The following is a 230686-nucleotide window of genomic DNA, read 5'->3' as shown; positions in this document are numbered from 1 at the left end:
CGATTGGTCAAATAGATATCCGCATCTTGCATATTGCTACAAATCGGCAAATCAAGCGCCTTAAATAACATCGCAGTGGTAACACGATTAGAAAAAGCAGAGGTGCCATGCACCAGGACTGGTATCCCCTCACGTACCAATAGCATTGCCAGTAAAGGTACTAGATTAGGTTGTTTACGGGCACCGTTATAACTGGGAATAATGACAGGCAATATTTTCTTATCACCTCTCAACGTGAGTGGTCGACAAGTTTCATGAGCAGCTTCCAGCATGCCGGCCAGCTCTTCTACAGACTCACCTTTGAAACGCCATGCCAGCAATAGCGCCCCCAACTCCAAATCAGAAACACGGCCTGCTAACATTGCGGAGAACACATCATATGTGTCTTGTTTAGTGAGACTACGTACTGCCTTGGCACCGCGACCAATTTCCCGAATATACTTGGCAGCAGCGAAAGGTATGATTTCTTGCAATGAATGACCATCCATAGACTCTTACCAGACCTTAATAAACATCGCGTACATAACGCTTATCGCTTGAAAGCTTTTGTACGTAAACTTTAGCTGCATCCTCACTTAAACCGCCATGCTTTTGGATCACTTCACGTAAGGCTTGGTCTACGTCTTTAGCCATTCTGCTGGCGTCACCGCACACATAGAAATGCGCACCGGCCTCTAACCATGTCCAAAGTTCAGCACCTTGTTCACGCATGCGGTCTTGCACATAGATTTTTTCAGCTTGGTCACGAGAGAATGCCAAGTCTAGTTTGGTCAGAAAGCCGTCTTTCTGCCAGCTTTCAATTTCATCTCTATAGTAAAAATCAGTCGCAATATGCTGCTCACCAAAGAACAACCAGTTCTTACCTGTATCTTTTCTGGCGTGACGCTCCTGCAGAAATGCGCGGAACGGTGCTATGCCGGTACCAGGACCAACCATAATCATTGGCGTTTTAGAGTTAGCAGGCGGGCGGAAATTAGCTGACTTTTGTACAAAGATAGGCACAGTCGCATCACCAGTAAAGTCAGCCATGAAAGTAGAGCAAACACCTTTACGTTGCTTATCTTCACACTTATAACGCACGGTAGATACAGTAATATGTACCTCTCCCGATGTGGCTTTGGGACTAGATGAAATGGAATACAAGCGCGGCTGCAAACGCTTCAATGCACCAAGCAAAGCCTGTACTTCTAGTTTGGCAGGGAAAGTATGCAATACATCGACCGTTTGTTTACTCCACAACCAATCTTTTAGTGCGACTTTATTATCATCTTGAAGTAGTGTAGCTAATTGCGTATTTTTAGAAACGTCCGACACAAGTTTCAGGAAGTCCGGTGTGATACGCGCAATCTCGTAATGTTTCAATAACGCAGCTTGCAGGGACATTTCACCATGCTCATCTACATGAACTTTTGCATCAGCTTTTAGCCCAGCAGCACTTATTAATTCGCTTACCAATTTGTCGCAGTTGCTCGGCCATACACCTAGCGCATCACCTGCTTCGTAGCTGAAATTAGCATCCGGGATGGTAAAAGCGAATTGCCTAGTTTCTTTAGTTGCCCCAGTCTGGCTTAACAACACATTGCATGCAATCTGCGCTTGCAAAGGGTTATTCTTATCAAAACGTACTTTCGTTTGTTTTTTGTCGCTTGCTTTTTTTTCTTCTAAAAATACATCAGCAGCTCCCTCAGAAACTGTAGCCAATTCCTGCTGAGTGATGGTGACTGTTTCTAACGATGCAATCACCGTTTTAATCCACGCTTGTGCATGTTCCTGATACTCCGGTTCGCAATCTACCCTAGCTGCCATACGCTTAGCCCCTAGCGCTTCAAGTCTTGCATCTAGCTTTTTGCCATGCCCACAGAACTGGTCATAACTGGAGTCACCGAAAGCCAGAACGCTGAAATTTGTCTGCTCTAATTTAGGCGCGCCATCAGCACTGAGCGCTGACCAAAAGTTAGCACCATTATCCGGTGGGTCGCCATCGCCGAATGTGCTACTAATCAATAATAGGTTTTGCACTTTGGGTAACTCGTTAATTGGGTAGTTATCCATGTGTTCCAGTTTAGTCGTGTGCCCAGCTGCGTTAAGTGAATCAGCACAGCGTTTTGCAAAGTCTTCGGCATTACCTGTTTGCGAAGCCCACAGCACAACTATCGGTGACTTAGCTGCTGGTGCTGGCTCTGCTAATGAAAGTGGCAATACCACTGGTTCACCAATACTGGGTATATAACTACGGGCGAATAACCCCGCTAGCAGGCCATCCACCCATAATCGCCTATCTGAAGCCAGGGGAGCGTTTAGTGGTAGTGCAGGCACTTCGCCTAGTTTACGTAACTCACTTGAACGAAGGCCAGTGATATAGCCGGATAAATATCGTTGTTCTACACCATCGAGTTCGATAGCAGGTATTGTCTCTATACCAAGTACTTTGACCAGCGCGTCAATTCTCATTGAGTCTTCCTCTGTTATTGTCGTAGCTTCACCCGCGCTGGTGTCTGATTGAACTTCATTGTCCGAATCAGCTACATTATTTTTAATTGGTTGTTGTATGTCTTGTTGTGCGACGCGCATCATTGCTACGGCGCAGAATTTGAATTCAGGTTGTTGCGAAATCGGGTCTATCGCATCATTGGTCACGGCATTGATTGCCAAGTCATCACCAAACACGTCGTTCCAGTGAAACGGCGCAAAACAATTACCTGGACGTACACGGTCAGTGACGACGGCTGGCAATATGGCATGCCCACGGCGTGAACGTACCTCCACTTGGTCTTTATCTTTAATACCTAATTGTGTGGCGTCTTCCGGGTGAATCTCGATAAACGGGCCAGGATTAAGCTTATTCAAGGTTTGAATCTTGCCGGTCTTGGTCATGGTATGCCATTGATGTTGCAAGCGACCAGTGTTCAGAACAAATGGATGTTCTGCATCCGGCATCTCAGCAGGCATCATATGCGGGCGGGCAAAAAACACCGCTTTTCCATGTTCGGTAGGAAATACCAGCCGAGGTTTACTACCATCTTCCAGTACTTTCAGTTTCTGACTAACGCCATCATTGATATAGCGAACTGGATTGCGGCTGTCTTCTTTCTCTGGTGGGCAAGGCCATTGTAGTGGACCAGTTCTTAAGCGCTCATAGCTCACCCCACGCAAGTCATATCCGGTTTTAGTATTCGAAGCCAGTTTGATTTCATCAAATACTTCAGAAGCTGAGTTATAGCTAAAAGCATCGGCAAAACCCATCTCACATGCCACTTTAGCAATAATCTGCCAATCCGCCATTGCCTGACCTGGTGGCGCTATCGCCTGCTGCATCAGGGTAATGTTGCGCTCTGAGTTAATCATGATGCCCTCAGCTTCCGCCCACAGTGCACCCGGCAATAAAATATCCGCGTAGCGATTAGTCTCGGTATCTAAGAATGCATCTTGTGTAATGACCAGTTCAGCAGCTTCCAAACCGGTAATCACGGTCTTACGATTCGGTACGGTGGCTACTGGGTTCGTGCAGATAATCCAGCAGGCTTTGATTTCTCCGTTAGCCATGCGCTCAAACATATCGATAGTTCCTTGCCCGACTTGGGTTCTGAGCGTGCCTTGTGGCACTTTCCACATATCTTCAATAAATGTTCTGTCTGCCTCTACCAAAGCGGAGCGTTGACCTGGCAAACCTGGTCCCATATAGCCCATCTCTCGTCCACCCATCGCATTCGGCTGACCTGTAAGCGAGAAGGGGCCGCTACCTGGGCGGCAAATCTTGCCAGTAGCTAAATGTAGATTGCAGATGGCGTTGGTATTCCATGTACCATGCGTGCTTTGATTCAGCCCCATCGTCCAGCAACTCATCCATTCCTGTGCTTTACCTATCCACTCCGCTGCTTGGCGAATATCGGCCTCAGGGATACCAGTCGTTTCAGCCACATATTCAGGAGTGTATTCTTCAAGAAAACTTGGCATCACCTCCCAGCCTTCGGTGAACTCTGCGATGAATTCTGTATCGGTGTGACCGTTTTTAACAAGTAAATGCAATAACCCATTGAGCAAAGCCAAATCAGTACCTGGTTTAATTTGCATAAACAGGCTGGCTTTATCCGCTGTGGTGTTACGACGAGGGTCAACGACAATCAGCTTAGCGCCAGCTTTGACTCTATCCATCACACGTAAGAATAGAATGGGATGGCAATCAGCCATATTGGCACCGATGACAAAGAACAAATCCGTCTTGTCCATGTCTTCATACGAGCCAGGCGGACCATCAGCACCTAATGAGAGCTTGTATCCACTGGCGGCACTCGCCATGCAAAGACGTGAATTTGATTCGATATTATTGGTACCAATAAAACCTTTAGTGAGCTTATTAGCCAAATACTGCGCTTCCATGGACATCTGGCCGGAAACGTAGAGCGATATAGCATCAGGGCCATGTTCATCAAGTATGGTGCGTAGTCGTTGAGCTGTTTGTTTAATGGCCATATCCATGGCTACTGGTCTTGGGTCATCTTCACGTGCTGTTCGCACAAAAGCTGATTCCATACGGCCGGAATTACGTAATGCTTGTGCACTCGTGCTGCCTTTAGTACAAAGCCTGCCAAAATTAGATGGGTGCTGCTTATTTCCAAAAACCTTGATGACCTTGCCATCCGCCACTTCTAATGACATACCACAGCCAACCCCACAATAAGGACAGACTGTATTAACGGTTTTATTAGATGACACGTCTTGCATTGTTCTTTTGCCTTACTAACAATGGCTAACAGGATTTAATTTCTGCAAGCTCATAAAAATGACGACCATTTACAAAAAATCGTAAATAGGCGTCATTACCTTCTGCACGTCTATTGGAGTGGGTGCGTTTATGTCAGATTAGCAAGTCACGTGCCAAGAGTGTTTGTATTCTTAAGTATCAATACTGAGGCCACTCACAGCGATAATTTTATAGATTTTTATTTTCAATAAGTTTGATACATGCACCATAATCGTGCTATTCGTATGAATATAACGCTTATCGGTGCATTCGTAATGTGGAATCAAATTTTAAGATTGTGCTTTCATTGATTTAACTACTATCAATGTTTGCTTTGGGCTGCTGCCTTGCGCACTGCTGCTGATTTGCATGGAAGCGCTGCTCTTCGAACTGCCGATGCTGATGGAGAGATTCACACCGCCGACCTGATTGGCAGAAATCGTAGGGCGTACTCACCTTTGGGTAGTACGCCGTATCTTTAATCTTTTCCATGTGGCGCACTGCAAGCAAGTGCACCCTAGACTGGCTACACGGAATGAAATTATCGGCACTGATATGGACTTTCGCTTTTTAGTTCTTCATTAGTTTTAATATCACGAATCACAATTTTTGCCTTTGGATAACTTTGGCATAACGCATTTCTTGCCGAATAAACTCCACTACCTTGCGCAGATAAATTCGTCTTATTCAGTTGTTCTCCGTTTGCATCATAAGCGTCCACTACATAAAAACCCTTTGTGGTAACACAGCCCGATAATGCAAGTGTGGCGATGCTCATTAACAATGCAATAATATGTTTCATGGTATTTTCTTTCTTTCAGATTAGTTAATTTTTAAAAGTTATCTACCAGTTTTTGGAGCTGTATTACGTAGCAATTTATCCATCTGGCGACCGCTATCTCTCTGCATATCTTGCTGTAGTTTCAGAGACTTCTCTGGAAAATCCTTCATTGGTACATGAGCCTCCGTACCACTTTTCTGCTCTAGCTGGGCTGGAGATGATTTGTATTCCTGCCCAGGAGGCAGGCATTCTGGCGGCGGATTGTTAGTTTTTTCTGGACTACAAAGCCGAGGAGCAATCGCATGTTTTAGGCAATAGTCATAATCACTTTTTACTTTGCAGTACCAGCTATTTAAACGTCTTTCTGCACTAGGTGTTGGAATTACAGCGTCGGGTTTACAGGCGGGATAGTCACGATAGCGCACATCAGCACATGCGTCTTTAAGTGTCCAGCTTGTATTTTGTTCAATAAAGCCAGCATTTATCATGCATCTATCGGTTAAAAAGCTATGATTCATTTGGTCATTTTGATTAATTATGTTGTTTTTTTTATACGCTCCATCTACTGTCCAACTTGGCATTATCGCTCCGCATTCTAATAGAGCTTTTCTAACTCCAAGAATATTTACTCCCGATTTTTTCCATATTTCATATCTTTCAGAAGGTGGCTTATCAATATTGCGAATGCTGTACTGAGTACATCCCCCAAGTAGAAGTAGCGAAACAAGCAAGTGGCTCTTCATCATTTTTATTGTCCTATGTCATTATTTGCAGGAATGTTCACCAAAATTGGCTTTCCATATGTTTGCGTGCATGGACTATCCTTACCTGTATTTCCATAACAACTATGCACTGTAGGTGATTCACCAAACATGTTGATCCACTCTTTGATTAGACTACTTCCTTCTGAAACTTCCCCATAGGTGGCTTGATTATCGCCAATTAACCTTCCCACAAAGTCAGCCATATGATTTTGTAACTGTATTGTTGTTTGGTTGCCCCCACTTAAAGTGTTAAGTGTATTAGCCGCCTCTTGTGTAGAGTAAGCCGGCCCCACAAATTTTATACTGGTGTTACTAAGCGGATCTTCTAGCCCTATAGTTTTGAGCACCTCCAAAGCATTTCCAATTGTCATTGCACCGCGGCTGTGACCTATCAAGTTAAGTCCGTCCTGCCCATAGATTTGAGATAGATTTACAATTTCTTGCGTAGCATTAGTAATCCCCAATGCGGTGCTTTCTAGATTCTTTTGATATGCTGCTATAAGCAATTCAGAAAAGAAATTGTTCGCATCGGGGAAATACACCAGATAAACCTTTTCCCCTACTGGAGCTTCAGCCATTTGAACGGAATAGTTACCAGCAGCAGCTTCATCATTAAAGATACCATTGGTGAACACATTCAGTTTTTTGTCCTCACCATTTGCTTTCAAGTTGAGTTTCTCTGTTTCATCCAATTCATGCATGATAGGTTTACCCTCGCTATCAAGTATTATCTTGCCTTCATCATCCCTTGCAACTTCAAACATTCTCGCTTTTGTCAGAAACATCTTTTTAAAAGACTCATCCGTAAATGTCGAGAGAGTTGTAATAAGTAATAATCTATCAGCCTGTTCCTGCTGCGCTTCCTGCTGCAAAACCTCCATATTCGGCTTTGCCAGCACACGATTGGTATCCGTTGTATCCCGGTTCAATGCAGCGATGGATTCCTCAGCATTTTTACCGGTGAGTTCTTGCTGTGCGGATTCATTAGTAATGGTGATGTCGGCAGGGGCAATAGCGCTTAGGGTAGTGCTGCTGTCTTTGATATCTGCTTCACCATGATTCTGTAGATTACTGGCAAGACCTTTAGCCGCAGCATATTTACTGGTGAGCATGTCGCTACTGAGTGTAGTACCGCTACTGCTGGCCTCGACATCCATGTGATTCTGGATGTTGCTAACCGTCAGGGAGCCTGTTGTCAGGCGGTTTTTGTCTGCATCAGCAGTGCTGTCGATCACTGCTCCCTTCAGGTCGGTGTTGCCAGTTACGTTGATATCAAAGCCTTCTTCACCCGCCTTGATACCGCTTTGCTGATAAACACTGGCGTAGTTGCTGTTGCTCTTTTGTTTGCTCTGGCTGATGCTGCCGCCAACTGTACCTGCGCCAATCGGTACACTGATGCTGATACCCGTGTTGCTTTGTTTGGCCTTACTGGTCGCCGTATCTTGCAGGCTTTCGATATTAAGGTCGCCTCTGATATCTGCAATCACTTGTTTGCCGCGAGCATTGGCGCCAATCAGGTTGATGTCGTTGCCGGAATTCAAGGCAAGCGTTTCCCCGGCAGAAACCTGCGTGTTGTTGTAAGTCACACTATCGCTATTGGCGTTTCCTTTGCCACGGCTGGCATCAAGGCCTACACTGAAACCCGCACCCTCGCTGGTAATACCTACAGATAACCCGATACTGGTACTACTGGATTTGTTTTTACTACGATTGTTTTCCGTATCGGCACTGGCGATCAGGTTGATATTCCGGGTAGCATCGAGTGTGACGTTTTTATCCGCAGCAATCTGACTACCTGTAACGGTTAGATCATCCTGGGTTGCTTTGATAATGACATCGCCACCGGCCTTGACCAGGCTGCCTTGGTGGGTAGTGAGACTGGAGCTGCTTGAGCTTTCACTTTTGCTGCTACCGATGCTAATACTCAACTTGACACCTGCGGCAGCGGCAGCATCCTGCATATTGCCCGCCTTCATGGCATCAATGGTTGCTCCGCCTTGTTCCATGAGTGTTGCACTATTGGCATAGGCTTGCAGTGCGTTCAGCGCTTTGTTACGGTTGCTTTCGCTTTGCAAAGTAGCCTGCACCGTTCCTGCAACATTCTGTGCAAGATTAAGCGCGTTACTTTGAATAGAAAGAGTTAAACCACTCTGCTTGAACTTGGTTTCTTGCGTGTTGATGTTGCTATTCTGCGCAGCATTGATATCCACCGACTGTGCCGTGATGCTGATATCGCCCTGCGGTGCCAATACATCGCTGCCGGTCTGGGTGTAAGCCTTGCCTGCCTCGATGGTAACATCTCCGGCAACACTTCCCACTGTGCTGGCGGTGTGGCTGGTGCTGTCGCCAGTCTGTTTGGTGTTGAGTTGCTGTGTGCCCAGGCTGATGCTGGCACCGCTGGCACTTAGGCCGCTCTTTTTGGTTTTACGCTCATGGAACTCATAAGCGGTATCTTCCGCAACCGCAATGTCGATATTGTGGCCTGCTTGCAGGGCGGTGCCGCTGTCACTGACGACATGGCTGCCGGAGATGCCGATGTCGTTACCTGCCTGCAAGCTCACGGCATCACCACTGAAGCTGCTGGAGATGCTGTTATCCGCACGGAAGGTATCGCGCCGCTCTTTGGTTGTGCTGTTGAAGGTACCACTCTTTTTAACCTTGCGGGCGGTATCAAAGTTGCTGGTTTCGCGGCCGGCTTCGATGGTGATGTCATTGGTAGCAATGACAGCAATGGCACCGGATTCACTGTTGACGCTGGCGGCCCTGGCGTTGAAGTTGTTACCTGCGTAAAAGGTGATGTCGCCGGTTGTCTCAATGACGCTGCCGATTTCCTGCGTGCCACCGTGTTTCACAAAGTTCTTGGTATTGCGGATGCTGCTGTTCTGCTCGGCAATGGTGACTGTGCCCAGGTTGATATCCTGGCCAGCGTTGATGACGGTCTGGCTGCCTGCACCACTGTTCTGGATAGCGGCGGCCATCAGGTGGATGTCGTTACCAGCATTGGCGAGGAGGATAGCGTCTGGGTTACTGACATACAGGCCTGCGACCCGATCGAGATTGGTGCGGCTAAAGCTACTGGTACCTTGACTATTGCTGCTGCTTTGCGTGGTGCTGGCAAGGGTGATGTCGTTACCAGCGTTGAGTATCAAGGCATCTTTGGCGACGATTTGGCCGCCGATATTGTTGATGTCGTTGGCGGCAGTTAATAGTGTTGTATCTGCGGCTATCTGCCCGCCCATGTTATGAATATTGTCTGCATTGAGTGCGAGGAAAGTACGACTGGCAATCGTCCCCTGATTGGTGGCATCGCCAGACAGGTTCATGGTGACACTATTGCCAGCCATGATGCCGGTGCTGGGGTGTAAATCTCCTGCTTGTAATTGCACATACACCTGCGGCACCAGCGCCTGGGTCACCGTGCCATCCGGCAAGGTGACGGTCTGCTCGACCAGCCAGACGATATCTGAGGTAAGCTGGGCGACCTGCGCGGCAGTGAGGGCAACACCAGGAATCAATTGCAGTGCATTGGCCTGTGTGACGGCAGATGCCATCAAGGCCTGATATTGCGCCTCATCGCTGGCGTAGCCCGTTAAGAAACGTTGACCGGTGAGTTGCGCAATCTGTTCGCGTATCAGTCGTTGCTCGTAAAAACCATCGCCCAGCCGTTTCTGCGTCATAGTTGGGTCTAATGAGAGTTGCTGCAACATGTAATCAGAGCTCAACCAGGTGCGGTAATTGGCAAAACGCGGGTTGGTCTCGATCAGGTAAGTAGCATCGACATCGGGATTAGCCTGAAACAGACTGCCAGTTACAATCGGAACGGCTGCCGAAGCAACGCTAGTACCGCTGCCAGTGGGTGCAGAGTTGCTTTCCAGAAGGCTGGTGGAAAGGTTGTAGGTGACAACGGTATTGGGCGGGTTGTAGGCGCCGATATAGTCCACATCGTAATCATTATCGTTGCCGTCCCAGTCGTAATAATAGGCACTGCCGCTATAGCTGGTAATGGCCTGCCCTTCCGAGTTCAGATTCTGTACATTCGCGCCACTGATGTCCAGATTGCCGCCGGCGATGATCTGGCTATCGCTATTCAGTACCGAACCGTTAATCTGCATATCACCACCAGAGAGTATTTGGCCAGGCGTTGAGGAAAGCACCTGAGTATCATAGGAGGTTATTGTACCAAAGTAGCGGGTGTACTCCCTGAAGGAATAAGGACCTGCTGTTCGCCATTCTACATTGACATTGCCAATGTGAGCGCCTGGATAATCTGCGCTATCCAAAATGACCCCTGTATCTCTCGGCGTGAAGCGATCGAAACTGCCTGTTCCGGTGACGACCAACTGGGTGGTCAAATTGGCATTGAGGTTTTGCAGGTCGGTTACGGCAAGGGTTGCGTCACCCAGAGCTTCAATGGTTGAACCGTCATTAATAAGTGAACCCGCTAAACCAGTTGCTTCGCCATTACTATCAAGACTGCAGCCAATAGCTAAACCACCCGCGCTGAACAGCAGGCCATTGGCGCGGTTCTCAATGTTGGCGGCGCCAATATCCAGTCGGTCCCTTGCCGCGATAACAGCGCCCGCATTATTGTTGAGATGCGCGACCTGAATGGCGAGATGGTCGCCAAAGATGCTGCCGGTTTCGGTATTGGTCAGCGTGTCTGCGTTGATGAAGGTGTCCACGCCATCAATCAGGCCGCGATTGGTGAGTGTGTCTGCGACATGGATTTCCGTTGCATCACCGACTATCTCGCCTGAGGCCGTGTTTTCGATATTTTGCACACTTAGTCTGAGTAATTGACTGGCCAGAATAGTCGATTGATTAGTGATATCGCCCGTGGTTTGCAGATTGAGATTACCGCCTGCCTGCAGTTCTCCGGTATGGGTGTAATCTGAAGTCAATTGAATAGCGATATTTCCATCTGCGGCAATGCTGCCAGGGCTTTCCAATGCTACCGTATTGAGTTGGATATCGGTTTTTGCAGTGATGCTACCAGTATTTTGCAGCAGGCCATCGGCAGAAACGCTGATTTCACCGACGCCAGCGCCCATAATTCCCGCGTTACGCACACCAAGCCCAGCTTCAGTCCCGATCATATGAATCTTGCCCGCATACATACCGCCCAGCGCTGCTACATCTAATGCATAGCCCGGTACGGGATTTGCGACTGTATTGATAGGTGTAATCGGTACAACACTGCTGATATCACCAGCACTAGCAACATTGACCTGATTTGTGCCAGTAATAACGTTGAGATGATTAGCAAAAACGCCTGCATTCACGTTAACTGCACGCGCAATAATATCGGTGTAATTTGATTGGCTGGCATCTAAACCCGTGCCTAGAAAGTTAATTATCCCGCCCGTAACGCGATAGCCAATTAAGTCGCCCCCATTAATAACAGGCGTACCTGTAGTTAATGTACTGCGACTTGCATTGATAAAGCCACAACCATCACATGAAATGCCCGCAGGGTTAGCGATTACAACTTGGGCACGGCTGCCAGCAACCTCTATATATCCATTAAGCAAACTTGGGTTTTGCGAATTGACCTCATTCAGGATGATTCGCGCAGTGCCTGCTGCTAAATAAGGATTGCCCTGCACAAAACCACCTAGCTGCGTTTGGACGTTGATGCGGCTATTATTTAAAATCGCACCATTAGTATTTACATCAAACTGGCTATAAGTATTGCGAGAAACTCCTGCTGCACTAGGTGTCTGTATATTCACCAGCGGGATGCCATTAGGTGCACTGACAATGACAGGCCTGTGATTTGCTGATGCAGCCTGGTCTGCGATGATATCAGCACGCGCATTATGTATGCTGAGCGTGTTAGGCACGATACCGACCATACCCAGTGATAGCATCACGGAAAAAATCAGCGGTCGAACAGTCGCCGTATGTTGAGCATCGCGCGATTTTGCTACATCTATGCTCTTCCCAACAGACCCTGTGCCGCATGCCGAAGAATGGGACTTAACATGCTCGCCAACTGCCATCATGAGACCGCGAGCATGGTTAAAAACAATACGAAATTGGTTTTTATTCATTTTTATTGTCAATCTTATTATTAGTTTTTAATATCAATCGGCAAAAACCGTCAGCGATGTGACAAATCTGCGCAGTTAATTGCTTAACAGCAAGCCAAGAATCTGATTTTCAGACTCTAATAAATATGCTAAGTGATTGATTATTTATTACTTTCATGTGTGATCAATCTTTGTCGATTCACACATGAAGTTTATAAGCAATATTTATACCCTAATATCGTTAACTTAATTATAAAATATTGTAAAGAGATAATAGCTTGGTGGAAAATATTAGCGGATATTTTAATAGGCGTAATTAAAATTAAAGCCTGCGGCAATATCGTGCGTTTCAAAGCCTTTTGGCTTATTGATAGGCTTAGCCAAAAACAAGTCATAGCTCAATCCACTCAATAGCTTTAAACCAGTAGACTGGCCACTTCCCCGCAATCCAAGTACGGTGCCGGCTAAATACTTACCAATCAGATTTTTAGAGGATTGGCCACCCACTTCTCCATAATCTAGCCCCCAATAAACTGCCTGACCAGACTGTGCAATCGGAGCAATCAACTCATTACGGATAAGCCATCCATTGTCGGCAATCAGTGTTTGTTCACCATCAAATCCACGTACAGTAAAACGATTACCGATACTGAAACGGTCTTGAGGTGTTAGCGGCGTATAGTTAGTTTGACCGCGCAGCGATGCGCTGTACTGAAGCGATTGCTGACCCCAGGGTGTACTGACATGAAAAGGTACCGCGAGATTTAAATCGCCAAGCAATAGCTTCATGCGTGATGTGCCCTCACCAAAGCTTTGTTCGGGCGCTTGGAGTGCATCATCAGCGCCAGTGCCGCGTCGATATGCAAGATTATAATCAAGCACTGCCTGGCCAATATACCAACTTTGATTAACACCAAACTCCCAGCCTGCAGTACGACGGCGTTGAACTTCAATTTCCGTATCATCAATGTAGTTATTCGACTTACGTAAAAAACCTTTTAGAGAGGCAAACGTTTTATTGATGCTATTGCGATAAAGCAATCGACTGACTTTAATCTCAGCGTTTTGTGAGCGCCCACTAAAGACATAGGTTTGATTGATGGCAGCAACCGTTTGATAAAAGTCGTTGGTGGAAGTTGTTGCGCTTAATAACCAATTGTCGTAAGGCACTGAATAGTGTGCGGTATAACCATCGTTGCCTCGCTTACCGGTATTGCCAGCACCTAGATCATGGTTGTAGTTCACATAGACTAAATCATTGAGTGACAGTAGATTATCACCCGACAGTGTAAGACCACCTTGATATTTACCAGTAGTTTTTGAGCCGCTATCATCTAGATTGAGTGAGATGCGCACGGGAAAACGTTGTTGATAGCGCACAACCAAATCACTCAAACCAGGTGCATTATCTTCAGTACTCGCTGGTTCAATCTGAATATCAGCTTCAGCAGTAGGCACACGTTTGAAATTTTCCAAGCCTTGCTCAATATCACGTAAATTAAGTAAATCACCCTTGCTGCCTGGTAACGCACTCCAAGTGCTGACACGTTTACTGGAATCTGGTGTGAATCGAATTGCATGGATACGTCCAGGAATAATCGTTAACTGCAAAACACCCGCCTTTAAATCTTGAGGCGCCGCTAATACTCGCGTAGTGACATAACCTTTAGCAATAATGGCATTCTGCACGCGCACCATGACAGCATTAATGCCAACCGCACCCAGACAGCGGCCTAAAATTGACTTATCGTCTAATACCTTATTTAAGGCGAACCTGAATTGATCGGCTGAATCACCTACCAATTCAACTTGATTAATAATGAAACAAGGTGCCTCATTATCTGGAATAACATCTGTCACAATAGGCGCTGAGTCTTTGAATTGCTCACCAGCATCACGCACGTCAGGTTTTAACTCTTGTTGTTGGCGAAGTAAACGCTGCCGCTCCTGTTGTCGTATTTGCTCCTGGGTGTTGGTGTCTATCTGATTGATATCAGCCGCAATTGCACTGATTGGTAAAATCACAAAAAGAAGCGTAAAAAGCGCAAGCCTATTGATTATTTTCATTTGTATTATTCTTAGTTAATTAGACGACTTTATTATTTGCCACAAAATAATACATCAGTCTTTTTGAGTCTTGCAATTTACAAGCAATAAACTTATCAAGTTACCTACTAAATACCTTTAGCTTTAGCTATATAAGCCACGCTTATACCAATAGACAATACCAATATAAATCATGAAGTTACTGGCATGCTACACTTTATATTAATCAAGCCAAACAACTAGAATAGCTTTTTACCAAGCACACAGGAGCATAAAAACATGAGATTAGAAACACTCTCCATCCATGCAGGCTATAGCCCAGAATCGACTACCAAGGCGGTGGCAGTGCCGATTTACCAAACTACGTCATATGCGTTTGACAATACACAGCATGGCGCGGATTTATTCGACCTTAAGATACAAGGCAATATCTACACGCGTATTATGAACCCCACCACGGCGGTGCTAGAAGAGCGCCTGACTCGATTAGAAGGAGGCATCGGCGCGCTGGCAGTGGCTTCTGGTATGGCAGCCACTACTTACGCCATTCAAACCATCGCCGAAGCTGGTGACAATATCATCTCTGTTTCAACCTTGTATGGCGGTACGTATAATCTGTTTGCACACACTTTGCCCAAGCAAGGCATAGAAGTGCGCTTTTTTGATTACCGCGACCCAGCGGCACTGGAAGCACTGATTGACGATAAAACCAAGTTGGTATTCGCTGAGTCTATAGGCAACCCGTTAGGTAACATCGTTGATATTCAGGCCATTAGTGACATCGCACACCGTCACGGCATTCCCGTCGTTGTCGATAATACGGTTGCCACGCCTATATTACATAGGCCGTTTGAGCATGGTGCGGATATTGTTGTGCACTCGTTGACCAAGTACATAGGTGGACACGGCAATTCGATAGGTGGCATTATCATTGATAGCGGAAAATTCCCATGGGGCGAGCATAAGCAACGTTTTCCCAGCCTGAATACACCTGACCCTAGTTACCATGGCGTGAATTACGTGGAAGTTCTGGGTGCAGCGGCCTACATTGCACGCGCTCGCGTTGTGCCGCTACGTAATACTGGCGCGGCGCTCAGCCCATTCAATACTTTTCTTATTCTACAAGGGCTGGAAACTTTAGCCCTACGCATGGAGCGGCATTGCGATAACGCACTAAAAGTGGCCGAGTATCTGCGCCAGCATGCCAAGGTCCAATGGGTCAAATATGCAGGTTTGAGTGATCATCCCGAACATGCGTTGGTACATCGCTATCTGAGCGGGAAAGCCTCTGGCATCCTCTCATTTGGAGTTAAGGGCGGTAAGGAAGGTGGCGCACGCTTTATTGACGCACTACAGCTAATTACTCGACTGGTTAATATCGGTGACGCAAAAAGCTTGGCATGTCACCCAGCGACCACTACGCACCGCCAGCTTAACCCAGCCGAATTACTGAAAGCTGGCGTTAGTGAAGATATGGTACGCATTTCAGTGGGAATAGAACATGTGGATGACATCATCGCTGATATAGAACAAGCATTAGCGAAAGCGTAAAGCAAACAACTAACATAGACAGTTTATTAAATTCTCATGGTTAATTCATAGTTAACCATTTGATAGCTATTAAAAACTGTCTATATCCTCCAATAATGATCAACCAATAATGCAGCAAAAATTAAGGTTAAGTACAGGATAGAATATTTAAACGTACTTTTCGCTAAATCATCAGAGTATTTTCGATACAAACCAATGACATACCACAGAAAAACTGCATTTAATAAGATCGCAGAAACCAAGTAAATCAGACCACTCATACCTAAGCCATAAGGCATGATAGACACTACAACTAAAATAATGGTGTATAGCAAAATGTGTAACAGCGTAAATGCCTCGCCATGCGTAACAGGCAGCATCGGCATGCCTACTTTTGCATACTCTTCACGACGATATAAAGCCAAAGCCCAGAAGTGCGGTGGCGTCCATGCAAAAATGATTAAAAACATGACCAGTGATTCTGGCGAAACCGCATTATTAACGGCAGCCCAGCCCAATATTGGCGGCATTGCGCCTGACGCGCCACCGATCACAATATTCATCGGGGTCGCTGGTTTTAAGAATATGGTATAGATAACGGCATAACCCACAAATGTAGCGAATGTCAGCCACATTGTTAAGGGATTAACAAATAGATACAGAATTAATAAACCTGTACCGCCTAAAAGTGTGGCAAAAACCATTGTTTCTGTATGAGAAACTTGGCCAGTTGGCAGTGGTCTGCCACGTGTACGCGCCATCACCGCATCAATCTTATGCTCAATTAAGCAGTTAAAAGCCGCCGCCGCACCTGACGCAAAAGCGATACCAACCGTTGTCGCCAGTAATAGCGGCCATGGCACCATACCAAGTGTTGCCAGGAACATACCAATAATCGCGGTAAACACAATCAACATCGTTACGCGTGGCTTACACAATGCGAAGAAGTTTTTAAAACTTGCCACAAAAGTTTGTAGAGTGCTGGCTGTATTGATATTCGATTTTTGACTCAATTAATACTCACTTTATTTCATTTTATATGGTGCAGTTTTTAGTTGCTGTCAGTAGCTATTGATTGATTTTTCTACCAGTAATTTTTGAATTAAAAATAACCAAAATAATGACCAATAAAGCAGCACCCAAATTATGACCTACTGCTAACACCAAAGGTAAATGCAAAACTAAATTAGCAATGCCAAGGCCGATTTGTGTAAATAGCACAGCAATTAATAAGATGCTAAGGTTTTTTAATTGCGCGTATTTTAAACTATTTAAGGCTAAAAACCCCAAGTAAATCAAAGTTATAATGGCGCCTATGCGATGCGTCCACTGAATTGCGGTAATCGATGCCAAGCTTAAATTGCCGCCATCTGCGCTCTGTCCTAATTCGCGGATTAAATGAAATGCATCTTTAAAATCCATTTCAGGCATCCATGCGCCATGACAAGTCGGAAAATCGGTACAGGCTAATGCAGCGTAATTGGTACTTGTCCAGCCACCTAAAAATATCTGTATAAACAATACCAGCAAGCCGAAACGAATGAACCAACGAGATGCTTGAGATTGTTTTATTGTATTCGCATATAGCGTATTGGAATACTGTCCCCAATGCCGATGCGCTATCCACGTCAACAAACCCAAAGTTGTCATACCACCCAATAAATGCGCACTGACAATCGCGGGCTTGAGCAACATTGTCACTGTCCACATGCCTAATGCGGCCTGAAATACAATAATGACAAGTAACAAAGACGTCAGCCATGGCGATACTTTAATCTGCGGATTAGCTTGCTTGGCATTTTTCCAAGCCAATACAAATAATGCTAATACAACCAATCCTAGCGTGCCAGCTAAATACCGATGCAGCATTTCCTTCCAGGCTTTACCTGTTTCAATCACGCTGTGTGGGTAGTTAGTTTGCGCTTTCTGAATCGCCGCTTCGCTTTGCGGTACGGTCAACGTGCCATAGCATCCCGGCCAATCAGGGCAGCCTAAGCCTGCATCTGTTAAACGCACATAAGCGCCTAAGACCACCACACACAACGCCATAATGGCACCTAACATTGCAATGCGTTTAAACCACATCTAGGCCGCCCAAGAGTATTTTAAAAGTCGCGCTAGATCTTTGCGAATATCCGCAGGATCAGCGCTTGCTGGATAACTCATCATCACATGGCCTAATGGATCAACAAAATACAGTCGATTTGATTCCAGTGCATTTTCACCCTTTAAATTAAATTGCGCACTTAATGTTTTAACATCTGCCGCAGGCTGATTAATCACCGTTAAATCAGGGAAGTCTTTTTTAATTTTGCTCAAATCTTGCACGTTGGTAATCAGCACACGCTGTGTACGCGGAATATCTTTATACAGCGACACATGAATTTGACGCATATCCCTTAACTTCGTCATACAAGCGGTTTCACATGTATCTGTCACATAAACCATGTTCCACTTTTCAAGCCAAAACTGATGACTATCCTTGCCATTGCTATCTTGCAAGGTTGCAGTTGTCTGTATTAATTTAGGTGGTGTAACCAACTCGCCACGGCTTTGACCTGCTGGCTTAAAGTTAAATTTAAACATCAACACAACAGCGACAATCGGCACCACAAAAAAAGTGAGCATCATGAGAAAAATCGCGCGTCCTTTTCGTTGATCTTTGCTGTTAATGTTATCGAATTGCTCTGTTTGCATAATGAAGATTTACCTTAAGATTCAGGGGTATTTTTTACTGTATGGATGTTAACCGGTAATTAGGTTTTTTTACGTTTGCTAATACTTAAATATAAATAGATCATGAACGTTGCAAACGCAAAACCAAACCATTGGTAGGCGTAACCCAGATGCGTCACAATCCGCTCTTGTGACATCTCCCAATTTCGAACAAAGCCACCCGCAGCACTCTTGTGATCTAATTTAATTATAATTGGCAGAATTTTAATCGGTACATTTTTAACATATTTCTGCATGTCCAAATTCTGCCATACTGGTTGCCATGTTTTACTATCAGCTTCAATTTGTGCTTTATCTTCTAAAGTAAATATCTTTTGACTAGGAATCCAGGCCATTCCTTGTATATCCAAAATGCCTGTTGGCGTTTCAAAAGTGGGTAAATCTGCACGATCTTTCTCACCTTGAACCCAGCCGCGATTCACTAGGACATACTCATCTGTACCAACTATTTTTAATGGTGTAACGACGTGATAACCAACTAAACTGTTTTCCACTTTATTATCGATTAGGATTTGATACTGAGTTTTATATTCACCCTGCACCTGTATTTTTTTAAACTCTAGAATGCTGCTATTGGATAAGTAGTCTTTTAAATCAGGCGTTTTATTTTTATTCGATGCCTCAAAACTCGCTTGAATTTTTAGCTTTAATTGTGCCTTTTCATACTGCCAAAAACCCAGTTTAATAAAAAGCGGAATACAAATAATGGTGAGTAAAGTGCTCAATAGGGAAGCTTTAAACTGAACGTTCAAAAAACTAAATTGCATTTATACTAGGCCAGTCGCATAATTATCAGATAACTTCATTTGGACAAATCAATGCTTATAAAAATTGCAGTCGTTTTGGTACTAATAGTCATTTTAGGTAGCTTATTTTCAGCACTGTTCTTTTTGAATAAAGACAAGTCTGGTAGCGAGCGTACGGTTAAAGCACTTACAGTACGTATTGGTCTTTCGATTGTTTTATTTATTGGCTTGCTCATTGCAGGCTATTTCGGGTTAATCGGCCATTCCCTGTAATTTCTAATCAAATAAAAAAGGGCGATGCAATAAATGCCTCGCCCTTTTTTATAGCCTACTTACAGCCAGTATACAAATATAAACAAACCTAACCAAACCACATCCACAAAGTGCCAATACCAAGCCACTCCTTCAAAACCAAAATGATGCTCTGGTGTGAAATGACCTTTCATGCAGCGGATCAAAATCACGATTAGCATAATAGTGCCAAGCGTCACGTGGAAGCCGTGGAAACCAGTTAACATAAAGAAAGTTGCACCATAAGCACCCGTGCCTAAAGTTAAACCTAACTCCGTATACGCATGATGATATTCCAGACCTTGGCAAACCAAGAAAGCAACACCCAATAACACCGTTGCCAACATACCTAAAACAAGCTGCGTACGTTTATTTTTGATTAATGCCCAATGTGCCCAGGTAATGGTAGCACCAGAAGTTAACAATAAAGCCGTGTTAATAGCAGGTAATCCCCAAGGACCCATGGCTGTGAATTTTGGGGCTACGTATTCAGTACCCAGCACCACGCCACCGGGACCTGCTGAAGGCCATGTACTCAAAAAATCTTTATATGGTGTGATATCTACATCGAAACCCGCTAAATCGGGCACAGATATCATCCGCATATAAAACAGTGCTCCAAAAAATGCAGCGAAGAAAGCAATTTCAGAACAGATAAATACGATCATACCGACGCGAAAGGACTTATCTTCCCAAGCCTTGTATTTCCCAGTCAAATTTTCCGTAATAATAGTGCCCATCCATTTAAATGTCATCGCAATGACAACGGCAGCGCCTAGATACATCATCCACTGGCCGAATGCTAAATGATTCACACTGAATACGAAGCCTGAAATGAGCGATAGCAGGCCTAGCGACAGGATAGACGGATAGACGCTACCATGTGGAACGAAATATTGATTTTCTGAATGAGTTGCCATCGTTTACTCCCAAGCACTTAAAATTTTAATCACTTTAAATTATAACTTTGTAACGCTTTATTGGCGATACAAGCCCCCTGATTTTTAACCATAAAACTAATATAAAACTAAGTATTATTTTTTTGCTGCTTCAAAAAATGAATATGATAAAGTCATTTCACTTACATCTTTTGGTATTGCTGGATCAATAAAAAAGCGTAAAGGCATTATTTTAGTCTCGCCAGGTTTTAAGCTTTGATTCACAAAACAAAAACATTCAATTTTTTTTAAATACACAGAAGCAACGCCTGGTGTAACACTCGGTATTGCCTGTCCCGTAACAATCTGGCTTGTAATATTTTTTGCTTCAAATAGCACTGTTTCAATTTGGCCTGGATGCAAAGTAATGCTGGTTTGCTTTGGATAAAAATTCCAGCCCAAGCCTGGCATGACTGCCGCAGTAAACTGTACCGTGACGCTTCTGGACTCATCTACTTTAGCCTTATTTAAGGTCGCCGCATTATTATCCGTCTTACCATTCAGGCCAGTAATACTGCATAAAACATCATATAAAGGCACTAAAGCAAATGCAAACAATAAAGAACCAGCTGCCACCCATATCATTTTAATGGCTAATTTACTATTGGCTTTATCTTGTTCAGCTTTCGTTTTCCGTCTGACATCATTAGAGTCAGACTTAGGATCTATTACAGGTTCCATATCGTAAACATCGACAATACATACCAAACAACTGCTATCACGCCAAATATCAGGGCAATCCTTTTATTTCTGCTACGCCTTGCCAGCTCTTTATCTTCCATTTAGTTAACTATTCCAATTCATTAAGTTCTCTATTGAATAGAAAAGCCCAAGCTAACTTGGGCTTTCAATTACACATTACTTAACAATAGGCTGCTCAGTAAAGCTATGATATGGAGGTGGTGATGAAAGAGTCCACTCCAAACCTTCTGCGCCTTCCCATACTTTATCAGTTGCCTTTTTGCCGCCTTTTACGCATTTGATAATCACATAGACAAATAACAATTGTGACAAACCTAGCGCAAATGCTGAGATTGAAGAAATCATATTGAATTCAGCAAACTGCAATGCATAGTCTGGAATGCGTCGTGGCATACCAGCCAAACCGACAAAGAATTGTGGAATAAATGTCAGATTGAATGAGATTGCTGTTAACCAGAAATGCCATTTACCCAGTTTTTCATCGTACATGTTACCGGTCATTTTTGGTAACCAGTAGTACACGCCAGCCATAATACCCATGATACCGCCAGCAAATAATGTGTAGTGGAAATGAGCAACCACGAAATAGCTGTTGTGATATTGCGCATCAGCCGCAACGTCAGCTAAGACTAGACCAGTCAAACCACCGATACCGAATAAGATAATCCAGCCCACAGCAAACAACATCGGCGTTTCAAATGTCATTGAGCCTTTCCACATGGTTTTAATCCAGCAGAAAAACAGCACAGCTAACGGGAGTGAAATTGCCATCGTGCTATACATAAAGTAAAGCAAGGCTGGAACCGGCATACCTGCAGTAAAGAAGTGATGCGCCCAAACAACTACAGCTAGCGCACCAATTGCCCATAATGAATAAACTTGTGCCTTGTAACCGTACATTGGTTTGCGTGAAAACGTTTGTAAAATTTGTGGAATGAAACCCCATACTGGCAGTAACAAAATATACACTTCTGGATGACCAAAGAACCAGAATAAATGTTGGAACATAATCGGATCACCACCGCCAGCCGCATTAAAGAAGTGCGTACCGAAATGACGATCTGTTAACAGCATAGTAACTGCGCCTGCCAAAACAGGAATTGTAGCAATCAACAAGAAAGCAGTAATTAACCAACCCCATGCGAACATTGGCATTTTCATCAGCGTCATACCAGGTGCACGCATGTTAAACAGTGTTACGATAATGTTGATTGAACCTAAAACTGAAGATATACCCAACAAGTGAATCGCGAAAATCGCAAAGTCTACACCGATACCACCTTGAATTGACAACGGCGGATAGAATGTCCAGCCGGTTGCTAATGCACCATCGCCTATACCAAATAGAGCTAGCGTGAATGGAAGCGTTAATAAAATTGCTGAAGGCGGCAACAGCCAAAACCCCCAGTTATTAAGACGCGGTAGAGCCATATCTGGCGCACCAATTTGCAATGGAAGCATCCAGTTTGCAAAACCCGTTGCTGCTGGCATTAACGCTGCGAAGATCATAATCAACGCATGTACACCAATTAATTGGTTAAAAAAATCCGGGTTCATTAACTGCAAACCCGGTTTAAACAACTCAGCTCGAATGCCCAAAATCATTGAACCGCCGACTAGAAACATCACTAAAGAAAAAGTCAGGTACATGGTACCGATATCTTTATGATTGGTCGTTGTCAACCAACGCATGATACCTGTTGGGTGATCATGATGCTCTTCGTGATTTGCTACTGTTGTGGTACTCATAGCGCTCTCCTGATTACTTTTATTTAAACAAAAATAAATTACAAATTAATCATTCAATATATTAATGGCAATATATTGAATTTAAATTATTGTCGTGCCGCTTGAACTTGTGCTGGCTGAATAATGGGATCCACGCTTGCAGAGTTACCCAGTGCTTGACGCTCATAGGTGATGACAGCAGCAATTTCCGTGTCGTTTAATGTGGATTTCCAGGCTGGCATTACGCCCTTACCATTGAGCAGACGATCCAGATGACCATCTTTTAAATATTTGCCATCGGCGCCAAATACAGGGCCAAGGGCTATCTTACTACCAGTCATTGCCGGGAATGCTGGCGGCAGTCCCGCACCATTTACCTGGTGACATACTGCACAGTTTTTCTCGTAGACCGCTTTACCTTGTGCAACTAAATCCTCTTTAGTCATTTCTTTAATTTCGCCAGCTTTAGCAATTTCTGCTTTTTTAGCAGCCACCCACACTTTATACTCATCCATTGGCACAGCATCTACCACGACTGGCATATAGCCGTGACCTTTACCGCAGAGCTCTTTACATTGCCCACGGTAAGTACCAGCCTTGTCTACTTGCACCCATGTTTCACGAATAAAGCCTGGCACCGCCACACGTGACGAACCGAATTGTGGCACCCACCAGTTATGCAATACATCTGATGCTGTCATCAAAATTCGGACCTTCTCACCGACAGGCAGCACTAAATGATTATCAACTTCCAGCAAATAGTTTTCGCCTTTGTCAGCCGCATTGTGCTGCTGATCAGCAGTTGTCGTTAAGTTACTCACAAATTTGATGCCCTGCGCATCGCCATCCAAGTATTCATACTGCCAACGCCATTGCGAGCCAGTTACCTTTATCACCATCGTCGCTTTATCGCGTGTATCTTCCATCATCACCACGCTGTGATAAGCGGGAATACCCATAATGACAAAGTCGATAAGTAGCAGAATAACAAACGGAACCAAAACCCAGAAAATCTCTATCACTGTAGAAGGGGCTTTATCTGCAACAGGTTTATAACCTTTACTTTTGCGATGTGAAAAAATTGAGTAAATCATGATTGCTAACACAACGACAAATATAACCATTGTAATTAGCATGAATTTATTGTGCACATGTAATGTGTCTAAAGCCATTGGTGTAACTGGCTCGGGGAAATTCCAACTATAATCAGCAAAGGCGTTGAGCGATGTAAGCATTGCTGCTAAACCTAACCCAATTTTTTTCAAAACTTGCATAAACCGCTCCAAGACGAATTAATAAATAAACTAATTAATACTTTTTAATTTTTGTTTGAGCTCGTGCGCCAATGCCACTCGTTGCTCATCGTTTATAAAATGCTTACCAAACTCAACCTCTTTACCGTGAGAACCAATAAATAGTCCACTTTTACTAACAACACCTTTGCCACGACCGATATTGCGCACATGCACTTGCATCCAATATCGTTGAAACTCTGTGACGCTTGTTTCTCTAAAACTTCTTTTTTCTATAATCACCCTATCACCATCTATAGCGATACTTTCAAAGTCGCTAGAGTGCAGATAAACATAATAAAAAGCGTACGCAAAAGCCGCCAATTCCAGTCCAGCAAATGGCAGCACCAACCAGGCTCCTACATGCGCAAACCCAAGCGCAACTACAAAGGCGACAATCGCCAACACCACCATCAGTTTTAAGCTATTTTCTGGTGAAAGCGAATTATTAGGTCTTGCAATAATCTTACAATCCATTATTGATAACATTATTATTTCGGAGATTTGATTTCTCAACCTTAGAAAATACTGCTCAATCAACGACCGTTACATCTTGTTACAAGTTAAGAGATTAACATACTTCATGTATAAAATTTAAGTGAAAACTCAATTAACTCACTTAAATTTGGTGCCGGGAGGGGGAATCGAACCCCCACGTTGTCACCAACGCGGGATTTTGAGTCCCGTGCGTCTACCAATTCCGCCATCCCGGCATGAGGTATAATGTCAACTTCATTATTATAACAAGTTTTTCGGCAATGCGAACCCAAGATTTTGACTTTTATTTACCCGACACACTGATTGCACAACACCCTTCAAGCAAACGTAATGCTAGCAAGTTACTTTATTTAAATAGTCAATTCAAGCAGTTAAGTGACGAATTATTCATAAATCTCCCCAACTTTTTATCCGCTGGCGACTTATTGGTTTTTAATGATACGCGTGTGATTAAAGCGCGGCTGTTCGGCATAAAAGATACTGGTGGACAAGTAGAGGTCTTAGTTGAACGTGTACTAGATAACCATCATGTGTTGGCGCATGTGCGTGCATCACGTGCGCCAAAAGCTGGCAATACACTCAGGCTAGCCGATGCATTCGACGCCAAAGTGATTGGTCGTGAGGATGATTTATTTCAACTGCAATTCATCGGCAACATTAGTGCACTGGATTTATTAGAGCGTTATGGCGCATTGCCGTTACCGCCTTATATTACGCATAGCGCTAATGCGGAAGATGACGAACGTTATCAAACCGTTTACGCTAAACATGCAGGAGCAGTAGCCGCGCCGACGGCGGGCTTGCATTTTGACGAGCCTATGCTGAATACACTCAAAGCAAAAGGCATCGGCATTGCTTACGTTACCTTGCATGTTGGCGCCGGCACATTTCAACCGGTGCGTGTAGATGAAATTAAAGACCACAAAATGCATAGTGAGATCTATCATATCTCGGCTGAAACAGTAGCCGCAATCGATGCAACGAAATTGGCGGGGGGCAATGTGATTGCAGTAGGTACAACCAGCCTGCGTGCGCTAGAAAGTGCCGCATTGAATGGAAGCATAAAAGCAGGCTCCGCAGAAACCGCTATTTTTATCACACCAGGTTTCCAGTTTAAAATCGTTGACAAACTGTTAACCAATTTTCACCTGCCGAAAAGCACCTTACTTATGTTAGTGTCTGCTTTTGCAGGGTTTGAGCAGATTAAACAGGCTTATGCGCATGCAATTGAAAAGCAATATCGGTTTTTTAGTTATGGTGATGCAATGTTAATTGAGAAATCCGAGTTAGCTCAAAAACTAGGCCAATGAAAAAACCAATCAAAATTATCAAGTTGAACTAGTCGATCAACATAAACACTAAAACTTGCATTTTGTTCTTACAGGTTTTTTGTATTTATTATCACTAGTTTTTATTAGCGCATTCAGTCAAGAAAGTTATTTTATTTATGTCTTTATTCCAGCAGCCTATCACTAAGTCGCTTTTAATCAGTTCATTTATCTTGCCCAGCCTTATATCAAGTAGCGCACTCATGGCAGAAGTGCTGCCAGAAGCCACTGTCGTGATCAAAATCCCGCTGGCAAATAAGCCCACTACGCGTCCGATGACAGTGGCTTATGTGCCAGAATTAAAGCATTATTACATCGCAGATGGCGGCTTAGCACCGATGGCATCTGAATTTGAAGCGGCGGTGTCAAAATCGCAAATTCATGCCTACGATAACACGGGTAAATACGTCAACTCAGCCACACCCGGCTACGACAATCGCTCTATTTACTACAACCCAAACACAGACAAACTAGAAACCATTACTTACAATGTATCCAGTGATGTGGGTTTTGCACCGAATACAGGCATTTTCGCCATTCACTTATCCGAAACCGGTGAAGTCAAAAACACTTCCGATGAACTGTATCAATTCAATCCAGCATTTGGCGATGCAGGCACCATGCCCAGCTTTGATGCTGAGAATAATCGTTATTTTGCAAAGCAGGAACGCGGCAATAAAGTGTTTATTGTTGATCCTAAAAAACGCGAGAAAATTGGCGAAATTGCATTAGATTTTATCAAGGCAGGCGTTTTGCATGACGACATTAGCGACCATTATGTGGCGTATACCGGTGTAAAAGGTGAGGAGTTAGTATTGCTGGATATTGACCATAAGGCCGCGCTGGTGTTTGATTTAACCGGAAAATTCATTGCAAAAAGCGAGCTGCCAAAAGACCTTAAGTTACGCGCACAAAATCATTTTAATGGCCTGGGTTACACCAATGACTTGTTATTTGTCTATCACGAAAACGAAGGTGAGTTTGGAACCTACTATGGCTTTAAAGTCGTTAAATAACTGGGTTCCAGTATAGAACGAAGCATAAAAAAACCGCATACAAGATGCGGTTTTTTTGTAACAAATAGATTGATTCAGTTCTATTTGTAGCTTAACTTTTCTGCACTTTATTTACCAAGAGCTCCAGCCAATTTGCCAGAAGCCGCACCGAATAAAGCACCCAATACAACAGAGATAATGACTAATAGCACAGGGTTAGTCAGGTCCGTCGCCGTTGCATTACCTGCCGTACCTGCTGTTAATGCTAAACCAGCAGTTGCAGCATAGCCGTAAACATTAGCTGGCACCACAGAAAGCAAATTGCAGCCGGCAACAATCACTAGAAAAAACACAGTTACTGCAATAATAACGGGAGCAGCCAATACGCCTAAAGCACCTAGCAAACCAGAACTCACCAAATATAAAGCGATGCCAGCGATTACCGCACCGTAACTCATGCCTGCAATGGTTTTTTGTAACGCTGCTGCATCACCCCCTGTATGGAAATAGCAACCCCATGCAATAAAACCAACCCATACCAACGCTATACTTGCCAACGGATTCAATGCTAAATACGCCCAAACTCCACCTAAAATCGCGATACTCACTGCCAATGCTGTTAACTTCGACATACTTTTCTCCCTAAATTAAAAGGTAAAAACTCTTTATAAAAATAATGTTTTCGAGTATTACAGCCAATTAACTTAAGTGACCATACGACAATTTAATAGCGACAACATGACAATGCCTTTGATCGGCTTCAAACTAATTGGCTAGGCGTAGTCTAGACTTATTTTTGTCATATTGACAAGTTTTTTTATGAATCGCAGCGAGCAACTGCTAGATTTTGATGGAATTTTATAAACAATTAAATACGCCAACAAGCACTTTAAAACTGACTTACTAGAGCTTATTCAGCGGATATTGCCATTGCTTTTTCCAGGCACCGACAACTAGATTCGGATATTGCGGTTTACCCAAACTACCATTGTAACGACCGAGTGCACGATACAAGTCGCCACGCTCTATATCTAAATAATGGCGCAAAATAGTACAGCCATAACGCAAATTAAGCCGCAAATGAAATAAGTTATGCTCTGGGTTACCGATACTTTTCACCCAAAAAGGCATCACTTGCATATAGCCGCGTGCGCCCACACTAGATACCGCATATTTTTTAAAGCCGCTTTCCACTTGAATCAAGCCCATCACCAATTGCGGGTCTAGCCCTGCGCGCGTTGCCTCATAATGCACCGACCTTAAAAAATCTTCACGGTATGCTTGGTTTGGCATGCGCTTTTTCAGGCGTTGTGACATCTCAGCCATCCAAGCCTGACCTTCTTCCTGACTGGCAAATATCAGTTTGGGCGAGGCCAAGTCGCTAATCGATTTTTGCATCACCGCTTTAACCGAGTTAGAAAGTGGCTCTTCGCGCTGGTTACCTGCAAAACAAATTGACGTTAAGCCCAATAAATAAACACTCAACCAACTGGTCAGAAAAAGTTTTTTCAACATATTTAACTATTAAGCAAACCACTTAAATGATTAATCACATCTTGCAACGCGATATTCTGTGCTTCCACTTGGCTACGCGATTTGTACTCCACTTTACCTTCTGCCAAACCACGGTCACCAATCACAATGCGATGCGGAATACCCATTAAGTCGCTTTCCGCAAACATCACGCCCGGACGCTCACCACGGTCATCCAGCAGCACATCAAAGCCTGCCTTTTTGCAGTCTGCATATAGTTGATTCGCTGTATTTTTTACCAACTCACTTTTATCCAGTCCGATTGGACAAATCGCCAGCGCAAACGGCGCCATACTTAATGGAAAAATAATGCCCTTCTCGTCATTGCCCTGCTCAATCGCAGCGCCAACAATACGTGATACGCCAATGCCATAACAACCCATTTCCATTACCTGTGATTGACCATTTTCATCCAGATACGTTGCGTTCATGGCTTGTGCATATTTAGTACGCAGTTGGAAGATATGTCCGACTTCAATACCACGACATAAGCTTAATGTGCCCTTACCGTCAGGACTTGCATCGCCATCCACTACATTTCGAATATCCGCAACCAAACTAGGCTCAGCCAAATCGCGTCCAAAATTAATACCGCTTAAGTGATATTTAGGTTTATTCGCGCCGCAGACGAAATCGCTCATATTGACAACCGTTCTATCTGCAATGACAGTAACATTTTCGCCAACGTTTACTGGACCAATAAAGCCAGGCGGACAATTTAAATTGGCACGGATTTCTTCTTCAGTCGCGAATCTAAATTCGCCTAAAGCTTTACCCGCTTTTACTTCATTTAAATGATGGTCGCCGCGTAACAAAGCCAAATAAAACCGCTCAACTTCCGCCTCTTTTTTCACCATCAAAGCAATAGATTTAATTGTCTGCTGCACAGTAATATTCAATAAATTCGCCACATCCTCACAAGTGGTTTGTTTTGGCGTTTCTACTTGGGTTAGGTTTTGGCTGGCAGCCGTTCTAGCATTGCTTTCTGGTAATGCTTCCGCTAACTCCACATTTGCTGCGTAATCCGAACTCTCACAGTATGCCAACGCGTCTTCACCGCTATCAGCCAGCACATGAAACTCTTGCGAACCATCGCCGCCAATGGCGCCAGAATCGGCCTTTACCGCACGAAACTTTAAGCCTAGGCGCGTAAAAACATTGCTGTATGCCTGATGCATATCGGCATAAGTTCTGGTTAACGATTCAAAATTGGTATGAAATGAATACGCATCTTTCATCATAAATTCGCGCGCGCGCATCACGCCAAAACGCGGGCGGATCTCATCACGAAATTTAGTCTGAATCTGGTAAAAATTAAGCGGCAACTGCTTATAGCTACTGATTTCACGGCGTGCAATATCGGTAATCACCTCTTCATGCGTTGGCCCGAAACAAAAGTCTCTATCATGACGATCTTTGATTTTCAGCATCTGCGGTCCAAAAACGGCCCAGCGACCTGTTTCATCCCACAATTCTTTTGGCTGAACTGCAGGCATTAATAGCTCTAGCGCACCGGCTTTGTTCATTTCATCGCGTACAATATTTTCCACTTTACGCAACACGCGCAAACCTAATGGCATCCAGCTATATAAGCCGCTACCCAGCTTTTTAATCAAGCCGGCGCGCACCATTAACTTGTGCGAGATTAACTCAGCATCTGCTGGAGCTTCTTTTTGGGTGGCAATGAAAAATTGGGATGCGCGCATGGGAATGGTATGGAATAAAAATTGAAACCGAATTTTAACGTTAAACGCAGATTAAGTCAGCAGCGACTTAGCTTTTGAGTAATTTATCTGGCGGATGTGTTTGCTTTAGATGTTCGCGACTGACCAATGGGCGAGTCTGCTGGGCGATACCCCGATTTCCAAATAGCAAACGGCACAATCGTCGCTGGTGCGCCGTTATCGTAAAACCAGCTATCCACCGCGAATCGCTCACCTGTACTAATATCATGCATTACCGCGGTTGAATGTGGCCAACCGTTAAAAAAGAAACTACGGGTTCGCGTATCTTCCACTTCGTGCCATTTCATTAAATCCGCTTGCCGCATTAATCGTATATAGGTTGTGGTGTTAATTGCTTCATCGTTACAGTCTAGCTGACCGCTAAGATTGCCACTATAGAAAGTACCGGCAATGTCGTTAGACGTGCCGACTTTTTCACCAACAATCTCTTCTAACAAACCGATTGCCTGGGCGATCTTTTCGCGTTCTTGCATTGCATTAAGCGGTACATCGGATACAAATAAATGCACTACTTTTTGCCATTCTTCGGCAGTTAATGTAACTTGCCTCACTTCTGCGCAGCCACCGCCAAAACAAACTTCAAAAGCTTCAAGACTGGGTGTTTGATGAAAAATACGCGACATTTCCGATAATGCCGCTTGTGCATAACTGGCTGTTATTGCCAGCCACATTGCGACGATTAATTGATATGACAGTGTTTTATATAACAGCGTTTTAAATGATAATAGCAGCGTTCGGCAATTCATTTTTGTTCTCACTATCGGCTGGATAATATTGATGCAACAACGCACCAATCTGCTGAATACCATCCAGCACACCTGCTTCAAATTCGCCACGCCTGAATTGCAATTCCATTGCATGACAAATCACTTCCCACCCATCGTTACTCACATGCCGATGGATACCTCGATCCGCCACAATTTCCACATCACGGTCTGCCAGCAAAAGGTAAATCAGCACACCATTATTGTTTTCGGTATCCCAAATACCCAGATGGCTAAACAACTCAACTGCACGTTTTTTTGGCATTTTTTTGGTGATAATTTCCAGCGGATGCAAACCGGCTTCCACTACAAAGCGTATCTCACCTGTATGCGTTAATTCGCTGGTTTTAATCGCTTGCTCGATACGACGCAAGGCCGCCTTTGAAAAGTGCCGCTGCACCTGCCAATTTGAAGGAATAGCAGCGCTAATAAGATGCGAAAAAAATCGCGCAATCGGATGTCTACGCTTCATTTGCCAAAAATCTCCGTTTTGTCAATCGCCCCGATTTACCAATCACCAGAAGCTCCGCCGCCGCCAAAACCACCGCCACCGCCACCCCAACTGCTAGAGCCGCCACCGAAGCCGCCGCCCATTCCACCACCCATGGGCATACCACCTAAACCACGACTACCCATCATCATAGTAAAAAAGAAAGCAACTATAGCGAAAATAACCGCGCCGCCGAATGCAATTCCCAGCAGCCAAACTGCGCCACCTACTAGACCGCCATTGACTGCACTGCCGAAAAATGTGCCGAATATACTGCGCAAGAACAAACCTGAAATCAAGCCGCCAAACAACAAAATGGGCAATAAGTTTTCCAAACTACTGCCGTTATTGGCAGCTCTTGTTGGCGCTGGTAAAGGTTCGCCATTCACTAAGCCAATCAATACGTCTATTCCCGCATCCAAGCCGCCAAAATAATCGCCCTGTTTAAATCTTGGTGAAATAGTTTCAGTTATCACCCGCTTGGCGGTTAAATCGGGAATCGCACCTTCCAAGCCGTAGCCGACTTCAATGCGTAATTTTCGATCCTCTTTTGCCACTAACAGCAGCAAGCCGTCATCAATTTTTTTGCGACCGACTTTCCATTTATCTACGACACGGATTGCATATTGCGCAATATCTTCCGGCTGTGTACTTGGCACAATCAGCACGGCGATCTGGCTGCCTTTTTGTTGCTCAAAAGCCGCTAATTTGGCTTCTAGTTGGCCTTGCTGTTCTACCGATAATGTTTGGGTTAAATCAGTTATACGCGATTTAAGTTCCGGAATAGCGACAAGCTGTGCATGCGCCATGCCAGATGTTAGTAGAAACATCACGCACAGCGCATACAAGCTCGCTTTTAGCTTAGAAAACACTTTTATAGTGAATAATTGCGTTGGCAAAATTATTGAGCTAAAAACAGATTAACTTAATGATATTTAAGCTATTTTTTATTGCCAAAATCCACTTTAGGTGGTGCAGAAATCGCTTTTTCATTTTCTACCGTAAATGATGGCTTGGCTTTGTAGCCAAACATCATCGCAGTTAAATTATTAGGAAAGCTACGCACGGCAACGTTGTAGTCTTTAATGGTAGTAATATAACGATTACGCGCCACTGCGACGCGATTCTCTGTCCCTTCAAGCTGCGCTTGCAAATCCCTGAAGCCCTGGTCTGCTTTCAAATTAGGATAATTCTCTGCTACCGCCATCAAGCGTGATAGTGCCGATGTTAACTGCCCTTGCGCTGCCTGAAATCTGGCAAATGCTTCTGGGTCATTTAACAATTCTGGTGTGACTTGCATGCTGCCGACTTTTGAGCGCGCATTCGCTACGTCGGTTAATACTTCCTGCTCATGCGTGGCGTAACCTTTAACGGTTTCGACTAAATTGGGGACCAAATCTGCACGACGTTGATATTGGTTTAACACTTCTGACCAGCTGGCTTTTGCTTCTTCATCCAGACTTTGAAACGTGTTGTATCCACAGCCCGATAAACTTAACATTAAAATTAATGGTAAAAGTTTCTGCCAAAAAGTACGCATTTTTAACTCCTTAATAGTGTCATTACAATTGTTTTAATAAGGCTAATTACTGCCAATTCAAGCACTCACAACGCTTAACGCCATACATAAATCATCCCATGTTTTCGCTTTATTGGGTAAATGCTGCAACAGATCATCAGGATGATAAGTGGCTATCACTTGCACGCTATCCACTAAATGAATTTTGCCACGTAAATTCTCAATAGATTGTGTGCTAGTTAACAGTTGTTGCGCAGCAATTTCCCCCATCGCTACTACTACACTAGTACCAGAAGCTGCAATATCCTGGGTTAATTGCTGTGTATGTATAGTTTGCATGGGTTTGATTTTTAGTGCGCGTAAAATATTGTTAAACAAATCTATAGATTGCCCGCTTAAAACTGCTGGCAACACAAATGCCCATTTCTTGTCGGTCGATACGATAAATATAGCACTAGCTGCAACTACACCTTCAATTGGCTTACTTTCAACTACGGCAACTGGAGTTGGTGGTATCGATTCAGTAACTGGTTTCTCTGCTACTGGTGCGCGCAATTTCCAAACTGGCAATAGTTCTAATTCGCGCAACACATCTTCACGAGTCATCACAAAAGCGTCATCACGCGATACCATTAGAGCGCCAATCCCATTAATACCGCATCTTCACGGCCATTATGTGCAGGATAATAGCCACGGCGTACAGCCATTTCGCAAAACCCCATGTTTTCGTACAATGCAATGGCCGAAATATTACTAGGGCGCACTTCTAAAAACATATTAGCAGCCCTGTGATTTTTAGCAATCTGTAACATATGTTCCAATAAATATCTGCCCAAGCCTTGTTTTTGCTGGTCTTTGGCGATGCTCAAATTAAGCAGATGCGCTTCATCCAGCACCATCATTAATAACGCGTAACCAATCATTTTTTGATTAAGCTCTAAAACCCAAGCGCTGTATCCAGAATTGAGCGAGTCGCTGAAATTACCGCGCGTCCAAGGATGACTGTAAATCGTTGGTTCGATTGCCATTACTGCATCCAAATCATCCATTTGCATAGGCCGAAGTTGATAATTAGGTTTTAGGCTTTTATATTGATCAAACATGGCACTCATAACCGCAATCCTTGTTCGCGCTCCAGCGTAGTTAATGCTACGCGATTACGAATATAGATTGGCATCGCTTCCATTGCCGGTTTCGCCTGCCCTGCCGCAAAAACGGGCTGCGCTAAACGTAAAATAGCCTCAGCAGTTGGCGTAATACCTTGTAAAATATTTGGCAATATTTGACTTAAATTGTCGGTATAAACTTGCGTTAATACATCACTATAAGCAGCCCAACCGCTACCGGCACCAAACCAATCTCCACCTTCCAGCGTTGGTGCATCTTGTGGCTTGCACACTTTGGTTTCACTTATTTCAAGCCAGATGCCATTTTGCTTAACTAAAACCGCATGATAAATCTCACCCATGCGCGCATCCAGACAGACAATCACTTTATCCTGTCCGCTTGCCTCGGCCACAGCGGTTAATGTATTAATACCCACAACCGGCAAATTGGCACCAAACCCCAAACCTTGTGCCACGCCACTGGCAATGCGTACACCGGTAAACGCGCCAGGGCCTGCGCCAAAAGCTATGCCATCTAAGTCTTTTAGCTGTACGTTAGTAGAATCTAGTAAAACCTGAATTTGCGGCAACACCAGTTGTGATGACGCTGAACCGGTTTCTTGATAATGCGTGAACGTGCGCTCGCCCAGCTTTAATGCCAGCGACAAAAATTCGGTAGAGGTGTCTAGTGCCAGTAAATTCATGCTAAAGAGATCATTTAATCAGCCACTATTTTACCGCGCAATTGCTTCACTTGCCCACGCTGAGTTTTACTTTCTAACCTGCGCTGTTTTGAACCATAACTCGGCCGCGTGGCGTAGCGTGTTGGCTTCACCTGATTTGCTGCGTTCACAATCTCATGCAAACGCTTGATCGCATCTTTCTTATTCGCTTCCTGCGTACGAAATTGCTGCGCTTTCAATATCAACACACCCTCATCCGTAATGCGGTTATCTTTGCCATGGATTAACTTTTCCTTCAACCAATCACTCAAACTACTAGCGACAATATCAAAACGCAGATGAATCGCGCTAGAAACCTTATTCACATTCTGCCCGCCAGCGCCTTGCGCACGAATGGCGGTAAGTTCGTATTCAGTTTCGGGGATTAATATCATGCGTTTTCTTGTAGGTTTACAGAAAAGAAAGCCTCTACATCAGCTAGTTCTTTAGTCCGTTTAAACGGTGGCAAGCTTTGCCAGATGCGCCTGCCATAGGGCTTTGTAATCAATCTTGGATCACAAATCACTAGTACGCCCCTATCCAGTTCATCGCGTATCAATCGGCCTGCGCCTTGTTTTAAGGTAATGACGGAATACGGTAATTGGTATTCCATAAACGCATTTTTGCCTTCTTGGTTCATTTTATCGATTCGCGCAGAAAGCACAGGATCATCAGGCGGGGCGAACGGGAGTTTGTCAATAATCACAACCGAAAGCGCTTCGCCGCGTACATCTACGCCCTCCCAAAAACTTTGGCTGCCAACTAGCACAGCATTACCATGTGCGCGGAATCTATCCAGCAATTCAGTGCGCGTGCTTTCGCCTTGCATCAGCAGTGGATATTCCATACCAGCACTAGCAAAAGCATCTTTTAGTAATGCATGCACTTCACGCATGGCTTTAAGCGATGTGCATAATACAAATGCACGGCCTTGACTGGCTTGGATAACCGGCAAACTGACAGCAGCAACGGCAGCGGCATAACTGAAATTATTCGGGTCTGGCATATTAGCTGGCGCATACAACAGTGCTTGATTGCCGTAATCAAACGGACTTTCCCAAAAACCCGTTTCAGCTGCATGCAAACCCATTTGCGCGATGTAATGGCTGAAATCACTTTTAACCGCTAACGTAGCAGAAGTAAAAATCCAAGCGCGCGGCTGTGCGTTTAGCTGCTTGCTAAAACCATCTGCCACACTCAGCGGCGTGGCGTGTAGCTGAACAGACTGCGTAAACACTTCCACCCAGCGTACCAAATTCGCGTTTTCGGCTTTAATCCAACTTTTAAGCTGCTCGCTTAACGCCTCTCCGCGCTGCCAACATTTTTCCAGCATCGGATCGCGCGCAGCTTGGCTTTCAAGTACCTTGTTTAAATCGGTTAACATGTTTTGCATGTCTAAAAATGCCGCATCAAAATTTCTGAGCGCCAATGCTTTCTGCACAGGCATGCGCGAACCCTCAAACTGAAAGACCAGCCTAAAATCTTTACAGGCTTTTTCTAGTTTAGGAATTGCCTCGCCCAACGCCACACAGTCTTTGGCAAGCGTTAAATGCGCAGCAGTGCTATCGCGGCATAGTTCGATTAATTGACTGGTGGAAATATCTTCACCAAAAAACAGACCAGCCACTTCCGGCAATTGATGCGCCTCATCAAAAATGACTGTGTTGGCAGAAGGCAAAAGCTCCGCCACGCCTTCATCGCGCAGCATCACATCGGCAAAAAACAAATGATGGTTCACCACTACCACGTCAGCTGCCAGCGCTTTTTTCCGTGCTTCCATCACAAAACAATCTTTGTAGAAATTACAATCCTGCCCCAAACAATTATCACGATTAGAAGTCACATTCAGCCAAATAGTGGCATTCTCAGGCACTTCAGTTAACTCACTTTTATCGCCCGTTTTTGAGTTTTCAGCAAAGTTTTTGACTAAGTGTACATAGTTGGCATCTTCGCGCGAGGCGAAACGCCCACTTTGCGCGGCTGCTTCTAAATGATAATGGCAGACATAATTAGAGCGCCCTTTCAACATGGCAACGGTGACAGGTACTTTTAGCGCATCACGCACATTGGGTAAATCGCGGTTAAACAATTGGTCTTGCAAGGTTTTAGTACCAGTGGAAATAATCACTTTACCGCCCGAAAGCAAGGCTGGAACAAGATACGCAAATGTTTTCCCCGTACCAGTGCCCGCTTCTGCAATCAACTGTTTGCTATCTTTAATCGCAGACTCAATCGCTAAAGCCATTTCAAGCTGCTGGCGACGCTCTGAAAAGCCTTCGATTGCTTCAGCTAAAGTACCGCCCTGCTTAAAAACTTGCGTTAATTGTGAATTTTCGACCATCCTTAAATTATCCCATGAATACTTCATACGATTCAGCCGCACACATAAAAAGTATTGCGTTATACTTTATTACTTGTTAGCCTAGCGCTGCTGTTCGCTTGAAATGATGGTTTTAATTCTGTTCTATCTCTAGGGAGGATATATGGATTTAGCTTTGATTATTCAATTAGTTAGTGGTGCAGTAGGTGGCAATGTCGCGGGTGGTTTGCTTAAAGATGTTAGCTTAGGTACGCTGGGCAACTCATTAGTCGGCATATTAGGCGGTGGTTTAGGCGGTCAATTATTGAGCATGTTAGGCGTAGGCGGCGCAGAAGCGGCTGGCAGCGTAGACATTGCATCCATAGTCTCGCAAGTAGCAGGTGGTGGCGTAGGCGGTGGTGTGCTACTGGTAATAGTTGGCTTAATAAAAAACGCTTTAGCTAAAAAATAACTATTCAACCTAGCCTATTTTGGATTTCATTGTTTAGTCTTAAAACTGTCAGTTTTAAGTAGACCTTGTACATCATAAGATAGGCCTCATTTTTATCCAAAAAGATTAAATTTATCTAAAATTATTGCATGAAGTTTTTTATTTTCTTTGTTACTGTTTTTTTAAGTGTTTGCTTAAACGCAAATGCAGAGCAGTCATTCTTACAGAATGCAGCAGGCATTACGCTATATAGCGTAGATGATTCTGAAGAGTTAAACCATGAAGAAAAACCTGATAATTGGCAATCACGCGCGCAAGAAGTACTTGTTAACGCACTAAGTTTAACGGGCATTCAATATAAATATGGTGGAAAAAGCCCTGAAACAGGCTTTGATTGCAGCGGATTCGTACGCTATGTATTCAGTCAAGCAACTAATTTATCGCTGCCTCCGACCGCTCGCGCCATTAGTCAAATCGGCAAAACAGTTAAAAAAGATGAGTTACAGCCAGGCGATCTGGTGTTTTTTAACACATTAAAATCGGCATTCTCGCATGTTGGCATTTATATGGGCGATAACAAATTCATTCATGCGCCAAGCACAGGCAAAACCGTGCGCGTTGAGAGCATGAAAAGTAGTTATTGGGCAAAACGCTTTAATGGCGCGCAGCGACTGGATACAGAAGTTGAAAAATCTGCAATTAATGCCAGATGAAACCGAATCAAATCAATTCTATTAAAATAAAAAAGCGGCCAGAGCCGCTTTTTTATTTTGCTATCTCAATCTATATTAAATAGATGCTTAAGGCATGATTGATCAAATTTTACTCATGGAACTTAGCAATTTCACCCGGTTTACGTAGCATTTTATCTACCTCGCCCAAATGTAATTCTTCTTGATAAATCATCTCGCGCGCATATTCTTCCAGCATCACAGAATCACCTTCTACCAATTTCAGCAACGCTTTATATGCGTTCAGTGCAATTGTTTCGTGTGCCAATGATTCGCGCAAAATGTCACCAATATCGTGATTATGTGTTTCTAATAATGGGCCAATTGACAATGATGGATGTCCGCCCATATGTGTAATTAACTCACCCGCTTTATCAGCATGGGTTAATGATTCTGCTGCTTGGCTGCGCAACCAGGAAACGATTGGAATACGGTTGTATCCAAATACCATGAGCGCGTAATGTGTATAGCGTACAACACCAGCTAGTTCCAACTCTAAAATTGTATTTAAAGCGCTCACTACCGGGCTTTTTATACCATGATCTGCTGACATTTTCTTCTCCTAAACTGTTAGTAAGTTGAGTGTTATATTTCACTTACAGACTCAATGGAACGCAGTTTATACCAAATAAAAATAGCTTGCAGAATTGCAAATAGTTCGCATTGTCACTATCAAATAGATTAGAAAAACCAATCACATGTACAAATGCTATCTGGTTTGTTTATTCAGTCTGCCTATCGCTATGACCCAAATCCCGTTCGGGTGCAATGACATCGCGAATCAACTGTTTTAACTCTTTAGATTCTGGAAAACGCCCTGCTTGCTTGCGATTAAATATGACGACATCATTCAAACGCACTTCAAATATCCCACCAGTTCCCGGCTGCAAGCTCACGGCTTTTAAATCTGCTTCAAAAGTGGTTAATAACTCTTGCGCAAGCCAAGCTGCGCGCAGTAGCCAGCGGCATTGCGTACAATATTCTATATTTACTTTATGTGTGCTCAACATGCATCTCTATCATTGTAAAGTTTGGCAAAATTACCTTCACGTACTATTCAATTAACTTGAAATAGCGCAAAATGAACCTATTGTTTTATTTTAAGCTCATAGTTGAGTGATATACACGACTTAATGTGTAGCAAATGATTAATTTATTAAAAAGGGTGTGCATGCGGTCTTCTTTTGAAAAAATAGGGTTAATTGGATCTGGTGTCTTAGTAGGAGTATTGATTAGCCTAAACTTTTCGGCATTAGCCGAAAAAACGAGCGTATCGCAATTGCCGCTAGATGATTTGCGCGTATTTGCTGAAGTATTTGGCAAAGTAAAGAGTGATTATGTAGAGCCTGTTGAAGATAAAAAACTAATCAATGAGGCCTTAACTGGGATGCTTTCTGGATTAGATCCACATTCTACCTTTATGGATGCCGATGGCTATAAGGACCTGCAGGCAGGTACGCAAGGTGAATTTGGCGGACTGGGCATTGAAGTCGCCATGGAAGATGGCTTGGTTAAAGTAATTACCCCAATTGAAGACAGCCCTGCTTACAAAGCAGGCTTAAAATCCGGCGATTTAATTTCAAAGTTAGATGAAACGCAAGTGCGTGGATTAAACCTGAATGACGCGGTTAAAAAAATGCGCGGCAAACCAGATACTTCAATTGTTTTAACGGTATTGCGTAAAGGTGAAACTAAACCTCTTACTTTTACATTAACCCGTGCCATCATTAAATCGCAAAGTGTTAAAAATAAGTTTATCGAGCAGGACTACGCTTATTTGCGTATCACGCAGTTCCAAGAACATACTGGCGAAGATTTAGCCAAAGCGTTAAAAGATTTACGTGTGCAAAATAAAGGCCCTTTCAAAGGCATCGTGCTTGATTTACGCAATAACCCAGGCGGCTTGTTAGATGCTGCAGTCGGCGTTTCGGCTGCATTTTTACCTAAAGATGAATTGGTGGTGTATACCGAAGGCCGTACAGCCGACGCAAAAATGCACTTAAATGCGACACCACTTGATTATGCGCGCCGTGGCAAAGTGGATTATTTAAAAGATGAACCGGCTGATTACAAGAAAACACCGATTGTTGTGTTAATCAACAATGGCTCAGCTTCAGCATCTGAAATCGTGGCAGGCGCATTGCAAGACCACAAGCGCGCGACTATTTTGGGCACACAAAGCTTTGGTAAAGGTTCTGTACAAACGATTTTACCGATGAATAACGGCAGTGCAATCAAATTGACGACTGCCCGTTACTTCACACCTAAAGGCCGTTCGATTCAGGCCAAAGGTATCGTGCCGGACATTATTGTAGAAGATGGTTTTGATCAATCGAATAATATTCGTGAGGCAGATTTAGCCAAGCATTTATCGAACCCAAAAGAAGCTGAAGCACCGGCTAAAGTAATCGATGAAGAAAAAGCATTGGCTGTACAAAAAGCCAATGAGAAGAAATTTGCTGAACAGAAAGGCCCAATTGAACCGGCCAGCAAAGATGATATTCAATTTGTGCAGGCGATGAATGTACTGAAAGGCTTACCGGTACAAAAATCTCCGGAAGTAAAAGCACCAGAAACAAAACCTGCTGAAGAAAAAACACCTGACGTTAAAAAATAAACTGTAACGCCTTAAAGCCCTGTTAGAGCTTGTATTCAATACAGGTCTTCTAACAGGGCTTTTTTATGATACTTTAAGTATTAATAACTGGTCATTATCTGACATCTTGCGCGTGCAAAATACGGCAGATAAGATATTGCAGAGTAGCATGTTATTGCAAAACAACTGGGTTATACTGGGCTTATTGGTTGGGAAGAATCATGATATTAGACAAATTAATCACCACATTTGATACAGGCTTACGCACCATATTTGCACAGGCCGTTGCTGGCAGAGAGCGACCTGATGTAAACATTGAGGAAATGCCGCTTAGTGAATCACAAAGAAGCCAAGCCGCATCATTAATGCGCATTAATCATGTAGGCGAGGTGTGCGCGCAGGCTTTATACAGTGGTCAGGCTTTTACGTCGCGTAATCCTCAAATCGTACAAAGCTTGCAACATGCTGCCGATGAGGAAACTGATCATCTCGCCTGGTGCGAAATGCGCATTAATGAGCTTGGTGGGCGGAAAAGTCTTCTCAACCCAGTATGGTATGTTGGCAGCTTTGCCTTAGGCGCCACAGCTGGCTTGATGAGTGACAAATGGAACTTAGGCTTTTTAGCCGAAACTGAGCAGCAAGTATCCAACCATTTAAACAACCATTTAAATAAATTAAGTGATGCTGACATTAAAACGCGTACAATCGTCAGCCAAATGCAGCAGGATGAAGCAGCACATGCGGCAGAAGCAAAACAGCTTGGTGCAAACGATTTGCCGCAGCCAGTTAAAGCTGGCATGAAACTCGCTTCTAAAATCATGACAACAACAGCATATTACGTGTAGCAGCATGAACAGAACTGACAACAATATTGGTAGCAAAACAGCCATGAATCGAGGCGATTGAAAATGCAAAAATTTAGTGATGTACTATTAACCTTAGATAGCGTGGATGACGTAAAGCGTATTGAACTGTTTTTTGAAAGCGGAAAACTTGCTGGTGTGATTGAAAACAAACCTGGCAGTCAAGGTTCGCTCAAAGTGTTTAACCATTTATACAAAATGTTTGGTGCCATTACATTGGATGCTGCGGTAGAAGGTTTAGCTTTATTTGCAGAGCATACGGAAGACGCTGAAAACTGCCCTGGCAAGCACCCTAATGTAGACAGGTTACTGAATGTGTTAGAAAACGAAGCGCCGTTAACCGTTAAAATTGTCACTTAGCCAATTTATTAACACTCCAATTTTGTTGCTTACTTTACTGATTTAATCCTGCAGATATCGGCGGATGATAAATCAATTCCAGTAAATGCCCCACAGCGTCCAGACAGTAGAAACCGCGTGAACCGTCACGATGCGTTTTTGGCGCCTCTGTTATTTTCACACCGTTTTGTACAAAATACGCATGCCAATTATCTACGTCCTGTGGTGCGTTCAATACAAAGCCAATATGGTCTAATCGCTGCTGCGCCTGCGGCACATAGTCAACGCGATGCAGTGCAAACACATCGCCGCCATTAGTTAAATAGACATTGTCAGGGTCAGGTTGCCACTCAATACGCATCCCCATAATGCGCGTATAAAAATCTACTGCTGCTTCTAAGTTTTTAACAAACAAAGCGAGATGACGAATGCCTAACATGCCCTGTGGCTGACTATTTAACATTAAACAGTACCTGTTTTAATCTCATAATCATGTGTAATTTCAACCGATTTACTTAACATGATAGAAGCCGAGCAATATTTCTCTGCCGACAACTTCACTGCGCGCTCTACTTGCGTTTCATTCAAGTTATCGCCTGTAATCACAAAATGCACATGAATTTTGGTAAACACTTTGGGAATCTCATTGGCGCGTTCCGCATCGATTTCTGCGACACAATCGACAATAGGCTGGCGCGATTTTTTCAGTATCGTGACAACATCGAAAGCAGTGCAAGCACCCATGCCGATTAGCAACATTTCCATTGGACGCATACCGATATTACGACCACCATTTTCAGGCGCCCCGTCCAACACTACCGCATGACCCGTTTCAGATTCGCCAACAAAACTGACATCTTCAACCCACTTGATTCTAACTTTCATGATTGATTCCTACTTTATTTTGCTGTTGTCACGATTTTACTATTGCTAGACCATAAATCATCAGCTTCTAAGCCAGACAAGGCACAAGGTTGAAAAATCGCGCCTACATACTATCTGTATGCTGCGTGCACTTTCTCAACCTTGCAACACCGTGGCGACGAAGATGATAATTTTATTTGACGTCTAATAGTTCTACATCAAAAACTAAAGTGGCATTCGGCGGAATCACACCGCCTGCACCGCGTGCACCGTAGCCCATTTCTGGCGGAATAACTAATGTGCGTTTGCCGCCAATTTTCATCCCAGCAAAACCTTCATCCCAACCTTGAATCACTTGGCCGCCACCTAAAAAGAAATTGAATGGTTCTTTTCTGTCTACGCTACTATCAAACTTCTTGCCTTTATGGCCTTCCGCCGCTGCGTCGTACAGCCAGCCAGTGTAATGTACAGTCACGTTAAAACCTGGTTCGGCTTCGCGGCCAGTGCCTACTTGTGTATCAATTTTTTGTAATTCTGTGATGTTTGCAGTCATTGCAGTTTTTTCCTGTGTTGATGTAGTTGTTTCGGCGTTACAAGCATTTAAAGTGGTTAATAAAATGCCTGCGATTAAAATATTAAGTAGTTTCATCGTCGCTTATTCAGTGAAATGTAAAGCCAATATGATACTGCATAATCAATTCAGTTCGCCAATGTGCCGTATTGAACAGACTTGTACATAAAAACCCCGATCAAGTTAATGGTTATAAACCCATTCAATCAACGCATCTTGCGCAGTTCTGCTGGCGGCTGCATTTGCGTCATTAACAATAAAGACAAACACGTAACGCTTATTTTGGCTACTTAAAACATAGCCCGCTACCGCACTCACGCCATCTAATGAGCCGGTTTTCAAATGCACACGCTGTTGGGCTACACTATCTTTTAAGCGGTTTTTTGCCGTGCCATCTAAACCTAATATTGGTAGTGAAGCTAATAATTCCGGCATCACTGGGCTATTGTAAGCACTCACTAGCATTTGACCCAAGTGCTGGCTGCTCACACGTTCGATTCGCGACAATCCTGAACCATTTTCAAGCACCAACTCTTTAGCTTCTATACTTTTAGAGGCCAGCCAGTTTTTAACCACCGTTTCACCCTTGGCTTCTGTTGCAGGCAAAACTTGTTTTTCTGCGGCCAGCGTCAACAGCAATTGTCGCGCTGTTAGATTATTACTCCACTTATTCATGTCACGTATCACATAACCCAAAGGCTCAGACACCTGTTCAACTACTTTTATCACTGAGATTTTTAAATTATGTGTTGCTGATAAACTCTGCTCTTCTGACAAATCTTGCTTCTCTGGCAAAGCCTGATTTTTGAGCTTCCCGTTGAACACGCCACCCAATTCACGCCACAGTTTTTTAAAGGTGTAAAACGCATATTGTTCATCATCCAACACGCTCAATTCTAAATAACGCTCACCACAATCTGGCGAAAATGTGCCGTTGAAAGTCACAACTACGCCGTCCGGTTCAGTTTTAACGGTATATGCAAAACGATTACGCCAGTCACCACAAGCGCCTTGACTTAACTGCATATTATTGACAACTTTTACTGCATTTAACTCAAATTCTTGATTCACATTTACAGCCGTATCTGTTGTGCTGAACCTAAAGCTAGTATGGCGTCCGTTGACCAGAAACGCACTGGATTGTGCATTATAGGCACGCCAAATTTCCGCATCAAAGGCTGGACGATTGCCTGATTTTTCAGCAAAAATACTTTTATCAATGATTAAATCGCCCTTAATTTCGTTAATGCCCGCTTGTTGTAATCGCATTAATAATTGCCAAAAATCTTGCACTTTAAAACTTGGGGCACCGTAGCCTTTAATGATGAGATTGCCATTCAAAACGCCATTAATCACATCACCATCACGATAAATCTCGGTTTTCCAGCGGTAAGCGGGCGTTAATAAATCCAGGGCTGCGTTTGTAGTGATCAACTTCATCACGCTGGCTGGGTTAAGGCCTATTTCAGCATTGTGTGTGATGCTTGGTCGAGTTCCATCTACGGCTTGCACATAAACGCCAACGCTAGCTTGTGGAATGCGTGATTGTTTTAATGCATCTATTACGCTGGCTGGCAGTTCAGCATAAGCAGCACAGGAGAAAAAACACAGGAATAAGGTGGCAATGACTTTTATGCTCATATCGCCAATTGCACACTTTTAAGCGCTGCATCCAGCATAAAATCTATTTCAGATTCTGAAATCGTATAAGGCGGCATGAAATATACCGTGTTACCAATGGGACGAATTAACAGGCCATTTTTTAAAGCTGCTGCATAACAATCACGAGAAAAATGCACACTCTCACTTTTCACATCAAATGCCGTAATCATGCCTTGATAACGTAGATGCTCAATCGGCAAGTGAGTAAACGCTTGCATTTTAGTAGTTAAGTAAGCGGCCTTTGCCCGATTTTTTTCTAATACATTCTCTGTTTCAAAAATGGCTAATGTCGCTAAAGCAGCACTGCACGCCAAGGGATTTCCCGTGTAGCTATGACTATGTAAAAAACCTTTTGCGACACTGTCATCATAAAATGCCGCATAGACTTCATCCGTCGTTAACACCACAGATAACGGCAAATAGCCGCCGGTAATCCCCTTAGACAAGCAAATGAAATCCGGCCTGACATTTGTCTGCTCACAAGCAAATAGAGTTCCGGTGCGACCAAAACCGACCGCAATCTCATCGGCAATTAAATGTACTTGGTATTGCTGGCAAATCTCACGCGCTCGGCGCAAATAAACAGGATGATACATACCCATACCAGCCGCACATTGCACCAACGGCTCAATGATAAAAGCCGCCAGTTCATGATGATGCTGACTGACATAGTGTTCTAGCTGTTCAGCGCAGCGCAAAGCAAAGCTTTCTGCACTTTCACCCGCTTCTGCCAATCTAAAATCAGGGCTGGGCATTTGTGCAGATTGCATTAACAAGGGCGCATAAGTATCTTTAAAAATCGCCACATCGGTCACGCCCAGCGCGCCCAGTGTTTCGCCGTGATAACTGTTTTGCAGGCTGATAAATTTGGTTTTATTTGATTTCCCACTATTGCGCCAATAATGAAAGCTCATCTTAAGCGCAATTTCAGTCGCACTGGCGCCATCGCTGGCATAAAACGCATGACCCAAGCCGGTGAGTTGCGCTAGTTTTTCCGATAATGCAACCACAGGCTCATGCGTGAATCCTGCCAGCATCACATGCTCCAGCGTATCCAACTGTTGCTTAATCGCATCTTTAATACGTGGATTATTGTGGCCGAACAGATTTACCCACCAACTGCTGACTGCGTCCAGATATTGATTGCCCGCTACATCATAAAGCCAAACGCCCTCGCCACGCTGAATGGGGATGAGAGGGTAAGCCTCATGCTGCTTCATCTGCGTGCAGGGATGCCACACCGATTGCAAACTGCGGTTTAAAAGATTTTGGTTAGACATAAAGAATATTACTCACCAAGTGATATCCCAAAGCCCAAGATACTTTGTGAATGGTTGTAATCAAGCAAAGTATCACCATAACCTTTGGAGAGCATCATATGCAATTTGATGTAAGGGTTATTGAACACGCGCTGTTGCAAATCAATTTGAGCGAAACCTTTGTTATCGCTACGTAAATTATTGCGCATTAAAACAGAAAGCGCAGTTTTGCCAGAAGGCGTTTCATAGCGTACAGTCACATCGCCGTAACCCAGAAACTTTTCAATATCAGGATTATCATCTTTCTGTTTATCTTCCGGAATGCGCCACCATGGCCGCACCATCAGTGATATCCGGTCGGTTAACTCCCAACCACTTTCCAGATAAACGCGATTCCAGCTTCTGGAAGTCGGATTTGAGCGCCCATTGGATTGATGCACCACACCAAGATTCAGCATTCTAGGAATGTAATCTTTTCTCTCACCATCAATCTCATTATCGATACCTAAAGATAGAATCAATTCCGGCTCGTAATTATTTTCGCGCAAAGGTCTGGAAGCTCTGGGATCAAAAAGCTGCCAGTTGGATTTTTGCGTATAAGCGCCCCAAAGCCTGGAGCTGGTGACATAAGGCAAATCGCGAATCAATGGAATATTATTGTATAGCTCAGTTTTCAGGCTCAACTGAAATTTCAAATCCTCTGCATCCAGATTACGATTTTCTGTATTGATGTGGTTCGGACTTTGCGGCGTGTCGTTGGTATTATCAGTATGGCTGAATAATAAGTAGTTAGATTTATAAATCTCAAAATCGCTGATATTCCAATCGCCTTCCGAAGTTAAGCGCCATTTTCTTTCCAGATAAGTTAAATCCGCATTGGTTTTTTTAACCGCGATGGCGACTGGTTTTTCTTTTGCTACCAAGACACCTTTTGACGCATTGTCTGTGGCAACATCGCCGTCTGCTGTGTTCGGATTATCACTCAGCGACTCCACCGCATTGACTTCAATCGCTGGTGTGCTGATGCTATCAAAACAGGCTAGGCGTTTTTTTGATTCAAACTGTGATGGATAGGTATTTTTGCATTTGTTTAGCGCCTGTTCTACCGTCAATACTTCTTGCGCCTCTAGCGACAGCGATGCGATGAACAAGCCCAAAAATGATACGGCGCAATTAAATGCGCGCTGTTTGCTTTGATGCATAGTCTTCCTAATTATTAACCTATTCATTGAACCAACGAACGACTCAATTAACAAGCCAAAGTGTTGGTTAAGGTGCTGGATTCATATATTTCAAGTGTAGCGCCTCAATCTCGTTCAACACTTGGTCGGATAATTTGTATTGCCACGCAGCAATATTCTCTTTTAACTGCACCATTGATGTAGCGCCAATAATCGTGCTGGCAACAAACCAGCGATGGTATACAAAAGAAAGTGCCATCTGCGTCGGTGTTATATCATTGTCACGCGCAAGTTGCGTATAAGCAGCACTGGCGGTTGGCACATTCGGTTTTTTATAACGCTGTGCATAGCCTAAAAATTGGGTCACACGGCCTTTCGCAGCGGGGTCATCAATATATTTTCCGGTTAAATGTCCAAAAGCCAGCGGTGAATAAGCCAGCAGGCTGACATTCTCACGAAATAGCACTTCGGACATACCAAATTCCATACCGCGATTAATCAGGTTATAACAGTTTTGCACGCTGGTAACTTGTGGCAAGTCGTATTCTTTGGCGATACGCACAAACTCCATCACGCCCCACGGCTGCTCGTTTGATAAGCCAATATAACGTATCTTGCCTTCTTTGATTAATTCCGCCAGAGTTTCCAGTTGATTCCGGATCGACACCCACTTTTTTTGTGCGCCTTGCAAATAAGTACCTGATTCAAACTCATTGGCCGGATCAAACAAATATTGCCCGAACATCGGCACATTGCGTTCTGGCCAATGTAACTGGTACACATCAATATAATCAGTTTGCAAACGTTTAAGGGAACCTTCAATCGCCGCGCGGATATTGGCGCGATCTAACGAAGTTGGACCACCGCGAATCCAATGCATTCCGCGGCGAGGGCCAGCGGCTTTGCCGCCTAACACGATTTTGTCGCGCGGTTGATTCTTAAGCCAGTTACCAACAATCACTTCTGTACGCGTATACGTTTCAGCCTTTGGCGGCACAGGATACATTTCGGCAGTATCAATAAAGTTAATGCCCTGCGCCACAGCATAATCTAATTGCTCATGGGCTTCTACTTCACTATTCTGGTCACCATAAGTCATCGTTCCCAAACAAATCTTTGACACGCTTAAATCTGTTTGGCCTAATTTAGTATATTCCATCAATGCAACACCTTTTTAATATCTGTTTGTGGCGCTATTTGCGTGCTTGGCTGGCTCACCATTATGCTACCAATCGCCCAACCCGCTTCTTTGCAAGCCAATTGCAGCATATTGCAAATGGCCAAAGTCAATTCTGGGTTTAAATTCATGCGTACAGTAACGCCTTCTAAACAAGGCATCTCCAACGAAGATGATTTATTTTCATGCGAAATTAACACCACATTTGTCGCTAACATTGCACCATCATTCCGCACTTCTGGTCTTGGTTGATATTCGGTTTTAAAATCCATTTTCTGCAAGGAATCTACCGCTTGCATTTCTTGCTTAAATTGTTCAACCGCCTGCTCTGGCGGTGTTTCTGCTTGTATCGATGTAGCCGTTGGCAAGTGCGCTTCACCGGTTAATAATGACCACATCATATTGGTGATGCGATTGGTTAGCCATACCAACAGCTCCGTGTTATCGCTTAGCCCGACACGAAAAAGCAGGCGATCCTGCTCCGCGTTATAGCCCAAATTAATTTGCTGTATGGCGGCTTCTGCTAAATGTGGAGAGGACAAATTAAACCTTCTAAATATTATTCATATATTGATGAAGTTAACGAATTAAAACACTTGAAAAAAACAAACTTAATCTCAATATTAGCAATCAAGGTATGCGAGTGCTAAAATATCGTATTGCCTAGCAATTTTATCAACTTTATTAATACTAACCAAAAAACCACTCATCAGGAGAAATTGAATGAAAATTCGTCCATTACATGATCGCGTTATTGTAAAACGCTCTGAAGAAGAACGTACAACAGCATCAGGCATCGTTATTCCAGATTCAGCAACAGAAAAACCAGACCAAGGCGTGGTAACAGCAGTAGGCAACGGCAAACGTGATGACAGCGGCAAGATCAATGCGTTAGACGTTAAAGTTGGCGATAAAGTTTTATTCGGTAAATACGCCGGCCAGACCGTTAAGGTAGATGGCGAAGAACTGCTAGTGATGCGCGAAGAAGACATCATGGCGATTGTTGAATAATTTGGTTTGACCAAAACACTTTTCAATTAAAATTTGAACCAATTTTAGGAGTTAATCATGGCAGCAAAAGACGTAAGATTCGGCGATGAAGTCCGCCAAAAAATGACAAACGGCGTTAACATTTTAGCTAACGCAGTTAAAGTAACTTTAGGCCCAAAAGGTAGAAATGTGGTGTTGGAACGTTCATATGGCGCGCCGACCATCACTAAAGATGGCGTTTCAGTAGCTAAAGAAATCGAATTAAAAGACAAATTCGAAAACATGGGCGCACAAATGGTGAAAGAAGTAGCTTCAAAAACTTCTGACATCGCTGGTGACGGTACAACAACAGCTACCGTATTAGCACAAGCTATCATCCGTGAAGGCATGAAATCAGTTGCTGCCGGCATGAACCCAATGGATTTGAAACGTGGTATCGACAAAGCGGTTGCTGCAGCGATTGCCGATTTAAAAACACAATCAAAACCATGTACAACTAGCAAAGAAATCGCTCAAGTTGGCTCAATCTCAGCTAACTCTGACGAATCAATCGGCAAAATCATTGCTGACGCAATGGACAAAGTAGGTAAAGAAGGCGTGATCACTGTTGAAGATGGTTCAGGCTTAGAGAGCGAATTAGACGTAGTTGAAGGTATGCAATTCGACCGTGGCTACTTATCTCCATATTTCATCAACAATCAAGAGCGTCAAATTGCATTGTTAGATAATCCGTTCGTATTGTTACATGACAAAAAAATCTCAAACATCCGTGATTTATTACCAACACTTGAACAAGTAGCTAAATCAGGTCGCCCATTGTTAATCATCGCTGAAGATATCGATGGCGAAGCATTGGCAACATTGGTTGTGAATAACATCCGCGGCATCTTGAAAACTACTGCTGTTAAAGCACCTGGTTTCGGTGACCGTCGTAAAGCCATGTTAGAAGATATCGCTATCTTAACTGGTGGTACTGTTATTGCTGAAGAAGTTGGCTTGAAATTAGAAACAGTGACTTTAGAGCAATTAGGCCAGGCAAAACGCATTGAAGTGGGTAAAGAAAACACCATTATCATTGACGGCGCTGGTGTTGAAGCGAACATCAAATCACGTATCGCGCAAATCAAATCTCAAATCGAAGAATCAAGCAGTGACTACGATAAAGAGAAATTGCAAGAGCGCGTAGCTAAATTGGCTGGCGGCGTTGCAGTGATTAAAGTGGGCGCGACAACTGAAATCGAAATGAAAGAGAAAAAAGCCCGCGTTGAAGATGCATTGCACGCAACACGTGCAGCGGTTGAAGAAGGTATTGTTGCTGGCGGTGGCGTTGCATTGATTCGTGCACGTGACGCGATTGCAAAAGTAAAAGGCGACAACCTGGACCAAGACGCTGGTATTAAAATTGTATTGCGTGCTGTTGAAGAGCCATTGCGCCAAATCACACAAAATGCAGGTGTTGAGCCTTCTGTTGTTGTAAACAATGTTGCAGCTGGTAAAGGCAACTACGGTTACAACGCAGCAAACGAAACTTACGGTGATATGGTTGAGATGGGTGTTTTAGATCCAACTAAAGTAACCCGTAGCGCATTGCAAAATGCGGCTTCAGTTGCTGGCTTAATGCTGACAACCGATTGCATGGTAGCTGAACTGCCGAAAGAAGACGCTCCAGCAATGGGTGGTAGTGATATGGGCGGTATGGGTGGCATGGGCGGCATGATGTAATTTCAACTTTCACTTCTTCGGTGATGCGTCGTTGGTTTCATCATTTTTTCCTTGCCGTACTTAACGTACTGTCTGCGTCAAAAATGATTTCACCGCCTAGCCTCACCATCGAATTGAAGCTGAAATGCTGTAACTAGCATTCAAAAACAAAACCTCGCTTCGGCGAGGTTTTTTATTGCTGTTTGTTATTTGACGCAAGCTAGCACGTCAATTAGGATAAATTCTTTACATGGAATTAAAAAATGGTGATTGAATACTTAACGGCAATACTTGTAGTCGTCACAGCGATATATGCTTTCCTTACTCATCGTATGGCAGAATCCAGTAAAGCAACTGTTGAAGAAATGCGCAATCAATCTGAAGCAATGATGCGCCCTTATATAACCGTTTCCCCTTTTGTTCGTCCTCACACACCATTTATTTATCTTCGTGTAGTAAATACAGGTCGAAATGCCGCACAAAACTTAAGGCTTACTATTGATAAAGATTTCTTCCAGTTCGGCGAAACTCAAGATGATAGAAATCTTAAAAACAAAGTCGCTTTCACTACACCCATGGACAGTTTCCCTCCAAATTCCGAACTAATATTTGCATTAGCCCAAGGCTGGGTACTTTTTGAAGGTAATGGTAAATCAGATATTTGCCCCGCACAGTTTAAGATTACTGCTAATTATGAATACTCTGGTAGGCAGGTTAAAGAAATCCACAATATTGATTTACGTGGCTATAAAGGTAGTGAGGGTGAGAGAAACCCTTTAGTCGAAGAGTTAGAGAAAATAAGAAAAGTGATGGAGAAAAAATAAACAACCAACTATTTACTGAGTATAAATTAATCGCTCACTTAACATCTTGAATTAGTTAAAATCCTTTATTTATTAACGTTTCATTCCAACTTTTAAAAATCACTATGACACAACAAAAATCTGGTCAACTTCACCCCTCATGGCTAGCAGTCATTGGCGATGAACTCGAAAAACCTTATATGCAGGCATTGCGGCATTTTCTGAAACAAGAGAAAGCGGCAGGCAAGGTAATTTTTCCACCTAGTCCATTGATTTTTAATGCGTTTAATCACACACCATTTGAACAAGTGCGCGTGGTGATTATTGGGCAAGATCCATATCACGGCTTAGATAAAGGACAGCCACAGGCGCATGGTTTAAGTTTTTCTGTTCCGCATGGCATTGCGCAACCGCCCTCTTTGGTGAATATCTTTAAAGAAATTTCGTCTGATTTAGGTATTAAGATGAGTCGAAATGGCGACTTAACATCTTGGGCAGATCAAGGCGTATTGCTGCTGAATGCAACGTTGACAGTAGAACAGAGTAACGCAGGCGCACATCAGGGTAAAGGTTGGGAGTCATTTACCGATGCTGCTATCAGCGCATTGAATGCGCATCGTGAAGGTTTGGTGTTTGTGTTATGGGGCAGTTACGCGCAGAAAAAAGGTGCGTTTATCGATGAAAAAAAACATCTTGTGCTTAAGTCGGTACATCCATCGCCTTTGTCTGCGCATCGTGGATTTTTTGGCAATCGTCAGTTTTCTACCATTAACCAATACTTGATACGACAAGGCAAAACGCCAATTGATTGGCAAATTTAATATTTATTAGCCGATTTAAGTGATTAGCCTTGGATTTTCAACCAAATTGAATCAATAATTCGTGATAAATGACTAAAACTTAATCATTAAAACTGAGCAATAATCCAAATTTCCCATAAAGCACTTGCCATCTCGTTACAACTTGCTTACAATTTGCAAAAGTTAGTTACATCCTAACGCAAGTCAAAAAAAGCCCCGATCAAGGGGAATAAATCGGGGCAAAAAGGCCTCATAGTCTAAGGCTTCCGCTCAGGGAGGAAAGAAGCGGAAAGAAAACTAAGCATCAACTTAGCTTTCATATAGTTTCAGATGCCTTAAATCTGAGTTAGTTCACTTATCGTTCAATTTTTTATCAGCCTCTCATCGCCTCATTCGCGGCCTCACATGCGATAATATCGGCATGCATACTCAAGAATCACTTCTCACTGGCCTAAATAGCAAGCAGCTTGAAGCTGTTACCTTGCCCCACCAATCTGCACTGATATTAGCAGGCGCAGGTAGCGGTAAGACGCGTGTATTAACTACTCGCATTGCCTGGTTGATTCAAACAGGCCAGATTTCGCCAATGGGTTTAATGGCGGTGACTTTTACCAATAAAGCCGCCAAAGAAATGCTGACGCGCTTAACCGCCATGTTGCCGATTAACACACGCGGCATGTGGGCTGGCACTTTTCACGGCTTATGTAATCGCCTATTGCGCGCGCATCATCGAGAAGCTGGGTTACCTTCTACATTCCAGATTTTAGATACAGCCGACCAATTATCCAGCATCAAGCGCTTGATGAAGTTAATGAACGTAGATGACGAAAAGTATGTGCCAAAGCAAGTACAAGGCTATATCAATAGCTGTAAAGAAGAGGGTTTACGGGCAAACAAAGTAGATGCTTACGATAGCCACAGCCAGAAACTGCGTGAAATCTATGAAGAATATGACAAACAATGTAACCGCGAAGGCGTGGCGGATTTTGCGGAATTATTATTGCGATGTTATGAACTGTTAAGTCGCGATGAACGTATTCGTAATCACTATCAAAGCCGCTTTCAATATATTCTGGTGGATGAGTTTCAAGATACCAATAAACTGCAATATCAATGGCTTAAGTTATTAGCAGGCAAAGAGAATTGCTTATTTGCCGTAGGTGACGATGACCAGTCGATTTACGGTTTTCGCGGCGCGCGCGTGGGTAATATGCGCGATTTTGAAACCGATTTTAACGTGCAGAATATCGTTAAGTTAGAAGAAAATTACCGCAGCCACAGCAATATTTTAGATGCCGCCAACGCAATTATTTCGCACAACAAAAACCGTCTCGGTAAAAATTTGTGGACAAGTGCCGGCGCTGGCGAACCCGTTAGAATCTACGAAGCTTATAACGATAATGACGAAGCGCAATTTATTGTCGATGAAGTAAAAATGTTACAAAGTGAAGGCACGCCGCTGGCGGATATGGCATTGCTATATCGCAGCAATGCGCAATCACGCGTGCTGGAACATGCACTGTTTTCCGCTAACCTGCCCTATCGTGTTTATGGCGGCCTGCGCTTTTTTGAGCGTGCAGAAATCAAGCATGCACTGGCTTACATGCGCCTGATGGCGAACGCCAATGATGACACGGCTCTCTTACGCGTGATTAACTTCCCTGCACGCGGCATTGGCGCACGTAGCCTTGAACTATTGCAAGAAGGCGCACGCCAGAATGATTGCAGTTTATGGCAAGCGGCGACCAATAAAGTCGGTAATGGCAAGATCGGTGGCAAAGGCCTTGAAGGGTTTGTCGCGTTGATCCGCGAAATGACAGATCAAGCCTACGGCATCACATTGGCGGAAGTGGCTGAATTGGCCACCACCTTTTCTGGCTTAAAAGCGCATTATCAAAATGATAAAGACGGTGAAGACCGCATTGAGAACTTGGAAGAGCTAGTCACCGCCGCAGTCGCATTTACCAATCAGGCATTTGGTAATCACAACAATGTAGATGGGGATACTGAACAAGATTTAATGACGCAATTTTTAACGCATGCGAGCTTGGAAGCTGGCGATCATCAAGCGACGATTGGTTATGATGCGCTACAGTTAATGACGGTGCACGCCGCAAAAGGCCTGGAATTTAAGGCAGTATTTATCAGCGGATTGGAAGAAGGCCTTTGCCCACACGAACAAAGTTTAAGTGAAAACAATGGTTTAGAAGAAGAACGCCGCCTGATGTATGTTGCGGTAACACGTGCGCGTCAGCGTTTATACTTAAGTCATGCACAAAGCCGCATGCTGCATGGCCAAGTGCGCTATGGCATTCCATCGCGCTTTTTAGATGAAATACCAGAAGGATTACTCAAGCGACTTAACAGTAGACCGATGGCAAAATCGGGCAGTAATTACGGTGAAAGTTACAGCCAAAAATCGCAACAGACATCTGCGCAAAACACTAATGTTTACCCTTACAAAATCGGCCAGGGTGTACGCCATAATAAATTCGGTGATGGTGTGGTGGTGAGCTACGAAGGCAATGCGGCTAATCTGGTGATTAAAATTAACTTTGGTCGCGAAGGCTTAAAAACACTGGCGATGGAATACGCTAAATTAGAGAAAATTTAGCGTTTTTTTAAGCATTAAGTTTTATCAACTGGTGCAGCGCGAAATACATCACGATAGCTGACATATTGAAACGCCAGCATTAAGGTGGTTGCCAATAACAATACGCCAAAAACCAATAGCGAAGCCAGCAACTCACCGAAACTTGCCTGTACTAAACTGACCACCGCAACCAACATGCCAGCAGGAATCATCAGCAACACAATACCTGCGGTTAACAATAACCACGCGGCACCTAATGCCACCATGTATTGAATCGACCCAGCAATGCTGGACTTAATGGCTTTTATCACGCCATAATTATTGAAGGCAATCAACATGGGTGAGAACCAGGTTGCCATCAATAACGGCGCCGATAGCAGCAATATTTTTAATAATAAAGGCAGCGTTTTCTCCATCACCAATGCAGCGTGCGACTCGGTCATTACGCCGCTCACTTGTGATAGCTTAAGTATGCCCTGAATATCACTGTTCAGTAGTAAGCCCACTAAAACACCATATAGTAGGCAAAATGCACCCAGACCAACTAACGCTTTTATTTTTGGCTGAATCGCATTAAACACTGCATTTAAACTTTGCGGCTGTTGTATATCCGCATTGCGATACAAGCTAATGGCAAACACCAAAAAGACTGGCCACATCAATATCACTACAAAGCTAAATAACTGCAAACCCGGGATAGACGGAATCATCATAAAAACCGCGACATAACTCAACCCCAGCAACATCCATTTGCTTGGATTTGTTTTAAACAAAGCCACTGCCTCTTTTACCCAACTAATGCCTGTTTTAGTGCGTGATTCTAAAATTGCCATTACTTAAACTTTCTAATTAATTACGGTGCGTTACTGAATGATGTCGCCAGTTCAATGCGATTCTCTAAAATCGTTTTAAAGTGATCGGGGTTCTTGGCGTGGGTAAGTTCACCCGCAACTGGAAAATGAAAATCATACAATCGAGATAACCAGAACCGCAATGCCGCGCGGCGCAATAATGCTGGCCAATACTGTAATTCGGCATCGGTAAATGGCCGCACTTGTTGATACGCAGCGAGAAAAGCATTCAGCTTTTCTGTATCAAATCGGCCATCTGCCTGAATGCACCACTCGTTGACGGCAATCGCCACATCGTAAGCCAGTACATCATGGCACGCGTAGTAGAAATCAATAAAGCCGCCCAGTTTATCGCCATCAAACAGCACATTGTCGCGAAACAAATCGCCATGAATGACGCCATGTGGGCAATCGTTTAAATCTAAACCTGTCTGATAAGCCAGTTCATTTTTGAGTAAATCGGCTTCAGCAGCAGCTAACTTGGGTAGTACTTGCTGTGCCGTTTGATTACGCCAACTTGCGCCTCGCTGGTTATGTGATGTCGATTGAAAACCAACACCTGCTACATGCATTTGCGCTAACGTTTTTGCTACCTCAACGCACTGCGCTATGTTGGGTGATTCTATATCGCGCCCTTGCAGGCAACTGACCATAAGCGCCGGTTTACCTTTCAGCACATGCAAAGCGATGCCATTTTTATCTGCGACAGGTGCTGGACAAGGTACATGATGCTTTGCCAAATAAGCCATTAAATCAACGAAATAAGGCAGCTCATCTAAATCATTCTTTTCAAAAATAGTCAGTACGTAACGCGCATTTGTCGTTACCACAAAATAATTGGTATTGGTAATGCCAGCGGCAATTCCTTTTAACTCAACAATGTCGCCAATGGCAAAATCGCGCAACCAATCGCGTACTTCCTCAAGCGTTAAGGTGGTAAAAACTGACATATTAATTAACTAAGATAGCTGTTCAAAAAATTAAGAGGGCTATGCCCTCTTGTGAAATGAAATTAGAAATCTTAAAACCTGAAAAGAATCCACTTCGGCACACTTAAAGGTGCATTCGGCCCAACATTTACCCATGCGCCATTTGAGTCTTCTTTGTGCAGATAATAAGGCACACCATGCGCTGGCGTCACTTTCATCATGTACATTTCACCGTTGATGCGATATTCCTCAATCGTTTCGGAGCCTTTTTTACGAATCGTCACTTGCGGCTCAATCGTAGGATCATCCATTGCTTCACCATCCACTACTTTAGGTGGCGGTTGCACTTGTTCTAGCGGCTCAAGATTATCAGGCTGCGCTGCCAGGCTCACGTTCGTCAACATTAGCGCAGGTAAAATAGCCGCTAACACTGTGATTATTTTTAATATTTGCATCGCATACTCACCATCAAATTATGTTCAACCATTCTAACAAAAAGCCTGTGTAAAAACTTAATATGCAGACAAATAAACAGACTTATAAATACAATTGCATCTTACGTTCGGCAGGGGTAAGTTCGAAGCCCGTCAATTCGTAGTGTTTAAAGATTGCTTCCACAATTTCTTTAGGGTCATCAATCAATTGAATCAACTCCATATCCTGCGCTGAAGCCATGCCTTCATGCACCAAAGTATTTTTCAGCCAATCCAATAAGCCCGCCCAAAAATCTTTACACACCAGAATAATCGGTATTTTGCGTGATTTACCTGTTTGCACCAGTGTAATCGCTTCCATTAACTCATCCAAGGTGCCAAATCCGCCAGGCATCACCACGTAAGCACCCGCATATTTAACAAACATCACCTTGCGCATAAAGAAATACTTGAACTTAATATCAATATCCTGAAAGCCATTGCCATGCTGTTCAAACGGCAGCTCGATATTAAGGCCAACACTTGGCCCAACGCCTGCAAACGCACCTTTATTCGCCGCCTCCATAATGCCCGGTCCGCCGCCTGAAATCACGCTAAAACCCGCATCTGACAAGGCGCGCGCAATCTCTTGCGTTAATTGATAATAAGGATGACCTTGCTTGGTACGCGCACTGCCGAAAATTGAAACGGCAGGCGTGATTTCTTTTAACTTTTCGGTGGCAGACACAAATTCTGCCATAATCTCAAAAGCATGCCACGATTCAGTTTCACCGCCCGCGCCATTGAACAATTCTGAATCGTTCGTTTTTGGTAATTTTTTTATCATTAAGTTAACTCATTACTATTTCGTTAATTATTTAAATATAGCATTTATACACTATGAAAACGCTCTTACTTGTAGACGGCTCTTCTTACCTTTATCGCGCTTTTCATGCCTTGCCGGATTTGCGTAATAGTAAAAATGAACCCACTGGCGCGATTCGCGGCGTGCTTAGCATGTTACGCAAATTGCACAAAGATTACCCTGCTGATTATAGCGCGTGTATCTTTGACGCCAAAGGCAAAACCTTTCGCGATGATATTTACCCTGAATATAAAGCCAACCGCCCCAGCATGCCAGATGATTTACGCAGTCAGGTAGAGCCGCTGCATGAAGCGATTAAAGCCATGGGCTGGCCGCTATTGGTGGTGGATGGCGTGGAAGCAGATGACGTTATTGGCTGCCTGGCTGAACAGGCAGAAAAGCAGAATGTGCGCGTGATTATTTCTACCGGTGACAAAGATATGTCGCAATTAGTAAATGAACGTGTAACGGTGGTTAACACCATGCCAAATGCTTTTAGAAAAGGCGATGAAGTATTAGATATTGCAGGTGTAGAAGCAAAGTTTGGTTTAAAACCCGAGCTGATTGTTGATTACCTGACTTTAATCGGCGACACGGTAGATAACGTACCCGGCGTAGAAAAAGTGGGACCAAAAACTGCAGTAAAATGGCTGCTGGAATACGGCTCACTGGACAATATTATTGCCAATGCCGACAAATTTACTGGCGTAGTAGGCGAGAACCTACGCAAAGCCTTGGATTGGCTACCAACAGGTCGTGAACTGATTACCATTAAATGCGATTTAGGCGACTTTGCAGGCATGCCACAAAGCTTTGAGCCTTTGCAATTACAGCCGCAGGACACAACCAAACTTTCCGAGATTTACGACCGTTTTGAATTTAAAACCTGGCAGCGTGAACTAGGCCAGCCAAATGAAGCTAGCCAAGAGAAAAAAACTACAGCTTTATCGCAATCTGGTGATTTATTCGGCGATGTTTCAGTTGCTAGCGATTTAAAGGAACCAAAAGCTTCTGAACCGATTATTCACAGTTCAGTTAACTACAAAACCAACACCAACCGCAATTACGAAACCATTTTAACCAAGGCACAATTAGATGCTTGGCTCGATAAAATCAAGAACTCAAATTTGTTTTGTTTCGACACCGAAACCACCTCACTAGAGCCGATGATCGCAAAGATAGTTGGCATGTCATTTAGTGTGGAAGCCGGCAGCGGCGCTTATCTTGCGCTAACCCATGATTATTTTGATGCGCCAGAACAGTTAAGTTTTACAGACACTTTAGCCAAAGTTAAGCCTATTTTAGAAGACGAAAAAATCAAGAAAGTCGGGCAAAACCTGAAATATGATCAACATGTGCTAGCCAATCACGGCATCCAGTTAAATGGTATTCAACACGATACTTTGCTGGAATCGTATGTGTTTGAATCACACAAATCACATGGCATGGACGACCTTGCAATGCGCCATCTGGATGTTAAAACGATTACGTTTAATGATGTGGCTGGCAAAGGTGCAAAGCAAGTCAGCTTTAACCAAGTGACGGTGGAAACCGCCAGCGAATATGCGGCAGAAGATGCCGATATCACATTGCAATTGCATGAGGCGATGTATCCGCTAATTGCAGCAGATAGCAAGCTGGATTTCATTTACAGCCAGATTGAACTGCCTGTTTCGAATATCCTGTTCACCATTGAACGCAATGGCGTGTTGATTGACAGCAATATGCTGAATAAGCAAAGCAATGAGATTGGCCTGAAATTGATTACGCTGGAAAACCAAGCCTACGAACTGGCTGGCCAACCTTTTAATCTGGCATCACCAAAACAATTACAAGAGATTTTATTTGGTAAATTAGGCATTAAACCCACTAAAAAAACCCCTTCCGGTGCGCCAAGCACAGATGAAGATGTATTGCAGGAATTAGCGCTTGATCATCCTCTGCCTAAAGTTTTGCTGGAATATCGCGGTTTGGCAAAATTAAAATCCACCTACACCGACAAACTGCCCAAAATGATTAACGCACAAACTGGTCGCGTGCATACCAGCTACAATCAGGCGGTAGCAATTACTGGGCGGCTGGCCAGCTCAGACCCTAATCTGCAAAATATTCCTGTGCGTACCGCAGAAGGTAGAAGAATCCGAGAAGCGTTTATCGCACCGACTGGCAGCCATATCGTTTCGGCCGACTACTCGCAGATTGAATTGCGCATCATGGCGCATCTTTCACAGGACGAAGGCATGCTACAAGCGTTTGCCAATAATGAAGATATTCACCGTGCTACCGCGGCAGAGATTTTCGGCGTAGAACGTGATGCAGTGGATAACGAGCAACGACGCTACGCAAAAGTGATCAACTTCGGCCTTATCTACGGCATGAGCGCATTTGGCCTCGCGCAAAACCTGAATATTGAACGCAGCGCCGCCGCCAGCTACATTGAACGCTATTTCGCCCGCTACCCCGGCGTGCGCGAATATATGCAAAACACTCGCGAAATTGCCAAGCAAAATGGTTATGTAGAAACCTATTTCGGCCGCCGATTATGGGTGCCAGAAATCAACAGCGCAAACGGCCAAAGACGAGCCGGTGCCGAACGCGCCGCCATCAACGCCCCCATGCAAGGCACCGCGGCAGATTTGATTAAACTCGCGATGATTGCGGTAGATAAATGGTTAAAGGAAGAAAAACTACAAACTAAACTCATCATGCAAGTACATGATGAACTGGTACTAGAGGTGCCTGATGGCGAATTAGAGTTAATCAAATCCACACTGCCAAAACTGATGCAAAGTGTAGCGAAGTTGGACGTGCCTTTATTGGCTGAGGTTGGCGTGGGAAGCAATTGGGAAAGCGCGCATTAAATGTCTGATTTAAATGTTGGTATTTACATCATTGGCGATGAAATCCTCTCTGGTAAACGGGAAGATAAGCATCTTAGTCAAGCGATTCAAATACTCAAGGCACGTGGGTTAACACTTTCTTGGGCTCAATATTTAGCAGATGAGCCTGAGCGTCTGGTAACAAGCTTCAAACGCAGTTTTAACACCAGCGATATTGTATTCAGCTTTGGCGGCATTGGCGCTACACCTGATGATTACACGCGACAAGCGGCGGCAGATGCGTTGAATGTGCCGCTTGCGAGACATAAAGCAGCTGTTGCGGAGATTGAAGCGCAATTTGGTGAAGCTGCATATCCCAAGCGGGTGTTGATGGCAGAGTTTCCAGCAGGTGCGGATTTGATTCCTAACCCGGTGAATCGCGTTGCGGGATTTGCTGCGGGTTTAAAAGGACAAAAGCCTAACCACTATTTCTTGCCTGGCTTTCCACAGATGGCGCACCCGATGATGGAATGGGTACTTGATACGCATTACAGTCATCACTTTCACAAAACTGAATACTTGGAAAAATCGATTATTATTGCAGATGGTGTAGAAAGCCAACTGATTGATTTAATGAAACAAATATTAACTGATTACCCAAGCATTAAAGTATTTAGTCTGCCAAAACTCAAACCAAATCGCCAAGTGGAATTAGGCGTAAAAGGCGTGCCTGATTTGGTGGATAAAGCAATGCAAGACATTAAAGCTGGCGTGAGTAGCATTGGTTTTGCATGGGTCGATGTTGTGTAAATCACGCTGCGTAGATTTTTATGGAATGTAGACCAAACTGCGGCGCGTGTTGTATCGCTCCATCCATTAATAGCCCTTTACCCGGCATGCCGAATGGCAAACCTGCGGGTGTGGCTTGCATCCATTTACTGAACGATTTTAAATGCGCGATTTTTAATAAGCCCGAACGCCCCAATTTCTGTGGCAGCTTAAAACCTAACTTGGAAATGTGTGGCGATGAAAAACATGGCAACGCCCGCGAATACGCCATTGCTTGGTTAAGCAATTTAGAACATCTCACCAAACCCAATCATTAAACTCTTGTGCGTAATTTTGTACAAAAAATAAGCATTTTAATGCTGTTAACTAAACTTGTTTGCGTTTAAAATAGGCAACTTTCCCGAAACGAATTAACTTAATGCAAATCGGCAATCATATTTTGAAAAACAATCTAGTCGTCGCCCCTATGGCTGGCGTAACGGATAGACCTTTTCGCCAGTTATGCAAAAAGTTAGGTGCCGGTTTGGCCGTTTCAGAAATGGTGACGTCAAACTCGTTGTTGTATGGCAGTGAAAAAACCCTGCGTCGAGCGAATCATGAAGGTGAAGTGGACCCGATTTCTGTACAGATAGCAGGCGCTGACCCGAAAATGATGGCAGAAGCCGCTAAACATAATGTGGATAACGGTGCACAGATTATCGACATCAACATGGGCTGCCCAGCCAAAAAGATCTGTAATGTAATGGCGGGCAGTGCTCTATTAAAAGATGAGCCGCTGGTTGCACAAATTCTAAAAGCAGTCGTTGGCGCGGTTGATGTGCCAGTGACATTAAAAATCCGCACTGGCTGGGATAAAAATAATCGTAATGCGATTGAGATTGCAAAAATGGCGCAGGATATTGGCGTGCAAGCGCTTGCCATGCATGGCCGCACGCGCGCCTGTTTGTATATGGGCGATGCGGAATACGATACGATCGCCGCCGTTAAGCAATCTATAAATATCCCACTTATCGCCAATGGCGATATCACCACACCGGAAAAAGCCAAGCATGTTCTAGATTACACAGGCGCTGACGCTGTGATGATAGGCCGTGCTGCGCAAGGCAGACCTTGGATTTTCCGCGAGATTGAGCATTATTTAAAAACAGGTGAGCATATGCTGCCGCCAACGGTGGAAGAAATCCACACCGTGATGCTGGAACATCTGCACGATTTGTATAGCTTTTATGGCGATTTAGCCGGTATGCGTGTCGCGCGAAAACATATTTCCTGGTATACCAAAGGCTTGGCAGGTTCAGCCAGCTTTAGACATAACATGAATACTTTGCAAACCATCGAGTTGCAGTTAAATGCGATTAATGATTTTTTTGCAGAGCTTAAAAGCAAGAACGAACGCCTAGTCTATGTCGATACTGCAACGGAAGGTTCCGAAGCACTGGCTGCTTAAAGTGATAGTGGAGAAAATAATATATGAAAAATTCTTGCAAACTTTCGGACGCTATTGAAGGGTCATTAGAAGACTACTTTAAACACCTTGACGGTCAACCGCCCCACGCCATTTACGATATGGTACTGGGTTGCGTAGAAAAGCCCATGCTGGAATTTATACTGAATAAAGTCGGCGGCAACCAATCAAAAGCAGCGGAAATGCTTGGTTTAAACCGTAATACGCTGCGTAAAAAAATGGCGCAATACGGCTTAAGCTAATACTCTTTCTTATAATCTTATCTTTAATACTCTCGACCCAATCTTATGGCAACTATCAAACGCGCACTTATCAGTGTTTCAGACAAACAAGGCATTTTAGAGTTAGCCCAGGCATTAACTAAATTGCACGTAGAAATCTTATCCACTGGCGGTACGGCAAAATTATTCCGTGATAACAATATTCCGGTGACTGAAGTCAGCGATTACACTGGCTTCCCCGAAATGCTGGATGGCCGTGTTAAAACGCTGCACCCAAAAGTACATGGCGGCATTTTAGGTCGTCGTGATTTGCCAGAACATGTTGCAGCAATGCAAGCCGCTGACATTCCTAATATCGACATGGTAATTGTTAATCTATACCCATTCGAAGCGACGGTTGCCAAGCCAGATTGCAGTCTGGAAGATGCGATTGAGAATATTGATATTGGTGGCCCGGCAATGGTTCGTTCTGCTGCCAAAAACTGGAAAGATGTTTCTGTACTGACTGATGCAAGCCAATATGCAGACATCATCAGTGAGCTGCAAAGCTCAAACGGCAATATCAGCCAGGCCACAAATTTCACCTTATCTATTGCAGCTTTTAATCGTATCAGCAATTATGATGGCGCGATTAGCGATTATCTATCCTCATTTAAAGCAGATGGCACACGTAGCGCATTTCCTGCGCAAACCAATGGTCGTTTTGTCAAATTGCAAGATTTGCGTTATGGCGAAAACCCGCATCAGGAAGCGGCTTTTTACCGTGACTTGTATCCAGCACCTGGCTCGCTTGTAACGGCGCAACAGTTGCAAGGCAAAGAACTGAGCTACAACAATATCGCCGATGCGGATGCGGCTTGGGAAGCGGTTAAATCTTTCACAGGAAAAGCCTGCGTCATTGTAAAACACGCCAACCCATGCGGTGTTGCAGTAGGTAAAGATGCACTTGAGGCTTATTCAAAAGCCTTCCAAACGGATCCTACCTCTGCTTTTGGCGGCATTATTGCTTTTAATACCACATTAGATAAAGCAGCAGCCGAAATCGTTTCTAAACAGTTTGTTGAAGTATTGATTGCGCCCGATTTCACTGCAGACGCATTAGCGGTTTTTGCTGCAAAGACCAATGTTCGCGTTTTGAAAATCGACTTGCCCAAAGGCGGCGAGACAGCGTGGGAGCAAGGCCGCAACTCGCACGACATCAAACGTGTCGGTTCAGGCATCCTCATTCAAACCGCAGACAACCACGAAATCAGCCAGTCAGACTTAAAAGTGGTTTCAAAAAAACAACCAACACCACAACAATTGGCGGATATGCTATTTGCATGGAATGTCGCCAAATATGTTAAATCTAACGCGATTGTATTTTGCGGCAATGGCATGACATTGGGCGTTGGTGCTGGTCAAATGAGCCGCGTCGATAGTACAAAAATCGCTGCGATCAAAGCACAAAACGCGGGCTTAACGCTTAAGGATTCCGTGGTTGCATCGGATGCATTCTTCCCGTTCCGTGATGGTATTGATGTGCTAGCAGAGGCAGGTGCCAACTGTGTGATTCATCCAGGCGGCAGTATGCGCGATGAAGAAGTGATTGCCGCTGCCGATGAACATGGCTTGGTCATGGTCATGACTGGCATTAGACATTTTAGACATTAATAGCAATCGCTAAAGGATAATTCAGCATGAAAATTTTAGTGATTGGTAGTGGCGGACGCGAACACGCGCTTGCTTGGAAAATAGCCCAAAATAAAAGCGTTAGCCGTGTTTTTGTCGCACCAGGCAATGCTGGCACTGCACTGAATCCTGATATGGTTAATGTACCGATTTCTAGCGTTCAGGACTTGCTTGAGTTTGCACAGAAAGAGCAAATCCATCTAACTGTGGTAGGCCCGGAAGCGCCATTGTCACAAGGTGTCGTGGACACATTTCGCGCAAATGGTTTAAAGATTTTTGGCCCGACTAAAGCAGCGGCACAATTGGAATCCTCTAAAGATTTCGCCAAAGCCTTTATGATGCGTCACAATATTCCAACCGCCGCTTATGCCACATTTACCGACGCAAAACTAGCACACGATTATGTCACTCAACAAGGCGGCGCGCCGATTGTTATCAAAGCCGATGGTCTAGCCGCGGGTAAAGGTGTAGTCGTCGCGATGAGTGACGTCGAAGCACATGCCGCCATTGACGCCATGCTGTCAGATAACAAATTAGGTGATGCTGGCGCACGTGTGGTCATTGAAGAATTTTTGACAGGTGAAGAAGCCAGTTTTATTGTAATGGTAGATGGCAAAAATATTTTCCCGCTTGCAACCAGCCAAGACCATAAACGACTATTGGATGCCGACCTTGGCCCGAATACCGGTGGAATGGGTGCATATTCTCCCGCGCCGGTGGTAACACCAGAAATTCATGCGAAAGTCTTGCGTGAAATTATTCGCCCTACAGTTGAAGGAATGGCGAAAGATGGCATTCCCTACACAGGCTTTCTATACGCGGGCTTAATGATCTCACCCGATGGCAATTTAAAGACATTAGAATTTAATTGCCGTATGGGTGATCCCGAAACGCAGCCAATCATGCTGCGTTTAAAAAGTGATTTTGTAGCGCTCGCTGAACATGCTGTCAATGGTACACTCAATTTGGCAGAAGCTGAATGGGATAGACGTACTGCACTTGGTGTGGTGATGGCTTCTTACAACTATCCGGATACACCTAGACTCAATGATGAGATTATAGGCTTGCCAAAGCATTTAGACGATGCACATGTATTTCACGCAGGGACACAATTAGTTGATGGCAAGGTTCTCACTAGCGGTGGCCGAGTATTATGTGTGACCGCTTTGGGTGAGACAGTGAAGTTTGCGCAACAGCAAGTCTATAAAATAATCGATGAAATCCAGTTTGATGGCGCGCAATACCGCTCAGATATTGGTTACCGCGCAATTAAAGGTTAAAAAATAAGGTTAAGTTATTTTGAGCGCTCAATTAAACTCCGCCGCTGTACTGCATTATCTGCAAAATCTGCAAAATCAAATTGTTGAAGCGCTTGAACTGGTTGATGGTAAGACTTTTTTACACGATAGCTGGAATCGGCCAGAAGGCGGCGGTGGCACAAGCTGCCTGTTAGAAGGTGGCAATGTATTCGAACGCGCAGGCGTTGGTTTTTCGCATGTGCTAGGCAACAAACTTCCGCCCGCCGCAACTATAGCCCATCCAGAAGCCGCTGGCCGCACGTGGGAGGCCATGGGCGTTTCTTTAGTGCTGCATCCGCGCAATCCGTATGTGCCGACCGTGCACATGAATGTCCGGTTTTTTGTTGCAAGAGCGCCTGAAAGCGAAACCAACGCAACTTTGACCACAAAGACATCTGAAGATATTTGGTGGTTTGGAGGCGGGATGGATTTAACGCCTTATTATGGTTTTGAAGAAGATTGCGTGCACTTCCACCGCACCAACAAAACCGCATTAGACGCATTTAATCCAACTTACTACCCACAATTCAAAAAACAATGCGACGAATACTTCTACCTCAAACATCGCAAAGAACCGCGCGGCATCGGCGGCATTTTCTTTGATGACTTTAATACTTTAGGTTTTGAGAAAAGTTTTGCACTACAACGTGCGGTAGGCGATAGTTTCTTACAAGCCTATTTACCCATATTGCAACGCCGTAAAGATATTGCGTATACTGAAAAAGAACGTGATTTTCAAGCTTATCGCCGTGGTCGCTATGTAGAATTTAATTTGGTTTATGACCGCGGCACATTATTTGGTTTGCAATCAAATGGTCGCACTGAGTCCATACTGATGTCGATGCCGCCTATCGTCAAATGGCGGTACGATTGGAAGCCTGAAAATGACAGCGCTGAATCGAAGCTATACAGCGATTTTTTGATAGATAGAGATTGGCTATAAACGCTTACCATTATTGTACACTGCGATAAAAAGGATAAAAACGTATGTTGAAACAATTATTGCGCACAAAACCAGTTGAAAACCACGCCAATAGCGGTCTTAAAAAATGTTTAAGTGCATTTGATTTAGCATTATTAGGGGTTGGCTGTGCCATTGGCACAGGGATTTTTGTATTAACAGGCCTTGCCGCAGCCACACAATCCGGCCCCGCAGTTGTCCTGTCATTTATATTTGCAGGTATTGCCAGTGCTTTCGCCGCCTTGGCTTACTCTGAACTTGCCGCCTCAGTAGGGGGTTCCGGCAGCGCATATGGCTATAGCTACGTGGCTTTTGGCGAATTAATCGCCTGGGTAATGGGTTGGATTTTATTACTTGAATACGGTGTAGGCGCAGCTGCAGTCGCAAATGGATGGTCAGGCTATTTTATTAATACGCTGGCCAATTTTAATGTACATTTACCTGAAGCGCTAACCAAAGCACCTATGCTGGGCGGCACTATTAATCTGCCTGCTTTTGCCATTATTTGGCTATTAACCATTTTATTGATTATCGGCGTAAAAGAAAGTGCGCGTTTTAACAATATCATTGTTGTCATCAAGTTAAGTACGATTGCCATTTTTATAGCGCTAGCAAGTGCTCACATTAACACGGATAACTGGCATCCTTTCACCCCTTTCGGCTGGTTTGATACGTTAGAGAGCGGCAAAAATATTGGTGTACTTGCAGGCGCATCTTTAGTATTTTTTGCCTATTTCGGCTTTGATGCCGTATCAACCGCTGCTGAAGAAGCCAAGAACCCGCAACGTGATTTACCCATTGGCCTACTCGCATCCCTGGCATTTTGTACTATTATTTATATCGCCGTATCGGCCATACTGACTGGCGTGGTGCATTACACGGAACTCAATACCTCGTCACCCGTTGCGTATGCTTTATTTAAGCTTGGCTATACATGGTCATCCACATTGGTTGCCACCGGAGTTTTGGCTGGTTTGATCACCGTATTATTAGTATTATTGTATGGCCTTACACGTATTTTATTTGCGATGAGTCGAGATGGTTTAATATCGCCCATCTTCTCAAAAGTGAACCCAGATAGACAAACACCTACACGCATCATTTTAATGTGTGGCGCTGTGGTATCTTTAGTTGCTGGCTTTCTCCCATTAGGCGAGTTGGCAGAAACAGTGAATATCGGCACACTGGCTGCCTTTATCATGGTTTGTGTCGGTGTCATTGTGCTGCGCATACGCCAACCAGATTTACCGCGTCCATTTAAAAATCCTTGGAACCCGGTTATTCCTGTTCTGGGCATCTTGTCTTGCGGTGCATTAATGTACTTTTTGCCAGCAACCACCTGGATACGCTTTGGCTGCTGGATCTTAATTGGCCTTGTTTTTTATTTTGCTTATTCGATTCGACATAGCAAGCTGAATCAAAGCTAAATATTCTGACTCAATAAAAAAGCCAGCTTCAAGCTGGCTTTTTTATTAGTAACTAGACAACGTTACATTCACAAACTACATGGATAAAATCCACTGAACAATCGTTTTAATATCATCGTCTTTCACTTGTGGGCTATTAGCTGGCATAGGCATAGGGCCCCAAACGCCACTACCACCTGTTTTAACTTTTGCTACTAGTTTAGCTTCAGCCGATTTGTCGCCTTTGTATTTCGCAGCAATATCTTTATAAGATGGGCCTAATACTTTTTTATCAATGCTGTGACATGCTAGACAGCCACTTTTTTGCGCCAACGCTTTTGCTGCATCAGCATTTGCTGCATTTACCGGAGCCGCTAATAACATGCTGGTTACTGCGATTGTTGATAATAAAACTTTCATGCTATCTCCTTGAATTACCGTAATAATTTTTATGTTATTCCTGCATTTTTTTGCAAGTTGAATAATACCTATAATTTAAAAATCTACAATAGCTCTTATAGGGTTTTATGGCAAGCTGACTACAAATTTTCTAACAAGTTCTGCAAGTCATCTATACTTGGAGAACAGACAACGCCTTTGCATACCCATGCGTTGACATCGCTTGTAGCTGCTCTTTGCAAACTTGGTGGTAAATCACGTACTTTCTCATCCCATGTTTCATCAAAATAAAAAAACAAGTGATGCGGATAGTAAGTTTGGTTGATCGCCTCATGCCAAAGCTGCATTTTATTCGCGTTACCCCGCATAATCACTAGCGTTGGCGGTGTTAGAAACTCACGCAAAGCATGGCATAAGCTAGCACAAGCGGCTGGATTATTCGCCATACTGCTGTCAAATGCTTTTAATGTACGCTCGCTCGCCTGTAAATATCGCGACTCGCCCAGAATATGCCCCAGCTTTTGCAATGCGACTGCTGCAATACCATTGCCATTGGGGGTGGCGTTGTCGTAGCCTTGTTTAGGACGATGAATCAGTGTTTCATGTTGATGGCTAGTAAAATAAAATCCGCCGTCTTCACTTTCAAAGTCTGCCAATAATGCCTCGGCTAAATCTTCTGCAAACGCTAAGTCTTCGCTGCGATAATCTGCTTGTAGTAACTCGATTAACGCATCCAGTAAATAAGCATAATCATCTAAATAAGCATTTAAATGCGCATGATAATTGCCGTTCCCATCATCTTTGCAGGTAGCCAATAAAGCATCGTTCACCCACAGATTCTGGTAAATAAAATCCACGGTATCTTGCGCCAACTTTATCCAATCTGGGCGATTAAAAATGCGGCCAGCTCTAGCTAAGCCTTTAATCGCCAGCGCGTTCCAGCTGGTTAATATTTTGTCATCGCGGCCAGGGTGATGGCGTTTGTCGCGCGCCTGAAATAGTTTGGTTTGCGCACTGATTAGCAGATCAATTTCGTCATCTTGCGGCGCTTGCACTAAATAAGGGTGCCAAGCTTGAGTTTGAGAATGAGGATCTTCAAAATTTGGCGCTCGGTCAAAACCTAAACAGCGACTGGCCACAATAAATTCTTCTGGCGTCAGCAAGGCTTTTACTTGAGCAGGCTGCCATATATAAAATGCACCTTCTGCAGAATGCCCATTCTCATCTTTTGAATCCGCATCCAAAGAGGAGTAAAACGCACCTTGAGAATCACGCATTTCACGCGTTAACCAAGTAATCGTTTCTGCTATTACTTGCTGGTAATGTGGATTTTTACTGATTTGCCAAGCATCTACATACAAAAATAATAACTGGGCATTGTCGTAAAGCATTTTCTCAAAATGCGGAATATTCCAGCGCGCATCGACCGAATAGCGGCAAAATCCGCCACCCAATTGATCATAAATACCGCCGTTCGCCATGGCAGACAGCATTTGTAAAACCATCGCCTCTGCCTGCTGATTACCTGCATTTGATTCATGTAGTAATAAAGTAATATCGGCAGGATTAGGGAATTTTGGCGCGCTGCCAAAACCGCCATGCTCAAAATCAAAACTACGCTCAAGTGATGTAAATGCTAATTTCAAGGTCGACTCACTGGCACTTAACACGCTACTAGGAGCAGGAATTGACCGTTTTAGTGCATCCGCCAATTGGCTGTTTTGTACGACTAAATCGTCTTTGCGCTCATGATAGAACTGTGCCACACGCGGTACTAAATCGGCAAAACCAGGTAATTGGTAACGCGATGTTTTCGGGAAATAGGTGCCTGTGAAATATGGCTCTTGATTTGGCGTTAAAAAAACCGTGAGCGGCCAGCCACCACTGCGATTGGACAGCATACTATGCGCAGTTTGGTAGATTTGATCAATATCAGGGCGCTCTTCACGGTCTACTTTAATATTAATAAAGTGGGCATTCATGATTGCCGCCACTTCATTATCCTCAAACGATTCATGCGCCATCACATGGCACCAATGGCAAGCTGAATAGCCAATTGAAAGCAGAATCGGCTTATCTAATTCGCGCGCCAATGTGAGTGCTTGCTCACCCCATGGATACCATTCCACGGGATTATCCGCATGCTGTAATAAATAGGGACTAGTTTCTTGCTTAAGGCGGTTGGCCATTCTAATCCCTTAACACTATAGATCTTCTATGCTGTATTCGGCAGTTAAAGTATGGGTTTGATTAGGATTAACCACAATGCTATTTTCCATGGCATTTGCGGTTTCAATACAGACCATGCGACGCCATTCGTCAGGCGCGCCCATATCATTCATTTGATGTGCTTTATCATCCCAAGGCGTCCAAACCACCGTTGCATTACTACCCGACTTCGCTACATGAATCTTACGATTCAAGCCTTCATCCTCAATCACACAATCACTTGCGGTGTTTAAATAAACGCGATCAAACTCACTATTAAATTTGATGCTGCCATGCTGTACGCTACGTTCGTAATTTTGCACTTTATCGGCATACAGACTTTCTTCCAAACCACTTAATTTAATGCTAGCAACATCACTCACATTAAAATAGGTATGGAAAGCCTCACCAATCATAAAAGGGTGCGAACCATGATTGGTCGTTGATAAATCCAGTTTAAGCGTTTCGCCAATCGTGATAGTCAAGGTGAGCGTATACGGATATGACAGCTGTTTTTTACCCACGGGCGTATCCAAAATCTGCAATACCAATCGAGTGGCACCATTTTGCAATGTATCGGCATCAATTAGTTGCCACGGCATCACACGTGCAAAACCATGTGGACAATAGCTGCTATCGGTTGGATGTGCACCAAACCACGGCCAGCAAATAGGCACACCACCACGGATGGAACGGCCTTGCACATAGCGCGCGTTGCTCGATAACCACAACACAGGCTCTGCTACATTTTTTGGCTGCCATTGCATCACATGCGCGCCTTGTAGTGCAATTTTTGCCGTCGCAAGACTATTGTCGATATCAATGAACTGCAAACCATGGCTGTCTTCACTGAATTTAAGTTCAGGCTTCAATGTGAAGTCATGGTTAATTAACTGCTCAGTCATTATTTATTCCTATTCTACAAATGTTCAATTTGCGTGACATCACGCACTGCGCCGCGTGCGGCGCTGGTTGTCATCGCCGCATAAGCACGCAATGCCAGTGATACTTCGCGGCTACGATTAACGGGTTTCCAAGCATCCTTGCCTTTAGCTTCCATATGCGCGCGACGATGTGCCATCTCTTCATCGGTAATCGCCAGATGAATGGTGCGATTTGGAATATCAATTTCAATGGTATCGCCCTCTTCAACCAAACCAATCGCGCCACCTTCGGCTGCTTCTGGTGAAGCATGGCCGATACTTAAACCTGATGTACCGCCAGAAAATCGTCCATCCGTTAACAATGCACAAGCTTTGCCTAAATCTTTCGATTTCAAATAAGAAGTCGGATAAAGCATCTCTTGCATGCCAGGCCCGCCTCGTGGACCTTCATAACGAATCACCACCACGTCACCTGCCACAATTTGATCGGCCAATATCGCTTCTACCGTTGCGTCTTGCGATTCAAAAATGCGCGCACGACCAGTGAATTTCAAAATACTGTCATCGACACCAGCGGTTTTCACGATACAACCATCTAGAGCAATATTGCCATACAACACAGCTAGACCACCATCTAATGAATAAGCATGCGCTTTATCACGAATACAGCCTTCAGCACGGTCGTCATCCAATGTTGGATACAACATGCTCTGACTGAAAGCAATCGTGGTCGAAATGCCGCCAGGTGCCGCGCGGAAGAATTTTTTAACTTCTTCGTCCTGCGTGACTTTAATGTCCCATTTGTCCAAAGCATCACCCATTGTTTTGCTATGAACGGTTGGCGTATCACGATGGATGACACCAGCACGGTCCAGCTCACCCAAAATACCCATGACGCCACCAGCACGGTGCACGTCTTCCATATGGTATTTGGCCGTTGCAGGCGCCACTTTGCTTAAACACGGAACTTTACGAGAAATACGGTCAATATCACTCATGGTGAAATCAAGCCCGGCTTCATGTGCCGCCGCCAATAAATGTAATACTGTATTAGTTGAGCCACCCATTGAAACATCTAAGCTCATGGCATTTTCAAACGCTTTCATACTGGCGATGCTGCGTGGCAATACGCTGTAATCATCCTGCTCATAATGGCGCTTTGCTAATTCAACAATCAAACGACCCGCTTTTAGGAATAATTCTTTGCGTGCGCCATGTGTGGCAAGAGTTGAACCGTTACCTGGCAAACTTAAGCCCAGCGCTTCGGTTAAACAGTTCATGGAGTTAGCCGTAAACATACCAGAACAGGAACCGCAGGTTGGGCAGGCAGAACGTTCAATTGCTTCAGATTCCGCATCTGAAACCTTGCTATCAGCCGCAGCAACCATTGCATCAACCAAGTCCAGCTTATGCGTATTACCATTCCAGTTTACTTTACCCGCTTCCATCGGGCCGCCAGAGACAAATACCACTGGGATATTCAAGCGCAATGCCGCCATTAACATGCCAGGGGTGATTTTGTCGCAGTTTGAAATACACACTAGCGCATCAGCACAGTGCGCATTGACCATATACTCAACGCTGTCAGCGATCAAGTCGCGTGAAGGTAAGCTATACAGCATGCCGCCATGTCCCATGGCAATACCATCATCCACAGCAATGGTGTTAAATTCTTTCGCCACACCGCCAGCTCGCTCAATTTCGCGCGCGACTAGTTGACCTAAATCTTTTAAATGCACATGACCAGGTACGAATTGCGTAAATGAGTTGGAAATAGCGATGATTGGTTTATCAAAATCGCCATCCTTCATACCCGTTGCGCGCCATAAAGCGCGTGCACCCGCCATGTTGCGGCCGTGTGTTGTGGTGTGAGAACGATAAACTGGCATGATTGCAAATCCTAAAATAATGCTTAATATGCTATTTTAGCTGATGCAGTGCCTAGAGTAAGCAGGTTTTTACATGTAATGCTTAAATTATGTGTAATTAAGCTTATTTATTTCAAACGTAGCAAAAGCTGCTCAAAGCCAAGCGGTTTACTAAACAAATAGCCTTGCCCAATATGACAGCCCCAATTTTTCAGCAAATCTGCCTGTGCTTGCGTCTCTACACCTTCTGCAACCAGTTCTTTACCCAGACTAATCGCCATACCGATAACGGCTTTCACCAATTTGGCATCATTTTCAACTGTCGTAATTTCACGCACAAAACTGCGATCGATTTTTACTTCGCTGATGGGGAATTTATTCAGGTACGAAAGCGAAGAATAACCGGTACCAAAATCATCGATGGCAATTTTGACGCCTAAATCGACTAAGCTACTTAATATATTCAGCACTTGTTTAGAGTCATTTAACAACAAGCTTTCAGTGATTTCCAACGTCACCCATACCGGTTTACAGCCCGTCACGCTTAAACAATATTTAATCGCCGCTAGAATGTCGTAACGTAAAAACTGACGTGCAGATAGGTTAACGGAAAACATAAGTGGTTTTTCGCGTTGTAAATTAACTGTCACCGCATCTTTAACCGCTTGCATCATCACCCAGCGGCCGATTTCCGTAATTATCCCTAACTCTTCTGCCAACGGAATAAATTCGGCCGGACGGAGCTCACCTAAAACGCTATTTTTCCAGCGCAGTAATGCTTCTACACCAATAATTTCCTCGGTATCCAAACGCACTAGCGGCTGATATTGCAAGTAAAGCTCATTTTTTTCAATAGCATGCATGAGTTCCGTTTGCACCTGAAAACGTTGCGACATTAATTGATTCAGTTCTTGCACAAAAAACTGATAATTATTGCGACCTTGCTTTTTGGCGGCATACATTGCTACATCTGCAAATTTAAGCAAATCATCAATATGTTGTGAATCTCGTGGATACACTGCGATCCCGACACTCGCGGTGACATATAACTCCTGCCCTGCCACATAAAATGGCAATGCTAGAATTTGTAAAATTTTAGCGGCAAGCACTGCTAAGTCTTCGGCTTTACTCACGTCTTGAATCATGATGGCAAACTCGTCACCACCCAAACGCGCGACCGAGTCACCTGCACGCAAAGTATTCAGAATTCGTGTAGCCACATCAATTAATAATGCATCGCCAATCACATGTCCCAAAGTATCGTTAATCGATTTGAAATGATCCAAGTCAATCACGAAAATACCCAGCAGATGCTTTTGGCGCTTTGCGTGATTGATTGCAGAAGTGATTCGCTTATTAAACATGGTTCGATTAGGCAAACTGGTTAATGCATCGTGATGCGCCATATGTTCAAGCTGCTCACGATATTCGCTAATCTCAGAAATATCACTACCCAATATCATCACACCGACTACATTTTTATCTACATCGAATTCAGGCAAAATACGCATGAGGTAAGTAAAATCCTTGTCCTCAGCATAGCCATGTAACTCAAAAACATGTGGCTCTGCGGTTGCTATCACCTGCGCCATATAAGCTTCTACATCTTCTGCAGTCAGGTTTAAATGGTGTAAATGCAAAAATTCTGATGGCGTCTTTCCCAGCATATATTCAGCCGGCACACCAGTAATACGTTCACAATAAGAACTCATAAAAATACATTTAAAATTCAAATCGTAGCGTGAAATCGTCAGCGGTAAGCTTTCGACCAAGGTCATATAATCTGACTTGGTTTTTAATATGTCTGCCTGTAATTTTTTTATATCGGATAAATCGCGCGCAAACCCTACCGTCCCCACCACCTCTCCATCAATCAATACTGGGGATTTATAAACTTCGGCCCAATGCACATCACCTGATTTAGGATGAATGGATTCGACTAGGACTTTAGATTCGCCTGACAGTAAAACTTCTCGATCAGAAGCCACACAGCTATCAGCGCTAACTTTAAAAAAACAATCATAATCGGTTTTACCAAGCACTTCTTCAGGGTGCGTCACACCAGCCAATTGCGCGAATGCATTGTTAATAGCCAGATAACGGCTATCGACATCTTTTAACCACACCATAAAAGGAAAGTTATCAATCAACGCACGTTGATAACGCTCTTTTTGCGCCAGCATTTGATATTGTGTGTGTCGATAATCGCCTAAGTTTCGACCAATGGCAATCACACCCAGAACAACTTGCTCTTGGCTTCTAATTGCCGTCATCGAAATTAAATCATGGATATGTCGTCGCATATTGGAGGGCTTGCAATCCAATAATAACGTCGTCGATTGACCCGTTGTTAATACATTATCAAGCGCGTTATGATAGGGCTGAAAGTGTTCTGAAGCAGTTTTTTGAGAGTTTTGCACTTGTTGTAAAGGATAGCCCCAAGTATTCTCAAAGCTTTCATTTGCATAAATGATGCTTGCATCATTGGCGTAAATGGCGACACAATCAGGAGAGTCCTGAAAAATCGCCGTGAGTAATGGAATAAAATCGGCTAGAACTCCAGCACTAACGGTTACACTATTTGCTTTCGTTGACAGTTGCGGTTTTTTTGAACCCTGTGCCATACACTTAAGCTTTCCTTTTACAGTTTTATTATTACAATCATGCTTAAAACCATAACATAAAATTTAAATTAACATAATCCCTCAAATTACGTACTTAACGTTTATAAACATCTTAGGTTCTCATGATATTTACGCATCCAAAATTCGACCCCGTTGCCCTACATTTCACCGATAGTTTCGGCATTCACTGGTACGGCTTAATGTACCTGATTGGTTTTTTAGCGTTTCTGGGTTTAGGCCGTTACCAAGTAAGACACAAGCCTTGGTTTAACTGGTCAAACCAAATGATTGATGACGCGTTGTTTTATGGTGCGCTGGGCGTGATACTTGGCGGCAGAATAGGTTATGTATTGTTTTATCAGTTTTCCAGCTTTGTAGAACATCCATTGGATATTTTAAAAATATGGCAAGGTGGCATGAGCTTTCACGGCGGCTTTTTAGGTGTACTGGTTGCCATGTTCTTTTTTACCAGAAAATATCCACAGCCTTGGTTAAAAATCATGGATTTTGTCGCGCCACTTGTACCTATCGGATTAGGTGCTGGTCGCATGGGCAACTTTATTAACGGCGAATTATGGGGCAGAGCAACCAACGCTGATTACGGCATGATTTTTCCACAAGTCGACATGATCGCGCGCCACCCTTCTCAACTGTATGAGTTTGCTTTAGAAGGCGTAGCCTTGTTCTGTATTTTATGGTGGTTTTCGCGCAAGCAACGTCCGATTGGTGCGATTTCTGCGCTGTTTTTGATTGGCTACGGCAGCTTTAGGTTTTTAGTTGAGTTTACGCGCCAACCAGATGATTACCTGGGCTTGCTGCAACTTGGCTTGAGCATGGGTCAATGGCTGAGTTTACCGATGATACTCATTGGCATTTGGATGTGGTTTAGAGCCAATACACGACAATTTAATTGAGTGCTGCATTTGACGAAAATTAAACGTTGTTCGTTAAATTACAACATCACTTAGATAATAGTATTATTTTTAAAATAATTTACTCAATAAAATCAATGTATTAAATAAATTATTTTGTTTTAAAATTTGGCATGTTGATTGCTGTGCAGGTATTAGCACCTATTAACTTAAGTTTTGAAACGAAATATCATGAAAAAATTATTTGCGCGTTTATTTAAAAAAAAGCCCGAATTTGATTACGTCATTGCAGAGTATCGCCCCATTCAAATTAACAGAATGCATTTAGATGTCGATGTAATCGAATCTGACATGTATGAGCCATCAGAAACAGATGAAATTCAAATTGATAAAGATAGGTAAATGTGGGTGTGGTGTTTAGTAGTTTTTCATGTGTGCATTCGCGCCATGACTTAAAAGAGCATGGCTTTTTGAAACAAACTTAGCAGCAACGTTTCATGCCTTTCCACTTACTGTCTTGCCATAGTTTATAAAAATCCTTGCGCGTTAATAATGTCGGCGCATCTACACTGCAAGCATGAAAATCCGCATGATGTTTTGCATATTGTTCATAAGCATCATCACCCGACAATTGCCTGACTAAATGCCAAAAATGGCGTAGTTTTTTAAGTATGCTCACTTGTCTCTCAATTAAAAAGCTAATCTCTTACCCAATTATTATCCAACTGCGTTTCAATATGCGGCACTTCTGTGCTTGGCAACACGGGCTTGCCAGACAGGTGTCGTGCGCACACCACTACAGTATCAATAATAACAACCCATAGCATGACCACAAAAAATAACGTCAGATAGGCATCTAGTTGCTGATTAAAAATAAGCTGCGGTGCAACGGCGGCTTTATCTGCCGTCAATAATCCGCTGGCCAGCTTACTGCTTAAGTCATTCGCAGCTGCAAAAAAACCGATTCTCACGTCATCCGAGAATATTTTTTGATAGGCTGCTGTGCTGGTAATGATAACCAACCAAGCCAGTGGCAAACCAGTTACCCAGGCAAACTTTAATCTGCCTGATTTAACCAAAATACCTGTCGCTACGCACAACGCGATTGCTGCCAGCATTTGATTAGAAATACCAAATAAGGGCCATAAAATATTCACGCCGCCATTCGGATCAATCACGCCGATATATAGAAAATACCCCCAGCCCGCCACTACGAGAGCACTTGTTAATATCACCGATGGCATATACGATGTTTCGCCCAATTTCTTATTAAAATTTCCCAGCATATCCTGCAGCATAAAGCGGCCAACACGCGTGCCTGCATCTAACGTGGTTAAGATAAAAATCGCCTCGAACATAATGGCAAAGTGATACCACAACGCCAGCATGCTTTTACCAAACGCGTTACCAAAAATACTGGCCATGCCGACAGCCAAACTAGGCGCGCCGCCTGTGCGTGCAAACAAACTACTTTCGCCCATGTCTTTGGCAAGCTGATTCATTTGCTCAACAGTCACGGCAAAACCCCAGCTGTTGATTTTGGCTACCGCATCAATGGCCTCTTTACCCACCACGCCTGCGGGGCTATTAATGGCAAAAAACACGCCTGGCTCTAATACCGTCGCTGCTATCATCGCCATGATGGCAACAAAGCTTTCCAGCAGCATGGCGCCATAACCAATCATGCGAATATCACGCTCATTCTCTAATAGTTTAGGCGTTGTGCCAGAAGCAATTAATGCATGAAAGCCTGAAATCGCCCCACAGGCAATGGTGATAAACACAAACGGAAACAACTTACCGCCAAAAATAGGCCCTGTGCCATCGGTAAATTGGGTGACAGCAGGCATATGAATATCAGGCCGTAAAATAATGATCGCAATGGCTAATAAAATCACCGTACCTAGTTTTATATAGGTAGATAAGTAATCACGCGGTGCAAGTAAAAGCCAAACTGGCAGCACCGCCGCTGCAAACCCGTACACGATAATGGCATAAGCCAACGGCAAACCATCATGGTCGAAAAATACGCGTAGCGTCTCATGGTGATTTATCCAGCCGCCCGCGTATACCGATAGCAGCAGCAATACAACACCAATGGCTGAAGCTTCCAACACGCGTCCCGGTCGAATATTACGCATGTAAATGCCGATTAACATGGCAATTGGAATCGTCGCGGCAATGGTAGAAGTCGCCCATGGGCTGTGTTTCATTGCATTCACTACTACCAAACCCAATACAGCGATTAAGATAATCATAATAATGAACGTGGCAAGCAAGGCAGCTGTGCCGCCGATGACGCCAATTTCATCGCGTGCCATTTGGCCTAAACTTCGGCCATTGCGGCGCGTTGAGAAAAACAGCGTCACCATATCCTGCACTGCGCCACCCAGCACAGCACCAATCAAAATCCATAATGTGCCGGGTAAATAACCAAACTGCGCCGCCAGAGTTGGGCCAATCAACGGACCAGGACCGGCAATGGCTGCAAAATGGTGTCCGAAAACCACCCATTTATTCGTAGGAACAAAATCGCGGCCATCGTCCAATCTTTCGGCTGGAGTTGCGCGCGTTTCGTCTATCGTCAATACTTTTGCTGCAATCCATGCCGCATAAAAGCGATAAGCAATGGCGTAAATACAGATTGCTGCTGTAATTAACCACAGCGCATTGATGCTTTCACCACGATGCAAGGCAATCGTACCCAATGCAAAAGTGCCCAATAATCCAACTAATAACCAGAGAATGAGTTTGAAGTTTTTAGGCATGATTGTTGTCATCATTTCTTAATGAGGTTGTTGGTCTAAATAATGTCGATTAGTATAAATCACACTCGTGCTGTCAACCTAGCACTGCAATCAAACTGCATGCGACTGCTTACGGATGCTAAACTTAACCACCTTAAGAGCCCAATATTAAATACAAAGTAAATATGCCAAACAACTCAACCACGATTGTATTAAATAATTCTGCATCAAAAAAACTGTCGCCATTGGCTAACTTATGGCCTTTTTTAAGACCTTACCGCACCCGTGTTTTTTTAGCATTTTTGCTACTGTGTTTAGGCTCGGCCACTTTATTACTAGTGCCACTCGCCTTTCGCGATTTGATTGATTTTGGCTTTATTAGCGACGCAAGTGCTGCAAAACCAAGCACAGGCTTATTAGGTAATTTAAGTTTAAACGGTCATTTTTTGGTGATGTTTGTGCTGGCCGGGTTTTGGGCGCTGATGATTTCCATGCGTTATTACAATATTTCGTGGGTAGGTGAACGCGTCACAGCCGACCTGCGCAGTGCGGTTTATGGCCGAGTAATGACACAAAGCCCGCAGTTTTTTGAAACCACGCAAACAGGTGAAGTGTTATCACGCTTAACCGGCGATACCACACTGATTCAAACTGTGGTTGGCAGCTCAATTTCCATGGGACTACGCAGTTTATTTCAGTTTACTGGCGGCATGATTATGCTGGCTGTTACGAACCTTTACTTATTTTCACTGAATATTGGATTAATGTTGCTGTTGATTTTGCCGATCATTTTGATTGGGCGCAAAGTCAAAAAACTATCGCGCGAATCGCAAGACCGTATCGCAGATAGTTCTGCCATGGCGGGTGAGATATTGAATGCCATGCCAACCGTACAATCGTACACGCAGGAACAAGCCGAAATTTCACGTTTCACCACTAGCGCAAATATTAGTTTTACCACTGCATTAAAACGCGTAAAAGTACGCGCTGCGTTAACGCTATTAATGGTAACGGCAATACTAGGCACGATTATTTTTGTGCTGTGGATTGGCGCAAGACAAGTAAGCGCAGGCACGATGACAGGCGGCGAGCTGGCTTCATTTGTACTTTATGCATTAATGGTAGCCGGCGCAGTGGGTACCATGGCAGAAGTATGGGGAGAAGTGATGCGCGCGGCGGGTGCGACAGAGCGTTTATTAGAATTACTTCACGCTGATGCCGCGATTACAGAGCCTGAGAATGCACAAACATTAATCAATCCAACGCAGGCAGAAATCGAATTTAAAAACGTTATTTTTCATTATCCATCGCGCCCACAAATTGCCGCATTAGATAACGTTAACTTAACTATTGCCGCAGGTGAAACCGTTGCGTTAGTTGGCCCATCTGGTGCCGGAAAAACCACTTTATTCCAATGCTTGCTGCGTTTTTATGAGCCAACATCGGGCGAAATTACCATTAACGGCCAAGCAATCAATTCACTCAGTTTAACTAGCTTACGCGGCAATATCGCCATAGTCCCGCAAGATGCCGTGATTTTTTCCGCCAATGCTTTAGAGAATATTCGTTATGGCAAACCCAGCGCAACTGACGCAGAAGTGCTAGCTGCCGCCAAAGCAGCGCAAGTAGACGAGTTTATCCAAAAACTGCCAGATGGCTATCAAACATTCCTGGGTGAGCGCGGCACACGTTTATCTGGCGGCCAGCGGCAACGCATCGCCATTGCGCGAGCCATTTTAAAAGACGCACCGATTTTATTATTAGACGAAGCCACTAGCGCGCTGGATGCAGAAAGCGAGATTCTGGTGCAGCAAGGATTGAATGCCGCAATGCAGGGTCGCACTACCTTAATGATTGCGCACCGATTAAGCACAGTACAGAAAGCAGACCGTATTATTGTGTTGGAAAATGGTCGTATCGTGGAAACTGGCAGCCCTGCGCAGCTGCGTGAACAAGGCGGCTTGTATGCGCGTTTAGCTAAACTACAGCTGGCGTAAAGCGCCTGTGCATTTTATCTCGCATTCGAATAGTTTTGAACTCACATTAACCCTGCGTTTTTATCTCCTCTAACACCGAAGCTTTCACTTTACTTCGGTGCGCTCGCACTCAATTCGTGCATTCAATATGGCACTGCACTACTGCAAGCCAATCTAAAGCCCATACATTTATCCAATAAATTCAATTAGTTACAACCATACAGTTAACTGGCATAGCCTTTGCTATATATCAATCATGTTAAAGGTGATGATTGTTGATAATGACTTAATGCGAAGCAAACCGTTAAAACAATCGTTGATTGATAATGGGTTTGAAGTGATTGCGCATGTTGAAAATACCATCAACCTAGAAGCGAAATGCTGTGAAGTGAAGCCAGACATTGTCATTATCGATACCGACTCACCAACACGAGATACATTAGAGAATATTTGTGTGATGAGTATGCATGATCCGCGCCCTGTCGTGATGTTTACGCACGATGGGGATAAAGAAAAAATCAAGGCTGCTACACAAGCCGGCGTCAGTGCTTATGTAGTGGGTGATATTCCAAGTGAAAGGCTGACACCTGTGATCGATGCTGCCGTAGCAAGGTTTGAAGAGTTTAAAAATTTGCGCACTGAATTAAACATTGCGAATACCAAGCTGGATGAACGTAAAACTATTGAGCGTGCAAAAGGCTTGCTGATGAAACAGCGCATGATTGATGAAGATGAGGCTTATAGTTTATTGCGTAGCATGGCAATGAAGAAGAATATGAAATTGGCTGATTTATCGCACCAATTGAATGAAGCGGCCAAAATGCTGATTATTTAGTCGTTAAATGAATCGCCATTTGTAACACACCAGCTTGTAATAAATTTTGCAGTAAAAATGCATGACCCAACGATGGGTGATGCAACATTAAAAAATGATGCCAAAGTTGGCGTCAGCAATAGCAAAAGACAAAGACGTCTTAGTAATGGGATTAAACCTCATTGTTAAGACGTCTTTTTTATTGGGCAAAGCTTTAGGAATTAACACCTTAAAACTTCAATTTTTTTAACGAAGGAATGAATGTGGACAATCAAGACAAAATGAAAGCCATCACTACTCATGACAATAGCAGCAATGTGAATAGCGTTGATGCTGACCGTCGGCAGTTTTTTAAACACACCATCGCAGGTGCATTTGGAGCAGCGACCATGATGAATATCGTTCCAGCAGGTATTAAAAACATGGCTTATGCAGCTGGTAGCGATGCGCCAGAAATCACCGAAGTCAAAATAGGTTTTATTCCATTAACCGATTGCGCACCGATTGTCGTAGCTGCCGAAATGGGTTTTGACAAAAAATATGGCATTAAGATTGTCCCAGCTAAACAAGCTTCATGGGCAGCAATTCGCGATAAAACGGTGAATGGCGAGTTACACGCATCGCATGTGCTGTATGGCTTGGTATATGGCGTACAACTGGGTATTGGCGGCCAGCAGAAAGACATGAAAGTGTTGATGAGTTTAAACAATAATGGCCAGGCGATCACCTTATCCAACCAGTTAAAAGATAAAGGCGTAAAAGACGGCAAATCATTAAAGCGCGTGATGACTAACGAAAACCGCGATTTTACTTTTGCGCAGACCTTTCCTACCGGCACACACGCCATGTGGCTGAACTACTGGCTGGCAGCAAACGGCATTGACCCAGTTAAAGACATCAAAAACATCGTCGTTCCGCCACCACAAATGGTCGCGAATATGCGTATCGGGAATATGGATGGCTACTGTGTGGGCGAGCCTTGGAACGCACGTGCGATATACGACAAGCTTGGTTTTACCGTGACGACTTCACAAGACATCTGGACGGACCACCCGGAAAAAGTATTGGGTACTACCGCTGAGTTCGTGGCGAAAAATCCGAACACCGCTCGCGCGATGATCGCCGCTATCTTAGATGCTTGCAAGTACATCGATGCAATGGAAAACCGTACAAAAGTAGCCAAATTGATTTCTGGTAAGGCTTATGTGAATACCGCAGAAGAAGTGATTGCCGGCCGTTTTGTGGGTGATTACGACAATGGCAATGGCAGAAAATACAAAGATCCTAATTACATGAAATTTTATAACGATGGTGCGGTTAACTTCCCTTACCTGTCTGACGGCATGTGGTTCTTAACGCAGCATAAACGCTGGGGCATGCTGAAAACTGATCCGGATTATTTAGGCGTTGCCACAAAAGTAAACGAAATCAAACTTTACTCTGAAGCAGCGAGTTTAGTTGGCGCGAGCATTCCAAAAGATGTGATGCGCAGCAGCAAACTGATGGACGGCGTGGTGTGGGATGGCAAGAATCCAGCCGCCTATGCAGCGGGTTTTAAAATTAAAGCTTAATTAAAAACTACAGCCTGATTTTAATTAACCCTTGTGGGCATCACCCGAAGCTTGTCAGTATCCCCTGCAATTTTCGGGTGAAGCAAACATCTAGTTACAAACACTAAGTGGCGACTATTTCAATGCAAAAAAGGAGCGCAACATGAGCGCAGTCAATATCAATAAAGATAGTTTAAAGCTACAGGAAAGTTTACAGCAAGTGACTAATGAAACTACGGTAGATAGCCTTGTCGCGGCGAACGAAGATAACACGCACATGAAAATGTTAAATAGTAAAACCAAGGCAAACTTACCGCATGTGGCTAAAGCTAAAACCACTGCGCAGATTAAAACCATAGCGTTTTTTAAAACTACTATTCCGCCTGTATTCGGCATTTTGTTATTTTTAGCAGTTTGGACATTAATTTCTCATCAGCAACCTGTACTACCCGGCCCAGTCAGCACTTGGCATTCTGCAGCGGAGTTGTTTGCGCACCCTTTCCATCAAAACAGTCCGGATGATCAAGGTATCGGCTGGAATATCCTATCTTCCCTGCAACGGGTCGGTTTAGGCTTTGGCTTGGCAGCCTTAGTGGGTATTCCACTGGGTTTTATTATCGGTCGTTATGAGTTTATGTCACGCATGACCGCACCGGTTATCGGCCTGCTGCGTCCTGTATCACCACTAGCTTGGTTGCCTCTGGGTTTACTGGTGCTAAAAGCCGCTGGCCCGGCCGCAATCTGGGTAATCTTTATATCCAGTATCTGGCCAATGGTCATCAACACGGCAGTCGGTGTCAGCAAAGTGCCGCAAGACTATATGAACGTCGCCAAAGTGCTGAATTTAAGTGAATGGAAAATCATCACCAAGATTTCATTCCCCTACGTATTGCCTTATATGATGACAGGTGTACGTCTTTCAATCGGCATTGCCTGGCTAGTGATTGTAGCGGCAGAGATGCTGAACGGCGGCGCGGGCATTGGTTTCTGGTTGTGGGATGAATACAACGCCTCTAATTATGAACACATCATTATCGCAATCTTTGTAGTGGGAATTGTTGGCTTGTTGCTTGAGCAGATACTGACTGTAATCGCTAACCGTTTTAATTACGAATAAGGGATAAGCAAATGTCTAAAATTTCAAATGAGAACATTTCCATCAAAAAACTCGGTAAAGCTACCAATAAAATCACAGAGCGCTATGTGCATATTGAAGATGTTGGCATGCGCTTTGTCACCAAAAAAGGCGAATTCGAAGCATTAAAAAACATTAACTTAAGCATTACACAAGGTGAGTTCGTATCGATTATCGGCCACTCTGGTTGTGGCAAATCAACCGTGCTGAACCTGATTGCAGGTTTATTGCAACCCACTAGCGGCAACCTGTTTTGTGCAGGCCGTGAAATCTCTGCACCTGGGCCAGAGCGTGCCGTTGTATTTCAAAACCACTCTTTACTGCCATGGTTAAGCTGTTTTGAAAACGTGTTTTTGGCAGTTGAGCGCGTATTTGGCAGTGAATCGAAAGTGCAGCAAGAAGCACGCACTTATGCCGCACTGGATTTGGTTGGCTTAAGTCATGCGATTGAAAAACGCCCGAATGAAATATCTGGTGGCATGAAACAACGCGTGGGCATCGCCAGAGCGTTAGCCATGGAACCAAAAGTGTTATTGCTTGATGAGCCTTTTGGCGCGCTGGATGCATTAACTCGTGCTGGTTTACAGGATGAGCTGATGAAGATCATGCAGAAGTCTGGGACAACTGCAGTGATGGTGACACACGACGTAGATGAAGCCGTGTTGCTGTCAGACCGCATCGTGATGATGACCAACGGCCCAAGTGCCACCATCGGCGAGATTCTGGATGTGCAATTGCCTTATCCGCGCAAGCGGCTTGAGCTGGCTGAAGACAAGCAATACAACCATTTACGTTCTGAATTACTGAAGTTTTTATATGAACGCCATGCCAAAAAAGCGGCTTAAACATTAACACATGCATTACTTACCTTCATTTAACACTTACTTATAAAGATAAATACAATGAAAAAATCTAATCCATTTAAACTGAATTTACTCACATTTAATTTATGTTTAGCCTTAACTGGCTTTGCCAGCTCGGCACATGCAGAAGACGCAACCGAAGAAGTAGACGAATATACGTTTCTAGATTCAATCAAAGATGGCAAAAACTTAACCAGTTTCAGGTTACGTTATGAACATGTCGGGCAAGATGGTTTAGCGGTTGCACCAGTAGCAAACGATGAATTAAAAGATGCAGAAGGATTAACTGTACGTAGCCTGGTGGGTTGGCAAACTGCGCCATTTCACAACTTTAGTTTTGCAGGGCAATTAATCGGCGTGACTAAGCTGATGGATAACTTTAATGACCGCAAAGGCAACGTGACGGAAGTGGATAAGGCTGGTTATGCGCCTATCGTTGACCCTAGCCATTTTGACATCAATCAACTTTATGTGGATTGGACTGGCATTAAAAACACGCGTTTCCGTCTGGGTCGCCAGCAAGTCAATTTAGATAATGTGCGTTTTATCGGTGACATTGGCTTTAGGCAAGTCATGCAGGTATTCGATGGTGCTTCAGTGTTAAACAAATCACTACCTGATACAGAAGTGTATTTAGCGCACTTTGAACAAGCGACTCAAATCACCACCAAACAGCGCGATGGCGATTTGGAAGTTGCCAATGTTAAGTACTTCATCTCGCCAACCGAGACCATAGTGGGTTATGGTTATTTATCCAATATGGATGATCTAGGTTTTGGCAATGCTTGGTTTGGTGCAGGCTCATTGAATAACAACGGCAGACCCAATTTAACTGCAGACCAATCCAACAAAACATTGGGTTTACGTTTAGATGGCGTACATCCGTTCAACCCGAACTTAAGAGCTTTATACACCGCAGAATATGCCAAACAAACCGATTATGCCGATGGCGACAAACGCATTGATGCGCATTATTACAAACTAGGCGGCGGCGTAGGTATTGATAATTTCAGCATTCGTGTCGACCAAGAGTTGCTATCCAGCAACGATAGCCAATATGCGTTTCAAACGCCATTTGGTACTAACCACCTGTTCCAGGGTTGGGTAGATAAATTCCTAGTCACACCTAGACAAGGGATCAAAGATACGTTTGTAACCGCCACTTATAAATATGCCGATATCTTGTTCTTTGCTGATTACCACGTTCTTAAATCAGATGAAGACTTCAACACGGTTGGCAGCGGCGCTACGACTAATGGGAATAAATACGGCACAGAGTGGAACGTAGCGGCTACCTACAATTGGACTAAAAACATCATGACTAAATTTGAATATGGCAAATATAGCGAGAACGATCATTATGCCGCAGGTGCTAATACGCCTAATAATGTTGCGGGCAATCGCAACCGTATTCGCGACACAGAAAAGCTCTGGTTAACAGCTATGTATACGTTCTAGCGATATCGCATTATCTACATTTATAAGAGCGCACTATTTTGGTTCACTAAAATGGTGCGCTCGCTGTTTTGGTGCGTCAATTTAGAGGTATTTGCACCAAAAATTCAGCAAGCCAATGTATTTAAACGTAAAAAACTTTTTTAGAGCGTAAAAAATAGTGGCACATTAATTGCCAATATATGGTCGTCAGGTCAAAAACTTTGTATCAACAACTTTGAAGTAAATATTATGCAAAAAATGAAATTAGTAGTAGTGGGCAACGGCATGGCAGGCATGCGCGTGGTAGAAGAATTGCTAAAAATCGCACCGCATATTTACGATATCACCGTGTTTGGTGATGAGCCATACCCCAATTACAACCGTATCATGCTATCGCCCGTGCTGGCGAACGAGCAAACCATTAACGATATTATTTTGAATACGCGTGAATGGTATGCCGCTAACAATATCACGCTGTATACCAGCGCCCGCATCAATAAAATCGACCGTAAAAACCGCGTGGTTTATGCGGAAGACGGCACTAGCGCCGAATATGATCGCCTATTATTGGCTACCGGCTCAAAACCGTTTATGTTGCCGATTCCCGGTGCAGATTTAAAAGGTGTCATTGGTTATCGCGATATTAAAGATACCAATGACATGATTGATGCTGCCAAAGCACATAAACATGCAGTGGTCATCGGCGGCGGATTGCTTGGCTTGGAAGCTGCAAACGGCTTGAAAATTCAAGGTATGGATGTGACGGTGATTCACCGCAACGAATGGCTGTTAGAAAGGCAACTGGACAAAACTGCAGGCAAAATGCTGCAACAAAATCTGGAAGCCAAAGGGCTTAAATTCCAGTTAAATCAAAATACCAAAGAGCTTACAGGTGATAGCTCTGGCCGCGTTAACGCCATTCACTTTGCCGATGGCACCCAATTGCCTGCCGATTTGGTGGTAATGGCGGTTGGTATTCGCCCTAATTTTTCACTAGCAGAATCTGCAGGCATTTACTGCAACAAAGGTATCGTGGTGAACGATACGATGCAAACATACGATCCACGTATCTATTCAGTGGGCGAGTGTGTCGCACACCGCGGTATTTCATACGGTTTGGTTGCGCCATTATTCGAAATGGCAAAAGTTTGTGCAACGCATTTGGCTAACTTTGGCATCGGCTCATACAAAGGCTCTGTCACCTCTACCAAATTAAAGGTAACAGGTATCGATTTATTCAGCGCTGGCGATTTTGCTAGCGGTGATGATATTGCTGATGATGGCAGGGAAGAAATAGTTTTGCACGACGCAGTTGGCGGGGTTTACAAAAAACTCGTCATTAAAAATGACAAAATCATTGGCAGCGTGCTTTATGGTGATACCGCAGATGGTGCGTGGTATTTCCAAATGCTGCGTGATGCAAAACCGATTCATGAAATTCGTGATTCCTTAATGTTTGGGCAAGATAGCTTGGGCAACTCAGGCCACCAAGGCCAGGATAAAGCCGCCGCCATGACCAACGAAATGGAAGTGTGCGGTTGTAATGGTGTCTGCAAAGGCACCATTGTTAAAGCGATTCAAGACCAAGGCTTGTTCACCATCGATGATGTAAAAAAACAAACTAAAGCTGGCTCAAGCTGCGGCAGTTGCGTGGGTTTAGTTGAGCAAATCCTAGCGTCAACTTTAGGTGGCGGTTATGCGCCTCCATCCACTAGCAAAGCCATTTGTGGTTGTTCCGATAAAAACCACGAAGAAGTGCGCGCAGAGATTCGCACGCATAAATACCTGAATATTCCAGATGCAATGAAAGGCATGAATTGGCGTACGCAAAATGGCTGTGCAACTTGCAGACCGGCACTGAACTATTACTTGCTTTCTACCTGGCCACATGAAGCGGTGGATGATCCGCAATCGCGCTTTATTAACGAGCGTGTGCATGCCAATATCCAGAAAGATGGTACTTATTCGGTTATTCCGCGTATGTACGGCGGCGTAACCACGCCTGACCAATTACGCAAGATTGCCGATGTAGCCGAGAAGTATGCCGTGCCAATGGTAAAAGTCACTGGCGGCCAACGGATTGACTTGCTGGGCGTAAAAAAAGAAGACTTAGTTGATATGTGGAAAGACCTTGATATGCCATCCGGCTATGCTTACGCCAAAGGTATTCGCACCGTTAAAACCTGCGTCGGCTCTGAATTCTGCCGTTTTGGTACGCAAGACTCTACGCAAATGGGTATCGATATCGAAAAAGCTTTCGACCATATGTGGGCACCGCACAAAGTCAAATTCGCCGTATCCGGTTGCCCAAGAAATTGTGCAGAGTCTGGCATTAAAGACGTTGGCATTATCGGCGTCGATTCTGGCTGGGAAATCTATGTAGGCGGTAACGGCGGTATCAAAACCGAAGTGGCGCAATTCCTGTGCAAAGTCAAAACTTCGGAGGAAGTGCTGGAATACTCTGGTGCCTTTATCCAAATCTACCGTGAAGAAGCGCGCTATTTAGACCGTACCGTGCATTGGATTGAGCGCGTTGGTCTGGAATATGTGAAACAACGCGTGCTGGAAGATAGCGAAGGACGTAAAGCTGCTTACGAACGCCTGTTGTTTGCGCTGCAAGGTGCAATCGAACCTTGGTCTGAACGCGTGCAGAAACGTGCAGAACATAAAGAGTTCGAGACCATTACCGTTTAAAGCAAACCTTCATCATTTACTTAACACTCAAAAACATCTCAAAAATTAAGCGTTTTTGAGTGTTAAGTTTAATTATTATCTTTAGGAAATAAGCCATGAAAAGTAGTTTTTGGAAAGCTGGCCATACGCCAACCTTGCTATCCTCTTTTTTGTATTTTGATTTAAGTTTTATGGTGTGGGTTCTACTAGGGCCATTGGCAGTGCAAATCGCTACCGATTTACAGTTAACTCCAGCGCAAAAAGGCCTGATGGTCGCTACGCCTGTACTCGCAGGTGCATTATTGCGTATTTTTATGGGCGTTCTAGTCGATCAGATCAAGCCTAAAAATGCGGGTACGATTGGGCAAATTATTGTGATTTTTAGCCTGTTAACTGCCTGGTTGCATGGCTTACATACTTTTCAACATACATTATTACTGGGTATTGGCTTAGGTTTTGCTGGCGCTGCATTTGCGGTCGCATTGCCATTGGCAAGTCGCTGGTATCCGCCTGAACACCAAGGCACGGCTTTAGGCATTGCGGGTGCAGGTAACTCTGGCACTGTATTCGCCGCGCTATTCGCACCAAGTTTGGCGGTAGCTTATGGCTGGAATAATGTATTTGGCTTAGCCCTGATTCCATTGGGCATTGTCTTTGCCATTTACTTGATTTATGCAAAAGATAGTCCAGAAACACCCAGCGCAAAATCATTAAGCCAATATATGGCGATATTAAAAGACAAAGACGCTTGGTGGTTTATGTTTTTCTACAGCGTGACTTTTGGTGGTTTTGTTGGCTTGGCTTCATCATTAACCATTTATTTCAATGACTTATATAGCTTAGGCCCAGTGGTTGCCGGTTATTGCACAGCTGCTTGCGTATTTGCCGGTTCATTAGTGCGCCCAATCGGCGGCATGATTGCGGATCGCATCGGCGGCATTCGTACATTGCTCGCCATGTATTCAATCGCCGCAATCCTGTTATTCATCATGAGTTTTGGGCAAGCAACTTATCAATTAGCATTAGCCATCATTATTCCAGTAATGGCAGTATTGGGGATGGGTAACGGCGCGGTATTTCAATTAGTGCCGCAACGTTTCCGCAAGGAAATCGGTGTCATGACTGGTTTAGTGGGCATGGCAGGCGGTGTGGGTGGTTTTTATTTGGCCGCAAGCCTGGGTTACGTTAAGCAGGCAACTGGCAGTTACCAAATAGGTATACTGGTTTTTGCAGGCCTTGCTGTACTGGCAACGATTGGCTTAAGTGGTGTAAAAACACGCTGGAGAACCACTTGGGGCAGTGCGGTTAACACTGCGGCCAAAGTGTAATTAACCATTGACTGACTCATGCCCTTCAAAAATTAAATACATTTTTCAGTTGTATAACGCTATCACCACATGTCGCTAAAATTTGAAATTGCTCAATCCAGCCTGACAGGGCCAAGGCCACGTAATGAAGATTACGTGGGCGTAGTGACGCCAATCAATGAGCAATTGAGCATCAAAGGCTCGCTCATTGCAGTGGCAGATGGTGTGAGTGGAAGCGCGGGCGGCGGCGAAGCGTCTGAGATGACGATTCGCAACATTTCGACTGATTACTTCGCCACACCGGACACTTGGGAGCCATCTACCGCATTAGATAAAGTGATTACCGCCGCGAATCGCTGGCTGATTTCACAAGCCAATGCCAATCGCGACTTGGCTGGTATGGCGACTACGCTGTCACTGATTATTTTGCGCGGCCAACGTTATTATCTGGCGCATGTTGGCGATACGCGCATCTATTTGCTACGCGATAATGTGTTAACCCAACTGACGACCGACCACGTTTGGGATAGGCCAGATATGCGTCACGTGCTAAAACGTGCAGTCGGACTGGATGCACATTTGGCCGTGGATTTAGCCGAAGGTGCGCTGCATGTAGGCGATATTTTTGCCTTGATGACTGACGGCGTCTGGGAAACCTTAGGCGAAAAAGCTATTCATGAAGGCTTAAAAAAATTCGATAGTGTGCAGATGATTGCCAATCATCTCACCAAAACAGCGCTAAGCCAGCAAAGCGGTGACAATTCGACTGCTGTTATCGTCAAGATCACACAACTGGGCGCAGATACGTTAACTGAACGCATTGCTGGTGGAAAACATCTAGCTTTACCACCAAAACTGGCCATCAATGATTCTATTGATGGATTTGTTGTAGAGGATATCCTGCATGAATCACGCGCAAGCCTGCTTTACAAAGTTCGCCAACTGAGTACCAAACAATTATTCGTATTAAAAACGCTACAACCTGCACTAACCAATGATATTGAGAGTTGCAACGGCCTGCTGAACGAAGAATGGCTGGGCAAGCGCGTTGTCTCACAATATATCCCGCAGGTACTGACCCTATCGCTTGAAAAACGTAGTAAGTTATATTTTGTGATGAGCTGGCACGAAGGCGCAACTTTGCAGCAGCGTTTGGATAATGGACACTATTTTACTGTCGCGGGTACTGCCAAGATTGGTATGGACATCATGCGCGGCATCGGTGCCTTGCATCGCTTGAATATTATGCATCGCGATATCAAACCCGCGAATATCCATCAAGCCAGTGACCAGCGTCTGCGTATTTTGGATCTGGGCGTGGCATTAAGTACCGGCGCTGAAATAATTGGCGCTACACAAAATCCTGGCACGCCGAGTTTTATGGCACCTGAGTTATTTGACGGTGCAGTGGCGAATGCACAAACCGATATTTATGCCGCCGGTGTCACACTCTATCATTTGCTGACGCGCAAATATCCGTATGGCGAAATTGAGCCGTTTCAGCACCCCAAATTCGGCACACCTACCCCGCTCACGCGTTACCGCCCTGATATTCCCTACTGGTTAGAGAACATCATCTTAAAAGCTATTGCGCGCGATCCGCAGTTGCGATTTGAAACGGCAGAAGAGATGTTGCTGGCATTGGAACACGGTGAATTGAAGCCATTATTAGCACCAGCGCGTACGCCCCTGATTGCACGCGCCAGATTAGTGAAGTGGCAATGGATCGCCATTTTTTCATTCATTATCAACATATTCCTGATCTACTTACTTTTGGTTTCCTGATGAGGTATTTTTAAAGTGATGAGTATTTTAGTGTTAAGTATTTTCAACGTTTTTTGTATATTTAAAGTTATTTAGTACAAAGGTTAAATTATGAGCAATTGGGTTAAAGTAGCGCCGTTTGAAGAAATTCCTAAATTAGGCGCGCGCGTTGTACGCACAAAAGATAGTGAACAAAAAGAATTCGACATCGGTGTGTTTCGCACAGAAGATGATCGTATTTTTGCGATTAACAATAGCTGTCCGCACAAAGCTGGACCTTTGTCGCAAGGCATTGTGTATGGCGACAAAGTCGCTTGCCCGTTACATTCCTGGAAGATTAGTTTGGTAGACGGCAAAGCCGAAGAGCCGGATGTGGGAGAGACTGCCTGTTTCAATACCAAAATTGAAGACGGTATCGTGTATTTGGAATTAAAAGCCAAGTAAAAAAGACAAGAAAATTGGACGCTTCAATCAAACAAACTAAAAGTACTTGTTGCTACTGCGGTGTTGGCTGCGGAGTGATTATTCACTCACAAAATGACAAAATTATTGACGTTAAGGGTGACACAGAACATCCAGCCAACTTTGGTCGTCTTTGTACCAAAGGCTCTACGCTGCATTTAACGGCAAAATTGGATAATCGTCTGTTATATCCAGAGATGCGCTTAACCCGTGAAGCAACGCGCAAGCGTGTTTCGTGGGATGTATCACTGGATTACTTAACCGAAAAATTCGCGCAGACCATTGAAAAACATGGTCCCGATTCGGTTGCCTTTTATATCTCTGGCCAGCTGCTTACAGAAGATTACTATGTATTTAATAAGCTTGCTAAAGGCTTGATTGGCACCAATAACGTCGATACCAATTCACGTTTATGTATGAGCTCAGCTGTCGCAGGCTACAAAACCACATTGGGCGCAGATTCGCCACCCGCATGTTACGAAGACATCGACCATACCAACTGCCTGTTTATCGCAGGCAGTAATACCGCATTTGCGCACCCGATTATTTTCAGGCGTATCGAAGATGCTAAAGCCAAGAATCCCGATTTAAAAATCGTGGTGGTTGATCCGCGCAAAACCGATACTGCACGTTCAGCCGATTTACATCTGGCTATTTTACCTGGTACCGATGTTGCCTTATTCAATGGTTTGTTGCATGTGATGCTGTGGGAAGGCTTGCTGGATATGGCCTACATTAAAGCGCACACTAACGGCTTTGATGAGTTAAAAGAAACCTTGCGCGAATATACGCCTAAAATGGTGGCGGATATTTGCGGCATCAAGCAAGCAGATATCATTCAGGCCGCCAAGTGGTTTGGCGCAGGTCCAAGCTTAAGCATGTACTGCATGGGTTTAAATCAAAGCATTCATGGTACCGAAAAAAATGCCGCGCTGATTAATCTGCACTTGGCTACTGGTCAGATTGGTAAAAAAGGCGCAGGACCGTTCTCATTAACTGGTCAGCCAAATGCCATGGGCGGCCGTGAAGTGGGCGGCATGGCTAACTTGATGTCTGGCCATAGAGATTTGAATAATGCCGAACATCGCGCAGAAGTCGCCAAATTATGGGGCATAGATTCAGTCCCAGAAACTGCAGGAAAAACAGCGATTGAAATGTTTGACGCGGTAAAAACAGGTGAAATAAAAGCCATCTGGATTGCCTGTACCAATCCAGCGCACTCCATGCCAGACCTTAACAATGTATTAACTGCATTAGGCAATGCAGAATTAGTGGTTGTGCAAGACGCCTACAACAATACCGATACCTGCGCGTATGCTGATGTGTTGTTACCAGCCAGCACTTGGGGTGAAAAAGAGGGCACTGTCACCAATTCAGAACGCCGTATTACGCGTGTGAACCCTGCCGTGCCGCCGCCAGCAGAAGCCAAGCACGACTGGGCAATTATGGTCGATTTTGCGCAGCGTTTAGAAAAACGCTTGTTAAAAAACGATGCTAAACAATCGCATTTATTTGCCTTTAATACTACAGAAGACATTTTCAACGAACACCGCGAATCCACACGCGGACGTGATTTGGATATTACTGGTTTGAGTTATGGCTTGTTAACCGAAAATGGCCCGCAGCAATGGCCGTTTAAAACGGGCGAATCACAAGGCGTAGCGCGCCTTTATGCAGATGGCGTTTTCCAGAAGCCAGATGGCAAAGCACAATTTGCAAACGCGGTTTATAAAGGCACCGCAGATAAAACTGATGCGCGGCATCCGCTGCATTTGCTGACAGGTCGTTTACGCGACCAATGGCATGGCATGAGTCGCACAGGTACAACTTCGCAGCTATTTAACCACGTAGAAGAACCTGCTATACAGATGAATGCGGATGACATGATGCGCCGCAATATCAAGAGCGGCGATATCGTAAAAGTACAGAATAAGCGTGGCAGCATGGTGTTGCCTGCGCAAGCGTCTACCGATGTGCAACCTTCGCAAACGTTTATTGCCATGCACTGGGGCAAGCAATTTATGCACGGCCTGGGTGTTAATGCGTTAATGCCACCCAATTTTGATAAAACCTCAAAACAGCCGGAACTGAAACATACCGCCATTAAGATTGAGAAATTAGACTTGCCGTGGCGCATGACAGTGATGCGCGCTGTGAGTGATTTGAGCATGCTGCAAAAAATTCGTGCCTTGCTGCCACATTTTGAGTATGCAAGTTGCGGTCTGTTTGGCCGTGAATCAGCCAATGGTATCGGCATGCTGATTTTACGCGCAGCACACACAGGCACGCCAATATCTGACAATCCAGAAATAGATTTGATTACCCAAATAGATACGATTTTAGGTATGACAGACGAAATGCCGCTGCTTAACTACAATGACGCTAAACGCGGTATCAGCAAACGTATTTTGGTGGAGAATGACCAAGTAACAGGCGTGCGTTTGATGGGTGAAACACTGGCAGCCGATTGGTTAAAAGACGTGATGTCCAGCGGTAGCTTTACCGATGAATTGCGTCGCTGGGCGTTAGCGCCTGTCGTTGCACCGCCAACCGGGCAAAAAGGTCGTGGCAAAATCGTGTGTAACTGCCTAGATGTTTCGCAAAATGAAATTATCGATAATATTGAGCTAGGTGCAGACTTAATCACTTTACAAAATAAACTCAAATGCGGTACAGAGTGTGGGTCTTGCGTGCCTGAATTGAAAAAATTAGTGCAAATGCACGGTAAGTTCTAAAAGCGCAAATGCATAGCAATTTTTAAAACTTAATTTTGTTTTAAACACATGGCATTAAGCGCTTTAAAGAGCTTAATGCCATGCACGTTAATTGACTCTAAAACAATTTAGTGTGATACCGCAGGTTTACGCATAGTCACGAACTCTTCAGCCGCAGTCGGATGTATACCAATCGTGCTATCGAATACAGCTTTAGTAGCACCTGCACGAATCGCCACCGCAAATCCCTGGATAATCTCACCCGCATCTGGTCCTACCATATGCATGCCAACGACTTTATCAGTACTGCGCACCACGACCATTTTCATGAATGTGCGCTCGCTACTGCCTGATAATGTATTTTTCATGGGCTTGAAATCAGTTTTATAAATATCAATATCCGCTGGATATTTTTCCAGCGCCTGCGCCTCACTTAAACCCACAGTACCAATGCTAGGCTGACTAAACACAGCGGTCGGAATATTATCGTAATCCACTTTTTTGTTGTGTGCGGCATATAGTTTATTCACCAAAGCCATTCCTTCAGAGGTTGCCACTGGCGTTAAATTCACGCGATTGGTCACATCACCCAGCGCATAAATGGATGGCACATTGGTTTGATAATCATCATTCACTTTAATCGCACCCACTTCGTCCAGTGTCACACCCAATGCCTCAAGCCCCAGATTTTTGGTATTAGGCACACGTCCAGTGGCGTACATGACTAACTCAGCAGCGACGGTTTCACCATTTGTGGTATGCACGGTTAAACCTTCGCAATCCAAATTAATCTTGTCTACGCTGGTATTAAACATAAACTTGATGCCTTTTTTGGTCATTTCTGCAATCAAGAAGTCGCGAATATCTTCATCGAAACCACGCAAAACTTTAGCGCCACGCTCAAAAATCGTTACATCAACACCCAAGCCATGCAAAATACCTGCAAATTCAACAGCAATATAACCGCCGCCGACAATCACCATTTGTTTAGGTAACACAGGTAAATTAAAAATCTCATTTGAAGTCACGATATGTTCTTTGCCTTCAACTTCTGGTACGAACGGCCAACCGCCTGTTGCCACTAAAATACGTTCTGCCGTATAACTTTTATCGCCTACTTTCACGGTATGTGCATCAAGCAAAGTCGCACGACCATTTATCACGAACACCTGACTATCGCGTAGCAATTTATCGTATACACTTTGTAAACGATTGATCTCTCTATCTTTATTAGTGACTAAATTTTCCCAGGTAAAAGCAGAATCACCCACTTTCCAGCCAAAACCAGCTGCAGCCGCAAAACTTTCAGAAAATTGTGATGCATACACGTACAGCTTTTTAGGTACGCAACCCACATTGACGCAAGTACCGCCAAAATAATGGTCTTCTGCAATCGCGACTTTTGCACCATGCCCTGCTGCCATACGCGCTGCACGTACGCCGCCAGAGCCTGCGCCTATTACAAATAAATCATAATCGTATTGAGTTGTAGGAGTGTATATAGACAATTTATTTCTCTTTAATATGCTAATTAATATAGTCGGGGCAAATTAGTTGCTTGGTTAATTTCAAGATTAGTTATTACTTTAGTGTTAAGCAAAAGCACTTTAAATAAAAAGGGCGATGCAAATCACATCGCCCTTTTTAATGCCTAAGTTTTAATGTTAAGCGGGCTTATTTTTTCAAATAATTTAACATTGTGTCAGCATCAGACACTTCAAATGGGTCATCACCGAAGTCGTCAGATTTACCAGCTTCAGCAAAAAGTTGTTTCACTTCGCCGTCTTCTACTAATGCTGAATAGCGCCATGAACGATCACCGAAACCAAGGTTATTCTTTTTCACTAACATATTCATGCCACGTGTGAAGTCACCATTACCGTCTGGTAACATTTTTACATTCTTAACGCCTAGGTTCTTACCCCATTGGAACATCACAAATGCATCGTTTACACTGACGCAGTAGATTTCATCTACGCCTGCTGCTTTGAATTCCGCATATTTAGCTTCATAGCCCGGTAAATGCGTGCTTGAACAAGTTGGTGTGAATGCACCTGGAAGTGCCACAATCACTACTTTTTTGCCCTTAAAGATGTCATCTGTTGTGACATCTTGCCAACGGAATGGATTTTCACCGCCGATGCTCTCATCACGCACGCGGGTTTTAAAAGTTACGTTTGGTACTCTTGCCATGATTATTTCCTTTTCAGTGATTAAAAACAGGTTGTCAAAACATTAAAATGTTATTGCTTTCGACCTTGAGTAACATCATACACAATATACAGCTAACATTAAATTTAATTGTATTTATTTATTCAATAAGTTTTACTTATCAAAAAATGCGTCGGACAAATTTAAAGATGCAATACTTTGATGAAGCTTTTATGAAAACTCCATTCGACTTTTACAACTTATTATCAAACGACCCAAGCTAAAGTAGCCCATGCTCGACAAAAGACATGGTGTGATTTCCCGCTACAATAAAATGATCCAGCACTTTCACATCCACCAAAGCTAATGCCTGCTTGAGTTGCCTAGTGATTAATTCATCCGCCTGACTTTGTTTTGCTACGCCAGAAGGATGATTATGCGCAAAAATAACACTCGCCGCATTATGATGCATCGCACGTTTTACTACTTCACGCGGATAAACACTGGTTTCGGTGAGCGTGCCGCTAAACATTTGCTCACTAGCCTGCAGGCGATTCTGTGCATCTAAAAATAATACCAAAAATACCTCTTTATTCAAGTTGCCCAGCTTTAAGACTAGATAATCGTGCACTTGTTGCGGCGATTCGAATATATCTTTTTGTTGCAATTTCTCACTTAATGCGCGGCGACTCATTTCAAATATAGCTTGCAACTGCACGTATTTACTGGAACCGATGCCATGCACCTGGCTTAACTCTTGTTCCGTTGCACTAAAGATAGCGTTTAAGCTGCCAAATTTCGTGAGTAAGTCGCGTGCTAAATCGACTGCACTCTTACCCACAACCCCTACCCGCAAAAATATTGCCAGCAACTCTGCATCCGACAATGCCTCGGCACCCAGTTCAATCAGTTTTTCGCGTGGCCGCTCTGCCGCTGGCCAATCCCTTATTCCCATAATAAGCCCGCCCTATTATTTAGCTCACATTTACTTTGTTTGTACCGATTTTAACCAGCCGATTTCTTGCGCGGTTTTATGCCCGATTATCGTTTGTGCAAGGCTTTTAGGTATTTCAGCGTGTGATGCATTGATTGGCACCCGCCCACCCATTAACTCAGCAAAATCTTGTGGGTAAAGCGGCTGTTTATCCGGCTCCGCAAATCCATCAGGGAAAATTGGGTGCGTGCTATTTAAATCGTACTTATCGGTTGCAGTCAAAGTGTGCAATAACTCGTGCGCCAAAATCACTAAATTCTGCTTGGCATATTTTGCCTCACCAAACAGGTTAACACGGCCAATACGGCCTTTATTCAGCGCGGTAGAATGACTTAAAACTGGATTGATTTTTGGATGATGGTAGAGCAGATAAAGTTTAATATCAGGTTTAACACTCACTTTAGGACTATTCTGCCAAGCAAACAATCTGAATTTTAAACTCCAGACAATGGTATCCAGCAAGCTGTTATTTTTAGGCGGCGCGGCTGGAATTTCATGTACTTCATCACCCAATAGCACTTCAACTGGGCGACGCATGCCGAGATCGTAACGCGCGGCTTCTTCTGCAAAATAAGCGGCTACTGGCTCAAAATCATTCCGCGTTAAAGTATTAATGTAAGCGTTTACTTCCGTGGCTGCCTCTGGATTACCGGCATCCACATTGATTGGATATACAGCAACATAAAAATTGTCTTTCCAATCCAAGTCCGCTTTATCTAAAAATGTTTGCTGGACAACAGTGCCTAAAATAATCAGCAAAATAAATATCCTGAGACTTTTCCACATGGCGCTTCTCGTTATTAGTTTTTTAATAGTTTATCAGCATTAATCTAGCAAACAGTGCGCACATCGCAATTGCTTAGGCTTTGATATAAAATCACAGCATGATAGCGAATAAAAAACTTGTATTAGGCATAACGGGCGGCATTGCTGCTTACAAAGCTGCTGAACTGGTGCGCCTGTTAATTAAATCCAATGTTGACGTACAGGTTGTAATGACAGAAGCAGCCTGTCAATTCATTACTCCTATCACCATGCAAGCGCTATCTGGAAAGCCGGTGTTCATTGGCATGTGGGATACCAAAGTTGGTAACGGCATGCCGCATATTGAATTAAGCCGCGAAGCAGATGCGATTTTAATCGCGCCTGCCAGCGCAGACTTTTTGGCCAAACTGACACATGGGCGGGCGGATGATTTACTGTCTACTTTATGCTTGGCAAGAGACTGCCCACTTTTAGTGGCACCAGCCATGAACAAACAAATGTGGGAAAACCCCGCAACACAACGCAATATCACACAACTAACCGCCGATGGCGTTACTATTTTAGGGCCTGACTCAGGCGAACAAGCCTGTGGTGAAGTGGGCTTAGGTCGCATGCTGGAAGCCGAGGATTTATTAGACGGACTAATCTCGCATTTCACACCAAAATCACTCACTGGTAAACGTATATTAATCACGGCAGGCGCTACGCTTGAAATGATAGACCCTGTACGCGCCATTACTAATCTAAGTAGCGGAAAAATGGGCTATGCCTTGGCAAAAATTGCGGTAGACATGGGTGCAACGGTGACTTTGATTAGCGGCGCAACCGCAATCAGTCCACTTTCAAACGTTACTAATATTAGTGCAACCAGTGCCGATGCGATGTACCAAAGTGTGATGAAAAATGTTGCGGCGCAGCATATATTCATTAGTGTTGCTGCCGTCGCCGACTACACCCCGGTAGACTCACTTACGCAAAAAATCAAGAAAACTGATTATTCAGCAGACAAACCATTTAGCTTGAATCTAAAGAAAACTAAAGATATTTTGGCGGATGTAGCCAGCCTACCTAACGCGCCGTTTTGCGTAGGTTTTGCGGCAGAAAGCGAAAATGTCATTGAATACGCCAGCCAAAAACGTATTGCTAAAAAACTACCGTTAATTGTCGCCAACGAAGCCATCAGCGCATTGGGCAACAATGATAATCAAGTCACATTAATTGACGATAATGGCACTCATAACTTTCCGCGCGCCCATAAAACTGAGGTCGCAAGGCTGATCTTAAGACATATAGCAACTTTGCTATAAGCAAGTAAACTCACCTAAAAATCATGAAAATGCTGATGCATGCATTGGCTTTTGTACTTATGATGCCGCTTTACTTCATCCACATTAAGAAACAATTATGTTCGATCGTGATACCCAACTTAAAACACCGCTCAAATTTAAACTGATTCCCTTAGCAATACTGTCTACATTTAGCTATTCTCCAATCAGTTTTGCGGCTGATGATGAAGAAAAAGCGATCTATCTTTCCCCTGTTGTAGTCACCGGCACACGTATCGAACAAAATAGCTTTGATTTGCCAATTGCGATTGATGTTGTCGATAAAGAAGATATTCAGGCAGGCCAATTGCAAATGACACTGTCCGAAAGCTTAATTCGCATTCCAGGCATTACTGCGCAAAACCGCACACAATCCGCACAAGACCCACAAATCTCAAGCCGTGGTTTTGGTTCACGCTCCAGCTTTGGTGTGCGCGGTGTGCGCGTTTATGTAGACGGAATCCCGCTGACCATGCCAGATGGACAAGGGCAACCTGGCGTTGTAGATTTATCTGCAATCAAAAGTATAGAAGTCATGCGCGGCCCATTCTCCGCGCTTTACGGCAACTCATCTGGCGGCGTCATTCAATTATTTACAGAAGACGCACCTAAAACACCAGAAATCGGCGCATCTGTGATGTTTGGCAGCTACGATACAAAACGCCAAATATTAGAGGCCGCAGGCAATGCGGATGGCGTAGAGTATTTGCTGAATGTTTCTAATTTTGAGACAAACGGTTATCGTGATCACAGCGCTGCAGACAAACAACAAGCAACCGCGAAATTCAAATTTCATATTAGCGAAGATACTAAACTAACGACTTTAGTTAACTGGTTTGATCAAGATGCACAAGACCCGAGTGGCTTAACAAGAGAAACGGCTTTCAGTGATCCCCAAGGTGTTGTTGCAGCTGTTGACAATGCCAACACGCGTGTCAGTCGTAGCCATACACAAGCAGGCTTTAACCTTGAACATAAATTAAATGAATTTAACGCGCTTAACCTGATTACTTATATCGGCACCCGCGAGAATGAACAAGTGCTACCTGTAAATCCAAATGGTACCAGTTCACGCGTCAGCGCCATTTCAAGAGATTTTTACGGCACTGATCTACGTTGGGATAATAAAGGCGACATTTTCAGCAAACCTTACACTATCAGTTTTGGCATCAATTATGGTAAATCAAAAGATGCGAGACTTGATACAAACATTACGCCAACAGTCGCTTTGAATCGTGATGAAGATAATACCGTTGATAATTTCGATCAATATATTCAAGGCAAATTGTCTGTTTTGGACAATGTAGATATTCATGCGGGAATACGCCACACTAAAGTAAACTTGGAAGTTAAAGATTATTTCATTTCAGGTGTAAACCTTAATAATAGTGGTTCAGTAGAGTACAAAAAAACCACTCCTGTAGTGGGCGCTCTTTGGAAAGTAACTCCATCTTTGAATCTGTATGCCAATTACGGCACAGGCTTTGAAACACCAACATTTATTGAGGCTGCTTTTGACAGAGTAACAGGCAATGCAGTACCCAACCTGACTTTAAGACCCAGTGAAAGCAAAAACTTTGAGTTAGGTGCAAAAACCTTTTGGGGCAATAACACACAAGCAAATCTCGCTTTATTCCAAATAACAACGGATGATGAGCTTGTCATTAGTGCCAATGCTAATGGCAGAACGGTTTACACCAACGCCAATAAAACTAAGCGTACAGGTGCTGAACTTTCAGTTGATACGCAATTTGAAAATAATATATCTACTTATTTTTCTTATTCTCTTTTAAATGCAAAATTTGACTCTTCTTTTAATTCACTTAACGGCCCCATCGCTTCTGGTAATCGTATCGCTGGCACTTACCGTAGCCAGATTTATGGTGAGGTATCATGGAAATATGAACCGCTTGGTTTCAGTACTGCATTTGAGGGTCGCCACAACAGTAAGTCATACGTGAATGACATCAACTCTGATACCGCACCTTCTTACACCATATTTAATATACGCGCAGGTTTTGAGCAGAATTTAGCCGCTTGGAATTTTAAACAGTATTTACGAGTAGAAAATGTATTTGATAAAGAATACATCGGCTCAGTTCGCGTCAATGATGCCAATTTACGCTTTTTTGAACCTGCGGCTGATAGAAACTACTTGTTAGGCTTAAGCGCCAGCTACAAATTCTAATTCAACCAATTTAAATTAGATGCCCGATATTAGATGCCCGATATAAGTCAGCTTGTTCAAAAGCTGGCTTATTGCATTTGACATCCTAATTTATAACTCTGTTTAAGCTTTACTTAAAAATAGCACAAGTGCAAAACTGCTCACTTAGTGATTTTAATCACCATTTAGTGTTTAATATGACCTTCAATCACCACTCCACATTGCCATGTCTATTTCAGTTGATTTAAAAATTCTAGATAACCGCCTGCATCACATGATGCCTAGCTACGCTACACAGGGCTCTGCAGGGTTAGATTTGCGTGCATGCATTGAGCATACCCAAATCATTCAACCTAATGAAACAGTGATGATTCCTACCGGCATGGCAATTCATATCGATAACACTTATTACGCTGCTTTGATTCTGCCACGCTCCGGTCTTGGTCATAAACATGGCATTGTCTTGGGCAACCTAGTCGGTTTAATCGATTCAGATTATCAGGGGCAATTATTAGTGTCATGCTGGAATCGCAGTAAAGACGCGTTTATTTTGAACCCGATGGAACGTATCGCGCAATTAGTTATTGTGCCAGTCGTACAGGCAGAATTTCATGTAGTCGATGAGTTTACAGAAAGTGACCGCGGCGAAGGCGGCTTTGGCAGTACTGGCAAGCACTAACGTGCGGAAATTCAAAATGTCCAAGCATTAAAATTTCAGTTTTTAAATATAAGTCGCTAAGTAGATAAAAAACAGACATTTAGCTTGAATAAATTCAAGCTTTCGTACTATAATTGCGGTCTTTCTAAAAAAGCACAGAATTTAAGGCTTAATGCCTTGTTTAAAGGGTTTATTATGGCACGTGTATGTATGGTAACTGGCAAAAAGCCAATGGTGGGCAACAATGTTTCTCACGCACAAAACAAAACAAAACGTCGTTTTTTACCAAATTTACAAAATCGTAAATTTTGGGTTGAATCAGAAAACCGCTGGGTAAGCATGCGTATTACTAACGCTGCACTGCGTACAATTGACAAAAACGGTATTGATTCTGTGTTAGCCAAATTACGCGCTAACGGCGAAAAAATCTAAAAGGTAGAACAAAATGCGCGAAAAAATTAAATTAGAATCAAGTGCTGGTACAGGTCATTTCTATACCACCACAAAAAACAAACGTACAATGCCAGAAAAAATGGAAATCAAAAAATTTGATCCAGTAGTACGTAAACATGTAATCTATAAAGAAACAAAACTTAAATAATACTAATTGGTATTATTTAGTTAATAAAAAACCCGCAAATGCGGGTTTTTTATTGCCTTTCATTTAATAGCATTAGCTCTGATCAACTTTAATATCTGCCGGTTTTACAAAGCGAATTGCGTGAATCTTAGAGGCTTTCCAAACATCCAAATACAAAGCAGATTGCAAGCTGCTAGCGCCTTTTTCAGGGTCGGCTATCCAAACAGTTAATACAAGCTCTGCGCCTTGCTCACCAAACCCTCTTATATATGCAGCAGGTGCCGGCACTTCTAACACACGTGGGTGTTTTAACGCAATCTCACGTGTTAACTCAACAGCCAACTCAATGGGAGAATCATAGCTAATGGTAAAGTTAATCTGTACACGCCCTTTGTGCTCCATCAATGAATGATTCACCACCGCAGTAGTGATTAATGTCTCATTGGGAATAATGACATTTGTGCCATCCAGCTTGTTCAATATCATGTAACGTGAACGCAAATCACGCACGACACCATAATGCTTATCCACGGCAATCACATCGCCAATTTGCATGGATTTATCCAGCAAGATAATAAATCCACTGACGTAATTACTAGCAATACGCTGTAAACCAAAACCAAGGCCAACACCCAGTGCACCGCCGAAAACAGACAGCAAGGTAATATCCAACCCCACAGCTGACAATGCAATCAGTATGGCAACAAATAGCAATACGATGCGGATCAGTTTGGTCAATACCACGCGCATATTCACATTCATCTGCTCTGTGCGCATTAATTTATTTTCAAACAGGCGACTAATCCACAATGCAATAAAAATGGTCACAACAATTGTGAATAATGCCTGAATGACCAACAGCAAATTAACTGGATTTTTGCCTATACTAAATTTGATATCAGCAAGGCCTTCTAGGATTTGCGGTAATACACCAGTTAAATGTAGTGCCAACAAACCCCAAATAGCCCAAGCAGCGACGTTTTCTACCGTTTTAAGCCAACCGCTTGGTGTAAACAAGTAACGGATTAAGTACACAATTAATCGGATAGCAGCCATCGCCAAAAATAATCGACTGGCCAGTTGCAGCAAACCAACATGTTGCCAGTTCGCTAATATTCCTCGTCCAGTCACAATAATGACCAAGCTTGTCAGTGGGAAAAGCACTCGATTAATACTGCCTATCGCTATCTTCCAGTGATACGGGGCATTATCCATCACATACTGGCGTAAAGCACCATTAAACACCCATGCAGCGGCTACGGCAGCAGCAATAACTGTCAACTGCCATAACACAACCGAAGTGGACAAATCAGTCTGAATTTCTTGCCAGATAAGAAAAATTTCGTTATTCATAATTGATTGCTAATATTCGCTATTCATATTGAGTTAAGTCGCATGCTATAACAAGAATATTGTGGCCAGTCCCAAAAAGATAAAAAATCCACCACTATCGGTCATTGCTGTAATTAATACGCTAGATCCCACTGCCGGATCACGCCCAAACCGGTTCATCACCAACGGAATCGTCACACCCATTATTGCTGCCAATAACAAATTGAGCGTCATCGCTGACATCATTACTAATCCTAAATGATAATTTCCGTACAATACAAAGGCAATAAGACCTAGCACACCACCCCAGAACAAACCATTCAGCAGAGCAACGCCCAGCTCCTTTTTAATCAGTGATTGCATATTATGCGAAGCAATTTGACCTAATGCCAAACCGCGTACGATCATCGTCGTCGTTTGATTACCTGAGTTACCGCCAATCCCTGCTACGATAGGCATCAAGGCAGCAAGTGCGACTATTTTTTCAATGGAGTTTTCAAATAAACCAATCACGCGTGAAGCAATTAATGCGGTAATTAAATTAATGGCCAACCAAGCCCAGCGGTTTTGTACCGATTTCCAAACTGATGCGAAAAAGTCTTCCTCTTCGCGCAAACCAGCCATTGATAACATATCCGAATCAGACTCTTCACGAATATAATCCATGATGGCATCCACCGTAATCCGGCCAACCAGCTTTTTATTCTGATCAACGACGGGAGCCGTAACCAAATCATAGCGCTCAAATGCGCTGGCCGCTTCATCTGCAACATCTTCCGGATGAAATACCACCGCATCTGCAATCATCACATTGGTAACAATGTCATCCAAATCGTTAACCACCATGGTTTTAAGTGGCAGCACACCCAGCAAGATATCTTGCCTATCGACCACAAATATTTTATCGGTATGATCTGGCAAGCTACCTAAGCGCCGTAAATAACGTAATGCGACTTCTAAAGTAATATCCTCTCGAATCGTCACAATATCAAAGTCCATTAATGCGCCAACAGCATCATCAGGATAAGAAAGCGCAGACTGCAAACGTTCTCGGTTTTGCGAGTCCAGGCTGTCCATCAAATCTTGCAATACATCTTTTGGCAAGTCTGGCGCCAGGTCGGCCAACTCATCCGTATCTAACAGCTCAGCTGCAGCCAACAACTCATCTGAATCCATGTCTGCGATCAGGCTCTGCCTTACCGAGTCAGACACTTCCAATAGAATTTCGCCATCGCGATCTGCTTTGACGAGTTCCCAGACTTTAAGACGTTCATCTAGCGGCAATGCTTCTAGAATATAAGCGACGTCAGCAGGGTGTAATACATCTAACTTTTGCTGTAACTCACTGACATTTTGTTTATGTACCAACTGTTCAACGAGATCATGCTTTGGCATATCCTGTTTATGCACAAGGCTCTCCAACAGCTTGTGTTTTTCAAGCAGCGCAATGACTTGCTGTAGACTTTCGCCCAAGCTTTCTTTGGATGTTTCTTTTATTTCGTGTTTATTTGTCATGCAAAGTCCTGCAACTGATTACAACATTAGGCGTTATTATGATTTATTTTGCGCAGTGATAGTCTGTTAATCGTGTATTTAATACAAATTAAACATTTATAATAAGTTTGAATTATGCCCATTATCGAAAATGATTATCTTGCCTAAAGAACTTTATTTATACAGCACTTCGTACTGCCATCTATGTGAGTTAGCCGAAGCATTATTGATTGAATCAGCAATCAAACCAGTGAGAATAATCGAGATTACAGAGGATGACCAACTCTTATTGCAATATGGTTTACGCATACCAGTATTAAAACGTTTAGATACGAATGCCGAACTTGGCTGGCCTTTTAATCTAAACGATATCGCGCTATTCCTACGCGACTAGATAAAGTTAGGGTAGATAACAAAAAAGCCAGCATATTGCTGGCTTTTTTGATGCTTAGTTTAATTACTCCGCAGAAACTGCTTCAGCACTTGGATCTGGACGATCGACCAATTCAACCAAAGCCATTGGCGCGTTGTCGCCATTACGGAAACCACATTTCAGGATACGTAAATAACCGCCATTACGCGCAAGGTAACGTGGGCCAAGTTCACCAAATAATTTACCTACGATATCACGATCGCGTAAACGGCTAAAAGCCAAACGACGATTTGCTAAAGTTGCATCTTTACCCAATGTAATCAATGGCTCTGCGAACTTGCGCAACTCTTTTGCTTTTGGCAAAGTCGTTCTAATGATTTCGTGACGTAACAAAGACACTGACATGTTGCGAAACATCGCCGCACGATGGCTGCTGGTACGATTTAATTTACGATTGCTATTACCGTGACGCATAGTAATTCCTTAAGTTTCTTTTAATATTAAGCGTATGCTTGATTACGCTTTTGACTAAGCTTTTTCTAGGCCAACTGGCGGCCAGTTTTCTAACTTCATGCCTAATGTTAAGCCTTTAGTTGCCAATACATCTTTAATTTCATTTAAAGATTTGCGACCTAGATTAGGGGCTTTTAATAGTTCATTTTCACTACGTTGAATTAAATCACCAATGTAGAAAATATTTTCAGCTTTTAAGCAGTTAGCTGAACGTACTGTTAACTCTAAATCATCCACTGGGCGCAATAAAATCGGATCAACTTGTGGTGCAGATTTCACTTCAACTTCATTAGGCGAACCTTCTAAGTTGGCAAATACCGACAATTGACCGATCAGGATGCGCGCAGCATCACGAATCGCTTGTTCTGGCTCAATCACACCATTTGTCTCAACATCCATAATTAGCTTATCTAAGTCAGTACGTTGTTCAACACGCGCACTTTCCACTTGATAGCTCACTTTATTGATTGGACTGAATGATGCATCCACCATAATGAAGCCAAGAACACGATCTTCTTCATCATTTTTTTGACGCGCAGGAACAGGTTGATAACCACGACCCATTTCCACTTTTACTTCCAAATTCAGTTTGCCACCTTTTGTTAAGTGTGCAATTACATGATTTGGATTAACGATTTCAGCATCATGGCCAGAATCAAAATCGCCGGCCGTCACTACACCTTCAGTAGTTTTATTTAGCGTTAAAATTGTTTCTGATTTATTGTTTAACTTTAGGGCGACACCTTTAAGATTAAGTAGAATATCCACTACATCTTCTTGTACGCCATCAATAGTTGAATACTCATGTACGACGCCATCAATCTTAACTTCAGTGATAGCAAAGCCAGGAATAGATGACAATAAAACACGGCGCAATGCGTTACCTAGCGTATAACCAAAACCGCGCTCCATTGGCTCAAGCGTTACGCGAGCGCGTAGAGGTGTAATCACCTCTACGTCGACTACACGTGGCTTTAAATATTCAGTTGGGTTGTTTTGCATAAAATTCCTTGACGTAATTGGGTGAGTAGGTTTTTGCTAAGATAATTAGTTAACTACTAATTACTTAGAATACAACTCAACGACCAATGATTCGTTAATGGTTGAAGGCAAATCATCACGCTGTGGTTTAGATTTAAATGTACCTGTGAAAGCTTTCACATCCACTTCCAGCCATGCTGGAAAACCGCGTTGTGCTGCAGCGTCTAAGGCACCTTTAATACGTAATTGTGTTTTTGAGGCTTCAGCTACAGAAACCACGTCACCCGCTTTTACTTGGTATGACGGAATATTCACACGTTTACCATTCACCAGAATACTGTTGTGACGCACAATCTGGCGTGACTCAGTACGTGAACCACCCAAACCCATACGGAACGCAACGTTATCTAAACGACACTCCAGTAATTGCAATAAGTTCTCACCAGTAATACCTTTTTGGCGATCAGCTTCTGCATAATAGCTACGGAATTGACCTTCCAATACGCCATAAATACGACGTACTTTTTGTTTTTCACGTAACTGTACACCGTAGTCAGATAGACGTGAGTTACGACGTTGACCATGTTGTCCTGGTGGGAAATTGCGCTTTTCAATTGCGCACTTATCAGTAAAGCATTTTTCAGCTTTTAAAAATAATTTCTCACCTTCACGGCGACACTGACGGCATTTAGGGTCTAAGTTTCTAGCCAAAGTAATTCTCCTGTAATCTTTTTTCGCTTAAATACGACGAAATTTATATTCTGCTTAATTTAAATTCTACGTTTTTTAGGCGGACGGCAACCGTTGTGCGGCACTGGCGTCACATCGGTAATGCTCGTGATTTTAAAACCAGCAGCATTAAGTGCACGTACGGCAGATTCACGACCAGGGCCAGGACCTTTAATGCGCACTTCTAAATTCTTCACACCAGACTCTTGTGCTGATTTACCAGCAACCTCTGCAGCAACTTGTGCAGCAAATGGCGTACTCTTACGTGAGCCTTTAAAACCTTGACCGCCTGAAGTAGCCCATGAAAGTGCATTACCTTGACGATCAGTAATTGTAATAATTGTGTTGTTAAATGAAGCGTGCACGTGGGCAATGCCCTCAGCAATATTCTTTTTAACTTTTTTTCTTACGCGTACATTAGCTTTTGCCATGTTGTACAGTCCTTACCTATAAGTCTTACTTAAAACGAATCTTAATAAAATCAAACAACTAATTATTTAGCTTGTTTAATTGCTTTAACTGGGCCTTTACGCGTACGCGCATTGGTTTTGGTGCGTTGACCGCGAACCGGTAAGCCACGGCGATGACGCACACCACGATAGCAGCCTAAGTCCATCAAGCGCTTAATATTCATAGATACTTCACGACGTAAATCGCCTTCTACTTTTACTTTCGCAACTTCATCACGCAACTTTTCTACATCAGCATCGTTCAGATCTTTGATTTTAGTACTCACTGCAATACCAGCAGCTGAACAAATCTTTTGTGCTGTATTTCGACCAATACCAAAAATCGCTGTTAATGCGATTTCTGCATGTTTATTATTCGGGATATTAACCCCAGCAATACGAGCCATACTTTAACTCCAAAACAAATCGCAACTTGTAGCGACCAAAAATAAAAAGCCTTAAATTTTAACAGCTTGTACTTGTTTTTTCAATCTCTAAAAAATCAACCAAATACCAAACTGTTCTAAACAATTTAACCTTGACGTTGTTTATGACGTGGATCCGTACAAATGATACGTACCACACCACGACGACGAACAACTTTACAATTGCGGCACAATGCTTTTACTGATGCACGAACTCTCATAATCAACCCCTACACTACTTAATTTTCAAATAACTTACTTTTAAACTTACTTAACCCGGAAAGTAATCCGCGCTCTTGTTAAATCATAAGGTGTCATTTCAACTGTCACCTTATCACCTGGCAATATCCGAATATAGTGCATTCGCATTTTTCCAGAGATATAACCTAATACTGTATGACCATTTTCCAGCTTCACTTTAAAAGTCGCATTCGGGAGGTTTTCTAGAACCTCTCCTTGCAATTCAATGCAGCCTTCCTTTGCCATACCTCAAAGCTATCGCGCCCCGGCGCTACCTTTAAAATTAGCTTTTTTAAGCAATCCCTCATATTGATGAGACATTAAATGTGATTGCACTTGCGTCATGAAATCCATTGTGACGACAACGATAATTAACAATGACGTACCGCCAAAATAGAACGGTGTATTAAACTTCAAAATCAAGAACTCTGGTAGCAAACAAACTAAAGTAATATAAAAAGCACCAATTAATGTGAGTCGCCCCATGATTCTATCGATGTACTTTGCGGTTTGATCACCTGGACGAATACCTGGTACAAACGCACCGCTTTTCTTCAAGTTATCAGCTGTTTCTTTTGGGTTAAATACCAATGCCGTATAAAAGAAACAGAAAAATATAATCGCTGCTGCAAAAAACAAAATGTAGATTGGTTGCCCTGGCGATAATACGTTACTGATGTCTTTCAACCAATACAATCTTTCACTACTGCCGAACCAACCAGCCAAAGTCGCTGGGAACAAAATAATGCTTGAAGCAAAAATTGGTGGGATCACACCAGCCATATTCAGCTTCAATGGTAGATGCGTTGTTTGGCCACCATACACTTTATTACCGACTTGGCGCTTAGCATAGTTCACTGTAATTTTACGTTGACCACGTTCAACAAAAACAACCAACGCTGTCACCAGTAATATTGCAACAAACAAGAACATCACCAATGGTATTGAGAACGCACCCGTTCTAGCCAATTCCAATGTTGATCCTACTGCGTGTGGCAAGCCAGCAACAATACCAGCAAAGATAATAATAGAAATACCATTACCAATACCGCGCTCAGTGATTTGTTCGCCCAACCACATTAAAAACATTGTTCCACTGACTAGCGTCACTACTGCTGTCAATCTAAAAGCCATACCAGGCTCTAAAACTAGACCAGCCTGCCCCTCAAGTGCAATAGCAATGCCAAGAGCTTGAAATGTTGCCAAGACGACTGTGCCATAGCGCGTATATTTAGTAATGGTACGTCTACCAGCTTCGCCTTCTTTTTTAAGTTGCTCCATTTTCGGAGAAACAACTGACATTAACTGCATAATAATAGATGCAGAAATGTACGGCATAATTCCTAACGCAAACACCGTAAAGCGAGATAACGCGCCACCGGAGAACATGTTGAACATGCCCAAGATGCCACCGCTTTGCGAATCAAATAATTGCTTCAATACGGTAGGATCAATGCCAGGAACTGGAATATGTGCACCTAAGCGGTACACAACCAAAGCGCCCAACACAAACCATAAGCGGCTTTTCAGCTCACTCATTTTACCTACCGCACCTAAAAGACTATCTTGAGCCAATACGATTCTCTAATCTAATAATTTATTCAGCGTCTACAACTTTACCGCCAGCTGCTTCAACTGCGGCGCGTGCGCCTTTAGTCAGCAACAAACCAGTTAAGTTAAGTTTTTTAGTAATTTCGCCAGACAAAAACACTTTAGCAGCCAAAACATTACCGGATACGACGTTAGCTTGCTTCAACACCAACAAGTCAATCACATCAACTGGTAAGTTATTTAATTCTGACGTACGTACGTGAGCAGTATCCGCTTTAGTCAGCGACCTAAAACCACGTTTTGGCAAACGGCGTTGCAAAGGCATTTGACCGCCCTCGAAGCCCACTTTATGAAAACCGCCAGTACGTGACTTTTGGCCTTTGTGACCACGTCCAGCTGTTTTACCCAAGCCAGAACCAATACCACGACCCACACGGCGAGCAGCTTTTTTAGCGCCTTCTGCAGGCTTAATTGTATTTAATTGCATTATCCTTCTACCTTTAATAGATAACCAACTGTGTTAATCATGCCGCGAATTGCTGGTGTATCTTGCAACTCCACAGTGTGGCGTATGCGACGTAGACCTAAGCCTTTTACTGTCGCTCTATGTGACTCAATACGACCAATCACACTTTTAACCAACGTCACTTTAATGGTTGACGCTTCTACTTTTGCTTTAGCCATGATTAGCCTCTAATTTCTTCTACTGATTTACCACGTTTAGCGGCGATTTCTGATGGCGTATTCATTGATTCTAAACCGTTCAATGTTGCGCGCACTAAATTGTAAGGATTCGTTGAGCCAATACATTTTGCAACAACGTTTGTTACACCCATCACTTCAAAAATAGCGCGCATCGCACCACCGGCAATAATACCAGTACCTTCAGAAGCTGGCTGAATAAACACCTTAGCCGCGCCATGAACACCGGTAACTGCATGATGCAAAGTACCGTTATTCAAATTGACTTTAAGCATGCCGCGACGCGCTTCATCCATGGCTTTTTGTACAGCAACCGGCACTTCACGCGCTTTGCCTTTACCCATGCCAACAGCGCCATCGCCATCACCGACAACAGTCAATGCTGCGAAACTCATAATACGACCACCTTTAACCGTTTTACTGACGCGGTTTACAGTGATCATTTTTTCACGCAAACCATCGGTTTGCTGTTGTTGTTCGATTTCTCTAGCCATTATCTGTCTCGCTTCTTAGAATGACAGGCCGTTTTCACGCGCAGCATCTGCTAACGCCTTGATACGACCATGGTATTTGTAGCCTGAACGATCAAAAGCCACAGTAGTAATACCCGCTTTTTTCGCCTTTTCAGCAATTAATTTACCAATAGCGGCAGCTGCTTCTACGTTGCCACCATTCTTAACTTTTTTGCGTACATCCGCTTCAACTGTTGAAGCGCTCGCCAATACTTTATCGCCGGTTTCAGCAATAATTTGCGCATAAATGTGCGTATTAGTACGATGCACGCTTAAACGTGTCACTTTTAGCTCAGCAATTTTGGCACGGGTTTTACGTGCACGGCGTAAGCGATTATCTACGTTGTTCATAGTTTGACCTTATCTACTTATTTTTTCTTGGTTTCTTTAATTGCAACCACTTCATCTGCATAACGAACACCTTTGCCTTTATAAGGCTCAGGAGCACGATAAGAACGAATTTGTGCAGCAACTTGACCAACCACTTGTTTGTCGTAACCAGTTAAGATCACTTCGGTTGGTGTTGGTGTTGCCACCGTTACGCCAACTGGCATTTTGTGATTTAGCGGATGTGAATAACCAAGCTCTAAATTTAATACTGCGCCTTGCGCATTGGCTTTATAACCCACACCTACCAACGTAAGTTTACGAGTAAAACCAACTGAAACACCTTGAACCATATTAGCAACAAGCGCACGCAACGTACCAGACATTGCACTAGAGTGCTTAGTATCATTCGCAGCAGTGAATGTAATTGTTTCACCTTCACGCTTTAAATCAACAGCGCCAGTTAATGGCTGAGTTAATTTACCCAAAGGCCCACTGACTGTAATACTATTGGCACTTAATACTACTTCTACTTTTTCTGGGATAGCGACCGGATTTTTAGCAACACGTGACATTTGCTTCTCCTTAAGCCACTACGCACAACACTTCGCCACCGATACCGGCTGCTTGTGCTTTACGATCTGTCATTACACCCTTGGATGTAGACATAATTGTCACACCAAGACCATTCATTACTTTAGGTATATTGTCTGAGCCTTTGTAAATGCGAAGACCTGGCTTACTTACGCGGTCAATCTTCTCAATTACTGGGCGGCCAGCATAATATTTCAGGCTGATGCTTAACAATGGCTTACCATCATTTGCACTTACCGCAAAATCATCAATATAACCTTCATCTTTTAATACAGCAGCAATTGCACTTTTCAGCTTTGAAGCAGGCATAGCAACTGACAACTTGTTAACACTTTGTGCGTTACGAATACGCGTTAGCATATCGGCAATCGGATCACTCATACTCATAATTTATTCCTCCGTTACCAGCTAGCTTTGGTGACGCCTGGCACTTGGCCACTCATCATCAAATCGCGCAATTTGCTACGACCGATACCAAATTTACTGAAAACACCACGTGGGCGACCTGTTAATGCGCAGCGGTTACGCAAGCGCACTGGGCTAGAATTGCGTGGTAAAGCTTGTAATTTTAAACGCGCTTCACGACGATCCTCTAATGTTGCATTTTGATCGTTGATAATTACATTTAACGCATCACGCTTATCAGCGAATTTTGCAACTGTTGCGCGACGTTTAGATTCGCGTTCTGTCATACATGTTTTTGCCATGTCTTAACCCCTAAAAGGAAAACTAAACGCAGCCAACAATGCCTTGGCCTCTTCGTCTGTTTTTGCCGTTGTAGTAATCGTAATATTCATACCGCGAATCACGTCAATTTTGTCATATTCAATTTCCGGGAATATGATCTGCTCTTTAACACCCATATTGTAATTACCGCGACCATCAAATGATTTCGCAGAAATACCACGGAAATCCCGGATGCGAGGAATTGCAACTGTAACGAGACGATCTAAAAATTCATACATACGCTCGCGACGTAAGGTAACTTTGCAGCCAACAGGATAGTCATCACGAATTTTAAATGCTGCAACAGATTTCTTTGCCTTGGTCACAATTACTTTTTGACCAGCAATTTTCTCCATATCGCCAACTGCATTTTCCATCACTTTTTTATCAGCAACCGCTTCGCCCACACCCATATTTAGAGTGATCTTTTCGATGCGAGGCACCTGCATGACAGAAGTGTACCCAAATTGCTCCGTCATACTTTTAACAACAGAGTCTTTGTAAAATTGTTTTAAGCGCGCCATGATTTATCCTATGCGTCCACTGCTTCGCCGTTAGATTTGAATACGCGCACTTTTTTGCCGTCTTTCAAAATCTTGTAACCTACACGGTCAGCTTTTTGTGTTGCGTTATTAAATAATGCAACGTTAGAAATATCGATCGGCATTTCTTTAGCGATAATTCCGCCAGTAACACCTTTTGCCGGATTCGGTTTAGCGTGCTTTTTAGCAACGTTAAGACCTTCAACAACCACATGTCCAGACTCAAGCACGTTAAGCACAACGCCACGCTTACCTTTATCTTTACCTGTATTTAAAACGACCTGGTCGCCTTTATGAATTTTGCTCATATATTGTCCTTATCCCTTACAGCACTTCAGGTGCAAGAGAAACAATTTTCATGAATTTTTCAGTACGTAATTCACGAGTTACCGGGCCAAAAATACGCGTACCAATCGGCTCTAATTTACTATTAAGTAAAACGGCTGCGTTAGCATCGAATTTAACTAAAGAACCATCTGGACGACGTACGCCTTTGGCAGTACGCACCACAACAGCACTATAAACTTCGCCTTTTTTTACGCGACCACGCGGAGCAGCATCTTTGATGCTAACCTTGATGATGTCGCCTATACCAGCGTAACGACGTTTTGAGCCACCCAACACTTTAATGCACTGAACTGAACGCGCACCTGTGTTATCGGCAACTTCTAGCCGAGATTGCATTTGAATCATGAGAATAATCTCCAACTTAATCCGTTAAACCAACACCAGCCGCATGAATTTAATCAAAACGGCCAGTAGACCACGGTCAGTATTGGGGTACTAGCTTTTATGAATCTTAGAAACTACTAACCAAGAATTCACGAGTACCGAAAAGTCCAACATTATAACTTACAAACTTATTGCGTAGCAAGGCCAAAATCGCTTTGCTACGCAATAATTACTACGCTTTTGTATTAACCTTGCTAACAACCCATGTCTTTGTTTTTGACAATGGGCGTGATTCAGTAATCGTCACTAAATCGCCTTCTTTACATACGTTTTCTTCATCATGCGCATGGAATTTATTCGATTTCACAACCACTTTACCGATTAATGGGTGTTTCACTTTGCGCTCAACTAAAACCGTTACAGTTTTATCCATCTTATCGCTCACTACACGGCCATTAAGGCTACGTACTACTTTAGTAGATTCCGCTAATTTAACGTCTGTCATGATTATGCCTGTTTCGCTTTCTCAGCCAAAACAAGCTTTACACGCGCAACATCCTTGCGTACTTTACCTAGCTGATCTACTTTGGTTAATTGTTGTGTTGCAACTTGCATACGAAGTGAAAATTGCGCACGGCGCAATTCAATCAATTCAGCATTCAACTCATCAACACTTTTTGCTCTTAAATCTAAAGCTTTCATTTTAGCTCGCCTTTTCTTAACTGCCGATTTGACGTGTCATGAAAGTAGTTTCGATTGGTAGCTTAGCAGCCGCCAAACGGAACGCTTCACGCGCAAGCTCTTCGCTAACGCCGTCCATTTCGTACAACATTTTACCTGGCTGGATTTGTGCTACGTAGTACTCTGTACTACCTTTACCGTTACCCATACGTACTTCAGCAGGTTTTTTAGAAATTGGTTGATCTGGGAAAATGCGGATCCACACACGACCACCACGTTTAATGTGACGTGTCATGACGCGACGTGCCGCTTCAATTTGACGTGCAGTCAAACGGCCGCGACCAATTGCTTTTAATCCAAAATCACCAAAACTTACTTTATTACCAGTCGTTGCAATGCCTTTATTACGGCCTTTTTGCATCTTGCGGTATTTTTGTCTAGACGGTTGCAGCATCTTTAGCCCTCGGCTTTCTTACTTTTTTCTCTGGTTCAGCAGCTGGAGTAGCAGCTGGCGCTGTAGCACCAATTGGTGTTGGTACGTTATCAGCAAAAATCTCGCCTTTGAATACCCACACTTTAATACCGATAATACCGTATGTCGTTGAAGCCTCAGCAACACCGTAATCAATATCAGCACGCAATGTATGGAGTGGCACACGGCCTTCGCGATACCACTCAGTACGCGCAATCTCGATACCATTCAAACGACCTGAACTCATGATCTTGATACCTTGAGCACCTAGGCGCATTGCATTTTGCATAGCACGTTTCATGGCACGACGGAACATCACACGCTTTTCAAGTTGTTGAGCGATAGACTGTGCAATCAATGTTGCATCGATCTCAGGTTTACGCACTTCTTCAATGTTCAGATGAACAGGAACGCCCATCAAACCTTGCAAGCTAGCGCGTAAAGACTCGATATCCTCACCTTTTTTACCGATCACCACCCCTGGACGGGCACTGTGAATGGTGATTTTTGCATTTTTTGCAGGGCGCTCAATAACGATTCTGCTTACTGCTGCACTTGCTAATTTTTTATTTAAAAACTCACGTACTTTAATGTCGCTTTGCAACATGGCAGGAAAGTTTTTGCTATTGGCATACCAACGTGAAGCCCAATTTTTTTGGACACTCAGACGGAAACCAATTGGATGAATTTTTTGACCCATGATTATCCTTTAGTTACCGACAGTCACATGAATGTGACAGGTTGGTTTAGTAATACGACCCGCACGACCTTTTGCACGTGGGCGAATACGTTTAAGCACAATGCCTTTATCAACATAAATTGAAGTAACCTTCAACTCATCAATATCAGCCCCATTGTTATGTTCAGCATTAGCAATTGCAGACTCGACCACTTTTTTAATTAGTTCAGCACCTTTTTTTGGCGTGAAATTTAAAATATTTAATGCATGATCTACTTTTTTGCCACGAACAAGGTCAGCCACCAAACGCGCTTTTTGCGGAGAAAGGTGAACGCCTCTTAATATTGCAGTTACTTGCATCATAGGCCTCTATTTCTTCGCTTTTCTATCAGCCGCATGACCCTTGAATGTGCGTGTTAACGCAAACTCACCGAGCTTATGACCAACCATGTTTTCAGAAATCAACACGGGAATGTGTTGCTTACCATTGTGAATCGCAATGGTTAAACCAATAAAATCCGGCAAAATAGTAGAACGACGTGACCAAGTTTTAATTGGTTTACGATCGCGCGCAGCGGCTGCGACTTCTACTTTTTTTGCCAAATGACCATCAATAAATGGACCTTTTTTAATTGAACGTGCCATATGATTACCTTACGCCTCTCGGACGACGACTGATACGCATGTTATCAGTACGCTTATTGCTACGTGTACGATAACCCTTCGTTTTAATACCCCATGGACTGACTGGATTCATACCAGCAGCAGTACGACCTTCACCACCACCGTGCGGGTGATCAACCGGGTTCATCACCACACCGCGAACGGTTGGGCGAACACCACGCCAGCGCATTGCACCAGCCTTACCGATTGAACGCAATGAATGCTCCTCGTTACCCACCTCACCTAAAGTTGCTTTGCAATCTACGTGAACGCGGCGAACCTCTCCAGAACGTAAACGTAACTGAGCATATGCACCTTCACGTGCTAACAACTGCACTGAAGTACCCGCAGAGCGCGCAATTTGCGCACCTTTACCTGGCTGCAATTCAATACAATGAATCGTGCTACCCACTGGAATATTACGCAATGGCAATGCATTACCTACCTTGATAGGCGCTTCTGCACCGCTAATCAATTGCGCACCAGCAGCAATACCACGTGGCGCAATAATGTAACGACGCTCACCATCAGCATAACAAAGCAATGCAATATGTGCCGTACGATTTGGATCGTACTCAATATGCTCCACTTTCGCAGGAATACCGTCTTTGTTACGACGGAAATCGATTAAGCGATAATGTTGCTTATGTCCACCACCTTGATGGCGTGTTGTAATACGGCCGTTATTATTACGACCCGCGTGTTTACTTTGACTTTCCAACAGCGGCGCGTGTGGCTTACCTTTATAAAGATCTGGTGTTACGACCTTTACTACACCACGACGACCGGGGGAAGTTGGTTTGACTTTAACTAATGCCATATCTTCTCTCCTTATTCGCCCGCTGCGAAGTTAATTTCTTGACCTGGTTTTAAGCTCACATAAGCCTTTTTCCAGTCGTTACGCTTGCCGATACGTTTGCCAGCGCGTTTAATTTTGCCACCCACATTAATCGTAGCGACCTTATCAACTTCAACTTTAAAAACAAGCTCAACTGCAGCTTTAATTTCAAACTTAGTCGCATCAGTGCGTACTTTAAAAGCAATTTGCTGATGTTTATCGGCAATGTATGTTGCTTTCTCTGTGATTTGTGGCGCTAAAATCACTTGCAATAAGCGATCTTGAGATTTTGTAATCGCGGTCATCATGCTAGCAACTCCTCAAGTTTTTTAACTGCACCTGCGGTTGCCAGTACTTTAGGGAAACGAACTAAGCTAACTGGGTCAGCGAATTGCGCTTCAACTACCATAACATTGGTTAAGTTACGTGATGACAAATACAAGTTCTCATCAAAACCGTCTGTTAACAATAAAACGCCGTCGGCATAACCTAGACCTTTAATTTTTTCTACAAATTGTTTTGTTTTCGGTGTGTCGATTTTGAATTCTTCAACAACGGTAATGCGCTCTTGACGCACTAATTCAGACAAAATCGTTTGCATACCAGCACGGTAAGCTTTACGGTTTACTTTGTGACTAAAATTCTCGTTTGGTGAATTAGGGAATGCACGTCCACCTCCACGCCAGATAGGACTTGAGCTCATACCTGCACGTGCGTTACCAGTACCTTTTTGAGCATATGGCTTGTGTGTGGTATGTGCCACGTTATCACGACCTTTTTGTGCGCGAGTCGCAGTACGGGCATTTGCCATATACGCAACTACAACTTGATGCACTAGAGCTTCGTTAAACTCGCGACCAAATGTCACTTCAGAAACGTCAACGCCTTTTTTAGCGGCTTTACCGTTTTTATCGATTAATTTGAGTTCCATTATTTAGCTCCCTTAGATTTATGGAGCTTAACTTTAACGGCCGGACGCACAACAACGTCGCCACCTTTAGAGCCAGGAATCGCACCTTTAATCAACAATAGGTTACGCTCTACGTCAACACGCACTATTTCTAGATTCTGTGTTGTAACTGTCACGTCACCTAAATGGCCAGGCATGCGCTTACCAGGGAATACTCGACCCGGATCCTGCGCCATACCGATTGAACCAGGAACGTTATGTGATTTAGAGTTACCGTGCGACGCGCGGTTAGAGCTAAAATGATGGCGTTTAATTGCGCCAGCAAAGCCTTTACCGATCGAGGTACCAGTCACATCAACGATTTGACCTGCTGAGAAAATTTCCACTGTGATGCTGCCACCAACTTGATAGCCACTTAAAACATCAGCAGAAACATTGAATTCCTTGATGCCAGAACCAGCAGCAACACCCGCTTTGGCATAATGGCCAGTAAGCGCTTTGTTGATGCGGCTAGCACGACGCTCGCCGTGAGCAATTTGAAGGCCTGTATAGCCATCGCTCGCGATTGTCTTGATCTGTGTCACACGGTTAGGAACAACTTCCAACACGGTTACCGGGATGCTTGCGCCATCATCAGTAAACACGCGGGTCATGCCCACCTTGCGACCAATAAGCCCTAAGCTCATGATCGTATCCTTATTTTTAGTTAAAGAAGCCGATTACAATTGACCGACTTCTGTGAAAGAGCGCGGATTATACCGAACCCATGATTTTATTACAATAACTTTTTACAACACTTAATACTAATTTAAAGCTTAAATTACTTACAATTTAATCTCTACATCCACACCAGCCGGCAAATCTAACTTCATCAATGCATCAACTGTTTTATCAGTCGGGTCAACAATGTCCATTAAACGTTGGTGTGTACGAATTTCGAACTGATCACGCGATGTTTTATTCACGTGTGGTGAACGTAAAATATCAAAACGTTCAATACGTGTTGGCAACGGCACCGGGCCTTTAACTACTGCGCCTGTACGTTTAGCTGTTTCTACGATTTCCTGAGCAGATTGATCAATCAAACGATAATCAAATGCTTTCAAGCGAATACGAATTTTTTGAGCTGCCATTTTACTTTTCCTTTAAAGAGCGAAACGGCAGGCTAAAGCCTGCCGCTTAATTAAAATTAAAACCTAACTATTCAATAATCTTAGCAACCACACCTGCACCAACAGTACGGCCACCTTCACGAATCGCGAAACGCAATCCATCTTCCATCGCGATTGGTGCAATCAGTTGCACAGTGATTGATACGTTATCACCTGGCATGACCATTTCTGTACCTGCTGGCAATTCAACCGCGCCTGTTACGTCTGTCGTACGGAAGTAGAATTGTGGACGGTAGCCGTTGAAGAATGGTGTGTGACGACCGCCTTCATCTTTACCTAGCACGTAGATTTCTGCTGTGAATTTGGTGTGTGGTTTGATAGAGCCTGATTTAGACAATACTTGACCACGTTCGATATCTTCACGTTTAGTACCGCGTAGCAATACACCAACGTTATCGCCTGCTTGACCTTGGTCTAGCAATTTACGGAACATTTCAACACCAGTACAAGTTGTTTTTACCGTGTCTTTAAGACCAACGATTTCAATCTCGTCACCGACTTTTACAATACCGCGTTCGATACGGCCTGTTACCACAGTACCACGACCAGAGATTGAAAATACGTCTTCTACTGGCATCAGGAATGTGCCGTCAATCGCACGCTCAGGCATTGGGATGTAAGTATCTAATGCTTCTGCTAATTTGAAGATCGCTGGTTCGCCGATTGGTGATTGGTCACCTTCCAAGGCTAATTTAGCTGAGCCATGGATGATTGGGGTGTCGTCGCCCGGGAAGTCGTATTTGCTGAGCAATTCACGCACTTCCATTTCAACCAGCTCTAACAACTCAGGGTCATCAACCATGTCTGCTTTGTTTAAGAACACAACGATGTAAGGTACGCCAACTTGACGTGCCAACAAGATGTGCTCACGTGTTTGCGGCATTGGGCCGTCAGCTGCTGAACAAACAAGGATCGCACCGTCCATTTGGGCTGCGCCGGTAATCATGTTTTTAACATAGTCAGCGTGACCAGGACAGTCTACGTGTGCGTAGTGACGTGTTTCCGTCTCGTACTCGACGTGAGAGGTGTTAATGGTAATACCACGTGCTTTTTCTTCTGGCGCACTGTCAATTTGTGCGTAGTCTTTCGCTTCGCCGCCAAATTTCTTTGTCAGCACTGTCGTGATCGCTGCCGTTAATGTTGTTTTACCGTGATCCACGTGGCCAATCGTACCTACGTTGACGTGTGGCTTGGTCCGTTCAAATTTGCCTTTTGCCATGATTATTTCCTTTTATTTCAATTTTAAAATTTAATTTAGTAATGGACTATTTCTTGTTCATAATGGCTTCAGCCACGTTTCGCGGAGCTTCAGCATAATGCTTGAATTCCATACTGTAACTCGCACGACCTTGTGACAATGAACGCACAGTTGTTGCATAGCCGAACATTTCCGACAATGGCACTTCAGCACGAATCGCTTTACCACCACTGGCAGTGTCTTCCATACCTTGAATCATGCCTCGACGAGATGACAAATCACCCATCACATCACCCATATAATCTTCTGGTGTTTCAACTTCAACGGCCATGATAGGCTCAAGCAACACTGGATCAGCTTTACGCATACCATCTTTGAAACCGATAGAAGCCGCCATCTTAAATGCGTTCTCATTCGAGTCAACATCATGGTATGAACCATCAAACAAGGTCACCTTAACATCAACCACCGGGAAGCCGGCAAGAATGCCGCTAGGGATAGTTTCGCGCAAACCCTTCTCAACTGCAGGAATGAATTCGCGTGGCACAGTACCACCCTTGATTTGATCAACGAACTCAAAACCTTTGCCTTGCTCGTTTGGTTCAAGAATCAGCCATACATGTCCATACTGACCCTTACCCCCAGACTGCTTAACAAACTTGCCTTCCACTTCAACTTTCTTCTTAATCGCTTCACGGTAAGCAACTTGCGGCGCACCAACACTGGCCTCAACGTTGAATTCACGCTTCATACGATCAACGATAATATCTAAGTGCAACTCACCCATTCCAGAAATAATCGTTTGACCTGACTCTTCATCAGAACGCACGCGGAATGAAGGATCTTCTTGCGCCAAACGTCCCAAAGCAATACCCATTTTCTCTTGGTCAGCTTTAGTTTTAGGCTCAACAGCAACGTGAATAACCGGCTCAGGGAATACCATACGCTCAAGGATAATCGGATTATCTACCGCACATAAAGTTTCACCAGTTGTAATATCCTTCAGACCGATACAAGCGGCAATGTCGCCAGCGCGGATTTCATCAATCTCCATACGCTCATTTGCACTCATTTGAACGATACGACCAATACGCTCTTTGCGTCCGCTGTTCGCGTTGTAAACTGTATCACCTTTTGTTAATACACCAGAATACACACGCACAAAAGTAAGCTGGCCCACAAACGGGTCAGTCATCATTTTAAATGCCAAAGCAGAGAAGCTTTCCGCATCATCAGCCTTACGTGTAATCGGCTCTCCAGATTCAGTCTCACCACTAACGTCAGGAATATCCACTGGAGAAGGCAAGAAATCTAACACGGCATCCAGCATGCGCTGAACACCTTTGTTTTTAAAAGCCGACCCACACAACATCGGTTGGATTTCGCTTGCGATTGTACGTGCACGCAAACCTTGAATAATTTCATCTTCTGACAATTCGCCAGATTCCAAATATTTATTCATCATCTCTTCTGAAGACTCAGCCGCAGCCTCAACCATGTTCTCACGCCACTTGTTAGCAACTTCAACCAAATCAGCAGGAACATCTTTGTATTCAAACTTCATACCCTGAGACGCTTCGTCCCAGATAATAGCCTTCATCTTAATCAAATCAACAACGCCCGTGAAAGTATCTTCAGCGCCAATAGGCACAACAATAGGCACAGGATTCGCTTTCAGACGTGCTCTCATCTGATCAACCACTTTGAAAAAATTTGCACCAGTACGGTCCATCTTATTCACAAAAGCCAAACGTGGAACTTTATGTTTAGTAGCTTGACGCCAAACAGTTTCAGATTGCGGCTGAACGCCACCCACTGCACAGTAAACCATAACCGCGCCATCCAGCACGCGCATTGAGCGCTCTACTTCAATCGTAAAGTCAACGTGACCCGGAGTATCAATAATATTAATTCGATGATCCGGGCGAGAGAAGTCCATACCCTTCCAGAAACAGGTAACAGCTGATGAAGTAATCGTAATGCCACGCTCTTGTTCTTGCTCCATCCAGTCCGTTGTAGCTGCACCATTATGAACCTCACCAATTTTGTGAGTAACGCCCGTATAAAAAAGGATACGTTCAGATGTTGTAGTTTTACCAGCATCAATATGTGCACTAATACCGATATTACGGTAGCGTTGAATGGGGGTTTTACGAGCCACGGTTATTACCTTTGCTTAAATATTATCACTTAAAATTCTTAATGAAGAGCTTATAAAAAACGAATGTACCTTTTATGAAAAAAGATACATTTATTAATTAAAATCTAAAATGCGAGAACGCTTTATTAGCCTCTGCCATACGATGAACCTCTTCACGCTTCTTCATCGCAGAGCCACGACCTTCAGAAGCCTCAATCAACTCAGCCGCCAAACGCAAGCCCATTGATTTTTCACCACGCTTACGCGCAGCATCACGCAACCAACGCATCGCCAAAGCACTACGGCGGCTCGGACGAACCTCTACTGGCACTTGATAGTTGGCACCACCAACACGGCGACTCTTAACCTCAACCAGCGGACGCAGGTTTGTTAACGCCAAAGTAAATACTTCTAAAGCATCTTTGCTAGTCTTACCAGTTACCTGATCAAACGCGCCGTATAAAATACGCTCAGCAACAGATTTTTTACCGCCTGTCATCAGTACATTTACAAATTTAGACACTTCAGTGCTACCAAATTTAGGATCTGGCAAAATGTGGCGCTTGGGAACTTCTCTACGTCTTGGCATACTATTCTCAATTCTCTTTGTATATATTTTAGTCGGCAACAGCGCTGACAAGGCTATTTCAAGCCGCCTTAATTAACCGCTAATTATTTAGCTGCTTTACCTTCTTTAGGACGTTTAGCACCGTATTTAGAACGTGATTGTTTACGGTCTTTAACACCAGCCGTATCCAAACTACCACGCACCATATGGTAACGCACACCTGGCAAGTCTTTTACACGACCGCCGCGCAGCAATACCACGCTATGCTCTTGCAAGTTATGGCCTTCACCACCAATGTAGCTAATTACTTCGTAGCCATTGGTTAAGCGCACCTTGGCAACTTTACGTAATGCAGAGTTAGGCTTTTTAGGCGTTGTGGTGTAAACACGTGTACATACACCGCGTTTTTGTGGGCAAGATTCAAGTGCAGGCACTTTACTTTTTGTAACCACTTTAGCGCGTGGCTTACGTATTAACTGATTGATGGTTGGCATTGCCTATAACCTCTATAAAAAATTTCTTATCTGCATCCAAAAATGCTTGTTCATAAAATTTAGCCAACAAACTAACTATAACTTTGACCATAAGTCAGTTACAGCATGGCTAATCTAGAAAACCGAGTATTCTATTTAGCACGAGTGAATGTGTCAAGATAAAATTTATCTTGACACATTTTTACTGCACTTAATTTAAAACGCTTAGTTTACTCAGCTGGTGTTTCTACTATTGTTGTTTCAGCGTCTGCTTCGGTCGAATCAGCAAACAATGCTTCTGCAGCTGCAATTTGGGCGGAAGGAGTTGCTGGCGTTAAAGCTGCAACTGCCGCACGCTTACGTGCCTCATGATAAGCCAGACCAGTACCTGCTGGAATCAGTCGACCAACAATCACGTTTTCCTTCAGGCCACGCAATTCATCACGTTTACCTAAAATTGCCGCTTCTGTTAATACACGAGTTGTTTCTTGGAACGATGCCGCAGAAATAAACGAATCCGTTGAAAGCGATGCTTTAGTAATACCTAATAGCACGTATTCAAATGTTGCCGGACGTTTATCTAACGCAATCACTCTTTCATTCTCAGCTAACAAATCAGCACGCTCAACTTGTTCACCCAAGATAAAGCTTGTATCACCCGCATCTGAAATACGAACACGACGTAACATTTGACGCACAATCACTTCAATGTGTTTGTCATTGATCTTAACGCCTTGCAAGCGATAAACATCTTGCACTTCATCAATAACATAACGCGCCAAAGCTTCACGGCCTTGTAAACGTAAAATATCTTGCGGATCAGCTGGGCCGTCAACAATACTTTCACCTTTAGTCACTACTTGACCGTCATGCGTGGTGACGTGCTTATCCTTGAGAATCAAGAACTCATGTGCGATACCGTCTAAATCGGTAATCACCAAACGTTGTTTACCCTTTGTATCCTTACCGAATGAAACAGTACCGGTCACTTCAGCCAACATACCAGCATCTTTTGGTGAACGTGCTTCAAACAATTCTGCTACGCGTGGTAAACCACCGGTAATATCACGTGTTTTAGATGATTCTTGTGGAATACGTGCAATTACTTCACCCACACCCACTTCCTGACCATCTTTAACCGTAATAATGCAACTCAATTGGAATGTCACGTTTACAGGCAAATCGCTACCGGCAATTTTCACTTCTATGCCATTAGCATCGAGTAATTTAACTTGTGGACGCAAACCTTTGGTTTGACCCGCACGTTGTTTAGGATCGATAACCACCAATGATGACAGACCTGTTACGTCATCAATTTGTTTAGCTACAGTGATACCCTCTTCAACGTTCTCAAACTTAATGAAACCTGCATATTCCGTAATAATTGGACGGGTATGTGGATCCCATGTTGCCAACACTTGACCAGCTTTAACTGTTTTACCATCGGTAACAGTTAATGTTGCACCGTACGGCACTTTATGACGCTCACGCTCACGACCATTTTCATCAGCAATAATCACTTCACCATTACGTGAAATAACGATTTGCTCATTGCGGTTATTTGTTACGTAACGCATGGTAGAAGTAAAGCTCAATACGCCGTTTGATTTACTCTCAACTGACGATACAGATGCTGCACGCGATACCGCACCACCGATGTGGAAAGTACGCATCGTTAACTGTGTACCAGGCTCACCGATTGATTGCGCTGCAATCACACCGACTGCCTCACCCATGCTGATTAACTTACCGCGACCTAAGTCACGACCGTAACATTTTGCACAAATACCATAGCGTGTATCGCAAGTTAATGCTGTACGCACTTTCACTTCATCGATACCTAATGCGTCGATTTTCTCAACCTCATCCTCACCCAACAAGGTACCAGCCGCGTAAACCACAGCCTGTGTTTCAGGATGCAGAATATCAAACACGGTTGTACGACCCAAAATACGATCATGCAATGGCTCAACCACTTCACCGCCTTTAACTAACGCCTTAGTTACCAAACCTTCAGTTGTGCCGCAATCGTGCTCTGTGACCACCAAATCTTGCGTTACATCCACTAAACGACGTGTTAAGTAACCAGAGTTAGCTGTTTTCAATGCCGTATCAGCCAAGCCTTTACGTGCACCATGCGTAGAAATAAAGTATTGCAACACGTTAAGCCCATCACGGAAGTTGGCCTTAATCGGCGTTTCAATAATAGAACCATCCGGTTTCGCCATCAAACCGCGCATACCAGCTAGCTGACGAACCTGTGCCGCAGAACCACGCGCGCCAGAGTCGGCCATCATGTAAATCGCATTGAATGACTCTTGCTTAAGCGCTTTGCCGTCTTTATCTTTAGCTTGTTTACCGTTAGCGTCTAACACAGCTTCTTCACGCAATTGTTTCATCATGGCATCAGCCACTTTGTCACCTGCACGACCCCAGATATCCACTACTTTATTGTAGCGCTCACCTTGAGTCACCAAACCTGAAACGTATTGGTCTTCGATCTCTTTTACTTCGCTCTCAGCAGCCGCAATTAGCTGTGTCTTTTCTGGCGGAACAAGCATGTCATTGATTGAAATAGAAATACCCGCTTTAGTTGCGTAGGTATAACCTGTGTACATCAATTTATCCGCAAAAATCACCGTATCGCGAATACCCACTTTACGGAAAGATGCATTGATTAATTTTGAAATTTCTTTCTTTTTCAATGCTTTATCAATAAAGCTGAATGGCAAACCTGCTGGCAGAATTTCTGACAACAAAGCACGACCTACAGTTGTTTCGTAACGAGTTATTTTTTCAGTTTTAACGCCGTCTAAATCAACATCAAACTCTTTAATACGCACGGTAATTTTAGCGTGCAAATCAATTAAGTTTTGGTCGAATACGCGCTGCACTTCTTTCACGTCGCTAAAACGCATGCCTTCACCACGTGCAGCAATTTTGTCGCGCGTCATGTAGTAAAGACCCAACACGATATCTTGTGAAGGCACAATAATCGGCTCACCGTTTGCTGGTGATAGCACGTTATTTGAAGCCAGCATTAAAGTGCGTGCTTCCATTTGCGCTTCCAAGCTCAATGGAACGTGTACAGCCATTTGGTCACCGTCAAAGTCGGCGTTGAATGCCGCACAAACTAACGGATGCAACTGAATCGCTTTACCTTCGATCAAGATAGGTTCAAACGCTTGAATACCCAAGCGGTGCAATGTAGGTGCACGGTTCAATAGTACCGGATGCTCACGAATCACGTCTTCCAGGATATCCCAAACCTCTGGTCCTTCTTCTTCAACTTTTTTCTTCGCCGCTTTAATCGTTGTTGCTAAACCTAATACTTCCAATTTATGGAAAATGAATGGTTTGAACAATTCCAAAGCCATCTTTTTCGGCAAACCGCACTGATGCAGTTTCAAAGTCGGGCCAACCACAATCACTGAACGGCCAGAATAATCCACACGCTTACCAAGCAAGTTTTGACGGAAACGACCGCCTTTACCTTTAATCATGTCAGCCAATGATTTCAATGGGCGCTTGTTGGCGCCAGTCATCACTTTACCGCGACGACCGTTGTCTAACAGTGAATCCACCGCTTCTTGCAGCATACGTTTTTCGTTACGTACGATGATTTCAGGTGCTTTTAGCTCCAACAGTCTTTTCAAGCGGTTGTTACGGTTAATCACTCGACGATACAGATCGTTCAAGTCAGACGTTGCAAAACGGCCGCCATCCAATGGTACTAATGGACGTAGTTCTGGCGGCAATACTGGCAAGATTTCAAGAATCATCCATTCTGGTTTGATACCAGATTTTTGGAATGCTTCTAATACTTTTAAGCGTTTAGCGATTTTCTTGATTTTCGCTTCTGAGCCTGTCGCGCCTAAGTCAGCACGCAATGTCTCGATTTCGCTATGGATGTTCATCGTACGTAATAATTCACGCACAGCTTCAGCACCCATTACCGCATTAAACTCATCGCCATATTCTTCCACTTTGGCAATGTAGTCATCTTCTGTCAGCAATTGACCGCGTGTAAGTGGCGTCATGCCTGGATCAACGACGATAAATGCTTCAAAGTACAATACGCGCTCAATATCACGCAAAGCGATATCCAGCACCATGCCTAAACGGCTTGGTAATGATTTTAAGAACCAGATATGCGCAACTGGCGAAGCCAATTCAATATGGCCCATACGTTCGCGACGTACTTTAGATAGAGTTACCTCTACGCCACACTTCTCGCAAATCACACCGCGGTGTTTTAAGCGCTTGTATTTACCGCATAAGCACTCGTAATCTTTGATAGGGCCAAAGATTTTTGAGCAGAATAAGCCGTCACGTTCTGGTTTAAAAGTACGATAGTTAATGGTTTCTGGTTTTTTTACTTCGCCATATGACCATGAACGGATTTTTTCAGGTGAAGCCAACGCGATTTTAATCGCGTCGAACTCTTCTTCTTTGGTTACCTGTTTAAATAAGTCTAATAGAGCTTTCAAGTCTGTTCTCCTTAGTTTCTGTCTAGGTCAATGTCGATAGCAAGTGAACGAATTTCTTTCACTAACACGTTAAATGATTCCGGCATACCCGCATCAATTTTGTGTTCGCCTTTAACAATATTTTCATACACTTTGGTACGACCATTCACGTCATCCGATTTCACTGTCAACATTTCTTGCAGTGTGTATGAAGCGCCATAAGCCTCTAGTGCCCAAACCTCCATCTCACCAAAACGCTGACCACCGAACTGTGCTTTACCGCCTAATGGTTGTTGTGTCACCAATGAATATGGACCTGTAGAACGCGCATGCATTTTGTCATCCACCAAGTGATGCAATTTCAACACGTGCATATAACCAACCGTCACAGGACGCTCAAACGCATCGCCCGTACGACCATCAAACAATTTCACCTGTGTTTTACCCGCAGAGAACTGCAATTGTTTAGTACGCGCATCATCATCCGGGAATGCTAGATCTAGCATTGCCTTAATATCAGATTCTGCTGCGCCATCGAATACTGGCGTTGCAAATGGAACTCCTGATTTTAAGTTACGTGCGAGCTCTAAAATCTCAACATCTGTGTAAGATTTGATGTCTTCTTTTTTGCCAGTGCTGTCGTTGTAGATTTGTTCTAAGAATTTGCGAATTTCAGCCACTTTAACTTCTGACTCTAGCATTTCTTGAATACGTAAACCTAAACCTTTAGCAGCCCAGCCCAAATGTACCTCTAAAATCTGACCAATGTTCATCCGTGATGGAACGCCAAGCGGGTTCAACACAATGTCACATGGCGTACCGTCTGCCATATGCGGCATATCTTCAACTGGTACGATTTTTGAAATAACACCCTTGTTACCGTGACGACCCGCCATTTTGTCGCCTGGTTGAATACGACGTTTAACAGCTAAATAAACCTTAACCATTTTTTGCACGCCAGGTGGCAATTCGTCACCTTGTGTCAATTTACGTTTTTTCTCATTAAAGCGATTATCAAACTCAACACGCGCTTGACTCAAGCTGTCTTTCAACTGCTCTAATTGACGCGCCGCTTCTTCATCACTTAAACGAATATCAAACCAGTCATAACGACCCACAGACTCTAAATATTCAGCAGAGAGTGTTTCGCCTTTTTTCAGCTTGTTAGGGCCACCAGTTGCAACCTTACCTTCAATCAAACGACGAATACGACCGAACGCATCATCTTCCACAATACGCATCTGGTCAGCCAAATCAGTTTTGTAGTGATTCAATTGGTCATCAATAATTTGTTGCGCACGTGAATCGCGATCAATACCTTCACGTGTAAACACTTGCACATCAATTACCGTGCCGCTCATGCCAGATGGCACGCGCAATGAAGTGTCTTTAACATCAGACGCTTTTTCACCGAAAATCGCACGTAACAATTTCTCTTCTGGTGTCAGTTGCGTTTCGCCTTTTGGTGTCACTTTACCAACCAATACATCGCCTGCTTCCACTTCAGCACCGATATAGATAATGCCAGATTCATCCAAACGGCCCAACATGCGCTCGCTTAAATTAGAAATATCTTGCGTAATTTCTTCTGCACCTAACTTGGTATCACGCGCAACAACCGATAGCTCTTCAATATGAATTGAAGTGTAACGGTCATCAGCAACTACACGCTCAGAAATCAAAATCGAGTCTTCGTAGTTATAACCATTCCATGGCATAAAGCCGACTAGCATGTTTTGACCTAAAGCCAATTCACCCATGTCAGTTGATGCGCCATCAGCAATAATATCGCCGCGTGATAATTTATCGCCAATATTCACCAACGGACGTTGGTTAATATTCGTGTTTTGGTTTGACCGCGTATATTTAGTTAAGTTGTAAATATCTACACCAACTTCACCCGCTTTTGCTTCATCATCGTTAACACGAATCACAACACGGCCAGAATCGACGTAATCGACAACACCGCCGCGACGCGCTTGCACAGTTGTGCCAGAGTCAATCGCTACCGTACGCTCAATACCAGTACCTACCACGGCTTTTTCAGCACGTAAACAAGGCACAGCTTGACGTTGCATGTTGGCACCCATCAATGCACGGTTCGCGTCATCGTGTTCCAGGAATGGAATCAATGAAGCTGCTACAGATACAATTTGACCTGGCGCAACGTCCATATATTGCACGCGATCTGGCTGCGTCATGGTAAATTCGTTGTGATAACGTGAAGAAATCAAGTCATCAGTAAATACATTTTTGGCGTCCATTTCAGTGTTTGCTTGCGCAATCATGAACTGGCTTTCTTCAATCGCTGATAAATAATCAATCGTGTCAGATACTTTATTGCCTTCCACACGGCGATAAGGCGTTTCCAGGAAACCATATTGGTTAGTACGCGCATACAAAGCCAGCGAGTTGATCAAACCAATGTTTGGACCCTCCGGTGTTTCAATCGGACATACACGACCATAATGCGTTGAGTGAACGTCACGTACTTCAAAACCTGCGCGCTCACGTGTCAAACCGCCTGGGCCTAATGCAGAAATACGGCGTTTATACGTAATTTCTGACAATGGATTGGTTTGATCCATAAACTGTGACAATTGGCTTGAGCCAAAGAATTCACGGATCGCACTTGAAACTGGTTTTGCATTGATTAAATCATGCGGCATCAAGTTATCAGACTCAGCCTGGCTTAAACGCTCTTTAACAGCACGCTCAACACGCACCAAGCCAGCACGGAATTGGTTTTCTGCCAACTCACCTACTGAACGGATACGACGATTACCTAAATGATCGATATCATCGATCTCACCACGACCATTGCGCAACTCTAACAACACGCCGACAACCGCTAAAATATCTTCATTCGATAAGATATTGGCGCCTTCATCTCCTTGCGCACCAACACTCTCGTAAAAGGCGCGCATCCAGTTTGCACTACGCTCTTCCTGTTTGTTTGGATAAGCGCGACGGTTAAATTTCATGCGGCCGACCACTGACAGATCGTAGCGATCTTCATTAAAGAACAAACCTTTAAATAAAGCCTCAACTGCATCCTCTGTGGGTGGCTCACCTGGGCGCATCATGCGATAAATCGCCACTTTTGCACTGTATTGGTCAGGGATTTCATCGATACGCAAAGTTTGCGAAATAAAATCACCATGATCTAAATCATTGGTATATAAAGTCTTAATTTCAGTTACTTTTGCTTCAATCAATTTTTCGATTAAAGCTTCAGTGACTTCATCATTGGCATTGGCTACTACTTCGCCTGTTTCTGTATCAATGATGTTATTGGCAATCGCGCGACCCAAAATAAAGTCAGTCGGCACTGCAATTTTTGTTACACCCGCTTTTTCAATATCACGGATATGCTTAACGGTAATACGCTTATCTTTAGCAACTAAAATTTCACCTGTTTTATCGGCAATATCAAATTTAGCCACTTCGCCACGTAAACGATCAGCAACCAAAGTAAATTCCACACCTTTAGGGCCAACATGGAAGGTATCTGTATCGTTAAATGTTTGTAGAATCTGTTCTGGCGTGTAACCCAATGCTTTAAGTAAAATGGTTACAGGCATTTTACGGCGACGGTCAACGCGGAAATATAGGTAATCTTTAGGGTCGAACTCAAAGTCTAACCATGAACCACGGTAAGGAATAATACGTGCTGAAAACAGCAATTTACCGGATGAATGCGTTTTACCACGGTCATGCTCAAAGAACACGCCTGGACTACGATGTAATTGCGAAACAATCACACGCTCAGTACCGTTAATCACGAATGAGCCATTTTCAGTCATCAAAGGCAATTCGCCCATGTAGACTTCTTGCTCTTTCACTTCCTTCACAGTCGGCTTAGAAGCCTCTTTATCCATGATGGTTAAGCGCACTTTAACGCGCAATGGCGCAGCGTAGGTTAAACCACGTTGTTGACATTCTTTCACGTCAAATGGCTCAGCGCCTAGTTGATAGCTAACATAATCCAAACGTGCATTGCCAGAATGGCTGACAATAGGGAATACAGAGCTAAAAGTAGACTCCAATCCATTATTGGCGCGTTTGTCTGCTGGAATTTCAGCTTGTAAAAATGCTTTGTAAGACTCTAACTGCATCGCGAGCAAGTAAGGAATCTCTTGCACACTTTCACGTTTGGCAAAGCTTTTGCGAATGCGTTTTTTTTCGGTAAAGGAATAGCTCATAGCGTCTCCTGATATTTTGAGGGTAGAAGACAAAACACTTTCATCCATTTCAATGTTTTGATTTCTAACATCATTATTTTCAATGATTAGATTTTTAGTTAACGATTAAATTGAGGCAAAAAATCGTTACAATTTGTTACGCGTTACTTTTTTGAGTTGTAATACTTTGTTACAACTATCACTGCTTAAAAACGGCTAAGGCTGACGGTTTCCCGTCAGCCCAAGTACGTTCAAATCTTGCTATTACTTGATTTCGCCAGTCGCGCCAGCTTCAATCAATTTTTTCAATGCAGCATCAGCATCAGCTTTGCTTACACCTTCTTTAATTGCTTTTGGTGCGCCGTCAACTAAGTCTTTAGCTTCTTTCAAACCAAGCGCTGTTAATTCACGCACGGCTTTAATAACGCTAACTTTTTGGTCGCCAGCTGATACCAAGATTACGCTGAATTCAGTTTGCTCAGCCGCTGCAGCTGGAGCTGCGCCGCCTGCTGAAGCTGCAACAGCAACAGCTGCTGCTGAAACACCAAATTTTTCTTCGATTTCTGAGATTAAAGCTGTTAGCTCTAAAACTGTCATTTTACTTACTGCATCTAAAATATCTGCATTTGAAGTTGCCATTTTATTTATTTCCTAAAAATTAAATTATGTATCTGATTAAGTTAAGCTATTTGAAGCAGACCTAGTTACTTTAGGCTGCTTTAGCGTCACGAACCGCTGCGATTGCGCGTGCAAATTTAGTTGGTACTTCGTTAAGCGTGCGTGCCAATTTAGCAAGCAACTCTTCACGACTAAGCATTGATGCCAAGGCTTGAACGCCTGCAACATCTAGCAACTGATTTGGCACTGCACCTGCTTTAATCACAAACTTATCGTTTGTTTTAGCGAAGTCGTTTAACACTTTAGCGGCAGCAACCGGATCTTGGCTAATACCAAAAATCAGCGGACCAACCATGCCATTAGCAAGACCAGAAAACGCTGTGTTTTCAACTGCACGGCGCACTAAAGTATTTTTTAGCACACGCAGATAAACATCAGATTTTCTTGCATTTGCGCGTAGCGTAGTCATATCAGCCACGCCTGTACCGCGGTATTCTGCGATCACAATCACTTGAGCATTAGCTACTTGTTCGCTTACTTCAGCTACAACTGCTTTTTTCTCTGTAAGATTCAGACTCAAAGTCTTTTCTCCTTCCCGTTAAAATCTCCGTTTCATTTCTGAACCAGAATGAGTTTCTAAACAATGATCTAGAAACCATTTTACGGCGGCCTTAATCAGGGTTATTACTTAATATCCTGTCTCGGGTTACGCCATCTGCGTTGGTATTAACAAACTAAAAACAGAGGACTTTAAGAATTTAACACGCTTAAAATCACCCATTTTTGTTTACTGCAATTAAATCCGATTCGGATACCAACGGTCTTTGATGTTCTTGCTACCAACTCAATCATGCAGTTAAATAGCAAGCCCAAAGTTCTTTCAATGAGTAGCTTTCGCCACTCAATTATTGCTATGCAATAGTTGTTTGATCAACACGCACACCAGCACCCATTGTGCTAGATACAGAAACTTTCTTTAAAAACACGCCCTTACTTGCAGCAGGTTTAGCCTTGGCTAATGCGTCTAATAAAGCAGCTAAGTTACCTTGTAACTGATCAACCGTGAATGACGCACGACCAATTGTGCAATGAATGATGCCACCCTTGTCTGTACGATACTGCACTTGACCAGCTTTTGCGTTTTTAACCGCAGTCGCTGCATCAGGCGTTACCGTACCTACTTTTGGGTTTGGCATTAAGCCGCGAGGACCTAAAACTTGACCCAAAGTACCAACGATACGCATTGCATCTGGCGTAGCGATTGCCACGTCAAAGTCCAAGAAACCCGCTTTTACTTTTTCGGCTAAATCTTCAAAACCAACGAAATCAGCACCAGCTGCCTTAGCCGCTTCAGCTTGCGCACCCTGTGCAAACACAGCTACGCGCGTTACTTTACCTGTACCATTTGGCAACACTAAAGCGCCACGAACCAATTGGTCTGACTTACGTGCATCAATACCTAGATTCACAACAGTGTCGATTGACTCATTGAATTTTGCAGTCGCATTTTCTTTTACCAAAGTCAACGCTTCCGTTGCTGGGTACAGTTTATTGCGATCAATCTTTGCGCGAAGCGCATTAATACGTTTTGCCATGTTATGCACCCTCCACTTCAATACCCATACTACGTGCGCTGCCAGCAATAGTGCGCACTGCAGCATCCATGTCAGCCGCTGTTAAGTCAGGCATTTTAGTTGTTGCAATTTCTTCTGCTTGTTTGCGAGTAATTTTGCCAACTTTGTCTGTGTGTGGTTTTGGTGAACCTTTAGTGATATTCGCCGCTTTTTTGATTAAAATCGTTGCTGGCGGTGTTTTCATCACAAACGTGAAGCTCTTATCCGCAAACGCTGTAATCACGACAGGAATTGGCAAACCAGGCTCTACACCTTGTGTTGCAGCGTTAAACGCTTTACAGAATTCCATAATATTCAAACCGCGCTGACCCAATGCTGGGCCAACTGGAGGACTTGGGTTGGCTTTACCTGCAGGAATCTGCAGCTTAATGTAGCCAATGACTTTTTTTGCCATGGTATAACTCCTAATGTGGGTACAAACGCTTTAAAATCAAAGCTCCCCGTTGATAAATACTTCTTATAATTTACTACTTAAACTTTACTTCTATCCGACTAAACTTCTTTTTCGATTTGACTGAAATCCAATTCAACTGGTGTTGCGCGGCCGAAAATCACCACAGAAACACGTAGTTTACTTTTCTCATAGTTAATGTCTTCAACAGCACCTGAGAAATCTTTAAACGGTCCATCAATCACACGCACAACCTCACCTTTTTCAAAGGTCAGTTTTTGTGTTGGATTAGACTTACTGTCATCCATACGCTGTAAAATAATTTCAACTTCTTTGTCTTTGATTGGCGTAGGCTTTTGCGCGCTGCCTCCAATAAATGCCGTCACACGTGGCGTACTTTTAACCAGGTGCCAACTTTCATCAGACATATTCATTTGCACCAATACATAGCCCGGATACAAACGACGCTCTGTAATAGATTTTTGACCCGACTTCATTTCAATCACTTCTTCAACTGGTACCAAAATATCACCAAATTGATCTTGCAGGCCAGAACGTGCAATACGCTCCTCAATACCCGCTTTTACTGATTTTTCCATACCGGAAAAAGCTTGGACTGCATACCAACGCATACTCATTAAGCACTCCGTCCCATTAACCATTGCACCATATAAGCAAACCCAATATCTACCACAGCCAAGAAAGCCGCCATCACCAGCACCAACAGAAATACCGCAACGGTAGTTTGTATAGTTTCTTTTCTGGTAGGCCAGACTACTTTTTTAGCCTCTGCAATCGACTCACCAATAAATCCCAGCGAAGTTTGACCTTGAGCCGTCGTCCATAAAACAGTAACAGCCGCAGCAAAACCTGCTAAAACAGCAAGAATCCGCAGCACAAGCGCCTTATCTGCAAGCAGGTAAAAGCCGGCGATACCAGCCGCCAACAGCAATGCAGATAACACCAGCTTAATTTTGTCTATCATGTTTTATAGTCTTAACTTTTAATTCGCTTAACTTACTAAGCTTTTACATAAATGATGCTACATTAAATATGGCAGGCCAAGAGGGCCTCGAACCCCCAACCCTCGGTTTTGGAGACCGATACTCTACCAATTGAGCTATTGGCCTATTTAACTTTTTACTCTTACTAAAACCACAAAAACTACGCTGAGTTGTTAGCGTAGTTTTTTCTTTAAAACCTAACTATTCAATAATCTTAGCAACCACACCTGCACCAACAGTACGGCCACCTTCACGAATCGCGAAGCGTAATCCATCTTCCATCGCGATTGGTGCAATCAGTTGCACAGTGATTGATACGTTATCACCTGGCATTACCATTTCTGTACCTGCTGGCAATTCAACCGCGCCTGTTACGTCTGTCGTACGGAAGTAGAATTGTGGACGGTAGCCGTTGAAGAATGGTGTGTGACGACCGCCTTCATCTTTACCTAGCACGTAGATTTCTGCTGTGAATTTGGTGTGTGGTTTGATAGAGCCTGATTTAGACAATACTTGACCACGTTCGATATCTTCACGTTTAGTACCGCGTAGCAATACACCAACGTTATCGCCTGCTTGACCTTGGTCTAGCAATTTACGGAACATTTCAACACCAGTACAAGTTGTTTTTACCGTGTCTTTAAGACCAACGATTTCAATCTCGTCACCGACTTTTACAATACCGCGTTCGATACGGCCTGTTACCACAGTACCACGACCAGAGATTGAAAATACGTCTTCTACTGGCATCAGGAATGTGCCGTCAATCGCACGCTCAGGCATTGGGATGTAAGTATCTAATGCTTCTGCTAATTTGAAGATCGCTGGTTCGCCGATTGGTGATTGGTCACCTTCCAAGGCTAATTTAGCTGAGCCATGGATGATTGGGGTGTCGTCGCCCGGGAAGTCGTATTTGCTGAGCAATTCACGCACTTCCATTTCAACCAGCTCTAACAACTCAGGGTCATCAACCATGTCTGCTTTGTTTAAGAACACAACGATGTAAGGTACGCCAACTTGACGTGCCAACAAGATGTGCTCACGTGTTTGCGGCATTGGGCCGTCAGCTGCTGAACAAACAAGGATCGCACCGTCCATTTGGGCTGCGCCGGTAATCATGTTTTTAACATAGTCAGCGTGACCAGGACAGTCTACGTGTGCGTAGTGACGTGTTTCCGTCTCGTACTCGACGTGAGAGGTGTTAATGGTAATACCACGTGCTTTTTCTTCTGGCGCACTGTCAATTTGTGCGTAGTCTTTCGCTTCGCCGCCAAATTTCTTTGTCAGCACTGTCGTGATCGCTGCCGTTAATGTTGTTTTACCGTGATCCACGTGGCCAATCGTACCTACGTTGACGTGTGGCTTGGTCCGTTCAAATTTGCCTTTTGCCATTTCTATAATCCTTTGCGTAATCTTTTTATCGATATAATTTTAATAAAATTTTATTAACTTAATTTCAAAAGTTTTATTTAACTTAATAAAACTTTAACACCACCTGCCATTAAAACCACTTAATTACCGCCTGCATTCATGGTGCCCATGGCGGGAATCGGACCCGCGACCTCTCCCTTACCAAGGGAGTGCTCTACCACTGAGCCACATGGGCGCTTGTCTTTTGACCACAACTTACCGCAGCCCTTTAACCCACGCTTACCAAATACCAACCTAGCAAGCCAAGTTATTCAGGAAACCCAGTTATCTGGAGCGGGCGACGAGGCTCGAACTCGCGACATTCAGTTTGGAAAACTGAAGCTCTACCAACTGAGCTACACCCGCATAGCCATCAAATCAACGTCAACAGGCTTAACAGCAACCGCTTACCGCACATACTAAATTACTAACAACTAAATTTTGGTGGAGGGGGAAGGATTCGAACCTTCGTACTCAGAGAGAACGGATTTACAGTCCGTCGCCTTTAACCACTCGGCCACCCCTCCTAACCGAACCCGCGATTATGCTGATTTTTTGACATAGTGTCAAATAAATTGAGCATATATTTAACGATTAAAATCTGGTGCGCCATACATTAAAACCAGCATACCAAAAACTTTAATCGCTTGTGGATTTTGAGTGAGAATTTGGTGCCGGATGTCGGAATCGAACTGACGACCTTCGCATTACAAGTGCGCTGCTCTACCAACTGAGCTAATCCGGCTTTTTCTTGAAGGCGTGACTATAACAATATTATTTATTATCGCCAAGCCCCTTTTTTAAAAATAAATGACTTTTATCATTTATTTTTCTTTAAGTATTACTTATTGCTATTTTCAGCACCTACTTAACAATGGTTAAGGTTGGCTTTTTCTTTTCTGTCGCAGTTGTTGATTTAGACGCCACATCAGAATCAACATTGCCTGAAACATTCTCCGCATTCATCTTGGTATCTATCTCAAAAAACATACCCTGCCCGTTTTCTCGCGCAAAGATACCTTTAACTGCATTCATCGGCACATACAAATTTTGCGACACCCCGCCGAAGCGCGCAGAAAACACAATCGCCTCATTATCCATATGCAAATCTTTTGTAGCAGAGTAGTTAAGATTAAGCACAATCTCCCCGTCCTTTACAAAAGCAATCGGCACTCGCGTTTGCGTGTTAACAGCCACCAATAAATGCGGGGTCAGATTGTTATCAACGCACCATTCGTGAATGGCGCGAATCATATAAGGTTTAGTGGATATTAAATCACTCATGTCTTTTAAACTTTAGTGAATAAGTTAAAGGGTCGAAGCAACGCAGCGACATTTCAATCTATTTGCGCATCGCTTTTTCTGATGGCGTCATCGCCTCAGCATACAAGGGGCGCGAAAATAAACGTTCCGCATATTTAAGCAATGGCGCAGCCTGATTCGGCAATTCAATACCATAGTGGCCTAAGCGCCATAACAACGGCGTTACAGCAACGTCCAACATGGAGTAATCATCGCCCAACAAATAACTTTGCTTGCTGAAAATCGGCACAATTTGCGTTAAATTATCACGAATCGTTTTGCGCGCCTTATCTGCAATTTCCTGGTTGTCAGATTCAACATCCTTGATATGAGCAAACAAATCTTTTTCAAAGTTATACAAAAACAATCTGGCACGCGCACGCATCACCGGATCCGCTGGCATTAATTGTGGATGAGGAAAACGCTCATCAATGTACTCATTAATAATGTTCGCTTCACTTAATACCAAATCACGTTCAACCAAAACCGGCACTGCGTTATACGGATTTAATACAGCCAAATCTTCCGGTTTATTAGCCAAATCCACATCAATCACTTCAAAATCCATGCCTTTTTCAAACAGCACAATACGACAGCGATGGCTAAATGGATCAACAGTGCCTGAGTATAATTTCATCATAATCTTTGTTTCTTTCTTAAATTGGAAATGCGTTTTAGCCGCTAATTCCGTTAATCATCAGTATCGGTGCATTTCGATTCAATGCTTACCGCCGATGCTAAAATATTTATTCACTGAAAATATTATTACTTAATATCCTTCCAGTATTCAGTTTTGAGTTTTTTAGCCAAAACTAAAAGCACCCCTAAAAACAGCAATACCCACCAGCCCATATGCTTGCGACTTTGCTTGCCAGGTTCAGACATAAAAGCCAAGTAATTCGTTAAGTCAGCAACAAATGCGCTATATTCAGCTGGATTTAATTTACCAGATTTAACCAACTCCAACTGATGCGTTTCATGATTAAGCACTTGCTCACCCTGCAACTCATATAACACATGCGGCATTGCTACCTTTGCATACACAACGTTATTCCAACCAGTTGGCGTTGTGTCATCGCGATAAAATCCGCGCATATAGGCATAAACCCAATCCGCTCCGCGTGCGCGCACTTCGACTGATAAATCTGGCGGCGTTACACCAAACCATTTTTTCGCTTCCGCTGGATCCATAGTCACTTGCATAGTGTCACCTACTTTTTCACCGGCAAATAATAAATTGTCTTTGATTTGCTTTTCGGTTAACCCAATGTCCATCAAGCGGTTATACCGCATGTATTTAGCACTATGGCAATTAAGGCAATAATTCACAAAAGTATGCGCGCCACGCTGCAATGAGGCCTGATCGCTCGGATCAATCGGTGCTTTCTCAGTAATCGCTGATTCGCTTGCCAAGGCGACGAGTGGCAAGAAAGCCAATAAAGTTAATAGTTTTTTCATATTATTTAGTCACTCTCTCTGGCACAGGCTTGGTTTTATCTTTTGCAGTGTACCAAGGCATTAAGACAAAGAACGCGAAGTAGACAACAGTAAAGATACGCGCAACCACTGTCGCACGATCTGCACCACCCAACCAGCTACCGAACTGTCCCCAGACGTTAGAGGGTACAGTGCCCAAATAGCCCAATATTAAAAAGCTGATCACAAAAGCTGCGAGCCATTTTTTATACAAAGCACCACGATAGCGAATCGATTTCACCTTACCTTTGTCCAGCCAAGGCAATAACGCAAATATCATTACCGATAAGCCCATTGCCGCCACACCCGGAAACTGTGAGTTAAAAATTGGCGGAACAGCTCTTAATATTGAATAGTACGGCGTGAAGTACCACACTGGCGCGATGTGTGCAGGCGTTTTAAGGGGATCTGCCGGGACAAAATTATTTGCCTCAAGGAAATAACCACCCATTTCAGGCGCAAAGAACAAGATGCTGGCAAACACCATTAAAAACACCACTACACCGACTAGATCCTTAACCGTGTAATAAGGATGGAATGGAATACCATCCAATGGAATACCCGTTTTCTTATCCTTGTGAGCCTTAATTTCTACACCATCAGGATTATTCGAACCCACTTCATGCAGAGCAACCAAATGCACAACAACCAAACCAGCCAATACAAATGGCAGTGCAATCACATGAAAGGCAAAAAAGCGGTTTAAAGTAGCATCGGATATTAAATAATCACCGCGTAGCCATTCTGATAAATCTGGGCCAATAAATGGAACCGTCGCAAACAAGTTCACAATCACTTGCGCGCCCCAGTAAGACATTTGTCCCCAAGGCAACAGGTAGCCAAAAAACGCCTCACCCATTAACACCAGGAAAATGCCGACACCAAATAACCAAATCAACTCACGCGGATTGCGATATGAGCCATAAATCAACCCACGGAACATATGCAAATAAATCACCACAAAGAACATGGATGCGCCAGTAGAGTGCATATAGCGGATGATATTACCGCCGAACACATCGCGCATGATATATTCAACTGAGGCAAATGCCAGTTGCGCATCCGGCTTGTAATGCATGGTTAAGAAAATACCGGTGACAATTTGCATCACCAGAATCAATAAAGCCAGCGAACCAAAAAAATACCAGAAATTAAAGTTTTTTGGCGCGTAGTATTCTGTTAAGTGCGCTTTAATAGTGCTGGTTACCGGCAATCTTGCATCTACCCAACCCATTAAACCTTTAGTTTCGCTTACGCCTGTTTTATCTTTAGCCATGATTATCCCTCCACTTTCGTATCATCACCAATGAGTAGAGTTGTTTCGGTTAAATATTGATAAGGCGGTATTACTAGATTAATTGGCGCAGGCGAACCTTTAAATACGCGCCCTGCCAAATCGAACCTTGAGCCGTGACAAGGGCAGAAAAAGCCACCTGTCCAGTTTTCACCCATATCGCCACCTGCTTGTAATTTTTCGGTTGGCGAACAGCCCAGATGTGTACAAATACCCACTACCACAGCCAAGTTAGGCTTAATAGAACGACTAGCATTTTTACAATAGGCAGGTTGTTGCGGCACTTCAGAATTCGGGTCAGACAGTTGATCATTGTGTTTAGCCAGATCCGCCGTCATTTCATCGGTACGATTAATAATCCACACCGGCTTACCGCGCCACTCGGCCGTAATCATGGAACCCGGCTGAATTTTACTCACATCCACCTCAACAGGTGCACCTGCAGCTTTTGCACGCTCGCTTGGCAACATGCTACCCACAAATGGAACCGCCACTGCCGCTGCACCCAAGGCACCAACACCTGCAGTCGCTGCAATTAGAAAGTTGCGTTTCTCTTGATTAACTTTAGATGGACTTGAAAATGATAGAACTTGCTCGTTGCTGACAGGATCTTTACTGACTTGGTCTTTGTCAATCTTGTTGTCTGACATTGTTTTCCTTTAACTTGCCTTTTTGGGGCAACGCTATTAATGATGGCGCTTAACTAACTTGACTAATTCACGTTAACTAATGGCCTTAACTGCAAAGCACGTGATTATACAATTCTTTGCAAAATAAACCAAACTTATTTTTATAAGCTATTGAAATATAAAGACTAATATAACGCAACACAATGACAAGCTACACTGGATTATCGCAATCAATAAAGGTGTGCTTTAAGCCAAACTTTTCGGCCAAATGCTCGCCCAATGCTTGTATGCCGTAACGTTCTGTTGCGTGATGGCCTGCAGATATATAAGAAATTCCCGCTTCACGCGCGATGTGTACCGTAGGTTCAGAAATTTCGCCGCTAATATAAACATCTGCGCCAGCCTCAACAGCTTGCTCTATATACCCTTGCGCCGCACCTGTGCATAATGCAATTTTTTGAATTGGCTGATTTAAATCGCCAATCACCAATGCAGTACGGTTAAGCGCTTGATTCAGCGTTGCAACAAAATCTTTAAGCGGCTGCGGCTGACTTAATTCCGCCAAAGCAATCAAATTAGGTTCGTTTTTGCTTTTCTGTCCTGCCCAGCGACTCACCGTTAAACCCAGTTTTTTAGCCAGCATGACATTATTGCCAAACTCCAGATGAGCATCCAACGGCAAATGGTAGGCCATCAGACTGATATCGTGTTGCAATAAGAATTGAATACGGCGTTTCTTAATGCCGATTATTGGCAGCGATTCACCACGCCAAAAATAACCATGATGCACTAATATGGCATCAGCACTGGCTTGCAAAGCCGCTTCCAGCAAATCATAACTAGCTGTCACACCAGTCACAATATGCTGCACTTCCGGCCGACCTTCTACCTGCAAACCATTTGGACAATAATCACTGAAGCGCTCGGGTTGCAGCAATTGATTTAAATAGTTGTTCAAGTCGTCTAATTTCATGTGTATTCACCGTTATTTCACCTATACTTATATCCATAACATTTTAGCAGCTTAAAACATGCAAAGAATCTGGCTTATTTTTGCGCAATCGGTCACTGCCTGCCTAGGCATATTGTTTGTATTGCGATTATTCTATCCGCAACTGTTAATAACGACGCAGGAACCTATCACCATTAAACAGGTTGGGTCCAACCTAAAAGCTAGCACTGTCAGCCCCCAAACCTCATCCAAAGGCAGTTATAGTGATGCCGCAAAAAAAGCCATGCCAGCGGTGGTGAATATTTTCACATCCAGTCAAAAAACTGCTGTTAATCCTCAACAGCAGTATAAGGATGACCCTTTATTCAGGCATTTTTTTGGTGATCAATTAGACAATGAAGATGAGCAACCGGATAGCAGTCTTGGCAGTGGCGTTATCGTCAGCGAACAAGGTTTAATCTTAACCAATGACCACGTTGTGGCCAGTGCAGATGAAATTGAAATTTTATTATCGGATGGCAGAAAATTACCGGCAAAAGTTGTCGGCACTGATCCTGAAACCGATTTGGCCGTCATTAAAGTAGAGGCAGACAAACTACCTTCCATTACTTTTGCTGCAACCGATAAATTAGACGTGGGTGACGTGGTTTTAGCCATTGGCAACCCGTTTGGAGTTGGCCAGACAGTAACGCAAGGCATTGTGAGCGCGCTTGGACGCAACCACTTGGGCATTAACACTTTTGAGAATTTTATCCAAACTGACGCATCCATCAATCCTGGCAACTCTGGCGGCGCACTGATTGACACTGAAGGCAATTTAGTCGGCATTAATAGCGCCATTTACTCACGTAGTGGCGGATCAATGGGTATCGGTTTCGCCATTCCCGCAAGCCTGGCTAAACAAGTGATGGAACAAATTGCCTTAAGTGGCAGCGTAACACGCGGCTGGATTGGGATTGAGGCGCAAGATATTACACCGGAATTAGCCGAGTCATTCAAGCTGGACAAAGTACAAGGCTCATTAATTGCAGGCGTGTTGCGCGATAGTCCAGCTGACCTTGCCGGCATCAGATCTGGTGATGTGCTACTGGCTATTAATAATCGAGAAGTGACTGATAGCAACAGCATGCTAAACATCATTGCCGTGCTAAAACCGAATGAGAAAGCGGTATTAACACTGGCCAGGAATCAAAAAAACATTAAAGTCGAGGTAGTGATTGGCAAACGACCAAAACCAATTGCGATGAGAAGGCAAAACTAAACATTAGTTAGACTTTAAGATTCAGGTAGATTTTATGGAGTTAGATTTCGGTACTGTATATTTTGCCACTACGATACCCATCTCATACAAAAGCCATAATGGCACTGCCAACATAAATTGCGAAATAATATCCGGCGGTGTAAAAATAGCACCTAAGATAAAAGCCCCGACAATCACATAACTACGTACCTCTTGAAGCTGTGCAATACTCACCCAACCAAAGCGTGCGATCAACACCACTGCAATTGGCACTTCAAACGCCAAACCGAACGCCATAAAAAGCGTTAAAACAAAATCTAAATACTCGGCAATATCCGTCATCACGGCAACTCCAGCGGGCGCGCTGTGTACAATAAATCCGAACACCGTTGGGAAAACGGCGAAATACGCAAATGCCATCCCAATCACAAATAACAAGCTGCCTGCCACAATCACCGGCACCATCAGTTTTTTTTCGTGACTGTATAGGCCTGGCGATATAAACGCCCAAATTTGATACAGCGTATGCGGCAATGAAATGACAAAAGCCGCCATCATTGCCACTTTCATTGGCACAAAAAAAGGCGTGGTCACCGCAGTAGCAATCATCTGACCGCCTGCTGGCAACTTGGCCAACATAGGCTCCGCCAGCAAAGCATAGATTTTATTGGCGAAAGGAAACAACCCAATAAACACAACAACAAAACCCAAGACGATTCTGAGTAATCGATTGCGCAACTCAATTAAGTGCGAAATAAATGATTCGGTTGGAGTTGCCATACGCTTTAACGTCCAACTTTCTCAGCAAGGTTTTTAGGCTCACTAATTTTTTTATGTTTTTTAACGGATTCCTTTTCTAATCCAGTTAATGCTGCTTCAACTAGCGCTGGTTTCTTATCAAAATCCTTAGCTGCCGTTTTAACTGGTTTTGTACGTGACTTACGGACAGTTGCTGGTTGTTGAGTTGCCTCCTCAACTGGCGCAAGTCTTGTTTCATTCACATTAGCAATTGAATTTTCAATCTTAGCCGCTTCTTGCTGTACATTTTGTTCTGTACTGATTACTGCCTGCTTAATTTCTTCCTGTAATTTTTGCAATTCCTCAAAGCGAAACTCACGATTCACTTCTTCTTTCACCTGAGCCGCATAACGTTGCATACGTCCCGTCAGTGCGCCAATCGTACGCGCCACTTTAGGTAGTTTTTCTGGACCAATCACTAATAAAGCAACAATGGCAATGACGAATAATTCTGAAAAAGAGATACCAAACACGGTTAAGTTTCAGTCCGCAAATTTATTGCTTAGTCTTACTGGTCACTTCACCTTCGACGGTTGTGCCATTTTCTGCGTTCTTGGCAACTTTATCCTGCTCGCCTTTGCCTTGCTCGTCTTGCATGGCTTTTTTAAACTCATTGACTGCGCCACCTACATCACTACCCATGTTGCGTAATTTTTTTGTGCCAAATATCAATACGACAATCAATAGAACGATTAACCAATGCCACAAACTGAATGAACCCATGATGCTCTCCTGAACTTAACTATTGAGTTAACTGCATTTTTATAGCGAATTAATTGCCGCCAAATACGTGAATGTGGATATGAAATACTTCCTGACCGCCTTCACGCCCCGTATTAATAAGCGTTTTAAAACCAACCAAACCTTGGCTTTCTGCCAGCTTAGGCGCCAACAACAAAGCTTTACCTAATAACGGCTCATGCACGTCTTTGCAGTCTTTCAGCGTTTCAACATGCAGTTTTGGCACAATTAAAAAATGTATCTTTGCCATTGGTTTAATGTCATGAAAAGCAATAAAATCATGATCTTCATAGATTTTTTTGGCTGGAATATCGCCATTAATAATCTTACAAAAAATGCAGTCTGTACTCATGCTATTTAACGCGACTTTCTTTCTCCGTGATGCCAGACAAACCTTCGCGGCGCGCCAGTTCATCTAATATATCTTGCGGTTTCAAACCCGCATGGCTCAACATAATCAAAGTATGAAACCACAAATCGGCCGTTTCATAAACAATCTCTTCTTTATTGCCGCCCTTGGCTGCAATCACCGTTTCGGTCGCTTCTTCACCAATCTTTTTAAGTATGCTATCCATGCCCTTAGCATACAGTTTCGCCACATAAGACGATGCTGGATCTGCGGTTTTACGCTGTTCCAGCAATTCTGCTAATCGGTTTAATACATCGTTCATGTGCTTTAATCTTAAAAGTAATCAATCGTGATAAATGGTTTGGGGATCTTTAATCACCGGCTGATCAATTAACCATTTGGCTTGCGAGTCTTTATCTTGCTCTAATTTTTTAAAAAAGCAATTGTGCCGACCAGTATGGCAAGCGATGCCCCCGATTTGTTCCACTTTAATCAAGATAACGTCTTCGTCACAATCCAGGCGAATTTCGTGCACTTTTTGCGTATGGCCAGACTCTTCACCTTTGCGCCATAATTTATTGCGCGAACGTGACCAATATACGGCCTGTTTAGATTCATTGGTTAACTGTAAAGCCTCGCGATTCATCCATGCGAACATTAACACGCGTCCCGTATCAACCTCTTGTGCAATCACAGGCACCAAGCCGTTGGCATCCCAATTAATTTCATCTAGCCAGCTCAAAGTCTAACCTCTATTTTGTGGTCGCGCATATACTCTTTAGCCTGTTGCACTGTGTATTCACCATAGTGAAAAATACTGGCAGCGAGCACTGCATCCGCACCGCCAATTGTGACGCCATCTACCAAATGCTGCAAATTACCCACACCGCCTGAAGCGATTAATGGCACATCTACGGCATCGCTAATGGCTCTGTTGAGAGGGTTATTAAAGCCAATTTTTGTGCCGTCTCTATCCATACTCGTGACCAGCAACTCGCCTGCACCAAGATTTACCATGTGCTGTGCCCATTTGACCGCATCCAACCCAGTGGCTTTGCGACCGCCATGTGTGAACACTTCCCATTCGAACGGCTGATTGTCTACTTTTTTAGCGTCAATGGCTACTACAATACATTGCGAACCGAATCGCGCAGCGGCATCTTGCACTACCTGTGGATTCAACACGGCAGTAGTATTAATACTAACTTTATCGGCACCTGCATTTAAAAGACGGCGTACATCTTCTACCTCACGCACACCACCGCCTACAGTCAGCGGAATAAATACTTGACTGGCGACTTGCTCAATAATATGTAAAATCAATCCACGGTTGTCAGAGCTGGCGGTAATATCTAAAAATGTGAGTTCGTCCGCGCCCTGATCATCATAGCGCTTGGCAATTTCAACTGGATCGCCTGCATCGCGCAGCTCTAAAAAGTTGATGCCTTTTACCACGCGACCATCGGTCACATCCAAGCAAGGAATGATGCGTTTTGCTAATGCCATTAGCTTAGTGAATCTGCAAGACTTTGTGCAGCAGCAAAATCTAATGTGCCTTCATAGATTGCACGACCTGTAATCGTACCAATAATGCCCTCGCTTGCCACCGCGCACAGCTTGCGTACATCATCTAAATTGGTTACACCGCCAGAAGCAATAACGGGAATAGTGAGCGCTTGCGCCAAGGCAACTGTCGCCTCAATATTCACGCCGGTTAACATGCCATCGCGGCCAATATCCGTATAAACAATCGCATTTACGCCATAATCTTCAAATTTTTTAGCCAAATCAATCACATCATGCCCAGTGAGTTTTGACCAGCCATCAATCGCTACTTTGCCATCTTTTGCATCTAAACCGACCATGATTTGGCCAGGAAAAGCATAGCAAGCTTCATGTAAGAACCCAGGTGTTTTAACGGCTGCGGTGCCAATAATGACGTAATCAATACCATCATCCAGATAGCGCTCTATGGTTTCCAGATCACGAATACCACCGCCTAACTGAATAGGAATCTCGCCTTTAACTGCGCTTACTATAGATTTAATCGCGCCTTCATTAACGGGCTTTCCTGCAAATGCGCCGTTTAGATCGACTAAATGTAAACGTTTGCCACCTTGGTCAACCCAATGTCGCGCCATCGCGCCTGGATCTTCTGAAAACACGGTGGATTCTTCCATAAGGCCTTGTTTTAAACGTACGCAGTGGCCATCTTTGAGATCAATTGCAGGAATAATGAGCATGATTGTTATTGATTAAAATTACAAAAAAGTTAATTGAAGATTTTGGCTTACAAGCGTTAATCTATTAAGGTTTCCAATATACAAAATTACGCAGCAATTGCAAACCAGCTTGCGCACTTTTTTCGACGTGGAATTGTGTTGCAAATATATTGTTGTGTGCAACGACACTGCAAAAACGCTCCGGGTATTCGGTTTCGCCTACAGTTATAGCAGCATCCAAAGGAGCGGCATAATAACTATGTACATGATAAAACCGCGTGGCATCTGCAATATCCTGCCACAGTGCATGTGGTTTAGCTTGGCCATTTGTTAATTGATAGACTTCATTCCAGCCCATGTGTGGAATTTTCAATTTTTCATCATTCACCACCTGATGAGCAGCAAAGCGCTTTACATCGCCTCTAAATATACCCAATCCAGCTGTATCACCTTCTTCTGAATGGTCGAACAGCAACTGCATACCAATACAAATGCCTAAAAATGGCTTGTTGGCTGCAGCATGCAAAACAGCGCCGCGCAAGCTTCTACTGTCCAATTCGCGCATGCAATCTGGCATCGCGCCTTGACCAGGGAAAACTACTCGCTCTGCTTTATCAATGACTGAAGCATCGCTGGTGACTACAACCGATTTACCGTGTGCAACATGCTCAACCGCTTTCGAAACAGATCGCAAATTGCCCATACCGTAATCAACGACTGCAATATCTATTTTAGTCATGTGCTAATTTAATCAATTATTGGTATCGCAGCGCTTATAAGCTGCCTTTGGTAGATGGCATAATGCCTGCCATACGTGCATCAGCAGTAACCGCCATACGCAAGGCTCGCCCGAATGCTTTAAATATAGTTTCAGCCTGATGGTGTGAATTGTGGCCTTTTAAATTATCAATATGTAAAGTTACATTGGCGTGATTCACGAAACCCTGAAAAAACTCGTGCACTAAATCGACATCAAACTCACCAATCGTGGCACGCGTGAATTGGCAATTAAACTCCAAACCCGGACGGCCTGATAAATCAAGCACCACGCGGCTTAAAGCCTCATCAAGCGGCACATAAGCGTGGCCATAACGATTAATGCCTTTTTTATCGCCCACGGCTTTCGCAAATGCCTGGCCTAAAGTAATACCAATATCTTCAACGGTATGATGTGCATCAATATGCAAATCACCCTTTGCCTGAACGTTAATATCCATCATGCCATGACGTGCTATCTGATCTAGCATATGGTCTAGGAAACCAAGCCCTGTATTAAATTGCGAAGCACCATTACCATCAATGTTAATGGAAACAGTAATTTGGGTTTCTAGGGTGTTGCGTGTGATGTCGGCTTTGCGCATGAATGAGCTACTTAAATGAAAACAATCAATAATTTACCCGTATTTTAACTCAAACTAAGCCTTAGGCGCAAAGGCGCCTTAAATAAACACAGCAAATAAAAAAGCCGACTAAATAGTCGGCTTTTTACCATGCTAAATATATCTTAGCTTGAAAAGCTATTACTCGGCAGCAGCTTCCGGTGCTGGAGTAGCTTCAGCAGCTGGTTCAGCTGGAGCCGCTTCAATTGGCGCAGCTTCTTCAACTGCAGCAGGCGCTTCAGTCGCTGGAGCCACTTCTTCAACAACTGGTGCATCAACAGGAGCTTCTTGAGCTGGCTTATTACCAGTCAATAGATACAAACCCAGTAATACAGCACCTGCGATTAATGCCCATGGCAGGTATTTACCAAGACCACCAGCTGCTGCTGAATTACCACGTGCTAAACCTGTGATTTCAGCTGCTGACGCTGCTGGATCTGCTGCACCGTAAATCGCTGCACCTGCAACCACAATATCTGCACCTGCATCAACTACTTGACGAACTGTTGCCGCTTTAACACCACCAGCAACAGAAACTTTGGCGCCAGTATTTAAACCAGTAATCAAAGCCAAGTCAGCAAAAGGTGTTTGGCCAGCAGCTTGTTGGTCCAAACCAGTGTGAACGCCAATGATGTGTGCGCCTAATTTCGCTACTTCTTTAGTACGTGCCACTTTGTCAGCAACGTTGATCAAGTCAACTTGTGCTTGTTTACCATATTTGTTAGCAACATCGATTACACCTTTGATAGTACCAAGATCAGCGGTACCAAGAACAGTAACGATATCTGCACCTGCTTTGTAGAATGGCTCAGCTTCGTAGAAACCAGCATCCATTGTTTTCAAGTCAACTAAGATTTTGTTGTTTGGAAATTTTGCACGCAATGTTTTAAGCAATTCAATACCATTGTGTTTGATGCAAGGTGTACCGATTTCTAAAATATCTACATGTGGTGCTACTTTAGTTGCCAATGCAACTGTTGCGTCAAAATCTAATGAATCTAATGCCATTTGGGTTTGTGCCATGGTGCCTATTCCTCCGAGCTCGCTAATAATTTAATAAAGGGTTCGATAAAATTATTTGATTAAAAAAATTAATATTCTGTAGTTATTTTGTTTTAATTCAAAGTAATTTTACAAAATACTATTTGCACATTCTGTACATTTCGACATCATAACCGCAATTGATTCAATATTTCAACAATTTGGTCATAATTTGATTATAAAACAAGTACCTTAGCGCACTTATGCGCCAGTTGAATCAGTTAACCTGATTGTAAAATCGTTGTAAGTGCCTGTATAAGACTATTCGATTGTGCATCTGTGCCAATAGTGATGCGGATATAGGGTGCTATTCTTGATGGTTTTTTAAAGTGCCGCACAATAATATTGTGCTCTCGTAACTTTGCTGCCAACTCTGCACCATCCACTGCTTTATGTTTTGCAAATACGAAATTGGCACCTGATGGCAAACTTTCGAAATTAAGTGCTTGCAAGTCATCAATCAATCGACTCCTTGTTGCGACTACTTTTGCACAAGTTTCTTCAAAATAGGCGCCGTCTTGCATGGCAGCAACAGCGCCCGCCTCGGCAAATCGATCAATCGGATAGGAATTAAAACTGTCTTTGACGCGAACCAGCGCTTCGATTAAGTCCTTATTCCCCAGCGCATAACCAACTCTTAAACCAGCTAACGAGCGTGCCTTTGATAAGGTATGCGTCACCAATAAATTTGGGTAAGTATTGATTAACTTAACCGCAGACTCCGTACCAAAATCCACATACGCTTCATCAATGACCACAACTGAGTGCGTATTTTGACGCAGCAGTTGTTCTATATCTGCAAGCGCCAATGGAATCCCTGTTGGCGCATTGGGATTAGGAAAAATAATACCGCCATTAGGTCGCGCATAGTCGTGGATATCAATATTAAATTGCTTATCCAATGCAATGGTTTCATATTGAATACCATACAATCCACAATAAACCGGGTAAAAACTATAGGTAATATCAGGGAATAGCAGCGGCTTGTCATGTTTTAATAAAGCATGGAAAACATGCGCCAACACTTCATCCGAACCATTTCCCACAAACACCTGACCAGGCTTTATATCAATCCCTTGCAAATTGAAGCTTTGTGCAATCGCCGTTTTGAGCTTGTCAGAGTTTGGGTCTGGGTAAAGTCTTAAACTATCAGCAGCTTCTAATTTTAGCGCCTCAATCACCTTAGGGCTTGGCCCATAGGGGTTCTCATTAGTGTTCAGTTTAACCAGATTATCCAGCTTTGGCTGCTCACCCGGAACGTAAGGCGTCAATTTATGGACAACATCACTCCAGAATTTACTCATGAAACAGTCCCATTATTTCAGGCGATATTCAGCTGATCTTGCATGTGCGGTCAGACCTTCACCATGCGCCAGCGTAGAAGCAATTTTGCCCAACTTCTGCGCACCTTCTGGAGAAACCAGAATCAGGCTGGAACGCTTTTGAAAATCATACACACCCAGCGGGCTTGAAAAACGGGCGGTGCGTGAGGTCGGCAACACGTGATTTGGTCCTGCGCAATAGTCTCCGAGCGCTTCACAGGTATCTCGTCCCATAAAAATAGCACCCGCGTGTTTAATCTTTTTGCTAATTTCAAGCGGGTTTTCCACAGACAATTCCAAATGCTCTGGCGCAATGTAATTACTAATGGCAATCGCTTCGTCCAGGTCTTTTGTAAGAATCAACGCACCACGATCTGAAATCGAAGTATTGATAATATCTTTGCGCGGCATAGTTTCTACCAATCTTTGCATGCTGGCAGCAACCGCGTCTAGAAACTCCGCATCCTGACTAAGTAATATGGATTGCGCTAATTCATCATGTTCTGCCTGGCTGAACAAATCCATTGCAATCCAGTCGGGATTAGTTTTTCCGTCGCAAATTACCAAAATTTCAGATGGTCCAGCGACCATATCAATACCCACCACGCCAAACACACGGCGCTTGGCAGCCGCTACGTAAGCATTGCCAGGCCCAACTATTTTATCCACTTGCGGAACAGTTTGCGTGCCATAAGCCATTGCCCCTACAGCCTGTGCGCCACCGATACAGAATACGCGATCAACACCCGCAATCGCCGCCGCTGCCAAGACTAATGCATTTTTTTCGCCATTCGGCGTAGGCACCACCATGATTAACTCTTGAACACCGGCCACTTTTGCCGGAATCGCATTCATTAATACTGAAGACGGATAAGCAGCTTTTCCACCTGGCACGTACAAACCGACACGATCTAAAGCAGTGACTTGCTGGCCAAGCAAAGTACCATCAGCCTCAGTGTAGCTCCATGATTGCGTCACTTGCTTTTCGTGGTAACTTTTCACCCTGTCAGCCGCCGCCTGTAGAGCTTGGCGCTGATCGTCAGGCAAGCTATGTAATGCCGCTTGTAACTCCGCCTGACTGATTTCCAGCTCAGCCAAACTGTTTGCGCTGGTTTTATCAAACCGGTTGGTATATTCCAGCACTGCGGCATCGCCACGCACTTTTACGTCTTTTAAAATATTGGCGACCACGATATCAACGCTGTCATCTTGAGCAGTTTCAAATGCCAGCAAGGCTTTTAAATCAACGTCAAATGTCGCCTCTTGTGTGGATAAACGTCTAATCTTCATTACTGAATACTTTCGAAATCTTATTTAATGGCTGTAGCAAAACTATCAATAATCGGCTGTAATTGCGCACGGTTGAGCTTTAACGAAGCCTGATTCACGACTAAACGTGAACTGATATCGCCAACCGTTTCCACCGCCTTCAGATTGTTGGCGCGCAAAGTGCCGCCCGTGCTGACCAAATCAACAATCACATCTGCCAAACCTACCAAAGGACCGAGTTCCATTGATCCGTACAACTTAATTAAATCAACATGCATGCCCTTAGCCGCAAAGTGTTCACGTGCAGTTTTAACATACTTTGTTACCACTTTAAGGCGCGCACCCTGACGGATACTGGCTTCATAATCGAAACCTTCACGCACCGCCACCATCATCTTGCATTTGGCAATCTGCAAATCTAACGGTTGATATAAGCCCTCTCCACCATGCTCATCCAGCACATCTTTACCTGCAATGCCCAAGTCAGCTGCGCCGTATTGCACATAAGTAGGCACATCCGTTGCACGCACAATAATCAAGCGCACATCATCGCGATTGGTTGGCAGAATGAGCTTGCGCGAAGATTCAGGATCTTCCAACGCATGAATACCTGCTGCAGCCAATAACGGCGTGGTTTCTTCAAAAATTCTGCCTTTTGATAGTGCTATCGTAATCATGGTTTTTGCTTATATTTTCAGGGTTTAAGTCTATTTAATTTATTGCGTTACTTAATGCGCACGGCGCACTTTTGCGCCCAATTTAGTTAACTTCTCTTCTAGATATTCGTAGCCACGATCTAAATGATAGATACGTTCTATTACCGTTTCACCTCTAGCCACCAAGCCCGCTAAAACCAGGCTGGCAGAAGCACGTAAATCGGTTGCCATCACAATCGCACCATCTAAAAAGTCTACACCTTGAACCAAAGCGGTATTGCCGTCAACACTGATATCCGCACCCAAACGCTGCATTTCCTGTACATGCATAAAACGGTTTTCAAAAATCGTTTCTGTGACCTTTGCAACACCAGTTGCAATCGTATTTAACGCCATAAACTGCGCCTGCATATCCGTTGGAAAAGCTGGGTGCGGTGCGGTGCGGATGTTCACACCCTTTAACTGACCATTGCTTTTCACGGTAATAGTATTTTCAGCCTTACCTACTTTTACTTCTGCGCCAGCTTCACGTAACTTTTCAATGACTGCATCCAGCAAGTCAGCACGCGCATTGAGTAGCTTCACTTCACCGCCTGTCATCGCTGCCGCCACCATGTAAGTGCCAGCCTCAATACGATCGCAGACAATGTTATGACTTGCACCATGCAGTTTTTCCACACCAACAATGGTGATGGTATCGGTGCCTGCGCCAGTAATATTCGCGCCCATTTTATTTAGGCATTCCGCTAAATCCACCACCTCTGGCTCTTTAGCGGCATTTTCTAAAATTGTTTTACCTTCTGCTAAAGTGGCCGCCATCATCAAATTTTCGGTACCTGTCACCGTGACCATATCCATATAATAACGCGCGCCCTGCAAGCGACGGTTAGGCAAATGCAATGTACTAGCCTGAATATAACCATGCGTGATATGTATTGCCGCGCCCATTGCCTGCAAGCCTTTGATATGCAGATCGACAGGGCGCGAACCAATTGCACAACCGCCCGGTAATGAAACGCGGGCAGTGCCGAAACGTGCCAAAAGCGGACCCAAAACCAGAATAGAGGCACGCATGGTTTTCACCATTTCGTAGGTCGCTTCAAATGATTGCACGTCACTGGCATCTAGGCTAACTTTGTCTGAATCGCGCGCAATCTTAACGCCCATGGTGTCTAACAATTTGATGGTCGTATCAATGTCTTTTAGTGCAGCCACACTGCTCAAATTCAGCGGTGTTTCAGCCAACAGTGATGCACATAAAATCGGCAACGCTGCATTCTTTGCGCCAGAAATCGTTACTTCGCCATTTAATGGAAAGCCACCTTCAATAATGAGCTTATCCAACTAAGCGGCCTCAGCCAATAACGCTTGCAATTCGCCGCTTTCATACATGGCACGCATAATGTCTGAGCCGCCTAAAAACTCGCCATTCACATACAACTGCGGGATGGTTGGCCAATTGGCATACTGCTTGATGCCTTCGCGAATCGCTTGATCTTGTAATACATCAACCGCTACATACTGCACATTACATGCCGCCAGAATTTGTGTCGCCAAGTTAGAAAAACCACATTGTGGAAATTTCGGGCTACCTTTCATATATAGAACCACTTTATTACTAGTGACCGTCTCTTTGATTTGCGCTTGTGCGTCCATTACTTACTCCTAAACTGAATCTAAAATCTTTATCTAAAATGTACGTTTCTATTGGTTGATCGCGTGCCACTTTTCTGGGGTATAGGTTTTCATGCCCAATGCATGAATTTCTGCACGCATACGATCTCCCAGTGCGGCGTAAACCAATTGATGCTGTTGCACCATATTTTTACCAACGAAAGCGGGGCTTACAATCACCGCTTCAAAATGCGTACCGTCATCACCCAGCACTTGAATATAATCACAAGGTAATCCTTGGGTGATGTAATTTTGTAACTGCGCTGCACTTAACATGTTTTATTAATCCACATACTTTACTAATCCGTGACTTTATCTTTGTATATTGCAAACTTTTAACTAACACTCTAAAAAGTTTAGCCTCTGAGCTTATAGCCAGATTTTAACATTTTTAAAGCTGCCCATGCTAACGCTAATAGGAAGCTGAACACGACGACTAAACTCAGCCACGGCGAAATATCGCTTTGTCCAAAAAAACCATAACGGAACCCATCTATCATGTAGAAGAAGGGATTAAATTTTGACACGGTTTGCCAAAATGGCGGTAATGAATGAATCGAATAAAACACGCCAGATAAAAACGTCAGCGGCATGATGACAAAATTTTGAAACGCTGCCATTTGGTCGAACTTGTCTGACCAAATGCCCGCAATAATGCCAAAAGTGCCTAGTAATGCGCTGCCCAATAATGCAAATGTAAATATCCATAAAGGGTGAACAATGGTCAAATCAACGAACCAAATAGCGACCAAATAAATGCTGATTCCCACCAAAAAACCACGAATGATTGCAGCCGCCAGAAAAGCGATAAAGAATTGCAAATAACTGAGCGGCGTCAACAATACAAATACGATACTGCCCATAATCTTCGATTGCACCAAGCTGGACGAGCTATTAGCAAACGCATTCTGCAGTAGCGACATCATAATCAGGCCCGGGATTAAGAATGCTTTGTATGGCACGCCTTTGTACACTTGTACATGATTTTCCAGCACATGCGAAAATATCAATAAATACAATAAAGAAGTTAATACAGGGGATGCTACCGTTTGAAATGCCACGCGCCAAAAGCGAAATAGCTCTTTTTTAAACAAGGTATAAGTGCCACGCCACTGCGGTGGAATCAAATCATCAATTAGATTCATACTGACCATTCTTGCCACCAACTAATGACATAAATACATCCTCTAAATCGGCTTCGATTAACTGCATATCTTCCACATTAATCTTAGCTTCGCGCAAGGCGCTTAAAGCAAACTCCACCTGATTCAACTCAGTTAACGCCAGTGTGTAAACACCATTTTCACCACTTTTTAACATCGGTAGTAAAGCTGGCGGTAAACTTGCCTCACCAAGATTCAAGCGCAAATTTTTGCCTGGCAGTTTACTTAATAAATTGGCAGTAGTATCCAGCGCCACAATTTCGCCTTGTTTCATCATGGCCACACGTTCACATAAAGTTTCGGCTTCCTCAAGATAATGCGTGGTGAGAATGATCGTGTGTCCATCTGCATTTAATTTTTTAATGAACGCCCAAAGCATCTGGCGCAGCTCAACATCCACACCAGCAGTCGGTTCGTCCAAAACAATCACTGGCGGCTTGTGCACTAAAGCTTGGGCAATCAATGCGCGCCGCTTCATACCGCCAGAAAGTTTACGCATATTGGTATGCGCTTTATCGGTTAATCCCAAGTTTTCAATCACTTCATCGACCCAAGCGTCGTTTTCGCGACCGCGTCCAAAATAACCAGCCTGAAAACGCAGCATCTCGCGCACATTAAAAAATGGGTCAAACACCAACTCTTGTGGCACGACACCCAAACTTAAGCGCGCAGCCTGATAATCATCCATCACATCATGTCCCATGATGGATACTTTGCCGTGCGTAGGCTTTAATAACCCTGCCAAGATATTGATTAATGTTGATTTTCCAGCACCATTTGGACCTAATAACCCAAAAAATTCACCTTGCTGGATGGTTAAATCAATCCCTTTTAGCGCATGTAAGTCGCCAAAACGTTTATGGATTCTTTCAATTTTAATCGCTGGGGCTAATACTTTATCTGCCATCATCTGTGTCATCTTTTTGGTGTTTATATTTCATTCTTGATTCAAGTTTAAATTGCACAACCGTCATCTATTGATGTTTAATTATCGGCTAAGCACAAAAACAAAACCCCATCATTCAGATGGGGTTGAAAAAGACAATTAATAGTACAAAGTGCAATTAAATAAACGTTAACTAAATTGAGCTCACTCAAATTTAATATATCAGTATTTAATTAACCAACTCAGCCACGTCATACAACTGTACCAAGCTGGTTAAATTAGCAGGCAAGTTGATAAACGTTAAGGATTGGTTTTCTTTTTCCGCCCGACGCTTCCACTCTAAAATCAGACTCACCGCAGCTGTGTCAACATCGGTCACATTCGCGAAATCAATTTTTGTATTTTCAATTGTAAACGCCTGACTCTGCTTCAAGAGGTTATTAGCGGTTGTAATGAGCACATCACCGTTAATTTCCCAGCGATCATTCACTTGTGTGACTTTTGCAATACTATTATTTGTCATGCTATTTAGTCTTAATTTAACAATTATTTAGCTTGCGTAACTTTGTTTTTATCAGCCAATTTCTTAATCAGGCTATCTAAACCATTCTGGCGAATTTCTTGCGTGAATTGTCCGCGATAGTTTGTCACCAAACTCACACCCTCAATCACAATATCATACACTTTCCAAACGTCCGCTTGCTTTTCCAGCGCGTAATCTACCGCAATTGGCTGACCACCTGGTTGCAATATGATCGTTTTTACCGTTGCACTATTGGCGCCATTTTCCAAACGCAATGGCTTGTACTCAATCACTTGGTTTTTGTATTTTGACAGCGCGGTTGCATAGGTACGCAATAACAAGGTGCGAAATTCTGCTTGGAAAGCGGACTTTTGATCCGTTGTTGCTTTTGTCCAGTTTTTACCCAGCACCAAACGTGAAACGCGATCAAAGTTAAAATTAGGTAAAATCTTTTCTTCTGCTAATGCAAAGATTTTTTGTTGATCACCCGCCTGAATATCTTTGTCATTTTTAACAACAGCCAACACATCTTCAGCTGTGCGTTTAACCAATTCATCTGGCGTTTCCGCTGCAAATGCACCAACACTGAAACAGAGCATGCTAGTTGCAATTAATAATTGTTTTGTCGCATTTTTAATCATGTGTAATCCTATATTTTATATCTGAATTTATTTTCTTAAGGCTTTACAGGTTCTGTTATCGCATCAAGCGGGTTTGCACCTAACGCATCGTTATTGCTTTTGGTTGATGCAGATCCTGAATCATTTGATGATGTTGATTCTGCTGCGGGCTCTGCTGCTTTATTGTATAAAAACTGACTAATCATTTTTTCTAATACGACAGCATCTTGCGTTTGCGTGATTTTATCACCGTTAACCAAGCTGGCTTCATCGCCACCCGCTTCCAAACCAATATACTGCTCGCCTAACAAGCCCGCTGTATAAATATTCGCAAACGTATCTTTTGGAAAATGATAGCGCTTATCGATGTTCAGACTAACCACTGCCTCAAAAGTTGCCGGGTCAAACTTAATATCTGCCACGCGCCCCACCACAACGCCCGCACTTTTCACAGGTGCGCGAGGCTTCAAGCCACCGATATTCTCAAAATTAGCCGTAACAGTAAAAGTTTCCCCAATACTGCCAGTCGTTAAATTACCCACCTTCATTGCTAAACCAAGCAAAGCGGCCAGGCCTAATGCCACAAAAATACCCACCCATAAATCAATTGTTGTTCTTTCCATCGCCTTGCTCCTATTGCCTTACATGCTAATCATAAATGAGGTTAATACAAAATCCAGCCCTAAAATTGCTAACGACGATGTCACCACTGTCCTAGTGGTTGCACGGCTAACGCCTTCAGCTGTTGGTGGTGCATCATAGCCTTCAAACAAAGCAATCATGGTGCAAGCCACGCCAAACACCAGGCTCTTAATTACGCCATTTAAAATGTCAAATTGCCAATCTACGTTAGCCTGCATTTGCGACCAGAACGCGCCTGCATCCACTCCGATTAATGGCACAGCTACTAAATAACCACCCAAAATACCGACCATTGAAAACAAGGTAGCTAAAACCGGCATGGCAATCACGCCAGCCCAAAACCGCGGCGCAATCACGCGGGAGATAGGACTCACCGCCATCATTTCCATTGCAGATAATTGTTCGGTAGCTTTCATCAAACCGATTTCTGCTGTAATAGCCGTCCCTGCCCGGCCAGCAAATAGCAAGGCTGTGACAACAGGGCCCAGCTCGCGCAGTAGAGATAGCGCTACTAAAACACCGATTGACTCTGATGAACCATACTTTTGCAAGGTGTAATAGCCTTGCAAAGCCAACACCATGCCAACAAAAAATGCTGATACCAATATAATGATTAAGGATAAAACGCCCGTAAAATAGACTTCACGGATAGTTAAGTGAAACCGGCGAAAGCTTTCACCGGAATAAGCCAAGGTTAAACCAAACAGACGCGCACCCGCGCCCAAACGCCAGATTCGCTTACTGAAATCGTGCCCTATGCCACGCAGCGTACGGATTAAACCAACAAATAAGTTAGACTTTATCATCTCAAATAGACTTCAATTATTTTGCTTCAAAACCCAACAAATCTTGCTTGTAATCACCCGCTGCATAATGAAACGGTACCGGCCCATCTTTTTCAGCATGCACAAATTGATGCACAAATGGTAAATCCGATTTACGTAAATCATCAGGCGTACCTTCCGCCGCAACCACGCCATTGGCAACAAAATAGACATAATCAGCAATGGTAAATGTTTCTTTCACATCATGCGATACGATGATAGAAGTCGCACCAAGCGCATCATTCAACGTACGAATTAACTCGCAAATAACCGCCATGGAAATGGGATCCAAACCGGCAAAAGGCTCATCGTACATAATAATATCCGGGTCTAGCGCAATTGCCCTCGCCAAGGCCACGCGCCGCGCCATACCGCCAGACAATTCGGTTGGCATCAACTTATGCGCGCCACGCAAACCAACAGCATTTAACTTCAACAACACCAGATCGTGAATCATACTCTCTGGCAAATCGGTGTGTTCGCGCATGGGGAAAGCAACGTTTTCATACACAGATAAATCGGTAAATAACGCGCCCTGTTGAAACAGCATGCCCATTTTACGACGCAACCGATAAATACCATCGCGGCTCTGTTTATGGACCACCTGCCCGTCTACGCGTGCTTCGCCCTTGCTTGGCTTAAGTTGCCCGCCAATCAAACGCAATAACGTAGTTTTGCCGCTGCCGCTGCCGCCCATAATGGCAATTACCTTGCCACGCGGGAACACCATATTGATGCCCTGATGCAACATGCGGTTTTTATAGCCAAAAGAAAGGTTGTCGAGTTCGACGATATTTGGATTCATTTGATGTGGAAATTAATTTTGTACACATTCTAAATCAAAATGTGCAACAAGCAAAAGTTTAAATCGATGATACTTAAAACAAAAAACCCGCAAAAGCGGGCTTTTTGAAAAAACTAAATGTTAAAGCGCCATACAAACTGTATAAGGTGCATTTGCATTTGCAGCCAATGAAATATTTGCCGACGTTGTACCAGCTGCTGCGGCCCCTGTTGGCCTAGCGCGAATATTACCTGTTGAAGTTTCGCCATCATCAAGAGTGGTATCAATCTGTAATGCATCTCGCCCCAAAATCAGATCTGAGCAAACTACAAATGAACCGGTCATGCCGACAATTGGAGGAGCCACCGCTAGGCTTTGAATACCAATTCGACCATTATTAGCATTAACCGGGTCAAACCCTGCTGCTAGAACTGTAGGCCCCGGAGCCAAACCTGCCAAACGCACATGTTGCCAAAATAGAATTGCTTCTGAACCAATCGCAAAACCATCGTTCCACGCACCGTCAATCTGACCATTATTAGCATTGGCGGCTGGTGGGTTTGTTGCGGGGGGAGGACCTGGCAGTCGCGCCGCTGCATTACCATCATCACCAGGAATGGCCCTGAAACGATCTTGATAGCCGTACAAATATACTTGAGTATTTTGAAAGTCTCGAGTCAAGCTTTTAACTCTCGCACTATTGATCAGCTCTTGCCCTCTCAGCACACCACCTAGCAGCAAGCCGATAATCACTAACACAATCGCTAGCTCGATAAGGGTAAAACCTGTTTGTTTACTCATTGTGTTATCCTTTTAACCAATATTATGATGTGATTTTTTGTTGGCATTATCACATCTTTTTAATACTTGATGCAAACAACATGCCAATGCACTTTAAGCGCATCAGGTCATTGTTTATTGGCTGATTTAGGTATGTTTGTGATCAATCTAACCTTCATAATAAATATGCTTGTTGAGATTTCGTCAAAACCGACAGATTATTGACATATTTTGCACACATCACCATTAACAAATGGAACATAATTTATGCTTAAAATGTTTTTCAATTATCACAAAATAAATCTTATTTTGATTAAAAATTCACACCGCGTTTTAGCATTAATGCTGCTATCGCTACATGCTTTTTTAATTTTAGGTATTGAGAAAGGTTATTTAAAACAAACACTCTTTCTAGCTACATATGCTTTATTTCTATTATGGCAACCCATTTGGCGTAGCACCGAGAAGCTCTCTCTACCTGCATTAGTTCTTTTTATTGGCGTTGGCATCATTGGATTTTTTTATACAAGTTGGTGGTTAACTGCGCTTTGGTTAGCCATTTTATTCGGTTTGTTAGGCGGGCGAATTTTTTCAGATGAAGCAAAAGCTAATCGCATCATCCATATCCTGGCGGCGAGCTATTTGCTGTCTATGTTGTTGTTATGGGTTGTGCCAAAGCTTCTCGACGCCTTTAACGATTTAGAAGCCGCTACTTTTGTCATCCGCTATTGCATTCCCTTATTACCGCTTTCTATTTTGTTCATTGGCAATCAGGCCAGTCAATCAGGCCAGCTGCCAGTTTTAGACTTTTTCTACACATTATTACTTATGCTGGTTGCGTTAATTTTGGTATTAGGTAGTTACGCAATTGGTACATTAAACACGGTTAACTATATACAAGTGATGTTTATCACGATATTTAGTCTGGCGTTTGTATTAATGGCATTCAGTTTACTGTGGCAGCCCAGCACACGTTTTTCTGGCGTTGAACTGTTGATGTCGCGCTACTTGTTAAGTATTGGCATGCCATTTGAAAAATGGGTTAAAAGCATTGCATCTTTAGGTGAAATTGAATCGACCCCCAATGGTTTTGTGCAAGCCGCTATGGTTGAGATGACATCATTACCTTGGGTTTCTGGCGTTTCCTGGCTGGCAGATGAAACGCAGGGTAAATTGGGTGAATCTTCCAAACATCAAACCAACTTTAGTTTTAAAGATTTCCATATGACCTTGCATACCAATTGGCAAATTTCGCCTGCTCTATATGTGCATGTGAAATTATTAACCCAGATTATGGGTGAGTTTTATGATGCCAAAAGACGGGAGGAAACCCTGCGCCAGAATGCTTATATGCAGGCATTTTATGAAACAGGCTCACGCTTGACACATGATATTAAAAATATTTTGCAATCGGTTGGCACGTTAGTTTCTGCAGCAGAGCAAACTGAAGATAAAGATAACGTAGCTTTACTTCAATTAATCCGCAAACAATTGCCGGTATTGAATCAGCGTATCGCTGCAACTTTGGACAAACTCAAAGCCCCAAATGAAGAGAAAAAACGTATAGAAAAAATGTCTGCCTGGTGGAAAAACCTGCAATTACGCCATACACAAGACCATATCGAATTTAAGGCAAACGAATTGCCTAAACAAGAGATTAATGCAGAAGTACTGGATAGCGTATTGGATAACCTACTGAATAACGCCCTGGAAAAAGCGAAATATCAACCTGATACGCTTATTACAGTTGAAATGCATCAGGATAACGAGCATTTTTGTATTGATGTGACCGATACGGGAAAAGCAATGGATGCGGCAATTGCACATGATTTATTTAAAAAGCACATCGCCTCACACAACGGTTTAGGTGTTGGTTTATATCATGCCGCACAAGACGCCAAACAGGCAGGGTACGATTTAAGTTTAAATAGCAACGTGAATGGCGCAGTGAGATTTAGAGTGCAGTTAACCGATTAAAACGCGCCAATTTTAGTTGGTTAAGTCTGGCTTTATCTAACTTGGATTTAGTTAAAATCGAATGTGTCTGTAAATTTTGCAGACACATTCGCGAGTATTTAAGATTAGTTTAAAGTTCGCCGTAAGAATGCAAACCGCTTAAAAACATATTTACCCCTAAAAATGCAAAGGTTGTCACCAGCAAACCAACTAATGCCCACCAAGCCAACACTGGACCACGCAAGCCTTTTATCATGCGCAGATGCAACCAGGCGGCGTAATTCAACCACACGATTAATGCCCACGTTTCTTTAGGATCCCAACTCCAGTATCCACCCCATGCCTCTGCTGCCCACATTGCACCTAAAATAGTCGCAATTGTAAAAAATGCAAAGCCGACGGAAATAGATTTATACATCACGTCATCCAGCACTTCTAAGCTTGGCAAACGGTTAACAAGTATGCCTTTTTTTGCCAGCAAATAAGCACTTCCCACCATCGCCGCCAATGAAAAAGCACCATAGCCGACAAAATTGGCAGGCACATGAATCTTCATCCAGTAGCTTTGCAACGCGGGGACTAGCGGCTGAATTTCGTCAGCTCCACGGCTAAACCTGTACCATAGAATAAATACTACCGCTGCGTTAATAATCAACAACACAAAACCGCCAAGCTGTTTGGTGTTAAATTTATCTTCGTAGTGCAAATACAAAAGCGATGTAATTAAACAAAATAAGATAAACACTTCATACAAATTGCTAATTGGAATATGTCCAACATCCGGCGCGATTAAATAAGACTCATACCAGCGCACCATCAAGCCGACAAAACCAAACAATACTGCCGCCCAAGTCAATGCCGACGCCACTCTACCAACAAAATCACTGCGCTTAAACAGGGCAAACCAATAAGTAAACATGGCTAAAATAAACAGCACATTCATCCACATGATGGCTGATTGACTGGAAATGAGGAATTTTAAGAAGAATGCCTGTGTAGCCCGCGCTTGTTGCCCGTCATACAAACTAATGGAAACTAAGCTAATGACGCCAACGCCAATCACCAATTTGGCTAAGTTCTTCCAGCGCCAACCTAAATAACTAAATACAAGCGCCGCACCAAATAAAAAACTCTCTTCATAAATATCCATATGGTGCGAATATTTGTTGAAAGCGAATATGGCGCCGCCCAGCAACAGAATGGCGTATAACCAATCTTGCACCTTCAGAGTTTGCCACAATGTTTTAGGCGTAAAACTTAATGCATCTGTGTTCATGATTGCTTCCTTGATTTGGTTACACGCTTACTTTAATTAGAAAGTAGCTGACCTAATTGTTTTCTTGTCCGTTCAAACTCTTGTTCAAAATCTAGATTTTTGCGATTCGATGACATCGCAAATACCACCTCATCCGCTTTGACTAACAACCATATCCGACGTTCACGAATATAGAACATCGCAAAAATACCCAGCACTAATAATACAGAACCCAAATAGACCCATTTTTGCCCTGGGGACTTGGTTAACTGAAAGCCGCTGGCTTCTACGTGTTTAAAATCAACCAATTGCAAATAATATGGCGTACCATAAAAAAACGCGTCACTGAAAGCGTTTAAGCTATCTTGCAGCATCACACGCACTTTATCATCAAACACCAATGGCTTTTTATTTGCTTTCAGTTGGCTTAAATTATAAGCCTCGAACGCGGCTGAATTAAGCATTTTTATATATGTTTGTGCGGCTTTTTCACGCTGCGGCTCAGGCACTGCCGTTTCAATTATTTTAGCAAGATTGGTATAACCGCCATCCGCAAAGGTTTTTAATAACTGAACCACACTACCTTCAAACTGGGCTTGTAGCTGCGGGTCTTTTGTTTGCATGTTGGCGACTAATTTTTTGGCGATAACTGGATATGTACTGCTATCCAACATAGCCGCGCGGAAGCGCATAAATCCACCCATTTCAAAATCATCATCCACAGGTATACGCAAATATTTAAAATCTTCCTGCACGGTTTCACGCATGCCAGAAATAAAATAAGACCTGCCATCCAACTGCATCGGTTGCATATAAGTCACATACTCGCGTGCCTGACCAGATGTATTGCGCAACTTATAAGTGATGTTAGGGCCGACATTGCGTGGCTTGCCTTTGCCATCTGGCGTTAGATTTAGAATATTAAATTTGCGAAATTCGTTAAACTCAACGATTAATTGGTTATCACCTTCGCCAATTAAGGTTTTTCTGAAAATCTCACCATCCAACGGTGTCGTTTCTGCATTCGGCTTGCTTAAATCCCACATTTTAAAATTAACAGTTGAACCACCATCTTGAAAGTCCGACTGGTAAATAGCGATGCCTTTATATACCAATGGATGATTCACACTAATGGTACTTTTCAGCGGCTCTTTTAAATCATTGTCCGTAATCTCAATATCACTTTCAAACGATTTGGGCTGGCCTGTGGCGTAATGCTCAATGCGGAAGTCTTTTAGCGTAATCCTAAAAGGCAGTTCTTGCACCAAATAACCATCACGAACTCGCACAAACGCAACGTCGTCACTCATTCCTTCAGGCAGTGTCATGTTCGCGCGAAACGAACCGTTGCTATCACTTAGGCGACTAATCGCCGGCACTTGGCTTTCTGGAATGTCCAATACTTCAATCTTCTTATTACCCAACATTTCCTGTATCTGAAATGGTAAGTTACCGTCCAACAGTCCGCCAAAAAAGATAACCACCATCGCCACATGAGTAAAAATATAACCCAAACGCTGATGCGTACCAGCTTTGGCGGCGATTAACTCATCACCATTTTGTTGCGTTTTAAATTTAAATTTGAAGCCTTGCGTAGCTAAATATTGCGCAAGTTTACTTTGCGTATCAGCAACACTTGCTGGCTGGCTGCTTGAATAGGCAAAGCTGGCTTTATGGCTAAATGCGCGCAGTGACTTTTCTGCCGCATGCTCTTTAAAGGTTTTCCATTCGCGCACCATCAACGGGCTATTGCGATAAATACACAGGCTGGTCGAAATCACCAAAAACAATAGAATGACCAAAAACCACATCGCATGATAAACATCGAACAACCCCAGTTTCTCAAACGCCTCAAACCAGAATTGGCCAAATTTGACAATGTAATTTTCGTACGGCTCGTTTTGTTTTAATACGGTGCCGATAATGGAAGCGATACCCAATACAGTGAGCATGCTCACTGCAAAGCGCATAGAGCTTAACAGCTCGTAAAAACGTTGACTAATAGTGGTAGGTTTCAATGTGTGAATGTCTCAAGGTTTGACTTTAACGCTGGCTACTACAAATTGGAGGACATGAAAATTTAAACAGCGATTTAAACATGAAATGATTGGCGAAATGTAGTGAAATTTCCACTTAAAGGCGACTAAAAAATACCCGCCTTTAAGTAGATACGACCGGATTAACGCAAGCCTTGCATATAATCGGCTACCGCATGCATTTCCGCCTCAGTCATTTTAGCTGCGATGACCGCCATCATTGGTGCGTTAGCGCGCTCACCTGTACGGAAAGTTTTTAACTGCTGATAGGTGTAATCTGCATGCTGGCCAGCCAGACCGGGGAACTGCTTAGGCAGGCCTGCACCATTTGCGCCATGGCATGAAGCACATGCCGGCACATTGGTTTTAGCGATACCGCCACGATAAATTTTTTCACCCAAAGAGCCTGCACCATTGGTTTTAGCTTTTCCCAACGCTTGTTTTTGTCCGGCAAAATAAGTCGCTAAGTTTTTCATATCTTCAGGCGTTAAGTTAGCGGCCATGCCTGTCATCACTGCGTTAGAGCGTTTACCATCTTTAAATTCAGTTAATTGTTTAAGCAAATATTCAGGATGCTGGCCTGCCAATTTAGGGTTTAAACTAATGACGCTATTACCATCTGGCGCGTGACAGGCGGCGCACACACCTTGTACGATTTGTTCTGCTGTTTGTTTACTTGCTACGACAGGCACCGCTGGTTTTGCTTCAGGTGAGCTTGTTGGGGCTGTTTCGGCAAAGCTCTGTGATACGAACAAACTAGCCACTACAAAAGCCATGACATTGGCATATTTAACACTATCGCTTAACGCACTTTTAAACATTTTTAAAACTTTCCTAACTATTTAATTATCTTAATATTTTATCAAAAATCAGCTGTTCGTGATAGCATTTATGCCTTAAGTTTCACTGACAAAACATCTAATGCCGCTATTTCAAAACGCCACTTTTTTCATCTCTGCTCACCATCTACGTGATTTACCGCCAGCCTCAGGCATTGAAGTCGCTTTTGCAGGTCGCTCAAACGCTGGCAAATCCAGCGCACTGAATACGCTCGCCAATCACAATCGTTTGGCATTCGTCAGTAAACAGCCGGGTCGAACTCAACTCATTAACTTTTTCACATTAGGCAATGATAGACATTTAGTCGATTTACCCGGTTACGGTTATGCCAAAGTACCCGAAAGCATGCGTGCGCATTGGCAAAGTGTATTGGCGCGTTATCTATCAGAGCGCACCAGCCTAGGTGGTTTAGTTTTGGTAATGGATAGCCGCCATCCACTCACACCGCTGGATCGCCAAATGCTGGATTGGTTTTGCCCCAGCGGTAAACCTGTACATGTCTTACTGACAAAGTCCGATAAATTATCGCGTGGTGAGGCTGGATTAACGCTGGCTAAAGTGCGTAAAGAATTGCTAGAAACCTGGGATAAGACTTACGGCAGTAATTGTACTGTGCAGTTATTTTCCAGCTCTAAAAAATTAGGTGTGGAAGAAGCCGAAAAAGTCATTGGCGCTTGGTTATTTAGTGAACCCCAAAACGCTGATAAATTAAATTCTGACGAAAACTAAATCCCATACGCCATGACCTAGTTTGATGCCGCGATTTTCAAACTTGGTGAGTGGCCTGTAACTGGGTTTTTCAGCATAACCTTGCGTTAAGTCAGCCGCTGTATTTTGTAGTTGCGATTCGGCTTTCAACACGTCCAAAACCCACTCTGCGTACTCTTGCCAATCCGTTGCGACGTGAATGTAAGCACCCACTTTCAATTTTGCACATAACTGCTTGATGAATTCCGCCTGAATCAAACGACGTTTATGATGGCGTTTTTTATGCCACGGGTCTGGAAAGAAAATATGTACACCATCTAAACTGGCATCTGCAATCATATGTTGCAGCACTTCAACCACATCATGCTGAATCACGCGGATATTGCTGATACTTCCTTCTTGAATCAGCTTAAGCAAACTACCCACGCCTGGCGTATGTACTTCTGCTGCCAAAAAATCACATTCAGGCAGGGTTTGGGCTATTTTGGCGGTACTCTCACCCATGCCAAAGCCTATTTCCAGGATTTTTTTCGACTCAACTCGATTAAATACCGCGTTTAAATCCAGTAACTTTTCAGCATATTCAACACCAAACTGCGGCCATACTTCTTGTAAAGCGCGCTCTTGGCCTTTGGTTAATCTGCCTTGGCGCAGCACAAAGCTGCGAATACGGCGATTCTTTAAATCGCTGTCTGGGGTTTCATTTGGTGGTATTGGATTTTCAATCATGCCGCGCATTATACTGAATTTAGACTCAATTTATGCTTAAAGCATATGCGCTTTATCGCCACTTTTAAAGCCGATTAAATCATTTGGAATACCTATGCTTAATGCAATCACTTTAAATAACTCACCCATTTCAGCAGGCGAAAGCAATTTTTGCGCTGCGGCTGCCAGTGGCATATAGGCAGCGATATCATTTGGCGATGTTTCGCTCAAGATTTCCAAAATGCCGCAATTCATTAAAAAACTGGCCTGATTACAATAACCCGCCAAACTTAACCCGTTTGCTAGCCCCGTTTCTGCAATGGCCGTAAAATTTACATGCGCAGTCACATCCTGCAAACCCGCGTTCACCAACGGATTACTATGCGCTTGATGCTGATAATGGCACATCAATGTGCCAGCACTGCGCTGCGGATGATAATACTCTGGCGCACCAAATCCATAATCCAGCATCAGAATGACACCTTGTTTCAATGATTGTGCCAAGCTTGCAATCAGCCCATTGGCCGCAGGACAAACTTCCGTCAGATAATCACCCGGTAGTGAGTGTGCGCTTACATCCTTAATTAAATTCAAATCAGCCAATGGCTTATCTTGCCAATTAAATCCTTGCTGCTCCGGTGTATCTTCAAAAACAATGCCGCGTTCAAACCAACCTTGCTGTGATTGATAGATAAGATGCACAGGGATCGCATCCAATATCTCATTACCAAATATCAAACCGACAAAATCCGTTGGTAATGTATCTAGCCAAACCACACGCTTGATTAAATCCGCAGATAAAAATTTCCGCATTGTTTCAAGCTGAATCTGGCGCAAGTAATCACTTACTTCCAAAATATAATATTGTTCTGGCAACTGATTCAATCGCTGCAATTCAAGCAACAAGTCGGCAGCCAACTTGCCCGTACCCGCGCCTAACTCCAAGATATTGCCTTGCGTTTGCAATATTACTTGCGCCGCTTGCCTTGCCAATGTACGTGCAAAAAGCGGCGAGATTTGCGGTGCGGTGACAAAATCTCCGCCACCTTTTATAGAATCCGCGAACTTAACGCCGCCACCGCTGTAATAACCTAGGCCGGGCGCATATAAAACCATGTGCATAAATGTGGAAAAATCTATCCAGCCGCCGGAGTCGCTAATTTTCTGCCGGATTAAAGCAGTTAACTGCTGACTGCGATTTTGCGCTTCTGGGCTTGATATGGATAACGCGCTTGGATTAGGTAGATTTAGATTTAATGATGAAGCCATAAGCCATTATAATATTCGATTACTAAAGTGAGTAAAAATTGAGTCAGTCTGTACACAATAAAACCTTGAATAATAAAGTCGTGCTGATCACTGGCGGCGCAAAACGCGTGGGAGCAGCGATCTGTCGCGAACTGCATGCCTGCGGCGCGCAGTTGATGGTTCACTATAGGTCATCTACCATTGAAGCGCGCGCCTTGCAGGCAGAGCTGAATTTGCAACGCGCGAATTCTGTGGCAATTATCCAAGGTGACTTGCTTAATCTCGCAGTGTTGCCCAGCTTGATACAAGAAACAGTGAATCATTTTGGCAAATTGGATATATTGATTAATAACGCATCCAGCTATTACGCTACGGAAATCGGCGCGATTACCGAAGAAAACTGGCAAGATTTAATGGGCAGCAATTTAAAAGCGCCCATGTTTTTAGCACAGGCTGCCGCAGTCGAATTGCGCAAAAGCCATGGCTGCATTGTGAACATTACTGACATGCACATTGAGCGCCCTAAAAAAGGTTATGTGGTTTACAGCGTAGCCAAAGCAGGTTTAGTCACGCTGACTAAATCACTGGCACATGAATTAAGCCCAGAAGTGCGCGTTAACGCAGTTGCGCCTGGGCCAGTACAATGGCCAGAAAATAACCCGCAATTTGATGAGGTTTATCGCCAACGCGTGATTTCACAGACTTTACTCAAACGCGTAGGCGAAGCGACCGATATTGCAAAAGCGGTTAAATTCCTGGTAGCCGATGCACCCTTCATCACGGGCCATGTACTGGCAGTGGATGGCGGTCGATCTTTAAATTTATAGTCTCAAACAAGTATTAACTCTTAAAATATGATCAAACATTTACCCGACAACCATTCAAACAACTTCATTAAGCTACGTAACAGCTTAATTTCGTCCACTGGCAAAGCCATTGGTGATTACAACATGATTGAGGATGGTGACACGGTTCTAGTGTGCATGAGTGGCGGTAAAGATAGCTACACGATGTTGATGATGTTGCTTGCATTGCAGGAACGTGCACCGATTGACTTTAAACTTATCGCCATGAATTTGGATCAAAAACAGCCAAATTTTCCTGTGCATATTCTGCCTGAATACTTTAAAGGTTTAGGTGTCGATTATCGCATTGTGGAAGCGGATACTTATTCGGTAGTGAAAGAGAAAATCCCTGAAGGTAAAACCACTTGCAGTCTTTGTTCTCGCTTACGTCGTGGCATTATTTACACGACTGCCAAAGAGTTGGGTGCGAATAAAATCGCGCTGGGACATCACCGTGATGACATTGTGGAAACACTTTTTCTTAACCTGTTTTTTGGTGCCAAATTAAAGGCCATGCCACCGAAACTAGCGACCAATGATAAGCAAAATGTGGTGATTCGACCTTTGGCTTATTGTTCAGAAAAAGACATCGCTAGCTACGCGCGCCAAATGGAGTTCCCGATTATTCCGTGCGATTTATGTGGTAGTCAGGAAAATCTTCAGCGCCAAAAAGTAAAAGATATGCTGCAAGCGTGGGAGCGTGAACAACCTGGCCGCGTGAATAATATTTTCCGAGCAATCAGCAATGTCGAGCCTTCACACCTTGCCGATGTGAACTTATATGACTTTAAAGGTTTAACACAAGCCAAACCCAGCGATGAAGATCCACTTTTTGGCGATATTGCAGCCAAAGAGTCTGAGAACCTTTCAACAAACTCAAGCGGCGCATTAAGTTTAGCCAGCAACAATGGCACACGTATTGAATTTACTCGAAACAAGTAAGCCAACAAACAAATAACCTAGCAAATGATTAAATAAATAGGTTTTTTGCATTGACTTATTGTCTACAAGACGATTAGCTTGCTATCATCTACGCAATTATTCACTTTTAGCCATTATTTAGGCATTAATGTCAAAACTACTCATTGTAGAATCACCTTCTAAAGCAAAAACGCTTAAAAAATACCTTGGTAACGATTTTGAGGTACTAGCGAGTTATGGTCATATTCGCGATTTAATTCCTAAAAATGGCGCGGTTGATCCTAACAATCATTTCGCCATGAAATACGACATCATTGAACGCAATGCAAAGCACATGGATGCAATTACGCGCGCGGTTAAAAATGCTGACAGTATTTATCTGGCAACCGATCCGGATCGCGAAGGTGAAGCGATTTCTTGGCATATTGCCGAAATCCTGGCCGAGAAAAAACTCCTTAAAAACAAGCTATTAAAACGCGTTGAATTTAACGAAATTACACAAACCGCGGTAAAACACGCTATTGATAACCCGCGCGATATTGCGATGAACTTGGTCAACGCGCAGCAAGCACGTCGTGCGCTGGATTATTTAGTCGGCTTCAATTTATCGCCGCTATTATGGAAAAAAATCCGCAGAGGTTTATCCGCTGGCCGCGTGCAAAGCCCTGCATTGCGTTTGATTGTAGAACGTGAATTAGAAATTGAAGCGTTCAAATCTCAAGAGTATTGGTCTATTCACCTGGATGCGCTGAAGCATGCGCACAGTTTTAATGCCAAATTAATCCAATTAGATGGCGAAAAAGTAGAACAATTTACCGTCATTAACCACGACCAGCAGGCCGATATTGTCGGCAAATTATTACTGGCCAGTGCAGGTAAAACCACCGTTTCACGCGTTGAGAAAAAACAGCGCAGCCGCAGCCCTGCCGCACCATTCACCACATCTACCCTGCAACAGGAAGCGGTGCGTAAATTGGGTTTTACCACAAGTCGTGCTATGCGCGTGGCACAGCAACTGTATGAAGGCGTTGATGTAGGTAGCGGTACAGTTGGTTTGATTACCTATATGCGTACCGATTCGTTCAGTCTTGCTACTGAAGCGGTGATGAGTATTCGTGATTATGTGAAAAAGAATTTTGACGCAGAGTATCTGCCAAAATCACCCATCATGTACAAAACCAAAGCCAAGAATGCGCAAGAAGCGCATGAGGCGATTCGTCCGACAGATATCGCGCGCAGCCCAACTGCGATGCGTAAATATCTGAATGACGAGCAATTCAAGCTATATGAAATGATTTGGAAGCGTACGCTGGCCTGCCAGATGTCGCCTGCCAAATTTGATGCGGTAAGTGTAGATTTAAGTGTGGGCAGTGAGGCCAATTTATTCCGTGCAACAGGTCAAACATTAGTGTTCCCGGGCTTTATCGCGGTGTATATGGAAGGTCGCGATGATGAAGAGGAAGAAGGCGAAAGCAAATTACCACATCTAGAAACTGGTGAGATTCTAAACGTAGAGAAAATCTACGGCGACCAACACTTCACCGAGCCACCACCGCGCTATGGTGAAGCTAGTTTAGTGAAAATTTTAGAAGAGTACGGTATTGGTCGCCCCTCTACTTACGCCAGCATCATCAGCACCCTGCAAGACCGCGAATACGTCATTCTGGACAAAAAACGCTTTACGCCAACCGATGTAGGCCGCGTAGTGAACAAATTCTTAACCGAACATTTCACAAAATATGTGGATTACGACTTTACCGCTAACCTTGAAAATGCGCTGGATAGCGTAGCTGATGGCTCGCGTGAGTGGATTCCGCTAATGGATGAGTTCTGGCAAGGATTTAACCAACAGATTATCAGCAAGGCCGATGTTGACAGGCCAGGCAACGAATTAATCGACGAAGCTTGTCCAAAATGTGGCAAACCGCTACAAAAACAATTGAGTCGTTATGGTAGCTTTATTGGCTGTACAGGCTATAACGACGAGCCGAAATGTGATTACAAACGTAGCATGAATGGCACGGCGCAAGCTGGTGCCGATCCAGTGACGATTGGCACAGATGCGGATTCTGGCAAAGAAATTTACTTAATGAATGGGCCTTATGGACCGTATCTGCAAGTTGGCGTAGCCGTTGAAGGCGAGAAGAAAAAGCCCAAACGTGTTAGCATTCCTAAAGAAATACCGGTTAGCAATGTGAATATCGACATTGCCAATATGCTACTGTCGTTGCCACGTGATTTAGGCTTACATCCAGAAACCAATAAAAAAATCGTGGCTAATATTGGGCGCTTTGGGCCTTATGTGAATCATGACGGTAAATTCAAATCGATTCCAAAAAGTGATAGCGTTTTTAGTATTGATTTAGCAGGCGCTATTACATTGTTAGCGGCCGCCAATACTGGCCCAGCACCACTATTAGAACTTGGGGCGCACCCTTCTGGCGAAGGTCGAATTGAAGTATTTTCTGGTCGTTATGGACCTTATGTGCAACATGGAAAACTACGCGCAACCTTACCAAAAAGCATAGAACCCGAAACGTTAACACTAGAGGAAGCGCTTGGATTACTGGCTGAAAAGGCAGCAAAAGAAGAGGCTACAGGTAAAACTAGCAAGAAAAAACCGGCTACAAAAAAACCAGCAGCTAAAAAAACGGCGGTGAAAAAAGCCAGCGCTACCGGTACAACAACGGTAAAAAAAGCGGCAACTAAAAAGCCAGCAACCAAAAAAGCACCCGCTAAAAAAGCGACTGCTAAAAAAACCACAGCAAAAAAAGTAGCAACGGAATAGCGTCTACTTTAATTTAACCAGCAATCAAAATGACTTAGCAGGTGAGAAATTGTAATTCGCAACTGATAATACGGTAATGCAATAAAAGAAAAATGGCTCTGAATGTTACTTCAGAGCCATTTTTTATACTTAAAATTTAAAACGAATTATCTTTAAGAAATTCTGCCCGATGTCACTTCATGACCACGTGCAGGCTTAGCCTTAAATGTTTCATGCTGTAAATCTACTTGTCCTGTTGTCGTCAACTTAGGTTCGCTATTATATTCCACCCATTTACGCACACGATTTGCATCGCCGATACGCGTTAACTTACCATTTGAATCCAACAGCACAATAATCATTGGCTCGCCGCCAAGTTGCGCTTGCATCACCAAACAACGGCCTGCCTCGGAAATATAACCTGTTTTAGACAGTCCGATTTGCCACTCACCGCCACGCACAAGGCCATTCGTATTGTTAAAGTTCACTGAGTGAGCACGATTTTGAACGTAAACCTCGTGTGATGGACTGGTACTTGCCATTCTAATTTCTGGGTATTGATAAGCCGCCGCGACCATTTTCGTCAAGTCTTCGGCAGTTGATATATTCCGGCTATTTAACCCAGTAGCATCCATAAATTCGGTATTAACCATACCAAGCTGTAATGCTTTCGCGTTCATCGCTTTAAAGAACGCGTATTTACCGCCAGGATAATATCTCGAGATTGCCGAGGCCGCACGATTTTCTGATGCCATGAGTGCCAATTGCAACATATCACCACGACTTAATGTTGCGCCAACGCTTAATCTTGAACTGGATCCTTTCAAATAATCAACATCTTCATCTGAAACAGTTAGCATATCATCCAACGATAGCTGGGCATCCAACATCACCATTGCTGTCATTAATTTAGTAATAGAAGCGATCGGTGTAGGTATATTGGTATTTTTTGCGTAAATAACTTCGCCCGTGTTTTGATTGATAATCAACGCTTTAGCAGATGCCAGTTGTAGAATCCCACTACCATCGTAACGATCTGCTGCTAAATATTCTGCCTGAGTATAAGTACGTACTTTATGTGTTGTAGTACGTGTTTTAAGATTCACTTTTTTCACCACTTTGCTGCTTTTTACACGCGCTTTACTGGCTGTATTTTTCTGACTTGTAGAAACGCGTTTATTGGTTTTCTTTGGCTCCGCCATCGACTGTATCGGCATTGCCACCAAGGAAAATGCTACATATAACAGCACGATTCTCTTAAAAAGTTTATTCATTTTAACAACCTTAACTCAACAACATTTGAATAGATAATATATAAAAAATGTTTATTTGTCATTAGCTTAGCGCATATTTATAAAAATAATATTAACATATTTGATATTGTGTCTTTTTTGACACAGGCATCTTAAATGCACGACTTTAAGTGGTGACAAATATTAGCTTTGTGCGAGAATATAAGACTTAACGGAATATCTTAGAATACTTGAATATAACAATGACTGAATAACACCATGAAAATTCCAAATACTTTATATTACACTGCCGAACATTTATGGGTAAGCCAAACCACTACTGGCGAGTGGTCGGCAGGCATCACGGATTATGCGCAAGATTTATTGGGCGATATTGTGTTTATTCAACCACCCAACGTAGATGACATACTCGTAAACGGCGCGCCTTGCGGAGTAGTGGAATCAGTCAAAACAGGTTCAGATTTGCATGCGCCAATGAATGGCATAGTGACTGAAATTAATAATGATTTATTGAATGCGCCCGAAGGTATTAATGACAAACCTTACGCCGCGTGGATATTCAAATTTAAGCCGACTGACACAAATGATACCAAGCATTTTTTAACGGCCGATGCCTACGCCGATTTAATCAAAACCTAAATTATGGCAACACAAACTTTACTTTAAACAGCAGTTCTTGTAACTCGTCTGTTAATTGTCGGCGCAAATCGCTTTCTAGGGCGGGTAATGCACTTGCCAATATATGCTGGATATTGGCATGCAACACCTCTTGCACTGCCGGTAAATCACCATTCACTGCAGATAAAAAGCCTTCCCGCACCTGCAAGCTTTGCGCTGTCATTTCTTCTATAAATTTAGCTTTAACCTCATCTGCCGCTGCAGTGTAAATAGCCGGCATGGCCTCATCTAATTCGCTACGGATTTGTGCAAGCGCGCCAGATTGCAGCGTTTGCACCTGCTGTTGCAAATCTTGTTGAGCTGCTTGCATAATCGTCTCATACGCATTACTTAGCTCGCTATTTAATTGCGCCTGATGCTGTTGTAGCGACTCACTTTGAAACGCTTGCAAGGCTTGATTTAAATCAAGCTGAATACATGCAGTTGCATCCGTTTTAAGCGTTTCAACATAGGTATTAATTTCAGTTGTAGCCGCTTGCGTGGATGTCTGCATCACATCTGTCAACATTCTATCTACTTGTGTGATGGCTGCTGTTTGCATTCCAGCAATTTTATCTGTCAGGCTTGCATGAACTAACTCCGCGCTAGCTTGATACATGCGCGGCAGCTCCGTTTTAAGGTCTGCTTTGGTTCTATCAATAAAATCAGCAGTATTGGATTCAATGGCTGTCTGCGTTTTACTGATTTCAGCTTGCAACTCTTTGATTAAATCTTTTTTAAGCGCATCGTGCACACTATCCATCACCGCTTGCGTAATGTCCGCTTCCAGCCGTGGCCTGACATGGTTTGTGACGCGCGCAATAAATTCTGGTGTTATGCCTAAAGTTGGGTCATTTTGCTTACTTGCTTGAGCCTGCAACTCTTCCGCACTACGCTCAGCTTTAACTTTGGGCTGATACACCTCTGTCAGCACAGGGATTTTGCTATCTGTTGTGGAGTGGTCTGCCAAAATAGTCCTTACTCTGCCTCTGATGCTTGATTATTGGATAACGAACTATCCGCATCCAACTTGGATGCTTGCATTTTAGCATGGTCAATATGTTGAATCTCATAACCTCTATCACGGTAAAATTTGTAGCGTTGGCGGGCGCTCAATTTATCAGCTTCGTCATTGCCCACAATCTCAATCAAATGGGTAAATCGGCTAAAAAATTGCGGCTCCTGCACGGTTAAGTTAATCAGTAATTCGTCCTGAATCACCTCATCCACCCGCCCTGCTGCATTCTTTTTACAGGCGATAATAATAGGTGTGCTTGCCGCATGGGCGTGCTCAGCCATCACATGCGGCAAGAAACTATCTGGCTGACGCTGCCACAACTCCACAGAAACATCCGTCGCACTTTTAACATCCTCAGTTAACACGGTCACCTGCCGATGCTTAAGTAGCGCGCGTTCCACAAGACTGATCAGTAAATGCTGCTTATCAGTCACGTTAGAATAAAATTCAATTCGCGTCATGCTAAGCCTTTAATTTTAAGCTGCACGTTGAATTAAAAACGTCGTTAATAGTGGCACCGGGCGACCAGTACCGCCTTTTTCTTTACCACTTTTCCATGCAGTACCAGCGATATCCAAATGCGCCCAATCATATTTTTTGGTGAAGCGCGATAAGAAACAAGCAGCAGTAATGCTGCCGCCAGCACGGCCGCCAATATTTGCCATATCAGCAAAATTACTGTCTAGTTGAGTTTGGAACTCATCCCACAGTGGCATATGCCAAGCACGATCATGCGCGGCATCGCCAGCTTCCAATAGCTCTTTGGCCAACGCATCTTTGTTACTGAACAATCCGCTTGGATGGTGACCAAGTGCAATCACACACGCACCTGTCAGAGTTGCAATATCCACCACTGCGCTTGGTTCAAAACGTTCTGCATAAGTCAGCGCATCGCATAAAATCAAGCGGCCCTCCGCATCGGTGTTCAGCACCTCAATGGTTAACCCTGCCATGCTGGTTAAAATATCACCTGGTTTAATCGCACCGGCATCAGGCATATTTTCACAAGTAGGGATAATGCCCACAACATTAAGCGGCAGATTCAACTCACCAATGGCTTTAAATGTACCGAACACACTAGCCGCACCACACATGTCATATTTCATTTCATCCATATCAGCGCCAGGTTTTATCGAAATACCACCGGTATCAAAAGTAATCCCTTTACCAACCAATACCACTGGCTTTTGACCTTTTTTACCATTTAAATGCTGTAGCACAATCAAGCGAGGTGGCTCCACGCTGCCTTGTGCAACGCCTAAAAACGAACCCATACCCAGTTTTTCAATTTCCGCTTTTTCTAATACTTCCACTTTAAAACCGTATTGTTTGGCCAAGCTTTTTGCCTGCTCACCCAAATAAGTTGGCGTGCAGATATTGGGTGGCAAGTTACCTAAATTCTTAGCCAATGTAACGCCGGCACCAATTGAGCTACCTTGTTTAATAGCCGCTTCGGCAGCATCGGTTTCAGATTTTGCTACAAAAATCGCTATCTTGCTGAATGCACTGGCATCTGCCTTTTTCGCTTTAATCGCATTCACAACATAAGTAGCATCTAATGCAACTTCAACCAATTGCGCGACTTTGGCATGCGTATCAGATTTCTTAATGGCAATTTCAGCTAAGAAAAAGCTGGCATTTGCCACGCCTTTTGGCATGCCTTTAACCGCTGCACGCACTGCTTGGCGATATTGCTTTTCGGTAAATTCATCTTGCTTGCCCAATCCCACCAACATCACACGCGCAGCAGCTACATCTGCTAATTGATGTAGCACTAAAATCGTATTCGACTTACCTTCAAAATCGCCATTTTTCAATACGGCACTAATCGCCTTATTAGACGCTTTATCCAACTCTTTGGCCGCATCGGTTAATTTATTACCCTCAAACACGCCTACAATGACGCAATCTGACTGTTGTTTTTCAGGATTTCCATTTTTTATGCTAAATTCCATTGCTAGTCCTTTAAAGTTTGATGCTTAAGTTTTATATCAGGGTAATAAGTTAGTTTTAATCAATTATCCAGCGTTTTGAGGCGAAATCAAAGCCTAAATTTGAACATTAGCTTTTGCACAATAGTCTTTAAACAACACTCTTTAAAAATTGGTTTAGTCCAATTTGGAACAATTTTAAATTGCGCATATTCAAAAAATCGTTATCTAACGAGTTAATCAGCACCGCGGGCGGACTGTTTTTAATACTCATGGGCATTGTCATCGCACAACGCGCAGGCTATTTGGTGCGCAGTGCTGCAAAAGGCTGGATTCCAAATGATGCCATCACTACTTTGTTGGGCTTTAACATGGTTAAGTTCCTACCCATGATTTTATCGCTAACGATATTCTTAAGCGTACTGATGACACTCACACGCTGGCACCGCGATTCTGAAATGGCAGTATGGTTTAGTTCTGGCCTTAGTGTGAGCAATTGGATTCGACCTATTTTAAATTTTGCAGCACCGGTTACAGTGGTGATTTTTTTGCTGAGTTTTTTTGTGATGCCTTGGGCCACACAAAAAGTGGAAGATTATCGTGTGCAACTAAAAAGCCGCGATGATCTGGCTTCTATCAGTCCAGGCGTTTTTAAAGAATCCAATGGTGGCGAACGCATTTATTTTATTGAAGGCTTTGATCAACTCGGCAATGTGGTCAAAAACATTTTTGTACATACGACCCAGCATCAAAAAACCGGCGTAGTTGTTTCCTCAACCGGCCACCGCGACAAGGTTGAGAATGGGGATAATTTTATCGTCCTTGAAAAAGGCCGCCGCTATGAAGGCAAGCCGAATAGCGCTGAAGTTTCAACCACCGAATTTGAGCGTTACGCGCTCCGCATTGAAACCAAAGAGGTTGCGCGTAAGCCCAGTTCTACCGACACCCTTTCTACAGAACAGCTGTTAAGTAGCGAGTTACCCGCCGATCAAGCCGAACTGCAGTGGCGTTTAGCGATTCCTATTTCCGCACTGATACTGGTTCTATTGGCAGTGCCGTTAAGCTTTGTTGACCCACGCGCTGGCCGTTCACTTAACTTGATGTTTGCATTGCTGATTTACATCATCTACAACAATATTCTAAGCATCTTTCAAGCCTGGGTTACGCAAGGACGCTTAAGCAGTCTGGTTGGCTTGTGGCCTGTACATGTTTTCTTTTTACTATTAGCTTTTTACATGTACTATCGACGCACCTATTTGCTGCCGATCATCCCCGCTTTTTTCTCATATTTTTGGCCAGGCAATTGGTTAAAAGCACAACCTAAAACTTAATCATCAGATTACATGAATATTTTTAATCGTTATTTTTGGCAAGAATGCTGTGTGAGCATCTTGATGATCATGCTGGGTTTACTGGCATTGTTCTCATTTTTTGATTTAATTCAAGAATTAGACACGCTTGGACGTGGCGATTACGGTATTAATAAAATGCTGGTGTTCGTGCTGTTAAGTATCCCCGGTCACATCTACGAGGTAGTACCAGTGGCGGTATTGGTCGGCATGATGTACAGCCTTGGCACCTTGGCAAGAAACTCTGAATTGATTGTCATGCGCGTCAGCGGCTTATCCATCATTGATATCGGCTGGATTTTAATCAAAATTGGTTTATTGTTTACGATTATCACCTTTTTCGTTGGCGAGTTAATCACGCCATTTAGCGAAAAAATGGCGCAACGCATGCGTATTCAAGCTACCGACTCGGTGATTGCTCAAGATTTCAAAACAGGCTTATGGGTGAAAGATGGCAGAAGCTTTGTCAATGTAGAAACCGTTCTACCGGATGCCAGCCTAATGAATATCCATATTTACGAATTCGATGAGAACTTCAGATTACGCAGCATTAGTGACGCTAAAAATGGCGCTTTTGAGGATGAGCGCTGGCGCTTATCTGACGTTACACAAACAAAATTTAATACGTTTAAAAAAATTCAATCCAATAATGTGCAAGTGCAGTTTTTTAATGAAGCCAACTGGAAGTCACTTATCAGACCGGAACTGTTGAATGTATTGTTAGTGGCGCCAGAAAAAATGTCCGCTTGGAATCTATATTCGTTTATCAACCATTTAGAAACCAACAAACAAAAAACCACGCGTTACCAAGTCGCCTTATGGGCAAAAATGATTTACCCGCTGGCTTGTATGGTGATGGTTGTATTGGCACTGCCATTTGGCTTTTTGCAGCAACGTTCCGGCGGCACGAGTACCAAAATTTTTATTGGGGTGATGCTTGGTGTGGTGTATCAAATCATGAACCGTGTATTCATTCACTTAGGTGTCTTGAATGACTGGCCGCCATTAATGAGCGCTATTATCCCGACTATTTTATTTTTAATAGCAGGTTTAAGTATGCTGTTTATTGTGGAGCGAAGGTAGTAACTTTGTTTAAACAATAACAAAATCAGCTAGTTTTTATTCACAGCAACAAAACGCGATTTCAGTAACCTGTCGTGTAAATATAATTGGTCTTTATCTATAAAGATCCATACAAAGCCGAGCCCAAAAACCAACGCAGACAGGCTTGCCAAGACATAGCGAACAATAGACTCTTTAACACTCAGCGTTGTTCCAGCCTGATTAACCAGTTTTATTCTCCAAGTTTGCGTAGCTAAAGTTTGGCCGCTTTTGCTCCAACACCATACAAAATAAGCACCTGTCACCAACCATAAAAAAAACTGTAAAAAGAAACGTTTGTACGAATGCGTGGCATCGCCAAACAACGCAAGAAATATCCAAGCAGCTATAAACCATAGTGCAATTAATAATAGCAACTCGTAAACACAAGCCGCAAACAACCTGAAGTAACTTACTTTAATCATTGCTTCTGACTCATCTTTTCTTAATCATCATTTTTATTCTGCGGAATATTGCAAGCACTTGCATATAAAAAGCCCACTATATTAATCAATAGTGGGCTTCATCATTCACAAAACTCGACACTCAAACTTAATCGAACTCCGGATCGTAATCCAGCTCTGGCGACTCTTTACGTAGTTTTGCGCGATCCGCTTCAGATAGCTTTTGGTAATCTGCCCATTTTTTACGTACTTCATCTTGTTTATCAGCACTTAATGCGTGAAATTGCTGGTAGCGTTTACGCGCATTTTCACGCTCGTAAGGCGTCATCCGACTCCAACTATTTAAGCGCTGTTGCACACGCTGCTGTTTTTGCGCGTCCATTTTCGGGTAATCTCTGGCAATATCCAGCATCTTTTCGCGCTGCCAAGGGCGCAGAGTGTCCCACTCAGCACCTAATGGCGACAGCACTTTGCGTTGGTCTTCTGATAATTGCGACCAACGTTTAGTCGATGCTTCACTAGCCGAACTATCATTTAATGAGGATTTAATGCTACCTATATCTCCCATCGCCAATTTAATAGGCTGGTTGTAATCCGTTAGTTCCTGTGCATTTAATTGGCTTGCAACGAGCATTATCAACAATAAGATTTTATTCATTCGTTATATTTTCTTTTAAGAATTTTCTTTTTAAGCTATTTTTACCATTCTAATACCACAATTCTGTACTACAAATATCTAAACATTGTTTATGGCCTATTCTTTATTATTGACTTAACTTTGCCTGCGCAACATTTAAAGATGGCTCAAAAGCGATGTCTACAAAAGCTTCTGGTGGCAACTCTGCTGCAAGTAAAAATGCATCGCCGTGTTCAATATTTTGACCAAACGCGTTCATCAATACAAAACCAACAATAATTGCCCCTAACAACATGCCTGTTGCTGCAACACGATGATGCTCTGCCCAGTAAACCACATTGCTAATCGTACCGTCGCCATTCATTGCCCCAGTTTGTCGCATATGCGCTTTTACTGCTTGCTCTCGTCCATTTTCAAGTTGCTTCAATGTCCGCATACTCAAAAGACTGGCATGTGCATTTAACAAACCAGCGATTTGTCTGGCTTGAATATCCTCCGATGCTTCATCAGCTAAAGGATTGGTTTGTGTGTTTTGATTGTCCTGATTCATGTTATTTTCCATCATGACTCTACTCCTAAATGTGCAATTGCGCGTGCGCCTAAACCTTGTTTTTCTAAAGTGGCGGCTAATGTGTGTACTGCACGCGAACAGTGTGTTTTAACACTGCCTTGTGAACAACCCATCGACCGGGCGGTTTCTGCAACGTCCATATCCTCCCAATAACGCAATATGAAGGCTTCTCGTTGACGTGCGGGCAATTTTTCAATCGCTTTTTCAATGACTTTCATAGTCTGGCTGCGCTCAAGCTGTGCCATTGGATTTTCTGATGCATCTTCTACATCAATAGTTTCTAAGGGATCGTGATCCTCTTCGCCATCTTGCCCGGCACCAAAAGAAGACAACAGTGTTGTCCATAAATTGCGCACTTTTTGCCGACGCCAAAAATCGCGCATGGTATTTTGCAAAATACGTTGAAACAACATGGGATATTCTGCAACGGGTTTATCCGCATATTTTTCGGCGAGCTTTAACATCGAATCTTGCACAATATCCAATGCGGCCTGCTCTTCGCGCACGGCATAAACTGTTTGCTTAAAGGCGCGGCGCTCTACATCGCGCAAAAAATCTGATATCTCTTGAGAACTGGCCATGAAATTAGTTAAGTAATTATTGCCATCAGTATAACAGTTTTAAGTTTTATGCAGATTCAGCTTAGCTTGTATTTGAACTTAACCGCCCCTGGCCTTTCAGGCAAACAAGGCTTAACAGTCTTGTAACTGTCGCGCTTTTAGTTACAATCCTTGTTGTTGAACATTTTAGATTAATTAGGAAAAATATGGCGCGCGTACTACTGCTGATATTGCTAGGCTGGCTACTTTATGTAGTCATTAAACGCATCATTACGTCATCACAATTTAAAGGTCCTGTATCGAAAAGCGATGCAGCAAAACCTAAAACAGAGGAAAGAATAGTGCAATGCTCGCAGTGTGGCTTGCACGTGCCCGAATCTGATAGCCATATACAAAACAATCAGGTTGTCTGCAACAGTCCTGAGTGTAATCATACTTACCAATAAATCATGGCGATTGAATTAACAGCAGATATTGACGCTACTATTACCGCTACCCGCTGGCGCAGTCTAAAACTGTACAACGGCTATCGCATAGTGATTGCACTGATGTTTGTAATCATGCAAAGCACAATAGGTGAAGGCACCTCTCCACTCAATAGCGAAAAAGATTTATTTTTCAACTTGGTGCTGGGCTATCTGGTTTTTAGTTGCATATCCGCGGCTTTTACTTGGTTAGAAAAACCCAATATTGACCTCAACCTGCCCGCGCAAATCATCATAGATATTATATTTATCATCTTGTTAATGCATGCACAGCAGGATGATGGAGTTGGCGTAGGTTTATTGCTAATCATCACCATTGCCAGTGCAAGCTTAATCAGCGAGGGTCGCTTAGCCTTGTTTTATGCCGCTCTAGCCACCATCGGCATTTTAATCGAGCAAACTTACCGCATGCTCATCATCGGCAGATTAGCAGAGAATTATACTGGTGCAGTCATGCTAAGCTTGAGTTGTTTTGCTACCGCATGGCTGGCGCACAGCCTAGCCAGACGCATGCAACAAAGTGAATTGCTGGCTTCTCAGCGTGGCTTGGATGTTATAAATTTGGCGCAAATTAATGCATTAATCACGCATGAAATGCAAGATGGCGTGCTGGTAGTTGATCACAACCTGCATATTAAACATCACAATATGCAGGCCAAAAACTTGTTAGACCTAGACAGCAGTGATGCCGATAATTGGCAGGGAGATTCTTTAAACAAAATTTCACCAGAAATCAGCAAAATGCTACAGATTTGGATGCATGAAACCGAGCCACCTGAAAATACACAGCCGAATATTTTAAAACTGAATACATTATCACGTGAACTTAGGCTGAGATTTTTACCTGTTAATGACAATCGCCAACAAGGTGCGGTTATTTTTATTGAAGACTGGTCGCAAATGCAAATTCAAGCGCATCAAGTCAAATTGGCCGCATTGGGGCGCTTAACGGCAAATATTGCACATGAAATCCGCAATCCACTTAGCGCAATTAGCCACGCCAACCAGTTATTACAGGAAGAAGAAGACATTAATACTGCAAACCAACGTATGCTGCAAATCATCGGCGATAATGTACAACGTGTTGACCAAATTATTAAAGATGTATTGGAGCTTAATCGGCGGGATCGCACCAACCAGGAAATGATTCACCTAGAAAATTTTATGACCGATTTTTACACGCAGTTTTGCGCAGTTGAAAAAATCCCGCCGCAATGCTTTAAATTAGTATTATCTGCTCCAGATGCCGTCATTTCTTTTGATCGTCGGCATTTAAACCAAGTTTTGTGGAACCTGTGCAAGAATGGCTGGCGGCACTCCCAGCAAAATGAAAATAGCTTAGTGTTGTCAGTGTCGGCAAAAACACAGACCGTACAAATTGAGATTAACGATGATGGCAGCGGCATCCCAGAGTGCGTACGCAGCCATTTGTTTGAGCCTTTCTTTACTACGGAGAAATCCGGTACTGGTTTAGGGCTGTATATTGCACGCGAATTGGCGGATGCAAATGGTGCTAAGCTGCAACATAAAACTCCAAGCAAAACTAGCGCGCCAAATATTGGCACGCAATTTATCATTTATCTCAAAAAGGCTTAAATTTTAATGGCACAATTTAACTGCTTAGTTGTTGATGATGAAACAGACATTCGTGAGCTGGTGGTTTTAACCCTAGAGCGCATGGACATTAGAACGGATAGTGCCGGCAATTTAACAGAAGCTAAACAATTATTGGCCAGCCAAAATTATAATTTATGCTTAACGGATATGCGGTTACCCGATGGCCTAGGACTTGAACTGGTACAGCATATTGCAGCCAATTATATTGGCTTGCCAGTTGCTGTGATTACCGCTTATGGCAGTGCAGAAAATGCCGTTTCTGCCTTAAAAGCAGGTGCATTCGACTATTTAACCAAACCTATTTCACTCAAACAACTGCGCCCATTAGTAGAGTCTGCACTTAAATTATCCAACTCAGACACTAAGCAAACTCAAAACACAGTTGATTTAATCGGCAAATCACCTGCTATGGATTATGTGCGCAGCATGATAGCAAAGCTCGCTCGCAGCCAGGCGCCGGTTTATATCAGCGGCGAATCTGGTAGTGGCAAGGAATTGGCAGCAAGACTGATTCACAGCAACAGCTCACGACGCGATAAATCTTTTGTGGCAGTTAACTGCGGCGCAATACCAGAAAACTTAATGGAAAGTGAATTTTTTGGCTATAAAAAAGGTGCTTTTACAGGGGCAGTACAAGATACCTCCGGCTTGTTCCAGGCAGCTAATGGCGGCACTTTATTTCTAGATGAAGTCGCCGACTTGCCTTTAGCCATGCAAGTTAAACTATTGCGCGCTATACAAGAAAAGAAAGTACGTGCGGTTGGTGGCACAACTGAGGAAAGTGTTGATGTGCGCATTATCAGCGCCACACATAAAAACTTAAGCGAGATGATGAGCAATAGCCTGTTCAGGCAGGATTTATATTATCGCCTCAATGTGATTCAACTTAAAATGCCGGCGCTACGTGATAGACCAGAAGATATCCCTGAACTCACACAAAAACTATTACAAAAACTGTGTGATGCGCAATCGATTCCTGTACCAGTATTGGACGAAAGTGCTGCCAAATTAATTGGTAAATTGCATTTTGACGGCAATGTGCGTGAATTGGAGAATATGTTAGAACGTGCACTGGCGCTATGTGATGGCCAGAAAATATGTACGGATGATTTACTAATGGATCAGGAGTTCAAATTCAGAACAAATGACAAAGTCACTTTTGATCCCAGCAAAACCCTAGAAATAGGCTTGCCGGAGTATTTAGAAGATATTGAAAAACGTGCAATCCTGAAAGCACTAGCCAAAGCCAACAACAATAAAACAGCGGCGGCGAAACTGTTGGGAGTTAGCTTTAGAACCTTGCGATATAGGCTAACCAAGTTAGGTCTGGCCAAAGATGACGATACGGATATGTCGGATGAAAATCTGTACGACTAAGCAAATGTATCGGACTAGTTAATATCTATATAACTAGTCCTTTTTTAGTTAGTGCTTTTAACTCAGCGCAATCACTAAATAAGTAACGTACATTGCGCCGTTAACTAATAAATGCCACACGCGTATTCCGCCTTTATGCAGTAGATAACGCATCCATAGTGCAGCAAGTAGCGTAATTACCAGCCCCCAAACCACTTCTGGGCGCGGCTCCCAAGGCGTTAAAGTAATACCGATCGCAGGTAACAATGTTCCTTGAAACACCATTGCGCCAGTAATATTGCCAAATGCCAGCGTGTCTTTACCTTTACGGATCCACAAAATACTGTTCACTTTTTCTGGCAATTCCGTTGCGATTGGAATGATAAGCAAAGATAACATCAATGCAGAAATGCCTAAGATATGTGATGCTTCATCTACGCCGTTAATGAAACCTTTGGCGCCAGCAATCAACAAAAGCAGGCCTAAAATAATCTGCACAGTAATCGTGAGTGTGTTAGTGGGCAAGCCTAAGCGACTTAAAAACATGGGATTATGTGCTTCGGTTGCGTGACCTTCTGCTACTAAACTTTTTGAAGCGCGTAAGGTTTGCCACACATACACCACGTAAATCATCACCATCGCGAAACCGATTACATAACGTATCCACATCTCATGGTGAGGTACATATAATGCTACTGCTGCCAGTATAAATGCTGCGATAAAATAGTTGATATCACGCGTCAAACCTGTGCGCTCCGGGCGTAAATGACCGTTTGCACCGCGACGTTTGTACACTGAAAGCGCCATCAGACTAAGGGACAAAGTAGCCAACATGAGTGGCGCACCTAAAATCGCACCTACGCCGATTTCATGATTGGTTGCCATGCTGGTTGTGCCTGCAAAAATCGCTAACAGCGGCACCATGGTTTCTGGCAAAGCGGTGCCAACAGCCGCAAACAATGAACCTGTGACACCTTCTGAAATACCCAGTTTTTCACCTAAATGCTCAAGCGCGTTGGTAAACACCTCTGCTGCAATCAAAATAACAATCAGCATTACAAATAACTGTAGAAAAACCATGCTTAAATATCTCTAAAAATTAGGTAAGATGGTATTTTATCGGATAAATCGTATTTAGCATCAATTATGGATGAAATAAAAATCAACAAAAAAGGGTTTATAAACAAGGCCAAACAAATCACTTCACCCAATTTTGACGCACGACCTTTTCTTGATAATGTCGCACCCGAAATCAGCATGATTGTTATCCACAACATCAGCCTGCCACCTAACCAATATGGCGGTAACGGCGTGATTGAATTATTCACCAACACACTAAATCCAAACGAACATCCTTATTATGCCGAGATTTACACACGTAAAGTTTCATCGCACTTCTTTATTCGGCGCGATGGGGAATTGATTCAATTTGTATCTTGTTTGCAACGCGCATGGCACGCAGGTGTATCCAATTGGCTGGGGCGTGAACGTTGTAACGATTTCTCAGTCGGAATTGAGTTGGAAGGTAATGACTTTGAAGCATTTGAAGCGGCTCAATACACAACACTGCAACAACTCATTACCACTTTAAAGCAAACTTATCCTATTCAACATATTGTTGGCCATTCAGATATTGCGCCAGGCCGTAAGACGGATCCTGGCCCTTATTTTGACTGGCTGAAAATTAAAGCTTCAGAATAGGTTAATATCAATAAAATCAATATGATTGATTAAGTGTTAATCAATCAGAAACATATTACATTAAGTTAATGATGCAAACTAAACCATTTATGCAAACAAAATTCCCTCTACTATTAGCCTGTGTGGTTTCTATTTTTTTAATCGCCTGTAGTGATAAAAAAGGCACATCTGCCGAACAAAATTCGCCTAAGCCATCATTAGTGACAGTGACACAGGTGAAAGACCAGACTCTGGAAATTACTGAAGAATCGATTGGTACACTAGAAAGCTTAACAGACCCAGTTGTGGCGGCAGAAGTTGCCGCGCGCGTGATTAAGGTACATGTAAGCCCTGGTGAGCCCGTTAAAAAAGGACAATTAATCGCCACTTTAGATGCGACGGATTTTGGCTTGCAACGCAACGAAGCGCAAACGGAGGTCGCGCGCATTCAGGCTTTACTCGCCAATCAGGACAAAATCGTGGCTCGCAATCAAGCCTTGGTCGATAGGAAATTCATTTCACAAATCACGGTTGATAATGATATTGCACTGAGAAACTCACTCAAACAACAACTGGAAGGCGCTAAAGCACGTGTTGGCACGATTAACCACACCAACAGTAAAACGAAAATCTTTGCACCGACAAGCGGTGTGGTAGAAACAAAACTGGCCGATACGGGAGATTTTGTAAAAGTTGGCGATCCCATTGTACAAATTATCTCTAAACGACGTTTACGTGCACACTTGCCTTTTCCTGAACAGATTGCAGCAAAACTGAAACCGGGCCTTAAAGTGCGCTTAACCACACCCACCACGGATGAAGTATTCAATACGGTGATTCGTGAATTAAAGCCAATGATTGCAGCAGATAGCCGCACGGTAGACGTGATTGCCGATGTATTTGATACAACGGGCTGGCAACCGGGCGCCAGCGTAACCGGCAGCGTTATTCTGGGCGAGCGAGATACTGCCATGATGGTGCCGGAACAAAGTGTTATTTTGCGGCCTGCCGGCGAAGTGGTTTATGTGGTGCGTCACGATAAAGCCTATCAAGCCATTGTGAAAACGGGGTTACGCAAGGACGGCATGATTGAGATAACCGAAGGCGTTAAGCCAAATGATATCGTGGTAGTGGATGGCGCAGGTTTCTTAACCGATAACACGCCAGTAAAAGTGAATGAAGCTCCTTCTACACAGAAAAAACCGTAAGCACTACATATTCCAATTCAAAGCTCAATTAAAAGCCTAGTAAATTAAACCCTAGAAAAAACCAGTCATGACCTTGCCAGAACTCTCCATTAAACGTCACGTACTCGCCTGGATGCTTTCGGGCATCATCGTCCTGCTCGGCATTATTTCTTACCAACGCATTGGGGTTGACCGTATCCCTGCGATTGATTTTCCTGTGATATTAGTCACCACAACACTACGCGGCGCTAATCCTGATGTCATCGATGCCAGCATTACCAGCGTGATTGAATCATCCATTAACACCACGCCGGGCATTGAACATATTCAATCTGCCTCATCGCCAGGTGTTTCCAGCATCAGCATTACATTCTCACTAGATAAGAATATTGATGTTGCATATAACGAAATACAAGCCAAGGTCAGCCAAGTATTACGCCGTTTACCGGATGATACAGACCCGCCGATTGTACAAAAGGTGGATACCAACGCTGCGGCCGTTATCTGGCTGGCACTTAGTGGTGACCGCACTATTCAACAGCTCAATCTATATGCCAACAATATTCTCAAAAAAAGGTTTGAAACGATTGACGGCGTTGGCGAAGTATTAATTGGTGGCCGTCGGGATCGCGTGATTCGCGTCAACATTTCGCCCGAACGCATGGCAGCGCATAAACTCACTGCTAACGATTTAATCTCTGCTTTTTCAAGAGAACATATACAGTTACCAGGCGGTTTTTTAGTCAGCGATCAAGCTGAGCAATTATTAAAACTAGACCTTGAGTTTCATAATATTAAAGATTTGAATGAGTTGGTTATTGTGGCAAGAGCGGGCGCACCCATACGCCTGAAGGATATCGCAAATATTGAAGACAGCATCACGGATAATCGGCAAGTTGCGCGATACAACGGCAAAACCGCTGTAGGCTTAGGCATCGTAAAAGTCGCCAATGCAAATACGGTTGCCATTATCAACGAGGTGGAACGGCGCTTAAATGAAGACATTCAGCCCAACCTACCCGCAGGTATGAATTTAGAAATATCCACCAATGATTCTATTTTTATTAACCAGCTCGTCGCATCGCTTAAAGAGCATTTATTTGAAGGCACGTTACTTGCCGCATTTATCGTTTTTATCTTTTTGCGCTCCATTCGCTCTACCATCATTATTGCAACCGCTATCCCCGTATCACTCTTAGCTGCTATTGCCGTGATGTATTTTGCCGGCTTCACCTTTAACTCCATGACATTATTAGCCTTGCTTTTGCTGATAGGCGTGGTGGTAGATGATGCCATTGTGGTGTTAGAAAATATCCACCGACATCGTGAGCATCTGGATCCCAACCCAATGACGGCTGCGTTAAATGGCTCAAATGAAGTGACTTTTGCCGTCATTGCCGCTTCATTATCGCTGGTATGTATTTTTGCCCCAGTCATTTTTATGGATGGCATTGTGGGCAAACTGTTTAAATCATTTGGCGTGGTAGTCACCTTTGGCGTGTTAGCGTCACTATTTGTATCGCTAACCCTCACGCCCATGTTGTGTTCCCGCTACTTAGAAGTGAATAGCAAAGAAAATAAGCTCTACACCGCCATTGGCAACGTATTAACTGCTTTTGACAATCAGTACAAGAAACTACTGAGTCTGGCATTGCATCACCGTGCGTTAGTGCTTTTATTTACCGTTATTTTCGTGGCAATCAGTGGTTTCTTAACGCTTAAATATGTCGATAAAGACTTCATTCCAGAATCCGACGAAGGTAGTTTTAACATCATCGTCAAAACACCGCTGGGTTCTAGTTTGGCCTATACCGATTCACGCATGAAATTAGTCGAGACCGCGGTTGCTAGTCATAAAGACGAAGTTGCCAGTTACTTCGCTAGTATTGGCACCGGCTCGCGCGGGCAAGTCAATCAAGGCAATATCAGCGTACGTTTAAAACCTAAAACCGAACGTAAAAAAAGTCAGCAAACTTTAATCAAAGAACTGAAACAAGAATTTGAATCCATTCCCGGTGTTCGCGCCCTGCCATCTGCCACTTCCATTGCGCGTGGCCAACGTTCAGAGAAATTACAATTCAACTTAACAGGCGATAACCTGCAAGAAATCGGGCGCATTTCCAAGTTAATGCAGAAAACCCTTGGGGATAATCCGAAAATTGGCAAAGTGGATTTAGACGTGCAATTAGATTTACCACAATTGGATATGACAATTGATCGCGTGCGTGCCGCTACATTTGGCTTAAGCGCAAATGACATTGCCACCGCTGTCAGCCTGTATGCGGGTGGCATTGACGTCGCTAAGTTTAATGACGATGTTGGCGATGGTCAGCGTTACGATATTCGCCTGAAAACAACGGAAGGTGATTTAAAAAGTGTCGCAGATTTAAGCAAAATCTACTTAAGAAGCACAAGCGGCGAACTGGTACGACTGGACGCAATCGCCAGCTTTAAACAAGAACTAGGCGCGGCGGTTATTGGCCGTTACGATTTACGCTACGCTGCCAACTTTTACGCCAACCCCAATGTGCCATTGGGCGATGCTGTGAATATTGTTAACGAAACAGCAGCAAAAATAGTGCCTCCTAACTACAGTATTAAGTTAACAGGCCAAGCGGAAGAGTTTAGCAAAACCATTAAAAACGTGAGCTTTGTATTTTTGCTAGCGTTTATCTTGCTGTATATGGTTTTAGCCAGCCAATTCAATTCATTCATTCAACCATTCATCATTATGCTGGCACAACCATTGGCGATTATTGGCGGTTTAATCGCGCTGCTCATTTCCGGTGATACGCTCAATATGTACTCAATGATTGGCTTGATATTACTAATCGGCTTAGTCGCTAAAAACTCCATTTTACTGGTTGATTTAACCAATCAGCTACGTGAGAAAGGCGCCAGCATTAATAATGCACTTAGCGAAGCCTGCCCAATTAGATTGCGCCCTGTGGTGATGACTTCATTAACCATTATTTTAGCCCTACTCCCCGCCGCACTTGGACTTGGCGCAGGTAGTGAAACAAACAAACCGCTGGCAATTGCGATTATCGGCGGTATGATTTCATCCACCTTGCTGACTTTGGTTGTAGTGCCGGCGGCTTATTCGTTGGTGATGAGTGGATTGGATAGGTTTAGCAAATCGGCTTAATCATTTTGAGCTCAACTCACTGAAATGCCGTGATTCAATAAACACTCCTATCTTTAGTTTATCGTCACCGACAATTTTGGATGCGTCTCACGAATTGGCAGATTCACTAGTGCAGCTATACTGGCAAGAACAATATCTGCGTACCACATCCATTCATAGCTACCAGTTTTCACAAAAGCAATTCCACCTAACCATGCACCAAAAAAACCGCCAATCTGGTGGCTAAGTAAGGCAAAGCCAAACAGTGTGGCTAAATAACGTGGGCCAAATAATTTACCGATTAGCCCAGCTGTCGGCGGTACCGTGGATAGCCAAGTGAACCCTAAGACGGCTGCAAAAATATAGAAAGTGACTTCTGTTTTAGGCGCAATCAGATATATGGCAACGGCCAGTGCGCGTGAGGCATACATCCAGAACAGAATCATTTTCATGCGTTTGGTTTGTCCAAGCCAGCCGGCTACAATGCTACCGAACACATTAGCAAGCCCAATAATGGCCAGTGATGTTGCGCCCACTGATGCAGATAAACCACACAGATTTACTTCTCCTGGAAGATGTGTAACTAAAAAAGCAATGTGGAATCCGCAGGCAAAAAACCCTACGTTTAAGCAGAGATAACTTCGGTCTTTAAAGGAGATACGTAGCTGCTCACCTAATGTGATTCCATCGGCCTGTGTTGCTGCACGTTTTTCGGCAACACCTGTTTTCTCACGTAACGGCAGTGCCAACAGAATGGTAGTTAGCGATGTGGCAGCTAATGCAAATATAGCAACGACCCAGTTAAATGAGCTGATTAGCGCCTGCGTAATTGGCGCAAATATAAATTGTCCAAGTGATCCGCCGGCATTGATAAAACCAGCAGCTGTGGAGCGACGATCTGCTGGTAATCTCTGAGCTGCAGCACCAATCAAGATTGAAAAACTTCCCGCACCAGCCCCTACTGCCGTCAAAATGCCAACCGCAAACATCAAGCCAAAACCCGAACTCATGAATGGTGTAATAGCCAAACCTATTGCCAACATTAAAGTACCAAGCACGATTACCATAAAAGAGCCAACTCTATCTGCCAGCATGCCGAAGAGAGGTTGTACCGCTCCCCATGTAAATTGGGCAACGGCCATTGCAAAGCTGATTGTTACGATACCGAGTCCAGTGGATGTATTTAATGGCGATAAGAATAAACCCATGGATTGCCGTATGCCCATGGTGACAGCCAGAATTGCCGCGGCTGAAGCTACTAGCGTCCAAAATTTACGTTGTGGGGTCATAAAATATTACTGAATGAATTAAATAGTGATATTACAATAGCCATTAATTATTGATGGTGGGCAATTTAGATTTGCTAATGAAGTCTGATATTTATTATGTGGGCATAGAACATGCGGTAGAGCCATATCCCACACAGTTTAAAGCGGTAAGACTTATTGTTTAATCACCTTCGCTAAATACTCCAAATTCAAACCCTCAACTTTGGGTTGCCAAAGTGCTGGTTCAGTGGGGAAGTCTTTAAACTCGCCGGTGCGCAAAAATCCTAATCTTTCATAAAATGCGACAAGCTCGTTACGGATAGAAATAACCGTCATATGAAAGCCTGCTACGCGCCATTGTCTAAGTGTCATGGCTTCTGCCGCTTGAATAATTTCTGTGCCATAGCCACGATTTTGCAGAGTTGGCTTAACGGCTATCATGCCGAAATGTGCGGTACTTTTGCCGGCAATCATTTGCAGTTCACAGCAAACTGTGGCGACGATTTGGTCATTTAATACGCCAATTAATATAAACGCATCATCACGTTTGATGACGCTGGCAATTTCTGGCGTGGTGGTGCGCAAGCCATCAAGCAAGTCTGCTTCGGTTGTCCAGCCTGCGCGACTGCTTTCACCGCGATAGGCGGAGTTAATCAGTGCGGCGATTTCTTGTGCATCGACTAGTTCGGCTTTGTGAAAATGTAGCATTTAATGATTCATCTCAAGAGTGTTCAATGTTTGGTAAAGCGTGAATGGAAATTCGTGAAGGCGCAACTATTTTCGCGTGTGGGACGTGTTTCAGGTTTTATCGGTCAGTTTTTGTACGACAAGGCTGCCAATCATATCGCCTTGCACATTCACAACGGTGCGTATGGTGTCCAGCAATCTATCTATCGGCAATAAAATCGCAATCGCTTCTACTGGCAAACCGACGCTTTGCAACACCATTATCATAGTGACCATACCTGCGCTCGGTATACCTGGCGCGCCAATGGCGGCAATCATCGCCGTAAAAAATATGATGATTTGTTGAGTTAAATTAAGGTCTACGCCAACTAAATTAGCAATGAATAAAGCAGCAGCAGCCTCATAAAGAGCGGTTCCATCCATATTTACCGTAGCGCCCAAGGGCACGACAAAGCCTGCGATTTCCGGCTTTACTTTCAAATGTTCCGTAGTGCAGCGCATCGTGACTGGCAAGGTGGCAGAACTTGAACTAGTCGCGAATGCTGTAATCAATGATTCACGCGCCCCGCGCCAAAACCACAATGGCGTTTTGCCGGTAATTAAGTATAAAAGCAGTGGCAAAATAACAACGCCATGCAACAAGGTTATACCAATCACCATGGTCATAAATTTTGCCATTGTGCTTAACATGGCTGCATCTTGCGTGGCGACCAGCTTGATTAATAAGGCCGCGATACCGAAAGGCGCCAGCACCATTACCCAACCAACCATACGCATGGTGAGTTCTAAGCCTTCTTGCAATAACACTAGAATATTTTTGTAACGCTCGCCGCCTACCACTAAAGCGATGCCTAAAATCAATGCAAACATCACCACAGCCAGCACATTCCCCGTTGCCAGTGCGGTAAAAGGATTCATAAATAAACCGTGTAAAAACTGCGCAAAAAACTCAGGTAACGGCAGTTGCTGTGCTTTAAAGTTTTGCATCGCATCAGCAAACATCGCGATTTGCATGCCACTGCCCGGCTTGAAATAGTTGGTGGCCGCCAACCCTAATATAATCGCAATGGTCGTCGTGAAGGCGAAAAATACCAACGTTGTTATCCAAACACGGTGTATTTTCTGGTGCTGGCGCAAGTTGGCAATGCCAACCGTAATACTACAAAACACCAGCGGTATCAAAATCATCTTAAGCAAATCGATAAACAAAGTACCGATTAAGCCAGACGCATAAAGCCCGTTTTGCGTTATATGATGATGAGCACCGAGCTGATGAAAGTATAAGCCGACCAAAACACCCACAATCGCACCGAGCAGTATCTGCGTATTTAGGCTAGGCATTTTCATGTGGATGCGTTTTTGTATTAAGTTTAGATTCGTTCTTTAGGCTTTGTCTGTTTTTTTGGCTTTGCTCGTTTTGGGTTCAGCAGTTTTTGTGCTTTTGGATGGTGCTTTTTTAGCGGCTACTTTTTTCTTAGCTTCTGGTTTAATTCCTGCCTCAGTCCCAATCTCTGCTTCCACCTCATCCGAAACAGAGGCTTTGATACTTTCAATCAATTCAGCCGCTTCTTGCACGATTTCTTTGGTGATTTTTGCAGAACCGTCTACTGGATTAATTTTCTCAAATACCGCTGCAAAAAAACCATCCGTGCCATGTAAATGCGGCAATAGTTTTAAATAATGTCCTGTATCCAGTTTAATTTGCTGATGACTTAACACTTCATTAGCAGGGATTAATTTAAAATCAGGATTCGCTGCTAAAAACGCCTCTGCGATCGCTTCATTTTCATCTTTTAATAAGCTACATGTGGCATAAATCAAGCGCCCGCCCACTTTTGCCAGCTTGGCCGCGCGCGCCAGAATGTTAGTCTGTTTGATATTCAGTTCAGCAATGTCTGCCTCTTCAAAACGCCATTTCAAATCGGGATTACGGCGCAAGGTCCCAAAGCCGCTGCATGGTGCATCCACTAACACACGGTCAAATTTACCATTCAGACGTTTTAATTTAGGGTCGGTTTCAGAGCTAATAACTTGTGCATGTAAATTAGATAAACCTGAACGTTTTAGTCGTTTACCCAAATTATTCAAGCGTTTTTCAGAAATATCAAAGGCGTATAATCGTCCCGTATTTTTCATTAACGCGCCAATCGCCAGCGTTTTTCCGCCAGCGCCAGCACAAAAATCCGCTACCATTTGGCCGCGTTTCGGCGCGACTAAATAAGCTAACAATTGGCTGCCTTCGTCCTGCACTTCAATTTTGCCTGCCTCAAATAACACATGTCGGCTAATATTTAAGCGCGCACCCATACGAATGCCTATCGGCGAATATGGCGTTACTTCAATGACGTTATCTTTAACGGTGTTCTCAGCCAGCATGCGCGCCAACACCTCTTCACGATTACCTTTAATAGTATTCACTCGCAGATCTAATGCAGCTTGCTCAAACATACTGCGGCAAATAGTTAACGCTTCTGCCTCACCATATTGCGCCACCAGCTTATTCCACAACCAGTCACGCACATCCGCTTGCACAGCTAAAGGAAAATCCTGAGTAGCTTTGGCTTTAATCGCATGCGCCCACTCGGTTTGCTGCTCATTTAAAATAAGTTCCAGCTCACGGATACTTTTACCTTGCACGCGCAATAACCACGCCAATATAAGCTTACGTCCATCATCCGGATCATTTTCATCATTTGCCGTCACAGCACTTAAATAACGCAAACGGCGCAAAACGCCGTAAACACTTTCCGCCACAAAAGCGCGATCTTTAGTACCCAGATCGCGATTATTGCGAAAGAAGTCACCCAATTTAGCATCGGCCGGACTATTAAAATCCAGCAAATTAGTGAGTAACATGGCTGCTTGGCGCAGTAAATTTGGAGTCATGGTTTAGCTTTATTAAACAAATATTGGTTAAGGTTGATACGGCTATATTACAAATGCGAACTGCTAGTTTAGTACAACTGGACGCGCAGTATTAACACGCGTGGCGACCAGTTCATAGATCTTGCCATTTTTTTCAGTTTTGCGAATTTTAACTGGCACATATTGGTAATCAAGCGCCAGCCAAAGCTCAGTTTTTTCATCGCTTTCGTCACCCGAATGAAAAATATGCAGCGTTTTAATTTCGCCCATCGGAATATTAATAGTCTCTTCTCCATCAAAACTATAGTCATAGTTGGCAAGTTTTTTGCCAGTGGCAATGCTAATTTGCATACGTTCTAACGGTGCCACGTACATAAATTGATACATAAAACTGAGCAAATCTTGCGTTCCATCCGCAATTTCTGCGGTTTTTGTACCTTTAGCTGTGATTAAGCTCACCATTTTACTAGCCCAATCAAACTTTGCTGAATAAGTTTTATCCGTTTTAGCACCATATTGGTACAAATAAACGTTGGGCTGCAAACCATTCTTAGTAAGTGTGCCATCGCTGGTTTGCAACAGATTAGAAATGATCAGTGCCGCCAATCCCCGCGGCTTAATCACGCTTTTAAGCGTGTATTGCTGGTTATCGGTCAGATTATAAGTAATCTTGGCCGAACCTTCTGTTGCGCCATCTATTTCAGTTCTTACATCAAAATCTGTTTCCACATATTGATACGCGTTTTCGTTTATCACAAAACCCGCATCAACTAGTTGCGATTCAGCTTGCTGTTCCGTTTGTACTGATTGACTATTTTCAGCCTGCGGCGCCTCTTCAATTGGCGATGGCTTTATCGCCTGCTCTAGCGTTGCTGCGCTTAAAACCTCAGGTGATATATCCATCTGTTGCGGCTTTATATCAGATACTGGTTCTTCAATTGCTTCTGGTGCCAGTTTTGGTACTTGCTTTTTCGGCAAAGAGGTAACAGGCTTCGGTTGTGCATTTACTACAGCTTCTTCAGCTGCCGCTTGTTGAATAACCACTTTTGGCATCTGTAACCTTGCCTCAATGACATGCATTTCTTTTTTCAGACTGGGCATATGCATATTAAAACCACCTACCAAATACGCATGTAAAGCCGCAGAAACAACAATCGCCAGCGCTAGTCTTTTAGTGCTTTGGTTTTTAACAATCGCTGTAACATTATTCCACATGTATTTTGGTCAAGGTTTGCTCAAAACTTGCGCCATCTTCATCGGTTAAATTATATTGCACTGGCAAATAATATTTATCCTCTGCTAACCAAAGCTCTTTTTTATCATCTCCAGCCGCTGGCGTATTGGCAATATGCAAAGTTTTAAAGTCTGTACCCGCAGCGTTTAGTTTTAAGCCGCGCGCAATGATTTTATATTGATATTGCTTTAGTTTCTTACCCGATGTTAACGTCAAATTGATACTGTTTTGACCAACACGCGCTTTAGTTGGCTGCGCGAACATAAATTGGTAGGCATAGCTCAATAAATCCTGTGTACCTTTTTGTAAAGTCTGTGTCTTCACTTCACCTTTCACCTGCATATTGAGCGTATTTTTTGCCCAATCAAAATCGTTAATTAAGGATTTTCTATTGTTATCCCCTTGATGCGATTCAAAGTGTTTAGGTTTTAAGCCCTCTTTGGTCACGCTGCCACTACTTAATAATTTGCGCTCACCAAGCAGCGCATAAACACCAACGCCTTTTGTGACTGACTCGATTTTATACTGATTGCCGTCTTGGCTAAAATTCTCGACCACTTTGGCAAATAGTTTGCCATCACGTTTTAAGTCATATTCCAGTTGAACACTTTTAGGTGCAGCGTGCGCAATTGCACCATAAAAAACGAGGCAGAAAAAAATAATCCATTGGCTTTGCTTAAACATATTATTTTCTCAAATTATTGAATGAAGCTACTCAACGCATAGCATCAATATGCGTTGTCTGGCTTTTATGCTGCCGCCTGACTAAACAACAACAGTAGCGGCTTCACCTGCTTGTTGCGTGCGAATCACGCCAATCTCGTACACCATCTCGCCCGCAGCTTCTAATAATTGCTTAGCTGCTGCTGCATCAGTTTTAGACATAATCACTGCCATACCAATGCCGCAGTTAAAGGTTTTATACATTTCGCTGTGCGTAATATTGCCTTGCGCTTGCAGCCATTTAAATAAAGGCGGTAAATCCCAGCTTTTTGCACTGATCTCTGCGGTCAACCCTGCCGGTAATACGCGTGGAATATTTTCTGTAATGCCACCGCCAGTAATATGCGCCATGCCTTTTACAGGTAAAGCATCAATTAACTTAAGCAGTGATTTCACGTAAATTCTGGTTGGTGCCATCACCACGTCTTTGAATTTTTTACCGTGAAAGTCTGACTCGAAATCAATGCCTGAGTTTGTAATTAACTTACGAATCAATGAATAACCATTTGAATGTGCGCCGCTTGAAGCCAAGCCCAATAACACGTCACCCGCTGCAATGCTCAATCCATTAATGATTTTTTCTTTATCCACACAACCCACTGCGAAACCCGCTAAATCGTATTCGCCCGCTGGGTACATGCCGGGCATTTCCGCCGTTTCTCCTCCCACTAGCGCACAGCCAGATTGCTCACAGCCTTCTGCAATACCTTTAATCACTTGCGCCGCAGTGCCTACTTCCAATTTACCGCAGGCAAAATAATCCAGGAAAAATAGCGGTTCCGCGCCTTGCACTAAAATGTCGTTCACGCTCATGGCGACCAAATCGATACCAACCGTGTCGTGTTTATTCAGTTCAAAGGCCAGCTTTAGTTTAGTACCTACACCATCCGTGCCAGAAACCAATACAGGGTTTTTAAACTTTTTAGGCATTTCAAACAATGACCCAAATCCGCCAATACCCGCCAGCACTTCTGGTCGCATGGTCCGTTTAGCAAAAGGTTTAATTTCCTCGATTAAGGCATCGCCCGCTTCAATGTCAACGCCTGCATCGCGGTAGCTAATGGAGTTTGTGTTAGGGTTTGTTGTGTTCAAAACGGCTCTCGATTCAATTAATTGCTATATCACTATTTAATGTAAGTATAATTTTAACTTAAATACACATTTAACTAGCTCGCATTTTAACCCACTATTCAATTTAACCATGCCAAATCAACCAAAAAACAGCCACAAACAATCGCCTGCCACGAACATTGTGGCAGATAACCGCTGGTTAATTTTAAGTGTAGTTTTTCTGTTGATGCTGTATCTTTTGGCGCCTGTGCTTACACCCTTTTTAACCGCCGCGGTTTTGGCTTATATGTGCGACCCTTTAGTTGATAAGCTGAGTATATTGGGTTACAAGAGATATCAATTTGGCCGTACAACCGCAACGGTATTAGTCATGATGGGACTTGTTGGCGTTATTACGTTATTACTTTTAATTATCATTCCCTTACTGCAAAAAGAGTCACAACTTATTATTGAGCGCCTGCCAGATTTTATTACGAACATCCGCACCACAGCCGAACCATGGCTGCAAAAACACTTTGGTATTAGCTTGGCGATTGATAGTACGCAAATTCAAGATGTCATCACCAAAAACTGGAAAACAGCCGGCAGTATCCTGGGTGATGTTCTGAAAACAGCCGGCTCAAATAGTATGGCGCTTGTCGGCATTATTGCGAACATTCTATTACTGCCAGTCGTATTGTTTTACTTATTGCGTGATTGGGATGAGTTAACGGCTGGTATCGGTAATTTAATTCCGCGCCATGTGATTGGAAAAACGACTGAAATCGCCCAAGAAATCGATCAAATGTTGGCTGAATTTTTACGTGGCCAATTTACCGTGATGATTATCATGAGCGTATTTTATGCCGCTGGCTTATGGTTAACTGGGCTGGATATGGCTTTACCTATCGGCATCATCGCAGGCTTATTAGGCTTTATACCTTATCTAGGCCCAGCAATTGGCTTGGGGTTAGCATTACTAGTTGGCGTGCTGCATTTCACCAGTTTGGGCCAGCTAATCCCCGTCTTGCTGGTATTTGGCATTGGCCAGCTTATAGAAAGTAATTTTATTACGCCCAAATTGGTGGGCGACCGCATTGGCTTACACCCGGTTGTCGTGATTTTTGCTTTACTGGCTGGCGGGCAATTATTCGGCTTTGCTGGCGTATTACTTGCCTTACCAGTCACGGCGGCGATTGCAGTGGGTTTACGCCATACCAAAGATAATTATTTAGATAGCGACGCTTATCTTAAATAAAACAAGTTTTAAATAACATCATCAGCATACTTAACACATTTTTTACCTCAATTTTTCAAGCAGCACTGCATGAAACAACTTTTACTCGACATTAAGCCTGCCGCACCACCTACTTTGCAAAATTTTGTAGTGGGACGCAATGCAGAAGCACTTGCCAGTTTAACAATGGCGATTAGTGGCAATACACCGCAATTTATTTATTTGTGGGGTGAGTCTGGCTCAGGGAAAAGTCATTTATTGCATGCTTGCAGAGCAATGAATATAAACGTAGCAGACGATGTGCACTTGCTAAATAACGATGCGCAAATTGACTTATTTAATCAATACAACCAGCATAAGGAAGCAGGTAAATTTATCATTACCGCAGGACTGCACGCGCCTACCCAAATGGGTTTACGTGACGATTTAGCAACGCGTTTGGCTTGGGGTTTGGTGTATCAACTGCATCCTTTAAATGATATTGAAAAAGCGACTGCGCTTAAACAACATGCATTTGAACGCGGCATGAAACTGCCGGACGAAGTGGTAGATTATTGCTTACGTTATCTGCGCCGCGATTTGCCTACATTAATGGCAACTTTAGATGCGCTCGATGAGTGGTCGCTGACCATGCAAAAACCGATAACATTGCCGATGCTGCGCAAATTACTGCAATTGAATTTAGAGTCATCCACTTAGATTTCCAGACGTAGATTCATCGATTTCAGAACTGTAAGTTTTATATCCGTAAGCTTTTGATATACAAATTCATCCAATTATTACCTATTAAGATTAAAGCCCATGTTAAGAATCACCGAAATTAAACTGCCAATCGCCACATCTGCCGAAGAAGGCCACACCGATGCGGAAATTAGAGCAGCTGCGATTAAAAAACTAGCCATTAATGCGGCTGACTTAATCAGTTTCAGCATCTTTAAACGCGGTACTGACGCCCGAAAATCCAATGCAATATTGCTGGTTTACTCGCTGGATGTTGTGGTTAACGGTGAGGCGAAAGTTTTAGCCAAACATTCAAAAGATCCGCATATAAAACTCGCACCGGATACCAATTACAAAGCGGTAGGCAACGCGCCAACTGATGTAAAAACACGCCCGATTGTGATTGGCTTTGGCCCGGCAGGTATTTTTGCCGCACTGATTTTAGCGCAGGCAGGCTTTAAGCCGATTGTGTTAGAGCGCGGTAAAGCGGTGAAAGAAAGAACCAAAGATACTTGGGATTTATGGCGAAAAAGCACGCTGAATCCTGAGTCAAACGTGCAATTTGGCGAAGGCGGTGCAGGCACATTCTCTGACGGTAAATTGTGGAGCCAGATTAAAGACCCTAAACATTATGGGCGCAAGGTACTGCAAGAGTTTGTGGATGCTGGCGCACCAGCAGAAATCTTATATATCAGCCATCCGCATATCGGTACGTTTCGCTTAGTCAGCATGGTAGAAAACATGCGAAACAACATCATCGCACTAGGTGGCGAGATTCGTTTCAATTCACGTGTTGACGATATTGAGATAATTGATGATGTTGTTCAAGGGGTGGTGCTGGCGAATGGCGAGCATATTGCCAGCAATCACGTTGTGCTGGCCGTTGGTCACAGCGCGCGTGACACCTTTGAAATGGTGTATCAAAAAGGCATTTTTGTGGAAGCCAAGCCATTCTCGATCGGCTTCCGTATTGAACATCCGCAATCATTAATCGACAAGGCACGTTATGGCAGCAGCTATAGCGAAGATTTGATCAGTAAGCTGGGCGCGGCTGAATACAAATTAGTGCATCACGCCAGCAATGGCCGCAGTGTGTATAGTTTTTGTATGTGCCCGGGTGGCACGGTGGTGGCAGCGACTTCTGAAGAAGGCCGCGTTGCCACAAATGGTATGAGTCAATACAGCCGTAACGAACGTAATGCCAATTCAGGTATTGTGGTGGGTATCACGCCAGAAGTGGATTTCCCTGCACACCCATTGGCAGGGATAGCATTGCAGCGTCAATTAGAAAGCCATGCGTATGTGCTAGGCGGCAGTAATTATGCTGCGCCTGCACAATTGATTGGCGACTTTTTAGCCAATAAACCGTCTCAACAACTCGGTGAAGTAGCGCCTTCTTACACGCCAGGTGTGCATCTTACAAATTTAGAATCTGCATTACCGCAATTTGCGATTGATGCAATCCGCGAAGCAATTCCTGCATTTGCCAAGCAGATTAAAGGTTATGATATAGCAGATGGCATTTTGACAGGTGTCGAAACACGCACCAGCAGTCCAATTCGCATTAAGCGAGATGACGAGTCCTTGCAAAGCATCAACACCAAAGGCTTGTACCCATGCGGCGAAGGCGCAGGTTATGCGGGCGGCATTCTATCCGCTGGCGTAGATGGTATTCGAGTGGCGGAAGCGGTTATTCTCAATATGAATCAATAACACTAGGTAATAAATAAATGAGTAATGGTTTAAAAATTTCAACTTGGTCTATCGTAGCGCCTATTCTGGCAGGATTAGTGCTGGCAGCATCTCAATTGAATTTAAACTTAGGCGGCATTGAATCGATTGTGATGGCAATCGCTTTAATTGGTGCCGTGTTGTCTGCGGTACATCATGCAGAAACGATTGCACATAAAGTAGGTGAACCATACGGCACATTATTGCTGGCAACCGCTATTACGGTCATCGAAGTTGGGCTTATTTTATCTTTAATGTTAACAGGCGGGCCTGAAACAGCCGCGCTGGCCCGCGATACGGTGTTTGCAGCGGTGATGATCATCATCACGGGAATTGTGGGTATATGCTCATTAATAGGCGGTTTATTATACAAAGAACAAGTGTTTAAACTGCATGGTGCGAATGCTTCACTCTCCACATTAGCGGCAATTGTAGTGTTAACTTTAATTTTGCCCAACTATACATTAACAACCCGCGGACCTGTATATAGCGCAAGCCAATTGGCTTTTATCGCGCTGGTTTCGCTGGTTTTGTACGGTACTTTTGTATTTGTGCAGGCCATTCGTCATAGAAATTATTTTTTAGATGCAAAAGATAATAATGACGATGAAGATGGCGACGAAGATAAATCTCACAATACAAACAAAGCTTCCAATTCGACAGCCTATTTGAGTACAGGTTTATTATTGCTGTGTCTGGTTGCCGTGGTACTACTGGCTAAATCGCTTGCTCCAACAATAGAAAGCTTTGTTAAGTTAATTCATGCACCGCGTCAATTGGTGGGCGTTATTATCGCGAGTATTGTTCTGTTACCAGAAGGATTGGCCGCTGTGCGCGCTGCGCGTAAAAACATGTTTCAAACCAGCTTGAATCTAGCACTGGGCTCAGCGCTTGCCAGTATCGGCTTAACCATTCCTGCGGTCGCTATTTTATCGCTGATGACAGGATGGACGCTGTTTCTGGGCATTGATATGAAATCGACGGTTTTAGTACTGTTGGCTTTATTTGTGAATGCCATTTCCTTGGCGACAGGCCGCACCAATGTATTGCAAGGCGTAATACTTTTGGTGATATTTGGCGTATATCTATTTACAACAGCTATTCCCTGATACAGGATGACTGGGCAGTTATCAAATATTATCCTGCGGTTACCAAGACCTCACCTTCACCAGTTTTGCCTAAATTATCTACCCAGTTAACAACAATTTTGTCGTCTACTTTGGCGCTTTTTAAATAAAAAGTCACATAGGGATTTTTTGAAATCCCTGTTCCCCACTGCATTTCAATCACAGGCTGACCGTTTAATTTAGCGGTTAACAACTGAATAAAATGGGCTGGAATCAACTGCCCGAAATCGTCTTTTTTACGACCTGTTTCCATGGGATGGTTAATAATCATTTTGACTTCAGTTGTGTCGTTAATCAACTTGGCGCGCATTTTAATATTATCCACTTTTCGCCCTTCTTAACCGCAACCGTTTTCAAGCACTACTACATTTTTGGCAACAGTAAAATATTGATCGCCCGCTTTAACCACTATTTTTATATCAGAAGTTTCCGCCATTTTAATGCGTGTCACTAATTGCGGTAACGCGCCATTGGTAAACGTAAAATGACCAATCAGCGTGGTTGGATTATGTTCTACAAATATCGCAATCGATTCCGTATTGGGTATGCGACTATTGATCTCGACTTGTACAATCGCGCCATTCTCAGCGCGATCTGGTGCATTAATATCAATATCCTGACTCGGCATCTCGTTCTTAATCGCCAAATCATTGGCAGCATTACTGAACTTTGTTGCCTCAAACGCCCGCTTATTCCAAGTGGCCGCAAACGCGCTAATCGGTGCGATTAACAGTGCTGTTATGCCTCCCAAAAATACGCTTAAAAAATGTCGGCGTTGCATTAACTTAACCTATCCAGTGCCGTCTTTTCATTTGCCTGCAGGCGGCGTAACTCTTTTAAGCGTGCATCCACAATGGAATGCTCATAAAAATTGCCATCCTTGGCCTTTACTGCAAAATCAAACTGCTCAACCGCCCTGTTTAAATTATATTTACGATAATATGATTCCCCCTGCGCCTGAAAACGCAATAAATCCTTACCTTTTGCCGCGTAAGCTTTCGCCATCATGTCATAGAAATAAGCATCTGTTGGAAACAGTGGCTGTTTTTCTGCAATCAACTTAAGTGCTTTATCGGGCTGATTGGTTGCCAGATAATGTTCAGCATAACCATAAATCAGCGAGCGCTGATCAGGAAATAGCGTTAACGCTTTAGCATATTGCGCCGCAGCAGCCTGCGGGTTATTGCGCGCAACTTCAATGCGGGCAGCCAAATTTTCAATAAACGGATGTTTAACTGCATGGGCTTGTAACCATTGCATTTGCTTAGTGGCACCGACTAAATCATTTTTACGCAGCATTGCCACAGCCAAACCGTAATTCTCGGCTGTTTCATTGGCAAATCTGCGCTCTCTCAAATTATCCTGAAACTGGTCAATCGCGGTCTGAGCCATGCCATTGCCCGCACGTAACTTTGCTTTCACCAGTTGAAAATCCAGACTATCGGCAACTTGTTTATACGGCATGGTTTCAACGCGATTAGATACATCAGCAATACGTTCTGCATTCAATGGGTGTGTACGCAAAAAGCTGGGTGCGGTGCCCTCTACAAATCGCGTACTACGCTGCAAAGTAGTAAAAAATGCCGGCATGCCACGCACATCAAAACCTGCTGCATCTAATATCGTGAGACCAACACGATCAGCCTCACGCTCATGCTCACGTGTGTAATCTAATTGTCGCTGCACACCTGCAGCAGTTGATGCGGTCAGAGCACCGCTGGCAAGTTCCGGATTTGCACGCGCGACTAACAATGCCAAGGCGATACCGGCGATATTTTTAAAGGTATCGTATTTTTGCGAAGCCAGCATACGCGCCAGATGGCGCTGCGTCACATGGCCAATCTCATGTCCCAGCACGCTGGCCATTTCCGATTCGCTATTTGAAGCTAAAATCAAACCAGTATGCACACCAATCACCCCGCCTGGCATGGCAAAGGCATTAATCGAATTATCGCGCACTACAAAAAAGTTAAATGTCTGGCGCTTGTCCGGGCCGCTGGCAGCCAATCGTTGGCCAATCGCCTGCAGATAATCGGCGATTTCCGCATCCTGCAATACATCATCACTCACCGCCACTTCGCGTAAGATTTGTTCTGCAATGCGCTGCTCATCCTGCGGCGTTAATACGGTTTGCGCAATATCGCCCAAATCCGGCAGATTGGTATCTAAATCCCGGCTGGGTATACTTTTGTTTAGTCCGCCATCTTCATAAGGCTTACCAGAGATAGCAGATAACTGGATATTGTCTGCAAATACGCTATTAGTGGCGAACAAACTTGCTGTAAAAAACGCCAATGCAGTTTTTGCACCAGTGCTTTTTTGTGCATTAATTAATGTTAACTTTGATTTCATTATTGTTATGATAATGCCTTTACGGCGCAAGTTCATGCCAAATTGCGATTAGATAAAAAATACATGAGAAATAGAAAATACATGGCGAACAGCGACCAAACCCTTACACACTTTGATAACAGTGGCCAAGCGCATATGGTGGATGTAGGCGACAAACCTGCTACTCGCCGCATCGGCATTGCCACAGGTACAATCAGCATGCTACCTGCCACACTTAAATTGATTCAGCAAGGCGATGCAAAAAAAGGCGATGTACTCGGCATTGCACGCATTGCAGCCATTCAGGGCAGCAAAAAAACGGCAGACTTAATTCCCCTGTGCCATCCAATTTCTCTCACAAAAGTATCCGTCACGTTTGAAATAAACCAGAGTGAATCCAGTATTATCTGCACAATACGTTGCGAAACGACAGGCCAAACTGGGGTGGAAATGGAAGCATTAACCGCAGTTAGTATCGGCTTGCTCACTATTTACGATATGTGCAAAGCGGTAGACCGAGGCATGACAATCAGCGCAGTAAAACTGCTAGAAAAACATGGTGGAAAATCAGGAGATTGGCTTGCTAGCAGTTAAGTCAGTTGAAATTCAACTGCTAACAAACCTTTAAAATACTACTTATATATTATTACTTACCACCAATTAAGCTTTTAACCGCGCCGACTAAATCACCTGGCATCATCACGATTTTGCTATTGTTGGAATCGGATATTTTTTGTAGTGCAGTAATGTAGCGATCACCCAGTAAAAACATTGCAGATGCGTTGTTTTCTTTCACTGCTTCAGTGATAAATTTAATTGATTCCGCTGAGGCTTTAGCCGCCACCATTTGCGCTTCAGCATCTTTACGTGCAGCTTCCAAACGTGCTTCTGCGTTTAGAATCAATGATTGTTTTGCACCTTCTGCTTCGGTTACCACGGCTACGCGTTCACGTTCAGCGGCGGCCTGGCGTTCCATTGCATCCTGCATATTGGGCGAAGGTTTAATATCCTGAATCTCAACAGATTTAACCGTTAAACCCCAGTCCAATGCTTCGTCTGCAATGGCTTGTTTAAGCTCGGTTTTAATACGGTCGCGTGAGGTAAGCGCATGATTTAACTCCATACCGCCAATAATAGAACGTAAATTGGTTTGCACCATATTGCGCATGGCTTCGCGGAAATTCTCAATGCCATACACTGCGCGCTCGATGTTTGAAACTTTAATAAATGCAACCGCATTGGCTAAAATCACGGCGTTATCCGCGGTAATCACTTCTTGCTGAGGAATCTCTAAAATAATATCTTTGGTAGTGACTTTGTAGCTGACTTTAGTAAAAATAGGATTAATGACATGCAAACCAGGTGAAAGTACGCCAGCAAATTTACCTAGACGTTCCACCACCCACTCCTCACCTTGTGGCACGATACGCACACCTTTAAATATCGCAATAGCTACTAAAAATATGAGTATTAAGCTAACTTCTGTCATGTTGTTTTCCTAAAAGTAAATACGATAAACTAAACTATTAAAACCAAAACTATAATAAATCTTTAAATCAAATCTTGATAATACGTAGAGCATTGCCTTCGACCGCCACCACTTTTGCTTGACTGCCCACTTCAATCGATTCATTTGATACCGCAACCCATTCGCGGCTGCCCATCAACCCCTGTACAAAACTGATTTTGCCATTCTGATTAGGGTTAACACTTTCAATCACTGTTCCCGTGCGGCCTATTTCTTCGCCTTGCGCTTGCCCTACACGAGAATGTGTTTCAGTTTTTTTATAATTCAGCTTCCAAATCGCAAGAGAGCCAATGGATAACGCTGCAAATACGGCAAACTGCACGGCAGGCGGCATGTTAGGAAAAATCCAAGTTGCAAGCGCAACACAAAGCGCGGAAATACCAAACCACAAGACATAAACGGTACCAGTAGAAATCTCCACCGCCAACAGCAATAAGCCAATCGCGCCCCAAATCCACATTGCATCTATCATCTTAAATATGCTCTCAATGTCTATTAACACCAATTATCTTATCATTTTTTAGGTTGGCTTTTCGGTATTTAAAATAGCGATTTGATAAAGAGAGTAGCCATAAAAATCGGCAGGAATTAATCATGAAAAAAACCGAAACAAAGTGTACACTAATAAAATCAAAGCATTCACAATAAGAATTATTTTGCAAAAAACACTTTAATGGCTCAGCCTTACAAACTTACCATCCCGCACGATCGTGCTGAACGTCTACAATATATTAGACGCATTTTTCCGCAAGCTCTTGGCTCATTTTTAAGTGACGAATGGCGTGGCGGTCGGCATGAAGCACTCAAGCGCTTAAATAGTATGGATGCGGTTGCGTACAATCGTAATCGCGACTTTATTAACGGTGCTGTGACTAAACTTTCACCTTTTTTCCGTCATGGCTGTTTAACCTTAAAAGAAGCCAGCGATAGCGCAAAAAGCCGTTTCGGCGATCAGGCTGAAAAATTTATTGCTGAATTGGCTAGGCGCGATTACTGGCGACATGTCTGGTACGATAAAGGTAATGGCATTTTCAGCGATATTGAAGATCCCAAAGTGGCGCTGGGCGATAAACTGATGCCCGATTTCATTCGTCAGGGCATTACTGGTTTGCCTTGTATGGATGGCTTTATTCGTGATTTAACACATGATGGTTATGTACATAATCACGCCCGCATGTGGTTCGCAGCTTATGTAGTGCATTGGTTAAAAGTAGATTGGCGTGAAGCGGCAGATTGGTTTGAGAACAATTTACTAGATGGTGACAAAGCTTCTAACCACTTATCTTGGCAATGGGTTGCCTCGCTTTTCAGCTCGAAACCTTATTTCTTTAATAAAGAAAACTTGGCAAGATACACAGGTGAAAAATACTGTGCCAACTGCAAAATCACCTGCCCTTTTGATCATAGTTATGAAGCACTTAACGATCAGTTATTTGCCAATCAAACACCCCGCCCGGCAAAAAAACACAAAATTAGCATGCCGCTAAAAGAGCCTATCTCTACCCATCAAGCAATCGCTATCTTTGTACACGATGAAATGCTCTCAGCAGCACATCCTTTGTTGCGCAAGCCGATGCCCAAAATTTTTGTATATGATGAGTTCCTGCATGGCAGATGGCCGCTTAAACGTCTGCAATTTTTAGCCGATTGTTTAAACGAGTTACAAGATGTTGAGGTGTGGATGGGCGACACGCAAACCGTGCTTAAAAATCGCGGCGTTGGTCAGGTGATTACCCAGCAAACTCCTAACAGGCAAGTCAAAGCGCTACTAGATCCTTTTAACCCGATTTGGGAACCGGAAGTCAAGCTTGTACAGGCATCAATTAGCGAAGCACGCCTTAAACGCTTTTCGCGTTATTGGGAAAAAGTCGGGCCAGAGTTATTAGGTGACCGGTTTAATCAACAATCATAAACTGATGACCGTAATTATATTTTAAGGGGAACGCATGGATTTTTTATTAGTGATTATATTGGCTGTAATTGTTATTTACAGCATCATGACTTACAACAGTCTGGTGAATATTAGCAATAATGTCGCTAAAGCTTGGGCGAATATTGATGTGCTGCTTAAACAACGCAATGAAGAGTTACCTAAATTAATCGACACCTGTAAAGCCTATATGCAGCATGAATCCAGCACCTTAGAAAAAGTCATCCGCGCACGCATGGGCCTTGATGCTGTGCGCCAAACGCAAGATGTAGCGGGTTTAAATCGCGCTGAATCCTCACTAAGTGCGAGTTTGGTGGATTTATATGCAGTAGCGGAAAATTATCCCGACCTGAAAGCCGACCAATCTTTTATTAATTTACAGCAGCGCATTACTGGGCTTGAGAATCAAATTGCGGATAGACGCGAGTTCTACAATGATTCCGTCAACATTAACAATGTGCGCATTGAACAGTTTCCTGACCTGATTGTGGCACGCGTATTTAATTTTCAATATAAAGAAATGTTGCAATTCGCCCCAGAGGAATTAAAAGACATTGACGTTGGCAGTCGATTTAACAATTAGTTAGCGTTTAAACATGTTTCAAACGCTTAAAGCCAATCGCGTTAATTTGCTTGCGGTTGGCATTATCGCTGGCTTGGCCGTTGCTGCTTACGCGCAAAAAATTGGCCCGAGCAATCGCGAAACTTGGCAAACATTATGGTGGGTTGCTTTAGCAGCAAGTTGCTTTGCCGCCATATTCAATTACTGGCGCTTGCTTAAAATCACAGAAGCACCAATTTCCACCATTGCCGCGGCTGCGCAAGGCTACGTAGAGTTGCACGGCACCGCAAGCAGTGGAAACTCGCTCAAAACACCATTTCACGGTATTCCTTGTGTCTGGTATCGCGCATGGGTTTACGCCAATGTAGATGACCAAAAAGGCTTACCTGACATTTGCGGGAATCGCTTGCTGGATTATCATGAAAGCAATCAGCCATTCACCTTAAATGATGGTACGGCCAGCTGCACCATCAATCCAGTAGATGCTGAAGTGGTGCACTTTGAAGCGCGCACCTGGCGTAAAAATGCGCATCGTTACGTAGAACAATATTTACCGGCTGCTAAGAAACTATACGTTTTAGGTCAATTAAATACGTTAAAGCATTTAACCGACGCAGCCGCATTGAATCTGGAAGTACGTAATACCTTGGCCGACTGGAAAAGTCGCCCAGAGCAACTACGCAATCGCTATGATCATAATTTGGATGGGAAAATTGATGCAAGCGAATGGGAGTTAGCACGCCAAGATGCTATCAAGCAAGCAACAGCCAAGCAAATGATGGAGGCGCATAATGGCAACTTTACCTTATCCAAACCCGCAAGCAACCGATTATTTCTCATATCCGCCAAATCGCCGCAACAACTGCGCGATAGTTATCGATATTGGTCTTTGGTACATATCGTTACATTCCTACTCTTGTTATCTGCATTACAAATAACGATAAAATAACCGCAAAACATTCTCAAAGATTTACAGAAAACCCCACTAAATTCGTTTAAAACGGTTTATTAAATTAGCGATTCCGCCGTGTTAAAATAGCGGCTATGGACACTGCAAACAAACAAACACGAGAATTAGCTAAATCTTTCGACCCAAAAACCATTGAAAGTCATTGGTATGCTTTTTGGGAGAGCAAAGGCTATTATTCAGCCAGCTTAAACCCAGAAGTTAAAGATAATTTCTGTATTCTATTACCGCCCCCCAACGTTACTGGCACCTTGCACATGGGGCATGGCTTCAATCAGACTTTGATGGACACGCTAACCCGTTATCACCGTATGCGTGGTGACAATACGCTTTGGCAGCCTGGTACGGACCATGCAGGTATCGCAACGCAAATTGTGGTAGAGCGTCAATTAGATGCACAAGGCGTTTCACGCCATGATTTAGGTCGCGAAAAATTTCTGGAAAAAGTATGGGAATGGAAAGAGTTTTCAGGCGGTTCGATTACCAAGCAAATGCGGCGTTTGGGTACTTCTCCAGATTGGTCGCGTGAGCGCTTTACGATGGATCCAGCGTTAAATAAAACCGTGACTGAAACTTTTGTACGCTTGTATAACGAAGGTTTGATTTATCGCGGTAAACGCTTGGTGAACTGGGATGTGAAGTTGGGCACTGCCGTTTCTGACCTTGAAGTAGTGCAAGAGGAAGAAGATGGCTTTATGTGGCATATCAACTATCCTTTAAATGACGGCTCCGGTCATTTAACGGTTGCTACAACCCGCCCAGAAACCATGCTGGGTGATGTAGCTGTTATGGTGCATCCTGAAGATGAGCGTTATGCTCACTTGATTGGCCAATATGTAAAACTGCCATTATGCAACCGTGAAATCCCGATTATCGCCGATGATTACGTTGACAAAGAGTTTGGTACAGGCGTGGTAAAAGTGACGCCCGCGCATGACTTTAATGACTATGCAGTTGGGCAACGCCATAAACTACCAATGATCGGTATTTTGACTTTAGATGGCAATGTGAATGATGCCGCGCCTAAGCAATATCAAGGTTTAGAGCGTTTTGCTGCACGTAAACAGGTTGTTGCGGATTTAGAAGCGCAAAATTATTTAGTTAAAGCTGAAAAACACAAGCTTAAAGTGCCGCGTGGTGATCGCACTGGCGTGGTAATTGAGCCAATGTTAACAGACCAATGGTTTGTGGCGATGAGCAAGTCAACTGACGATGGTAAAAGCATCACGCAAAAAGCATTAGACGTTGTGGAAAGTGGTGAGATTAAGTTTTACCCAGAAAATTGGGTGAATACCTACAATCAATGGCTGAATAATATTCAGGATTGGTGTATTTCTCGTCAATTATGGTGGGGGCACCAAATTCCTGCCTGGTATGGTGATGATGGCAGTTTTTACGTTGCGCATGATGAAAACGAAGCACGCGAATTAGCGACAGCTAAAGGTTATACAGGCAATCTCAAACGTGATGATGATGTACTGGATACTTGGTATTCATCAGCCTTATGGCCATTCTCAACGCTTGATTGGACTGGTGACAAAGCCAAAGATGAAGCTAATCTTGCTTTGCAGCAATATCTGCCTTCTAGCGTTTTAGTCACGGGTTTCGACATTATCTTCTTCTGGGTGGCACGTATGGTGATGATGACCAAGCACATCACGGGCAAGATTCCGTTTAAGCATGTGTATGTGCATGGCTTGATTCGTGATGCAGAAGGCCAGAAGATGAGTAAATCTAAGGGCAACGTACTAGACCCAATTGATTTGATTGACGGTATTGATTTAGACGCACTGATTAAAAAACGCACCACGGGTTTAATGAACCCCAAAGATGCCGAAAAAATCGAAAAACGTACCCGTAAAGAATTCCCGGAAGGTATCAATGCTTATGGTACAGATGCCTTGCGTTTCACTTTCGCCGCATTAGCCAGTCCAGGTCGTGACATTAAGTTTGATTTGCAGCGTTGCGATGGTTATCGTAATTTCTGCAATAAACTATGGAACGCCACGCGCTTTGTGTTGATGAATACACAAAATGAAGATGGCACTCCACTAGATAATGGCCTAGAAGATTGCAAAACGCAGCCTGAGGGTTATTTAAGTTTTAGCCAAGCTGATCGCTGGATTGTTTCACTATTACAGCGCACGGAAGCAGATGTTGAGCGTGCGTTTAACGATTATCGCTTTGACTTAGCCGCAAAGGCTATTTATGAATTTGTGTGGGATGAATATTGCGACTGGTATTTGGAGTTAGCCAAGGTGCAAGTTCAGCAAGGCACTGACGCAGAAAAGCGTGCAACACGCCGTACCTTATTGAGAGTGCTAGAGACAATATTGCGCTTAACACACCCTATTATGCCGTTTATTACTGAAGAGATTTGGCAAACGATTGGTCCTATGAGCGGTAAAACTGGGCCAAGTATTATGCTTGAGACTTATCCAAAACCGCAAACAGGCAAGATTGATGAAGCCGCAGAAGCGTGGGTTGCATTGTTAAAACAAGCAGTCGATGCCTGCCGTAGCCTGCGCGGCGAAATGAGCATCTCACCTGCGGCACGTGTTCCGTTGATTGCAGCTGGCGACGCGGATAAATTAGCGCTGTATGCGCCTTATTTAAAAGCATTGGCTAAACTGGAAGATGTAACGATTGTGACTGATTTACCAGAGGCTGATGCGCCAGTGATGTTGGTAGATGACTTTAAACTGATGTTAAAAGTAGAAATTGATGTTGCTGCAGAAAAAGAACGTTTAGGTAAAGAAATCGCACGTTTAGCAGCCGAAATTGGTAAAGCCAATGGCAAACTGAATAACGAAAGCTTTGTAGCACGTGCACCAGCTGCTGTAGTGGAACAAGAAAAAGCACGCGTAGCCGAGTTTGGTGCGAATTTGGAAAAACTGAATGCACAGTTAACCAAGCTTAAATAATGTGTTAACACCGCAATCACCAATGGTCATCAAAACCTACAATGACGACGAAGATGTGATGTGTTCTTGCAGTGGCACCAAACGCCGTGATATTAAGCGGCTGTTTAATGAAGGTGCAGATCAGGAAGCTATCTCAAGAAGAACCGGCGCGCTTACTGGGTGTGCTGGTTGCGAATGGGACATTGCAGAATATTTACAGGAACTGGCCGAGCAGAAAAAGTAATATTGCTTAAAACGATTTAGGCTAGATTGCTTTAGCTGTGTGGCTGATTTATTAATAGTGGTTTATGGGTTAAATAAACAAGTTCACATCTGACTCGCCCGCAAACTCAAAAAACGTAGCAGCGCCACCGAACTCAATGCCGTCAATAAAGTCGCTAGGTTTAAAATCAAACAAATCGACCGTCATTTGACAGGCAATCAACTTAACGCCACTTTCCAAACAAGCCGTACGTAAGTCTTCAATTGAAGCCACACCCTTATCGGCAATCTTCTGTTTCATCATCATAGTAGCCATGCTCTCCATACCGGGCAGCATTTGCACAAAATTTGGCATAGGAACCGGCATTGGCATGGCAGGATTGCCCAGTGGTGATACTTTTAAATCACTGATATCTTTTTTAAGCAGTGTTAAACCGTAAAAAGTGAAGAAAATTTCGACTTCATAATCTAATGCAGCAGCAGTTGAGGCCAAGATAAAAGGCGGATAAGCCCAATCAAGTGAGCCTTTAGAAGCGATTAATGCGAGTTTTTTGGCCACAATTAGATATTAAAACGCTAATTTTTAAGCGACGCGTTTCTTAATATAAAACGTAAACAATCCATCTGCTTCATCCAACTGCAATAACTCATGACCTGTTTGTTTACAAAATGCCTGAAAATCTTTAACCGAGCCGGGATCTGTAGCCAAAACTTTCAGAGTTTGCGTGGCTTGTATCTCACTTAAGCCTTTTTTACAGCGCAAAATCGGTAATGGGCAATTTAAGTTACGCGCGTCTAATTCTTTATCAAATTCCATTTTTATTCCTAATTGATTCTATATGAATCACTTTTTCGACAACATAGCCTTTAGAACATTATTTTTTAGTAGCGAAAGTATGGCCAGCCCTGCCCCAAGCAATTACGCCACCAACCAAATTATGGACGTTTTTTAAACCCTTACTAGTGGCAAAATCGGCTGCATGAGCAGAACGTACACCACTGTGACAGTAAAATACAACAGCATTTGCATTCACCAGCTTTTCATATTCGACTGGCAACATGGATAGCTGAATATGAATAGCGTCAGGAATAATACCCCGTGCCACTTCATCATCATTGCGTACGTCTACTAGAATCACTTTCGGCTGTGTCATTAAACTGACTAAATCTGCTGCTTCAATATCTGAATAATTTTTCATGGTAATTCTTACGGTTAACACCTAATTAATTTTGTATTGTACACATGAAAACTATGCATTAAAACGCATTCACCATTGCTAAGAGCGGTTGTAGTATCTAATTCGATGATTATTGGGTGCCTAGGTTAAAAAGATGTGTACCAGAGGTGCTCTGTATAGCCCTGACATGCTGTATACAAAATCAGAAATAAAAAAAGCCCACATAAATGTGAGCTTAATTTAGTTGGTGGCCGGGGGCAGAATCGAACTGCCGACACGCGGATTTTCAATCCGCTGCTCTACCGACTGAGCTACCCGGCCCTCATGCAAACTTCGGTAAATGTTTGCAAGTCGCGCATTATAGCAAACTTCACATAAATTTACACACACTGCTGCAATTAAATTCAAACATCAGGATGTTAAGTTATGTTAATTGTTTTATGATGATATCAGCAACGTTTAAAATGTTGCTGTAATTAGCAAGTAGTGAAGTTTATTTTAACGTTTTAATTGCATCAACAAAATTAAGAGGAGTGCGATATGGGAATGTTTTCATTTATTAAAGAAGCTGGGGAAAAATTATTTGGCATTGGCGAAGCAAAGGCCGCTGAAGAGACTGCAAAACAAGCACCTACTCCGGTAAATGTAGATGCCGCAAACAAAGCAGCTGCTAACGCCATTGCAATATATGTTGCCAAAATGAATTTAGCAGCACAGGATTTAACCATTGGCTTTGATGGCGCATCTGGTACTGTCATTGTACAAGGCACGGCAGACACCCAAGAAATCAAAGAGAAAATCTTATTATGCTGTGGCAACGTAAAAGGGGTTGAGCATGTACAGGATCAGTTAGGCGTGAAAGAAACGGAAGCCGAGCCACAATTTTATACCGTTGTGAGTGGCGATACTTTGTCAAAAGTAGCTAAACAATTTTACGGTAACGCAAATGCGTATATGAAAATTTTTGAAGCGAACAAACCCATGTTAAGCCATCCTGATAAAATTTACCCGGGCCAAATGTTACGTATTCCACCGCAATAATTTATTTTTCATCAACACAATATCAATAAGGGAGTTTTACCATGAATACATTTTTACGCGCACTATTAGCGGGTGTTTTTGCACTCACACTACTGGCTGGCTGCAATAAATCAGATGACGCTGTAAACAATATGAAAGAAGAAGTTGGCGAAGCGGTAGACGCAACTAAAGAAGCAGCTGGCGCTGTAGCTGAAGAAACAAAAGAAGCGGTGACTGATGCTGCAAATGAAGCGGCAGCTGCAACATCTGAAGCAGCGGCTGAAGCAAAAGAAGAAGCCGTAGATGCCGTACAAGCAGCGAAAGATGCAGCAGCTGAGGCTGCAAAATAATTTAAAGCTTACAAACCAATTATTAAGCTATCTTGTAAGTTAGATTAGCAAATATCAGATTAAAAGCTTTAGGTTAAAATTTAACCCGTAAGGCCGTGAGGTTTTACGGGTTTTTCCTTTACACTTATTGCCATGAATATTTTTAACATTCCACCACTCAGTAGCAGCTTAGAATCACTAAATCTGCAACCTGCTTTATTGCAGAAAATCAACCAAAAAACCAAACCACTAGGCGCGCTAGGTGAATTAGAAAATTTAGCATTGCAAATCGGATTAATCCAAAACACATTAACACCACAATTAAATCAGCCGACCATATTAGTATTCGCGGCAGATCATGGCATTGCTAATCATGGTGTCAGCGCTTATCCACAGGCCGTGACTGCGCAAATGGTTATCAATTTTTTGCAGGGCGGCGCGGCAATTAATGTTTTTGCAAAACAACATAACATGACATTGCGCGTGATTGATGCTGGGGTGAATCACACCTTTACGGCTGATGCCAATGTGATTAACACGCTAGTCGATGCAAAAATAGATTTCGGAACACACAATTTTTTAACTGAACCCGCCATGAGTTTAGCGCAATGTGAGCAAGCAATCACTAAAGGTGCGGCAATCGCGCAGAAAGAAATTGATAACGGTTGTAATGTGCTGGGTTTTGGCGAAATGGGTATCGGCAACACATCCTCCGCCAGTTGCTTAATGAGTGTGTTATGTGCAATACCAATTGAGCAATGCGTAGGCCGTGGCACAGGTTTGGATGATGCAGGCGTCAGCCATAAAACGGTCATTTTAAAGCAGGCAATTCAACAGCATGCTCTTAATAAACAAGATGCAATGCAAGTTCTAGCCACTTTCGGCGGCTTTGAAATTGCCATGATAACGGGTGCAATGTTAAGCGCTGCCGAACACAAAACACTGCTAATCATTGATGGCTTTATCGCAACGGCTGCATTATTAGTCGCTTATAAATTACAGCCCAATATTCTGGATTACTGTGTGTTTGCACATTGCTCCAATGAAACCGCGCATCGCCAAATGTTAGATTATTTAGAAGCAAAGCCTTTGCTTAATCTAAATTTAAGACTGGGTGAAGGATCTGGCGCCGCACTGGCTTACCCGCTTATTCAAGCCGCCGTTAATTTTTTAAATGAAATGGCTAGCTTCTCTAGTGCTGGCGTTAGCGAAAGCCTGCCAACAGATGAAATCTCACTGGCAACTCAAAACGCAGACACTTCTGAAAGAGCCACTTAATGCAAAAAGAATGGCGATATTTTTTATTGGCTTTAGGATTTTTCACACGGATTCCAGTGCCTGATTTTGCCAACTTTCAAGAGTCAGATTTAAATCACTCAACCAAGTATTTCCCTCTTATTGGCATTATTGTCGGGTTTCTTAGTGCCGCATTCTTTTATGCCGCCAGCTTTGTTTTTCCGCATGTTATTGCCGTATTAATCAGTATGGCAGCAACCATTTACCTTACCGGCGCATTTCATGAGGATGGTTTAGCAGATAGCGCAGATGGGATTGGTGGAGGTTGGGAACGTGAGCAAATACTCACTATTATGCAAGACTCCAGGCTTGGCACTTACGGCGCAGTCGCTTTATTCTTAATGCTGATAGCTAAATTTCAAACACTCAGTCACTTAAACCCAATTCTTATTCCGCTCGCACTAATTGCTGGTCATGCGCTAAGCAGATTATGGGGCGTGTTGTTGATGGCAACTTTAACTTATACAAAACCAGCAGGAAAAGCCAAGCCGCTTGCAACACAATTGAGTATGCAACATTTGGCCGTTGCCACAGCGTTTGGCTTGTTGCCATTGATCAGTATTCTCGGTTTATTAATTGTGAGTAACCACTCACAATTAATCATTATTAAATTCATATTACTGGCGCTTTTACCTAGTTTTATCATATGGTTATGGTGGCGCGCAAAGCTTATGAAAAATTTGGGTGGTTATACAGGCGACACTTTAGGTGCAGCCCAACAACTCACTGAATTGGCCTTTTATATGGGCGTACTAGCGTGGTCAATGCACCTGTGAAGCTAACGCTTATTCGCCACACGCGCCTGCAAATTGCGCCGGGTATTTGCTATGGGCAAAGTGATATTGATGTTGCGTCAACATTTATACAGGAATGCGAAAAAACCAAAACAAAACTGGATGGCATGATATTTGATGCCGCTTACAGCAGCCCATTACAGCGATGCGAAAAACTAGCTAACGCGCTTAATATCGGCGCCCCAATAATTGACCATCGGCTCAAAGAGCTGCATTTTGGCGATTGGGAGCTGCATGCCTGGGATGCGATTCCACGTGATTTTTTTGATGTGTGGGCGCAAAACTATGCCCATACTGCGCCACCAAACGGTGAAACCTTCAGTCAATTACAAGTGCGTGGGATTAATTTTCTGGATGAAATATTAAGCTGTCATCCTGCAGGAAATATTGCGATTGTGACGCATGGCGGCATGATACGCGCCCTGCTTGCTCATGTGCTGAATATGCCGTTAAAGGGTTTGTTTCGTTTTAATATTGACTACGGCAGCATCACACAACTGGAATTTGGCGATGTTAACTTGGGCGCAGTGCCTAAAATCAACTTTGTGAATCTTTAAGAATTATTGGGCCAATTTAAGTGTTAAGTCGCTGCAACTACGCTAATTTGATGGTCAAAACACTCCACTGTTTGCCCAGCGCGGATTTTTGCAGTTTTACGTAATTCAACTTCTCCGTCCACCGTCACAATTCCATCTGCGACAAATGCTTTTCCCTGGCCGCCGCTATCGGCAATGCCAGTTGTTTTAAGCAAATCACACAAGGCGATAAAGTCGCCTTTTAATTCAAATATGCTGGTTTCCATACCTTTTCCTTAAGACTCATTTTTAATTTAAATGGCTTTTCAATTTAAGCGGCAAGCCTGCTGCAATAAACGTAACCTCATGTGCCTGTTGAGCAATTGATTGATTCAATCTGCCCTGTTCATCTTGAAACTGGCGGTTAATCGCCCCTAGCGGTACGATTCCCATACCAACTTCGTTGCTCACTAAAATAATGGTGCCTTTGAGTTTTGGCAAAATATCCAGAAAACCTTTGCGTGCATCTTGCCAAAACTTGGCCGTATCTTTTACATTCTCAGGTGGCACACAATCAGGGCAAATACACTGCGCCAACCATAACGTCAAACAATCCACAATCACACAAGTATCTGGTTTGGCTTCTTCAATCAGCGCATTTGCAAGATGATGATGTACTTCTAGCGTTTTCCAATGTGCTGGGCGACTTTGCTGATGCAATGCAACACGCTGCTTGAACTCATCATCGTAAACTTGTGCAGTGGCGATGTAGGTAACTGGCAAGCCAGATTCAATCGCCAGCTTTTCAGCATAGCTACTTTTACCAGAGCGTGCACCACCTAAAATCAGCGTTACTTTATTCATTTATTAAGTCCAGTTTTTGCCAGCCATCAATTTACAACGTATTCGTTTGCCAGCTATTTTCCATTAGCATTTCATTTAAGGTTTTTTCTTTTGCCCAACCTGTTTCCACTAGCATAGGTGCTTTATAAAAACTGGCTACATGCCCCAAACATAGCACCGCTATAGGCTTTGCATCCTCAGGTATCTGTAGTAGTTGTGCTAACTGAATTGGATCAAAAATAGACACCCAGCCCATGCCCAATCCTTCTGCACGTGATGCAAGCCACATATTTTGAATCGCACAACTCACCGATGCAATATCCATTTCAGGCATGGTGCGGCGGCCAAAAATATGCTGCTCACGGTTGTTACAGAGCGTAGCGATTAACAACTCGCCACACTCTAAAATGCCTTCTACTTTTAAGCGTAAAAATTCTGCGCTTTTGGCATCAAACCCATTATTAACAAATCCAGTCGCCGTATTTTCAAATTCGCCGATTGCCTGTGATGTTTTAATGCGCTCAATATCAACTAATTGATGAATGCTTTTGCGTAACTTATTATCAGTAATACGGATAAATCGCCAGGGCTGCATTAAACCAACACTAGGTGCGTGGTGCGCAGCTTGCAGAATTTTCTGCAAAATTTCTGGCGCAACAGGTGTTGGCAGAAAGTGTCGCATGTCACGCCTTTCGGCAATGACTTTATAAATTGCAGCCTGTTCAGCTGGGCTATATGCGTGAGAATTAGACATGTTAAATATAAAAAAAGCCGCTTTAAATTAAGCGACTTTGTTTATTAGCCATCGTTATTTAGGCTTTTGAAACCTCAATGTGCTTAACACTGCGCCAAAGTGCAACGCTTAACCAAACAAACGCAAAATACATCGCTGAGAACCCCATCCAGCTTGGCAAATATTCCCAGCCATGTTGCATGGACTCAATTAAACCTTCAGCGGGAAATCGTCCAGAAAACAAATAATAGGTTTGTGTAGAAATAACAAAAGCAACAAATGTCGTTCCTAAGCTGACTAAAACATAGGACAACACAGCATTTGATTTGGCCGCAAATACATCTTTTTGTTTAGCCAACCAAACTCCGCCCAGCCACATCGCCCCATAAGCAGGAATCAAACCCCAATAGCCATCCGTTAAGCAAAATCCTTGCACAGGATCAAACGCAGCGGCACCAAAATCAATCACCGTTGCCAATACAAAAAATGCAATAAACCAAGCCGCACGCTTTAACAGCAACCCACCTAATAAAAATAATACTAAACTGGCATCAGGCAAAGAAACGTGCGTCAACACATGACTACCGCGTGTTAGTAGCATAAAAAATGCAATAACAGCAGCAATGGCCAAATGCTTATTTAGAAAGAATTTACTTACACTCTGCATGATCAATCTCCAAACTGCATATCAATATCGCCGTATTATACAGTTAAAAATGTGCTGGCGATTAACCAATCATCAGCACATTTAATCAATTACTTAGGTTGCCAGCGCACACTAACAAACAAGTTTGAGCCTGGCGTATCGTAAGCAAATCCATCAGTTCTAGGGTTGCCATCATATGCAAGCGCATATTGCTTATCAAACATATTGTTTAACCGCGCCTGTATTTTCCAATCTTGGTTAATTTGATAATCAGTCGTTAAATTAAAAATAGTATACCCAGCAAGAGATATATTATTAGCAGTGTCGTTATAGCGTTTTGATGAGGCAATGCCTTCTGCACCGAAATGCCAATCACCTAAGGTATAGCCAAGGCTAGCGGATGCATGATTATTTGCACGACGTATTAATAAATTATCAGTACTTTCATCCCTTGGTGATTGAATATCCACACTTCCTTGTAATAGCCAGCTATCCCAAGCTTGAGATGCTGCAACTGTAACGCCCTGGATTTCAGCTTTGCGCACATTCTCAGGAATAGAAGTGAATACGATTAAATCCCTGATTTTATTTTGATAAACAGTAACTGATGCAGTTGTTTTGTCTCTGTTATAACGAAGACTAGCTTCAATACTTTCTGACTTTTCAGGCTTTAAATTTGGGTTCGCCTGTGCAAAACCAAAAAAATCCGGGTAATATAAATCATTAAAAGTCGGCGCTCTAAAGGCGGTGCCATAGCTTGCACTTGCGCGCCAGCTATCAGTTAGTTGATATCCATATGAAACACCGCCAGTATCATTCGTACCAAAGCGCGTGTTGTGATCGCTACGATAGTTTAAGTGAATGGTGTGATTACCTAAATCTGCTAAATAACCTGCAAAATAACCATCGTTATTCCTACTGTTTTCTTTGAAATCAGTGGTTGATTTAACGCGTTCCTCAAGCCTGTCGTATGCCAGCGTTAACACTCCAACAGGTAGTTTAACGTCGTTAAGCCAAGTTAATTGATGCTGTTTTGTTCTGAATAAACTACGGCTTTCAGATGTAAAAGGACCAAGCGCAGCATAGGTTACAGTCTCATCATCACCTTCCCCTACCCTCAGTGTCGATGTCCAGTTAGAGGTAATTTTGTTTTTTGTATAAACCGAGTAACTCTGCTGTGTAATTTCAGCATAATCAGAAAAAGCGGGATCAAATGCAGGGGAAAACGGATCAATATTATATCGATTATCAAATCTTGTCTTTCCT

Annotated in this window: 234 protein-coding genes and 7 tRNA genes (2 of these 241 only partly in view); 73 read left to right on the top strand and 168 right to left on the bottom strand. The window is 43.4% G+C overall.

Annotated features, from left to right (window positions below; translation table 11 throughout):
* Positions 1-488, bottom strand: partial view of a DNA-binding protein YbiB gene (gene ybiB, locus K370_RS09615; RefSeq protein WP_047541188.1) — the 5' portion only. It extends 490 nt beyond the left edge of the window; only the first 488 of its 978 coding nucleotides appear in the window; its start codon is at positions 486-488; the stop codon falls past the left edge of the window.
* 16 nt (positions 489-504) lie between these two features.
* On the bottom strand, positions 505-4722 hold the full coding sequence (locus K370_RS09610) for a bifunctional nitrate reductase/sulfite reductase flavoprotein subunit alpha (protein WP_047541187.1): 4218 nt from the start codon (positions 4720-4722) through the stop codon (positions 505-507).
* A 366-nt stretch (positions 4723-5088) separates the two neighbouring features.
* On the opposite strand from K370_RS09610, the gene K370_RS12355 reads away from it, so the two are divergent.
* Positions 5089-5223: a hypothetical protein gene (locus K370_RS12355; protein ID WP_268747049.1), complete on the top strand. Its 135-nt coding sequence runs from the start codon at positions 5089-5091 to the stop codon at positions 5221-5223.
* 59 nt (positions 5224-5282) lie between these two features.
* Here the strand turns inward: K370_RS12355 and K370_RS09605 are convergent, their stop codons facing one another.
* The 4 genes from K370_RS09605 to K370_RS09590 all read right to left on the bottom strand — a co-directional run bounded on the left by K370_RS09605 (position 5283) and on the right by K370_RS09590 (position 14385).
* On the bottom strand, positions 5283-5543 hold the full coding sequence (locus tag K370_RS09605; RefSeq protein WP_047541186.1) for a hypothetical protein: 261 nt from the start codon (positions 5541-5543) through the stop codon (positions 5283-5285).
* Between the two features lie 38 nt (positions 5544-5581).
* Positions 5582-6268: a hypothetical protein gene (locus K370_RS11870; RefSeq protein WP_052185214.1), complete on the bottom strand. Its 687-nt coding sequence runs from the start codon at positions 6266-6268 to the stop codon at positions 5582-5584.
* A 2-nt stretch (positions 6269-6270) separates the two neighbouring features.
* Entirely contained in the window at positions 6271-12339 is a 6069-nt protein-coding gene (locus K370_RS09595; protein WP_052185213.1) for a hemagglutinin repeat-containing protein, read from the bottom strand.
* A gap of 282 nt (positions 12340-12621) precedes the next feature.
* Positions 12622-14385 carry a ShlB/FhaC/HecB family hemolysin secretion/activation protein gene (locus K370_RS09590; RefSeq protein WP_081977189.1) on the bottom strand — a complete coding sequence of 588 codons (1764 nt, stop codon included), beginning with the start codon at positions 14383-14385 and terminating at the stop codon, positions 12622-12624.
* 258 nt (positions 14386-14643) lie between these two features.
* On the opposite strand from K370_RS09590, the gene K370_RS09585 reads away from it, so the two are divergent.
* A complete protein-coding gene (locus tag K370_RS09585) occupies positions 14644-15915 on the top strand; it encodes a bifunctional O-acetylhomoserine aminocarboxypropyltransferase/cysteine synthase (RefSeq protein ID WP_047541185.1) in 1272 nt (423 codons plus the stop codon).
* Positions 15916-15995: 80 nt separating this feature from the next.
* On the opposite strand, the gene cyoE is transcribed toward K370_RS09585, so the two are convergent.
* From cyoE to K370_RS09565, 4 genes are read right to left on the bottom strand one after another with little or no spacing between them, the layout of a single operon-like run.
* Positions 15996-16907 carry a heme o synthase gene (gene cyoE, locus K370_RS09580; RefSeq protein WP_200883475.1) on the bottom strand — a complete coding sequence of 304 codons (912 nt, stop codon included), beginning with the start codon at positions 16905-16907 and terminating at the stop codon, positions 15996-15998.
* Positions 16908-16962: 55 nt separating this feature from the next.
* Positions 16963-17979, bottom strand: coding sequence for a COX15/CtaA family protein (locus K370_RS09575; protein ID WP_047541184.1), 1017 nt, complete (start codon positions 17977-17979; stop codon positions 16963-16965).
* A complete protein-coding gene (locus tag K370_RS09570) occupies positions 17980-18591 on the bottom strand; it encodes an SCO family protein (protein WP_047541183.1) in 612 nt (203 codons plus the stop codon).
* Positions 18592-18650: 59 nt separating this feature from the next.
* On the bottom strand, positions 18651-19355 hold the full coding sequence (locus tag K370_RS09565) for an SURF1 family protein (RefSeq protein WP_235272730.1): 705 nt from the start codon (positions 19353-19355) through the stop codon (positions 18651-18653).
* Between the two features lie 93 nt (positions 19356-19448).
* Here K370_RS09565 and K370_RS09560 point away from each other — a divergent pair, with 93 nt between their 5' ends.
* Complete coding sequence (locus tag K370_RS09560) at positions 19449-19649, top strand: twin transmembrane helix small protein (protein WP_047541181.1); 201 nt, start codon at positions 19449-19451, stop codon at positions 19647-19649.
* Between the two features lie 59 nt (positions 19650-19708).
* On the opposite strand, the gene K370_RS09555 is transcribed toward K370_RS09560, so the two are convergent.
* From K370_RS09555 to K370_RS09530, 6 genes are all read right to left on the bottom strand, one after another.
* Positions 19709-20587: a cytochrome c oxidase subunit 3 gene (locus tag K370_RS09555; protein ID WP_047541179.1), complete on the bottom strand. Its 879-nt coding sequence runs from the start codon at positions 20585-20587 to the stop codon at positions 19709-19711.
* 114 nt (positions 20588-20701) lie between these two features.
* On the bottom strand, positions 20702-21286 hold the full coding sequence (locus K370_RS09550; protein ID WP_047541178.1) for a cytochrome c oxidase assembly protein: 585 nt from the start codon (positions 21284-21286) through the stop codon (positions 20702-20704).
* 177 nt (positions 21287-21463) lie between these two features.
* Positions 21464-23056 carry a cytochrome c oxidase subunit I gene (gene ctaD, locus K370_RS09545; RefSeq protein WP_047541176.1) on the bottom strand — a complete coding sequence of 531 codons (1593 nt, stop codon included), beginning with the start codon at positions 23054-23056 and terminating at the stop codon, positions 21464-21466.
* A gap of 86 nt (positions 23057-23142) precedes the next feature.
* Positions 23143-24309: a cytochrome c oxidase subunit II gene (gene coxB / locus K370_RS09540; RefSeq protein ID WP_047541174.1), complete on the bottom strand. Its 1167-nt coding sequence runs from the start codon at positions 24307-24309 to the stop codon at positions 23143-23145.
* Positions 24310-24339: 30 nt separating this feature from the next.
* Entirely contained in the window at positions 24340-24804 is a 465-nt protein-coding gene (locus tag K370_RS09535; RefSeq protein WP_235272729.1) for a DUF2244 domain-containing protein, read from the bottom strand.
* A gap of 149 nt (positions 24805-24953) precedes the next feature.
* A tRNA-Leu gene (locus tag K370_RS09530) sits at positions 24954-25040 on the bottom strand.
* 45 nt (positions 25041-25085) lie between these two features.
* On the opposite strand from K370_RS09530, the gene queA reads away from it, so the two are divergent.
* Positions 25086-26135 carry a tRNA preQ1(34) S-adenosylmethionine ribosyltransferase-isomerase QueA gene (gene queA / locus K370_RS09525; protein WP_047541878.1) on the top strand — a complete coding sequence of 350 codons (1050 nt, stop codon included), beginning with the start codon at positions 25086-25088 and terminating at the stop codon, positions 26133-26135.
* Between the two features lie 221 nt (positions 26136-26356).
* Positions 26357-27169: a hypothetical protein gene (locus tag K370_RS09520; protein WP_327036983.1), complete on the top strand. Its 813-nt coding sequence runs from the start codon at positions 26357-26359 to the stop codon at positions 27167-27169.
* Positions 27170-27276: 107 nt separating this feature from the next.
* Here the strand turns inward: K370_RS09520 and K370_RS09515 are convergent, their stop codons facing one another.
* From K370_RS09515 to K370_RS09460, 12 genes are all read right to left on the bottom strand, one after another.
* The gene (locus K370_RS09515) at positions 27277-27780 is read right to left on the bottom strand and encodes a DUF1097 domain-containing protein (RefSeq protein WP_047541170.1); all 504 of its coding nucleotides are present in this window, start codon (positions 27778-27780) and stop codon (positions 27277-27279) included.
* Positions 27781-28051: 271 nt separating this feature from the next.
* Positions 28052-28663, bottom strand: a complete 612-nt coding sequence (locus K370_RS09510; protein WP_047541168.1) for a lytic transglycosylase domain-containing protein — start codon at positions 28661-28663, stop codon at positions 28052-28054.
* A 2-nt stretch (positions 28664-28665) separates the two neighbouring features.
* The gene (locus K370_RS09505; protein ID WP_047541167.1) at positions 28666-30387 is read right to left on the bottom strand and encodes a proline--tRNA ligase; all 1722 of its coding nucleotides are present in this window, start codon (positions 30385-30387) and stop codon (positions 28666-28668) included.
* An 83-nt stretch (positions 30388-30470) separates the two neighbouring features.
* Positions 30471-31172 carry a hypothetical protein gene (locus K370_RS09500; protein ID WP_235272728.1) on the bottom strand — a complete coding sequence of 234 codons (702 nt, stop codon included), beginning with the start codon at positions 31170-31172 and terminating at the stop codon, positions 30471-30473.
* The gene (locus K370_RS09495) at positions 31141-31662 is read right to left on the bottom strand and encodes a TPM domain-containing protein (RefSeq protein WP_047541166.1); all 522 of its coding nucleotides are present in this window, start codon (positions 31660-31662) and stop codon (positions 31141-31143) included. The genes K370_RS09500 and K370_RS09495 overlap by 32 nt, the downstream gene beginning before the upstream one ends.
* A gap of 35 nt (positions 31663-31697) precedes the next feature.
* Positions 31698-32510: a TPM domain-containing protein gene (locus K370_RS09490; RefSeq protein ID WP_200883511.1), complete on the bottom strand. Its 813-nt coding sequence runs from the start codon at positions 32508-32510 to the stop codon at positions 31698-31700.
* Positions 32511-32620: 110 nt separating this feature from the next.
* Entirely contained in the window at positions 32621-33220 is a 600-nt protein-coding gene (locus K370_RS09485; RefSeq protein ID WP_047541164.1) for a LemA family protein, read from the bottom strand.
* A 57-nt stretch (positions 33221-33277) separates the two neighbouring features.
* A complete protein-coding gene (locus K370_RS09480) occupies positions 33278-33832 on the bottom strand; it encodes a uracil-DNA glycosylase family protein (protein WP_047541161.1) in 555 nt (184 codons plus the stop codon).
* On the bottom strand, positions 33832-34311 hold the full coding sequence (gene rimI / locus K370_RS09475) for a ribosomal protein S18-alanine N-acetyltransferase (protein WP_081977188.1): 480 nt from the start codon (positions 34309-34311) through the stop codon (positions 33832-33834). Before rimI ends, K370_RS09480 begins: the two co-directional genes overlap by 1 nt.
* A complete protein-coding gene (gene tsaB, locus K370_RS09470) occupies positions 34308-35009 on the bottom strand; it encodes a tRNA (adenosine(37)-N6)-threonylcarbamoyltransferase complex dimerization subunit type 1 TsaB (RefSeq protein ID WP_047541160.1) in 702 nt (233 codons plus the stop codon). The genes rimI and tsaB overlap by 4 nt, the downstream gene beginning before the upstream one ends.
* A gap of 14 nt (positions 35010-35023) precedes the next feature.
* The gene (arfB, locus tag K370_RS09465; protein ID WP_047541159.1) at positions 35024-35422 is read right to left on the bottom strand and encodes an alternative ribosome rescue aminoacyl-tRNA hydrolase ArfB; all 399 of its coding nucleotides are present in this window, start codon (positions 35420-35422) and stop codon (positions 35024-35026) included.
* Positions 35419-37368: an ATP-dependent DNA helicase gene (locus K370_RS09460; RefSeq protein WP_047541158.1), complete on the bottom strand. Its 1950-nt coding sequence runs from the start codon at positions 37366-37368 to the stop codon at positions 35419-35421. The genes arfB and K370_RS09460 overlap by 4 nt, the downstream gene beginning before the upstream one ends.
* A 142-nt stretch (positions 37369-37510) precedes the next feature.
* Between K370_RS09460 and K370_RS09455 the strand changes: the two genes are divergently transcribed.
* Both K370_RS09455 and K370_RS09450 read left to right on the top strand, forming a co-directional pair.
* Positions 37511-37798: a hypothetical protein gene (locus tag K370_RS09455; RefSeq protein ID WP_047541157.1), complete on the top strand. Its 288-nt coding sequence runs from the start codon at positions 37511-37513 to the stop codon at positions 37796-37798.
* Positions 37799-37926: 128 nt separating this feature from the next.
* Complete coding sequence (locus tag K370_RS09450; protein WP_047541156.1) at positions 37927-38490, top strand: C40 family peptidase; 564 nt, start codon at positions 37927-37929, stop codon at positions 38488-38490.
* A gap of 109 nt (positions 38491-38599) precedes the next feature.
* On the opposite strand, the gene K370_RS09445 is transcribed toward K370_RS09450, so the two are convergent.
* Together K370_RS09445 and K370_RS09440 are read right to left on the bottom strand one after the other, a co-directional pair.
* Entirely contained in the window at positions 38600-39061 is a 462-nt protein-coding gene (locus tag K370_RS09445) for a ferritin-like domain-containing protein (protein WP_047541155.1), read from the bottom strand.
* A gap of 169 nt (positions 39062-39230) precedes the next feature.
* Entirely contained in the window at positions 39231-39518 is a 288-nt protein-coding gene (locus tag K370_RS09440; RefSeq protein WP_047541154.1) for a SelT/SelW/SelH family protein, read from the bottom strand.
* 161 nt (positions 39519-39679) lie between these two features.
* On the opposite strand from K370_RS09440, the gene K370_RS09435 reads away from it, so the two are divergent.
* The 3 genes from K370_RS09435 to K370_RS09425 all read left to right on the top strand — a co-directional run bounded on the left by K370_RS09435 (position 39680) and on the right by K370_RS09425 (position 42327).
* Positions 39680-41125: a S41 family peptidase gene (locus K370_RS09435; protein ID WP_047541869.1), complete on the top strand. Its 1446-nt coding sequence runs from the start codon at positions 39680-39682 to the stop codon at positions 41123-41125.
* Between the two features lie 200 nt (positions 41126-41325).
* Positions 41326-41949, top strand: a complete 624-nt coding sequence (coq7, locus tag K370_RS09430) for a 2-polyprenyl-3-methyl-6-methoxy-1,4-benzoquinone monooxygenase (protein ID WP_047541153.1) — start codon at positions 41326-41328, stop codon at positions 41947-41949.
* A gap of 63 nt (positions 41950-42012) precedes the next feature.
* Positions 42013-42327: a DUF2322 family protein gene (locus K370_RS09425; protein WP_047541151.1), complete on the top strand. Its 315-nt coding sequence runs from the start codon at positions 42013-42015 to the stop codon at positions 42325-42327.
* Positions 42328-42361: 34 nt separating this feature from the next.
* On the opposite strand, the gene K370_RS09420 is transcribed toward K370_RS09425, so the two are convergent.
* From K370_RS09420 to K370_RS09385, 8 genes are all read right to left on the bottom strand, one after another.
* Positions 42362-42769: a VOC family protein gene (locus K370_RS09420; RefSeq protein ID WP_047541149.1), complete on the bottom strand. Its 408-nt coding sequence runs from the start codon at positions 42767-42769 to the stop codon at positions 42362-42364.
* The gene (locus K370_RS09415) at positions 42769-43191 is read right to left on the bottom strand and encodes an OsmC family protein (RefSeq protein WP_047541148.1); all 423 of its coding nucleotides are present in this window, start codon (positions 43189-43191) and stop codon (positions 42769-42771) included. Before K370_RS09415 ends, K370_RS09420 begins: the two co-directional genes overlap by 1 nt.
* Before the next feature lie 172 nt (positions 43192-43363).
* Positions 43364-43819, bottom strand: coding sequence for an FKBP-type peptidyl-prolyl cis-trans isomerase (locus tag K370_RS09410; protein WP_200883474.1), 456 nt, complete (start codon positions 43817-43819; stop codon positions 43364-43366).
* Positions 43820-43924: 105 nt separating this feature from the next.
* A complete protein-coding gene (gene dacB, locus K370_RS09405; RefSeq protein ID WP_047541145.1) occupies positions 43925-45382 on the bottom strand; it encodes a D-alanyl-D-alanine carboxypeptidase/D-alanyl-D-alanine-endopeptidase in 1458 nt (485 codons plus the stop codon).
* Positions 45379-46683 (bottom strand): adenosylmethionine--8-amino-7-oxononanoate transaminase, encoded by a 1305-nt coding sequence (gene bioA, locus K370_RS09400; RefSeq protein ID WP_047541144.1) that lies wholly within the window; start codon positions 46681-46683, stop codon positions 45379-45381. Before bioA ends, dacB begins: the two co-directional genes overlap by 4 nt.
* 8 nt (positions 46684-46691) lie before the next feature.
* Positions 46692-47864, bottom strand: a complete 1173-nt coding sequence (locus tag K370_RS09395; protein ID WP_047541142.1) for a phospholipase A — start codon at positions 47862-47864, stop codon at positions 46692-46694.
* 67 nt (positions 47865-47931) lie between these two features.
* Positions 47932-49002 carry an aldo/keto reductase gene (locus tag K370_RS09390; RefSeq protein ID WP_047541141.1) on the bottom strand — a complete coding sequence of 357 codons (1071 nt, stop codon included), beginning with the start codon at positions 49000-49002 and terminating at the stop codon, positions 47932-47934.
* A complete protein-coding gene (locus K370_RS09385) occupies positions 49002-49562 on the bottom strand; it encodes a hypothetical protein (RefSeq protein ID WP_047541139.1) in 561 nt (186 codons plus the stop codon). Before K370_RS09385 ends, K370_RS09390 begins: the two co-directional genes overlap by 1 nt.
* A gap of 181 nt (positions 49563-49743) precedes the next feature.
* On the opposite strand from K370_RS09385, the gene K370_RS09380 reads away from it, so the two are divergent.
* From K370_RS09380 to K370_RS09360, 5 genes are all read left to right on the top strand, one after another.
* Complete coding sequence (locus K370_RS09380; RefSeq protein ID WP_020166801.1) at positions 49744-50031, top strand: co-chaperone GroES; 288 nt, start codon at positions 49744-49746, stop codon at positions 50029-50031.
* 57 nt (positions 50032-50088) lie between these two features.
* Complete coding sequence (gene groL / locus K370_RS09375; RefSeq protein ID WP_047541136.1) at positions 50089-51732, top strand: chaperonin GroEL; 1644 nt, start codon at positions 50089-50091, stop codon at positions 51730-51732.
* A gap of 242 nt (positions 51733-51974) precedes the next feature.
* Positions 51975-52535 carry a hypothetical protein gene (locus K370_RS09370; protein WP_047541134.1) on the top strand — a complete coding sequence of 187 codons (561 nt, stop codon included), beginning with the start codon at positions 51975-51977 and terminating at the stop codon, positions 52533-52535.
* A 104-nt stretch (positions 52536-52639) separates the two neighbouring features.
* Positions 52640-53335, top strand: coding sequence for a uracil-DNA glycosylase (ung, locus tag K370_RS09365; RefSeq protein ID WP_047541132.1), 696 nt, complete (start codon positions 52640-52642; stop codon positions 53333-53335).
* Between the two features lie 400 nt (positions 53336-53735).
* On the top strand, positions 53736-55928 hold the full coding sequence (locus K370_RS09360) for a UvrD-helicase domain-containing protein (protein ID WP_047541130.1): 2193 nt from the start codon (positions 53736-53738) through the stop codon (positions 55926-55928).
* A gap of 14 nt (positions 55929-55942) precedes the next feature.
* Here K370_RS09360 and K370_RS09355 read toward each other — a convergent pair whose 3' ends face one another.
* The 4 genes from K370_RS09355 to K370_RS09340 all read right to left on the bottom strand — a co-directional run bounded on the left by K370_RS09355 (position 55943) and on the right by K370_RS09340 (position 58947).
* The gene (locus tag K370_RS09355) at positions 55943-56740 is read right to left on the bottom strand and encodes a BPSS1780 family membrane protein (RefSeq protein WP_047541128.1); all 798 of its coding nucleotides are present in this window, start codon (positions 56738-56740) and stop codon (positions 55943-55945) included.
* Between the two features lie 20 nt (positions 56741-56760).
* Positions 56761-57708, bottom strand: a complete 948-nt coding sequence (locus K370_RS09350; RefSeq protein WP_047541126.1) for a homoserine kinase — start codon at positions 57706-57708, stop codon at positions 56761-56763.
* A 71-nt stretch (positions 57709-57779) separates the two neighbouring features.
* Positions 57780-58142: a DUF2782 domain-containing protein gene (locus K370_RS09345; protein WP_047541123.1), complete on the bottom strand. Its 363-nt coding sequence runs from the start codon at positions 58140-58142 to the stop codon at positions 57780-57782.
* 82 nt (positions 58143-58224) lie between these two features.
* Positions 58225-58947, bottom strand: a complete 723-nt coding sequence (locus K370_RS09340; protein WP_047541121.1) for a TIGR00730 family Rossman fold protein — start codon at positions 58945-58947, stop codon at positions 58225-58227.
* Between the two features lie 53 nt (positions 58948-59000).
* Here K370_RS09340 and polA point away from each other — a divergent pair, with 53 nt between their 5' ends.
* From polA to K370_RS09295, 9 genes are all read left to right on the top strand, one after another.
* Positions 59001-61826 carry a DNA polymerase I gene (polA, locus tag K370_RS09335; protein WP_047541119.1) on the top strand — a complete coding sequence of 942 codons (2826 nt, stop codon included), beginning with the start codon at positions 59001-59003 and terminating at the stop codon, positions 61824-61826.
* Positions 61827-62594, top strand: coding sequence for a competence/damage-inducible protein A (locus K370_RS09330; RefSeq protein ID WP_047541117.1), 768 nt, complete (start codon positions 61827-61829; stop codon positions 62592-62594).
* A gap of 20 nt (positions 62595-62614) precedes the next feature.
* Entirely contained in the window at positions 62615-62890 is a 276-nt protein-coding gene (locus K370_RS09325; protein WP_081977187.1) for a YkgJ family cysteine cluster protein, read from the top strand.
* A gap of 101 nt (positions 62891-62991) precedes the next feature.
* On the top strand, positions 62992-64020 hold the full coding sequence (gene dusB / locus K370_RS09320; protein WP_047541113.1) for a tRNA dihydrouridine synthase DusB: 1029 nt from the start codon (positions 62992-62994) through the stop codon (positions 64018-64020).
* Positions 64021-64043: 23 nt separating this feature from the next.
* The gene (locus K370_RS09315) at positions 64044-64280 is read left to right on the top strand and encodes a helix-turn-helix domain-containing protein (RefSeq protein ID WP_047541111.1); all 237 of its coding nucleotides are present in this window, start codon (positions 64044-64046) and stop codon (positions 64278-64280) included.
* Between the two features lie 45 nt (positions 64281-64325).
* On the top strand, positions 64326-65912 hold the full coding sequence (purH, locus tag K370_RS09310; protein WP_047541109.1) for a bifunctional phosphoribosylaminoimidazolecarboxamide formyltransferase/IMP cyclohydrolase: 1587 nt from the start codon (positions 64326-64328) through the stop codon (positions 65910-65912).
* Positions 65913-65938: 26 nt separating this feature from the next.
* The gene (purD, locus tag K370_RS09305; protein WP_047541107.1) at positions 65939-67210 is read left to right on the top strand and encodes a phosphoribosylamine--glycine ligase; all 1272 of its coding nucleotides are present in this window, start codon (positions 65939-65941) and stop codon (positions 67208-67210) included.
* A gap of 19 nt (positions 67211-67229) precedes the next feature.
* Entirely contained in the window at positions 67230-68171 is a 942-nt protein-coding gene (gene hemF / locus K370_RS09300) for an oxygen-dependent coproporphyrinogen oxidase (RefSeq protein WP_047541105.1), read from the top strand.
* 44 nt (positions 68172-68215) lie between these two features.
* Entirely contained in the window at positions 68216-69616 is a 1401-nt protein-coding gene (locus K370_RS09295) for an amino acid permease (RefSeq protein WP_047541104.1), read from the top strand.
* Between the two features lie 75 nt (positions 69617-69691).
* Here the strand turns inward: K370_RS09295 and K370_RS09290 are convergent, their stop codons facing one another.
* The 5 genes from K370_RS09290 to K370_RS09270 all read right to left on the bottom strand — a co-directional run bounded on the left by K370_RS09290 (position 69692) and on the right by K370_RS09270 (position 77578).
* Positions 69692-70015, bottom strand: coding sequence for a c-type cytochrome (locus K370_RS09290; protein WP_047541102.1), 324 nt, complete (start codon positions 70013-70015; stop codon positions 69692-69694).
* Between the two features lie 119 nt (positions 70016-70134).
* Positions 70135-72183 (bottom strand): thioredoxin domain-containing protein, encoded by a 2049-nt coding sequence (locus K370_RS09285; RefSeq protein WP_047541100.1) that lies wholly within the window; start codon positions 72181-72183, stop codon positions 70135-70137.
* 15 nt (positions 72184-72198) lie between these two features.
* Complete coding sequence (locus K370_RS09280) at positions 72199-73107, bottom strand: D-hexose-6-phosphate mutarotase (protein WP_047541098.1); 909 nt, start codon at positions 73105-73107, stop codon at positions 72199-72201.
* A gap of 14 nt (positions 73108-73121) precedes the next feature.
* A complete protein-coding gene (ilvD, locus tag K370_RS09275; RefSeq protein WP_047541096.1) occupies positions 73122-74975 on the bottom strand; it encodes a dihydroxy-acid dehydratase in 1854 nt (617 codons plus the stop codon).
* Between the two features lie 107 nt (positions 74976-75082).
* Positions 75083-77578 (bottom strand): EAL domain-containing protein, encoded by a 2496-nt coding sequence (locus tag K370_RS09270; RefSeq protein ID WP_047541094.1) that lies wholly within the window; start codon positions 77576-77578, stop codon positions 75083-75085.
* Positions 77579-77700: 122 nt separating this feature from the next.
* Between K370_RS09270 and lgt the strand changes: the two genes are divergently transcribed.
* Together lgt and K370_RS12295 are read left to right on the top strand one after the other, a co-directional pair.
* Positions 77701-78492: a prolipoprotein diacylglyceryl transferase gene (lgt, locus tag K370_RS09265; protein WP_047541092.1), complete on the top strand. Its 792-nt coding sequence runs from the start codon at positions 77701-77703 to the stop codon at positions 78490-78492.
* Between the two features lie 189 nt (positions 78493-78681).
* On the top strand, positions 78682-78852 hold the full coding sequence (locus K370_RS12295; protein ID WP_200883472.1) for a hypothetical protein: 171 nt from the start codon (positions 78682-78684) through the stop codon (positions 78850-78852).
* Between the two features lie 79 nt (positions 78853-78931).
* On the opposite strand, the gene K370_RS09260 is transcribed toward K370_RS12295, so the two are convergent.
* On the bottom strand, positions 78932-79123 hold the full coding sequence (locus tag K370_RS09260) for a CstA-like transporter-associated (seleno)protein (RefSeq protein WP_047541865.1): 192 nt from the start codon (positions 79121-79123) through the stop codon (positions 78932-78934).
* Between the two features lie 25 nt (positions 79124-79148).
* Entirely contained in the window at positions 79149-81218 is a 2070-nt protein-coding gene (locus K370_RS09255) for a carbon starvation CstA family protein (protein WP_047541861.1), read from the bottom strand.
* Positions 81219-81382: 164 nt separating this feature from the next.
* On the opposite strand from K370_RS09255, the gene K370_RS09250 reads away from it, so the two are divergent.
* The 11 genes from K370_RS09250 (at position 81383) to K370_RS09200 (ending at position 97913) form a co-directional block, all read left to right on the top strand.
* On the top strand, positions 81383-83194 hold the full coding sequence (locus K370_RS09250; protein WP_047541090.1) for an ABC transporter transmembrane domain-containing protein: 1812 nt from the start codon (positions 81383-81385) through the stop codon (positions 83192-83194).
* Positions 83195-83429: 235 nt separating this feature from the next.
* A complete protein-coding gene (locus K370_RS09245) occupies positions 83430-84008 on the top strand; it encodes an ANTAR domain-containing response regulator (RefSeq protein WP_047541088.1) in 579 nt (192 codons plus the stop codon).
* A gap of 260 nt (positions 84009-84268) precedes the next feature.
* Positions 84269-85558 carry a CmpA/NrtA family ABC transporter substrate-binding protein gene (locus tag K370_RS09240; protein WP_419177402.1) on the top strand — a complete coding sequence of 430 codons (1290 nt, stop codon included), beginning with the start codon at positions 84269-84271 and terminating at the stop codon, positions 85556-85558.
* Between the two features lie 142 nt (positions 85559-85700).
* A complete protein-coding gene (ntrB, locus tag K370_RS09235; protein WP_047541084.1) occupies positions 85701-86654 on the top strand; it encodes a nitrate ABC transporter permease in 954 nt (317 codons plus the stop codon).
* 11 nt (positions 86655-86665) lie between these two features.
* Positions 86666-87517, top strand: a complete 852-nt coding sequence (locus tag K370_RS09230) for an ABC transporter ATP-binding protein (RefSeq protein ID WP_052185212.1) — start codon at positions 86666-86668, stop codon at positions 87515-87517.
* A gap of 57 nt (positions 87518-87574) precedes the next feature.
* Positions 87575-88993: an alginate export family protein gene (locus tag K370_RS09225; protein WP_047541082.1), complete on the top strand. Its 1419-nt coding sequence runs from the start codon at positions 87575-87577 to the stop codon at positions 88991-88993.
* Positions 88994-89221: 228 nt separating this feature from the next.
* On the top strand, positions 89222-91666 hold the full coding sequence (gene nirB / locus K370_RS09220; protein WP_047541080.1) for a nitrite reductase large subunit NirB: 2445 nt from the start codon (positions 89222-89224) through the stop codon (positions 91664-91666).
* A gap of 95 nt (positions 91667-91761) precedes the next feature.
* On the top strand, positions 91762-92973 hold the full coding sequence (locus tag K370_RS09215; RefSeq protein WP_047541078.1) for a nitrate/nitrite transporter: 1212 nt from the start codon (positions 91762-91764) through the stop codon (positions 92971-92973).
* A 69-nt stretch (positions 92974-93042) separates the two neighbouring features.
* Positions 93043-94737: a bifunctional protein-serine/threonine kinase/phosphatase gene (locus K370_RS09210; protein WP_047541076.1), complete on the top strand. Its 1695-nt coding sequence runs from the start codon at positions 93043-93045 to the stop codon at positions 94735-94737.
* 90 nt (positions 94738-94827) lie between these two features.
* Complete coding sequence (nirD, locus tag K370_RS09205; protein WP_047541074.1) at positions 94828-95160, top strand: nitrite reductase small subunit NirD; 333 nt, start codon at positions 94828-94830, stop codon at positions 95158-95160.
* A gap of 14 nt (positions 95161-95174) precedes the next feature.
* Positions 95175-97913: a nitrate reductase gene (locus K370_RS09200; RefSeq protein ID WP_047541072.1), complete on the top strand. Its 2739-nt coding sequence runs from the start codon at positions 95175-95177 to the stop codon at positions 97911-97913.
* 107 nt (positions 97914-98020) lie between these two features.
* Here K370_RS09200 and gor read toward each other — a convergent pair whose 3' ends face one another.
* The 4 genes from gor to K370_RS09180 all read right to left on the bottom strand — a co-directional run bounded on the left by gor (position 98021) and on the right by K370_RS09180 (position 101823).
* Complete coding sequence (gene gor / locus K370_RS09195) at positions 98021-99400, bottom strand: glutathione-disulfide reductase (protein WP_047541070.1); 1380 nt, start codon at positions 99398-99400, stop codon at positions 98021-98023.
* A gap of 166 nt (positions 99401-99566) precedes the next feature.
* Positions 99567-100085 carry a peroxiredoxin gene (locus K370_RS09190; protein ID WP_047541068.1) on the bottom strand — a complete coding sequence of 173 codons (519 nt, stop codon included), beginning with the start codon at positions 100083-100085 and terminating at the stop codon, positions 99567-99569.
* Positions 100086-100323: 238 nt separating this feature from the next.
* Positions 100324-100998 carry a RadC family protein gene (radC, locus tag K370_RS09185; protein ID WP_047541066.1) on the bottom strand — a complete coding sequence of 225 codons (675 nt, stop codon included), beginning with the start codon at positions 100996-100998 and terminating at the stop codon, positions 100324-100326.
* 30 nt (positions 100999-101028) lie between these two features.
* The gene (locus K370_RS09180; protein ID WP_047541064.1) at positions 101029-101823 is read right to left on the bottom strand and encodes a hypothetical protein; all 795 of its coding nucleotides are present in this window, start codon (positions 101821-101823) and stop codon (positions 101029-101031) included.
* Between the two features lie 98 nt (positions 101824-101921).
* Between K370_RS09180 and coaBC the strand changes: the two genes are divergently transcribed.
* From coaBC to rpmG, 5 genes are all read left to right on the top strand, one after another.
* Entirely contained in the window at positions 101922-103109 is a 1188-nt protein-coding gene (coaBC, locus tag K370_RS09175; protein WP_047541062.1) for a bifunctional phosphopantothenoylcysteine decarboxylase/phosphopantothenate--cysteine ligase CoaBC, read from the top strand.
* Positions 103110-103206: 97 nt separating this feature from the next.
* Complete coding sequence (locus K370_RS09170) at positions 103207-105315, top strand: TonB-dependent receptor family protein (protein ID WP_047541060.1); 2109 nt, start codon at positions 103207-103209, stop codon at positions 105313-105315.
* 205 nt (positions 105316-105520) lie between these two features.
* Positions 105521-105973: a dUTP diphosphatase gene (dut, locus tag K370_RS09165; RefSeq protein ID WP_047541058.1), complete on the top strand. Its 453-nt coding sequence runs from the start codon at positions 105521-105523 to the stop codon at positions 105971-105973.
* A 174-nt stretch (positions 105974-106147) separates the two neighbouring features.
* Positions 106148-106384: a 50S ribosomal protein L28 gene (gene rpmB, locus K370_RS09160; protein ID WP_020166849.1), complete on the top strand. Its 237-nt coding sequence runs from the start codon at positions 106148-106150 to the stop codon at positions 106382-106384.
* Between the two features lie 13 nt (positions 106385-106397).
* The gene (gene rpmG, locus K370_RS09155; protein WP_020166850.1) at positions 106398-106553 is read left to right on the top strand and encodes a 50S ribosomal protein L33; all 156 of its coding nucleotides are present in this window, start codon (positions 106398-106400) and stop codon (positions 106551-106553) included.
* Positions 106554-106625: 72 nt separating this feature from the next.
* Here rpmG and K370_RS09150 read toward each other — a convergent pair whose 3' ends face one another.
* Both K370_RS09150 and mgtE read right to left on the bottom strand, forming a co-directional pair.
* Positions 106626-107885, bottom strand: a complete 1260-nt coding sequence (locus K370_RS09150) for a mechanosensitive ion channel family protein (protein ID WP_047541056.1) — start codon at positions 107883-107885, stop codon at positions 106626-106628.
* 45 nt (positions 107886-107930) lie between these two features.
* Positions 107931-109379: a magnesium transporter gene (mgtE, locus tag K370_RS09145; protein ID WP_047541054.1), complete on the bottom strand. Its 1449-nt coding sequence runs from the start codon at positions 109377-109379 to the stop codon at positions 107931-107933.
* A 139-nt stretch (positions 109380-109518) separates the two neighbouring features.
* Between mgtE and K370_RS09140 the strand changes: the two genes are divergently transcribed.
* On the top strand, positions 109519-109752 hold the full coding sequence (locus K370_RS09140; protein WP_419177397.1) for a glutaredoxin family protein: 234 nt from the start codon (positions 109519-109521) through the stop codon (positions 109750-109752).
* Positions 109753-109815: 63 nt separating this feature from the next.
* Here the strand turns inward: K370_RS09140 and rplQ are convergent, their stop codons facing one another.
* The 53 genes from rplQ to K370_RS08880 all read right to left on the bottom strand — a co-directional run bounded on the left by rplQ (position 109816) and on the right by K370_RS08880 (position 147872).
* Positions 109816-110205: a 50S ribosomal protein L17 gene (gene rplQ / locus K370_RS09135; RefSeq protein ID WP_047541050.1), complete on the bottom strand. Its 390-nt coding sequence runs from the start codon at positions 110203-110205 to the stop codon at positions 109816-109818.
* A 54-nt stretch (positions 110206-110259) separates the two neighbouring features.
* Positions 110260-111246, bottom strand: coding sequence for a DNA-directed RNA polymerase subunit alpha (locus tag K370_RS09130; RefSeq protein WP_047541048.1), 987 nt, complete (start codon positions 111244-111246; stop codon positions 110260-110262).
* A 60-nt stretch (positions 111247-111306) separates the two neighbouring features.
* Positions 111307-111936, bottom strand: coding sequence for a 30S ribosomal protein S4 (rpsD, locus tag K370_RS09125; RefSeq protein WP_047541046.1), 630 nt, complete (start codon positions 111934-111936; stop codon positions 111307-111309).
* 59 nt (positions 111937-111995) lie between these two features.
* Complete coding sequence (gene rpsK / locus K370_RS09120; protein ID WP_020166857.1) at positions 111996-112385, bottom strand: 30S ribosomal protein S11; 390 nt, start codon at positions 112383-112385, stop codon at positions 111996-111998.
* 62 nt (positions 112386-112447) lie between these two features.
* On the bottom strand, positions 112448-112810 hold the full coding sequence (gene rpsM / locus K370_RS09115; RefSeq protein ID WP_047541044.1) for a 30S ribosomal protein S13: 363 nt from the start codon (positions 112808-112810) through the stop codon (positions 112448-112450).
* A 125-nt stretch (positions 112811-112935) separates the two neighbouring features.
* Positions 112936-113049 (bottom strand): 50S ribosomal protein L36, encoded by a 114-nt coding sequence (gene rpmJ, locus K370_RS12125; RefSeq protein WP_013147060.1) that lies wholly within the window; start codon positions 113047-113049, stop codon positions 112936-112938.
* A 46-nt stretch (positions 113050-113095) separates the two neighbouring features.
* Positions 113096-113314, bottom strand: coding sequence for a translation initiation factor IF-1 (infA, locus tag K370_RS09110; protein ID WP_047541042.1), 219 nt, complete (start codon positions 113312-113314; stop codon positions 113096-113098).
* Positions 113315-113323: 9 nt separating this feature from the next.
* Positions 113324-114643: a preprotein translocase subunit SecY gene (gene secY, locus K370_RS09105; protein WP_047541040.1), complete on the bottom strand. Its 1320-nt coding sequence runs from the start codon at positions 114641-114643 to the stop codon at positions 113324-113326.
* Positions 114644-114665: 22 nt separating this feature from the next.
* Entirely contained in the window at positions 114666-115106 is a 441-nt protein-coding gene (gene rplO / locus K370_RS09100; protein WP_047541038.1) for a 50S ribosomal protein L15, read from the bottom strand.
* Positions 115106-115303: a 50S ribosomal protein L30 gene (gene rpmD / locus K370_RS09095; RefSeq protein ID WP_047541036.1), complete on the bottom strand. Its 198-nt coding sequence runs from the start codon at positions 115301-115303 to the stop codon at positions 115106-115108. The genes rplO and rpmD overlap by 1 nt, the downstream gene beginning before the upstream one ends.
* Before the next feature lie 2 nt (positions 115304-115305).
* On the bottom strand, positions 115306-115815 hold the full coding sequence (gene rpsE / locus K370_RS09090) for a 30S ribosomal protein S5 (RefSeq protein ID WP_047541034.1): 510 nt from the start codon (positions 115813-115815) through the stop codon (positions 115306-115308).
* A gap of 15 nt (positions 115816-115830) precedes the next feature.
* Positions 115831-116184, bottom strand: coding sequence for a 50S ribosomal protein L18 (rplR, locus tag K370_RS09085; protein WP_047541032.1), 354 nt, complete (start codon positions 116182-116184; stop codon positions 115831-115833).
* Positions 116185-116201: 17 nt separating this feature from the next.
* A complete protein-coding gene (rplF, locus tag K370_RS09080; RefSeq protein WP_047541030.1) occupies positions 116202-116735 on the bottom strand; it encodes a 50S ribosomal protein L6 in 534 nt (177 codons plus the stop codon).
* 10 nt (positions 116736-116745) lie between these two features.
* Positions 116746-117141 (bottom strand): 30S ribosomal protein S8, encoded by a 396-nt coding sequence (gene rpsH / locus K370_RS09075; protein WP_047541028.1) that lies wholly within the window; start codon positions 117139-117141, stop codon positions 116746-116748.
* Positions 117142-117155: 14 nt separating this feature from the next.
* Entirely contained in the window at positions 117156-117461 is a 306-nt protein-coding gene (rpsN, locus tag K370_RS09070; protein WP_047541026.1) for a 30S ribosomal protein S14, read from the bottom strand.
* 3 nt (positions 117462-117464) lie between these two features.
* Positions 117465-118004: a 50S ribosomal protein L5 gene (gene rplE, locus K370_RS09065; protein ID WP_047541024.1), complete on the bottom strand. Its 540-nt coding sequence runs from the start codon at positions 118002-118004 to the stop codon at positions 117465-117467.
* 8 nt (positions 118005-118012) lie between these two features.
* Positions 118013-118330: a 50S ribosomal protein L24 gene (rplX, locus tag K370_RS09060; RefSeq protein WP_047541022.1), complete on the bottom strand. Its 318-nt coding sequence runs from the start codon at positions 118328-118330 to the stop codon at positions 118013-118015.
* 16 nt (positions 118331-118346) lie between these two features.
* On the bottom strand, positions 118347-118715 hold the full coding sequence (rplN, locus tag K370_RS09055; protein ID WP_047541020.1) for a 50S ribosomal protein L14: 369 nt from the start codon (positions 118713-118715) through the stop codon (positions 118347-118349).
* A 211-nt stretch (positions 118716-118926) separates the two neighbouring features.
* Positions 118927-119199 carry a 30S ribosomal protein S17 gene (rpsQ, locus tag K370_RS09050; protein WP_047541018.1) on the bottom strand — a complete coding sequence of 91 codons (273 nt, stop codon included), beginning with the start codon at positions 119197-119199 and terminating at the stop codon, positions 118927-118929.
* 2 nt (positions 119200-119201) lie between these two features.
* Positions 119202-119396: a 50S ribosomal protein L29 gene (rpmC, locus tag K370_RS09045; RefSeq protein WP_020166871.1), complete on the bottom strand. Its 195-nt coding sequence runs from the start codon at positions 119394-119396 to the stop codon at positions 119202-119204.
* A gap of 16 nt (positions 119397-119412) precedes the next feature.
* Entirely contained in the window at positions 119413-119829 is a 417-nt protein-coding gene (rplP, locus tag K370_RS09040; RefSeq protein ID WP_020166872.1) for a 50S ribosomal protein L16, read from the bottom strand.
* Entirely contained in the window at positions 119813-120547 is a 735-nt protein-coding gene (gene rpsC, locus K370_RS09035) for a 30S ribosomal protein S3 (RefSeq protein ID WP_047541016.1), read from the bottom strand. The genes rplP and rpsC overlap by 17 nt, the downstream gene beginning before the upstream one ends.
* A gap of 9 nt (positions 120548-120556) precedes the next feature.
* On the bottom strand, positions 120557-120886 hold the full coding sequence (gene rplV / locus K370_RS09030) for a 50S ribosomal protein L22 (RefSeq protein ID WP_047541014.1): 330 nt from the start codon (positions 120884-120886) through the stop codon (positions 120557-120559).
* 9 nt (positions 120887-120895) lie between these two features.
* The gene (gene rpsS, locus K370_RS09025) at positions 120896-121171 is read right to left on the bottom strand and encodes a 30S ribosomal protein S19 (protein WP_047541012.1); all 276 of its coding nucleotides are present in this window, start codon (positions 121169-121171) and stop codon (positions 120896-120898) included.
* 4 nt (positions 121172-121175) lie between these two features.
* Positions 121176-122009, bottom strand: a complete 834-nt coding sequence (rplB, locus tag K370_RS09020; protein WP_047541007.1) for a 50S ribosomal protein L2 — start codon at positions 122007-122009, stop codon at positions 121176-121178.
* Positions 122010-122020: 11 nt separating this feature from the next.
* Positions 122021-122335: a 50S ribosomal protein L23 gene (gene rplW / locus K370_RS09015; RefSeq protein ID WP_047541006.1), complete on the bottom strand. Its 315-nt coding sequence runs from the start codon at positions 122333-122335 to the stop codon at positions 122021-122023.
* Positions 122332-122958, bottom strand: coding sequence for a 50S ribosomal protein L4 (gene rplD / locus K370_RS09010; protein ID WP_047541005.1), 627 nt, complete (start codon positions 122956-122958; stop codon positions 122332-122334). The genes rplW and rplD overlap by 4 nt, the downstream gene beginning before the upstream one ends.
* The gene (rplC, locus tag K370_RS09005; protein ID WP_047541004.1) at positions 122958-123623 is read right to left on the bottom strand and encodes a 50S ribosomal protein L3; all 666 of its coding nucleotides are present in this window, start codon (positions 123621-123623) and stop codon (positions 122958-122960) included. The genes rplD and rplC overlap by 1 nt, the downstream gene beginning before the upstream one ends.
* A 138-nt stretch (positions 123624-123761) precedes the next feature.
* Positions 123762-124070: a 30S ribosomal protein S10 gene (rpsJ, locus tag K370_RS09000; RefSeq protein WP_020166880.1), complete on the bottom strand. Its 309-nt coding sequence runs from the start codon at positions 124068-124070 to the stop codon at positions 123762-123764.
* Between the two features lie 67 nt (positions 124071-124137).
* Positions 124138-125328, bottom strand: coding sequence for an elongation factor Tu (tuf, locus tag K370_RS08995; protein WP_047540989.1), 1191 nt, complete (start codon positions 125326-125328; stop codon positions 124138-124140).
* Positions 125329-125374: 46 nt separating this feature from the next.
* Positions 125375-127468, bottom strand: a complete 2094-nt coding sequence (gene fusA, locus K370_RS08990; protein ID WP_047541003.1) for an elongation factor G — start codon at positions 127466-127468, stop codon at positions 125375-125377.
* A gap of 97 nt (positions 127469-127565) precedes the next feature.
* Positions 127566-128036, bottom strand: coding sequence for a 30S ribosomal protein S7 (rpsG, locus tag K370_RS08985; RefSeq protein ID WP_047541002.1), 471 nt, complete (start codon positions 128034-128036; stop codon positions 127566-127568).
* An 83-nt stretch (positions 128037-128119) separates the two neighbouring features.
* Positions 128120-128509, bottom strand: a complete 390-nt coding sequence (rpsL, locus tag K370_RS08980; protein WP_020166884.1) for a 30S ribosomal protein S12 — start codon at positions 128507-128509, stop codon at positions 128120-128122.
* A 209-nt stretch (positions 128510-128718) separates the two neighbouring features.
* The gene (gene rpoC, locus K370_RS08975; RefSeq protein WP_047541000.1) at positions 128719-132978 is read right to left on the bottom strand and encodes a DNA-directed RNA polymerase subunit beta'; all 4260 of its coding nucleotides are present in this window, start codon (positions 132976-132978) and stop codon (positions 128719-128721) included.
* An 11-nt stretch (positions 132979-132989) separates the two neighbouring features.
* Positions 132990-137162, bottom strand: coding sequence for a DNA-directed RNA polymerase subunit beta (rpoB, locus tag K370_RS08970; protein ID WP_047540999.1), 4173 nt, complete (start codon positions 137160-137162; stop codon positions 132990-132992).
* 243 nt (positions 137163-137405) lie between these two features.
* The gene (gene rplL, locus K370_RS08965; RefSeq protein ID WP_047540998.1) at positions 137406-137780 is read right to left on the bottom strand and encodes a 50S ribosomal protein L7/L12; all 375 of its coding nucleotides are present in this window, start codon (positions 137778-137780) and stop codon (positions 137406-137408) included.
* A 70-nt stretch (positions 137781-137850) separates the two neighbouring features.
* Entirely contained in the window at positions 137851-138339 is a 489-nt protein-coding gene (gene rplJ, locus K370_RS08960) for a 50S ribosomal protein L10 (RefSeq protein ID WP_047540997.1), read from the bottom strand.
* A 331-nt stretch (positions 138340-138670) separates the two neighbouring features.
* Entirely contained in the window at positions 138671-139354 is a 684-nt protein-coding gene (rplA, locus tag K370_RS08955; RefSeq protein ID WP_047540996.1) for a 50S ribosomal protein L1, read from the bottom strand.
* 1 nt (position 139355) lies between these two features.
* Positions 139356-139787 (bottom strand): 50S ribosomal protein L11, encoded by a 432-nt coding sequence (rplK, locus tag K370_RS08950; RefSeq protein WP_047540994.1) that lies wholly within the window; start codon positions 139785-139787, stop codon positions 139356-139358.
* Positions 139788-139885: 98 nt separating this feature from the next.
* Complete coding sequence (nusG, locus tag K370_RS08945) at positions 139886-140422, bottom strand: transcription termination/antitermination protein NusG (RefSeq protein ID WP_047540992.1); 537 nt, start codon at positions 140420-140422, stop codon at positions 139886-139888.
* A complete protein-coding gene (secE, locus tag K370_RS08940) occupies positions 140422-140769 on the bottom strand; it encodes a preprotein translocase subunit SecE (protein ID WP_047540990.1) in 348 nt (115 codons plus the stop codon). The genes nusG and secE overlap by 1 nt, the downstream gene beginning before the upstream one ends.
* Before the next feature lie 69 nt (positions 140770-140838).
* A tRNA-Trp gene (locus tag K370_RS08935) sits at positions 140839-140914 on the bottom strand.
* 75 nt (positions 140915-140989) lie between these two features.
* On the bottom strand, positions 140990-142180 hold the full coding sequence (gene tuf, locus K370_RS08930) for an elongation factor Tu (RefSeq protein WP_047540989.1): 1191 nt from the start codon (positions 142178-142180) through the stop codon (positions 140990-140992).
* Positions 142181-142319: 139 nt separating this feature from the next.
* Positions 142320-142394 (bottom strand) — tRNA-Thr (locus K370_RS08925).
* 94 nt (positions 142395-142488) lie between these two features.
* Positions 142489-142564, bottom strand: a tRNA-Gly gene (locus K370_RS08920).
* Positions 142565-142640: 76 nt separating this feature from the next.
* Positions 142641-142725 (bottom strand) — tRNA-Tyr (locus K370_RS08915).
* A 142-nt stretch (positions 142726-142867) separates the two neighbouring features.
* Positions 142868-142943: transfer RNA gene (locus K370_RS08910), tRNA-Thr, on the bottom strand.
* A 119-nt stretch (positions 142944-143062) separates the two neighbouring features.
* On the bottom strand, positions 143063-143482 hold the full coding sequence (locus K370_RS08905) for a ClpXP protease specificity-enhancing factor (protein WP_047540988.1): 420 nt from the start codon (positions 143480-143482) through the stop codon (positions 143063-143065).
* A gap of 58 nt (positions 143483-143540) precedes the next feature.
* The gene (locus K370_RS08900) at positions 143541-144140 is read right to left on the bottom strand and encodes a glutathione S-transferase N-terminal domain-containing protein (RefSeq protein WP_047540987.1); all 600 of its coding nucleotides are present in this window, start codon (positions 144138-144140) and stop codon (positions 143541-143543) included.
* A 125-nt stretch (positions 144141-144265) separates the two neighbouring features.
* Positions 144266-144958, bottom strand: a complete 693-nt coding sequence (locus K370_RS08895) for a cytochrome c1 (RefSeq protein WP_047540985.1) — start codon at positions 144956-144958, stop codon at positions 144266-144268.
* 1 nt (position 144959) lies between these two features.
* Positions 144960-146252: a cytochrome b gene (locus K370_RS08890; protein ID WP_047540984.1), complete on the bottom strand. Its 1293-nt coding sequence runs from the start codon at positions 146250-146252 to the stop codon at positions 144960-144962.
* Positions 146253-146254: 2 nt separating this feature from the next.
* Positions 146255-146920, bottom strand: a complete 666-nt coding sequence (gene petA / locus K370_RS08885) for a ubiquinol-cytochrome c reductase iron-sulfur subunit (protein ID WP_047540983.1) — start codon at positions 146918-146920, stop codon at positions 146255-146257.
* A 190-nt stretch (positions 146921-147110) separates the two neighbouring features.
* Positions 147111-147872: a Nif3-like dinuclear metal center hexameric protein gene (locus K370_RS08880; protein WP_047540981.1), complete on the bottom strand. Its 762-nt coding sequence runs from the start codon at positions 147870-147872 to the stop codon at positions 147111-147113.
* 58 nt (positions 147873-147930) lie between these two features.
* Here K370_RS08880 and K370_RS08875 point away from each other — a divergent pair, with 58 nt between their 5' ends.
* Positions 147931-149112: a Do family serine endopeptidase gene (locus tag K370_RS08875; protein WP_047540979.1), complete on the top strand. Its 1182-nt coding sequence runs from the start codon at positions 147931-147933 to the stop codon at positions 149110-149112.
* Positions 149113-149133: 21 nt separating this feature from the next.
* Here the strand turns inward: K370_RS08875 and tatC are convergent, their stop codons facing one another.
* The 25 genes from tatC to K370_RS08750 form a co-directional block, all read right to left on the bottom strand.
* Entirely contained in the window at positions 149134-149871 is a 738-nt protein-coding gene (gene tatC / locus K370_RS08870) for a twin-arginine translocase subunit TatC (protein WP_047540977.1), read from the bottom strand.
* 5 nt (positions 149872-149876) lie between these two features.
* Complete coding sequence (tatB, locus tag K370_RS12340; RefSeq protein ID WP_047540975.1) at positions 149877-150362, bottom strand: Sec-independent protein translocase protein TatB; 486 nt, start codon at positions 150360-150362, stop codon at positions 149877-149879.
* A 22-nt stretch (positions 150363-150384) separates the two neighbouring features.
* On the bottom strand, positions 150385-150612 hold the full coding sequence (tatA, locus tag K370_RS08860; protein ID WP_047540973.1) for a Sec-independent protein translocase subunit TatA: 228 nt from the start codon (positions 150610-150612) through the stop codon (positions 150385-150387).
* A gap of 49 nt (positions 150613-150661) precedes the next feature.
* A complete protein-coding gene (locus tag K370_RS08855) occupies positions 150662-150982 on the bottom strand; it encodes a histidine triad nucleotide-binding protein (RefSeq protein ID WP_047540971.1) in 321 nt (106 codons plus the stop codon).
* A gap of 1 nt (position 150983) precedes the next feature.
* Positions 150984-151301: a phosphoribosyl-ATP diphosphatase gene (locus K370_RS08850; protein WP_047540969.1), complete on the bottom strand. Its 318-nt coding sequence runs from the start codon at positions 151299-151301 to the stop codon at positions 150984-150986.
* A 21-nt stretch (positions 151302-151322) separates the two neighbouring features.
* Positions 151323-151721 (bottom strand): phosphoribosyl-AMP cyclohydrolase, encoded by a 399-nt coding sequence (gene hisI / locus K370_RS08845; protein WP_047540967.1) that lies wholly within the window; start codon positions 151719-151721, stop codon positions 151323-151325.
* Entirely contained in the window at positions 151718-152485 is a 768-nt protein-coding gene (hisF, locus tag K370_RS08840) for an imidazole glycerol phosphate synthase subunit HisF (protein ID WP_047540965.1), read from the bottom strand. Before hisF ends, hisI begins: the two co-directional genes overlap by 4 nt.
* Positions 152485-153222 carry a 1-(5-phosphoribosyl)-5-[(5-phosphoribosylamino)methylideneamino]imidazole-4-carboxamide isomerase gene (hisA, locus tag K370_RS08835; RefSeq protein WP_047540963.1) on the bottom strand — a complete coding sequence of 246 codons (738 nt, stop codon included), beginning with the start codon at positions 153220-153222 and terminating at the stop codon, positions 152485-152487. Before hisA ends, hisF begins: the two co-directional genes overlap by 1 nt.
* Positions 153223-153286: 64 nt before the next feature.
* On the bottom strand, positions 153287-153940 hold the full coding sequence (gene hisH, locus K370_RS08830) for an imidazole glycerol phosphate synthase subunit HisH (RefSeq protein WP_047540961.1): 654 nt from the start codon (positions 153938-153940) through the stop codon (positions 153287-153289).
* A 34-nt stretch (positions 153941-153974) separates the two neighbouring features.
* On the bottom strand, positions 153975-154562 hold the full coding sequence (hisB, locus tag K370_RS08825) for an imidazoleglycerol-phosphate dehydratase HisB (RefSeq protein ID WP_047540960.1): 588 nt from the start codon (positions 154560-154562) through the stop codon (positions 153975-153977).
* Between the two features lie 159 nt (positions 154563-154721).
* The gene (gene hxlA, locus K370_RS08820; RefSeq protein ID WP_047540958.1) at positions 154722-155603 is read right to left on the bottom strand and encodes a 3-hexulose-6-phosphate synthase; all 882 of its coding nucleotides are present in this window, start codon (positions 155601-155603) and stop codon (positions 154722-154724) included.
* Positions 155604-155842: 239 nt separating this feature from the next.
* On the bottom strand, positions 155843-156925 hold the full coding sequence (gene hisC, locus K370_RS08815) for a histidinol-phosphate transaminase (protein WP_047540956.1): 1083 nt from the start codon (positions 156923-156925) through the stop codon (positions 155843-155845).
* Positions 156926-156937: 12 nt separating this feature from the next.
* Positions 156938-158233, bottom strand: coding sequence for a histidinol dehydrogenase (gene hisD, locus K370_RS08810; RefSeq protein ID WP_047540955.1), 1296 nt, complete (start codon positions 158231-158233; stop codon positions 156938-156940).
* Between the two features lie 20 nt (positions 158234-158253).
* On the bottom strand, positions 158254-158889 hold the full coding sequence (gene hisG, locus K370_RS08805) for an ATP phosphoribosyltransferase (protein ID WP_047540953.1): 636 nt from the start codon (positions 158887-158889) through the stop codon (positions 158254-158256).
* A 51-nt stretch (positions 158890-158940) separates the two neighbouring features.
* The gene (gene murA, locus K370_RS08800; RefSeq protein WP_047540952.1) at positions 158941-160212 is read right to left on the bottom strand and encodes a UDP-N-acetylglucosamine 1-carboxyvinyltransferase; all 1272 of its coding nucleotides are present in this window, start codon (positions 160210-160212) and stop codon (positions 158941-158943) included.
* Positions 160213-160524: a Grx4 family monothiol glutaredoxin gene (grxD, locus tag K370_RS08795; RefSeq protein ID WP_047540950.1), complete on the bottom strand. Its 312-nt coding sequence runs from the start codon at positions 160522-160524 to the stop codon at positions 160213-160215.
* 48 nt (positions 160525-160572) lie between these two features.
* Positions 160573-160818, bottom strand: coding sequence for a BolA family protein (locus tag K370_RS08790; RefSeq protein ID WP_047540948.1), 246 nt, complete (start codon positions 160816-160818; stop codon positions 160573-160575).
* An 80-nt stretch (positions 160819-160898) separates the two neighbouring features.
* Positions 160899-161687, bottom strand: a complete 789-nt coding sequence (locus tag K370_RS08785; protein ID WP_081977214.1) for an ABC transporter permease — start codon at positions 161685-161687, stop codon at positions 160899-160901.
* A complete protein-coding gene (locus K370_RS08780; RefSeq protein WP_047540944.1) occupies positions 161674-162624 on the bottom strand; it encodes an ABC transporter ATP-binding protein in 951 nt (316 codons plus the stop codon). The genes K370_RS08785 and K370_RS08780 overlap by 14 nt, the downstream gene beginning before the upstream one ends.
* Positions 162625-162820: 196 nt before the next feature.
* Positions 162821-163114 (bottom strand): STAS domain-containing protein, encoded by a 294-nt coding sequence (locus K370_RS08775; RefSeq protein ID WP_047540943.1) that lies wholly within the window; start codon positions 163112-163114, stop codon positions 162821-162823.
* Between the two features lie 23 nt (positions 163115-163137).
* On the bottom strand, positions 163138-163713 hold the full coding sequence (locus K370_RS08770; protein ID WP_235272751.1) for an MlaC/ttg2D family ABC transporter substrate-binding protein: 576 nt from the start codon (positions 163711-163713) through the stop codon (positions 163138-163140).
* Between the two features lie 77 nt (positions 163714-163790).
* Complete coding sequence (mlaD, locus tag K370_RS08765) at positions 163791-164357, bottom strand: outer membrane lipid asymmetry maintenance protein MlaD (RefSeq protein WP_047540939.1); 567 nt, start codon at positions 164355-164357, stop codon at positions 163791-163793.
* 18 nt (positions 164358-164375) lie between these two features.
* On the bottom strand, positions 164376-165182 hold the full coding sequence (gene mlaE, locus K370_RS08760) for a lipid asymmetry maintenance ABC transporter permease subunit MlaE (RefSeq protein WP_047540938.1): 807 nt from the start codon (positions 165180-165182) through the stop codon (positions 164376-164378).
* Positions 165183-165198: 16 nt separating this feature from the next.
* Entirely contained in the window at positions 165199-166005 is an 807-nt protein-coding gene (locus K370_RS08755) for an ABC transporter ATP-binding protein (protein WP_047540936.1), read from the bottom strand.
* A 120-nt stretch (positions 166006-166125) separates the two neighbouring features.
* Positions 166126-166785: a prepilin-type N-terminal cleavage/methylation domain-containing protein gene (locus tag K370_RS08750; protein WP_047540934.1), complete on the bottom strand. Its 660-nt coding sequence runs from the start codon at positions 166783-166785 to the stop codon at positions 166126-166128.
* A gap of 246 nt (positions 166786-167031) precedes the next feature.
* Here K370_RS08750 and K370_RS08745 point away from each other — a divergent pair, with 246 nt between their 5' ends.
* Positions 167032-168741, top strand: coding sequence for an ATP-binding protein (locus K370_RS08745; protein ID WP_047540932.1), 1710 nt, complete (start codon positions 167032-167034; stop codon positions 168739-168741).
* Positions 168742-168850: 109 nt separating this feature from the next.
* On the opposite strand, the gene ccsB is transcribed toward K370_RS08745, so the two are convergent.
* The 3 genes from ccsB to K370_RS08730 form a co-directional block, all read right to left on the bottom strand.
* Positions 168851-169996: a c-type cytochrome biogenesis protein CcsB gene (gene ccsB / locus K370_RS08740; RefSeq protein ID WP_047540930.1), complete on the bottom strand. Its 1146-nt coding sequence runs from the start codon at positions 169994-169996 to the stop codon at positions 168851-168853.
* 32 nt (positions 169997-170028) lie between these two features.
* The gene (locus K370_RS08735) at positions 170029-171945 is read right to left on the bottom strand and encodes a cytochrome c biogenesis protein ResB (RefSeq protein ID WP_047540928.1); all 1917 of its coding nucleotides are present in this window, start codon (positions 171943-171945) and stop codon (positions 170029-170031) included.
* Between the two features lie 209 nt (positions 171946-172154).
* Positions 172155-172832 (bottom strand): c-type cytochrome, encoded by a 678-nt coding sequence (locus K370_RS08730; RefSeq protein ID WP_047540927.1) that lies wholly within the window; start codon positions 172830-172832, stop codon positions 172155-172157.
* A 100-nt stretch (positions 172833-172932) separates the two neighbouring features.
* Between K370_RS08730 and yihA the strand changes: the two genes are divergently transcribed.
* A complete protein-coding gene (yihA, locus tag K370_RS08725; protein ID WP_047540926.1) occupies positions 172933-173580 on the top strand; it encodes a ribosome biogenesis GTP-binding protein YihA/YsxC in 648 nt (215 codons plus the stop codon).
* Here yihA and trmB read toward each other — a convergent pair.
* Both trmB and K370_RS08715 read right to left on the bottom strand, forming a co-directional pair.
* The gene (gene trmB, locus K370_RS08720) at positions 173560-174288 is read right to left on the bottom strand and encodes a tRNA (guanosine(46)-N7)-methyltransferase TrmB (RefSeq protein ID WP_088177662.1); all 729 of its coding nucleotides are present in this window, start codon (positions 174286-174288) and stop codon (positions 173560-173562) included. The genes yihA and trmB overlap by 21 nt on opposite strands.
* Before the next feature lie 36 nt (positions 174289-174324).
* On the bottom strand, positions 174325-175536 hold the full coding sequence (locus K370_RS08715) for a class I SAM-dependent methyltransferase (protein WP_047540922.1): 1212 nt from the start codon (positions 175534-175536) through the stop codon (positions 174325-174327).
* A gap of 65 nt (positions 175537-175601) precedes the next feature.
* Between K370_RS08715 and K370_RS08710 the strand changes: the two genes are divergently transcribed.
* The 3 genes from K370_RS08710 (at position 175602) to topA (ending at position 180069) form a co-directional block, all read left to right on the top strand.
* Positions 175602-176342, top strand: a complete 741-nt coding sequence (locus tag K370_RS08710; RefSeq protein WP_047540920.1) for a pteridine reductase — start codon at positions 175602-175604, stop codon at positions 176340-176342.
* Positions 176343-176369: 27 nt separating this feature from the next.
* Entirely contained in the window at positions 176370-177302 is a 933-nt protein-coding gene (gene ttcA / locus K370_RS08705) for a tRNA 2-thiocytidine(32) synthetase TtcA (RefSeq protein ID WP_047540919.1), read from the top strand.
* Positions 177303-177429: 127 nt separating this feature from the next.
* Positions 177430-180069 carry a type I DNA topoisomerase gene (gene topA / locus K370_RS08700; RefSeq protein WP_047540917.1) on the top strand — a complete coding sequence of 880 codons (2640 nt, stop codon included), beginning with the start codon at positions 177430-177432 and terminating at the stop codon, positions 180067-180069.
* 152 nt (positions 180070-180221) lie between these two features.
* Here topA and pbpG read toward each other — a convergent pair whose 3' ends face one another.
* Entirely contained in the window at positions 180222-181322 is a 1101-nt protein-coding gene (gene pbpG / locus K370_RS08695; RefSeq protein WP_047540915.1) for a D-alanyl-D-alanine endopeptidase, read from the bottom strand.
* A 237-nt stretch (positions 181323-181559) separates the two neighbouring features.
* Here pbpG and K370_RS08690 point away from each other — a divergent pair, with 237 nt between their 5' ends.
* Entirely contained in the window at positions 181560-181940 is a 381-nt protein-coding gene (locus K370_RS08690) for a glycine cleavage system protein H (protein WP_047540913.1), read from the top strand.
* A gap of 1 nt (position 181941) precedes the next feature.
* Here K370_RS08690 and K370_RS08685 read toward each other — a convergent pair whose 3' ends face one another.
* From K370_RS08685 to K370_RS08675, 3 genes are read right to left on the bottom strand one after another with little or no spacing between them, the layout of a single operon-like run.
* Positions 181942-182928 carry a hypothetical protein gene (locus tag K370_RS08685; RefSeq protein ID WP_047540911.1) on the bottom strand — a complete coding sequence of 329 codons (987 nt, stop codon included), beginning with the start codon at positions 182926-182928 and terminating at the stop codon, positions 181942-181944.
* An 8-nt stretch (positions 182929-182936) separates the two neighbouring features.
* The gene (locus K370_RS08680; RefSeq protein ID WP_052185211.1) at positions 182937-183437 is read right to left on the bottom strand and encodes a DNA polymerase III subunit chi; all 501 of its coding nucleotides are present in this window, start codon (positions 183435-183437) and stop codon (positions 182937-182939) included.
* 15 nt (positions 183438-183452) lie between these two features.
* The gene (locus K370_RS08675; RefSeq protein ID WP_047540910.1) at positions 183453-184931 is read right to left on the bottom strand and encodes a leucyl aminopeptidase; all 1479 of its coding nucleotides are present in this window, start codon (positions 184929-184931) and stop codon (positions 183453-183455) included.
* Positions 184932-185110: 179 nt separating this feature from the next.
* On the opposite strand from K370_RS08675, the gene lptF reads away from it, so the two are divergent.
* Together lptF and lptG are read left to right on the top strand one after the other, a co-directional pair.
* Positions 185111-186238, top strand: coding sequence for an LPS export ABC transporter permease LptF (gene lptF, locus K370_RS08670; protein WP_047540907.1), 1128 nt, complete (start codon positions 185111-185113; stop codon positions 186236-186238).
* 12 nt (positions 186239-186250) lie between these two features.
* The gene (gene lptG, locus K370_RS08665; protein ID WP_047540905.1) at positions 186251-187339 is read left to right on the top strand and encodes an LPS export ABC transporter permease LptG; all 1089 of its coding nucleotides are present in this window, start codon (positions 186251-186253) and stop codon (positions 187337-187339) included.
* Between the two features lie 29 nt (positions 187340-187368).
* Here lptG and K370_RS08660 read toward each other — a convergent pair whose 3' ends face one another.
* From K370_RS08660 to K370_RS08645, 4 genes are all read right to left on the bottom strand, one after another.
* Positions 187369-187782, bottom strand: a complete 414-nt coding sequence (locus tag K370_RS08660) for an RDD family protein (RefSeq protein WP_047540903.1) — start codon at positions 187780-187782, stop codon at positions 187369-187371.
* A gap of 127 nt (positions 187783-187909) precedes the next feature.
* Positions 187910-188419, bottom strand: coding sequence for a DUF3106 domain-containing protein (locus tag K370_RS08655; protein WP_047540901.1), 510 nt, complete (start codon positions 188417-188419; stop codon positions 187910-187912).
* Positions 188420-188525: 106 nt separating this feature from the next.
* Complete coding sequence (locus tag K370_RS08650) at positions 188526-188963, bottom strand: DUF3619 family protein (protein ID WP_047540898.1); 438 nt, start codon at positions 188961-188963, stop codon at positions 188526-188528.
* Positions 188960-189550: an RNA polymerase sigma factor gene (locus K370_RS08645; protein ID WP_047540896.1), complete on the bottom strand. Its 591-nt coding sequence runs from the start codon at positions 189548-189550 to the stop codon at positions 188960-188962. Before K370_RS08645 ends, K370_RS08650 begins: the two co-directional genes overlap by 4 nt.
* Before the next feature lie 185 nt (positions 189551-189735).
* Between K370_RS08645 and K370_RS08640 the strand changes: the two genes are divergently transcribed.
* Genes K370_RS08640 through K370_RS08630 form a run of 3 tightly spaced genes read left to right on the top strand, consistent with a single transcriptional unit; the run spans position 189736 to position 193008 of the window.
* Complete coding sequence (locus tag K370_RS08640) at positions 189736-189975, top strand: PP0621 family protein (RefSeq protein ID WP_047540894.1); 240 nt, start codon at positions 189736-189738, stop codon at positions 189973-189975.
* Positions 189976-189978: 3 nt separating this feature from the next.
* Positions 189979-191610 carry a two-component system sensor histidine kinase NtrB gene (locus K370_RS08635; protein WP_047540892.1) on the top strand — a complete coding sequence of 544 codons (1632 nt, stop codon included), beginning with the start codon at positions 189979-189981 and terminating at the stop codon, positions 191608-191610.
* 6 nt (positions 191611-191616) lie between these two features.
* Positions 191617-193008, top strand: coding sequence for a sigma-54-dependent transcriptional regulator (locus tag K370_RS08630; RefSeq protein ID WP_047540889.1), 1392 nt, complete (start codon positions 191617-191619; stop codon positions 193006-193008).
* A 57-nt stretch (positions 193009-193065) separates the two neighbouring features.
* On the opposite strand, the gene K370_RS08625 is transcribed toward K370_RS08630, so the two are convergent.
* On the bottom strand, positions 193066-194067 hold the full coding sequence (locus K370_RS08625; RefSeq protein ID WP_047540886.1) for a sodium:calcium antiporter: 1002 nt from the start codon (positions 194065-194067) through the stop codon (positions 193066-193068).
* A 66-nt stretch (positions 194068-194133) separates the two neighbouring features.
* Between K370_RS08625 and ampD the strand changes: the two genes are divergently transcribed.
* From ampD to K370_RS08610, 3 genes are all read left to right on the top strand, one after another.
* Entirely contained in the window at positions 194134-194688 is a 555-nt protein-coding gene (gene ampD / locus K370_RS08620; RefSeq protein WP_047540884.1) for a 1,6-anhydro-N-acetylmuramyl-L-alanine amidase AmpD, read from the top strand.
* 68 nt (positions 194689-194756) lie between these two features.
* On the top strand, positions 194757-195875 hold the full coding sequence (locus K370_RS08615) for an efflux RND transporter periplasmic adaptor subunit (protein WP_235272726.1): 1119 nt from the start codon (positions 194757-194759) through the stop codon (positions 195873-195875).
* A 67-nt stretch (positions 195876-195942) separates the two neighbouring features.
* On the top strand, positions 195943-199002 hold the full coding sequence (locus K370_RS08610; protein WP_047540880.1) for an efflux RND transporter permease subunit: 3060 nt from the start codon (positions 195943-195945) through the stop codon (positions 199000-199002).
* A 53-nt stretch (positions 199003-199055) separates the two neighbouring features.
* On the opposite strand, the gene K370_RS08605 is transcribed toward K370_RS08610, so the two are convergent.
* The 7 genes from K370_RS08605 to purM all read right to left on the bottom strand — a co-directional run bounded on the left by K370_RS08605 (position 199056) and on the right by purM (position 206850).
* Complete coding sequence (locus K370_RS08605) at positions 199056-200270, bottom strand: MFS transporter (RefSeq protein ID WP_047540878.1); 1215 nt, start codon at positions 200268-200270, stop codon at positions 199056-199058.
* Between the two features lie 153 nt (positions 200271-200423).
* A complete protein-coding gene (locus tag K370_RS08600) occupies positions 200424-200957 on the bottom strand; it encodes a GNAT family N-acetyltransferase (protein WP_047540876.1) in 534 nt (177 codons plus the stop codon).
* A gap of 90 nt (positions 200958-201047) precedes the next feature.
* A complete protein-coding gene (locus K370_RS08595) occupies positions 201048-202283 on the bottom strand; it encodes a dicarboxylate/amino acid:cation symporter (protein WP_047540874.1) in 1236 nt (411 codons plus the stop codon).
* A gap of 36 nt (positions 202284-202319) precedes the next feature.
* Positions 202320-203822: an RsmB/NOP family class I SAM-dependent RNA methyltransferase gene (locus K370_RS08590; protein WP_047540871.1), complete on the bottom strand. Its 1503-nt coding sequence runs from the start codon at positions 203820-203822 to the stop codon at positions 202320-202322.
* Positions 203823-203885: 63 nt separating this feature from the next.
* Complete coding sequence (locus K370_RS08585) at positions 203886-205016, bottom strand: DUF3108 domain-containing protein (RefSeq protein WP_047540867.1); 1131 nt, start codon at positions 205014-205016, stop codon at positions 203886-203888.
* Positions 205006-205719, bottom strand: coding sequence for a DUF3108 domain-containing protein (locus K370_RS08580; protein ID WP_047540864.1), 714 nt, complete (start codon positions 205717-205719; stop codon positions 205006-205008). The genes K370_RS08585 and K370_RS08580 overlap by 11 nt, the downstream gene beginning before the upstream one ends.
* A gap of 81 nt (positions 205720-205800) precedes the next feature.
* Positions 205801-206850 (bottom strand): phosphoribosylformylglycinamidine cyclo-ligase, encoded by a 1050-nt coding sequence (gene purM / locus K370_RS08575; protein ID WP_047540861.1) that lies wholly within the window; start codon positions 206848-206850, stop codon positions 205801-205803.
* A gap of 109 nt (positions 206851-206959) precedes the next feature.
* Here purM and K370_RS08570 point away from each other — a divergent pair, with 109 nt between their 5' ends.
* From K370_RS08570 to K370_RS08555, 4 genes are all read left to right on the top strand, one after another.
* A complete protein-coding gene (locus K370_RS08570; protein ID WP_047540858.1) occupies positions 206960-208066 on the top strand; it encodes an AI-2E family transporter in 1107 nt (368 codons plus the stop codon).
* Positions 208067-208135: 69 nt separating this feature from the next.
* The gene (locus tag K370_RS08565; protein ID WP_047540855.1) at positions 208136-208744 is read left to right on the top strand and encodes an HdaA/DnaA family protein; all 609 of its coding nucleotides are present in this window, start codon (positions 208136-208138) and stop codon (positions 208742-208744) included.
* A 102-nt stretch (positions 208745-208846) separates the two neighbouring features.
* On the top strand, positions 208847-210478 hold the full coding sequence (locus K370_RS08560; RefSeq protein WP_047540854.1) for an NAD(P)/FAD-dependent oxidoreductase: 1632 nt from the start codon (positions 208847-208849) through the stop codon (positions 210476-210478).
* Positions 210479-210495: 17 nt separating this feature from the next.
* Complete coding sequence (locus K370_RS08555; protein ID WP_047540853.1) at positions 210496-211605, top strand: calcium:proton antiporter; 1110 nt, start codon at positions 210496-210498, stop codon at positions 211603-211605.
* Between the two features lie 28 nt (positions 211606-211633).
* Here the strand turns inward: K370_RS08555 and soxZ are convergent, their stop codons facing one another.
* Genes soxZ through K370_RS08540 form a run of 3 tightly spaced genes read right to left on the bottom strand, consistent with a single transcriptional unit; the run spans position 211634 to position 214011 of the window.
* A complete protein-coding gene (gene soxZ / locus K370_RS08550; protein ID WP_047540852.1) occupies positions 211634-211948 on the bottom strand; it encodes a thiosulfate oxidation carrier complex protein SoxZ in 315 nt (104 codons plus the stop codon).
* A 12-nt stretch (positions 211949-211960) separates the two neighbouring features.
* The gene (locus K370_RS08545) at positions 211961-212404 is read right to left on the bottom strand and encodes a thiosulfate oxidation carrier protein SoxY (protein ID WP_047540851.1); all 444 of its coding nucleotides are present in this window, start codon (positions 212402-212404) and stop codon (positions 211961-211963) included.
* Positions 212404-214011, bottom strand: coding sequence for a M48 family metalloprotease (locus tag K370_RS08540; RefSeq protein WP_047540850.1), 1608 nt, complete (start codon positions 214009-214011; stop codon positions 212404-212406). The genes K370_RS08545 and K370_RS08540 overlap by 1 nt, the downstream gene beginning before the upstream one ends.
* A 45-nt stretch (positions 214012-214056) precedes the next feature.
* Here K370_RS08540 and moaC point away from each other — a divergent pair, with 45 nt between their 5' ends.
* On the top strand, positions 214057-214548 hold the full coding sequence (moaC, locus tag K370_RS08535; protein WP_047540849.1) for a cyclic pyranopterin monophosphate synthase MoaC: 492 nt from the start codon (positions 214057-214059) through the stop codon (positions 214546-214548).
* Between the two features lie 52 nt (positions 214549-214600).
* On the opposite strand, the gene K370_RS08530 is transcribed toward moaC, so the two are convergent.
* Together K370_RS08530 and K370_RS08525 are read right to left on the bottom strand one after the other, a co-directional pair.
* A complete protein-coding gene (locus K370_RS08530) occupies positions 214601-215443 on the bottom strand; it encodes an SPFH domain-containing protein (RefSeq protein ID WP_047540848.1) in 843 nt (280 codons plus the stop codon).
* A 67-nt stretch (positions 215444-215510) separates the two neighbouring features.
* Positions 215511-215954, bottom strand: a complete 444-nt coding sequence (locus K370_RS08525; protein WP_047540847.1) for an NfeD family protein — start codon at positions 215952-215954, stop codon at positions 215511-215513.
* 201 nt (positions 215955-216155) lie between these two features.
* Between K370_RS08525 and K370_RS08520 the strand changes: the two genes are divergently transcribed.
* The 5 genes from K370_RS08520 (at position 216156) to K370_RS08500 (ending at position 222088) form a co-directional block, all read left to right on the top strand.
* The gene (locus K370_RS08520) at positions 216156-217394 is read left to right on the top strand and encodes an FAD-binding domain-containing protein (RefSeq protein ID WP_047540846.1); all 1239 of its coding nucleotides are present in this window, start codon (positions 216156-216158) and stop codon (positions 217392-217394) included.
* Between the two features lie 34 nt (positions 217395-217428).
* Positions 217429-217995 carry a LemA family protein gene (locus tag K370_RS08515; protein ID WP_047540845.1) on the top strand — a complete coding sequence of 189 codons (567 nt, stop codon included), beginning with the start codon at positions 217429-217431 and terminating at the stop codon, positions 217993-217995.
* Positions 217996-218008: 13 nt separating this feature from the next.
* Positions 218009-218923, top strand: a complete 915-nt coding sequence (locus K370_RS08510; RefSeq protein ID WP_047540844.1) for a hypothetical protein — start codon at positions 218009-218011, stop codon at positions 218921-218923.
* Between the two features lie 95 nt (positions 218924-219018).
* Positions 219019-221865 (top strand): valine--tRNA ligase, encoded by a 2847-nt coding sequence (locus K370_RS08505; protein WP_047540842.1) that lies wholly within the window; start codon positions 219019-219021, stop codon positions 221863-221865.
* Between the two features lie 22 nt (positions 221866-221887).
* Positions 221888-222088: a (2Fe-2S)-binding protein gene (locus K370_RS08500; RefSeq protein ID WP_047541851.1), complete on the top strand. Its 201-nt coding sequence runs from the start codon at positions 221888-221890 to the stop codon at positions 222086-222088.
* A gap of 69 nt (positions 222089-222157) precedes the next feature.
* Here the strand turns inward: K370_RS08500 and dsrE2 are convergent, their stop codons facing one another.
* The 4 genes from dsrE2 to K370_RS08480 form a co-directional block, all read right to left on the bottom strand.
* The gene (gene dsrE2 / locus K370_RS08495; protein WP_047540840.1) at positions 222158-222625 is read right to left on the bottom strand and encodes a sulfur carrier protein DsrE2; all 468 of its coding nucleotides are present in this window, start codon (positions 222623-222625) and stop codon (positions 222158-222160) included.
* A 24-nt stretch (positions 222626-222649) separates the two neighbouring features.
* Positions 222650-222883, bottom strand: coding sequence for a sulfurtransferase TusA family protein (locus tag K370_RS08490; protein ID WP_047540839.1), 234 nt, complete (start codon positions 222881-222883; stop codon positions 222650-222652).
* Between the two features lie 58 nt (positions 222884-222941).
* A complete protein-coding gene (locus K370_RS08485) occupies positions 222942-223265 on the bottom strand; it encodes a rhodanese-like domain-containing protein (RefSeq protein ID WP_047540834.1) in 324 nt (107 codons plus the stop codon).
* A 224-nt stretch (positions 223266-223489) separates the two neighbouring features.
* A tRNA-Phe gene (locus K370_RS08480) sits at positions 223490-223565 on the bottom strand.
* A 219-nt stretch (positions 223566-223784) separates the two neighbouring features.
* On the opposite strand from K370_RS08480, the gene lysM reads away from it, so the two are divergent.
* The 5 genes from lysM (at position 223785) to cobC (ending at position 227240) form a co-directional block, all read left to right on the top strand.
* Positions 223785-224285 carry a peptidoglycan-binding protein LysM gene (gene lysM / locus K370_RS08475; RefSeq protein WP_047540832.1) on the top strand — a complete coding sequence of 167 codons (501 nt, stop codon included), beginning with the start codon at positions 223785-223787 and terminating at the stop codon, positions 224283-224285.
* Positions 224286-224326: 41 nt separating this feature from the next.
* Positions 224327-224614, top strand: coding sequence for a hypothetical protein (locus K370_RS08470; protein ID WP_047540830.1), 288 nt, complete (start codon positions 224327-224329; stop codon positions 224612-224614).
* A 132-nt stretch (positions 224615-224746) separates the two neighbouring features.
* Entirely contained in the window at positions 224747-225871 is a 1125-nt protein-coding gene (cobT, locus tag K370_RS08465) for a nicotinate-nucleotide--dimethylbenzimidazole phosphoribosyltransferase (RefSeq protein WP_047540829.1), read from the top strand.
* The gene (locus K370_RS08460) at positions 225871-226665 is read left to right on the top strand and encodes an adenosylcobinamide-GDP ribazoletransferase (RefSeq protein WP_047540827.1); all 795 of its coding nucleotides are present in this window, start codon (positions 225871-225873) and stop codon (positions 226663-226665) included. The genes cobT and K370_RS08460 overlap by 1 nt, the downstream gene beginning before the upstream one ends.
* A complete protein-coding gene (gene cobC, locus K370_RS08455; RefSeq protein WP_047541849.1) occupies positions 226662-227240 on the top strand; it encodes an alpha-ribazole phosphatase in 579 nt (192 codons plus the stop codon). The genes K370_RS08460 and cobC overlap by 4 nt, the downstream gene beginning before the upstream one ends.
* Positions 227241-227263: 23 nt before the next feature.
* Here cobC and K370_RS08450 read toward each other — a convergent pair whose 3' ends face one another.
* The 5 genes from K370_RS08450 to K370_RS08430 form a co-directional block, all read right to left on the bottom strand.
* On the bottom strand, positions 227264-227485 hold the full coding sequence (locus K370_RS08450; RefSeq protein ID WP_047540826.1) for an RNA-binding S4 domain-containing protein: 222 nt from the start codon (positions 227483-227485) through the stop codon (positions 227264-227266).
* 22 nt (positions 227486-227507) lie between these two features.
* Complete coding sequence (cobU, locus tag K370_RS08445; RefSeq protein ID WP_047540824.1) at positions 227508-228062, bottom strand: bifunctional adenosylcobinamide kinase/adenosylcobinamide-phosphate guanylyltransferase; 555 nt, start codon at positions 228060-228062, stop codon at positions 227508-227510.
* Positions 228063-228093: 31 nt separating this feature from the next.
* Positions 228094-228795 carry a 5,6-dimethylbenzimidazole synthase gene (gene bluB, locus K370_RS08440; protein ID WP_047540822.1) on the bottom strand — a complete coding sequence of 234 codons (702 nt, stop codon included), beginning with the start codon at positions 228793-228795 and terminating at the stop codon, positions 228094-228096.
* 58 nt (positions 228796-228853) lie between these two features.
* Positions 228854-229441, bottom strand: coding sequence for a hypothetical protein (locus K370_RS08435; RefSeq protein WP_047540820.1), 588 nt, complete (start codon positions 229439-229441; stop codon positions 228854-228856).
* Positions 229442-229530: 89 nt separating this feature from the next.
* On the bottom strand, positions 229531-230686 hold the 3' portion of the coding sequence (locus K370_RS08430; RefSeq protein ID WP_047540816.1) for a TonB-dependent receptor domain-containing protein. It continues 740 nt past the right edge of the window; the window shows 1156 of its 1896 coding nt (coding positions 741-1896); its start codon lies off the right edge, out of view — the gene reads right to left on this strand; its stop codon occupies positions 229531-229533.

Origin of the sequence: Methylotenera versatilis 7 (assembly GCF_000799165.1) — a bacterium.
GTDB lineage: Bacteria > Pseudomonadota > Gammaproteobacteria > Burkholderiales > Methylophilaceae > Methylotenera_A > Methylotenera_A versatilis_A.
The sequence above is the reverse complement of the archived record's forward strand: the minus strand, read 5'-3'. Positions and strand labels throughout refer to the sequence as shown.

Bases quoted from the DNA above. Each gene is read 5' to 3' on its own strand.
- K370_RS09480 (WP_047541161.1), bottom strand. From the start codon at position 33,832: ATGGTATCGCGTGATGACGCTTTTGTGATGACTCGTGAAGATGTGTTG.
- yihA (WP_047540926.1), top strand. From the start codon at position 172,933: ATGCCGCTATTTCAAAACGCCACTTTTTTCATCTCTGCTCACCATCTA.
- arfB (WP_047541159.1), bottom strand. From the start codon at position 35,422: ATGATATTAATCCCCGAAACTGAATACGAACTTACCGCCATTCGTGCG.
- rplW (WP_047541006.1), bottom strand. From the start codon at position 122,335: ATGATGACCGCGATTACAAAATCTCAAGATCGCTTATTGCAAGTGATT.
- K370_RS08775 (WP_047540943.1), bottom strand. From the start codon at position 163,114: ATGACAAATAATAGTATTGCAAAAGTCACACAAGTGAATGATCGCTGG.
- K370_RS09535 (WP_235272729.1), bottom strand. From the start codon at position 24,804: ATGGATTGTAAGATTATTGCAAGACCTAATAATTCGCTTTCACCAGAA.
- K370_RS08625 (WP_047540886.1), bottom strand. From the start codon at position 194,067: ATGGTTTTTCTACAGTTATTTGTAATGCTGATTGTTATTTTGATTGCA.
- infA (WP_047541042.1), bottom strand. From the start codon at position 113,314: ATGGCAAAGGAAGGCTGCATTGAATTGCAAGGAGAGGTTCTAGAAAAC.
- trmB (WP_088177662.1), bottom strand. From the start codon at position 174,288: ATGATTGAAAATCCAATACCACCAAATGAAACCCCAGACAGCGATTTA.
- rplL (WP_047540998.1), bottom strand. From the start codon at position 137,780: ATGGCAACTTCAAATGCAGATATTTTAGATGCAGTAAGTAAAATGACA.
- rplE (WP_047541024.1), bottom strand. From the start codon at position 118,004: ATGGCGCGCTTAAAACAATTTTACAAAGACTCTGTTGTTAAAAGTATG.
- K370_RS08510 (WP_047540844.1), top strand. From the start codon at position 218,009: ATGTTTCAAACGCTTAAAGCCAATCGCGTTAATTTGCTTGCGGTTGGC.
- ccsB (WP_047540930.1), bottom strand. From the start codon at position 169,996: ATGAACACAGATGCATTAAGTTTTACGCCTAAAACATTGTGGCAAACT.
- ung (WP_047541132.1), top strand. From the start codon at position 52,640: ATGACACAACAAAAATCTGGTCAACTTCACCCCTCATGGCTAGCAGTC.
- K370_RS09270 (WP_047541094.1), bottom strand. From the start codon at position 77,578: ATGGCACAGGGTTCAAAAAAACCGCAACTGTCAACGAAAGCAAATAGT.
- tuf (WP_047540989.1), bottom strand. From the start codon at position 125,328: ATGGCAAAAGGCAAATTTGAACGGACCAAGCCACACGTCAACGTAGGT.
- grxD (WP_047540950.1), bottom strand. From the start codon at position 160,524: ATGGACGCACAAGCGCAAATCAAAGAGACGGTCACTAGTAATAAAGTG.
- tuf (WP_047540989.1), bottom strand. From the start codon at position 142,180: ATGGCAAAAGGCAAATTTGAACGGACCAAGCCACACGTCAACGTAGGT.
- K370_RS08645 (WP_047540896.1), bottom strand. From the start codon at position 189,550: ATGGCCAGTTCTCAAGAGATATCAGATTTTTTGCGCGATGTAGAGCGC.
- moaC (WP_047540849.1), top strand. From the start codon at position 214,057: ATGGCGAACAGCGACCAAACCCTTACACACTTTGATAACAGTGGCCAA.
- lgt (WP_047541092.1), top strand. From the start codon at position 77,701: ATGATATTTACGCATCCAAAATTCGACCCCGTTGCCCTACATTTCACC.
- lptG (WP_047540905.1), top strand. From the start codon at position 186,251: ATGAATATTTTTAATCGTTATTTTTGGCAAGAATGCTGTGTGAGCATC.
- K370_RS08555 (WP_047540853.1), top strand. From the start codon at position 210,496: ATGAGTAATGGTTTAAAAATTTCAACTTGGTCTATCGTAGCGCCTATT.
- K370_RS08745 (WP_047540932.1), top strand. From the start codon at position 167,032: ATGCTTAAAATGTTTTTCAATTATCACAAAATAAATCTTATTTTGATT.
- rpsL (WP_020166884.1), bottom strand. From the start codon at position 128,509: ATGCCAACCATCAATCAGTTAATACGTAAGCCACGCGCTAAAGTGGTT.
- rplN (WP_047541020.1), bottom strand. From the start codon at position 118,715: ATGATTCAAATGCAATCTCGGCTAGAAGTTGCCGATAACACAGGTGCG.
- rplF (WP_047541030.1), bottom strand. From the start codon at position 116,735: ATGTCACGTGTTGCTAAAAATCCGGTCGCTATCCCAGAAAAAGTAGAA.
- K370_RS09290 (WP_047541102.1), bottom strand. From the start codon at position 70,015: ATGAAAGTTTTATTATCAACAATCGCAGTAACCAGCATGTTATTAGCG.
- rpsG (WP_047541002.1), bottom strand. From the start codon at position 128,036: ATGCCAAGACGTAGAGAAGTTCCCAAGCGCCACATTTTGCCAGATCCT.
- K370_RS09490 (WP_200883511.1), bottom strand. From the start codon at position 32,510: ATGTTTCTACTAACATCTGGCATGGCGCATGCACAGCTTGTCGCTATT.
- rplB (WP_047541007.1), bottom strand. From the start codon at position 122,009: ATGGCATTAGTTAAAGTCAAACCAACTTCCCCCGGTCGTCGTGGTGTA.
- K370_RS08450 (WP_047540826.1), bottom strand. From the start codon at position 227,485: ATGGAAACCAGCATATTTGAATTAAAAGGCGACTTTATCGCCTTGTGT.
- K370_RS09150 (WP_047541056.1), bottom strand. From the start codon at position 107,885: ATGAATAACGAAATTTTTCTTATCTGGCAAGAAATTCAGACTGATTTG.
- K370_RS08900 (WP_047540987.1), bottom strand. From the start codon at position 144,140: ATGATGAAATTATACTCAGGCACTGTTGATCCATTTAGCCATCGCTGT.
- nirB (WP_047541080.1), top strand. From the start codon at position 89,222: ATGCAAAAAATGAAATTAGTAGTAGTGGGCAACGGCATGGCAGGCATG.
- K370_RS08780 (WP_047540944.1), bottom strand. From the start codon at position 162,624: ATGACACAGATGATGGCAGATAAAGTATTAGCCCCAGCGATTAAAATT.
- K370_RS09315 (WP_047541111.1), top strand. From the start codon at position 64,044: ATGAAAAATTCTTGCAAACTTTCGGACGCTATTGAAGGGTCATTAGAA.
- rpmB (WP_020166849.1), top strand. From the start codon at position 106,148: ATGGCACGTGTATGTATGGTAACTGGCAAAAAGCCAATGGTGGGCAAC.
- K370_RS09330 (WP_047541117.1), top strand. From the start codon at position 61,827: ATGTCTGATTTAAATGTTGGTATTTACATCATTGGCGATGAAATCCTC.
- rpoB (WP_047540999.1), bottom strand. From the start codon at position 137,162: ATGAGCTATTCCTTTACCGAAAAAAAACGCATTCGCAAAAGCTTTGCC.
- K370_RS08595 (WP_047540874.1), bottom strand. From the start codon at position 202,283: ATGAAAATGCCTAGCCTAAATACGCAGATACTGCTCGGTGCGATTGTG.
- rpsE (WP_047541034.1), bottom strand. From the start codon at position 115,815: ATGGCTAGAGAAATCGAACAACAACAGCAAACCGATGGTTTGCGTGAA.
- K370_RS09425 (WP_047541151.1), top strand. From the start codon at position 42,013: ATGCAAAAATTTAGTGATGTACTATTAACCTTAGATAGCGTGGATGAC.
- hisG (WP_047540953.1), bottom strand. From the start codon at position 158,889: ATGATTACGATAGCACTATCAAAAGGCAGAATTTTTGAAGAAACCACG.
- K370_RS08635 (WP_047540892.1), top strand. From the start codon at position 189,979: ATGGCGATTGAATTAACAGCAGATATTGACGCTACTATTACCGCTACC.
- polA (WP_047541119.1), top strand. From the start codon at position 59,001: ATGAAAACGCTCTTACTTGTAGACGGCTCTTCTTACCTTTATCGCGCT.
- rplV (WP_047541014.1), bottom strand. From the start codon at position 120,886: ATGCAAGTAACTGCAATATTAAGAGGCGTTCACCTTTCTCCGCAAAAA.
- K370_RS08435 (WP_047540820.1), bottom strand. From the start codon at position 229,441: ATGCAGAGTGTAAGTAAATTCTTTCTAAATAAGCATTTGGCCATTGCT.
- K370_RS09605 (WP_047541186.1), bottom strand. From the start codon at position 5,543: ATGAAACATATTATTGCATTGTTAATGAGCATCGCCACACTTGCATTA.
- K370_RS09255 (WP_047541861.1), bottom strand. From the start codon at position 81,218: ATGCCTAAAAACTTCAAACTCATTCTCTGGTTATTAGTTGGATTATTG.
- K370_RS09420 (WP_047541149.1), bottom strand. From the start codon at position 42,769: ATGTTAAATAGTCAGCCACAGGGCATGTTAGGCATTCGTCATCTCGCT.
- K370_RS09455 (WP_047541157.1), top strand. From the start codon at position 37,511: ATGGATTTAGCTTTGATTATTCAATTAGTTAGTGGTGCAGTAGGTGGC.
- K370_RS08655 (WP_047540901.1), bottom strand. From the start codon at position 188,419: ATGAATAAAATCTTATTGTTGATAATGCTCGTTGCAAGCCAATTAAAT.
- K370_RS08895 (WP_047540985.1), bottom strand. From the start codon at position 144,958: ATGAAAAAACTATTAACTTTATTGGCTTTCTTGCCACTCGTCGCCTTG.
- K370_RS08640 (WP_047540894.1), top strand. From the start codon at position 189,736: ATGGCGCGCGTACTACTGCTGATATTGCTAGGCTGGCTACTTTATGTA.
- rpsK (WP_020166857.1), bottom strand. From the start codon at position 112,385: ATGGCAAAAGCTAATGTACGCGTAAGAAAAAAAGTTAAAAAGAATATT.
- rplK (WP_047540994.1), bottom strand. From the start codon at position 139,787: ATGGCAAAAAAAGTCATTGGCTACATTAAGCTGCAGATTCCTGCAGGT.
- K370_RS08580 (WP_047540864.1), bottom strand. From the start codon at position 205,719: ATGTTTAAGCAAAGCCAATGGATTATTTTTTTCTGCCTCGTTTTTTAT.
- K370_RS08850 (WP_047540969.1), bottom strand. From the start codon at position 151,301: ATGAACGATGTATTAAACCGATTAGCAGAATTGCTGGAACAGCGTAAA.
- K370_RS09345 (WP_047541123.1), bottom strand. From the start codon at position 58,142: ATGCAAATATTAAAAATAATCACAGTGTTAGCGGCTATTTTACCTGCG.
- rimI (WP_081977188.1), bottom strand. From the start codon at position 34,311: ATGAGTGCCATGTTTGATCAATATAAAAGCCTAAAACCTAATTATCAA.
- cobU (WP_047540824.1), bottom strand. From the start codon at position 228,062: ATGAATAAAGTAACGCTGATTTTAGGTGGTGCACGCTCTGGTAAAAGT.
- K370_RS09495 (WP_047541166.1), bottom strand. From the start codon at position 31,662: ATGAAGCGTAGACATCCGATTGCGCGATTTTTTTCGCATCTTATTAGC.
- K370_RS08560 (WP_047540854.1), top strand. From the start codon at position 208,847: ATGTTAAGAATCACCGAAATTAAACTGCCAATCGCCACATCTGCCGAA.
- K370_RS08630 (WP_047540889.1), top strand. From the start codon at position 191,617: ATGGCACAATTTAACTGCTTAGTTGTTGATGATGAAACAGACATTCGT.
- K370_RS09370 (WP_047541134.1), top strand. From the start codon at position 51,975: ATGGTGATTGAATACTTAACGGCAATACTTGTAGTCGTCACAGCGATA.
- rplX (WP_047541022.1), bottom strand. From the start codon at position 118,330: ATGAGCAAAATTCATAAAGGCGACCAGGTCGTTTTAAATACAGGTAAA.
- K370_RS09395 (WP_047541142.1), bottom strand. From the start codon at position 47,864: ATGCATCAAAGCAAACAGCGCGCATTTAATTGCGCCGTATCATTTTTG.
- pbpG (WP_047540915.1), bottom strand. From the start codon at position 181,322: ATGAATAAACTTTTTAAGAGAATCGTGCTGTTATATGTAGCATTTTCC.
- K370_RS09585 (WP_047541185.1), top strand. From the start codon at position 14,644: ATGAGATTAGAAACACTCTCCATCCATGCAGGCTATAGCCCAGAATCG.
- coaBC (WP_047541062.1), top strand. From the start codon at position 101,922: ATGATAGCGAATAAAAAACTTGTATTAGGCATAACGGGCGGCATTGCT.
- K370_RS12295 (WP_200883472.1), top strand. From the start codon at position 78,682: ATGAAAAAATTATTTGCGCGTTTATTTAAAAAAAAGCCCGAATTTGAT.
- rplC (WP_047541004.1), bottom strand. From the start codon at position 123,623: ATGAGCTTAGGGCTTATTGGTCGCAAGGTGGGCATGACCCGCGTGTTT.
- rplD (WP_047541005.1), bottom strand. From the start codon at position 122,958: ATGGAACTCAAATTAATCGATAAAAACGGTAAAGCCGCTAAAAAAGGC.
- K370_RS09280 (WP_047541098.1), bottom strand. From the start codon at position 73,107: ATGACTGAGCAGTTAATTAACCATGACTTCACATTGAAGCCTGAACTT.
- hisA (WP_047540963.1), bottom strand. From the start codon at position 153,222: ATGCTCATTATTCCTGCAATTGATCTCAAAGATGGCCACTGCGTACGT.
- ntrB (WP_047541084.1), top strand. From the start codon at position 85,701: ATGAGCGCAGTCAATATCAATAAAGATAGTTTAAAGCTACAGGAAAGT.
- tatC (WP_047540977.1), bottom strand. From the start codon at position 149,871: ATGGCAACTCCAACCGAATCATTTATTTCGCACTTAATTGAGTTGCGC.
- K370_RS08590 (WP_047540871.1), bottom strand. From the start codon at position 203,822: ATGACTCCAAATTTACTGCGCCAAGCAGCCATGTTACTCACTAATTTG.
- K370_RS09440 (WP_047541154.1), bottom strand. From the start codon at position 39,518: ATGTTGAGCACACATAAAGTAAATATAGAATATTGTACGCAATGCCGC.
- K370_RS08460 (WP_047540827.1), top strand. From the start codon at position 225,871: ATGCAAAAAGAATGGCGATATTTTTTATTGGCTTTAGGATTTTTCACA.
- K370_RS09555 (WP_047541179.1), bottom strand. From the start codon at position 20,587: ATGGCAACTCATTCAGAAAATCAATATTTCGTTCCACATGGTAGCGTC.
- mgtE (WP_047541054.1), bottom strand. From the start codon at position 109,379: ATGACAAATAAACACGAAATAAAAGAAACATCCAAAGAAAGCTTGGGC.
- ctaD (WP_047541176.1), bottom strand. From the start codon at position 23,056: ATGAGTACCACAACAGTAGCAAATCACGAAGAGCATCATGATCACCCA.
- queA (WP_047541878.1), top strand. From the start codon at position 25,086: ATGCGAACCCAAGATTTTGACTTTTATTTACCCGACACACTGATTGCA.
- cobT (WP_047540829.1), top strand. From the start codon at position 224,747: ATGAATATTTTTAACATTCCACCACTCAGTAGCAGCTTAGAATCACTA.
- hisC (WP_047540956.1), bottom strand. From the start codon at position 156,925: ATGAGTAAATTCTGGAGTGATGTTGTCCATAAATTGACGCCTTACGTT.
- secE (WP_047540990.1), bottom strand. From the start codon at position 140,769: ATGATAGACAAAATTAAGCTGGTGTTATCTGCATTGCTGTTGGCGGCT.
- K370_RS08565 (WP_047540855.1), top strand. From the start codon at position 208,136: ATGAAACAACTTTTACTCGACATTAAGCCTGCCGCACCACCTACTTTG.
- K370_RS08855 (WP_047540971.1), bottom strand. From the start codon at position 150,982: ATGAGTACAGACTGCATTTTTTGTAAGATTATTAATGGCGATATTCCA.
- groL (WP_047541136.1), top strand. From the start codon at position 50,089: ATGGCAGCAAAAGACGTAAGATTCGGCGATGAAGTCCGCCAAAAAATG.
- mlaE (WP_047540938.1), bottom strand. From the start codon at position 165,182: ATGATAAAGTCTAACTTATTTGTTGGTTTAATCCGTACGCTGCGTGGC.
- K370_RS09610 (WP_047541187.1), bottom strand. From the start codon at position 4,722: ATGCAAGACGTGTCATCTAATAAAACCGTTAATACAGTCTGTCCTTAT.
- topA (WP_047540917.1), top strand. From the start codon at position 177,430: ATGTCAAAACTACTCATTGTAGAATCACCTTCTAAAGCAAAAACGCTT.
- K370_RS09180 (WP_047541064.1), bottom strand. From the start codon at position 101,823: ATGTGGAAAAGTCTCAGGATATTTATTTTGCTGATTATTTTAGGCACT.
- K370_RS09190 (WP_047541068.1), bottom strand. From the start codon at position 100,085: ATGGCAAGAGTACCAAACGTAACTTTTAAAACCCGCGTGCGTGATGAG.
- K370_RS08730 (WP_047540927.1), bottom strand. From the start codon at position 172,832: ATGTTTAAAAGTGCGTTAAGCGATAGTGTTAAATATGCCAATGTCATG.
- K370_RS09240 (WP_419177402.1), top strand. From the start codon at position 84,269: ATGAAAGCCATCACTACTCATGACAATAGCAGCAATGTGAATAGCGTT.
- lysM (WP_047540832.1), top strand. From the start codon at position 223,785: ATGGGAATGTTTTCATTTATTAAAGAAGCTGGGGAAAAATTATTTGGC.
- ampD (WP_047540884.1), top strand. From the start codon at position 194,134: ATGGATGAAATAAAAATCAACAAAAAAGGGTTTATAAACAAGGCCAAA.
- K370_RS08540 (WP_047540850.1), bottom strand. From the start codon at position 214,011: ATGAACTTGCGCCGTAAAGGCATTATCATAACAATAATGAAATCAAAG.
- K370_RS09340 (WP_047541121.1), bottom strand. From the start codon at position 58,947: ATGATAAAAAAATTACCAAAAACGAACGATTCAGAATTGTTCAATGGC.
- K370_RS09570 (WP_047541183.1), bottom strand. From the start codon at position 18,591: ATGCAAACAGAGCAATTCGATAACATTAACAGCAAAGATCAACGAAAA.
- K370_RS09215 (WP_047541078.1), top strand. From the start codon at position 91,762: ATGAAAAGTAGTTTTTGGAAAGCTGGCCATACGCCAACCTTGCTATCC.
- K370_RS09505 (WP_047541167.1), bottom strand. From the start codon at position 30,387: ATGCGCGCATCCCAATTTTTCATTGCCACCCAAAAAGAAGCTCCAGCA.
- rpsM (WP_047541044.1), bottom strand. From the start codon at position 112,810: ATGGCTCGTATTGCTGGGGTTAATATCCCGAATAATAAACATGCAGAA.
- rpsH (WP_047541028.1), bottom strand. From the start codon at position 117,141: ATGAGTATGAGTGATCCGATTGCCGATATGCTAACGCGTATTCGTAAC.
- K370_RS09410 (WP_200883474.1), bottom strand. From the start codon at position 43,819: ATGAAACTACTTAATATTTTAATCGCAGGCATTTTATTAACCACTTTA.
- K370_RS08790 (WP_047540948.1), bottom strand. From the start codon at position 160,818: ATGTTAAGTGCAGCGCAGTTACAAAATTACATCACCCAAGGATTACCT.
- K370_RS08585 (WP_047540867.1), bottom strand. From the start codon at position 205,016: ATGTGGAATAATGTTACAGCGATTGTTAAAAACCAAAGCACTAAAAGA.
- K370_RS09415 (WP_047541148.1), bottom strand. From the start codon at position 43,191: ATGAAAGTTAGAATCAAGTGGGTTGAAGATGTCAGTTTTGTTGGCGAA.
- K370_RS09230 (WP_052185212.1), top strand. From the start codon at position 86,666: ATGTCTAAAATTTCAAATGAGAACATTTCCATCAAAAAACTCGGTAAA.
- rpsS (WP_047541012.1), bottom strand. From the start codon at position 121,171: ATGGCACGTTCAATTAAAAAAGGTCCATTTATTGATGGTCATTTGGCA.
- dacB (WP_047541145.1), bottom strand. From the start codon at position 45,382: ATGAGCATAAAAGTCATTGCCACCTTATTCCTGTGTTTTTTCTCCTGT.
- rpmC (WP_020166871.1), bottom strand. From the start codon at position 119,396: ATGAAAGCTTTAGATTTAAGAGCAAAAAGTGTTGATGAGTTGAATGCT.
- K370_RS09575 (WP_047541184.1), bottom strand. From the start codon at position 17,979: ATGTGGTTTAAACGCATTGCAATGTTAGGTGCCATTATGGCGTTGTGT.
- K370_RS08515 (WP_047540845.1), top strand. From the start codon at position 217,429: ATGGATTTTTTATTAGTGATTATATTGGCTGTAATTGTTATTTACAGC.
- K370_RS09450 (WP_047541156.1), top strand. From the start codon at position 37,927: ATGAAGTTTTTTATTTTCTTTGTTACTGTTTTTTTAAGTGTTTGCTTA.
- K370_RS09285 (WP_047541100.1), bottom strand. From the start codon at position 72,183: ATGGCCAACCGCCTTAAGCAAGAAACTAGTCCCTATTTATTACAGCAT.
- K370_RS08485 (WP_047540834.1), bottom strand. From the start codon at position 223,265: ATGAAAAATTATTCAGATATTGAAGCAGCAGATTTAGTCAGTTTAATG.
- coq7 (WP_047541153.1), top strand. From the start codon at position 41,326: ATGATATTAGACAAATTAATCACCACATTTGATACAGGCTTACGCACC.
- hisF (WP_047540965.1), bottom strand. From the start codon at position 152,485: ATGGCATTAGCAAAACGCATCATTCCTTGCTTGGATGTGACCGATGGT.
- hxlA (WP_047540958.1), bottom strand. From the start codon at position 155,603: ATGGCACAAACCCAAATGGCATTAGATTCATTAGATTTTGACGCAACA.
- K370_RS09355 (WP_047541128.1), bottom strand. From the start codon at position 56,740: ATGGCAATTTTAGAATCACGCACTAAAACAGGCATTAGTTGGGTAAAA.
- K370_RS08570 (WP_047540858.1), top strand. From the start codon at position 206,960: ATGCCAAATCAACCAAAAAACAGCCACAAACAATCGCCTGCCACGAAC.
- K370_RS09595 (WP_052185213.1), bottom strand. From the start codon at position 12,339: ATGAATAAAAACCAATTTCGTATTGTTTTTAACCATGCTCGCGGTCTC.
- K370_RS08690 (WP_047540913.1), top strand. From the start codon at position 181,560: ATGAAAATTCCAAATACTTTATATTACACTGCCGAACATTTATGGGTA.
- K370_RS09130 (WP_047541048.1), bottom strand. From the start codon at position 111,246: ATGCAAAACAACCCAACTGAATATTTAAAGCCACGTGTAGTCGACGTA.
- K370_RS09590 (WP_081977189.1), bottom strand. From the start codon at position 14,385: ATGAAAATAATCAATAGGCTTGCGCTTTTTACGCTTCTTTTTGTGATT.
- K370_RS08785 (WP_081977214.1), bottom strand. From the start codon at position 161,687: ATGAATCTAATTGATGATTTGATTCCACCGCAGTGGCGTGGCACTTAT.
- rpsJ (WP_020166880.1), bottom strand. From the start codon at position 124,070: ATGGCAGCTCAAAAAATTCGTATTCGCTTGAAAGCATTTGATTATCGT.
- K370_RS08675 (WP_047540910.1), bottom strand. From the start codon at position 184,931: ATGGAATTTAGCATAAAAAATGGAAATCCTGAAAAACAACAGTCAGAT.
- K370_RS08525 (WP_047540847.1), bottom strand. From the start codon at position 215,954: ATGATAGATGCAATGTGGATTTGGGGCGCGATTGGCTTATTGCTGTTG.
- K370_RS08505 (WP_047540842.1), top strand. From the start codon at position 219,019: ATGGACACTGCAAACAAACAAACACGAGAATTAGCTAAATCTTTCGAC.
- K370_RS09550 (WP_047541178.1), bottom strand. From the start codon at position 21,286: ATGGAACCTGTAATAGATCCTAAGTCTGACTCTAATGATGTCAGACGG.
- K370_RS08880 (WP_047540981.1), bottom strand. From the start codon at position 147,872: ATGAAATTAGACGACTTGAACAACTATTTAAATCAATTGCTGCAACCC.
- ttcA (WP_047540919.1), top strand. From the start codon at position 176,370: ATGATCAAACATTTACCCGACAACCATTCAAACAACTTCATTAAGCTA.
- K370_RS09350 (WP_047541126.1), bottom strand. From the start codon at position 57,708: ATGTCAGTTTTTACCACCTTAACGCTTGAGGAAGTACGCGATTGGTTG.
- K370_RS09225 (WP_047541082.1), top strand. From the start codon at position 87,575: ATGAAAAAATCTAATCCATTTAAACTGAATTTACTCACATTTAATTTA.
- tatA (WP_047540973.1), bottom strand. From the start codon at position 150,612: ATGGGTTCATTCAGTTTGTGGCATTGGTTAATCGTTCTATTGATTGTC.
- K370_RS08470 (WP_047540830.1), top strand. From the start codon at position 224,327: ATGAATACATTTTTACGCGCACTATTAGCGGGTGTTTTTGCACTCACA.
- coxB (WP_047541174.1), bottom strand. From the start codon at position 24,309: ATGCAAGTTTTGAAAAAAATTGGGTTAGGTTTAGCAGCAATGCTTACA.
- K370_RS08750 (WP_047540934.1), bottom strand. From the start codon at position 166,785: ATGAGTAAACAAACAGGTTTTACCCTTATCGAGCTAGCGATTGTGTTA.
- radC (WP_047541066.1), bottom strand. From the start codon at position 100,998: ATGGGAATAAGGGATTGGCCAGCGGCAGAGCGGCCACGCGAAAAACTG.
- K370_RS08500 (WP_047541851.1), top strand. From the start codon at position 221,888: ATGGTCATCAAAACCTACAATGACGACGAAGATGTGATGTGTTCTTGC.
- rplQ (WP_047541050.1), bottom strand. From the start codon at position 110,205: ATGCGTCACGGTAATAGCAATCGTAAATTAAATCGTACCAGCAGCCAT.
- hisH (WP_047540961.1), bottom strand. From the start codon at position 153,940: ATGACTAAAATAGATATTGCAGTCGTTGATTACGGTATGGGCAATTTG.
- K370_RS08600 (WP_047540876.1), bottom strand. From the start codon at position 200,957: ATGCTACATTTTCACAAAGCCGAACTAGTCGATGCACAAGAAATCGCC.
- K370_RS08755 (WP_047540936.1), bottom strand. From the start codon at position 166,005: ATGAATCCAAATATCGTCGAACTCGACAACCTTTCTTTTGGCTATAAA.
- K370_RS09520 (WP_327036983.1), top strand. From the start codon at position 26,357: ATGGCAGAAGTGCTGCCAGAAGCCACTGTCGTGATCAAAATCCCGCTG.
- petA (WP_047540983.1), bottom strand. From the start codon at position 146,920: ATGTCAGACAACAAGATTGACAAAGACCAAGTCAGTAAAGATCCTGTC.
- nusG (WP_047540992.1), bottom strand. From the start codon at position 140,422: ATGAGTATGCGTTGGTATGCAGTCCAAGCTTTTTCCGGTATGGAAAAA.
- K370_RS08650 (WP_047540898.1), bottom strand. From the start codon at position 188,963: ATGATGGAAAATAACATGAATCAGGACAATCAAAACACACAAACCAAT.
- K370_RS09460 (WP_047541158.1), bottom strand. From the start codon at position 37,368: ATGGTCGAAAATTCACAATTAACGCAAGTTTTTAAGCAGGGCGGTACT.
- rpmD (WP_047541036.1), bottom strand. From the start codon at position 115,303: ATGGCTAAAGCAAAAGTAGAAGCGTCAACCATTAAAGTGACGTTGGTT.
- dusB (WP_047541113.1), top strand. From the start codon at position 62,992: ATGCAAATCGGCAATCATATTTTGAAAAACAATCTAGTCGTCGCCCCT.
- bioA (WP_047541144.1), bottom strand. From the start codon at position 46,683: ATGTCTAACCAAAATCTTTTAAACCGCAGTTTGCAATCGGTGTGGCAT.
- rplO (WP_047541038.1), bottom strand. From the start codon at position 115,106: ATGCAATTAAATACAATTAAGCCTGCAGAAGGCGCTAAAAAAGCTGCT.
- rpmJ (WP_013147060.1), bottom strand. From the start codon at position 113,049: ATGAGAGTTCGTGCATCAGTAAAAGCATTGTGCCGCAATTGTAAAGTT.
- K370_RS09485 (WP_047541164.1), bottom strand. From the start codon at position 33,220: ATGCGTACTTTTTGGCAGAAACTTTTACCATTAATTTTAATGTTAAGT.
- K370_RS11870 (WP_052185214.1), bottom strand. From the start codon at position 6,268: ATGATGAAGAGCCACTTGCTTGTTTCGCTACTTCTACTTGGGGGATGT.
- rpsC (WP_047541016.1), bottom strand. From the start codon at position 120,547: ATGGGTCAAAAAATTCATCCAATTGGTTTCCGTCTGAGTGTCCAAAAA.
- K370_RS09170 (WP_047541060.1), top strand. From the start codon at position 103,207: ATGTTCGATCGTGATACCCAACTTAAAACACCGCTCAAATTTAAACTG.
- nirD (WP_047541074.1), top strand. From the start codon at position 94,828: ATGAGCAATTGGGTTAAAGTAGCGCCGTTTGAAGAAATTCCTAAATTA.
- K370_RS09445 (WP_047541155.1), bottom strand. From the start codon at position 39,061: ATGTCAGCAGATCATGGTATAAAAAGCCCGGTAGTGAGCGCTTTAAAT.
- rplP (WP_020166872.1), bottom strand. From the start codon at position 119,829: ATGCTGCAACCGTCTAGACAAAAATACCGCAAGATGCAAAAAGGCCGT.
- K370_RS08530 (WP_047540848.1), bottom strand. From the start codon at position 215,443: ATGACAGAAGTTAGCTTAATACTCATATTTTTAGTAGCTATTGCGATA.
- K370_RS09245 (WP_047541088.1), top strand. From the start codon at position 83,430: ATGTTAAAGGTGATGATTGTTGATAATGACTTAATGCGAAGCAAACCG.
- tsaB (WP_047541160.1), bottom strand. From the start codon at position 35,009: ATGAATTTACTGGCACTAGACACCTCTACCGAATTTTTGTCGCTGGCA.
- K370_RS09435 (WP_047541869.1), top strand. From the start codon at position 39,680: ATGCGGTCTTCTTTTGAAAAAATAGGGTTAATTGGATCTGGTGTCTTA.
- K370_RS08490 (WP_047540839.1), bottom strand. From the start codon at position 222,883: ATGGAATTTGATAAAGAATTAGACGCGCGTAACTTAAATTGCCCATTA.
- K370_RS08545 (WP_047540851.1), bottom strand. From the start codon at position 212,404: ATGCAACGCCGACATTTTTTAAGCGTATTTTTGGGAGGCATAACAGCA.
- purD (WP_047541107.1), top strand. From the start codon at position 65,939: ATGAAAATTTTAGTGATTGGTAGTGGCGGACGCGAACACGCGCTTGCT.
- rplA (WP_047540996.1), bottom strand. From the start codon at position 139,354: ATGGCAAAACGTATTAATGCGCTTCGCGCAAAGATTGATCGCAATAAA.
- K370_RS08660 (WP_047540903.1), bottom strand. From the start codon at position 187,782: ATGATTAAAGTAAGTTACTTCAGGTTGTTTGCGGCTTGTGTTTACGAG.
- K370_RS09560 (WP_047541181.1), top strand. From the start codon at position 19,449: ATGCTTATAAAAATTGCAGTCGTTTTGGTACTAATAGTCATTTTAGGT.
- dut (WP_047541058.1), top strand. From the start codon at position 105,521: ATGTCTATTTCAGTTGATTTAAAAATTCTAGATAACCGCCTGCATCAC.
- K370_RS09380 (WP_020166801.1), top strand. From the start codon at position 49,744: ATGAAAATTCGTCCATTACATGATCGCGTTATTGTAAAACGCTCTGAA.
- K370_RS09210 (WP_047541076.1), top strand. From the start codon at position 93,043: ATGTCGCTAAAATTTGAAATTGCTCAATCCAGCCTGACAGGGCCAAGG.
- K370_RS08735 (WP_047540928.1), bottom strand. From the start codon at position 171,945: ATGCGCTTTGCAGTGAGCATGCTCACTGTATTGGGTATCGCTTCCATT.
- K370_RS08715 (WP_047540922.1), bottom strand. From the start codon at position 175,536: ATGGCTTCATCATTAAATCTAAATCTACCTAATCCAAGCGCGTTATCC.
- K370_RS09390 (WP_047541141.1), bottom strand. From the start codon at position 49,002: ATGGAATATACTAAATTAGGCCAAACAGATTTAAGCGTGTCAAAGATT.
- ilvD (WP_047541096.1), bottom strand. From the start codon at position 74,975: ATGCCAGTTTATCGTTCTCACACCACAACACACGGCCGCAACATGGCG.
- rpsQ (WP_047541018.1), bottom strand. From the start codon at position 119,199: ATGACAGACGTTAAATTAGCGGAATCTACTAAAGTAGTACGTAGCCTT.
- K370_RS08770 (WP_235272751.1), bottom strand. From the start codon at position 163,713: ATGCTCTGTTTCAGTGTTGGTGCATTTGCAGCGGAAACGCCAGATGAA.
- K370_RS09500 (WP_235272728.1), bottom strand. From the start codon at position 31,172: ATGAATTGCCGAACGCTGCTATTATCATTTAAAACGCTGTTATATAAA.
- K370_RS08605 (WP_047540878.1), bottom strand. From the start codon at position 200,270: ATGACCCCACAACGTAAATTTTGGACGCTAGTAGCTTCAGCCGCGGCA.
- K370_RS09510 (WP_047541168.1), bottom strand. From the start codon at position 28,663: ATGTTGAAAAAACTTTTTCTGACCAGTTGGTTGAGTGTTTATTTATTG.
- K370_RS09515 (WP_047541170.1), bottom strand. From the start codon at position 27,780: ATGTCGAAGTTAACAGCATTGGCAGTGAGTATCGCGATTTTAGGTGGA.
- K370_RS08905 (WP_047540988.1), bottom strand. From the start codon at position 143,482: ATGAGTGATTTAATATCCACTAAACCTTATATGATTCGCGCCATTCAC.
- hisD (WP_047540955.1), bottom strand. From the start codon at position 158,233: ATGAAGATTAGACGTTTATCCACACAAGAGGCGACATTTGACGTTGAT.
- K370_RS09360 (WP_047541130.1), top strand. From the start codon at position 53,736: ATGCATACTCAAGAATCACTTCTCACTGGCCTAAATAGCAAGCAGCTT.
- hisB (WP_047540960.1), bottom strand. From the start codon at position 154,562: ATGCGCAAAGCCGACATCACACGCAACACCCTAGAAACCCAAATTACT.
- K370_RS08610 (WP_047540880.1), top strand. From the start codon at position 195,943: ATGACCTTGCCAGAACTCTCCATTAAACGTCACGTACTCGCCTGGATG.
- K370_RS08890 (WP_047540984.1), bottom strand. From the start codon at position 146,252: ATGGCTAAAGATAAAACAGGCGTAAGCGAAACTAAAGGTTTAATGGGT.
- K370_RS09250 (WP_047541090.1), top strand. From the start codon at position 81,383: ATGCCAAACAACTCAACCACGATTGTATTAAATAATTCTGCATCAAAA.
- K370_RS09325 (WP_081977187.1), top strand. From the start codon at position 62,615: ATGGAATGTAGACCAAACTGCGGCGCGTGTTGTATCGCTCCATCCATT.
- rplR (WP_047541032.1), bottom strand. From the start codon at position 116,184: ATGAACAACGTAGATAATCGCTTACGCCGTGCACGTAAAACCCGTGCC.
- purH (WP_047541109.1), top strand. From the start codon at position 64,326: ATGGCAACTATCAAACGCGCACTTATCAGTGTTTCAGACAAACAAGGC.
- K370_RS08875 (WP_047540979.1), top strand. From the start codon at position 147,931: ATGCAAAGAATCTGGCTTATTTTTGCGCAATCGGTCACTGCCTGCCTA.
- mlaD (WP_047540939.1), bottom strand. From the start codon at position 164,357: ATGGAAAGAACAACAATTGATTTATGGGTGGGTATTTTTGTGGCATTA.
- K370_RS09295 (WP_047541104.1), top strand. From the start codon at position 68,216: ATGTTGAAACAATTATTGCGCACAAAACCAGTTGAAAACCACGCCAAT.
- K370_RS08520 (WP_047540846.1), top strand. From the start codon at position 216,156: ATGGCTCAGCCTTACAAACTTACCATCCCGCACGATCGTGCTGAACGT.
- rpmG (WP_020166850.1), top strand. From the start codon at position 106,398: ATGCGCGAAAAAATTAAATTAGAATCAAGTGCTGGTACAGGTCATTTC.
- K370_RS08615 (WP_235272726.1), top strand. From the start codon at position 194,757: ATGATGCAAACTAAACCATTTATGCAAACAAAATTCCCTCTACTATTA.
- bluB (WP_047540822.1), bottom strand. From the start codon at position 228,795: ATGTCTAATTCTCACGCATATAGCCCAGCTGAACAGGCTGCAATTTAT.
- rpsN (WP_047541026.1), bottom strand. From the start codon at position 117,461: ATGGCAAAAACATGTATGACAGAACGCGAATCTAAACGTCGCGCAACA.
- K370_RS08680 (WP_052185211.1), bottom strand. From the start codon at position 183,437: ATGACGCGAATTGAATTTTATTCTAACGTGACTGATAAGCAGCATTTA.